General features: G+C 64.3%; 217 protein-coding genes, 1 tRNA gene and 1 other RNA gene (1 of these 219 cut by a window edge). 111 read left to right on the plus strand and 108 right to left on the minus strand.

Going from position 1 to position 225717, the window contains the following annotated elements; translation table 11 throughout:
- The 7 genes from gshA to bfr all read left to right on the plus strand — a co-directional run.
- On the plus strand, nt 1–367 hold the end of the coding sequence (gene gshA, locus RP6297_RS01030) for a glutamate--cysteine ligase (RefSeq protein WP_004637074.1). It extends 929 nt beyond the left edge of the window; 367 of the gene's 1296 nt are visible here — the last part of the coding sequence; its start codon lies beyond the left edge, outside the window; it ends in the stop codon at nt 365–367.
- A gap of 32 nt (nt 368–399) precedes the next feature.
- Nucleotides 400–1371 (plus strand): glutathione synthase, encoded by a 972-nt coding sequence (gene gshB / locus RP6297_RS01035; protein WP_004637075.1) that lies wholly within the window; start codon nt 400–402, stop codon nt 1369–1371.
- A 118-nt stretch (nt 1372–1489) separates the two neighbouring features.
- Nucleotides 1490–1945 (plus strand): PTS sugar transporter subunit IIA, encoded by a 456-nt coding sequence (locus RP6297_RS01040; protein ID WP_004637083.1) that lies wholly within the window; start codon nt 1490–1492, stop codon nt 1943–1945.
- Complete coding sequence (locus tag RP6297_RS01045; protein WP_004637085.1) at nt 1914–2183, plus strand: HPr family phosphocarrier protein; 270 nt, start codon at nt 1914–1916, stop codon at nt 2181–2183. Before RP6297_RS01040 ends, RP6297_RS01045 begins: the two co-directional genes overlap by 32 nt.
- Before the next feature lie 45 nt (nt 2184–2228).
- Nucleotides 2229–3980 carry a phosphoenolpyruvate--protein phosphotransferase gene (gene ptsP / locus RP6297_RS01050; RefSeq protein ID WP_037027853.1) on the plus strand — a complete coding sequence of 584 codons (1752 nt, stop codon included), beginning with the start codon at nt 2229–2231 and terminating at the stop codon, nt 3978–3980.
- Between the two features lie 231 nt (nt 3981–4211).
- The gene (locus RP6297_RS01055) at nt 4212–4487 is read left to right on the plus strand and encodes a (2Fe-2S)-binding protein (protein WP_012761043.1); all 276 of its coding nucleotides are present in this window, start codon (nt 4212–4214) and stop codon (nt 4485–4487) included.
- A gap of 149 nt (nt 4488–4636) precedes the next feature.
- Nucleotides 4637–5116 (plus strand): bacterioferritin, encoded by a 480-nt coding sequence (gene bfr, locus RP6297_RS01060; RefSeq protein WP_004637092.1) that lies wholly within the window; start codon nt 4637–4639, stop codon nt 5114–5116.
- A 65-nt stretch (nt 5117–5181) separates the two neighbouring features.
- On the opposite strand, the gene RP6297_RS01065 is transcribed toward bfr, so the two are convergent.
- The 3 genes from RP6297_RS01065 to gpmA all read right to left on the minus strand — a co-directional run bounded on the left by RP6297_RS01065 (nt 5182) and on the right by gpmA (nt 8483).
- Nucleotides 5182–5931: a HesA/MoeB/ThiF family protein gene (locus tag RP6297_RS01065; protein WP_037027854.1), complete on the minus strand. Its 750-nt coding sequence runs from the start codon at nt 5929–5931 to the stop codon at nt 5182–5184.
- 70 nt (nt 5932–6001) lie between these two features.
- The gene (locus RP6297_RS01070) at nt 6002–7618 is read right to left on the minus strand and encodes a S41 family peptidase (protein WP_037027856.1); all 1617 of its coding nucleotides are present in this window, start codon (nt 7616–7618) and stop codon (nt 6002–6004) included.
- Nucleotides 7619–7736: 118 nt separating this feature from the next.
- On the minus strand, nt 7737–8483 hold the full coding sequence (gene gpmA / locus RP6297_RS01075; protein ID WP_024542061.1) for a 2,3-diphosphoglycerate-dependent phosphoglycerate mutase: 747 nt from the start codon (nt 8481–8483) through the stop codon (nt 7737–7739).
- Nucleotides 8484–8659: 176 nt separating this feature from the next.
- Here gpmA and RP6297_RS01080 point away from each other — a divergent pair, with 176 nt between their 5' ends.
- The 4 genes from RP6297_RS01080 (at nt 8660) to RP6297_RS01095 (ending at nt 11161) form a co-directional block, all read left to right on the plus strand.
- Nucleotides 8660–9082 (plus strand): rhodanese-like domain-containing protein, encoded by a 423-nt coding sequence (locus tag RP6297_RS01080; protein ID WP_012761046.1) that lies wholly within the window; start codon nt 8660–8662, stop codon nt 9080–9082.
- A gap of 18 nt (nt 9083–9100) precedes the next feature.
- Nucleotides 9101–9358 carry a glutaredoxin 3 gene (gene grxC / locus RP6297_RS01085; RefSeq protein WP_004633497.1) on the plus strand — a complete coding sequence of 86 codons (258 nt, stop codon included), beginning with the start codon at nt 9101–9103 and terminating at the stop codon, nt 9356–9358.
- A 160-nt stretch (nt 9359–9518) separates the two neighbouring features.
- Nucleotides 9519–10037, plus strand: coding sequence for a protein-export chaperone SecB (gene secB / locus RP6297_RS01090; protein WP_012761047.1), 519 nt, complete (start codon nt 9519–9521; stop codon nt 10035–10037).
- A gap of 107 nt (nt 10038–10144) precedes the next feature.
- A complete protein-coding gene (locus RP6297_RS01095) occupies nt 10145–11161 on the plus strand; it encodes an NAD(P)H-dependent glycerol-3-phosphate dehydrogenase (RefSeq protein ID WP_037028754.1) in 1017 nt (338 codons plus the stop codon).
- A 29-nt stretch (nt 11162–11190) separates the two neighbouring features.
- On the opposite strand, the gene trmL is transcribed toward RP6297_RS01095, so the two are convergent.
- A complete protein-coding gene (gene trmL, locus RP6297_RS01100) occupies nt 11191–11661 on the minus strand; it encodes a tRNA (uridine(34)/cytosine(34)/5-carboxymethylaminomethyluridine(34)-2'-O)-methyltransferase TrmL (protein ID WP_012761049.1) in 471 nt (156 codons plus the stop codon).
- Between the two features lie 111 nt (nt 11662–11772).
- The gene (locus RP6297_RS01105) at nt 11773–12495 is read right to left on the minus strand and encodes a ComF family protein (protein ID WP_012761050.1); all 723 of its coding nucleotides are present in this window, start codon (nt 12493–12495) and stop codon (nt 11773–11775) included.
- 108 nt (nt 12496–12603) lie between these two features.
- Here RP6297_RS01105 and RP6297_RS01110 point away from each other — a divergent pair, with 108 nt between their 5' ends.
- From RP6297_RS01110 to RP6297_RS01145, 8 genes are all read left to right on the plus strand, one after another.
- A complete protein-coding gene (locus RP6297_RS01110) occupies nt 12604–13545 on the plus strand; it encodes a methyltransferase domain-containing protein (RefSeq protein WP_037027857.1) in 942 nt (313 codons plus the stop codon).
- A gap of 192 nt (nt 13546–13737) precedes the next feature.
- Nucleotides 13738–13920: a hypothetical protein gene (locus tag RP6297_RS01115; RefSeq protein ID WP_037027858.1), complete on the plus strand. Its 183-nt coding sequence runs from the start codon at nt 13738–13740 to the stop codon at nt 13918–13920.
- Between the two features lie 245 nt (nt 13921–14165).
- Nucleotides 14166–15422: a cytochrome c oxidase subunit II gene (gene coxB / locus RP6297_RS01120; protein WP_012761053.1), complete on the plus strand. Its 1257-nt coding sequence runs from the start codon at nt 14166–14168 to the stop codon at nt 15420–15422.
- A gap of 40 nt (nt 15423–15462) precedes the next feature.
- A complete protein-coding gene (ctaD, locus tag RP6297_RS01125) occupies nt 15463–17067 on the plus strand; it encodes a cytochrome c oxidase subunit I (RefSeq protein WP_012761054.1) in 1605 nt (534 codons plus the stop codon).
- Between the two features lie 52 nt (nt 17068–17119).
- Nucleotides 17120–17251, plus strand: a complete 132-nt coding sequence (locus RP6297_RS01130) for a cytochrome oxidase small assembly protein (protein WP_012761055.1) — start codon at nt 17120–17122, stop codon at nt 17249–17251.
- 49 nt (nt 17252–17300) lie between these two features.
- Nucleotides 17301–17909, plus strand: coding sequence for a cytochrome c oxidase assembly protein (locus RP6297_RS01135; protein ID WP_037027859.1), 609 nt, complete (start codon nt 17301–17303; stop codon nt 17907–17909).
- Nucleotides 17910–17913: 4 nt separating this feature from the next.
- Nucleotides 17914–18126: a DUF2970 domain-containing protein gene (locus tag RP6297_RS01140; RefSeq protein WP_037027860.1), complete on the plus strand. Its 213-nt coding sequence runs from the start codon at nt 17914–17916 to the stop codon at nt 18124–18126.
- An 88-nt stretch (nt 18127–18214) separates the two neighbouring features.
- Nucleotides 18215–19075 (plus strand): cytochrome c oxidase subunit 3, encoded by an 861-nt coding sequence (locus RP6297_RS01145; protein WP_012761058.1) that lies wholly within the window; start codon nt 18215–18217, stop codon nt 19073–19075.
- Between the two features lie 125 nt (nt 19076–19200).
- Here RP6297_RS01145 and RP6297_RS01150 read toward each other — a convergent pair whose 3' ends face one another.
- Nucleotides 19201–19410, minus strand: coding sequence for a twin transmembrane helix small protein (locus RP6297_RS01150; protein ID WP_004633471.1), 210 nt, complete (start codon nt 19408–19410; stop codon nt 19201–19203).
- 69 nt (nt 19411–19479) lie between these two features.
- Between RP6297_RS01150 and RP6297_RS01155 the strand changes: the two genes are divergently transcribed.
- The 5 genes from RP6297_RS01155 to RP6297_RS01175 all read left to right on the plus strand — a co-directional run bounded on the left by RP6297_RS01155 (nt 19480) and on the right by RP6297_RS01175 (nt 23691).
- Nucleotides 19480–20250, plus strand: a complete 771-nt coding sequence (locus RP6297_RS01155) for an SURF1 family protein (RefSeq protein ID WP_037027861.1) — start codon at nt 19480–19482, stop codon at nt 20248–20250.
- A gap of 52 nt (nt 20251–20302) precedes the next feature.
- On the plus strand, nt 20303–20959 hold the full coding sequence (locus tag RP6297_RS01160; protein ID WP_037027863.1) for an SCO family protein: 657 nt from the start codon (nt 20303–20305) through the stop codon (nt 20957–20959).
- 3 nt (nt 20960–20962) lie between these two features.
- On the plus strand, nt 20963–22054 hold the full coding sequence (locus RP6297_RS01165) for a COX15/CtaA family protein (protein WP_037027865.1): 1092 nt from the start codon (nt 20963–20965) through the stop codon (nt 22052–22054).
- 20 nt (nt 22055–22074) lie between these two features.
- Nucleotides 22075–23016, plus strand: a complete 942-nt coding sequence (gene cyoE, locus RP6297_RS01170) for a heme o synthase (protein ID WP_012761063.1) — start codon at nt 22075–22077, stop codon at nt 23014–23016.
- A 69-nt stretch (nt 23017–23085) separates the two neighbouring features.
- The gene (locus tag RP6297_RS01175; RefSeq protein ID WP_037028755.1) at nt 23086–23691 is read left to right on the plus strand and encodes an SCO family protein; all 606 of its coding nucleotides are present in this window, start codon (nt 23086–23088) and stop codon (nt 23689–23691) included.
- Between the two features lie 66 nt (nt 23692–23757).
- Here the strand turns inward: RP6297_RS01175 and rpoH are convergent, their stop codons facing one another.
- On the minus strand, nt 23758–24651 hold the full coding sequence (rpoH, locus tag RP6297_RS01180; RefSeq protein WP_369812435.1) for an RNA polymerase sigma factor RpoH: 894 nt from the start codon (nt 24649–24651) through the stop codon (nt 23758–23760).
- Nucleotides 24652–24885: 234 nt separating this feature from the next.
- The gene (locus RP6297_RS01185) at nt 24886–27804 is read right to left on the minus strand and encodes a sensor domain-containing diguanylate cyclase (protein ID WP_037027868.1); all 2919 of its coding nucleotides are present in this window, start codon (nt 27802–27804) and stop codon (nt 24886–24888) included.
- Between the two features lie 241 nt (nt 27805–28045).
- Here RP6297_RS01185 and RP6297_RS01190 point away from each other — a divergent pair, with 241 nt between their 5' ends.
- Both RP6297_RS01190 and RP6297_RS01195 read left to right on the plus strand, forming a co-directional pair.
- Nucleotides 28046–28450, plus strand: a complete 405-nt coding sequence (locus tag RP6297_RS01190) for an OsmC family protein (RefSeq protein ID WP_037027870.1) — start codon at nt 28046–28048, stop codon at nt 28448–28450.
- Nucleotides 28451–28462: 12 nt separating this feature from the next.
- Nucleotides 28463–29332: a pirin family protein gene (locus tag RP6297_RS01195; protein ID WP_037027871.1), complete on the plus strand. Its 870-nt coding sequence runs from the start codon at nt 28463–28465 to the stop codon at nt 29330–29332.
- Between the two features lie 13 nt (nt 29333–29345).
- On the opposite strand, the gene ybiB is transcribed toward RP6297_RS01195, so the two are convergent.
- The gene (gene ybiB / locus RP6297_RS01200) at nt 29346–30356 is read right to left on the minus strand and encodes a DNA-binding protein YbiB (protein WP_037027872.1); all 1011 of its coding nucleotides are present in this window, start codon (nt 30354–30356) and stop codon (nt 29346–29348) included.
- 694 nt (nt 30357–31050) lie between these two features.
- Between ybiB and RP6297_RS01205 the strand changes: the two genes are divergently transcribed.
- Nucleotides 31051–32196 (plus strand): IS481 family transposase, encoded by a 1146-nt coding sequence (locus RP6297_RS01205; RefSeq protein WP_009239574.1) that lies wholly within the window; start codon nt 31051–31053, stop codon nt 32194–32196.
- 141 nt (nt 32197–32337) lie between these two features.
- Here RP6297_RS01205 and RP6297_RS01210 read toward each other — a convergent pair whose 3' ends face one another.
- The 4 genes from RP6297_RS01210 to RP6297_RS01225 form a co-directional block, all read right to left on the minus strand.
- Complete coding sequence (locus tag RP6297_RS01210) at nt 32338–33141, minus strand: ABC transporter ATP-binding protein (protein ID WP_037027699.1); 804 nt, start codon at nt 33139–33141, stop codon at nt 32338–32340.
- Between the two features lie 18 nt (nt 33142–33159).
- On the minus strand, nt 33160–34011 hold the full coding sequence (gene ntrB, locus RP6297_RS01215) for a nitrate ABC transporter permease (RefSeq protein ID WP_037027701.1): 852 nt from the start codon (nt 34009–34011) through the stop codon (nt 33160–33162).
- A gap of 55 nt (nt 34012–34066) precedes the next feature.
- On the minus strand, nt 34067–35347 hold the full coding sequence (locus tag RP6297_RS01220) for a CmpA/NrtA family ABC transporter substrate-binding protein (RefSeq protein ID WP_037027702.1): 1281 nt from the start codon (nt 35345–35347) through the stop codon (nt 34067–34069).
- A gap of 445 nt (nt 35348–35792) precedes the next feature.
- Nucleotides 35793–36431 carry an ANTAR domain-containing response regulator gene (locus tag RP6297_RS01225; RefSeq protein WP_009239194.1) on the minus strand — a complete coding sequence of 213 codons (639 nt, stop codon included), beginning with the start codon at nt 36429–36431 and terminating at the stop codon, nt 35793–35795.
- Between the two features lie 147 nt (nt 36432–36578).
- Between RP6297_RS01225 and RP6297_RS01230 the strand changes: the two genes are divergently transcribed.
- Both RP6297_RS01230 and maiA read left to right on the plus strand, forming a co-directional pair.
- The gene (locus RP6297_RS01230) at nt 36579–37280 is read left to right on the plus strand and encodes a fumarylacetoacetate hydrolase family protein (protein ID WP_037027704.1); all 702 of its coding nucleotides are present in this window, start codon (nt 36579–36581) and stop codon (nt 37278–37280) included.
- A gap of 26 nt (nt 37281–37306) precedes the next feature.
- Nucleotides 37307–37951, plus strand: a complete 645-nt coding sequence (gene maiA, locus RP6297_RS01235; RefSeq protein ID WP_012761075.1) for a maleylacetoacetate isomerase — start codon at nt 37307–37309, stop codon at nt 37949–37951.
- 76 nt (nt 37952–38027) lie between these two features.
- Here maiA and RP6297_RS01240 read toward each other — a convergent pair whose 3' ends face one another.
- The 6 genes from RP6297_RS01240 to ftsY all read right to left on the minus strand — a co-directional run bounded on the left by RP6297_RS01240 (nt 38028) and on the right by ftsY (nt 43694).
- On the minus strand, nt 38028–38537 hold the full coding sequence (locus RP6297_RS01240; RefSeq protein WP_144243999.1) for a hypothetical protein: 510 nt from the start codon (nt 38535–38537) through the stop codon (nt 38028–38030).
- A gap of 19 nt (nt 38538–38556) precedes the next feature.
- Nucleotides 38557–39707 (minus strand): IS3 family transposase gene (locus RP6297_RS01245; RefSeq protein WP_086003189.1). Its coding sequence is split into 2 segments (ribosomal slippage): nt 38557–39461 and nt 39461–39707, totalling 1152 coding nucleotides; the frame shifts between segments, so codons are not numbered across the junction.
- A gap of 1005 nt (nt 39708–40712) precedes the next feature.
- On the minus strand, nt 40713–41279 hold the full coding sequence (locus RP6297_RS01250) for a hypothetical protein (RefSeq protein WP_051917719.1): 567 nt from the start codon (nt 41277–41279) through the stop codon (nt 40713–40715).
- 3 nt (nt 41280–41282) lie between these two features.
- The gene (locus tag RP6297_RS01255) at nt 41283–41876 is read right to left on the minus strand and encodes a PAAR domain-containing protein (RefSeq protein ID WP_144243998.1); all 594 of its coding nucleotides are present in this window, start codon (nt 41874–41876) and stop codon (nt 41283–41285) included.
- An 11-nt stretch (nt 41877–41887) separates the two neighbouring features.
- Nucleotides 41888–42250, minus strand: coding sequence for a PAAR domain-containing protein (locus RP6297_RS01260; protein ID WP_037027693.1), 363 nt, complete (start codon nt 42248–42250; stop codon nt 41888–41890).
- 253 nt (nt 42251–42503) lie between these two features.
- Nucleotides 42504–43694: a signal recognition particle-docking protein FtsY gene (gene ftsY, locus RP6297_RS01265; protein ID WP_037027691.1), complete on the minus strand. Its 1191-nt coding sequence runs from the start codon at nt 43692–43694 to the stop codon at nt 42504–42506.
- Nucleotides 43695–43754: 60 nt separating this feature from the next.
- Here ftsY and RP6297_RS01270 point away from each other — a divergent pair, with 60 nt between their 5' ends.
- The 5 genes from RP6297_RS01270 (at nt 43755) to RP6297_RS01290 (ending at nt 48368) form a co-directional block, all read left to right on the plus strand.
- A complete protein-coding gene (locus RP6297_RS01270) occupies nt 43755–45251 on the plus strand; it encodes a M16 family metallopeptidase (protein WP_037027688.1) in 1497 nt (498 codons plus the stop codon).
- Nucleotides 45251–46603 (plus strand): M16 family metallopeptidase, encoded by a 1353-nt coding sequence (locus tag RP6297_RS01275; RefSeq protein WP_037027686.1) that lies wholly within the window; start codon nt 45251–45253, stop codon nt 46601–46603. Before RP6297_RS01270 ends, RP6297_RS01275 begins: the two co-directional genes overlap by 1 nt.
- 93 nt (nt 46604–46696) lie before the next feature.
- Nucleotides 46697–47353, plus strand: coding sequence for a 16S rRNA (guanine(966)-N(2))-methyltransferase RsmD (gene rsmD, locus RP6297_RS01280; protein ID WP_037027683.1), 657 nt, complete (start codon nt 46697–46699; stop codon nt 47351–47353).
- Nucleotides 47354–47550: 197 nt separating this feature from the next.
- Nucleotides 47551–48054 (plus strand): pantetheine-phosphate adenylyltransferase, encoded by a 504-nt coding sequence (coaD, locus tag RP6297_RS01285; protein WP_004633426.1) that lies wholly within the window; start codon nt 47551–47553, stop codon nt 48052–48054.
- 50 nt (nt 48055–48104) lie between these two features.
- Complete coding sequence (locus tag RP6297_RS01290; RefSeq protein ID WP_004633424.1) at nt 48105–48368, plus strand: YfhL family 4Fe-4S dicluster ferredoxin; 264 nt, start codon at nt 48105–48107, stop codon at nt 48366–48368.
- A gap of 68 nt (nt 48369–48436) precedes the next feature.
- Here RP6297_RS01290 and RP6297_RS01295 read toward each other — a convergent pair whose 3' ends face one another.
- The 8 genes from RP6297_RS01295 to RP6297_RS01330 form a co-directional block, all read right to left on the minus strand.
- Nucleotides 48437–49075, minus strand: a complete 639-nt coding sequence (locus RP6297_RS01295; protein WP_037027682.1) for a DUF4124 domain-containing protein — start codon at nt 49073–49075, stop codon at nt 48437–48439.
- Between the two features lie 24 nt (nt 49076–49099).
- Nucleotides 49100–49702 (minus strand): aminoacyl-tRNA hydrolase, encoded by a 603-nt coding sequence (pth, locus tag RP6297_RS01300; protein ID WP_012761087.1) that lies wholly within the window; start codon nt 49700–49702, stop codon nt 49100–49102.
- A gap of 170 nt (nt 49703–49872) precedes the next feature.
- A complete protein-coding gene (locus tag RP6297_RS01305; protein ID WP_037027681.1) occupies nt 49873–50499 on the minus strand; it encodes a 50S ribosomal protein L25/general stress protein Ctc in 627 nt (208 codons plus the stop codon).
- 152 nt (nt 50500–50651) lie between these two features.
- On the minus strand, nt 50652–51602 hold the full coding sequence (locus RP6297_RS01310) for a ribose-phosphate pyrophosphokinase (RefSeq protein ID WP_004633415.1): 951 nt from the start codon (nt 51600–51602) through the stop codon (nt 50652–50654).
- Nucleotides 51603–51680: 78 nt separating this feature from the next.
- A tRNA-Gln gene (locus RP6297_RS01315) sits at nt 51681–51757 on the minus strand.
- 50 nt (nt 51758–51807) lie between these two features.
- Complete coding sequence (gene ispE / locus RP6297_RS01320; protein WP_037027680.1) at nt 51808–52677, minus strand: 4-(cytidine 5'-diphospho)-2-C-methyl-D-erythritol kinase; 870 nt, start codon at nt 52675–52677, stop codon at nt 51808–51810.
- Nucleotides 52678–52691: 14 nt separating this feature from the next.
- The gene (gene lolB / locus RP6297_RS01325; RefSeq protein ID WP_037027676.1) at nt 52692–53315 is read right to left on the minus strand and encodes a lipoprotein insertase outer membrane protein LolB; all 624 of its coding nucleotides are present in this window, start codon (nt 53313–53315) and stop codon (nt 52692–52694) included.
- Nucleotides 53315–55252, minus strand: coding sequence for a tetratricopeptide repeat protein (locus RP6297_RS01330; protein WP_037027673.1), 1938 nt, complete (start codon nt 55250–55252; stop codon nt 53315–53317). The genes lolB and RP6297_RS01330 overlap by 1 nt, the downstream gene beginning before the upstream one ends.
- A 101-nt stretch (nt 55253–55353) precedes the next feature.
- Here RP6297_RS01330 and mutM point away from each other — a divergent pair, with 101 nt between their 5' ends.
- From mutM to mutY, 3 genes are all read left to right on the plus strand, one after another.
- Nucleotides 55354–56229: a bifunctional DNA-formamidopyrimidine glycosylase/DNA-(apurinic or apyrimidinic site) lyase gene (mutM, locus tag RP6297_RS01335; RefSeq protein WP_037027672.1), complete on the plus strand. Its 876-nt coding sequence runs from the start codon at nt 55354–55356 to the stop codon at nt 56227–56229.
- A 288-nt stretch (nt 56230–56517) separates the two neighbouring features.
- Entirely contained in the window at nt 56518–58461 is a 1944-nt protein-coding gene (locus RP6297_RS01340; protein ID WP_037027671.1) for a dynamin-like GTPase family protein, read from the plus strand.
- A 103-nt stretch (nt 58462–58564) separates the two neighbouring features.
- Nucleotides 58565–59713, plus strand: a complete 1149-nt coding sequence (mutY, locus tag RP6297_RS01345) for an A/G-specific adenine glycosylase (RefSeq protein ID WP_051917717.1) — start codon at nt 58565–58567, stop codon at nt 59711–59713.
- A gap of 30 nt (nt 59714–59743) precedes the next feature.
- On the opposite strand, the gene RP6297_RS01350 is transcribed toward mutY, so the two are convergent.
- From RP6297_RS01350 to RP6297_RS01405, 12 genes are all read right to left on the minus strand, one after another.
- A complete protein-coding gene (locus RP6297_RS01350; protein WP_012761094.1) occupies nt 59744–60397 on the minus strand; it encodes an LON peptidase substrate-binding domain-containing protein in 654 nt (217 codons plus the stop codon).
- 99 nt (nt 60398–60496) lie between these two features.
- On the minus strand, nt 60497–61390 hold the full coding sequence (gene rapZ / locus RP6297_RS01355; RefSeq protein WP_012761095.1) for an RNase adapter RapZ: 894 nt from the start codon (nt 61388–61390) through the stop codon (nt 60497–60499).
- A gap of 94 nt (nt 61391–61484) precedes the next feature.
- Nucleotides 61485–61814 (minus strand): PsiF family protein, encoded by a 330-nt coding sequence (locus tag RP6297_RS01360; RefSeq protein WP_037027670.1) that lies wholly within the window; start codon nt 61812–61814, stop codon nt 61485–61487.
- Between the two features lie 184 nt (nt 61815–61998).
- Nucleotides 61999–62973 carry an HPr(Ser) kinase/phosphatase gene (gene hprK, locus RP6297_RS01365; RefSeq protein WP_004633393.1) on the minus strand — a complete coding sequence of 325 codons (975 nt, stop codon included), beginning with the start codon at nt 62971–62973 and terminating at the stop codon, nt 61999–62001.
- Nucleotides 62974–63046: 73 nt separating this feature from the next.
- Nucleotides 63047–63502: a PTS IIA-like nitrogen regulatory protein PtsN gene (gene ptsN / locus RP6297_RS01370; protein WP_012761097.1), complete on the minus strand. Its 456-nt coding sequence runs from the start codon at nt 63500–63502 to the stop codon at nt 63047–63049.
- 346 nt (nt 63503–63848) lie between these two features.
- Nucleotides 63849–64202 (minus strand): ribosome hibernation-promoting factor, HPF/YfiA family, encoded by a 354-nt coding sequence (gene hpf / locus RP6297_RS01375; RefSeq protein ID WP_004633388.1) that lies wholly within the window; start codon nt 64200–64202, stop codon nt 63849–63851.
- A gap of 50 nt (nt 64203–64252) precedes the next feature.
- Nucleotides 64253–65764, minus strand: coding sequence for an RNA polymerase factor sigma-54 (locus RP6297_RS01380; RefSeq protein ID WP_012761098.1), 1512 nt, complete (start codon nt 65762–65764; stop codon nt 64253–64255).
- Nucleotides 65765–65872: 108 nt separating this feature from the next.
- A complete protein-coding gene (lptB, locus tag RP6297_RS01385) occupies nt 65873–66661 on the minus strand; it encodes an LPS export ABC transporter ATP-binding protein (protein WP_037027669.1) in 789 nt (262 codons plus the stop codon).
- A 30-nt stretch (nt 66662–66691) separates the two neighbouring features.
- Nucleotides 66692–67279, minus strand: a complete 588-nt coding sequence (gene lptA / locus RP6297_RS01390; protein ID WP_037027668.1) for a lipopolysaccharide transport periplasmic protein LptA — start codon at nt 67277–67279, stop codon at nt 66692–66694.
- 59 nt (nt 67280–67338) lie between these two features.
- The gene (gene lptC / locus RP6297_RS01395) at nt 67339–67971 is read right to left on the minus strand and encodes an LPS export ABC transporter periplasmic protein LptC (RefSeq protein ID WP_012761100.1); all 633 of its coding nucleotides are present in this window, start codon (nt 67969–67971) and stop codon (nt 67339–67341) included.
- 4 nt (nt 67972–67975) lie between these two features.
- On the minus strand, nt 67976–68560 hold the full coding sequence (locus RP6297_RS01400) for a KdsC family phosphatase (RefSeq protein ID WP_037027667.1): 585 nt from the start codon (nt 68558–68560) through the stop codon (nt 67976–67978).
- A 16-nt stretch (nt 68561–68576) separates the two neighbouring features.
- Nucleotides 68577–69560 carry a KpsF/GutQ family sugar-phosphate isomerase gene (locus RP6297_RS01405; RefSeq protein ID WP_037027665.1) on the minus strand — a complete coding sequence of 328 codons (984 nt, stop codon included), beginning with the start codon at nt 69558–69560 and terminating at the stop codon, nt 68577–68579.
- A 308-nt stretch (nt 69561–69868) separates the two neighbouring features.
- On the opposite strand from RP6297_RS01405, the gene RP6297_RS01410 reads away from it, so the two are divergent.
- Nucleotides 69869–71848 carry a monovalent cation:proton antiporter family protein gene (locus RP6297_RS01410; RefSeq protein WP_043415614.1) on the plus strand — a complete coding sequence of 660 codons (1980 nt, stop codon included), beginning with the start codon at nt 69869–69871 and terminating at the stop codon, nt 71846–71848.
- 9 nt (nt 71849–71857) lie between these two features.
- On the opposite strand, the gene RP6297_RS01415 is transcribed toward RP6297_RS01410, so the two are convergent.
- Nucleotides 71858–72262, minus strand: a complete 405-nt coding sequence (locus RP6297_RS01415) for a ribbon-helix-helix domain-containing protein (protein ID WP_012761104.1) — start codon at nt 72260–72262, stop codon at nt 71858–71860.
- 40 nt (nt 72263–72302) lie between these two features.
- Nucleotides 72303–72881 (minus strand): DJ-1/PfpI family protein, encoded by a 579-nt coding sequence (locus RP6297_RS01420; protein WP_037027664.1) that lies wholly within the window; start codon nt 72879–72881, stop codon nt 72303–72305.
- A gap of 108 nt (nt 72882–72989) precedes the next feature.
- On the opposite strand from RP6297_RS01420, the gene RP6297_RS01425 reads away from it, so the two are divergent.
- Nucleotides 72990–73598: an adenine phosphoribosyltransferase gene (locus tag RP6297_RS01425; protein WP_004633367.1), complete on the plus strand. Its 609-nt coding sequence runs from the start codon at nt 72990–72992 to the stop codon at nt 73596–73598.
- Nucleotides 73599–73723: 125 nt separating this feature from the next.
- Complete coding sequence (locus RP6297_RS01430) at nt 73724–74344, plus strand: LysE family translocator (protein ID WP_037027662.1); 621 nt, start codon at nt 73724–73726, stop codon at nt 74342–74344.
- Between the two features lie 30 nt (nt 74345–74374).
- On the opposite strand, the gene RP6297_RS01435 is transcribed toward RP6297_RS01430, so the two are convergent.
- Entirely contained in the window at nt 74375–74860 is a 486-nt protein-coding gene (locus tag RP6297_RS01435) for an adenosine-specific kinase (RefSeq protein WP_004633365.1), read from the minus strand.
- A gap of 80 nt (nt 74861–74940) precedes the next feature.
- Nucleotides 74941–77805, minus strand: coding sequence for an excinuclease ABC subunit UvrA (gene uvrA, locus RP6297_RS01440; RefSeq protein WP_037027659.1), 2865 nt, complete (start codon nt 77803–77805; stop codon nt 74941–74943).
- A 242-nt stretch (nt 77806–78047) separates the two neighbouring features.
- On the opposite strand from uvrA, the gene RP6297_RS01445 reads away from it, so the two are divergent.
- The gene (locus RP6297_RS01445; RefSeq protein WP_051917714.1) at nt 78048–79211 is read left to right on the plus strand and encodes an MFS transporter; all 1164 of its coding nucleotides are present in this window, start codon (nt 78048–78050) and stop codon (nt 79209–79211) included.
- Nucleotides 79212–79258: 47 nt separating this feature from the next.
- The gene (locus RP6297_RS01450; RefSeq protein WP_037027654.1) at nt 79259–79816 is read left to right on the plus strand and encodes a single-stranded DNA-binding protein; all 558 of its coding nucleotides are present in this window, start codon (nt 79259–79261) and stop codon (nt 79814–79816) included.
- Nucleotides 79817–80506: 690 nt separating this feature from the next.
- Here the strand turns inward: RP6297_RS01450 and RP6297_RS01460 are convergent.
- The gene (locus RP6297_RS01460; RefSeq protein ID WP_037027653.1) at nt 80507–82003 is read right to left on the minus strand and encodes a sensor histidine kinase; all 1497 of its coding nucleotides are present in this window, start codon (nt 82001–82003) and stop codon (nt 80507–80509) included.
- Nucleotides 82000–82728 (minus strand): response regulator transcription factor, encoded by a 729-nt coding sequence (locus tag RP6297_RS01465; RefSeq protein ID WP_004633344.1) that lies wholly within the window; start codon nt 82726–82728, stop codon nt 82000–82002. Before RP6297_RS01465 ends, RP6297_RS01460 begins: the two co-directional genes overlap by 4 nt.
- Nucleotides 82729–82860: 132 nt before the next feature.
- On the opposite strand from RP6297_RS01465, the gene RP6297_RS01470 reads away from it, so the two are divergent.
- From RP6297_RS01470 to RP6297_RS01485, 4 genes are all read left to right on the plus strand, one after another.
- Nucleotides 82861–83535, plus strand: a complete 675-nt coding sequence (locus tag RP6297_RS01470) for a cytochrome b/b6 domain-containing protein (protein WP_037027650.1) — start codon at nt 82861–82863, stop codon at nt 83533–83535.
- Between the two features lie 8 nt (nt 83536–83543).
- Nucleotides 83544–84335, plus strand: a complete 792-nt coding sequence (locus tag RP6297_RS01475) for a molybdopterin-dependent oxidoreductase (RefSeq protein WP_037027648.1) — start codon at nt 83544–83546, stop codon at nt 84333–84335.
- Nucleotides 84336–84455: 120 nt separating this feature from the next.
- A complete protein-coding gene (locus tag RP6297_RS01480) occupies nt 84456–84740 on the plus strand; it encodes a pentapeptide MXKDX repeat protein (RefSeq protein WP_199517402.1) in 285 nt (94 codons plus the stop codon).
- Nucleotides 84741–84785: 45 nt separating this feature from the next.
- Entirely contained in the window at nt 84786–86186 is a 1401-nt protein-coding gene (locus RP6297_RS01485; protein ID WP_037027644.1) for a cytochrome c biogenesis protein DipZ, read from the plus strand.
- 253 nt (nt 86187–86439) lie between these two features.
- On the opposite strand, the gene RP6297_RS01490 is transcribed toward RP6297_RS01485, so the two are convergent.
- From RP6297_RS01490 to RP6297_RS01535, 10 genes are all read right to left on the minus strand, one after another.
- Nucleotides 86440–86700 carry a hypothetical protein gene (locus RP6297_RS01490; RefSeq protein WP_004633335.1) on the minus strand — a complete coding sequence of 87 codons (261 nt, stop codon included), beginning with the start codon at nt 86698–86700 and terminating at the stop codon, nt 86440–86442.
- 24 nt (nt 86701–86724) lie between these two features.
- On the minus strand, nt 86725–87186 hold the full coding sequence (locus RP6297_RS01495) for a hotdog family protein (protein WP_037027642.1): 462 nt from the start codon (nt 87184–87186) through the stop codon (nt 86725–86727).
- Entirely contained in the window at nt 87183–87986 is an 804-nt protein-coding gene (locus tag RP6297_RS01500; protein WP_012761119.1) for a beta-ketoacyl synthase chain length factor, read from the minus strand. The genes RP6297_RS01495 and RP6297_RS01500 overlap by 4 nt, the downstream gene beginning before the upstream one ends.
- Entirely contained in the window at nt 87983–89200 is a 1218-nt protein-coding gene (locus tag RP6297_RS01505) for a beta-ketoacyl-[acyl-carrier-protein] synthase family protein (protein ID WP_037027640.1), read from the minus strand. Before RP6297_RS01505 ends, RP6297_RS01500 begins: the two co-directional genes overlap by 4 nt.
- A gap of 73 nt (nt 89201–89273) precedes the next feature.
- On the minus strand, nt 89274–90137 hold the full coding sequence (locus tag RP6297_RS01510; RefSeq protein ID WP_037027639.1) for a polysaccharide deacetylase family protein: 864 nt from the start codon (nt 90135–90137) through the stop codon (nt 89274–89276).
- Nucleotides 90134–92554: an MMPL family transporter gene (locus RP6297_RS01515; protein ID WP_037027638.1), complete on the minus strand. Its 2421-nt coding sequence runs from the start codon at nt 92552–92554 to the stop codon at nt 90134–90136. The genes RP6297_RS01510 and RP6297_RS01515 overlap by 4 nt, the downstream gene beginning before the upstream one ends.
- Before the next feature lie 13 nt (nt 92555–92567).
- The gene (locus RP6297_RS01520; protein WP_037027637.1) at nt 92568–93164 is read right to left on the minus strand and encodes a LolA family protein; all 597 of its coding nucleotides are present in this window, start codon (nt 93162–93164) and stop codon (nt 92568–92570) included.
- Complete coding sequence (locus RP6297_RS01525) at nt 93161–94123, minus strand: LpxL/LpxP family acyltransferase (RefSeq protein WP_012761124.1); 963 nt, start codon at nt 94121–94123, stop codon at nt 93161–93163. The genes RP6297_RS01520 and RP6297_RS01525 overlap by 4 nt, the downstream gene beginning before the upstream one ends.
- Nucleotides 94120–95817 (minus strand): AMP-binding protein, encoded by a 1698-nt coding sequence (locus tag RP6297_RS01530; protein WP_037027634.1) that lies wholly within the window; start codon nt 95815–95817, stop codon nt 94120–94122. Before RP6297_RS01530 ends, RP6297_RS01525 begins: the two co-directional genes overlap by 4 nt.
- Before the next feature lie 25 nt (nt 95818–95842).
- Nucleotides 95843–96517 (minus strand): COG4648 family protein, encoded by a 675-nt coding sequence (locus RP6297_RS01535; RefSeq protein WP_012761126.1) that lies wholly within the window; start codon nt 96515–96517, stop codon nt 95843–95845.
- Between the two features lie 412 nt (nt 96518–96929).
- Here RP6297_RS01535 and RP6297_RS01540 point away from each other — a divergent pair, with 412 nt between their 5' ends.
- Together RP6297_RS01540 and RP6297_RS01545 are read left to right on the plus strand one after the other, a co-directional pair.
- Nucleotides 96930–97190 (plus strand): phosphopantetheine-binding protein, encoded by a 261-nt coding sequence (locus RP6297_RS01540; protein WP_004633317.1) that lies wholly within the window; start codon nt 96930–96932, stop codon nt 97188–97190.
- 54 nt (nt 97191–97244) lie between these two features.
- On the plus strand, nt 97245–98015 hold the full coding sequence (locus RP6297_RS01545; RefSeq protein ID WP_037027631.1) for a glycosyltransferase family 2 protein: 771 nt from the start codon (nt 97245–97247) through the stop codon (nt 98013–98015).
- Nucleotides 98016–98031: 16 nt separating this feature from the next.
- On the opposite strand, the gene RP6297_RS01550 is transcribed toward RP6297_RS01545, so the two are convergent.
- On the minus strand, nt 98032–98391 hold the full coding sequence (locus RP6297_RS01550; RefSeq protein WP_223293254.1) for a TetR family transcriptional regulator C-terminal domain-containing protein: 360 nt from the start codon (nt 98389–98391) through the stop codon (nt 98032–98034).
- A 39-nt stretch (nt 98392–98430) separates the two neighbouring features.
- Nucleotides 98431–98610: a TetR/AcrR family transcriptional regulator gene (locus RP6297_RS01555; protein WP_037027628.1), complete on the minus strand. Its 180-nt coding sequence runs from the start codon at nt 98608–98610 to the stop codon at nt 98431–98433.
- A 322-nt stretch (nt 98611–98932) separates the two neighbouring features.
- On the opposite strand from RP6297_RS01555, the gene RP6297_RS01560 reads away from it, so the two are divergent.
- Both RP6297_RS01560 and RP6297_RS01565 read left to right on the plus strand, forming a co-directional pair.
- The gene (locus tag RP6297_RS01560) at nt 98933–99514 is read left to right on the plus strand and encodes a tetratricopeptide repeat protein (RefSeq protein WP_012761129.1); all 582 of its coding nucleotides are present in this window, start codon (nt 98933–98935) and stop codon (nt 99512–99514) included.
- A 152-nt stretch (nt 99515–99666) separates the two neighbouring features.
- Nucleotides 99667–100500, plus strand: coding sequence for a hypothetical protein (locus RP6297_RS01565; protein ID WP_037027626.1), 834 nt, complete (start codon nt 99667–99669; stop codon nt 100498–100500).
- Nucleotides 100501–100584: 84 nt separating this feature from the next.
- On the opposite strand, the gene RP6297_RS01570 is transcribed toward RP6297_RS01565, so the two are convergent.
- The 3 genes from RP6297_RS01570 to RP6297_RS01580 are packed head-to-tail and all read right to left on the minus strand — an operon-like array spanning nt 100585 to nt 102294.
- The gene (locus RP6297_RS01570; protein ID WP_037027625.1) at nt 100585–101394 is read right to left on the minus strand and encodes a c-type cytochrome; all 810 of its coding nucleotides are present in this window, start codon (nt 101392–101394) and stop codon (nt 100585–100587) included.
- Nucleotides 101395–101444: 50 nt separating this feature from the next.
- Nucleotides 101445–101858 carry a DUF6691 family protein gene (locus RP6297_RS01575; protein WP_012761132.1) on the minus strand — a complete coding sequence of 138 codons (414 nt, stop codon included), beginning with the start codon at nt 101856–101858 and terminating at the stop codon, nt 101445–101447.
- Between the two features lies 1 nt (nt 101859).
- Nucleotides 101860–102294 carry a YeeE/YedE family protein gene (locus RP6297_RS01580; RefSeq protein ID WP_012761133.1) on the minus strand — a complete coding sequence of 145 codons (435 nt, stop codon included), beginning with the start codon at nt 102292–102294 and terminating at the stop codon, nt 101860–101862.
- A 332-nt stretch (nt 102295–102626) separates the two neighbouring features.
- On the opposite strand from RP6297_RS01580, the gene RP6297_RS01585 reads away from it, so the two are divergent.
- Both RP6297_RS01585 and RP6297_RS01590 read left to right on the plus strand, forming a co-directional pair.
- The gene (locus RP6297_RS01585; RefSeq protein WP_037027624.1) at nt 102627–103598 is read left to right on the plus strand and encodes an alpha/beta hydrolase; all 972 of its coding nucleotides are present in this window, start codon (nt 102627–102629) and stop codon (nt 103596–103598) included.
- A 57-nt stretch (nt 103599–103655) separates the two neighbouring features.
- The gene (locus RP6297_RS01590; protein ID WP_037027623.1) at nt 103656–104450 is read left to right on the plus strand and encodes a hypothetical protein; all 795 of its coding nucleotides are present in this window, start codon (nt 103656–103658) and stop codon (nt 104448–104450) included.
- A gap of 19 nt (nt 104451–104469) precedes the next feature.
- Here the strand turns inward: RP6297_RS01590 and RP6297_RS01595 are convergent, their stop codons facing one another.
- Nucleotides 104470–104979 (minus strand): gluconokinase, encoded by a 510-nt coding sequence (locus tag RP6297_RS01595; RefSeq protein WP_004633299.1) that lies wholly within the window; start codon nt 104977–104979, stop codon nt 104470–104472.
- Between the two features lie 232 nt (nt 104980–105211).
- Here RP6297_RS01595 and RP6297_RS01600 point away from each other — a divergent pair, with 232 nt between their 5' ends.
- The 5 genes from RP6297_RS01600 (at nt 105212) to RP6297_RS01620 (ending at nt 110744) form a co-directional block, all read left to right on the plus strand.
- Nucleotides 105212–106927 carry an AMP-binding protein gene (locus RP6297_RS01600; RefSeq protein WP_037027622.1) on the plus strand — a complete coding sequence of 572 codons (1716 nt, stop codon included), beginning with the start codon at nt 105212–105214 and terminating at the stop codon, nt 106925–106927.
- A 701-nt stretch (nt 106928–107628) separates the two neighbouring features.
- Nucleotides 107629–108903 (plus strand): hypothetical protein, encoded by a 1275-nt coding sequence (locus tag RP6297_RS01605; RefSeq protein ID WP_012761138.1) that lies wholly within the window; start codon nt 107629–107631, stop codon nt 108901–108903.
- A 124-nt stretch (nt 108904–109027) separates the two neighbouring features.
- A complete protein-coding gene (locus tag RP6297_RS01610) occupies nt 109028–109462 on the plus strand; it encodes a hypothetical protein (RefSeq protein WP_037027621.1) in 435 nt (144 codons plus the stop codon).
- Between the two features lie 16 nt (nt 109463–109478).
- Nucleotides 109479–110162, plus strand: coding sequence for a C39 family peptidase (locus RP6297_RS01615; RefSeq protein WP_037027620.1), 684 nt, complete (start codon nt 109479–109481; stop codon nt 110160–110162).
- Between the two features lie 45 nt (nt 110163–110207).
- Nucleotides 110208–110744 (plus strand): hypothetical protein, encoded by a 537-nt coding sequence (locus tag RP6297_RS01620; RefSeq protein ID WP_004633289.1) that lies wholly within the window; start codon nt 110208–110210, stop codon nt 110742–110744.
- 1 nt (nt 110745) lies between these two features.
- Here the strand turns inward: RP6297_RS01620 and RP6297_RS01625 are convergent, their stop codons facing one another.
- The 3 genes from RP6297_RS01625 to ilvA form a co-directional block, all read right to left on the minus strand.
- Nucleotides 110746–112056 (minus strand): acetate kinase, encoded by a 1311-nt coding sequence (locus RP6297_RS01625; protein WP_012761141.1) that lies wholly within the window; start codon nt 112054–112056, stop codon nt 110746–110748.
- Nucleotides 112057–112279: 223 nt separating this feature from the next.
- On the minus strand, nt 112280–113116 hold the full coding sequence (gene queF, locus RP6297_RS01630) for an NADPH-dependent 7-cyano-7-deazaguanine reductase QueF (RefSeq protein ID WP_037027617.1): 837 nt from the start codon (nt 113114–113116) through the stop codon (nt 112280–112282).
- Nucleotides 113116–114636, minus strand: coding sequence for a threonine ammonia-lyase, biosynthetic (gene ilvA, locus RP6297_RS01635; RefSeq protein WP_037027615.1), 1521 nt, complete (start codon nt 114634–114636; stop codon nt 113116–113118). Before ilvA ends, queF begins: the two co-directional genes overlap by 1 nt.
- Nucleotides 114637–114779: 143 nt before the next feature.
- On the opposite strand from ilvA, the gene RP6297_RS01640 reads away from it, so the two are divergent.
- The 27 genes from RP6297_RS01640 to RP6297_RS01770 all read left to right on the plus strand — a co-directional run bounded on the left by RP6297_RS01640 (nt 114780) and on the right by RP6297_RS01770 (nt 148571).
- Nucleotides 114780–115697 (plus strand): ion channel, encoded by a 918-nt coding sequence (locus RP6297_RS01640; RefSeq protein ID WP_037027614.1) that lies wholly within the window; start codon nt 114780–114782, stop codon nt 115695–115697.
- Between the two features lie 31 nt (nt 115698–115728).
- Nucleotides 115729–116976, plus strand: a complete 1248-nt coding sequence (locus RP6297_RS01645) for a nucleoside recognition domain-containing protein (RefSeq protein WP_037027612.1) — start codon at nt 115729–115731, stop codon at nt 116974–116976.
- A 57-nt stretch (nt 116977–117033) separates the two neighbouring features.
- Nucleotides 117034–117615 (plus strand): YqaA family protein, encoded by a 582-nt coding sequence (locus RP6297_RS01650; protein ID WP_012761146.1) that lies wholly within the window; start codon nt 117034–117036, stop codon nt 117613–117615.
- Nucleotides 117616–117816: 201 nt separating this feature from the next.
- A complete protein-coding gene (locus tag RP6297_RS01655) occupies nt 117817–121854 on the plus strand; it encodes a DUF3683 domain-containing protein (RefSeq protein WP_037027610.1) in 4038 nt (1345 codons plus the stop codon).
- Nucleotides 121851–122303 (plus strand): HIT family protein, encoded by a 453-nt coding sequence (locus tag RP6297_RS01660; RefSeq protein ID WP_037027608.1) that lies wholly within the window; start codon nt 121851–121853, stop codon nt 122301–122303. The genes RP6297_RS01655 and RP6297_RS01660 overlap by 4 nt, the downstream gene beginning before the upstream one ends.
- A gap of 114 nt (nt 122304–122417) precedes the next feature.
- Entirely contained in the window at nt 122418–124262 is a 1845-nt protein-coding gene (locus tag RP6297_RS01665) for an ABC transporter ATP-binding protein/permease (protein WP_037027606.1), read from the plus strand.
- A gap of 31 nt (nt 124263–124293) precedes the next feature.
- Complete coding sequence (locus RP6297_RS01670; RefSeq protein WP_012761150.1) at nt 124294–124710, plus strand: gamma-butyrobetaine hydroxylase-like domain-containing protein; 417 nt, start codon at nt 124294–124296, stop codon at nt 124708–124710.
- 52 nt (nt 124711–124762) lie between these two features.
- On the plus strand, nt 124763–125494 hold the full coding sequence (gene ubiE / locus RP6297_RS01675; RefSeq protein ID WP_012761151.1) for a bifunctional demethylmenaquinone methyltransferase/2-methoxy-6-polyprenyl-1,4-benzoquinol methylase UbiE: 732 nt from the start codon (nt 124763–124765) through the stop codon (nt 125492–125494).
- A 127-nt stretch (nt 125495–125621) separates the two neighbouring features.
- Entirely contained in the window at nt 125622–126668 is a 1047-nt protein-coding gene (locus RP6297_RS01680) for a Tim44 domain-containing protein (RefSeq protein ID WP_027693098.1), read from the plus strand.
- A 145-nt stretch (nt 126669–126813) separates the two neighbouring features.
- Nucleotides 126814–127476, plus strand: a complete 663-nt coding sequence (locus tag RP6297_RS01685; protein WP_012761153.1) for a ubiquinone biosynthesis accessory factor UbiJ — start codon at nt 126814–126816, stop codon at nt 127474–127476.
- Entirely contained in the window at nt 127473–129050 is a 1578-nt protein-coding gene (gene ubiB / locus RP6297_RS01690) for a ubiquinone biosynthesis regulatory protein kinase UbiB (RefSeq protein ID WP_037027604.1), read from the plus strand. Before RP6297_RS01685 ends, ubiB begins: the two co-directional genes overlap by 4 nt.
- Before the next feature lie 23 nt (nt 129051–129073).
- Nucleotides 129074–129703: a methyltransferase domain-containing protein gene (locus RP6297_RS01695; RefSeq protein WP_037027601.1), complete on the plus strand. Its 630-nt coding sequence runs from the start codon at nt 129074–129076 to the stop codon at nt 129701–129703.
- 231 nt (nt 129704–129934) lie between these two features.
- A complete protein-coding gene (locus RP6297_RS01700) occupies nt 129935–131374 on the plus strand; it encodes a sodium:solute symporter family protein (protein ID WP_037027599.1) in 1440 nt (479 codons plus the stop codon).
- A gap of 252 nt (nt 131375–131626) precedes the next feature.
- On the plus strand, nt 131627–131968 hold the full coding sequence (locus RP6297_RS01705; RefSeq protein WP_037027598.1) for an FmdB family zinc ribbon protein: 342 nt from the start codon (nt 131627–131629) through the stop codon (nt 131966–131968).
- Nucleotides 131969–131998: 30 nt separating this feature from the next.
- Nucleotides 131999–132736 carry a DUF502 domain-containing protein gene (locus tag RP6297_RS01710; RefSeq protein WP_037027596.1) on the plus strand — a complete coding sequence of 246 codons (738 nt, stop codon included), beginning with the start codon at nt 131999–132001 and terminating at the stop codon, nt 132734–132736.
- A 97-nt stretch (nt 132737–132833) separates the two neighbouring features.
- A complete protein-coding gene (gene aspS, locus RP6297_RS01715; protein WP_037028737.1) occupies nt 132834–134660 on the plus strand; it encodes an aspartate--tRNA ligase in 1827 nt (608 codons plus the stop codon).
- A gap of 147 nt (nt 134661–134807) precedes the next feature.
- Nucleotides 134808–135668: a hypothetical protein gene (locus RP6297_RS01720; RefSeq protein WP_037027595.1), complete on the plus strand. Its 861-nt coding sequence runs from the start codon at nt 134808–134810 to the stop codon at nt 135666–135668.
- A 102-nt stretch (nt 135669–135770) separates the two neighbouring features.
- Complete coding sequence (gene nudB / locus RP6297_RS01725; RefSeq protein ID WP_037027593.1) at nt 135771–136256, plus strand: dihydroneopterin triphosphate diphosphatase; 486 nt, start codon at nt 135771–135773, stop codon at nt 136254–136256.
- Nucleotide 136257: 1 nt separating this feature from the next.
- Nucleotides 136258–137004, plus strand: coding sequence for an endonuclease/exonuclease/phosphatase family protein (locus RP6297_RS01730; protein ID WP_037027591.1), 747 nt, complete (start codon nt 136258–136260; stop codon nt 137002–137004).
- A complete protein-coding gene (gene clsB / locus RP6297_RS01735) occupies nt 137001–138269 on the plus strand; it encodes a cardiolipin synthase ClsB (protein WP_037027589.1) in 1269 nt (422 codons plus the stop codon). The genes RP6297_RS01730 and clsB overlap by 4 nt, the downstream gene beginning before the upstream one ends.
- 39 nt (nt 138270–138308) lie before the next feature.
- Nucleotides 138309–139973 carry an acyl CoA:acetate/3-ketoacid CoA transferase gene (locus RP6297_RS01740; RefSeq protein WP_037027586.1) on the plus strand — a complete coding sequence of 555 codons (1665 nt, stop codon included), beginning with the start codon at nt 138309–138311 and terminating at the stop codon, nt 139971–139973.
- Between the two features lie 404 nt (nt 139974–140377).
- Entirely contained in the window at nt 140378–140968 is a 591-nt protein-coding gene (locus tag RP6297_RS01745; protein ID WP_021196492.1) for a TetR/AcrR family transcriptional regulator, read from the plus strand.
- A 51-nt stretch (nt 140969–141019) separates the two neighbouring features.
- Nucleotides 141020–142807 carry an acyl-CoA dehydrogenase C-terminal domain-containing protein gene (locus RP6297_RS01750; RefSeq protein WP_037027584.1) on the plus strand — a complete coding sequence of 596 codons (1788 nt, stop codon included), beginning with the start codon at nt 141020–141022 and terminating at the stop codon, nt 142805–142807.
- 75 nt (nt 142808–142882) lie between these two features.
- Nucleotides 142883–145363, plus strand: coding sequence for a 3-hydroxyacyl-CoA dehydrogenase/enoyl-CoA hydratase family protein (locus RP6297_RS01755; RefSeq protein WP_051917712.1), 2481 nt, complete (start codon nt 142883–142885; stop codon nt 145361–145363).
- Between the two features lie 33 nt (nt 145364–145396).
- Nucleotides 145397–146596 (plus strand): acetyl-CoA C-acyltransferase, encoded by a 1200-nt coding sequence (locus RP6297_RS01760; protein WP_037027582.1) that lies wholly within the window; start codon nt 145397–145399, stop codon nt 146594–146596.
- A gap of 218 nt (nt 146597–146814) precedes the next feature.
- Nucleotides 146815–147780, plus strand: coding sequence for a DegV family protein (locus tag RP6297_RS01765; RefSeq protein WP_037027580.1), 966 nt, complete (start codon nt 146815–146817; stop codon nt 147778–147780).
- 26 nt (nt 147781–147806) lie between these two features.
- The gene (locus RP6297_RS01770) at nt 147807–148571 is read left to right on the plus strand and encodes an enoyl-CoA hydratase (RefSeq protein ID WP_037027579.1); all 765 of its coding nucleotides are present in this window, start codon (nt 147807–147809) and stop codon (nt 148569–148571) included.
- 63 nt (nt 148572–148634) lie between these two features.
- On the opposite strand, the gene RP6297_RS01775 is transcribed toward RP6297_RS01770, so the two are convergent.
- Nucleotides 148635–149072 (minus strand): acyl-CoA thioesterase, encoded by a 438-nt coding sequence (locus RP6297_RS01775; protein WP_012761169.1) that lies wholly within the window; start codon nt 149070–149072, stop codon nt 148635–148637.
- Between the two features lie 90 nt (nt 149073–149162).
- Between RP6297_RS01775 and RP6297_RS01780 the strand changes: the two genes are divergently transcribed.
- The 7 genes from RP6297_RS01780 to RP6297_RS01810 all read left to right on the plus strand — a co-directional run bounded on the left by RP6297_RS01780 (nt 149163) and on the right by RP6297_RS01810 (nt 157104).
- Nucleotides 149163–151001, plus strand: a complete 1839-nt coding sequence (locus RP6297_RS01780) for an ABCB family ABC transporter ATP-binding protein/permease (protein WP_037027577.1) — start codon at nt 149163–149165, stop codon at nt 150999–151001.
- Between the two features lie 15 nt (nt 151002–151016).
- The gene (locus tag RP6297_RS01785) at nt 151017–151961 is read left to right on the plus strand and encodes a LysR family transcriptional regulator (protein WP_012761171.1); all 945 of its coding nucleotides are present in this window, start codon (nt 151017–151019) and stop codon (nt 151959–151961) included.
- 151 nt (nt 151962–152112) lie between these two features.
- Complete coding sequence (locus RP6297_RS01790; protein WP_037027574.1) at nt 152113–153414, plus strand: Glu/Leu/Phe/Val family dehydrogenase; 1302 nt, start codon at nt 152113–152115, stop codon at nt 153412–153414.
- A 521-nt stretch (nt 153415–153935) separates the two neighbouring features.
- The gene (locus tag RP6297_RS01795; RefSeq protein WP_012761173.1) at nt 153936–154844 is read left to right on the plus strand and encodes a glutamate/aspartate ABC transporter substrate-binding protein; all 909 of its coding nucleotides are present in this window, start codon (nt 153936–153938) and stop codon (nt 154842–154844) included.
- A 99-nt stretch (nt 154845–154943) separates the two neighbouring features.
- On the plus strand, nt 154944–155672 hold the full coding sequence (locus tag RP6297_RS01800; RefSeq protein ID WP_012761174.1) for an amino acid ABC transporter permease: 729 nt from the start codon (nt 154944–154946) through the stop codon (nt 155670–155672).
- Between the two features lie 17 nt (nt 155673–155689).
- Nucleotides 155690–156373, plus strand: a complete 684-nt coding sequence (gene gltK / locus RP6297_RS01805; RefSeq protein ID WP_004633208.1) for a glutamate/aspartate ABC transporter permease GltK — start codon at nt 155690–155692, stop codon at nt 156371–156373.
- Nucleotides 156370–157104: an amino acid ABC transporter ATP-binding protein gene (locus RP6297_RS01810; RefSeq protein ID WP_004633206.1), complete on the plus strand. Its 735-nt coding sequence runs from the start codon at nt 156370–156372 to the stop codon at nt 157102–157104. The genes gltK and RP6297_RS01810 overlap by 4 nt, the downstream gene beginning before the upstream one ends.
- A 189-nt stretch (nt 157105–157293) precedes the next feature.
- Here RP6297_RS01810 and RP6297_RS01815 read toward each other — a convergent pair whose 3' ends face one another.
- A complete protein-coding gene (locus tag RP6297_RS01815) occupies nt 157294–158124 on the minus strand; it encodes a class II glutamine amidotransferase (RefSeq protein ID WP_004633204.1) in 831 nt (276 codons plus the stop codon).
- Nucleotides 158125–158280: 156 nt separating this feature from the next.
- On the opposite strand from RP6297_RS01815, the gene RP6297_RS01820 reads away from it, so the two are divergent.
- The 4 genes from RP6297_RS01820 (at nt 158281) to rnpB (ending at nt 161807) form a co-directional block, all read left to right on the plus strand.
- Nucleotides 158281–159579 carry a glycerate kinase type-2 family protein gene (locus tag RP6297_RS01820; RefSeq protein ID WP_012761175.1) on the plus strand — a complete coding sequence of 433 codons (1299 nt, stop codon included), beginning with the start codon at nt 158281–158283 and terminating at the stop codon, nt 159577–159579.
- Between the two features lie 33 nt (nt 159580–159612).
- Nucleotides 159613–160647 (plus strand): dihydroorotase, encoded by a 1035-nt coding sequence (gene pyrC / locus RP6297_RS01825; protein ID WP_037027573.1) that lies wholly within the window; start codon nt 159613–159615, stop codon nt 160645–160647.
- 4 nt (nt 160648–160651) lie between these two features.
- On the plus strand, nt 160652–161452 hold the full coding sequence (locus RP6297_RS01830) for a DUF3025 domain-containing protein (protein WP_037028735.1): 801 nt from the start codon (nt 160652–160654) through the stop codon (nt 161450–161452).
- A gap of 13 nt (nt 161453–161465) precedes the next feature.
- Nucleotides 161466–161807: RNase P RNA component class A (gene rnpB, locus RP6297_RS01835), an RNA gene on the plus strand.
- 1 nt (nt 161808) lies between these two features.
- Here rnpB and RP6297_RS01840 read toward each other — a convergent pair.
- On the minus strand, nt 161809–162255 hold the full coding sequence (locus RP6297_RS01840; RefSeq protein WP_004633197.1) for an OsmC family protein: 447 nt from the start codon (nt 162253–162255) through the stop codon (nt 161809–161811).
- A gap of 702 nt (nt 162256–162957) precedes the next feature.
- Here RP6297_RS01840 and rplM point away from each other — a divergent pair.
- The 5 genes from rplM (at nt 162958) to erpA (ending at nt 165729) form a co-directional block, all read left to right on the plus strand.
- Complete coding sequence (gene rplM, locus RP6297_RS01845) at nt 162958–163386, plus strand: 50S ribosomal protein L13 (RefSeq protein ID WP_009239122.1); 429 nt, start codon at nt 162958–162960, stop codon at nt 163384–163386.
- Nucleotides 163387–163398: 12 nt separating this feature from the next.
- Nucleotides 163399–163791, plus strand: coding sequence for a 30S ribosomal protein S9 (gene rpsI, locus RP6297_RS01850; RefSeq protein ID WP_004633190.1), 393 nt, complete (start codon nt 163399–163401; stop codon nt 163789–163791).
- Between the two features lie 230 nt (nt 163792–164021).
- Nucleotides 164022–164777, plus strand: coding sequence for a DUF6776 family protein (locus tag RP6297_RS01855; protein ID WP_012761178.1), 756 nt, complete (start codon nt 164022–164024; stop codon nt 164775–164777).
- Between the two features lie 46 nt (nt 164778–164823).
- Complete coding sequence (locus tag RP6297_RS01860; RefSeq protein WP_012761179.1) at nt 164824–165228, plus strand: bactofilin family protein; 405 nt, start codon at nt 164824–164826, stop codon at nt 165226–165228.
- A 126-nt stretch (nt 165229–165354) separates the two neighbouring features.
- Nucleotides 165355–165729 carry an iron-sulfur cluster insertion protein ErpA gene (erpA, locus tag RP6297_RS01865; RefSeq protein WP_004633183.1) on the plus strand — a complete coding sequence of 125 codons (375 nt, stop codon included), beginning with the start codon at nt 165355–165357 and terminating at the stop codon, nt 165727–165729.
- Between the two features lie 65 nt (nt 165730–165794).
- On the opposite strand, the gene RP6297_RS01870 is transcribed toward erpA, so the two are convergent.
- Nucleotides 165795–166949, minus strand: coding sequence for an anhydro-N-acetylmuramic acid kinase (locus RP6297_RS01870; RefSeq protein ID WP_037027572.1), 1155 nt, complete (start codon nt 166947–166949; stop codon nt 165795–165797).
- A gap of 175 nt (nt 166950–167124) precedes the next feature.
- Here RP6297_RS01870 and tyrS point away from each other — a divergent pair, with 175 nt between their 5' ends.
- Genes tyrS through RP6297_RS01885 form a run of 3 tightly spaced genes read left to right on the plus strand, consistent with a single transcriptional unit; the run spans nt 167125 to nt 169599 of the window.
- Complete coding sequence (tyrS, locus tag RP6297_RS01875; protein ID WP_037028734.1) at nt 167125–168390, plus strand: tyrosine--tRNA ligase; 1266 nt, start codon at nt 167125–167127, stop codon at nt 168388–168390.
- A complete protein-coding gene (gene dtd / locus RP6297_RS01880) occupies nt 168387–168899 on the plus strand; it encodes a D-aminoacyl-tRNA deacylase (RefSeq protein ID WP_004635584.1) in 513 nt (170 codons plus the stop codon). Before tyrS ends, dtd begins: the two co-directional genes overlap by 4 nt.
- Before the next feature lie 19 nt (nt 168900–168918).
- On the plus strand, nt 168919–169599 hold the full coding sequence (locus tag RP6297_RS01885; RefSeq protein ID WP_037027569.1) for a histidine phosphatase family protein: 681 nt from the start codon (nt 168919–168921) through the stop codon (nt 169597–169599).
- Here RP6297_RS01885 and RP6297_RS01890 read toward each other — a convergent pair.
- The 11 genes from RP6297_RS01890 to RP6297_RS01940 form a co-directional block, all read right to left on the minus strand.
- The gene (locus tag RP6297_RS01890; RefSeq protein WP_012761184.1) at nt 169596–170312 is read right to left on the minus strand and encodes a queuosine precursor transporter; all 717 of its coding nucleotides are present in this window, start codon (nt 170310–170312) and stop codon (nt 169596–169598) included. The two genes, RP6297_RS01885 and RP6297_RS01890, sit on opposite strands and share 4 nt — an antisense overlap.
- A gap of 17 nt (nt 170313–170329) precedes the next feature.
- Nucleotides 170330–171403 (minus strand): Holliday junction branch migration DNA helicase RuvB, encoded by a 1074-nt coding sequence (ruvB, locus tag RP6297_RS01895; RefSeq protein WP_004635579.1) that lies wholly within the window; start codon nt 171401–171403, stop codon nt 170330–170332.
- Between the two features lie 64 nt (nt 171404–171467).
- A complete protein-coding gene (ruvA, locus tag RP6297_RS01900) occupies nt 171468–172049 on the minus strand; it encodes a Holliday junction branch migration protein RuvA (protein WP_004635578.1) in 582 nt (193 codons plus the stop codon).
- A gap of 100 nt (nt 172050–172149) precedes the next feature.
- On the minus strand, nt 172150–173289 hold the full coding sequence (locus RP6297_RS01905) for a glycerophosphodiester phosphodiesterase (protein ID WP_037027568.1): 1140 nt from the start codon (nt 173287–173289) through the stop codon (nt 172150–172152).
- Between the two features lie 79 nt (nt 173290–173368).
- Entirely contained in the window at nt 173369–173914 is a 546-nt protein-coding gene (gene ruvC / locus RP6297_RS01910) for a crossover junction endodeoxyribonuclease RuvC (RefSeq protein ID WP_012761187.1), read from the minus strand.
- A gap of 83 nt (nt 173915–173997) precedes the next feature.
- Entirely contained in the window at nt 173998–175584 is a 1587-nt protein-coding gene (gene purH, locus RP6297_RS01915) for a bifunctional phosphoribosylaminoimidazolecarboxamide formyltransferase/IMP cyclohydrolase (RefSeq protein WP_037027566.1), read from the minus strand.
- A gap of 96 nt (nt 175585–175680) precedes the next feature.
- Nucleotides 175681–175914, minus strand: a complete 234-nt coding sequence (locus RP6297_RS01920) for a Fis family transcriptional regulator (protein WP_004635563.1) — start codon at nt 175912–175914, stop codon at nt 175681–175683.
- Nucleotides 175911–176978 (minus strand): tRNA dihydrouridine synthase DusB, encoded by a 1068-nt coding sequence (gene dusB / locus RP6297_RS01925; RefSeq protein WP_037027564.1) that lies wholly within the window; start codon nt 176976–176978, stop codon nt 175911–175913. Before dusB ends, RP6297_RS01920 begins: the two co-directional genes overlap by 4 nt.
- A gap of 195 nt (nt 176979–177173) precedes the next feature.
- Nucleotides 177174–178457 (minus strand): NAD(P)/FAD-dependent oxidoreductase, encoded by a 1284-nt coding sequence (locus tag RP6297_RS01930; RefSeq protein ID WP_037027562.1) that lies wholly within the window; start codon nt 178455–178457, stop codon nt 177174–177176.
- Between the two features lie 3 nt (nt 178458–178460).
- A complete protein-coding gene (locus RP6297_RS01935; protein ID WP_037027560.1) occupies nt 178461–179696 on the minus strand; it encodes a UbiH/UbiF/VisC/COQ6 family ubiquinone biosynthesis hydroxylase in 1236 nt (411 codons plus the stop codon).
- Nucleotides 179693–181081: an aminopeptidase P N-terminal domain-containing protein gene (locus RP6297_RS01940; protein ID WP_037027558.1), complete on the minus strand. Its 1389-nt coding sequence runs from the start codon at nt 181079–181081 to the stop codon at nt 179693–179695. The genes RP6297_RS01935 and RP6297_RS01940 overlap by 4 nt, the downstream gene beginning before the upstream one ends.
- A gap of 225 nt (nt 181082–181306) precedes the next feature.
- On the opposite strand from RP6297_RS01940, the gene RP6297_RS01945 reads away from it, so the two are divergent.
- Complete coding sequence (locus RP6297_RS01945) at nt 181307–183364, plus strand: putative bifunctional diguanylate cyclase/phosphodiesterase (RefSeq protein WP_037027556.1); 2058 nt, start codon at nt 181307–181309, stop codon at nt 183362–183364.
- 4 nt (nt 183365–183368) lie between these two features.
- Here the strand turns inward: RP6297_RS01945 and murU are convergent, their stop codons facing one another.
- Genes murU through RP6297_RS01965 form a run of 4 tightly spaced genes read right to left on the minus strand, consistent with a single transcriptional unit; the run spans nt 183369 to nt 186203 of the window.
- A complete protein-coding gene (gene murU, locus RP6297_RS01950; protein ID WP_037028733.1) occupies nt 183369–184061 on the minus strand; it encodes an N-acetylmuramate alpha-1-phosphate uridylyltransferase MurU in 693 nt (230 codons plus the stop codon).
- Nucleotides 184062–184078: 17 nt separating this feature from the next.
- Complete coding sequence (locus RP6297_RS01955; RefSeq protein WP_037027554.1) at nt 184079–184405, minus strand: AzlD domain-containing protein; 327 nt, start codon at nt 184403–184405, stop codon at nt 184079–184081.
- Nucleotides 184402–185130, minus strand: a complete 729-nt coding sequence (locus RP6297_RS01960; RefSeq protein WP_037027553.1) for an AzlC family ABC transporter permease — start codon at nt 185128–185130, stop codon at nt 184402–184404. The genes RP6297_RS01955 and RP6297_RS01960 overlap by 4 nt, the downstream gene beginning before the upstream one ends.
- The gene (locus RP6297_RS01965; protein ID WP_037027551.1) at nt 185130–186203 is read right to left on the minus strand and encodes an aminoglycoside phosphotransferase family protein; all 1074 of its coding nucleotides are present in this window, start codon (nt 186201–186203) and stop codon (nt 185130–185132) included. Before RP6297_RS01965 ends, RP6297_RS01960 begins: the two co-directional genes overlap by 1 nt.
- 176 nt (nt 186204–186379) lie before the next feature.
- Between RP6297_RS01965 and RP6297_RS01970 the strand changes: the two genes are divergently transcribed.
- From RP6297_RS01970 to rsmA, 4 genes are all read left to right on the plus strand, one after another.
- On the plus strand, nt 186380–188821 hold the full coding sequence (locus RP6297_RS01970; protein ID WP_037028731.1) for an LPS-assembly protein LptD: 2442 nt from the start codon (nt 186380–186382) through the stop codon (nt 188819–188821).
- Entirely contained in the window at nt 188814–190316 is a 1503-nt protein-coding gene (locus tag RP6297_RS01975; protein ID WP_012761199.1) for a peptidylprolyl isomerase, read from the plus strand. Before RP6297_RS01970 ends, RP6297_RS01975 begins: the two co-directional genes overlap by 8 nt.
- Nucleotides 190317–190404: 88 nt before the next feature.
- Nucleotides 190405–191421 (plus strand): 4-hydroxythreonine-4-phosphate dehydrogenase PdxA, encoded by a 1017-nt coding sequence (pdxA, locus tag RP6297_RS01980; protein ID WP_037027550.1) that lies wholly within the window; start codon nt 190405–190407, stop codon nt 191419–191421.
- Between the two features lie 31 nt (nt 191422–191452).
- A complete protein-coding gene (rsmA, locus tag RP6297_RS01985; RefSeq protein ID WP_037027549.1) occupies nt 191453–192298 on the plus strand; it encodes a 16S rRNA (adenine(1518)-N(6)/adenine(1519)-N(6))-dimethyltransferase RsmA in 846 nt (281 codons plus the stop codon).
- Here rsmA and RP6297_RS01990 read toward each other — a convergent pair.
- From RP6297_RS01990 to RP6297_RS02105, 24 genes are all read right to left on the minus strand, one after another.
- Nucleotides 192285–193190, minus strand: coding sequence for a DMT family transporter (locus RP6297_RS01990; RefSeq protein ID WP_037027547.1), 906 nt, complete (start codon nt 193188–193190; stop codon nt 192285–192287). The two genes, rsmA and RP6297_RS01990, sit on opposite strands and share 14 nt — an antisense overlap.
- On the minus strand, nt 193174–193581 hold the full coding sequence (gene gloA / locus RP6297_RS01995; protein WP_037027544.1) for a lactoylglutathione lyase: 408 nt from the start codon (nt 193579–193581) through the stop codon (nt 193174–193176). The genes RP6297_RS01990 and gloA overlap by 17 nt, the downstream gene beginning before the upstream one ends.
- Nucleotides 193582–193700: 119 nt before the next feature.
- The gene (locus RP6297_RS02000) at nt 193701–194579 is read right to left on the minus strand and encodes a M48 family metallopeptidase (RefSeq protein WP_037027542.1); all 879 of its coding nucleotides are present in this window, start codon (nt 194577–194579) and stop codon (nt 193701–193703) included.
- Nucleotides 194576–195328 (minus strand): lysophospholipid acyltransferase family protein, encoded by a 753-nt coding sequence (locus RP6297_RS02005; RefSeq protein ID WP_012761205.1) that lies wholly within the window; start codon nt 195326–195328, stop codon nt 194576–194578. Before RP6297_RS02005 ends, RP6297_RS02000 begins: the two co-directional genes overlap by 4 nt.
- 11 nt (nt 195329–195339) lie before the next feature.
- Nucleotides 195340–195918, minus strand: a complete 579-nt coding sequence (gmhB, locus tag RP6297_RS02010; RefSeq protein WP_012761206.1) for a D-glycero-beta-D-manno-heptose 1,7-bisphosphate 7-phosphatase — start codon at nt 195916–195918, stop codon at nt 195340–195342.
- A gap of 31 nt (nt 195919–195949) precedes the next feature.
- Nucleotides 195950–198043: a glycine--tRNA ligase subunit beta gene (glyS, locus tag RP6297_RS02015; RefSeq protein ID WP_037027539.1), complete on the minus strand. Its 2094-nt coding sequence runs from the start codon at nt 198041–198043 to the stop codon at nt 195950–195952.
- Between the two features lie 86 nt (nt 198044–198129).
- Nucleotides 198130–198789 carry a hypothetical protein gene (locus tag RP6297_RS02020; protein WP_037027536.1) on the minus strand — a complete coding sequence of 220 codons (660 nt, stop codon included), beginning with the start codon at nt 198787–198789 and terminating at the stop codon, nt 198130–198132.
- Nucleotides 198786–199766, minus strand: coding sequence for a glycine--tRNA ligase subunit alpha (glyQ, locus tag RP6297_RS02025; protein ID WP_037027534.1), 981 nt, complete (start codon nt 199764–199766; stop codon nt 198786–198788). The genes RP6297_RS02020 and glyQ overlap by 4 nt, the downstream gene beginning before the upstream one ends.
- A 169-nt stretch (nt 199767–199935) precedes the next feature.
- Nucleotides 199936–201447, minus strand: coding sequence for an apolipoprotein N-acyltransferase (gene lnt / locus RP6297_RS02030; protein WP_037027533.1), 1512 nt, complete (start codon nt 201445–201447; stop codon nt 199936–199938).
- A gap of 64 nt (nt 201448–201511) precedes the next feature.
- Entirely contained in the window at nt 201512–202405 is an 894-nt protein-coding gene (locus RP6297_RS02035) for an HlyC/CorC family transporter (protein WP_024973624.1), read from the minus strand.
- A 162-nt stretch (nt 202406–202567) separates the two neighbouring features.
- A complete protein-coding gene (locus tag RP6297_RS02040; protein ID WP_199517403.1) occupies nt 202568–203731 on the minus strand; it encodes a hypothetical protein in 1164 nt (387 codons plus the stop codon).
- A 372-nt stretch (nt 203732–204103) separates the two neighbouring features.
- On the minus strand, nt 204104–204916 hold the full coding sequence (gene ybeY, locus RP6297_RS02045) for an rRNA maturation RNase YbeY (protein WP_037027529.1): 813 nt from the start codon (nt 204914–204916) through the stop codon (nt 204104–204106).
- Between the two features lie 12 nt (nt 204917–204928).
- Complete coding sequence (locus tag RP6297_RS02050; RefSeq protein WP_037027527.1) at nt 204929–205921, minus strand: PhoH family protein; 993 nt, start codon at nt 205919–205921, stop codon at nt 204929–204931.
- Between the two features lie 21 nt (nt 205922–205942).
- Nucleotides 205943–207313 (minus strand): tRNA (N6-isopentenyl adenosine(37)-C2)-methylthiotransferase MiaB, encoded by a 1371-nt coding sequence (gene miaB / locus RP6297_RS02055; RefSeq protein ID WP_037027526.1) that lies wholly within the window; start codon nt 207311–207313, stop codon nt 205943–205945.
- A 52-nt stretch (nt 207314–207365) separates the two neighbouring features.
- On the minus strand, nt 207366–207779 hold the full coding sequence (locus tag RP6297_RS02060) for a hypothetical protein (RefSeq protein WP_012761215.1): 414 nt from the start codon (nt 207777–207779) through the stop codon (nt 207366–207368).
- A gap of 90 nt (nt 207780–207869) precedes the next feature.
- The gene (locus RP6297_RS02065) at nt 207870–208868 is read right to left on the minus strand and encodes an NAD(P)/FAD-dependent oxidoreductase (protein ID WP_037027524.1); all 999 of its coding nucleotides are present in this window, start codon (nt 208866–208868) and stop codon (nt 207870–207872) included.
- Between the two features lie 139 nt (nt 208869–209007).
- Complete coding sequence (locus RP6297_RS02070; protein ID WP_012761217.1) at nt 209008–209928, minus strand: OmpW/AlkL family protein; 921 nt, start codon at nt 209926–209928, stop codon at nt 209008–209010.
- 211 nt (nt 209929–210139) lie between these two features.
- A complete protein-coding gene (locus tag RP6297_RS02075; protein WP_037027521.1) occupies nt 210140–211057 on the minus strand; it encodes a DUF1571 domain-containing protein in 918 nt (305 codons plus the stop codon).
- Between the two features lie 20 nt (nt 211058–211077).
- Nucleotides 211078–212817: an AMP-binding protein gene (locus RP6297_RS02080; RefSeq protein WP_037027519.1), complete on the minus strand. Its 1740-nt coding sequence runs from the start codon at nt 212815–212817 to the stop codon at nt 211078–211080.
- 100 nt (nt 212818–212917) lie between these two features.
- Nucleotides 212918–214237, minus strand: coding sequence for an acetyl-CoA C-acetyltransferase (locus RP6297_RS02085; protein WP_037027517.1), 1320 nt, complete (start codon nt 214235–214237; stop codon nt 212918–212920).
- Between the two features lie 4 nt (nt 214238–214241).
- The gene (locus tag RP6297_RS02090) at nt 214242–215162 is read right to left on the minus strand and encodes a MaoC/PaaZ C-terminal domain-containing protein (protein WP_037027514.1); all 921 of its coding nucleotides are present in this window, start codon (nt 215160–215162) and stop codon (nt 214242–214244) included.
- A 6-nt stretch (nt 215163–215168) separates the two neighbouring features.
- A complete protein-coding gene (locus tag RP6297_RS02095) occupies nt 215169–216581 on the minus strand; it encodes a 3-oxoacyl-ACP reductase (protein ID WP_037027512.1) in 1413 nt (470 codons plus the stop codon).
- Nucleotides 216582–216613: 32 nt separating this feature from the next.
- On the minus strand, nt 216614–219124 hold the full coding sequence (locus tag RP6297_RS02100; RefSeq protein ID WP_037027510.1) for an acyl-CoA dehydrogenase: 2511 nt from the start codon (nt 219122–219124) through the stop codon (nt 216614–216616).
- Between the two features lie 117 nt (nt 219125–219241).
- Nucleotides 219242–220300 (minus strand): TetR/AcrR family transcriptional regulator, encoded by a 1059-nt coding sequence (locus RP6297_RS02105; protein ID WP_037027507.1) that lies wholly within the window; start codon nt 220298–220300, stop codon nt 219242–219244.
- A gap of 647 nt (nt 220301–220947) precedes the next feature.
- On the opposite strand from RP6297_RS02105, the gene RP6297_RS02110 reads away from it, so the two are divergent.
- Nucleotides 220948–222657: a DEAD/DEAH box helicase gene (locus tag RP6297_RS02110; protein ID WP_037028729.1), complete on the plus strand. Its 1710-nt coding sequence runs from the start codon at nt 220948–220950 to the stop codon at nt 222655–222657.
- A gap of 5 nt (nt 222658–222662) precedes the next feature.
- Nucleotides 222663–223697: a serine/threonine protein kinase gene (locus RP6297_RS02115; RefSeq protein WP_037028728.1), complete on the plus strand. Its 1035-nt coding sequence runs from the start codon at nt 222663–222665 to the stop codon at nt 223695–223697.
- A 33-nt stretch (nt 223698–223730) separates the two neighbouring features.
- Here RP6297_RS02115 and RP6297_RS02120 read toward each other — a convergent pair whose 3' ends face one another.
- Complete coding sequence (locus tag RP6297_RS02120; protein WP_037027504.1) at nt 223731–224627, minus strand: pirin family protein; 897 nt, start codon at nt 224625–224627, stop codon at nt 223731–223733.
- 150 nt (nt 224628–224777) lie between these two features.
- Here RP6297_RS02120 and RP6297_RS02125 point away from each other — a divergent pair, with 150 nt between their 5' ends.
- Nucleotides 224778–225695 (plus strand): LysR family transcriptional regulator, encoded by a 918-nt coding sequence (locus RP6297_RS02125; RefSeq protein ID WP_037027503.1) that lies wholly within the window; start codon nt 224778–224780, stop codon nt 225693–225695.
- Nucleotides 225696–225717: the final 22 nt, after the last annotated feature.

A 225717-nucleotide genomic window follows, 5' to 3' on the forward strand; every position in this document is an offset into this window, starting at 1 on the left:
GGAGCGCAACAAGATGAGCGTGGTCAAGGAGGGCCTGGAGGTCTCCGAAGTGATCGTGCAGGAAGGCGTGCACACCTTCGAGAAGATCAACGAAGCTGTGGCCGAGCCCGTCGTATACATGATCGACCGCTATGTGGTGGGTGGTTTCTACCGGGTTCACACGGGCCGCGGCGTGGACGAGAATCTCAATGCGCCAGGCATGCATTTCGTGCCGCTGCCGTTTGCGTCGAATTCGCTGCCGGACAGCCATGCCAAGCCGGGCGCCGGCGAGCCGAACCGCTTCTATATGTACGGCGTCGTGGCGCGCTTGGCGCTGTTGGCTGCATCGCTCGAGCTTGAGAAGACCGACCCGAACCCGCTGATCTGATCGGCTGTATCCCCGCTGCAGAAGGAACCGCCATGCGCATCCTGTTCATCGTCGATCCGCTGTCGACGTTCAAGACCTACAAGGATTCCACCTTCGCGATGATGCGTGAGGCGGCGGCGCGCGGCTATGCCATCTACACGTGCCTGCAGTCGCAGCTCACGTTGGCGAACAACGTGGTCGAAACCGTTGCCACGCCGATCGCACTGACCGGCGACGAGGACGACTGGTACCGCGCCGGCGATGCGCGCCTGCTGCCGCTCACCGGCTTTGACGCCGTGCTGATGCGCAAGGACCCCCCATTCGACATGGAGTACGTCACCAGCACGTGGCTGCTGGAGATTGCCGAGCGGCAGGGCGCGCGTGTGTTCAACAAGCCGCAGGCGATTCGTGACCATTCGGAGAAGCTCGCCATCGCGCAGTTCCGCGAGTTCACCGTGCCGACCATCGTGTCCCGCGATGCCAAGCGTCTGCGCGAATTCCACGCCGAGCAGGGCGACGTCATCTTCAAGCCGCTCGACGGCATGGGCGGTGCGGGCATCTTCCGCGTGGGACCGGATGGTCTGAACCTCGGGGCTGTGATCGAGTCGCTGACCGACAACGGCGCGCGCACGATCATGGCGCAGCAGTACATTCCGGCGATCCGTGAGGGGGACAAACGCATTCTCCTGATCGGCGGGTCGCCGGTGCCGCATTCGCTGGCGCGGGTGCCGATGGCGGGCGAGGTACGTGGCAATCTGGCGGCGGGCGGTACGGGCAGGGCCCAGCCGCTGTCTGAGCGCGATCAGGTGATCGCACACGCACTTGCGCCCGTGCTGTGGCAGCGTGGTCTGCTGCTCGTCGGCCTGGATGTTATTGGGGATTACCTCACCGAGGTGAACGTCACCAGCCCGACGTGTTTCCAGGAGATCACGCAGCAGACGGGCTTCAATGTGGCCGGAATGTTCATCGACGCGCTCGAGCGCGCCGCAGGCAAGAGCAGCGGATTGGGCCGCAAGCCGGCCTGACATGGCGGCGCGCCCCACCGCCGAGGGTCCTCCACAAGGGGGAGATTCGGTGCGCGGGCCGGCAATCCCGCCAAATGGCCCTGATACAATCGGCGTTACTCCGATTCGCTTTTCAATCATGGCAGGGATTCTGATCATCGCTCATGCGCCGCTGGCCAGCGCACTGCGCGATTGCGCTGCACACGTCTATTGCGGACAGCCTGAAGGGCTGGGCGCAATCGATGTCCTGCCCGATGCCGAGCCGGCTGCCGTGCTGGCCCAGGCGCGCGACAAGCTCGCCGAACTCATTGAAGCCAACGGCGCGCTGGTGCTGACCGACATCTTCGGGGCCACGCCCGCCAATATCGCCTCGCGCCTGGCTGATCCGGGCCGCGTGCGCGTGCTGGCCGGCGTGAACCTGCCGATGCTTGTGCGCGCCATCTGCTATCGCTCCGAAAAACTCGAACAACTTGCCGCCAAGGCCCTGGCCGGCGGCGCGCAAGGCGTACTGCAGGTCGGCTCGACAGCCGTTCAGAACCAGGTTGCCAACCATCCGGACAAATATGCTGCAGAGGGATATCACCATCATCAATAAGCTCGGGCTGCACGCCCGCGCTTCCGCCAAACTTACGCAGCTCGCCAGCAAGTTCGACAGCCAGATCAAGATGTCGCGCAACGGTCGTCAGGTCGACGCCAAGAGCATCATGGGCGTGATGATGCTTGCCGCGGGCATCGGCTCCACCGTCACGCTGGAGATCGACGGCCCTGACGAGCACGACGCCATGGATGGCTTGGTCGCGCTCATCAACGATCGCTTCGGCGAAGGCGAATAAAGCGCCCGACGCACTCCACTTCAACGCCCGCTCCGGCCAGCGTCTATGCCTTTTACCCTGCACGGTATTCCGGTCTCGCGCGGCATCTCTATCGGCCGCGCCCACATGCTGGCGCGCGCGGCGCTCGATGTGTCGCACTACCTGGTCGACGAAGACAAGCTTGACGCCGAGGTCGAGCGCTTGCGCAGTGCCCGCGCCACCGTGCGCTCCGAACTGGCCGCACTCAAGCGCGACCTCCCGAGCGATGTGCCCGAAGAGATGGGCGCCTTCCTCGACGTGCACGCGATGATTCTGGATGACGCGTTGCTCTCGCAGGTGCCCGAGACTTTGATTCGCCAACGGCGGTACAACGCAGAGTGGGCGCTCACCACGCAGCTTGAAGAGCTGATCCGCCAGTTCGGTGAAATCGAAGACGAATACCTGCGCGAGCGCAAGGCTGACATCGAGCAAGTGGTCGAGCGCATTCTGAAGGTGCTGGCTGGCGCGCCCGCGCTGGCACCCGCGCCGGTCGCGGTCGGCTGCGATCCGGATGCCGGCATGATCGTTGTCGCACACGATATTGCGCCGGCCGACATGCTGCAGTTCCGCGGCCAGACCTTCGCCGGCTTCGTCACCGACCTGGGCGGCCGCACCTCGCACACCGCCATCGTGGCGCGTAGCCTCGACATTCCGGCGGCGGTAGGTGTGCATAACGCGAGTACGCTGATTCGTCAGGACGACATCGTCGTCATCGACGGCGACAACGGCATCGTCATCGTCGATCCGAGCACGTCCATCCTGGAGGAATACCGGCATCGCCGCAGCGAAGGCGAGCTGCAGAAGAAGCGCCTGGAGCGCCTGCGTCATACGCCCACCGTCACGCTCGACGGTACCCAGATCGACCTGCAGGCCAACATCGAGATGCCCGAAGATGCGGCAGCCGCTGTCAAAGCCGGCGCCGTGGGCGTGGGCCTGTTCCGCTCCGAATTCCTCTTCATGAACCGTCGCGGCGCGCTGCCCGATGAGGAAGAGCAGTTCCGTGCGTACCGTACCGCCGTCGAGTCGATGATGGGCCTGCCCGTCACGATCCGCACCATCGACATTGGTGCCGACAAGCCGCTGGACATCCGCGACGACGTGTTCGAGACCGCGCCCAATCCGGCGCTGGGTTTGCGCGCGATTCGCTGGTCGCTGTCAGAGCCGGCGATGTTCCTGACGCAGTTGCGCGCGCTGCTGCGGGCGTCGGCATTTGGGCCGATCAAGATTCTCGTGCCGATGTTGGCGCACGCCCGCGAAATCGACCAAACGCTGGAATTGCTGGCACGCGCCAAGGCTTCGCTCGACGCCGACGGCTTGGCCTACGATCCGGGCATCAAAGTAGGCGCCATGATCGAGATTCCGGCCGCCGTGCTGATCCTGCCGGTGTTCCTGCGCCGCATGGATTTTCTCTCGATCGGCACGAACGACCTGATCCAATACACGCTCGCCATCGACCGTGCCGACAACGCCGTCGCGCATCTGTACGACCCGCTGCACCCGGCGGTGCTGCAATTGATCGCGCGCACCATCCGCGAAGCGCATCAGGCGGGTAAGCCCGTTTCCGTGTGCGGCGAGATGGCGGGCGATGCTTCCATGACGCGCCTGCTGCTCGGCATGGGCCTCACCGAGTTTTCCATGCATCCGTCGCAGTTGCTGAGCGTCAAGCAGCAGATCTTGCGCTCAGACCGCCCGCGCTTGATGCGCGAGGCCGACCGCCTGCTGCACGCCTGCGAGCCGGCCGAAATCGAAGAGGCGCTCGGCGCGCTGGCGCGGGCCTGACCTGCGTTCGTTCTCAGCGTCGGGCGCACCCAGTGTCGCACCCGCGCATCGGCTTACCTAGGTTGAAGACCCTCTCTAAGTGATTGAAATTGCACGTCTTTCTTAGCAAAGACAGCTCGCGTGCACTTGCATGACCCTCCCCGCGGAATGGGGTCGAACAAGAATTGTTCTCATTTCGATTCTCTGTTATTCTGGGTTGACAGCGCGTTTCGAGCGCTGCGGAGGAAGCCCGTGTACGTCTGTATCTGCAACCAAGTCACCGACCGTGAAATCCATGGCGCCGCCCGTCTGGGCGTGGCGTCGATGGATGAACTCGCCGAAACGCTCGGCGTGGGTACGTGCTGCGGACAATGCCGGGACTGCGCCAAGCAGGTACTCGCCGAGGCGGTGAGCTGCATCCCTGTCGACCAGACCTTGGGCCGTGCCAGCACGCATGCCATAATCGAACGTCGCGACGAGCCCGTCGCCAATGATCAGGCCATCGTGGCTGGTGCATTGGCTGCCTGATTTCCCCTTTTTTTTCTGTCGCCGCGAATTGCCGCCCAGGCGCTGAGCCTCGGTGGCATTTGTTGCTTTCTGGTCAGGCACAGGGCTCGCCTTGAACGGACGCGTGTGTGCGTCCATCACCGCAGTTGCACTTTGCTGGAGCCCCAAGAATGAAAGGCGATAAGAAGGTCATCCAATATCTGAACGCCCAGCTCAAGAACGAGCTGACCGCCATCAACCAGTATTTCCTCCACGCGCGCATGTACGGCCACTGGGGGCTCAAGCGCATCGGGGACCACGAATACAAGGAGTCGATCGGCGAGATGAAGCATGCCGATCGCCTGATCGAGCGCATCCTGATGCTCGACGGCCTGCCCAACCTGCAGGACCTCGGCAAGATCTTCATCGGCCAAGATACGAAAGAGATCATTGAGTGCGATCTGAAGCTCGAGCGCGCCGCACACGGCACCGTGGTCGAGGGCATCGCCTACTGTGAATCGGTCAAGGATTACGTCAGTCGCGAAATCCTGGTCGACATCCTGGACGACACCGAAGAGCACATCGACTGGTTGGAAACGCAGCTTGAGCTGATCGACAAGGTCGGCATTCAGAACTACCTGCAATCGCAGATGGAGCCTGAGGGCGAATAAGGCTCGTCAGCCGCAAAAAAGAAGGAGGCCTCGGCCTCCTTTTTTGTCGTGCGTGTACCGGCGCGTCAGTGCTTGCCTCCGCAGACCGGACAGGACGGCTGTCGAGCGATGCGCATCGTCGTCCATTCCATCGTTAAACCGTCGAGCATCAGAAGGCGACCGGCAAGCGAATGGCCGATCCCGACAATCAGCTTCAGTGCCTCGGTGGCCTGCACTGTACCGACCATGCCTACCAGTGGCGAAAACACGCCCATCGTTGCGCATGCCACCTCGGGCGCGGGCTCGTCAGGCGGGAACAGACAGGCGTAGCAGGGGCCGCCGGTGCGGCTGTCGAATACGCTGATCTGTCCGTCAAAGCGGATCGCCGCGCCCGACACCAGCGGCAGCCCGGCGCGCACACAGGCAAGGTTGGTGGCCTGGCGGGTGTCGAAGTTATCCGAGCAGTCCAGCACCACGCTCACGCCTTGAAGCAGCGCGCAAATGGCGTCGGCATCGAGCCGGCGCTGTAACGCATTCACGCGCACGTCCGGATTCAGTCGTGCGATGGCCGCCTGGGCCGATGCCACCTTCGGTTGTCCGACCGATTCCGTTGTGTGGATGATCTGGCGCTGCAGATTCGTCAAGTCCACCGTGTCGTCGTCGACGATGGTGAGCGTGCCCACGCCGGCCGCAGCCAGGTAGGGCAGGGCGGCGGCACCAAGCCCGCCCGCACCGATGACGAGTACATGGCTCTCAAGCAGGCGCGTCTGCCCCTCGATGCCGATTTCGTCGAGCAGGATATGGCGCGAGTACCGCAGCAGTTGATCGTCGTTCATGGCGGAGCAATGAAAAAAGGCCGTGCAGTGCACGGCCTCGTAAGTTTGCCAGTGTTTGTCGGCCGGTGTCTTAACGGGCGCCGGTCGGTTCCGGGGCAGGTTGCACGCCGCTCGCAGGAGCATTGGGCTTCGGTGCGGTCGGCTCGGAAGCCGGCGCAGCCTTGCCCTTGGGCAGCTTGGCCCGGGCGCTCGATTCCCTGGTCGCCGGCGACTTCACCGCCTTGTCTGGCACCGCGGCAGCCGCGGCTTCCAGCACCGACTTCGAGCGCTTGACCGGCTGACCCTTCAGGTCGGCAATGGCCTGTTGCAGCATGAAGTCTTCGGCAGAACCGAACTCGATCGGCTTCTTGTTGCGTTCCTTCTCGCGCTGCTCGGGCGTCTTCTTGGCGTTTTCCTCTTCCAGGCGACGCAGCTCTTCAACGCGGCGCTTTTCGCGCTCGGTCATCTCGGCTTCTTCCGATTCCTGCTTGTTATGCAGGTGGCGTTCGGTGTCGATTTCGCGCGTGATCAGCGCATCGTCCGGGTCGCCGTCCGGGTTTTGGTCCACCGGAATATCCGGGCGGATGCCCTTGGCCTGGATCGACTTGCCCGACGGCGTGTAGTAGTACGCAATGGTCAGCTTGATGCCGGTGTCGTTCGACAGCGGACGCACCGTCTGCACCGAGCCCTTGCCGAACGTGGTCTTGCCCATCGTCTTGGCGCGGTGATGATCCTGCAGCGCACCCGCCACGATTTCCGAGGCCGAAGCCGTGTAGGCGTTGGTCAGCACAATGATCGGCACGGTCTTGAATTCGGGGTCCAGGCCGGTAAGCGGATCGGAATCGAGATTGCTCAAGCGGTAGTTGGCGAAGGTCGCCTTGTACGTGCGCTTGGCATCCGGCACCTGGCCGTTGGTCGACACCACCGTCACGTCCGGCGGCAGGAACGCGGCCGACACGCCAACGGCAGCTTGCAGAACGCCACCGCCGTTGTTGCGCAGATCCAGGATCAGGCCCTTGAGGTGGGCGTCCTGCTTGGCCAAGTCATTGAGCTTCTTGGCCAAGTCCGGCACGGTGCGTTCCTGGAAGCTGGTGATGCGGACCCAGGCGATGCCGTTGTCCAGCATCTTGGCCTTGACCGACTGCACCTGGATCTCGGCGCGAGTGATGGTCAGCGGGAACGTGCGCTCTTCCTTCTTGCGATAGATCGTGAGCGTGACCTTCGTGCCCGGCGCGCCGCGCATGCGCTTGACGGCTTGCTCGAGCGGCATGCCACGCACGGGCTTGTCGTCGATGCGGGTGATCAGGTCGCCCGGTTGCACGCCGGCGCGGAAGGCGGGGGTGTCTTCGATCGGGTTGATGACCTTGACCAGGCCTTCTTCCTGCGAGATCTCGATGCCCAGACCGGCGAAGCGGCCCTGGGTGCCTTCCTGGAGTTCCTGGAAATCCTTCTTGTCGAGGTAGGCCGAATGCGGGTCGAGGCTGGCGACCATACCCTTGATGGCTTCGGTCAGCAGCTTGTCGTCGTCCACCGGCTCGACATATTCACGCTTGATCTGGCCAAAGATGTCCGCCATGAGCCTGAGTTTCTCCAGCGGAAGCGGCCCAACCGTCGCGTTTTGCGCAGTGGCGGAGAGCTGGAGCGTCGCAAGCACCCCGGTGACGAGGCCGATGGCGATCAAGCTGATGTTCTTGAGCGAAGTTCGCATGTGTCGAGCGTGGACGTGGGAACAGTAGATAAACATGGCCCGGGACGGCTCGCGCACATCCCGGGCTACAGGCTTCGACAGTATAAAGGCGTTGGAGTGCCGCAGCGCTCGTTACGGTTTATTTCGACTTGCCTTGGCTGGCCACCGCCGCGAGCGACGCGGCAATCGCTTCCTGGTCGCCAAGGTAGTAATGGCGGATCGGCTTGAGGTTGGCGTCCAGCTCATACACAAGCGGCGTGCCGTTGGGAATGTTCAGGCCGACGATGTCCGCATCGGAAATGCCGTCCAGGTACTTCACCAGCGCGCGGATGCTGTTGCCGTGCGCGGCGATCACCACGCGCTTGCCGCTCTTGATGGCTGGTGCAATCGATTCTTCCCACAGCGGCATGACGCGTGCGACCGTGTCCTTCAGGCATTCGGTCAGGGGTACCTGCTCGCGCGTGAGGCCTGCGTAACGCGGGTTGCCGAAAGCGTCGTTGTCGGCGCCGGGCTCCAGTGCGGGCGGCGGCGTGTCGTAGCTGCGGCGCCAGACGAGGACTTGCTCGTCGCCATATTGCGCGGCGGTTTCGGCCTTGTTCAGGCCCGACAGCGCGCCGTAGTGGCGCTCGTTCAGCCGCCATTCGTTGCGGGTCGGGATCCACATCAGGTCCATTTCATCCTGCACATGCCAGAGCGTGCGGATCGCACGCTTGAGCACCGAGGTGTAGGCCAGATCGAAGGTGAAGCCGGCTTCGCGCAGCAGTTTGCCGCCTTGGCGGGCCTGGGCGACGCCCGTGTCGGTCAGGTCGACGTCGACCCAGCCGGTGAAGCGATTCTCCAGATTCCACGTCGATTCGCCGTGGCGGATGAGGACGAGCTTATGCATGACTGCCATGATGAGAAGTGAGAAAACCTGCGCGCGGCTTGCTGGCGACGTGTCGTACGTCATCGTGCGGCCGCCGAAGCGCGCTATTTTATAATGCCGCGGGCTTTGGGCCCCCGAACCGTTCGGCTGATGTTCGCCCATTAGACTCGCCCGACTCATCCCAGGAAACCGATACCGTGAAGTTCTTCGCTGATTACAACAACCTCGCACTGCTTGCTGTCGCCATTGTTTCGGGTCTGCTGCTGCTTTGGGCGCCCATCCAGCGCCGCATCGCGGGCGGCGGTGGTGCCAAGGTGAGTGCCCCAGTGGCCACCCAGCTCATCAACCGCCGCAACGCCGTGGTGGTGGATGTGCGGGAAAGCGGCGAATACGCTGCGGGCCATCTGCCGCAAGCGAAGCATGCGCCGCTCGGTGAGCTGGAAGGCAAGGCTCCGAGCCTTGCAAAGAACAAAGAGACCCCCATCATCCTCGTATGCCAGACCGGCCAGCGCGCCGGGCGGGCCCAAGCAGTCCTGAAGCAGGCCGGTTACAGTGAGGTGTATTCGCTCGAAGGCGGATTGGCCGCCTGGCAACAAGCGGGCCTTCCGGTTGTGAAATAAAGAAACGAGGTTGAAGTTATGGCGCACGTGGTCATGTACAGCACCACCGTCTGTCCCTATTGCGTGGCGGCGGAACGACTCCTGAAGCAACGCGGTGTCGAGCAGATCGAGAAGATCCTGATTGACCGCGAACCCGGCAAGCGCGAAGAGATGATGACGCGCACGAACCGCCGCACGGTTCCGCAGATTTATATCGACGAGCGCCACATCGGCGGCTTCGACGATCTATCTGCGCTCGACCGCGAAGGTGGCTTGGTTCCGTTGCTGGCTGCTTGATTCGGCGGACTGCGCACCACACAGAAATGCCCGGCTTAGACCGGGCGTTGTACTTTCAGGCCGGCTCTCATAGCGGGCACCACCTGGTCATGTACCATACGCGTCTTGCGCGGCGGACGCTTCCGCCAAGCACTGACCACATCCCATTTGAAGGCGAGTCATGAGCGACCAGCAACAACAGCAACCGGGCCAGGATGGCCAGCCGTTCTTCAACATCCAGCGCGTCTATCTGAAGGACCTGTCGCTGGAACAACCGAACTCGCCGCACATTTTCCTCGAGCAGGAACAGCCGACTGTCGAAGTGCAGGTGGACGTCGGCGCTTCGCAGCTGGCGGAGGGTGTGTTTGAAGTGACCGTCATCGGTACGGTGACGACCAAGGTGCAAGAGAAGGTCGCGTTCCTGGTGGAAGCGAAGCAAGCGGGCATCTTCGATATCCGCAACGTGCCGGCTGAGCAGATGGACCCGCTGCTGGGCATCGCCTGCCCGACCATCGTGTACCCGTACCTGCGCTCGAACATTGCCGACACCATCGGCCGCGCCGGCTTCCAGCCGATCCACCTGGCCGAGATCAACTTCCAGGCGCTGTACGAACAACGCCTGGCCGCTGCCATGGAGCAGCAAGGCCAAGCCGGCGGCGCTGGTCTGGTGATGCCGGACGGCTCGAAGGCCACCCACTAAGTACGAGGCGCACTGCGCCAAAGGCCCGCGCCAGCCGCACGCTTGCGCGGGCTTTTTTTTGCCCGACCTGTTGCTCGACCTTTGCCTGACCGATGTTGAACACGCGCATGCGAATTTCCGTTTTGGGTGCCGGTGCCTGGGGCACTGCCCTCGCCAGCCACGCCGCGCAATCGCACGACGTCGTGCTGTGGGGGCGTGACGCGAGCCTCGTCTCGCAAATGGCCGCCACGCACATCAACGCGCCGTATCTGCCGGGCATCGCGTTGCAGGCGTCGTTGCATTTTTCCGCTGAGTTGCAGGGCGCGCTCGACCATGCGGCGGGCGACGACGCGCTGGCCGTCATTGCCTCACCCGTCGCGGGGCTGGCCGATCTCGCGCGCACGATTGCCGCGCACGGCGGTGTGCGCAACCTGATCTGGCTATGCAAGGGTTTCGACCCGGAGACCAGCGCGCTGCCGCACGCCATCGTGGCCGATGTGCTGAAGGCGTCGGGCCGTACCGACCTCGCTGTCGGTGTGCTGTCGGGGCCGAGTTTCGCCAAGGAGGTCGCGCAGGGTTTGCCGTGCGCCATGACGGTCGCTTCGACCAGTGCGGCGCTGTGCAAGCTGACACAGCGCGGTTTTCACCATCACGCGATGCGCGTGTACGCCAGCGACGACCTCGTCGGTGTGGAAGTGGGCGGTGCCGTCAAAAACGTCCTGGCCATTGCGACAGGTGCGGCAGACGGGCTGGGCCTAGGGTTGAACGCACGCGCCGCACTGGTCACGCGCGGGCTGGCAGAGATGACGCGCCTGGGTCTGGCGCTCGGCGGTCGGCCGGAAACCTTCATGGGGCTGACCGGCATGGGCGATCTGCTGCTGACCGCCACCGGTGATCTGTCACGCAACCGCACGGTCGGGATGCAGCTTGCGCAGGGCCGCTCGCTCGACGACATCCTGCACAGCCTCGGTCACGTCGCCGAAGGCGTGCGTTGTGCGCGTGCCGTTGCGGCGCTCGCGCGCGCCAAGGGCGTGGACATGCCGATCACCTTCACCGTCTGCGAAGTCCTGTTCGAAGGGCTTCCTGCTGCGAAAGCGGTGGAACGTCTGCTACAGCGCGACGCCAAATCCGAATCGACGCGTTAATCGCGCTCCAATGAAGGGTGGCGTCCGGCTCAGGCGCCACCCGCGAATCCGTTCTGCCGCCACGCTTCGAACACGACCACCGCCACGGTGTTCGATAGATTCAGGCTGCGGTTGTCCGGCCGCATCGGCAGGCGAATCCGCTGCGTAGCAGGAAACCACTCGCGCCGCTCCTCCGACAATCCGCGCGTTTCCGACCCGAAGACAAACCAGTCGCCTGGCTGGAACGCCATGCTCGCAAACGGCGTCGAGCCGCGGGTGGTGAGTGCAAACATGCGCGCGGGATCGGGCTGGGCATCGCGCAGGAAGGCGTCCCAATCGGCGTGCACGCGCATCGTCGCGTACTCGTGGTAATCGAGGCCGGCGCGGCGCATGCGGGCATCTTCGAGCGGAAAACCCAACGGTTCGATCAGATGCAGTTGCGCGCCCGTATTGGCGCACAGGCGGATCACATTGCCCGTATTGGGCGGAATTTCGGGTTCGACAAGGACGACGTTGAACATGACCGGGCGGCAGGAGGAATTTCGGCGGCGAGCTTATCCACATTGGGAAGGGTTGTCACCCCGCCACAGCTTGGCACAAACGGCGCGACACAATGTCGCACAAGCATGTGATCAGGGCGTGCGCAAGGCGACAACGTTGGTGATGCGGACCGCGCCGGCGCGTTTGAGCTGCGTGGCGATCTCGGCGAGGGTTGTACCCGTGGTCATCACATCGTCGACCACCCCGATGTGACGCCCCGCGATGCGCGCCGGCTCGTCTACAACAAATGCCCCGTGCAGGTTGGCCTGCCGCTCCGCACGATCCAGTGTGGCTTGCGCGACGTTATCGCGCACACGATGCAGAGCCCCGGCGTGGGCCGGAACGTCCAATCGGCGCGCCAGCCGGCGGGCAATCTCCCACGCCTGGTTGTAACCGCGCGAGCGCAGCCGGGCGGGTGAAAGCGGCACCGGCAGCAGCACGTCCGGCAAATCCCCCGAAGCCGTGGCGATGGCGTTGCCTAATTGTGCTGCCAGCCAATCTGCCAATGGCAATTGCGCCCGAAATTTCAATCCAGTGACAAGGTGGTCGAGCGGCCAGGCGTAGTCGGCAATGACGACGGTCGCGTCAAAGTCGGGCGCGCCGGCCAGGCAGGCGCGGCAATGCTGGCCGACGTGGGGAGACTCCAGCGCAATGGCACATTGGACGCAACGCCGCCTGTACAGATGCGGGGCTAAATCGGCCGCGCAGCCGCCGCACACTAGGTCGCCTTGAACCGCGCCGCACAGTGCGCAGGCGCACGGAAGCAAGTGGCGCAGACTGGCGCGAAACCATGCCGATAACGCGTGTTTATGCATGCAAAAAGCCGCTATCCAAGCCGATTTGGGGCTTCTGCGCTATCAGACGGCGCCTCGAACGGTGGGCCGGTATACTTGGCGACCGCAGTGTTCCGCCCCGCCTTGTCGATGTCTGATCCCGTCCTTGCTCGCCCTGCCGCCTTGCGGCGCGCCTTCGATCGCCGCGCCGCGCGTTTCGCCGACGTGGATTTTTTGCTGCGCGAAGTGGGCAGTCGCATGCAGGACCGGCTCTCCTATATCAAGGCCACCCCTGCGCGCGCGCTGGATTTGGGCTGCGGCCTGGGACAAGGCTTGGCGGTACTGCGCGCGCAATATCCGGATGCGCAGATCTGCGGCGTCGACTGGTCGTCCGCCATGGTGGCCCAGGCGCAGAAACTCGACCCGCAGCGCACCGACGCCGGATGGCTCGGCAGACTGCTCAAGAAGCGACCGGTCTTTGATTTCGCCCAGGCGGACTTCCGAGCGCTGCCCTTTGCCGGCGCATCGTTCGACCTGCTGTGGTCGAATCTCGCGCTGCACTGGGACCCGGCGCCGCACGCCATCTTCCCGGAATGGCACCGCATCACCACGGAAGGCGGCCTGCTGATGTTCAGCCTGTTCGGTCCCGATACCTTGCGCGAGCTGCGAAGCGCCCTGGCCGGCATCGACGAGGGTGTCCATACGCTGCGCTTTGTCGACATGCATGATATTGGCGACATGCTGGTGCACAGCCGCTGGTCCACGCCCGTCATGGACATGGAGCAGATCACCATCACCTACGAAACGCCCCAGGCGTTGCTGGCCGATGTGCATTTGCTCGGCGGCATGGCCGGCTTGACGGACGAAGCTGGCCGCAGCCTCGCCGGCGCCGGCCTGCACACGCCCCGCTGGCGCCAGCGGCTATTCGACGCACTCGATGCGCAGCGCAATCCCGACGGCGTGATTCCACTCACCTTCGAAATCGTTTACGGCCATGCCTGGAAGCTTGCGCCGCCCCAGCGACAAGCGCTGGACGACCAGGGAAGGGCGATGATCCCGATCGATCAGATCGGTCGCAAACCCCGCGCCTGAAGCGCTTTTAATGCGGCAACGGCATTGACTGCGCCTTGTCAAGCCGGGACTTGCATAAAGGCGCTTTGCCTTGTTCGGGGTCAATCGCGGCCATATAATGCGCCAGTTTGTCGCAGCAGTCCCCCAAAGGCCTATCCCGTTTTTTGCCACGGGCGAACCGTTCGGGTATGCATCCGAGGCAGGAGTGGTTCAATGCACGACATTGAAACTGCGCTCCACCCAGCATGCGGCGTCCACATCTCGGAAGCGCCGCGCAAGAACTGGCTCACGAAGCGAAACTGCTCGCTTTCAACCCGCCAGCTGGGCTGGTCCATCCCCTTGGTCGTCATTTCCCCGATCGTGATCGCTTGGTTTTCTGCGTGGCAACGCGCGTGACTGGTGCCGCCTGATGCGGGGCTGGAGGTCGCGATTCTCGGATGGGCATTGCTGTACTATGCCCGCCACGCCTCCGATTACGTGCAAGTCAGGCTGGAGATGGCAGGCGCGTGATCTGGCAGGTCAGTCTGGCGGCGCAAGCTTGCGGACGAGCTTTCCCGGTGTTTGGGACACGGGCAACCAACCCAGGTCTCATGAGCCGCGCACCGGGGCAGAGTGGAATCTGTCAATTGGGTAGATAAAAAATGAAAATGTTGAATAAGACATTGGCAAGTTTGCTGGCGGCAGGCTCCCTCCTCGCCCTCAGTCAAACGGCCCTGGCAGTGGAAGACATGCCGGGCGGCCCCGCAGTGCGGCAACTCAATCTCGCGCCACCGGTCACCAAGATCGCCGCCGAGATCCATTGGCTGCACTGGATGATGCTGATCATCTGTATCGTGATCTTCATCGGTGTGTTCGGGGTGATGTTCTACTCCATTTTCAAGCACCGTAAGTCGGTCGGCCACAAACCGGCGACGTTCCACGAAAGCACCACGGTTGAAATCATCTGGACCATTGTGCCGTTCCTGATCGTGATCGGGATGGCGCTGCCGGCCACCAAGGCCGTGGTCGCAATGAAGGACACCACCAATTCCGACCTCACCATCAAAGCCACCGGCTACCAGTGGAAGTGGGGTTACGACTATCTGAAGGGCGAAGGCGAGGGCATCTCGTTCCTCTCCACGCTCACCACGCCGCGCGACCAGATCAACAACCAGGCGCCCAAGTCGAACACGTACCTGATCGAAGTCGACAACGAGCTGGTCGTGCCGGTCAACCGCAAGGTGCGCATCGTCACGACCGCCAACGACGTGATCCACTCGTGGATGATCCCGGCGTTCGGCGTGAAGCAGGATGCGATTCCGGGCTTCGTGCGCGACGCATGGTTCAAGGCCGAGAAGGTGGGCATCTATCGCGGGCAGTGCGCTGAGCTTTGCGGCAAGGAACACGCCTTCATGCCGATCGTCGTGCGTGTGCTCTCGCAGGACGACTACACCAAGTGGGTCGACGGCAAGAAGAAGGAAATGGCCGCCAAGGCCGATGACCCGAACAAGACCTACACGCTGGAAGAGCTGAAGTCGCGCGGCGAGAAGGTCTACACCGCCAACTGCGCGGTGTGCCACCAGCCGAACGGCAAGGGTGGTGGTCCGTTCCCGGCGCTCGATGGTTCGAAGATCGCCAATGGCCCGCTGGCCGACCACGTTGGCATCGTGCTGCACGGCAAGGGCGCCATGCCGCCCTGGGCTTCGGCGCTGAACGATGTCGAAATCGCTGCCGTCGTAACCTACGAGCGCAACAACTGGGGCAACCATACCGGTGACCTGCTGCAGCCGACGCAAGTGAAGGATGCGCGCGGCGGCAAGATGCCCGAAGGTGGGGCTGCCAAGACCGCTGCAACTGAATCCGCCGGTAAGGTGGCGTCCAAACAAGCGAATGCGGCCGAAGACCGCAACGCTGGCTGATTGATCGTCTGCGTGACGAACCGAACCTAGGAGTTCCTCGATGAGCACCGCTGTTACGCACCCGCAAGATCACGCGCACGGTCACGGAGACGACCACGCGCACGACCATCCGCACGGCTGGCGCCGTTGGCTGTTCGCGACCAACCACAAGGACATCGGTACGCTGTACCTGCTGTTCTCTTTCATGATGCTGCTCTCGGGCGGCACGCTGGCCCTGCTGATCCGCCTTGAGCTGTTCCAGCCCGGCCTGCAATTCTTCCATCCGGAGCTGTTCAACCAGTTCACCACGCTGCACGGCCTGATCATGGTGTTCGGCGCCATCATGCCGGCCTTCGTGGGCTTTGCGAACTGGATGATCCCGCTGCAGGTGGGTGCGTCCGACATGGCCTTCGCGCGGATGAACAACTTCAGCTTCTGGTTGCTGCCGCCTGCGGCGCTGCTGCTGGTGGGCTCGTTCTTCGCACCGGGCGGCGCCACGGCGGCCGGCTGGACGCTCTATGCGCCGCTGTCGGTGCAGATGGGCCCCGGCATGGACATGGCGATCTTCGCGATCCACATCATGGGCGCATCGTCGATCATGGGCGCGATCAACATCATCGTGACCATCCTCAACATGCGCGCGCCCGGCATGACGCTGATGAAGATGCCCATGTTCTGCTGGACGTGGCTCATCACGGCATACCTGCTGATCGCCGTGATGCCGGTGCTGGCGGGGGCGATCACCATGGTGCTGACCGACCGCCACTTCGGCACGAGCTTCTTCTCCGCAGCAGGCGGCGGTGATCCGGTGATGTACCAGCACATCTTCTGGTTCTTCGGACACCCCGAGGTGTACATCATGATCTTGCCGGCGTTCGGCATCATCAGCCAGATCGTGCCGGCCTTCGCGCGCAAGCCCCTGTTCGGCTACAGCTCGATGGTGTACGCCACGGCGTCGATCGCCATCCTGTCGTTCATCGTGTGGGCGCACCACATGTTCACGACCGGCATGCCCGTCACTGGTCAGCTGTTCTTCATGTACGCGACGATGCTGATCGCGGTGCCGACCGGCGTGAAGATCTTCAACTGGGTGGCCACGATGTGGCGCGGCTCGATGACGTTCGAGACGCCGATGCTGTTTGCCATTGGCTTCATTTTCGTGTTCACGGTGGGCGGCTTCACGGGCCTGATCCTGGCCGTAGCCCCGATCGACATCCAGCTGCAGGACACGTATTACGTGGTGGCGCACTTCCACTACGTGCTGGTGGCCGGCTCGCTGTTCGCGCTGTTCGCGGGCTTCTACTACTGGGGTCCGAAGTGGTCGGGCTACATGTACAGCGAGACGCGCGGCAAGATCCACTTCTGGGGTTCGATGATCACCTTCAACCTCACGTTCTTCCCGATGCACTTCCTGGGCCTGGCCGGTATGCCGCGCCGCTATGCGGATTACCCGCAGCAGTTCGCCGATTTCAACGCCGTCGCGTCGATCGGTGCACTGGGTTTCGGCTTGATGCAGGTGTATTTCTTCTTCTTCGTGGTGCTGCCGTCGTACCGCGGTGGCGAGAAGGCCGCCGACAAGCCGTGGGATGGCGCGGAAGGCCTGGAGTGGACCGTGCCGTCGCCGGCACCGTTCCACACCTTTGAAGAACCACCGCACGTGAAGTAATGCAGGTGTCGCGGGGCAGGCGAGTGCCAGCTCCGCGATCCTCCGGACAACGATGTCGAATCCAGAAAAAAGCCCAACGCCCGAGCAACGCGCTGCCAACCGTCGCCTGGGATTCATCCTCGGCACGATCGCGCTGGTTTTCTTTCTGGGTGTGATTTTCAAGCGCGTGGTGTTCGGCGGCTAGCCGGGCAAGCGACGCGCTGGTCGCTGAACCGAGATTTCGCGAGACCTCTATGAGCCACACACCGGCGCAGCCGGATCCGACCCAAAACGACAAAGCGCTGGAGCGCGGTCTGAACCGCTCGATGCTCGGCAAGCTGGCCGTCGTGGTCGTGATCATGTTTGGCTTCGGCTACGCGATGGTGCCGCTGTACAAGAAGATCTGCGAGATCACGAACATCAACGTGCTGAACACGCGTGATGAGGACGGCGGCGCGCTGCGCAACTCGCAGGTCGACAAGACGCGCACCATCACGGTGGAATTCGATTCGAACAGCCAGGGGCCGTTCCGCTTCCGCCCGGTCAAGAACAGCATGGATGTGCACCCCGGCGAGATCAGCCAGATCGTCTACGAGGTGGTGAACAAGGAGGGGCGTACGGTCGAGGCCCAGGCCATCCCGAGTTACGCGCCCAAGCAGGCAACCGAGTTCTTCAAGAAGATCGAGTGCTTCTGTTTCAAGCAGCAGACGCTGACGGCCAACGAGTCACGCGAGATGCCGGTGGTGTTTGTGATTGATCCGGATCTTCCCAAGGACGTGAAGACGATCACTCTGTCCTACACTTTCTTTGAAATCCACGCGCCGTCGGTCATTGCGCCGGCGATGCCGAACAAGGGAACGTGAGGACATGGACGACCTGAAGGAAGCGACCAAGCGGCGCGCATCATTCGCACAGACGATGAAGGCGGTGTTCTGGTCCTTCTTCGGGGTGCGCAAAGGCCGCGATCACGACCGTGACATGGCGCAGTTGAATCCGGTGCACGTGATTATCGCGGGCATTTTGGCGGCGATCATGTTCATCGTCGTGCTGCTGTTGATCGTGCGGGCAGTTGTCGGTTGACGGTTCAGAAGGTTGAGGAGACGGCCCTGCAGCACGGGCCGGGCAACATCGAGTGGATTCTTAAAAAAATAGAGCTGGAGAAAAAGAGATGAGTGCGAATCGAGCAAACGCTCCGTACTACTTCGTGCCCGGGCCCTCGCGGCATCCGATTACGGCAAGCCTCGGCCTGCTGATCGTGCTGTTGAGCTCCGCTGCATGGGTGAATGCCCAGCCGTGGGCCCCGTGGACGTTCCTGGTCGGCCTGCTGTGGTTCCTCTTTGTGCTGCGCGCGTGGTTTGCGGACGCCATCTCCGAATCCGAGACCGGCAAGTACGGCGACCGCGTGGATGCCTCGTTCCGCTGGTCGATGAGCTGGTTCATCTTCTCGGAAGTGATGTTCTTCGCGGCGTTCTTCGGCGCGCTGTTCTATGCCCGAACGATCGCCATGCCGTGGCTGGGCGATCTGAACAACAAGCTGCTGTGGCCCGACTTCAACGCGCTGTGGCCGAACGCCGGACCGGCCGGCACGGTAGCGCCCTTCACAACGATGGGGCCGTGGCCGATTCCGACGATCAACACGGCGCTGCTGCTGACTTCTGGCGTGACTCTCACGTGGGCACACCATGCGCTGCGTGAAGGCAAGCGTGCCCAGGTCATCCAGGGCCTGCTGCTGACGATCCTCCTGGGCTTCACGTTCATGGGCTTCCAGGCGTTCGAATACATCCACGCCTATCACGAACTGAACCTGAAGCTGACCTCGGGCATCTACGGTTCAACGTTCTTCTTGCTGACGGGCTTCCACGGCTTCCACGTGACCATGGGCGCCATCATGCTGTCGGTGGTGCTGGGGCGTGTGATCAAGGGCCACTTCACGCCGGAACATCACTTCGCTTTTGAAGGCGCTGCGTGGTACTGGCACTTCGTGGACGTGGTGTGGCTCGGCTTGTACGTGGTGGTGTACTGGCTGTAAGACAGCATCGGGTGGGGGCGGCGAAGCGTCGCTCCCCGACCTGGCCAACGGCCGGCGACGACAATGCCGCAGACGGGACACCGCTGCGGCGTTTTCGTTTTTCTGGCGTGAGGGATTTGCCGTGGCTACTGGCCGAATTGGATGCCGGTGCTGTGGATCCACCCCAGCCGGTTCGCGACGAGGATGAAGATGAACAGCGCGATCGAGAAACCGACGCGGAACATCAAGGATCGCACGGTCCGGTTGCTGTGGCCCTTGTCGCGCATCAGGAAGAACAGCGCGGAGGCAAGGCTCCCGAGGATCAGCAGAAACGCAATGGCAACGACGATGCGCATGGAGGGCTGCCGGTTGGGCAATGACGGGTTGGAAATGGCCGCCGGGCATTATCTCACCGAGGCCGCGCAATGACCGAGCGCGTACCGATGCGACGCTGGTTTGCGCCTGTGCCGATGTTGGCAGGTGTGGCGCTGATTGCGCTGACGTGCTCGCTGGGGCGTTGGCAGCTTTCGCGTGCGCACGAGCGCATCGAGCGCCAGGCCCGCATCATGGCGCTGGAAAATGCGCCCGCCCAGCGCATCACAGCTCAGCCCGTGACAGCAGATTCAGTAATGTACAGGCCGGTGCTGCTGCGTGGAACGTTCGACGTGGCGCACACGGTGCTGCTCGAGAACCGCCCGCACGTCACCAACGACGTATCGCGCCCGGGTTTCGAGGTGCTCATCCCGCTGAGGCTGGAAGGTGCGGGCGGGCGCGCCGTGCTGGTCGATCGAGGCTGGCTGCCGCGTGATCCGGCAGACCGCACGCGCATCGCGCCGTACACCACGCCGGCGGGCGAAGTGCAGGTCGAAGGGATGGCGGTGCCACATGCCAGCCGGGTCTTCAGTCTGGGCAGCAAGGCCGGCGCGGATGAAGTCGGCCAGCGACTTAGGCAGAATATCGACCTCGACGCTTTCTCGCGCGAAATCGGCGTGCCGCTGCAACCGTTCGTGGTGCAGCAGCAATCCGACGTGGAGGACGGCCTGTTGCGCGATTGGCCGCGCGCAGACCTGGGCGCCGAGCGCAATTACGGCTACGCGTTCCAATGGTTTGCGATGGCGGCGGCAGTGCTTGGACTGATGGTCTTTTACAGCGTGCGGCGTTATCGCCGCTTGGCGGGCCGCTCCGAGCCCGCCTGAACACGAACTTGCGTTGCGGCCTAGTGCCGCAGCTGAATGTATTGGGAATCACATGGTGAATCAGGAATCTGCACCCGGCGCGCCCGGCACACTCGGGGCGTCCGAAGACCCGCGCATCGACGCGCGCACGCGCCGCGGCCGCTTGATGATGCTGTTCCTGCTGCTGGTGTGCGCCTCTCCGGTGATCGCGTCGTACCTTGCGTATTACGTCTTCACCCCGGCCGGCGGCAAGGCGGCGTATGGCGCGCTGGTCGATCCGCAGCGCCCTGTGCCGACCGGCCTGATGGTGCAGGACGAGCACGGCGCTGAAGTGCCGCTTGCCAGCCTCAAGGGCAAATGGCTGATGGTGTCCGTGGATGGCAGCGCTTGCGACGACAACTGCGCGCGCAAGCTGTTCACCATGCGCCAGCTGCGCATCGGCCAGGGCCCGGACCGCGACCGCATCGTCCCCGTCTGGCTGGTGACCGACCGGGGGGAGATCGACCCGCGCCTCATCAAGGCTTACAACGACGATTACGGTGCCGTGCGCTTCCTGCGCGCGCCCGATCTGCCTAAGAACTGGCTTGCCGACGGCAAGACGCCGCCCACAGACCACCTCTTCCTGGTCGATCCGCTCGGCAACCTGATGATGCAGTTCCCGAAAGATCCGGATCCGAAGAAGGTGCGCGCAGACATGACGCGGCTCTTGAAGTATTCGCGCATCGGATAAGCCATGCTGCTGCAACTTGCTTCCATTGGCATCCTGATCGCGCTGATCCCACTCTGTTACGTGCTGGTCAAAGGGGATCGCAACAAGTATCGCAAGCTGGTGTGGATCACCGCTTTCCTCACGCTGGACTTGATCATGTTCGGCAGCTTCACGCGTCTGACGGATTCAGGCCTCGGTTGCCCGGATTGGCCGGGCTGCTACGGCACCTCCAACCCGTTCCACGCCCGTGACGACATCCATGCCGCACAGGCCGCCATGCCGAGCGGCCCCGTCACGTGGATGAAAGCATGGATCGAGATGACGCATCGCTACTTCGCGCTTGCGTTGGGCGTGCTGATCATCACGCTGGTGGTGCTGGCGTGGGTCAAGCGCAAGGAACTGAAGCAGTCGCCCTGGTATGCAACGGCGGTGCTGGCGCTGGTGTGTGTGCAAGGCGCCTTTGGCGCGTGGACGGTCACGCTCAAGCTGCAGCCGGCCATCGTGGTGACTCACTTGCTGCTCGGCATGTCGCTGCTGGCCGCGCTGATCTGGCTCGGCTGCAAGAACGACGCGCCGCGTGCGGTCGATGAGCGCGGCGCCTCGTTGCGCATGGCGGCGGCCATCGGGCTCGTGCTGCTCGTTGTGCAGATTGCCCTGGGTGGCTGGGTCAGCACGAACTACGCTGTGCTGGCCTGTACCGATTTTCCGCTGTGCAACGGCCAGTGGGTTCCGCCGATGGACTTTGCACACGGCTTCTCATTCTGGCGCCAGCTCGGCAAGACCGCCGGCGGCGATTTCATCTCGCACGACGCGCTGGTCGCCATCCATTGGACGCACCGCGTGTTTGCCGTCGTCGTGCTGAGCTACCTGGCGTGGCTTGGCGTACGCGCACGTCGCATCAACGGCATCGGCCGTGTCGCGACGGTGCTGCTCGTCGTGCTGGCCGTGCAATTGGCGACCGGGCTTTCGAACATCGTGCTGGGGTGGCCGCTGCTGGCCGCCGTGGCGCACAACGGCGGCGCGGCCGTGCTGCTGTTGCTGATGGTGCGTCTGCATTACCTGATCGGGCTCGCGCAGGCGCGGGCGCCGATGCCTGTGGCGGCTGCCGTCGTCTGAATGCCGTCTGACCGTTTTTTATGAATACCGTGGCAACCCCAACAACTTCCACTCAACTTCCTGGCTGGCGGACGACCGCATCGCAGTATGCGGCGCTGACCAAGCCGCGCGTCACGCAGCTCGCCGTGTTCTGCGCCGTGATCGGCATGTTCCTGGCCACGCCGGGCATGGTCCCGTGGTCGGTGCTGATCGGCGGCGCGGTCGGCATCTGGCTGTTCGCCGGCGCTGCTTTCGCCATCAACTGCCTGGTCGAGCGCAAGATCGATGCAATGATGCGCCGCACGGCCTGGCGCCCGTCGGCAAGCGGTGAACTGGGCACGCGGCAGATCCTGGTGTTCTCGGTGGTGCTGGGCGGCGCGGGCATGTGGACGCTGCACGTATTCGCCAACGACCTCACGATGTGGCTGACGTTCGCCACCTTCATCGGCTACGCGATCATCTACACACTGCTGCTCAAGCCCGCCACGCCACAGAACATTGTCATCGGCGGCCTCTCGGGCGCGATGCCTCCGGCGCTGGGCTGGGCGGCCGTGGCCAACAGCGTGCCGGCCGAGGCGTGGATCCTGGTGCTCATCATCTTTACCTGGACGCCGCCGCACTTCTGGGCACTCGCGCTGTACCGCCGCGCCGACTACGCCAAGTCGGGCCTGCCGATGCTGCCGATCACGCACGGCGAGAAATACACGCTACTGCACATCCTGCTGTACACGCTCATCATGATTGCCGCGACCATCCTGCCGTTCGTCTACGGCATGAGCGGCTACATCTACCTGGTGACCGCGCTGGTGCTGGGCTTCGGCTTCCTCTCGTATGCGTGGCGCATGTACCGCAAGTATTCCGACGCACTGGCGCAGAAGACTTTCCGCTACTCGATCATCTATCTGTCGATTTTGTTTGCCGCGCTGCTGGTGGACCACTACTTCAAGTTCGGGCCGGCGCTCACGCAAAGCGCGGCGCTGTGACGCACAGGGGCGCCAGCAGGCATGTGCCGTTGGCGTTACGCTAGGCGGTCTGTTTCCAACACGATGACCATGCTCTCTTTCCGACACTTCCGCGCCGCGCTGTTCGCCATGCTGGCCGTCGCCGTGCTGGCGCTCGCGGCGTGCAGCGACAAGCCCGCCTTCAAGAACCTCGACATCACCGGATCCAAAAGCTTCGGCACCGATTTCTCGTTGACCGATCACACCGGCAAGCGCCGCACGCTCGAAGATTTCCGCGGCAAGGTCGTCGTCATGTTTTTCGGTTACACGCATTGCCCCGATGTCTGCCCGACCACGCTGGCTGAACTGCGCGCCGTGATGGAGACCCTCGGCAAGGATGCCGACCGCGTCCAGGTGCTGTTCGTCACCGTCGACCCGGAGCGTGACACGCAAGACCTGCTGGCCAAGTACGCGCCCGCATTCGATCCGCGCTTCATCGGCCTGCGTCCGGCCAATGAGGCAGAACTGAAGAAGGTCGCGTCCGACTTCAAGGTGTTCTACAGCAAGGTGCCGGGCAGCTCGCCCGACAACTACACCATGGACCACACCGCCGGCAGCTACATGTTTGATCCAAAGGGCAACCTGCGCTTGTTCATCAAGCACGGCCAGGGGCCTGAGCCGATTGCACACGATATCAAGCAACTGCTGGCCGACTGATCTCCGGCTGCCGCCCAAAGAAAAAGCCCGCCAACCTGGCGGGCTTTTTTATGGCGAGGCGGCAGCTTAGGCAAAAGCCTGCAGCGCACCCTTCATCTTCTTCATCGCGGCCGATTCGATCTGGCGAATGCGCTCAGCCGACACGCCAAACTCGTCGGCCAGCTCGTGCAGCGTCGAGCCACCCGATCCGTCGTCGTTCACGTTCAGCCAGCGGGCTTCGATGATGCGGCGGCTGCGGTCATCCAGCTTGGCGAGGGCGGCTTCAATGCCTTCGCTTTGCATGCGGTCGTTGCTGCGCGCTTCGATCACGCGGGTCGGCTCGTTGTGCGTATCAGCCAGGTAGGCGATGGGGGCGTACGACTCTTCGCCGTCGTCCATCTGGCCTTCCAGCGCGATGTCGCCGCCCGAGAGACGGGTCTCCATCTCGCGCACTTCCGTGCCCTTGACGTTGAGTTCGGCCGCTACCGCGTCGATCTCGTCCGACGTGAAGGTCGCCTGCGCATCCTGCTTGTGGCTGCGCAGGTTGAAGAACAGCTTGCGCTGGGCCTTGGTGGTGGCCACCTTCACCATGCGCCAGTTCTTCAAGATGTACTCGTGCATCTCGGCCTTGATCCAGTGCATCGCGTACGAAACGAGACGCACGCCCTGATCGGGGTCGAAGCGCTTGACAGCCTTCATCAGGCCAATGTTGCCTTCCTGGATGAGGTCGGCATGCGGCAGGCCGTAGCCCAGGTAGCCGCGCGCAATCGACACGACCAGACGCAGGTGCGAGAGCACCAGGCGGCGGGCGGCGTCAAGATTGTCGTTGTCGCGATATTCGCGGGCCAGGCGTTGTTCTTCTTCAGCCGACAGCATTGGCACACGGTTGACGCTCTGGATATAAGCGTCGATGTTGCCCAGGTTGCCGGGGAACGCCAGCGCCCATCCATTGCCGGCGTTGCCGGACGGCTGGGTGGCGATTGCGGAAACGGTATTCACGGGGATGACTGCGTTCACTCAGGACTCCTGTCGAAATCCAGTGGAGGTTTGGAAAGGCATCTTAGCACTCCGACCGGAAGAGTGCTAATAGGACATTTTTGCCTGTTTGATAGTTCCCGTAAATCGTCGGGCTTGCTTGATAGCGTGATGTTTGCGCCGCAGCAATAGGAGCAGCGCACCCATTCATAGACCGTCGCTGACGGCATCGGTTCTCGACTACGCCGCCGTGTTTCGACCGCGAGACTTGGCCCAGTAAAGTGCGCGATCCGCTTCCCGTAAAGCGGTGTCGGGTTCACGTACTTCGGGGCCGGGACAGGCAACACCGACGCTCGTGGTGACGTGCAGGATCGTGTCGCCCCGCAGGGTGATGGGCGGTCGGATTGCACCGACGATTTTCTGAGCGGTGTGCAGCGCATCATCCGGGGCGTCGATGGGGTCCAGCAGGATGATGAATTCGTCACCTGCGAGGCGGGCGACGGTGTCGCTGCGGCGCACGGCGCGTTGAAGCCGGTGCGCGACTTCCACCAGCACTGCATCGCCGGCGGCGTGGCCGTAGGTGTCGTTGATGTGCTTGAAGTGGTCGACGTCCAGGTACAGCACCCCCAACGGCGCAGGCAGCCGCTGACGGCGCTCCAGCGCTGCGCGCAGCCGCTCGTACAGCTCATAACGGTTAGGCAGGCCCGTCAGCGCATCAAAGCGCGCCATGCGGGAAAGCTCCATCTCGCTGCGCTTGGCTTCGGTCACGTCCTGCACGAAGGCGTAGAAACCGCAGCGGCCGTCCTGCGCTTCTCCGGCATCGGGGACGAGTTGGCCCCGGAGGTGTCGTGTGCGGCTGCGCAGACCGCTGGCAGACGGTCTTTCGTACCACGGCGCGGTGATCTCGAATTGGACCGATTCTCCTCGCTGGGCGCGCGCGAGATACGGTGCGATCAGCGCGTACGTGCTCGGCGTGAAGACCCGTTCCGGCGTCTGGCCACAAACTTCCTCCGGGGTGCGCTGCAGCCAACGTGCGTGCGTGACGTTGCAGAAGGTGAAGACGCCATCCGGGTTGATGTGCGAGACCAGCAGCGGCGCGTTGTCGAGCACCAGCTTGAGCGCCCGTTCACTGCGCGCCAGAGCCAGCTCGGCAGTGGTGCGGGACGTCAGATCCTGCAGCACGGAGAAATAGCCCCGCAGTGTGCCGCGATCGTCGTAGTCAGGAAAGTAATGACCGCTCAGGTAGCGGGGCACGCCGGTGCGCATCGACTGGATCTCGAATTGCACCGGGTACCCGGCCAGCACCTCGGTCATGTAAGGCAGCAGCGCGCGATAGTCCTCGGGGGCGTAGATGTCGCGCACGTGGTGATCGAGCATCTCGTCCTCGCGGCGGCCGAAGGCTTCGAGCAGGGTGCGGCTGGCAAAGCGGACGATGCCGTCGGAGTCGACGTAGCTGAGCTGCGCGGGCACGTTGTCGGCCACTAGGCGCAGTTGTTCGCGGCTCGCGCGCAGGGCATCACGGCGGCGTTCCAGGCTTTCGTTTGCGGTGCGCAGCGCGCGTTCGGACGCGGCCAGCCGGTTGGCAAATGGCCGCACCGTCAGACGGATGACCAGCACGCTGGCGATCATCAGGCACAGCATGAAGGCGCCGAGCCGCTCGAACTGCACGCGCATCGGGGCGTACAGCTCGGCGCTCGCGATCTTGCTGATCAGCGCCAGGCCCGTGTGGCCGATGGGCGTGTAGCTGAACGATGTCGGCATGCCGTGGATGTCCTGCCACTGGCCGTAGCCTGCCTCGCCCGATAGCGCCAGGCGCGACGGCAGCGGCCGGCGGTCGACCGTAAGAGCCGGCAACTCGAACACGTACGCATCGAAGCGCTGCGGAAACGACATGGCGCGGCCGCGCACATCAAAGCCCGACATCGCCAGCGTTTCGGTCTTTCCGATGCCGCGCTCGTTGGCGTAGCGCGCGGTCATGTGGGCGAGCGGTTGCTCTGCGACCAGCAAGCCGATCTGCATGCCGTCTGCCATGACAGGCGTTTCTGTGCGCATGGCAAATCCGTGTACCCATTGCAGCGTGACGCGCTCGGGCGCGAGGCCGGCGTGCAGCCGAATCGACAGTTCGGGCTCAAGCGTTTGCGTGCCGAGACTGACGATGCCCTCTCCCGCCAGCGTACGCAGTTGCAGGTACGAGTACCCTTGCTGGCGATACGCCTGCAGCGCGCTCTCGCTGCGCAGGCGCGCCGCATTGTCGGTGGGATGGCGCAGCACTTCCTGGATGTGCGTGGCGGCGGCCACCAGGCGCGGGTTTTCCGCGCGCATGGCCAGCAGTTGATCGAACTCTTCTGCGTAGCTGGAGAGCGCCCGCGCCCGCGCGGTGCCGAATGTCAGGCCGACGCTGTCCACCTGGATGATGAACGCCGTGATGGTCGCTCCCAGGCCTGCAAGTACCACGCAGCCGCCGCTGATCCACACGATGGTGTCTTCCGGCGACAAGCGCAGGCGCAACACGCCCGGCTGCCGGACTACCGCAACGCACAGCACGCCCATGACCACCAGCAGCGTGCAGATGGCCGCTACGTCCGAGGCGCGCCACACCAACCACGCCGGGTACAGATATTCGAGCGCCATGGCGCGGCCAAGCAGGTCGCCCGCGCAGAGCAGCATCGCCAGGCCGACCAAGCCCCAGAACCACCGCGCGCGGTGCGGTTTGCGCAACGTCGGCACAAGGCTCAGGGCCGTCGCCGATGCGGCCATCGCCAGCGCGTGGCTGGGGTGCATGCCGCCGATCCAACCGGTCACCCATTGGCGGTCCAGCCATGTGTGCACGCCCGGAAAGTCCAGCCCGATCGGCCATCCCGTGAGCATCTCGGCCAGCCGCAGCGTGGACAGCACCGCCACCACGCCGCCCAGCCCCCGGGCCACCGGATCTGCCCAGCGCACTTTCGGCCGTACCGTCCCGACGAGCAGCGCAGCCAGCCCCGCGCCAAGCAGGGTCAGGTTGACGCCGGTGGCGAACACGATCAGCAGCCGATCGCTGCCGAGCTTCACTGCCCACGGCCAATGCCGCAGCCAGCCGACCATCACGGTCAGCCCAACAAGGACGAGGAGGAAGCCGATGCCGCCGGCAATGGCGACAAGCGGCCGGCGAGGAACCATGCAGGTGACGAGTAAGCGGGGCGGTTTCTGGGCGGATGTCTTCTAACCGGAAGATCGGCGGAAAACCGCGCCGCTTGAGCGTTTCCACCCCAATGGGTGGGCCGAATTGCCATGTCTGCAATGTCGAGTGATCGAAGCGCCCGTGAAAGCGATGCGCGACGCACGTCGGGTCTTCTCCCGTGCCGTCACGCAAGTTGGCTACACTGCCCGGACATCGCAGAAATCGCTACAGGAGCCGTCAATGAGCATCGTCGTCAGCAAGGACACCGAAGGCCTTTTTCGCCACAAAGTCACCTTTCCCGAAGGCGTCACCTATACCGATGTGCCCAAGCCGACAGGCGAGGGCAGCGCGCCCGACCCCCACGCCTACTTTGACGCGGCCCTGGCAAGCTGCAAGGCACTGACCGTCACGCTGTATGCGCGCCAGCGCAAGTACCCGCTCGATTCGATCGACGTTGTCGTCGAGCACGACGGCACCCAGGAGCGTCAGGGCCGCTACAAGCTGCGCACGGTGCTGACCCTGCACGGCGACCTGAGCGACGAGCAGCGCGCCGACCTCCTGCGCGTGGCCGGTAAATGCCCCATTCACAAGCTGATGACCGAGGTCGAGATCAGCGTCGACACCGAGCTTGCCGAGCGCGCCTGAGGAGCTTTCACCATGACGTCCATTCAGCACATCATTGGCCCGCACGTGCGGGACCTCGGCGGTTTCTCGGTCAAGCGCGTGCTGCCCTCGGCCGCGCGCCAGACGGTGGGCCCGTTCATCTTCTTCGACCACATGGGCCCGGTGGATTTCGCCCCCGGCGAGGGCATCGACGTGCGCCCCCACCCGCACATCGGGCTGGCCACCGTCACGTATCTGTTCGACGGCAGCATGGTCCACCGCGACAGCCTCGGCAGCGTGCAGACCATCACGCCCGGCGACGTGAACTGGATGACGGCCGGCAACGGCATCGTCCATTCCGAGCGCTCGTCGCCGGAAGGGCGTGAAAAGGGCGCGCGCATGCACGGCATCCAGACCTGGGTGGCGCTGCCGAAGGACCAGGAAAAGGTCAACGCCAGCTTCGCGCACCATGCGGCCGAGACGCTGCCCAAGCTGGAGTGCCCCGGCGTGCAGGGCGTGGTCATCGCGGGAGATGCGTTCGGGCTGACGTCGCCGGTGAAGGTGAGTTCGCGCACGCTGTATGTGGCGCTGGAACTGGCGGCCGGTGCATCGCTGGTGATTCCGCCCGAGCATGCAGACCGCGGCCTGTATCTGGTCGAGGGCGCCGTCACCATCGACGGCGAGGCGCTCGACCCGCACCACCTTGCCGTGCTGGAACCCGGCGGCGACGTGACGCTCACCGCCCAGGTGTCGTCCCGCGTGATGCTGCTGGGCGGCGACCCGACCGACGGCCACCGCCACATCTACTGGAACTTCGTCGCCAGCGATAAGGCCGAAATTGAAGACGCCAAGCAGCGCTGGGAGGCCGACGCCTTCGCCCACGTGCCGGGCGAAACGGAGCGCATTCCGCTGCCGTCCAAGTAAGACCGGCGATCGCTCAGGCAGCCTGCGCCGGTCGTGCGCAGCGCACGATCGCGCGGACCTGCTTGGCGATCGGCTCCGGCACCGGCTGCTTGCCTTCGAGCACCGCCTCGATCCACCGCGCCGTTGCCGCCACGTCTGTCCCCACGGGCAGCTCAGGCGGTGCGTCGCTCGAACCTTCCACCGCTTCGATCACCGCTTCGTGCGCGCCGTCGTGCAGCCACTCCACCGCGCTGCCGCGCCGCGCATCGGCCACCGCCTCGCCCTCGGTGCCACGCGCCAGCAGCACATTGGCCGGATGGCGCAGGAAGTAATCGGTGAGCGTGTCGCGGTATTCCGGGTGCGTGTAGCTGACCAGCCGTAGCGCCTCGTGGGGCGCGTGCCCACCAATGGGCTGCAGCATCTTCACCACTGTGTGGGCCGAATTGCGCAGCCCGACGATCTCGCGCTTATCCAGCAGTGCCGTCAGTTCGGGAGAGAGCACGTCGATCGGCACATAGGCCAGGCGATCGCGCTCCAGGCGCTCGCGGGCGTCGTCCATGTGTTCGCAGAGGGGCCAGCCGAGCGCTTCGAACAGCGCAGCCGTGGTGACGCGGCCGTCGAAGCGGCGGATGCCATGCACCAGCACCGGCACACCTTCGCGCGCCAGCAGCTTGGCCAGCAGCGGCACCAGGTTCGGCTGGCGGCGGGCGCCGTTATAGCTGGGGATGACAACTGGCAACGCATGCTCGGGCGTGTCCGGTGCCGGCAGCGGCCGGCAATGCGCATGCGTGGCTTCCAGCATGCCGTCGAGTTCTTCCGGGGTCTCCCCCTTGATGCGGTAGGCCATGAGGATGGCGCCGAGCTGCACGTCGGAGATGCGGCTTTCCAGCATGGCGGTGAAGAGCGCGCGGGCATCGTGCTTGACCAGCGCGCGAGCGCCGTCTGCGCCGCGGCCGATTTCTTTGATGAAGCGGGCAGCGGGGAAGGGGCCATTGGCGAAGGCGTCTTCAGTCGCGGTGGCGGGGAGGATGGGGGGAGCGGGCATCAGGATGTGGTGGGGGTGTTTGCTTGGGTTTGATCATAGCGCTGGGGTTTGCGCTGGCGCTAGCGTTGGGGTTGGGTTGGTTTTTGTTGGTGGTGCATCCGTTGTTTCATCCCCTGCCGGGGCTGAGTCACTTTCTTTGTCTTGCCAAAGAAAGTAACCAAAGAAAGGCGCGCCCGAGATGGCGACTTCCTCCTTGAATTTCTGTAACCGGGCGGAGAAGGAGGCAAACTCGCTGCGCTCAGACAGGCCTCCTTCTTTTTTCCGCCCGCTTACACAAATTCAAGGCGCCATCTAGGGCAGGAACGTCAACGGCCACACCGTTGGCGTGCCGATGTGAGCGCTGAAACTCGCGCTCAGTGCAGAGCGATGGACGACGAACGACGGACACCGAACGACGGGTTCGGCCTGTAACACGAAGTGGCGCGCTGGCAAAAGATGGTGTGCTTTTCCCTTGCCCTAGATGGCGCCTTGAATTTCTGTCGCAGGGAGGAAAAAGAGGGGAGGCCTGTCTGAGCGAAGCGAGTTTGCCTCCCATCCCTCCCTGCGACAGAAATTCAAGGAGTCTTTCGCCATCTCGGGCGCGCCTTTCTTTGCTTACTTTCTTTGGCAAGATGTATGGACCGGGGACATAGGTGACAGGTGTGCGAGGACATGGTTGACACTTTGAGCGGCACATTCGCTCGGAGGTCAGGCCATGCCCTGGAGCACACGAGACACCATGAGCCTTCGTCAGGAATTCGTTCTATTGGCCCGGCAGGAAGGCTGTAACCGGCGCGAGCTGTGTCGGCGGTTCGGCATCAGCCCGCAAACCGGCTACAAGTGGCTGGCTCGTTACGTTGAGTCGGGGGACGCCGGACTGGCTGACCGGACGCGCCGTCCCTCGCACAGCCCGATGCGTACCGAGGCCGAGCTTGAACAGGCCGTCATCGCGTTACGCCAGCAGCATCCTGCGTGGGGCGGGCGCAAGATCAGCCGCCGCTTGGCCGACTTGGGCTGGAGTGATGTACCGGCGCCCAGCACCGTGACCTCCATCCTGCATCGGTATGGGTTGATTGCACCCGAAGCCTCAGACGCCTCCACGCCCTGGCAGCGCTTTGAGCACGCTGAACCGAACCAACTCTGGCAGATGGATTTCAAGGGCGGGTTCGCGTTGGCCGACGGCCAGCGCTGCTCGCCGCTGACCGTGATCGACGATCACTCCCGCTTCAACCTGGTGCTGGCGGCCTGCACGCAGACGCAGAGCGCGGTCGTGCAGCGTCACTTGCGCCAGGCCTTCGAGCGCTATGGGCTGCCGCTGCGCATCAACGCCGATAACGGCGCACCTTGGGGCAGTCCCACCCGGCCGGGGCAACTCACGGGCCTGGGCGTCTGGCTCATCCGCCTCGGTGTGCGCCTGAGCTACAGCCGCCCCGCCCACCCGCAGACCAACGGCAAGGACGAGCGCTTCCACCGCACGCTCAAGGCCGAGGCCCTGGCCGGGCGCTACTTCGCCTCTTGCGACGCGGTCCAGCACGCGCTGGATGCTTGGCGCACCGTCTATAACTGCGAGCGCCCGCACCAGGCCATCGACCTGGCCACGCCCATCACACGCTACCGGCCCAGCCCGCGACCGTATCCGTCTACGTTGGCACCGATCGAGTACAGCCCGCAGGACATCGTCCTCAACGTCGGATGGAATGGGGAGCTACGCTTCAGGAGTTGGCGCTTCAAGCTCTCCAATGCCCTGCACGGCTTGCCGGTGGCATTGCGCCCCGACCCTAAACACAGGGATCAATTCGATCTGTACTTCGTTCACCAACACCTTGGCCGTATCGATCTGAACCTGCCCGATGACTGCTGACATGTGTCAACCATGTCCTCGCACACCTGTCACCTATGTCCCCGGTCCATACAGCAAGACAAAGAAAGTGAGTCGGCCCCGGCAGGGGACGAAACAGAGGCCAACCACCAACGTCAAAACCAACAAGCAAAACACAAAAATTCAGGCCGCCTCCGCCACCGGATGCCTCTGCTTCCGATACAGAAAATCCAACACCGCCGTCCGGCAAGCGCGATAAGTCGGATCCTCCGCCAACGCCATCCGATCCCGCGGCCGCGGCAAATCCACCGTCAACACTTCGCCAATCGTGGCAGCCGGCCCATTCGTCATCATCACGATGCGATCCGCCAGCAGCACCGCTTCATCCACATCGTGGGTCACCATCACCACCGTGCTGCCGGTCGCCGCCACGATCTTCAGCAGCTCGTCCTGCAGATGCGCCCGCGTGAGTGCATCCAGCGCGCCAAAGGGCTCATCCATCAGCAGCACCTTCGGCTCCATGGACAACGCCCGCGCAATGCCCACGCGCTGCTTCATCCCGCCCGAGATTTCATGCGGATGCTTCTGCTCGGCATGTGTGAGCCCCACCAACGCCAGCGCCGCATGCGTACGTTCACGCAGTTGTGACTTCGCCTCGGTTTTGCCGAAGACGCGCTCGACGGCGAGATACACGTTGTCAAAGCACGTGAGCCACGGCAGCAGCGAATGGTTCTGAAACACCACCGCGCGATCCGGCCCCGGCCCGGCAATCTCCCGCTCGGCCAGAATCAACCCACCCGTGGTCGGTCGCGTGAGGCCGGCAATGAGATTGAGCAACGTCGACTTACCGCAGCCCGAGTGTCCGATGAGCGCGATGCACTCACCGTGCGCCACCGTCAGGTCGATATCGCGCAGGGCGACGAACGGACCGCGCTTGGTCTTGAACGTCTGCCCGACGTTTTCAATGCGCAAGAATTTGTCTGTCATGGCGCTCCCCCAATGTCCTCAAACCGCGTCGTACGAGAAGCGCCGCGCAATCGCCAGCAGCGCATGCTCGAGCAGCAAGCCCACCACACCAATCACGAAGATGGCGATGACGATGTGCTCGACCTTCAGGTTGTTCCACTCATCCCACAGCCAGAAGCCGATGCCGACGCCGCCGGTGAGCATCTCCGCCGCCACGATCACCAGCCATGCCGTGCCGATGGACAGCCGCACGCCCGTCAGCATGTACGGCAGCACGGCGGGAAACAGCACGCGCGTGAACACCTTCCATTCGGAGAGATTCAGCACACGGGCCACGTTCAGGTAGTCCTGCGGCACGCGCGTCACGCCCACGGCAGTGTTGATCACCATCGGCCAGATCGAGCAGATGAAGATCGCCCAGATGGCCGCCGGGTTGGCCGATTTGAACAGCAGCAGCCCGATCGGCAGCCACGCCAGCGGCGACACCGGCCGCAGCAGGCTGATGATGGGCGAGGCCATCGCATTGAGAAACGCAAAGCGCCCGATGAGGAAGCCCGCCGGAATGCCGACAACTGCCGCCATGCCGAAGCCCGCTCCCACGCGCGCCAGCGACGCCAAGACGTTCCAGCCCACACCCTGGTCATTCGGGCCATTGCGATAGAACGGATCGGCAAACAAGGCGACCGCTGCTTTCCACGTCACCGCCGGTGTCGGCAATGCGGGGATGGCCGTGGCAATGCCCTGCCACGCCAGCACGAAGATCACCAAGCCCAGAACGGGCGGAAAGCCGCGCACCACGGCAGCGACAAACCAGTCGCGTGCAACGAACCGGCGATGCTCCGGGGCGGCGTCGGACTGCACGCCAGACAACGTTTTGACGAGCGTGTTCATGTCGGGCTCCATCGATGTGAGGGACCGCAATCAAAAATTCGGAAGGCCGGAGGCGTCAGGCTTTCAGCTTGAAGCCGTCTGCATATGCGGCGGGGTTCTTCGCATCCCACACCACGCCGTCGATCAACTTGGCCGTGCGCATGTCGCTCTTGGGCAGCGGCGTGCCGGTAGCGGTTGCCGCCTGCTTGAAGATGTCGATGCGGTTGACCTGCTTGGCGACGGCCAGGTAATCCGGATGCGCCTTCAACAGGCCCCAGCGCTTGTGCTGCGTGAGGAACCACATGCCGTCCGACAAGTACGGGAAGTTGACCGCGCCGTCGTGATAGAAGCGCATCGGGTCGGGGTCGTCCCACGTCTTGCCCAGGCCATTGGTGTAGCGGCCCAGCATGCGGTCGAGAATGATGTCCATGTCGGTGTTGACGTACGACTTGGCGGCGACGGTCTCGGCCGTCTTGCGTCGGTTCGACGCCGACGCATCGATGAACTTGCCGGCTTCCAGCACCGCGGCCGTGAGGGCACGAGCGGTGTTCGGATACTTCTGCACGAACTCCGCCGTGGTGCCGAGCACCTTCTCGGGGTGGTCTTTCCAGATGGCCTGTGTTGTCTCGGCGGTAAAGCCGATGTTGTCCGCAATCGCGCGGGCACCCCACGGCTCGCCCACGCAGTAGCCATCCATGTTGCCGACGCGCATGTTGGCCACCATCTGCGGCGGCGGCACGGTGATCGCCTTCGCTTCCTGCAGCGGGTGGATGCCGTGCGCGGCCAGCCAGTAATACAGCCACATCGCATGCGTGCCGGTCGGGAAGGTCTGCGCGAACACATATTCGCGCTTGTCTTTCGCCATCACGGCCTTCAACGACGCACCATCCTTGACGCCCGCTTCCTTGAGCTTGGACGACAGCGTGATCGCCTGGCCGTTGTTGTTGAGCGTCATCAGCACGGCCATGTCTTTTTTGGGGCCGCCAATGCCGAGTTGCACGCCGTAGATCAGGCCGTACAGCACGTGCGCCGCATCCAGATCGCCCGACACGAGCTTGTCGCGTACGCCGGCCCACGAGGCTTCTTTCGACGGCGTGATCTTGATGCCGTACTTCTTGTCGATGCCGAGCGTGGACGACATGACCACCGAGGCACAGTCCGTGAGCGGGATGAAGCCGACCTTCAACTCCGTCTTCTCGGGCGCATCGGAACCGGCGGCCCAGGCACCGGCACGCACCAGCGGATCGATCAATGCCACGGCACTGCCTCCTGCAATCGTCGCCGCGGCTTTCATGATGCTGCGGCGCTTCGGGTTGATCGGGTTGACGAGAGCGTCGGTCTTGTCTGGCGCGGCCATCCATGGCTCCAAAGAAAAAGCGTCCCGACGCGCGACCGCCGCCCATCCGAAAGAGGGGCGCGCTGCCGTGCATCGGGACGCCGTTGTCCCGTGCCGGTACCCACGTTGGCACCGGCTTCGCAGCGACACTTGCAAGGGGTATGCCAACGTTGAGCGATGCATGCTGGCGTTCCGAGTTCCGATCTCCACGCGCCGAGCTTTTTTCTCGGCGTTCCGAGTTCAGAACTCGGCGCGCGAGGCTTTCAGCTCGGCGGTTGAGGCTCGGAACTCGGCACGCGAGGCTTTTAGCTCGGCGGTTGAGGCTCGGAACTCGGCGCGTGAGGCTTTTAGCTCGGCGGTTGGGGCTCGGAACTCGGCGTGCGAGGTTCGGGACGCCGCGCGCGACTGGTGCGTTTCCAGCGCCGGAGTTGTGCGGCGCACCAAAACTGGGCGGCGGCCCGACCGCTCAGCCAGCCATCACATCGATCACGCGTTGTGCGGCTTCCACCAGCTTGATGTTGCGATCCATCGCCATCTTGCGCAGGCGCTTGAAGGCGTCGTCTTCCGACAGGTTCATCTGCTTCATGAGCATGCCCTTGGCGCGCTCCAGGACCTTGCGCTCGGCGAGTTGCGTCTTGGCGGTGTCCAGCTCGGCACGCAACTCACGCTCGTGTTCGAAGCGGGCATAGGCAACGTCCAGCACGGCCTTCACACGCGTGGGCTTGATGCCGTCGACGATGTAGGCGGTGATGCCGGCGGCAAACGCCGTCTTGATGCGCGTGGCGTCGTCGTTGTCGGTGAACAGCACGATGGGGCGTGGAGCATGCTGCGTGGCCACGCAGACGTGCTCGATGGTGTCGCGCGCGGCCGATTCGGAGGCGACGATCACCATGTCCGGCTGGGTCTCGGCGATGCGCTCGGGCAGCGTCAGGTCGGCATCCGCCAAGCCGACGTCCACGAAGCCGGCCTCGGCCAGCCCGGCGCGGATCAGCTCCAGATTGATCTGTTCGGCGTCGAGCGGATCGCGCACCAGCAGCACGCGCATCGGCGCGGCCGGGTGGTTGGCAGCGGGCGGGGCGGATGGGGTGGGCGGTTTCGCTTGCATGGTGCAAAGTGGGGCAGGGTGCACGTCGCTTATGCAAGAACCGCGCCGGGGCGGTGCGGGTGTATCCTCGCAAACTCGTCGGTCGCCGGGGGGCGGTGGCCGCAGTTTCCTACCTGTTCCAATCCAGCTTAGTCCGAGGAGACCCGCATGACCGAATTCGTCGTCACCCCGCCCGCCGTCAATGGCATTCCCGTGCGTGGCGGGCATGGCCAGTTTCCGGTGCGCCGTGTGTACTGCGTCGGCCGCAACTACGCCGCCCACGCGCGCGAGATGGGTTCCGACCCCGATCGCGAACCGCCGTTCTTCTTCTGCAAGCCGGCCGACGCCGTGCGCTACGTTGCCGACGGCGAGACCGGCCAGTTCGTCTACCCGACTGAAACCAAGGATTGCCACTACGAGATCGAACTTGTGGTTGCCATCGGCACGGGCGGGCGCGACATCGCCGTGGAAACGGCAGCCAACCATGTCTACGGTTACGCCATCGGCCTGGACATGACGCGCCGCGACCTGCAGAACGCTGCCAAGAAGGGCGGCCGCCCGTGGGAGACCGGCAAGGCGTTCGACGGCTCGGCCCCCATCGGCCCGATCGTGCCGGCCAAGGATGTGGCCCACCCGGACAAGGGCGCCGTGACGCTGTCGGTCAACGGCCGCGAACACCAGCGCGGTGATCTGTCGGACCTGATCTGGTCGGTGCCGGAAACCATTGCGTATCTGTCGCGCCTGTTCGAACTGCGCCCGGGCGATCTGATCTACACCGGCACGCCCGAAGGCGTCGGCCCGGTCGTCGTCGGCGACCTGATGGTCGGCAAGATCGACGGCGTGGGCGAGCTGCACGTGAAGGTGATTTGATAGACCCGCTAGAAGAGTCAGAAGCCATGTCGATCAAGCTGTACAACTATTTCCGCAGTTCGGCGTCATTCCGCGTGCGTATTGCCCTGGAGGTCAAGGGCCTGCCGTACGACTACGCGCCGGTCCACCTGCTCAAGGGCGAGCAACTGGCCCCCGACTTCGTCAAGCTGAACCCCGATGCGCTGGTGCCCGTGCTGTGCGATGGCAACGACGTGCTGAACCAGTCTTTGGCCATCGTCGAGTATCTGGAAGAGACGCATCCCGAGCCCACGCTGCTGCCGGGTTCGGCGAGTAATCGCGCGCACATCCGCGCGATTGCGCTGGCGATCGCATGCGAGATCCATCCGCTGAACAATCCGCGCGTGCTGAAGTATCTGAAGCACACGTTCAACGTGGAAGAAGAGGCGCGCAACGAGTGGTATCGCCACTGGGTAAAGCTGGGGTTTGCAGCGTTGGAGACGCGGCTGTCACAGTCGCCACTCACGGGCGCCTACTGCGTTGGCGACACGCCGACGCTGGCCGACGTGTGCCTCGTGCCGCAGGTGTTCAACGGCAAGCGGTTTGATGTGGCGGTGGAGGATTACCCGACGCTTGCGCGCATCTTTGAGCACTGCATGGCGCAGGAGGCGTTTCAGAGGGCTGCGCCTGCGGTGCAGCCGGATGCGGCGTGATTGGGATGTGGGGCGTCGCGGTGGCGGCGCCTTTTTTTCCATCGGACATCCAACCCTAGGAACAAAAGTCAGTTCGCTAGTTGTTGATGGAGATGATCTTGATCGTCGGCTTACTTCGGCCTCGTTCCGTGATGCCGCTGATCCAAACCTCGCCGTTCCCGATCATGATGCCCCGGTAGCTCACGAACACATCCTCAAATCGTTGCGCTTCGATCGCGGCCTTCACGCGTTGGTTGAAGATCGACGGGTACGCCTTTCTAAATGCTGCCGGCGTCGCGATGCTGCTTGCTCGGTCTAGAGCATGGATGCGCAAGGGGTATTGGACGAGCCGGCTGAGGGCAGTCTTGTCATCGCGCTTGGTCGCGTCCTTCAAGCAGTCAAAGAATAGTTTTGCCTCGTCAAAGTCCAAGCCAGCTTGTTCATTCAACGCTCTACGAAACACATTTTCTGCCGAACGCGATGGAACGGAAAGTGAGGTTTCAGCTTGATAGCTCGGCTTGCCGGTAAGCACGTGCGGGCAGTTGGCGTACGTTGTGCCGGGCGGCATTGCAAAAGACAGGGCTGTGATTGCTTGCAAATAGAGCAAGTGAATCGCCCCGACTTTCCTAGACACCCACGAGCCGTGGGGAATGGCGTTGTTCGAACTCTACCGGCGATAGTCCGTTGGCGCTCGAATGGCGCCGTGTTGGGTTGTAGAACATCTCGATGTAGTTGAAGACGTCGGACTTGGCCTCCTGCCGTGTGGCATAGATCTGTCGGCGCACCCGCTCGCGTTTGAGCAACTGGAAGAAGCTCTCCGCCACGGCGTTGTCGTGGCAGTTGCCGCGCCGGCTCATGCTGCACAGCAGGTTGTGCTCGCGCAGGAAGCTTTGCCAGGTGTGGCCGGTGAACTGACACCCCTGATCCGAGTGAATCAGCACCTGCTGGTGCGGGCGGCGCCGCCACAGCGCCATCAGCAAGGCATCCAGCGCCAACTGGGTATCGATGCGCTGCCCCATGGACCACCCGACGACCATGCGTGACCACAGGTCGATGACCACGCTCAGGTACAGCCAGCCTTCGTGTGTACGGATATAGGTGATATCGGTCACCCAGGACTGGTTCGGAGCGTCGACTGTGAACTGCCGCTGCAGATGATTGGGGGCGACCACCGCCGGCTTGCCGGCACGCCCGGCAGGGCGTCGGCGGTAGCCTGATTGAGAACGCAATCCCTCGGCCTTGAGCAGCCGCGCCACGCGGTGTTTGCCGCAGCGCTCACCCAAGTCGCGCATGTCCAGGGTGAGCTTGCGATAGCCATAGACCCCGCCGCTCTCCAACCACGCCTGCTTGAGTAGTCCAAGCAGGCGCTGGTCGTCCTTCGCACGCGGGCTCAAGGGCTGCGCCTGCCACGCGTAATAACCGCTGGGATGCACCGCCATCGCTTTGCACAGACGGCGCACGCTGTATTGACCCGCGTGCGCCTTGATGAAGGCGTACCTCACCCGGACTGCTTGGCAAAGTACGCTGCGGCCTTTTTTAGGATGTCGCGCTCCTCGGTCACCCGTTTGAGCTCGGCCTTGAGCCTACGTACCTCCTCGGATTGCGATACCTGCCCTTGCGGCTCTGCCACGGGCTGGCGTCGCTGTTTGATCCACTGGTACAGGCTGTGCTGGCTCACGCCTAACCGCTGCGCGACCTCGGCCACGCTGTGGCCTCTGTCCAAGACCTGATTGACCGCCTCAACCTTGAATTCTTCGGTGTATCTCTGCGCACTCATCGCAACTCCTGTCTAACCTCTAGTTTGAGGCTCACAGGTGTCTACTGGGGCCGGGGCGATTCAAAGGGATGGGGGCGCAGAGCCATAGCCAATGTTTGGAGGGGCGTCGTCGTTTCCTTCTGCGGCGCCGCCCGTCTGTCGAAAAGTTGAAAGTCACCAATCAGCGGGTACGTTGGTGGGGTCTTTGGACCATTCGGCGTACCCGACCGGCGACGTGCTCGTATGGATTCGGCGTAGCACGATGCGTTGAGATTGAATGGCGCTCTCCGCGTCATAACCGCTTCGATGTACGAGGCGACCTTTTACAGCGCTGGCGCCGATCGTGCCGGCAAACTCGAATAGATCTCGTGATGGGCGCCCTTGCGGACCTGAGCTTCGGCTGAACTCAGTGCCAGTCGACAACTTTGCCCGAAATCTGATGGCGCTTGTCGAAGGGATGATCTGAGCGTTATCGATGATGCCGCACGGCGTTTCGATCCCGGTCGACACGCACAGCTTTCCGAAGATCCGTTTCCCCTCACGGTAAAGATCAAGGCTATACCCCTCAGTATGTGGGTCGTCTGTACTCCCTACAGTGCGCTGGTTAGAGAAGGAACCAAGATGCTGAGTAATCGTCGGCGCTGCTGCTGAAGATGCGCCCATGAAAATGATCACGGCAAGTAGAAGCGAGCGCACTTCACAATCAGTCCGGTGACGACGACGTGGAGTGCTGCGCAGCGCCAGATCTGATACGGGCTGGCTGGATATCAAAATTCTGCCTGTCGATGACCCAGCCACGCCCATTCTTGCACTGAATCTCGGTGTGGAGATAGACCTTCATGACCACGCTGCGCAGTGGGGTGCATGTGTCGCCGGGCACCAAGGTGAACAAGACCCGGTCTTCGGTGTCCTCTTCTGAAGCATAGGCGGAGGTACTTTGCTTCGCTGTCCACACTGCAGCTGCATGTTCTCTTGAGCATGCGGTGGCTACCAGGGCATTCAGTAGAAGCATTGGGACAGAAATCCTCATGGACTCTCCTTGGCGTAAAACCGTTTTTCCTTGACTCGCTTCGAGCGAGACAAACCAACAGCAATGTCTTCGGGGCTCACCATGCCAAAGGCTGACCAACGGGGGTCATAGGCAACGATCCCCACCAAGTTCAGCACGTCAGCCACATTCGACGAGCAGCTGTTGTCAAGGAGGCTATAACCGTGCTTGACCGGATCTCGACTGGTCACCGCGACTCTGCGTTTCAGTTCGACTTCGATCTTGCTTTTTTCGTCTGGCGATACGCGAAGAACGTAGCCTATGGAGTTGCGAAAGCTCTGTTGGGTGGTCACATATTGTGCATAGGTCTTTTTGGAGTCATAGCCATCATGCGCACGAGAATATGTAACTCCATTAACGATGATCGCAACATGGCCGAACTGTGATCCGCGACTGATCAGTCTGGAGTCACTTACGATCACCTCAACGCTATCGGTTTGAGCAAGGACTTTCTTTGCTTCTGTGTCGTTGGCGGGAGTGGTGGTGATATTTCCGACGAGGCGATATTTCACTCCGTCCGGAGAAACATGAATCTGGTCGGACATGGGTTAGCCTGCAAGATAGATTTGCACACGTTCAGCAGTCGCTACGGAAGAGAGCAGATGGGTACGACCGCGATCGTCCGTTTCGCCGTACTCAAAAAGGCCGTTTTCTCGCCTGATTGCGTACGCGCTGCGTGGCAAGGGACGGGCGTTTGCATCGCACAAAACAAATCGATCGTCGAATTGGTGTGTGGCGGAGGCGATGACGCTTGCAGTTGGACAAGCCGCTTGCGATGTGTTCAGTAGGAATTGCTCATCGAAGATCGGGGTTTGTGCGCTTGATTGGGACTGAGCATCGGATGCATTCATCCGATTCACCGCAACCCGAAACTTATCCGTCGAAGCAATGGCGCGAGGGGGATTGGCGCATTTGCAGAAGATCCACGCACCTTGAATGGCGAGCTGGCGACCGCTCGGAAGCCCGAACGCTGGGTAGGCGTCATTGACTAGGTAGCCCATGGATTTGCAGGCTGGGCAAGTTGCCAGATCCCCTTCCGCAGCCACCTCTTTGCCGTGGAACCGCATCCTGCCGGTGGCAATGATGGCGCCACCCGTCGTTGTTAAGTCACCATGTCTGAGGCCGGGGCGCATGTCTTCCATGATCGGCCCTCTCAGATCACGCTGTTGGTCGCCGGCTCCGGACGGTACGCCGGGTCAAGCAGGCCGATGATGGGCGCGTCCGCCGGTTCATCGAAAGTTAGGGCCGTGATTGGCGATGAAACAATGGTGTCGCCGTTGCTTAGTGGGCTGCCAATGATGGCAGCAGGCCGGTCATCGCCCACTAGTGCAATGCCTGCACCCGCAGTAATGACGGCCGTGCTGCCGTCTGGGTAGACAGCTTCATCGCCTACAAGCAAGAGCGTGGGTCCGCTATCTCGGATGCTGCAGGAGCCCTGAATGATCTCGCCGCCGTTGGCTGTCTTCGCGCCGTTGAACGCCGCGACGTAGACCTTGCCGGATTGTGTGTTTTGCATCTGCCATCTCCACATGAGAGCACTTCGCTGAAGTGCTCCATTGGAGCGGCGCCATGCGCTGAATCTCAATCAGACAATTCCAATTCGTTGAATGTTTGAACTCAGCGCAGAGGGCATGCTGATCAGAGGGCGACTAGTTGAGCTTTAACACATGCGATGTGCTGGTAAATGCTGAGCACCGATAAGTTCGACCGCAAATGGAAACGCCCTGAACAATTCAGGGCGTTTCTGTGCAACAAGGTTTCGCAGGACGTTATCCCAACAACGCATCCGCAAATTCCCGCGCCGAAAACGGCTGCAGATCCTCCACCTGCTCGCCCACGCCGATGAAGTAGACCGGCACCGGCCGCTGCCGCGCAATCGCGGCCAGGATGCCGCCCTTAGCGGTGCCGTCCAGCTTGGTGACGATCAGGCCGGTGAGGCCAAGCGCTTCATCAAAGGCTTTAACTTGTGCGAGGGCGTTCTGCCCCGTGTTGCCGTCGATCACCAGCAGCGTTTCGTGCGGCGCCGTCGCCATCGCCTTGGCGGTCACGCGGCGCACTTTCTTGAGTTCTTCCATCAGGTGCAGCTGCGTCGGCAGGCGGCCAGCGGTGTCGGCCATGACGATGTCGATGCCGCGTGCGCGCGCTGCGTTCACTGCATCGAAGATCACGGCGGCCGGGTCGCCCGATTCCTGCGCCACGACCGTGACGTTGTTGCGCTGACCCCAGATCACGAGTTGCTCGCGTGCGGCGGCGCGGAACGTGTCGCCCGCGGCCAGCAGCACCGATTGGCCGTAGGTCTGGAAGTGCTTGCACAGCTTGCCGATGCTGGTCGTCTTGCCGGCGCCGTTGACGCCCGCGATCATGATCACCATTGGCTGTTCGCGGCCGAGCACCATGGTTTTTTCTAGGGGGTGCAGCAGCTCCACGAGCAGGTCGCGCAGGGCAGTTTTCACGCCCTCCGAGGTTTCGATGCGCTGGGCCTTGATGCGGCGGCGCAGTTCGGCCAGCAGGTATTCGGTGGCGTCGACACCGGCATCGGCCATCAGCAGGGCGGTCTCCAGCTCTTCGAACAGCGCTTCGTCCACCTTCACGCCGACGAACAGCGTGGTCAGGCCCTTGCTCGTCTTCGACAGGCCGGAGCGCAGGCGTGACATCCAGCCCTTGCGGGCCTGTTCGATGACGGCGGGCGTGGGCACGGTTTCGACGTCGTCGGCTTGCACGTCGAGCGCAGGCTGCTCGGCAGGTGCGTCAGGCACGGCAACGTGGGCCGGCGCAGCGACGGGTACGGCTACGGGAGCCGGCGCAGCGACAGGCTGGGGTGCTGCAGCTGGTGCGGGTACGGGAGCGGGGCCGGGGATGGCAGCCGGGGCAGGCGCCTGCGCGGCTTCGGGCGCCACTGCGGGCGTGGGTTCGGCGGCCGGTTGGGGCTCTGCCTTGCGCTTCTTCCAGAAACTAAACATCGTAAAAGGCAGTCTATTTCGCCGTTAGAATCAAGCGTCGAATTTTATCAGACAGCCCTTATGCGCTCTTCCATGCGAATCGTTTCAAACCGGGCTCGGTCGCGAGTCTGGCAATTGGCCGCGACGGCCCTGGCGGCGGGCCTGTTGGCCTGCCATGTTGGCGCGCAGGAGCTGGCCGCCGCAGCGGGGCATCCGACCGCCGCCGTCACCGGTGGCAAGGTGGGCGCCAGCCAGTCCGACACGCACGAATACAAGCTGCCCAATGGGCTGCAGTTGATCGTGAAGGAAGACCACCGCGCCCCTACCGTGGCGCACATGGTCTGGTATCACGCCGGGAGCATCGACGAGCACAACGGCACCACCGGTGTCGCCCATATGCTCGAACACATGATGTTCAAGGGCACCAAGACAGTCGGCCCCGGCGAGTTTTCCCGCCGCGTGGCAGCCCTGGGCGGCCGCGAAAACGCCATGACCACGCGTGACTTCACGATGTACTTCCAGCAGATCGAGAAATCGCACCTGGCCGATGTGATGGGGCTCGAAGCCGATCGCATGGCCAATCTCCAGCTCACCGACAAGGAGTTCAAGCCGGAGATGAACGTGGTGAAGGAAGAGCGCCGCATGCGCATCGACGACTCCGCCCGTTCCACCGTGTATGAGCAGATGCTCGCCACGCTGTTCAACGCCGCGCCGTACCGCAACCCGACCATCGGCTGGCCGGGAGACCTCGACACGATGACGGTGCAGGACGCCCAGAACTGGTACCACGCCTGGTACACGCCCAACAACGTCACCGTGATCGTCGCGGGCGATGTGAAACCCGACGAAGTCTTCCGCCTCGCGCAGCGCACCTACGGCAAGCTCAAGCCGCATGCACTGCCGCGCCGCTATGCGCAGGAGGAGCCCAAGCAGATCGGCGTGAAGCGCATCTGGGTGAAGGCGCCGGCCGAGAATCCGTACGTTGTGCTGGCCTACAAGGTGCCGCGCCTGAGTGATGTGGAAAAAGACGTCGACCCGTATGCGTTGGAAGTCCTGTCGGCCGTGCTCGATGGCTATGACAACGCGCGCCTGTCGAGCCAGCTCGTCAAAGGCGAAAAGCGGATCGCCGACGACGTCAATGCCGGCTACGACGGCCTGAACCGCGGCCCGTCGATCTTCCTGATGGACGGCTCGCCCGCCGACGGTCACACCACCGCCGAGATCGAACAGGCGCTGCGCGCGCAGATCGAACGCATCGCCAAGGAAGGCGTGACCGACGCTGAACTGAAGCGCGTGAAGGCGCAGGTTGTGGCCGCGCAGATCTACAAGCGCGACTCGGTGTTCGGCCAGGGCATGGAGATCGGCATGAACGAGATAAGCGGCCTGTCGTGGCGTTCCATCGATCGCCAGCTCGAGAAGATCAAGGCCGTGACGTCGGCGCAGATCCAGCACGTGGCGCAGACGTATTTCAACGAAGACAACCTCGTCGTCGCCACGCTGCTGCCGCAACCGATCGATCCCAACAAACCGGCGCGCAAGCCTGTTCCAGGTATGCGCGATGAAGGAGGGCTGCGTTGATGCGCGCCATGTCTCTGACCCTGAAGACGGCGCTGGTCGCCATTGTTGCATCGGCAGCGCAGAGTGCCCTGGCCGCGCTGCCCATCGAACAGTGGACGGCGCCGACCGGCGCGCGCGTGTTTTTCGTGCCGAGCCCGTCGATTCCGATGCTCGACATCAACCTCGACGTGGATGCGGGTTCGCGCTATGAGCCCGCCAACAAGGTGGGCCTCGCCTCGCTCACAGCGGGCATGCTCGACAAGGGCGTTGCCGCGCAGGGCAATGCGCCCGCCCGCGATGAAGCGGCGATTGCCGATGCGTTTGCCGATGTGGGCGCGAGCTTTGGCGGCGGCGCCGGTGGTGACCGCACGAGCCTGCGTCTGCGCACGCTGTCCGACCCCGTTGAGCGCGGCCCGGCCATCGCGCTGATGACGCAGATCGTCTCGGCGCCGACCTTCCCCGACGCGGTGCTGGCGCGGGACAAGCAGCGCCTCGTGGCCGCGATCCGCGAATCGCTGACCAAACCGTCGGTGCTGGCCGAGCGCGCGTTCGGCAAGGCCATCTACGGCACGCATCCGTACGGGCAGACCGCTTCGCCGGAAACGGTGGAGAGCATCACGCGCGACGACATCGTGCGCTACTACCAGGCCAACTACACGGCCAAGCGCGCCGTGGTGACGCTGATCGGCGCGATCAGCCGCCAGGAAGCCGAGGCCATCGCCGAGCAAATTACGCGCGGCCTGCCCGCTGACGGCGCCACGCCGCCGGGGCTGCCCGACGTGAAGATGCCGCTGGCAAAGGCGGAGACGATCCGCATTCCGCACCCGGCGCAGCAGGCGACCATCATCATCGGTCAACCGGGTATCGCGCGCGGCGACAAGGATTACTTCCCATTGCTGGTCGGCAACTACGTGCTCGGTGGCGGCGGTTTCAGTGCGCGGCTGACGAACGAAGTGCGCGAGAAGCGCGGCCTGACGTACAGCATCGGCAGCTACTTCGCGCCCGCCGCGCAGCCCGGTCCGTTCGAACTGGCACTGCAGACGCGCAAGGACCAGACCGAAGAGGCGCTGGGCGTGGTGCGTGACACCGTTGCCAAGTTCGTCGCCGATGGCCCGACCGACTTGGAGCTAAAGGCGGCCAAGGACAACCTCGTCAACGGCTTCCCGCTGCGCCTGGACAGCAACCGCAAGCTGCTGGACAACGTGGCCAACATCGGCTGGTACAACCTGCCGCTCGATTACCTGGATACCTGGACGCAGCGCATCGCGGCTGTCACGCGTGACCAGGTGCGTACGGCATTCCAGCGCGCGCTGCAGCCGCAGACCATGGCGACGATCGTGGTGGGCGGTCCGGAGAAGGCCGCCGCGAATTGACGCACGGGGTCTTTATCCGAAAAACCGGCGGCATTTCCCGCCGGTTTTTGTTTGCGCTCGTTTTATGGGGCAACAGCCCCTAAAATCGCGCCCATGGCACCTCGTACCCCCAGCTCCAAAGGCCCCAAGGCCAAGACCGCCACGTCGCATGCGCGCGCACCTCAGCAGGTGCGCATCATCGGCGGGCAATACAAGCGCACGCCGCTCCCGGTGGTCGACGCCGACGGCCTTCGCCCGACCAGCGACCGCGTCCGCGAAACGGTCTTCAACTGGCTCGGTCAGGACCTGACCGGCTGGCGCTGCGCCGACATCTTTGCCGGCACCGGCGCACTGGGCTTTGAGGCGGCTTCGCGCGGCGCCGCGCACGTGACGCTCGTGGAAAGCCACGCCCAGGCTGTGCGCGCGTTGCACGCCATCCGCGACAAGCTGGGCGCACGCATGGTCGACATCGTCTCGGGCGACGCCTTTGCCTGGCTCGCTCGTCAGCCCGATGCGGCGCTCGATGCGGTGTTCATCGATCCGCCGTTTGCACAGGACTGGACGTTACGCGCGTTGGAAGCCGCGGCCCGGGTGGTCAAGCCCGGCGGGGTGATCTACGTTGAAGCGGCGCAGCAGTTGGCGGATGTGAGTGCTGATTCACATGGTGACGAGCCGGCTGCCGGCGTCGCGCTGCCTGCTGGTCTGGTGCTCCACAAACACCTGCGCGCCGGTGCGGTGCATGCACATTTGCTGCTGCGCAAAAACGGTTAAACTACGCCGCTCGCGGCCGATGCATGAGCATCGGGCGGCACCTGCAATGCGGGTGCGCTCGATCGATATCGGCGGCACAGGCGGCAGGCTCGGGACCTGCCGCGCTCGATAACGCAACGGTGTCCGAATGCAGTACCGGCGCGGCCATGTCCCACGCCGACGCTTGCGGATGCTCTTTTCCCCTTGGTGGAGGAACCATGGTGATCGCGGTTTATCCCGGCACTTTCGATCCGTTCACGCGCGGCCACGAAGACCTCGTGCGGCGTGCGTCCAACATCTTCGACGAGCTGATCGTCGGGGTGGCGCAGAGCCCCAACAAGCGGCCGTTCTTCGCGCTGGAAGAGCGCATCGAGATCGCCCGTGAAGTGCTCGGCCATTACCCCAACGTGCGGGTCGAGGGGTTTTCCGGTCTCTTGAAGGATTTCGTGCGCAAGAACGGCGCGCGCGTCATCGTGCGGGGCCTGCGTGCCGTATCGGACTTCGAGTACGAATTCCAGATGGCCGGCATGAACCGCTACCTGCTGCCGGATGTGGAAACCATGTTCCTCACGCCGTCGGATCAGTACCAGTTCATCTCGGGCACGTTCGTGCGCGAAATTGCGGTGCTCGGCGGTGACGTCAGCAAGTTCGTGTTCCCGTCGGTAGAGAAATGGCTCAAGGAAAAGACCGGCAAGACGGAAGGGTCGGGCAAATCGGAATAAAATGACGCTTTGGCGAGCGCTGGCTCGCCGGTCATTTCAAGGAAGGCATCATGGCGCTCATAATTACCGATGAGTGCATCAATTGCGACGTATGCGAGCCAGAGTGCCCCAACGGCGCGATTTCGATGGGCCCGGAAATCTACGTGATCGACCCGGGCAAATGTACCGAATGCGTCGGCCACTTCGACGAGCCTCAGTGCCAGCAGGTCTGTCCGGTGGACTGCATCCCCAAGGACCCGGCCCATGAGGAAACGCACGAGCAGTTGATGCAGAAGTACACCCAGCTCACCTCAGCACCACCACGCGCGGCGTGAGCACACAAAAAAGAGACGGCTTTGGCCGTCTCTTTTCATTGGTGCCTACCGTCTTGTTGGCGGTGCGCCTACTGGATCGGCAGCAGATCTTCCGGCCCTTCGTAGGCATAGCCGGGCTCGCAGACGATGCGGTAGTACGGGTAATGCGGATGCGAGGGGCGCGGCACGATCGGTGTGGGCGCCACAGGTGCTTGCACGAACGGCTTCGGGCCGTTGCCGGGTTGGCGAAGTGCGCCAACAGCCGGCGCGGGAGGCTGGCGGATCACCGGCATCGGCGTCGGATAAGGTTGCGGATAGGGCAGTGGCCCAATGTAGACACGATGGCAGTAGCGAACGCCTTCCTGCGCAACCACCACTTTCTGCCGTTGGTCGCGGCGCGCCTGTTCGGCCGCCTGTGCCGCGATCTGGGCTTGGCGAGCGTCTTCGGCCGCCTGTGCTTTGCGACGGGCGGTTTCCATCTGCTGGACTTCGGCTGCCTCGGCGGTGGCGCGCTCGCGGGCGGCCCTCTGGTCGGCGGCCGTGGGCGTGTTGTCGATCATCGGCACGGGCTTCGCGCGCGTGCCGCAGGGATGGTCCGAATAGGTCGTCTGGCCGTTCTCGCTGCAGCGGTACACCTGCGCGTGCGCTCCCAGACTGAAGGCTGCCAAGCCGAGCGCCAGACCCGCCAGCACGGCGGCGCGTGAGGTGAGTGTGGCGAACGGAGTCATGGCGGTGTCCTCTGGGTTAGCGGATCAGCGTGCCGTGTGCAGGCGCATCATGGCTTTTTCGGCGTTGCCGGCAATCAATTCGGGCAGCGCATCCAGGCTTTGATCGATCGCGCGGTCGATAAGATCCTGTTCTTCCTTGCGAGGCGCCTTGAGCACGAAGTTGGCGACGTCATGCTGGCCAGAAGCTGCCGTGCCCGGCGGCAAGAGATTGCGCGGATGGCCGATGCCCAGCCGCAGTCGCCAGAACTGCTGCGTGGTCAGATGGGCCGCAATGTCCTTCAGGCCGTTGTGTCCACCGGACCCGCCTCCGAGCTTGAGTTTGACAGCGCCGGGCGGCAAATCCAATTCATCGTGCACGACCAGTATTTCATCGGGCATGACCTTGTAGAAGCGGGCCAGTGCCACGGTGGCCAGGCCGGAGCGGTTCATGAAGGTTTGCGGCTGCAGCAGCCACACCTCGTTGCCCCACAGGTTAGCGCGCGCGGCATAGCCGTGAAAGCGCGTCTCGTTGCGCAGTGTCACGTTGCCCATGCGCGCGAGTTGGTCGACCAGCCAGAAGCCGGCGTTGTGTCGCGTCGCCGCATATTCGGCGCCCGGATTGCCGAGGCCGACGATGAGTTTGATCATGCGATTCGTATCAGGTTGAGGTGCAGGCAGCGCCCCTTGATCGTACAAGCATAGCCGCTTTCTACAGCCTGGAGACGGGGCGGCTCGCACCGCTCAGGCGGAAAAAAAAGCCCGGCGAGACTGGCTCGGCGGGCTTTTTTTGCTCGCACCGAAGTGCGAGGTGCGGCAACTTAGGCTGCCGGCTTGTCTTCGCCTGCAGCAGCAGCGCCTTCTTCGGCGGCAGCGGACTTCTCGCCAGCCGGCACGCTGATGTTGGCAACAGCCGGGTTCTCATCGCCACCGTGGGTGAGGATCGTCACGCCCTTCGGCAGCTTCAGGTCAGCGATGTGCAGGGTCTGGCCGATTTCCAGCGAACCCAGATCCACTTCGATGAACTCCGGCAGGTCGGCCGGCAGGCACGACACTTCCACGTCGTTCAGGATGTGGTTCACGATGCCGTGGCCCAGCTTCACGCCCGGTGCGGTTTCCTGGTTCAGGAAGTGCAGCGGCACCTTGACGTGGATCTTTTCCTTGGCCGACACACGTTGGAAATCGACGTGCAGAACCAGTTGCTTGAACGGGTGCAGTTGGAAGTCGCGCAGCAGCGCCTTTTCCACCTTGCCAGCCACTTCGATGTCGAGGATCGACGAGTGGAAGGCTTCCTTCTTCAGCGCGTGGTACAGCGCGTTGTGATCGAGTTCGATCAGCTTCGGCTCGGCGCCCGCGCCGTAAATGATGGCCGGGGTCTTGCCGGAATTGCGCAGGCGGCGGCTCGCACCAGTGCCCTGAACGCTACGCTCGAAAGCGACAACTTTCATGATTGCTCCAAACGAAAAAGACGACTCGCGACCAAGCCGTCTGGTGAACGGGGCGCCATATTGCGCCCCGCGGACACCGCAGAAGTGCCGTCTAACCGACGTTTTCTGCAGTAAAGCCTTGAATTATAACAGTAAGCTGCTCGGGTGCCGAATTATTCAGCAAACAGCGACATGATCGAATCACCGCGCACGATGCGCGTGAAGGTCTCGGCCAGCAGCGGGGCGGTCGAGAGCTGGCGGATCTTGCCGCACTTGATGGCGTCTTCGCGCAGCGGGATGGTGTCGGTCACGACCACTTCGTCGAGCGCCGAGTCTGCAATGCGGGCGGCCGCGCCACCCGACAGCACCGGATGCGTGCAATACGAGAACACTTGCTTGGCACCTCGCTCCTTCAGCACCTGCGCGGCTTTGCACAGCGTGCCGCCGGTGTCGATCATGTCATCCATGATCACGCAATTGCGGCCGTCGACTTCACCGATGATGTTCATCACCTCGGCCACGTTGGCCTTCGGGCGACGCTTGTCGATGATCGCCAAGTCCACGCCGAGCTGCTTGGCGAGCGCACGTGCGCGCACCACGCCGCCGACATCGGGCGATACCACCAGCAGGTCTTCGTAGTTCTTCTTGCGCAGGTCTTCGAGCAGGATCGGCGACGCGTAGATGTTATCGACCGGAATATCGAAGAAGCCTTGGATCTGGTCAGCGTGGAGGTCCATCGTCAGCACGCGCTCGACGCCGGCGACTTCCAGCATGTTGGCAACGACCTTGGCCGTGATCGCCACGCGCGCCGAGCGCGGACGACGGTCCTGGCGGGCATAGCCGAAGTAGGGGATGGCGGCCGTGATGCGGCGGGCAGACGCACGCTTGAGCGCATCGACCATCACCATCAATTCCATCAGGTTGTCGTTGGTGGGGGCGCAGGTGGATTGCAGGATGAACACGTGCTTGCCGCGCACGTTTTCCTGGATCTCGACCTGGACTTCACCATCGGAGAATCGGCCGACGAGGGCCTTACCTAGCGGAATGCCCAGGTGCTTGACGACAGCTTCTGCGAGTTTGGGGTTGGCATTGCCGGTAAAAACCATCAAGCCTTCGCTGCTCATCGGGGCACCTGTTTTGACTTCAGACGCGCCGGCTGGTTGAAGCCAACCGGGCTATTGCTGGGAACATAAGGAAGAAAATGGCAGGGGCGGAAGGATTCGAACCTACGCATGCCGGAATCAAAATCCGGTGCCTTAACCAGCTTGGCGACGCCCCTACACAACCGATCGGTTACTGCTTCCATTGCAGAAGCAATAACTGCAAACCTTACACAGCAAATCTTGCGAGCGGGTGTTGCGACAGACCTGCCGCACACCGACCTTCCCATTCGGAAGGCACCTGATCCGCCACCGCTTGCGCCTGCTCAACGTTGTCGAACGGAGCAAATACGCAGGCGCCGGATCCGGTCATTCTTGCCAGAGGGCTGAACTGACGCAGCCAGACAAGTGCTCGGGCGATTTCGCCGTATTTCCTTTCCGCTACCGCTTGCAGGTCGTTGCGACCGTAAGCGAAAACAATTTGTTGGTCAGGAAAGTCCGTAATTATGGTGAGTGGCGTATCGCGTGTCAACCCTTCATCGGAAAAAATTGCAGGGGTCGGCACATGCACGCGTGGGTGAATCACCACGAAGGCAGCCGGCGGCAGCGTGACCGGCGTGAGTTCTTCGCCGATCCCCTCGGCGAAGGCGTTCTGGCCGAACACGAAGAAGGGCACGTCGGCGCCCAGCTTCAGGCCGATCGCCATCAGTTCCGTGCGTGGCAGATCAAGGCCCCATAGACGATTGAGCGCAAGCAGCGTGGTGGCAGCATCAGACGAGCCGCCGCCAAGGCCACCGCCCATCGGCAGGCGTTTCTCGATCGCGATGTCGACGCCGTAGGTGCAGCCGGTTTCCGCTTGCAGCAGGCGCGCGGCGCGGATCACAAGGTCGTCATCGGCGTGCACGCCGGGGATGTCGGTGGTGCGCACGAGGCGGCCGTCGGGGCGGCGCGCGAAATGCAGCGTGTCGCTCCAGTCGACCAACTGGAAGACGGTTTGCAGCAGGTGGTAGCCATCTGGCCGGCGGCCGACTACATGCAGGAAGAGATTGAGCTTGGCGGGCGCGGGGCAATCACGCAGCTCGACGGGGGCGGAAGACATGACGAAGCGAGGCGTTACTGGTCGAGCACGAGCCGCACCGATAGCGGACCATTGGCGCCCTGTGGCCGATCAAGATCGAGCCGGCGGATGCTGACTTTGGCACCATCGGTGGTGTTGCCGTCGTCAGTCCAGGCGACGTAGTGGACAGTCCAGCCGTTCTGCTCGATGGTTTCGGGGCGCGATTGCGCGTCGCGTGCCACGCGTGCCGGTGTGCCGGGCGCGGGGCGGGCGCGCAGCCAGTCGCGCAAGCCGGAGACCGGCAGCGAAAAGCCGAGCGCATCCTGCATCAGCGTGTCGACCTCGGGGGCGCGGCGAGGCGGCTGGTTCGGCAGTTCGAGCGTGGCGCCTTGGTTGCTTTGGCTGACGATGGCCAGCGTCTGGCCCAGCGGCGACATCAACTCAAGCTGCACGTCGGGTCCGCGCTCGCGCCACAGGAAGCTGCCGACGGCGCTTTGCTCGGCGTTGTTCTGCGTGTAACGGGCCGAGAAGCGACCTTGATAACGCGTGATGTTGGTATCGGCGTCTTGTGTACCAGCGAAGAGATCGTTGGCTGGCCGCAAGCTTGCGCAGCCGCTGAACAGCGCGCAGCCAGCGCCGAGCATCAGCGCGCCAAGCGCGTGCGTGAACCGCATCGCCATCAATTTGCACTCACGGGAACATTGGGTACCGGCTGGCCGAAGCGGCGCAGCGTGTCGCGCAGCGTGGTGTCGTTCACGTCAAGCTTGGACGCTTCAGTCCAGACTTGGCGTGCGTCGTCCTGCTTGCCCGATTGCCACAGCACTTCGCCCAGGTGCGCACCGATTTCGGCTTGCGGGGCGGCAGCCCACGCCTTGCGCAGGATGTCGGTGGCGCCGGGCAGATCGCCGCGACGGTACTTGACCCAGCCGAGGCTGTCGGCGATGTAGGGATCGTCCGGCGCCAGCGACACGGCTTTTTCCAGCAGCTCCTGCGCCTCCTGCAGGCGCACGCTGCGATCGGCCAGCGAGTAGCCGAGCGCGTTGTAGCCGATGGCCTGGCCGGGACGCAGGTCGATCACCTTGCGCAGCAGCGTTTCCATATTGTCGTAGTGGCCGTCGTGCTCTTCCAGCATCGCCAGTTGATACGTGTATTCGACGTTGTCCGGGTCGCTCTTGAGAAGCTCATTGACGCGGGCGCGGGCGCGGCCGTAGGCCTTGGCGTCCATCAGCATGCCGATTTCGGCCTGGCGGATGCCGTCCATCAGGGCCTGGCGGCGCGGGCCATCGGGCACGTCTTCGGAATCGGCGACGAGTTCATCGAAGGTCTGTTGCGCCTCGTCGATACGGCGCAGCTTGCCGAGCAACTGGCCGCGCTTGATGCCGGCCGCCAGTGCGGTCTGGCCGTCGGCGTCGCCGTTGGCGGAACCGGTGATCTTGTCGACCCAGCCGAGCGCGCCGGCGTAGTCTCGCTTCTCCTCGGCCAACTGGGCGAGGCCCTGGTAGCCGGGTTCTGGGCTCAGGGTGGGCGACTTGGCGGTGGCGGCGACGTATTCCTTCAGGTAACGCTCGGCGTCGTCGTACTGGCGCTGCTGCAAATTCAGCAGGCCCAGGGCAAGCGTGATGCGCGCATCGTTGGGCGCGATCTTCTTGAGCGTTTCGAATTCAGCGCGGGCCTTGTCCTGCTGATTGCGCACGAGGTACATGCGGGCGAGCGCCAGGTGGCCGTCGATGGACGCTGGCGCGGCTTTCAGGAAGCTGCGCAGGCCAGTGATGGCGGCATCGGGGTCGCTGTCGGCACGCAGTTCGGCGGCGAGGATGGCGGCGTCTTCATACCCGGGACGCAGCTTGAGCGCGGTGTCCAGTTCCGTCAGTGCGCCGGCGGTGTCCTTGGCGGCGACCTTCGCGCGGGCCAAGGCCAGGTGCGTTTCGGGGCGTTGCATGTCATGCGAGGCGATGCGCTGCAGCGCACCGACGGCACCCGCCGGATCGCTGCTCTTGGACATCTGCTGCTGCCATTGCAGCAAGGCATCGGCACGCTGGCCCGGTGAGACCTTGTTCAATTGCGCCTGCAGCATCGGTTCGACTTCCGACCACTGGCCAGTGGCCACGAGCAAGAGCTGCTGTACCTGGCGAGCCGGCATCGACGTCGGCGACAGTTCCACCCACAGGCGCGCCGCGGTCATCGCTTGCGCGGGCGAGCGCGTCAGAAACGCGATTTCGGTCGCACGCTGGGCAAAGCGGGGGTCGCGCGTATCTTGCGCGAGCGCAAGATAGGTGCGGTACGCCGGTTCGACCAACCCCCGCTGCAGCGACACTTCCGATGCCAGCACGCGGTACATGATGTCTTCATTGAGCGCGACACGCGGCAGATCCGTCCGCTCCGAACTCAGTAGGCCGGTGCGCGGGCGTGAGCGTTCAATCTGCACGGCCGCGCGATCACCCGCGCCGTCTTCCTTTGCAGCTTGGGCGATCAGCGGGGCGACGGTCGTCGACTGCGACGACCATGCCGGCAGGCTCGTCAGCCCTCCCGCCACCAGCGCGGCCAGCAGGGCAGTTCTGCTGCGCGGGAATCGCCGCGGGCGTTGCGTCGCGGGCGAATGGGAGAGGGCGTGAGGCATGGTCTCGAAGCTCCGGATAGGGGGTCGGGGCATTGTAGCCTGACCGCTACAATCGCCCGCATCGTAAAAAAGGTTGGAGCAGCACATGGGATGGAGGTTCGATGCCTGAGTTGCCGGAAGTCGAGGTCACTCGCCTGGGTTTGCTACCGCATATTACGGAGCGACGTATCGTTCGCGTGGTGATGCGCCATCACGGCTTGCGCTGGCCCGTCGATCCGGCGCTGCCGGAGTTGCTGGCCGGTCTGACTGTCACGCGCTTGCTGCGCCGGGGCAAATACCTGCTCATCGAATGCATGCCCGGGGTCGAACAGTCCGGCGGCCGCGCCGAAACCGCAGGCGGCTGGTTGCTCATCCATCTTGGTATGACAGGCACCTTGCGCGTGCTGGAAACGCCCGTGCCGCCCGGCCTGCACGATCACGTCGATATCGAACTCGCCGACGCAACTGGCGTACCCATCACACTGCGCTATCGGGATCCGCGCCGGTTTGGTGCCGTGCTTTGGCATGCGGGCGACGAAGCCGGCTTGGCCGAACATCCGTTGCTCCGCAATCTCGGCATCGAGCCCTTCGACGCGCGATTCGACGGCGACTGGATGTTTGCCCGCACGCGCGGGCGCCGGGTGGCCATCAAGTCGGCACTGCTGGCGGGCGACATCGTGGTCGGCGTGGGCAACATCTATTGTTCGGAAAGCCTGTTTCGCGCCGGCATTCGGCCGACCACGGCAGCGGGACGCATCAGCCGCCCGCGCTATGCGGCGCTGGCCGAGGCCATTCGCGCCACGCTGGCCGATGCCATCGCCCGGGGCGGCAGCACGCTGCGGGACTTTGTCGGCTCCGACGGGCAAAGCGGTTACTTTCAGCTTGATGCCTTCGTGTACGACCGCGCCGGTCTGCCGTGTCGTGTGTGCGGCACGCCGGTCCGCCAGATCGTGCAGGGCCAGCGCTCCACGTTCTACTGCCCGACCTGCCAGCGCTGATCGGAGGGCTCAAGCCACCGGGAGTTGCCTGGAAACGCCTTGCCGGAGCGATCTGCACGCCATTTCGCAAGGTTTTTGAAGTGGGGTGCGGGGTCTTCGATGGCATCCCGCAACACTTGTCCGCCCGGGCCGCAGAACCGTGCTGAAAGTTCGCCCGGAAGCCGGCGGTTCGCTGTATCGTTCCACCTAAATTTGTGCATTTCTGTGCCGTAATTGGGCGGTAACAGCGATGTCGAGGGGCGCGCGCATTTTCCCGCTGTCCGGTCGCGCACAAAATAAGACAGAACGATGAACAACACACTGAGCACACAGTTCGAGCAGTACAGCGCCTGGCGCGCTTCGGTACTGCAGTCGGTGGGGGAATTCCAAGACTGGCTGCAAGCCCAGGAGCTGTACGACGCGCAGGCTGACATGCGCGCACAGCGCATCCGAGGCGTGCTGCGCAGCGACAAGCTCAAGGTTGCCTTCATAGCCGAGTTCTCTCGCGGCAAGAGTGAGCTGATCAACGCGATCTTCTTCGCGGATTTCGGCCGCCGCATCCTGCCGTCGTCGGCGGGCCGGACCACGATGTGTCCGACCGAGCTGATGTACGACGAAAGCTATCCGCCGTCGATCCGTCTGTTGCCGATCGAGACGCGTCTGCACGACGCATCGACGGCCGATTTTCGCGATGCGGGGAGCCACTGGCTGTCGGTCCCGCTCGACCCGTCGTCGCCCGAGGGCATGCTCGAAGCGTTCCGCCACGTGGTGGAAACCGTGCGCGTGCCGAAGGAAGAAGCCGAACAACTGGGGCTCTATAACGACGCCGATCCCGACGCCGCGTTCTCGGTGGATGCCGCCGGCACGGTCGAAGTGTCGAAGTGGCGCCACGCGATCATCAATTTCCCGCACCCGATGCTCAAGCAGGGGCTGGTGATCCTGGACACGCCGGGCCTGAACGCCATCGGTACCGAGCCGGAGCTGACGCTGCGACTGATTCCGGATGCGCATGTCGTGGTGTTCGTGCTGGCCGCGGACGCCGGCGTGACCAAGAGCGACCTGGAACTGTGGCGCTCGCATGTCGGTGGTGGCCAACGCAAGGGCTGCATCGCGGTGCTCAACAAGGTCGATGGCCTGTGGGATCCGCTCAAGTCCGCAGAGGAAGTCGAGAACGAAGTCAGTCGCCAGATCATGACGACGGCACAGGTGCTCGATATCGATGTCGAGCGCGTGTATCCGGTGTCGGCGCAGAAGGGCCTGGTGGCCAAGGTCAGCCATGACCATGAGCTGCTGGCGAAGAGCCGACTGCTCGAGCTGGAGTCGGTGCTGTCGGATCAGCTGATTCCGCAGCGTCGCGAGATCGTCACCGAGCAAGTGCAACTGGCGGTGAAGGACATGGCGACAGGCGCGCAGCAGCTGCTGCAGATGCGTCGCCGCGACATCGTCGAGCAGTTGTTCGAGCTGCGCGGCCTGCGCGGCAAGAACCACACGATGGTCAAGCACATGCTGATGCGCGTGCAGGGCGAGAAGGAAGAGTTCGAGCAAAGCATCGCCAAGTTCCAGGCGTTGCGCACGGTGTTCGGCCGCCACAGCGCGGAGATCATCAAGAGCGTGCAGCTCAAGCAGATCCGCTCGACGATGCGCGAGGCGCGCGAGAAGATGAAAGAGCGCGTGTTCTCGCGCGGCCTGCGCGACGACATGGACAAGCTGTTCGGCCACCTGACCGGCCTGGTGCGCGATGCAGCGAATCGCATCGACCAACTGCACCAGATGGTTGACGGCATGTACAAGAAGTTCAACGCCGAGCACGGCTTCACGCTGTCGCCGCCGCTGCGCTTTTTGGGCACGCGCTACGACGCCGATCTGAAAGAGACGCTGATGCTCGCGCACAACCACTTTGGCGCGTTCAGCTTCCTGACGCGTCCGAAGCCGCAACTCGTGCACGGTGCATTCTCGACGGTGGCCAGCCGCGTGCTGGATACCTTCCAGGACATGAACCGCGACATCGAGATCTGGCTGAAGTCGGTCATGACGCCGCTCGAAGCGCAGGTGCGCGATCACCAGAAGCAACTGCGCAAGCGTGTCGATTCGATCGAGCGCATTCACGAGGCCACCGATACGCTCGAAGCGCGCATCACCGAACTTGAAGCGTTGCTCAATACGCTCGATGAGCGCAGCGGGACGATCGCTCAGTACACCGATCGCATTCTCGCGGCCGGGACCATCCTGGAACGTCAGTCGTTCGCGGCCTGACGCGCATCGTTCGTTTCGGAGAAGGCGCCTGAGGGCGCTTTTTTCGTTCTGGTAGGATCGCCGCCAGCGCGCACGTTCCGTCCGCCGCTTTTCCATCACACGCATGACCGCCAGCCCTCGCCGCACGCGCCGCGTTGCTCAGCTCGTTCCCGTATTGCCGCCGCTTCCTGACGATTTCGCCACGCGCGTGATCGCCTGGCAGCAGCGTCATGGCCGTCACCATCTGCCGTGGCAGAAGACCGGCGACGCGTATCGCACATGGCTCTCCGAGATCATGCTGCAGCAGACGCAAGTGAGCGCGGTGCTGGGCTACTACGCCCGCTTCATCGAGCGCTTCCCGACCGTGCAGGCGCTGGCCGCTGCGCCGGCAGACGACGTGATGGCTGCGTGGGCCGGCCTCGGCTACTACACGCGCGCACGCAACCTGCATCGCTGCGCGCAGCTCGTGGTGGCAGAACACGGCGGCATCTTTCCGCGCGATCCCGACGTGCTAGCGACGCTGCCGGGCATTGGCCGCTCGACCGCGGCGGCCATCGCAGCGTTCTCGTACGGCGTGCGCGCGGCCATTCTCGATGGCAACGTCAAGCGCGTCTTCGCACGCGTGTTCGGCATTGACGGCTTTCCCGGCGACAAGCGCGTCGAAGACACCATGTGGCGCATCGCCGAAGCCGTGCTGCCGCCGGCAGAGGGCATTCAACCGTACACGCAGGGTTTGATGGATCTCGGTGCCACGGTGTGCACGCGCGGCAAGCCCGCATGCCTGAGCGGCGAACGGCCTTGTCCGCTCGAATCGCTATGCGAAGCGCGCAGTACCGGTCGCGTGATGGAGCTGCCCGTGCCGCGCCCGCGCAAGGCGATACCCGAGCGCGCCGCCACCCTTGTCATCGCGCTGCACGCCGACGCGGTGTTGCTGCAGCGTCGCCCGCAACGCGGTATCTGGGGCGGCTTGTGGTCGTTGCCGCTGGTGGGCGAGATGGACGACGCGCTCGACGCGCATCCGCTGGATGTGGGCACCGTGCGTCGTGCCGCGCAGGCCTATGGCGACGTCTCGACCGTCGAGGCGGCCGGCGCGCTCACGCACACTTTCACGCACTTCCGTTTGCACATGCATTTGCTGCGCGCGACGATCGCCGCCCCCGCCGCGCTCGACGACGACTGGCGCTGGGTACCGCTTGCACAACTCAATTCAGTGGGATTGCCTGCGCCGGTGAAATTGGCGCTCGAGACGCTGGTACAGCCAAGCTTGATCTGAGCAACGCGGGCAGGCTTGGCCGAGTTGGCATCACAGAATGTGATGCTGCTTCATGTAGCGATGGACAATCTCGATGCGCATGCCGGCGTCCATCAGCTCCATCAATTTCTGCTTGGCCTTGAGCGGCACCGGCAGCAGCTCGCATAGCCGATTCGCGACCCAGCTCGGGCTGTTCCACTCGTAGGGTTCGACCATCGGGATGTTGCCGTCTTCGCGCGAGCCGAGCGTCGTGATGATGCGGCGCAGGGCGCCTACGCAATCGTCGAAGAGTTCGCCTTTGCAGTCTTCCACGTCGGCGCCGATGGGCTCCACCGTGCCGCGCATGAGCCCGTTGGGCGTCGTCTCGAACGACAGCACCTTGAAGCGCTGCGTGCCACGCACCTTGATCATCAGCAGGCCGAGCTGCTCCATATCGCATTCGGTGATGTGGGCAATGCAGCCCACGTCAACCGGGACAGTCGGGTTGTCGGTGGTGCCGACCTCGTTGCCGCGTTCGATCAGGCAGACGCCGAACGGCGTCTTGTCGCGCAGGCACGTGCGCACCATGTCCATGTAGCGGGCTTCGAAAATGCGCAGCGGGAGAAGACCGCCCGGAAACAGCACCGTGTGCAACGGAAACAGCGGCAACTCGGTGGGCAGTGGCGGCAGCGGCGAGAACGGAGAGAGAGCGATGTCTTCTTGCATGGACGGGCTTTCAGCAGGCGGCGGCAAGACCTTCGCGTGGCGCCGCGCAAGAAGCCGCATCCAAACGGGACGGATTCGCGCGGTAGATTTCCGGCGCGCTCAGCCGTCTACGGCCAATTCGCGGTGGCGGACCAACACATTACCATGCGCGCGGAAGTACGTGGCAAGCCGTTCCGCGATGTACACCGAGCGATGTTGACCTCCCGTGCAGCCGATTGCGACGGTCAGGTAGCTGCGGTTGTCGGCGATGAAACTCGGCAGCCACTTTTCCACGTAGGCGCGGATGTCTTCTGCCATCGCAAGGACCATCGGCTGACTTTGCAGGAAATCGATGACGGGCTGATCGCGGCCCGTGAGTGGGCGCAATTGCGTGTCGTAGTACGGGTTGGGCAGTGAACGCACGTCGAAGACGAGATCGGCGTCGGTCGGCACGCCATGCTTGAAGCCGAACGATTCGAACATCAACGTGATGTCGTGCGGCTCGTCGCTGATGAATTCTTTGATGTACGCGCGCAAGGCGTTGGTGCGCAGCGTGCTGGTGTCGATGCGATGTGCCGGATCGGCGAGCGGGCTGAGCAACTCCCGCTCCATCTCGATCGCTTCGATCAGCGAGGTGTCGAGACCCTTGGCGGCGGCCTGAACATTGGCGGCGGCATCCGGGCGGCCGTTACGGATCGACAGCGGATGCCTGCGGCGCGTCTCGGAATAGCGCTGCACCAGCGCGTTCGTGCTCGCCGTCAAAAACAGCATGCGAACGTCGTGTTCCTTGCGCAGCACGGTGACCGTCTCGGGCACCTTGCGCAGTGACTCACGGCTGCGGATGTCAGTGGCCACGCCAAGATGCGTATAACCCTGGTCCGCCAGATAGCGCGCCAGTTCGGGGATGAACTGCGCGGGCAGGTTGTCGACGCAGTAGTAACCTGCGTCTTCGAGTACGTTCAGGGCGACCGATTTCCCTGAACCCGACATACCGGTGATGAGAATGATCCGCATGCCGCGAGGATAGCATCCCTGTATTGCAAAGCAGCGACCAACAAAAAAGGCGACCGATCCGGCCGCCTTTGTTTAAGCGAGGCTAAGGGAACGCTCAGCCTTTCGAGAGGCACTCTTTCTGGGCGTTCTTGTACTCGTCGCCCTTCTTGCCCTTGTTGGCCTTGGAGCAGGCCGCCATCTTTTCCTGCTGCGTCATCGGCTTGGCGGCAGCTGCCGGCTTGTCCGACAGGCAGCCTTTCATGAAAGCCTTACGCTCGTCGCCTTTCTTGCCGGCGGCGTCCATGTTGCATTGCTTCATCTTGTCCTGCTGCGAATTCTTGGCTGCTGGGGCGGTCGGCGCGGCTGCGGGTGCGCTGCCTTGGGCGAAAGCCTGGCCGGCCAGGAACGGGAGCGCCAGGGCGCAAGCGGCAATCAGTTGTTTCATCGTCGTATTCTCCTTGGTACCGTCAGAAGAGCCGGCGGAAAAAGCCGCCGCGCTCGCGATGAACGCCGCCGCGTGTGTGCTCGGCGCATTCCCTCCCACAACGGGGAGGCCGCACGTCGGGTTGACGTTTCGCAGCGAAAACTAGGGTAAACCGGTCTGAATACGAAACTTTGTGGCGGCTTTGTTAAAGCAGGCGGCCCTGGGGCGAGTGGGATGCGGCTTCGGCTTGCATGGCGGCGCGTTGGCGGTCCATGAAGTCGCGCAACGTATCGATGCCGCGCAGGCGCAGGATCGTGTTGCGCACGGCGGCCTCGACCAGCACGGCCAAGTTGCGGCCGGCCGCCACCTGGATCTTCACCATGTGGATTGGCAACCCGAGTACGTCGAGGTACTGCGAGTCGAGCGGCAGGCGCTCGAATTCGCCATCGTTGCGGCGCACGAGTTGGACGATCAGCTTGATCTTCATCTTCCGGCGCACAGCCGTCTCACCGAAGATCGTCTTGATGTCGAGCAACCCCAGTCCGCGCACTTCCAGCAGATTCTGCAGCAGCGGCGGGCAGCGACCTTCGATGAAGTCTGGCCCCAGGCGGACAAAATCGACAGCATCGTCGGCCACCAAGCCATGACCGCGCGAGATCAGTTCCAGGCCCAATTCGCTTTTACCGAGGCCCGAATCGCCCATGATCAGCACGCCCATGCCCAGGATGTCGAGAAACACCCCGTGCATCGTCACGCGCGGTGCCGAGATGCGCGAGAGGTACAAGCGCAGATGATCGATGACGGCAGCCGAGGAAATCGGCGACGTGAACAGCGGCGTGGACGAGCGCGTGCAGCGTAGCTCCAGGTCAGGGGGCGGATCCACTCCATCGGCCACCACCAGAAAGGGCGGCTCCAGCAGGATCAACTCGCCCATCTGGCGCTTGCGGTTTTCTTCCGAAAGACGCTGGTAGTAGGTGATCTCGGGCTTGCCGAGCACCTGGATGCGGTTCGGGTGGATGAGGTTCAAATGTCCGACCAGGTCGGCAGCAGAGGTCGCTTCCTTCGCGAAATCCACGTCGAACGCGCGGTCGGCGCCCTCCAGGCCTGCGACCCACGACAGCTTAAGATCGGCTGCGTTGTCGTCAAAGATCGATTGGGCGATGACGCCGGTCAGTTCCATAGCAAGGCACGGTGGTGCCGACGGTGCATGGCGCGTTCGCAATCGGTTGCGCTTGCCCCCGATTGCGCTGCGATCAGGGCCGCCAGTCGGTCAGTAGCTGGTGAATCGCCTCGGGCGACGGCAGGGTGGCGAGGCCTTCGCGCATGTCGCGGTCGGACAGCAGCTGGGCGATTTCAGACAGGATTTCCAGATGCTGCTGGGTCGCCTGTTCCGGCACCAGTAGGAAAATCAGTAGTGAGACAGGTTTGCCGTCAGGCGACTCGAAGGGCACCGGTTCGGACAGGCGCATGAAAGCTGCCAGCGGTTGTTTGAGCCCTTTGATGCGGCCGTGCGGGATCGCCACGCCGGCGCCCAGGCCCGTGGAGCCTAGCGACTCGCGCGCAAACAGGTTGTCGGTGACAACTGCGCGCGTCACGCCGTGGTTGTTCTCGAACAGCAGGCCGGCCTGTTCAAATACCCGCTTCTTGCTGGTTACGCTGACGTCGAGGGCAATGTTCCCGGGCGGCAGCAGTTTGGCCAAGCGATTCATGTGCAATGCGTGAAATGAGCGGCGTCCTTCTGCACCAAGATGGCGCACGGACAATCGGGTCATTATAGACCACGCGCCGCGCGGCTTTGTGCGGCGCACTAGAGGTGCACCGCGCAGGGCAGAGAAGCGAATCCCCCAGGGCTGCAATCGGCCGGTGCCGGAAATGTGCTCCTGGCATCGACCCTGTTTTTGCCAGCATCGCGCCAAAAGCCGCGCCACGCCAGCGTTCATACTTTCGTCAGATTTTAGCCCGACTTAAATCGGTTGCAATCGGATTCGTCACGAATGCACCCCCACATAAAAAAACCGCGCCACCTCGGGGCGCGGTTTCTGTGGTGCGGTCTTGCTATTGCTGCATCTGCACGGCTTGGAAGGCCTGATGCTTCATGCTGTCGCGATCGTGCCCTTGCACGCGGTCCTTGTATTTGATCACTTGCCGGTCGAGCTTATCGACGAGTAGGTCGATGGCCGCATAAAGATCTTCATGGTGTGATTCGACGAAGACATCCTTACCCTTGAGGTGCAGGTTGATTTCCGCGTACTGACGCCGATCCTTCTCCTTGTGGTTATCGACCGATAGCAACACGCTGACGCCAATCACCTGATCGAAGTGCCTGATCACACGCTCCAGTTTCGTTTCCACGTACTCACGCAAAGCAGGCGTGATGTCCAGGTGGTGTCCACTGAGTTTGAAGTTCATAGCGGTTCTCCTTCTCAAGATGAGCCGCACCGGAACTGCCCGCGATGCGGCTATAAAGACTTGCGCAAATTCACTGCAGGGATCTTGAGGGCTTCGCGGTATTTGGCCACCGTCCGACGGGCCACCACGAATCCTTGTTCACCTAACAGTTCGGCAATTCTGCTATCGGACAGAGGATTCTTCGGGTCTTCGGCTCCTACAAGTTGCTTGATGAGCGCGCGTATCGCGGTGGATGACGCGGCCCCGCCGGTTTCCGTCGATACATGGCTGCCGAAGAAGTACTTCAACTCGAACGTCCCCATCGGGGTCGCCATGTATTTGTTGGTTGTCACACGGGAGATCGTGGACTCGTGTAGACCCAGTGTATCGGCTATTTCCCGCAAAACCAAGGGGCGCATGGCGATTTCGCCGTGCGTGAAGAAGCTCTTTTGACGCTCGACAATCGCTTGCGAGACACGCAGGATCGTATCGAAGCGCTGTTGAATGTTTTTGATCAGCCAACGTGCTTCCTGCAGCTTCTGCTGCAGATTGGCGGCGCCCGACTCGCCACGGCTGCTGCGCAGAATCTGCGCGTACATGTCGTTGATGCGCAAGCGCGGCATGACGTCGGGGTTCAGTTGCGCCATCCAGCCTGCGCTCGTTTTTCGCACGATCACGTCGGGCACCACGAAATCTGCTTCAGCACGGCCGAAAGCATGACCCGGGAATGGTGTCAGTGAGCGAATCAGCTCATGCGCTGCCTTCAACGCGGGCTCATCGACGGACAGGGCCTTCTTCAGGCGCGTGTAGTCGCGCGCGGCCAGCAGTTCGAGATGCTGATTGACGATGACGAGCGCCAGCGCCTTCGCGGGCGAGTCGAGCCGATGCAGTTGCAATGAGAGGCATTCGGCTGCAGAGCGCGCGCCAATGCCCGGTGGATCAAAGCTCTGCAGCATGCGCAGCGCGGCTTGCAGTTCATCCAGTTCGACTTCGAGTTCGGTCGGTAGGTCTGCGAGGATTTCGTCGAGCGTGCCCGACAGATAGCCTTCGTCGTCGAGCGACTCGATCAGGAAGATGACGAGGCCCTTGTCGCGCATCGAGAGCTTGAGCGGCGCGAGCTGTTCCATGAGGAATTCGCGCAGGCTTTGTTCGGCTTCGCGCAACTGCAGCGGAGCACGATCGTCTTCATCGGATTGCGGTTTGCGGGCGAAGTCGTCAAGGCTCCAGTCGGAGCGGTCGGAGCCGTAATCGCTGTCGAAATCGGCACCGTTGTCGTGGCCGTTTTCGTAGCTGCTGTCCGAGCTGTTGCTGCTGTCGCCGCCGTTGGGTGCGGGCGGAGGTGATTCAGTGGGAAGGGGCGTGGCGCTGTTGCTTTGCAGCGCGTTGACGGAGCCGTCTGCGCCAATGCGGGCGGAGGTGTCGAGCCACTCGTTTTCCCGCTCCAGCAGCGGGTTTTCGGTCAGGGCCTGTTCAACTTCCTGCTGCAGTTCGATGGTCGACAACTGCAGCAGTCGGATCGATTGCTGCAACTGCGGCGTGAGCGCGAGATGCTGAGAGAGACGGAGCTGGAGCGACTGTTTCATGCGGGCTATTCTATGCCCAACACTTCGTCGATGGAACGGATTTTGCTTTAAGGTGCGGCCTTACCACGCCCCTTCGCACGTCCTTAAGGCGTAAGCGTGCAGAGCGGCTTACATCCGGAAGTTATCGCCCAGATAGACCTTGCGTACATCCTCGTTTTCGATGATCTGCTCCGGCATGCCTGCAGCCAGCACGGTGCCTTCGCTGATGATGTAGGCGTGATCGCAGATGCCCAGCGTTTCGCGCACGTTGTGATCGGTGATCAGCACGCCGATATTGCGGTCTTTCAGGAAGCTGACGATGCGTTGAATCTCGCCCACCGCGATCGGATCGACGCCGGCAAACGGTTCATCGAGCAGGATGAAGCGCGGCGATGAGGCCAGCGCGCGGGCAATCTCCACGCGGCGGCGTTCACCACCCGATAGGGACAGCGCAGGGTTGTCGCGCAGGTGAGCGATCTGCAAGTCATCGAGCAAGCCGTTGAGGCGGCGATTGACTTCGTCTTGCGAAAGCTTCTTGCCGTTCTGCTCCTGCAGCTCGAGCACCGCGCGGATGTTTTCCTGCACGTTGAGCTTGCGGAACACGGACGCTTCCTGCGGCAGATACGACAGGCCCATGCGTGCACGCTGGTGGATCGGCAGGCGGCTGATGTGCTCGCCGTCGAGCACGATGTCGCCGGCGTCCAGCGCCACCAGCCCGACGATCATGTAGAACGAGGTCGTTTTACCGGCGCCATTGGGGCCCAGCAAACCGACCACTTCACCGCTCTTCACGTCAAGCGACACGTCCTTCACCACCGTGCGCGTGCCGTAGCGCTTCTTCAGATGGCGGACGACCAGCGTGCTGGAAGTCGTGGCCTGCGGCGCTGCAGTTTTGGGGGCGAGGGTGGTGGCAGACATAGGCGAAGCAGAAATGGCGAGCGGTGCGGATCAGGGCTTGGCGGCCGGGTTTGATGCCGGTGCAGCGGGGGTGCTGGTGCGCGGTGCTAGAACCGCGCGCACACGGCCCGACGGGTTGGCGGCGGTCGCATTTTCCCCGCCACCCGAGGCCGTGTAAAACTCCTTCTGGCCGTCATACGTAATCACGGCGCCGCGGATCTCGTCGAGCTGTGTGGCGCCTTGCAGGCGCTCCATGCGCGCGCGCGTGATCAGCTTGGAGATCTCTTGCTTGCCGTCATATTCGATGCGCTCGCCCCAACCCTGGATGTACTCGTCGACGTTGTCCCGCTTCTGGCGAATGAAGGCGAGGTTCCCGGGCTTGGACGTGGCGACCGCGTAGTTGTAGCCCTCTGGGTCCGTCCGCAGATCGGCCTGGTCGGAGCGCAGCACCATGGTGCCCTTGGTCAGCACCACGTTGCCGGTCAAGTGATAGACCTGCTTCAGATCGTCGTAGCTGGCGTTGTCGGCTTCGAGCACGAGCGGCTTGTCGCGATCGGCGCGCTCGGCGTGCGCGGGCAGGGCCGGAAACAGCAGCGCAGCAACGATGGCGAGGCCGGCGGCACGGAGGGAATCAGTCATGGGAATCACGTGAGGGGTGGGCGCGGTCGTTGGGCGTCGTCAGGTGTCGGGGGCAGAGTTTACTGCTTCGGCGCCCCCAGCCCTTCGATTCGGCCGCGCACATTGCCCAGCAATTGTACTTGGCGCGTCACGTTGTTGAAGGTGAGGCCGTTGGCGTTCATGATCGACGGCCCACGGTGCAGTTCGACCGGCTTGTCGGTGCGCACGATGTCCTCGTTGAGCAGCACCTGGAAGTAGGTCGAGTCCGCCGTCATCAGCGGGTCCTGGCGGGCGTCGGGCCCTTGCGCGCGGATGACCTTGGCGTTGTTGTACAGATCGATGATCGTGCCGTCGCCGTTCATTTTGCCGAGATCCGCGCGGGCGGTGACCTGCGGCCGGTCGGGCGCATAGACGCGCAGCGCCGGGTACGTGACGTCGTAGGTCAGGTCGTCCTCATAGTGATTCATGTGGACGCCGGTAAACCGATATTTGGTCGTGCCGATCTCGTCCAGCGCGGTCGCCGAGATGCCGTCCATGGTGTAGTCGGGAATGTGGCGCTTGGGCTGCGTAGCGGCTTCGTCGGTTTGCGGTGTGTTGACCTGCACAAGCAGGAACGTGACGCCGCAGACGATCGCCATCAGCAGGATCGGCAGCCCGCGCAGCATGATCTGCAGCACGGAGGAGACGAGGCGTTGGGAGCGTTCGCTGGCCATGGAGTCAGGAAGGTTGCGCGGCGCGCAGCAGTTGTGCGAGCAGGGCGTCGTAGGCGCCTTGGGCCTTGAGGATCAGGTCGGCCACTTCGCGCACCGCGCCGCGTCCGCCCCTGGCTTGCGCGACATAGTGAGCGCGGCTGCGCAGTTCGGCATGGGCCTGAGCAGGGCAGGCGGTAAAGCCCACCATCGCCATCACCGGCAGGTCGGGCCAGTCGTCGCCCATGTAGCCGGTATCGGCCGCTTGAAGTTGCGTGGCGGCCAGCAGGTGGGCAAATGCCTCGCGCTTGTCGGCTACGCCTTGGTACAGATGTTCGATGCCGAGTTCCCCGGCGCGCCAGGCCACGATTTCGGATTGCCGTCCGGTAATGATGGCTGGCGTGACCCCCGCCTGTGCCAGCAGCTTGATGCCGTGGCCGTCGAGCGTGTCGAACGCCTTGCTGATTTCGCCCTCGGGGCCGACCAGCAAGCGTCCGTCGGTCAATACGCCGTCCACATCGAACACCATCAGGCGCACGCGCGCGGCGCGTTCCATTGCCTGCGGAAAGCGTGCTTCGATGTTGCTGTGGACAGGATCGGCCGGGGTGGTCATCAGTGGCGAGAGCGGGTCAGATGACTTTGGCCCGCGTCAGGTCGTGGATGTGCAGCGCGCCCACCAGCAGGCCGGCGGCATCGACCACCAGCAACTGGTTGATGCGGTGCGTTTCCATGACTTCGACGGCTTCCACGGCGAGTTGGTCGGGGCCGACCGAGCGGGGGTTGTGGTGCATGACCTCGTGGATGGGCACGGTGCGCCAATCGCGCGGGGTCTCGAGCAGGCGGCGCAAGTCGCCGTCGGTGAACACGCCCACGGCGCGGCCTTCGGCATCGACCACGGCGGTCATTGCCATACCCTTGCGGGTGATCTCCATCAGCGCCTGCGAGAGCGGCGTGTCCTCGTTCACCCGGGGGATGGCGTCGCCGGCGCGCATGACGTCACGCACATGCGTCAGCAGCTTGCGTCCGAGCGAGCCGCCCGGATGCGAGCGGGCGAAATCTTCTGCACCGAAGCCGCGTGCGTCCAGCACGGCCACGGCGAGCGCATCGCCCAGCGCGATCTGGGCGGTGGTGCTGGCGGTGGGAGCCAGGTTCAGCGGGCAGGCCTCGACATCGACGTGCGAGTTGAGCACGACGTCGGCATGCTTGCCGAGCGAGGACTCCGGGTTGCCAGTCACGGCGATCAGCTTTGCGCCGAGCCGTTTGACGAGCGGCAGGATGACGTTCAACTCCGAGACTTCGCCGGAATTGGAAAAGCCGATGAAAACGTCGTCGCGGGTGACCATGCCGAGGTCGCCATGGCTGGCTTCGGCGGGGTGGACGAAAAACGCTGGCGTGCCGGTCGAGGCCAGCGTGGCGGCAATCTTGCGCGCCACATGGCCCGATTTGCCCATGCCGGACACGACGACGCGGCCGGTGCAGCCGAGCACCATTTCGACCGCACGCGCAAAGTCGGCGGACACCTGGGTTTTGAGGCCGAGTACGGCTTGCGCTTCGATGTCGAAGGTTTGCTGCGCAAGCGCAAGTGCTCGATCCGGATTGAAATTCGCTATCATGGCGGCGAAGTATAACAACGATTGACACAGTTCTCGGCCGCGGGTGGCGCGTCGGGGCTTGGCTTGCGGGGAGTGGCGGAGCGTGCGGGCGCTCCGTTTGCTGCGCCGCGAAAATCGGCTTTCAAATCACTTTTCTGCCCGTCGCCACGCCGTCATTTTTGCTGTGCGGCGTCTCGCGTATCGCGTTCTTCGTCTATACCCTGGCATCGGTCTTGCAGCGCCTGCGTGCTCGTTTGTGCACGCACCGTCCTGATGCGCGGGTGCTGCACCTCCTGTCCAACCCCTTTTCGATCGGTTTTTCGCGTCGCATGCATTCGCCGCTGGAACTCACCCTTGTGCTGTTGGCCGCCGCCGTCATCGGCGTGGTGCTGTTCCGCATGCTGCAATTGCCGCCGATGCTGGCCTACCTCGTGGTGGGCGTGCTGATCGGGCCGAAGGCGACGGGGCTCGAGTCCGATTCTGCCCAGACGCGCTATCTGGCCGAATTCGGGGTGGTGTTCCTCATGTTTTCGATCGGGCTGGAGTTCAACCTCTCCAAGCTTCGTTCGATGCGGCGGCTAGTGCTGGGGCTCGGGGCGTCACAGGTGGTGCTGACCATGCTGCTGACGATTCCCGTGTCGCTGCTGCTCTCGCACTGGTATCCGCTGTCGTGGCAGGCGGGGCTCGCGTTGGGCGGCGCGCTGGCGATGTCGTCCACGGCCATCGTCTCGAAAATGCTGGCCGAGCGCCTGCAGCTGGAGACCGAGCACGGCCGCAACATCATCAGCGTGCTGTTGTTCCAGGATCTGGCGGTGGTGCTGCTGCTGATCGTGATTCCGTCGCTGGGCAAGAACCCGACGGACCTGGTGCTGGCGCTCTCCGTTGCCGCCTTGAAGATCACCGTGGCGCTGGTGCTGATCCTGTTCCTCGGGCAGAAGCTGCTGTCGCGCTGGTTCCATCTGGTGGCCGCACGGCGCTCGCAGGAACTGTTCATGCTGAACCTGCTGCTGGTCACGCTGGGCATGGCCGCGCTGACGGAGCGGCTGGGCCTGTCGATGGCGCTGGGCGCGTTCCTGGCCGGCATGCTGGTATCGGAAACACCGTACAAGCTGCAGGTGGAAGAAGACATCAAGCCGTTCCGCGACGTGCTGCTGGGCCTCTTCTTCGTGACGGTGGGCATGCTGCTGGACCCCCGAGTGGTGGTCGATCACTGGGCCCTGGTGCTGGCACTGGTGGCCGGGCCCGTGCTGTTCAAGTTTGTGCTGATCGCGCTGCTGGCGCGCGCCTTCGGCTCGGGCGGCGGCGCGGCGATCCGCACGGCGCTGGGGCTGGCCCAAGCCGGTGAATTCGGCTTCGTGCTGCTCAACCAGATTGACGGCATGCGGCTGATCGACCCGCTGCTCGGCCAGGCGATCCTGGCGGCGATGCTGCTGTCGATGCTACTGGCGCCGTTCCTGATCCAGTACAGCGACGTGATCGCCATGCGGCTGTCGCGCACCGACTGGCTGATGCAATCGCTGGCCATGACCAAAATTGCCGCACAGAGCATCGCCACCGAGCGCCACGTCATCATCTGCGGCTACGGGCGCAGCGGCCAGAACTTGGCGCACATGGTGGAGCAGGAGGGCATCGGCTACGTCGCGCTCGATCTGGACCCCGACCGCGTGCGCGAAGCCGCGGCAGCGGGCGAACATGTGGTCTACGGCGATGCGGCGCGGCGCGAGTCACTCGTGGCCGCCGGCATCCACCGTGCTGCGGCGGTCGCCATTACGTACGCCGACACGGCGTCCGCCCTGAAGGTGCTGCACCACGTTCAGGCGCTGGAGCCGACCCTCCCCGTGATCGTGCGCACGATCGATGATGCGGACCTTGACCGCCTGCAGCAGGCCGGCGCCACCGAGGTCGTCCCGGAGATCATCGAAGGCAGCCTGATGCTGGCCTCGCACGCGCTGGTGCTGCTGGGCGTGCCGCTGCGCCGTGTGGTGCGGCGCGCGCAGCAGATGCGCGATGCGCGTTACAGCCTGCTGCGCGGCTACTTTCACGGTCAGGATGACGAAGAAGACATGCTCGAGCGCGACGCCGTGCGTCTGCATTCGGTGCCGCTGGCGAAGGGGTCGCCAGCCATCGGCCGGAAGCTCGGGACGATGGGGCTGGAGACGTTCAAGACCTCGGTCACGGCGATCCGGCGCCAGGGCATTCGCGCGCTCGATCCTGATCCGGACACCGTGCTGGAACTGGGCGATATCGTCGTGCTGCGCGGCACGCCTGAGGGGCTGCAGATGGCAGAGGAGCGGCTCTCGCCGCGTTGATGCCGCCGCTTACTTCACGAGCGATTCGAGCAGTGGCCCGCGCGAGCGGCGCGGCGGCGGCGCATCCGCCATGTTGGGCGGCAGGCCATCTAGCACCGTCGCGGCATCGAGCGAACTGATCGACACCCGCGTATCGGCCGGAATGCGCCCGTCCTGCTGCAGCTTCAGATACCGCAGGCAGCAGACGCGCAGGAACGACGCGAAATTCGCCACCTCGCCGCGTCGCTCCAACAGCTCGTCATAGAGTTTGCTGATGAGCTGGTTGACCGTCAGACCATCGCGCTGGCCGATCTCTTCCAGCACCTCCCAGAACAGGCATTCCAGCCGCACGCTGGTCGCCACGCCGTGCAGGCGTAGCGAACGCGCGAGGCTGTCGTACGAATGGGGATTGGCGCGGATGAAGATTTCGCACATGGCCGGGGCTCCTGGAGTGCCCGGCGTGCGGGCAGCCGGATCAGTGTAGAACCCGCGTGCCCAGGACTTCAAGAAACTGCGCCAACCAAGCCGGATGTGCCGGCCAGGCGGGTGCCGTGACGAGCTTGCCATCGGTGTGCGCCTGGTCGACGGGAATGTCCTTGAAAGTGCCGCCCGCTGCCGTGACTTCGGGGCCACATGCCGGATAGGCGGAACACGTCTTGCCTTCCAGCACGCCCGCCGCCGACAGCAACTGGGCACCGTGGCAAATCGCTGCGACGGGTTTGTCCGCGTGGAAGAAGTGACGTACGACCTCAAGCACGCGGGCGTTCAGTCGCAAATATTCGGGCGCCCGGCCGCCGGGCACGACCAGCGCGTCGTACGCTGCCGGGTCAACATCGGCAAAGGTGGCGTTGACGGTAAAGCGATGACCGGGTTTTTCGGAATACGTCTGTGCACCTTCGAAATCGTGAACGGCGGTCGCCACGGAATCGCCGGCGCGCTTGTCCGGGCAGACAGCGTGCACCGTGTGGCCGACCATCTGCAGCGCCTGGAAGGGAACCATGACCTCGTAGTCCTCTACGTAGTCGCCAACCAGCATCAGAATTTTCTTTGCCATCGCCGTGTCTCCTGTATGGTTGCGGTTTCCCCATTGTGGTTCGGCGCCATTCGGCCCGGGTGGTAGCCCATTACCGCAGACCACGTTTCCTGCTTTCCTGTTTTTGCCATGAGCCAAGTCCCTCATCACCAGGCGGCGCTGCTGACGCCGTCGTCCGTTCCCGCGTCCACCGAACTGGGCGATGTGTCGCGCTACCTGCGTGACCGGATCCGCACGGTGCCGGATTGGCCGCAGGCCGGGGTGATGTTTCGCGATATCACGCCGCTGCTGCAGGACCCGAAGAGCCTGCGCGTGCTGGTGGACGTGTTTGTCCATCGCTACATGGGGCAGGGGCTGAACCTGGTGGCGGGCATCGACGCGCGCGGATTCATCCTGGGCTCGATCGTGGCGTATGAGTTGAACCTGGGCTTCGTGCCGATCCGCAAGAAAGGCAAGCTGCCGTTCAACACGGTGGCCGAGGAGTACATGCTCGAATACGGCAGCGCGACAGTGGAAATCCATGCCGATGCCTGCAAGCCCGGCGACCGCGTCCTGTTGATCGACGACCTGATCGCCACTGGCGGCACCATGCTGGCCGGCAAGCGCCTGCTCGAACGCTTGGGCGCAACCGTGGTCGAGGGCGCGGCGATTGTCGACCTGCCTGAACTGGGCGGCTCGCAACTGCTGATCGAGGGCGGTCTGCCGCTCTTCACGGTCTGCCGCTTCGATGGGCACTGAGTGGCTACCAGCTGCATTCGCGTGATGAGCTGGTCCCATACGCCCATGTGACAAAAATATGACGGCTGACTGCTGCGCGCAGTAGCATGACCCTTTCCATTTCCGCGGGACCCTGGGAGACGTCGATGCCTCACGTATGGCTGTTCCTGCTGACCTCGATTGCGATCACGGTGATGCCGGGGCCGGACAACCTTCAGGTCATCGCACGCGGTGCCAGCCAAGGCCGCAAGGCGGGGCTCTCTGCCGCGGCGGGGTTTGCATCAGGGTGCCTCTTTCATACGACGCTGGCGGCGCTCGGGCTGGCCGCCGTGCTGCAGTCGTCCCCGGTGGCGTTCCAGGCGATTCGTTGGCTAGGCGCGGCGTACCTGATCTGGCTGGGCATCCAGGCACTGCGCAGCAAGGGCAGCGTCGGCCTGAATCCTGCTGGACCGCAGGCGGCGCCCGACCTTTGGCGCGTGTATCGCCAGAGCGTCTTCGCCAATCTGCTCAACCCGAAGGTGACGCTGTTCTTCGTGGTGTTCCTGCCGCAGTTCGTCGATGCGCAGGCGGGTCACGCAGCGCTGCAGATGTTGCTGCTGGGCGGCGTGTTCATGGCACAGACCATCGTCGTGTTCAGCCTCTACGGCTGGTGCGCGGCTGCGCTGGGCGGTTGGATGCGCCGCACGCCACGCGCGTCGCTGTGGCTCGACCGGGTGAGCGGCTGCATTTTCATTGGGCTGGGCCTGCGCGTGGCCCTGACCAAATAAGCAAACGCCCGGATTCCCCGGGCGTTTGACTTAGAGCTTGTAGCCGATCTGCCGCAGCAGGTCCTTGCGCCACGCGATGTCGGCATCGGTTTCGACACCCAGCGGCGAGGCGCCGTCCACCACGCCGAGCACGCCGCGCCCCAACTCCGTCTGCGCGACGATCACCTGCGTCGGATTGGCTGTGGCGCAGTAGATGCGGCACACCTCCGGTACCGCGCGTACGGCAGCCAGCACATTGACGGGAAAGAACCCGTCACCCAGGAAGATCAAAAAGGTATGGCCCGCGCCAATGGCGAGCGCGTTGTCACGCGCGAGCTGAAGAGCGGTTTCGTCATTGCCTGACCAGCGTACGAGCCGCTTGCCCGATGCCTCGCAGAACGCAATGCCGAAGCGGATACCCGGCACCGCGCCCACGAGCGCCTCGTGGAGGTCTTCCACGGTCTTGATGAAATGCGACTGGCCGAAGATGAAGTTGGTCGCCTCCGGCTTGACGATGGGCACCACGGTGAGGTCCATGGCGACGCTCCTGTGCGATGGGAACGCTCTTCATCGTAGGGCGCAGCGGCTTGATTGCAAGCGGCTGCGCCGGTGCCGCCTTATTTGCGCTTGAGCAGCGGTGCGAGGTACTTCCCGGTAAAACTCGCCTTGTTCTTCGCCACATCCTCCGGCGTGCCCTTGGCGATGATCTGCCCGCCGCCCGCACCGCCTTCGGGGCCCAGGTCGAGCAGCCAGTCCGCCGTTTTGATCACGTCGAGGTTGTGCTCGATGATCACGATCGTATTGCCGTGATCGCGCAGCTTGTAGATGACCTTCAGCAGCAGTTCGATGTCGTGGAAGTGCAGGCCGGTCGTCGGTTCGTCCAGGATGTACAGCGTGCGGCCTGTGTCGCGCTTCGATAGCTCCAGCGACAGCTTCACGCGCTGCGCTTCACCGCCCGACAGCGTCGTCGCCGATTGCCCCAGGCGGATGTAGCCCAGGCCCACATCCAGCAGCGTCTGCAGCTTGCGGCGCACCACCGGCACCGGCGCGAAGAACTCGTGCGCCTGCTCCACCGTCATCTCCAGCACTTCGGTGATGTTCTTGCCCTTGTAAAGCACTTCGAGCGTTTCGCGGTTGTAGCGCTTACCGTGGCACACGTCGCAGGGCACGTATACGTCGGGCAGGAAGTGCATCTCGACTTTCAGCACGCCGTCGCCCTGGCACGCTTCGCAGCGGCCGCCCTTGACGTTGAACGAGAAGCGGCCCGGGTCATACCCGCGCTCCTTGGCGGACGGCACGCCGGCAAACAACTCGCGAATCGGCGTGAACAAGCCCGTGTAGGTTGCCGGGTTCGAGCGCGGCGTGCGGCCAATCGGCGATTGGTCGACGTTGATGACCTTGTCGAAATGCTCCAGGCCGTCGATGCGATCGTGCGCTGCCGGCTCCGGCGTCGAGCCATACAGATGGCGCGCCACTGCGTGGTACAGCGTGTCGTTGATCAGCGTCGACTTGCCCGAACCCGACACGCCCGTGATGCACGTCAGCAACCCGATCGGAATATCGGCCGACACGTTCTTCAGGTTGTTGCCGCTGGCGTTGATGATGCGCAGCCAGCGCTCTTCATCGGGGGCCGTGCGCTGCTTGGGCACTTCGATCCGGCGCTTGCCCGACAGGTAATCGCCCGTCAGCGACGCCGGCGATTGCTCGACCTGCTGGGGCGTGCCCTCGGCGATGATCTGACCACCGTGCACGCCGGCACCGGGGCCGATGTCGACCACGTAGTCCGACGCGCGAATCATGTCTTCATCGTGCTCCACCACCAGCACGGAGTTGCCGAGATCGCGCAGGTGCTTGAGTGTGCCGATCAGCCGATCGTTGTCGCGCTGGTGCAGGCCGATGGACGGCTCGTCCAGCACGTACATCACGCCGGTCAGCCCCGAGCCGATCTGCGACGCCAGGCGGATGCGCTGCGCCTCCCCGCCCGACAGCGTATCGGCGCTGCGCTCCAGCGAGAGGTAATCGAGCCCGACGTTGTTCAGGAAGTTCAGCCGCGCGGTGATTTCCTTGACGATCTTGTCGGCAATCTCGCGCTTGGCGCCGTGCATGTTCAGCGTCAGGAAATACGTGAGCGCATCGCGCAGCGGCCAGCCGTTGATCTCGTAGATGCCGCGTGCCTGGTCGGCTTCGCCGATCTTAACGAAGCGGGCCTCGCGGCGCAGGCGGGTGCCGTGGCACTCGGGGCAGGGCTGGTTGTTCTGGTACTTGGCCAGCTCCTCACGCACGGCGATGGAGTCGGTCTCTTTGTAGCGCCGCTCCAGGTTGGGGATGATCCCCTCGAACGCGTGCTCGCGCACGGTGGTTTTGCCGCGCTCGTTGATGTACGTAAACGGTATCTGCTGCTTGCCCGAGCCGTGCAGCACGATCTCTTGGATTTCAGCCGGCAGGTCTTCAAACGCGACATCGATGTCGACGTCGTAGAACGCCGCCAGGCTTTGCAGCATCTGGAAATAGAACTGGTTGCGGCGGTCCCACCCCTTGATCGCGCCAGACGCCAGCGACAGATTCGGAAAAGCCACCACGCGCTTCGGATCGAAGAACGTGATCTGGCCCAGGCCGTCGCAGTGCGGGCAGGCGCCCATCGGATTGTTGAACGAGAACAGCCGCGGCTCCAGCTCCTGCAGTGAATACGAGCAGATCGGACAGGCGAACTTGGAGCTGAAGCCGTGTTCCTTGCCGGTGTCCATTTCCAGCGCGATCGCGCGGCCGTCTGCCAGGCGCAGCGCGGTTTCGAACGACTCGGCCAGACGCTGCTTGAGTTCCGGGTTCACCTTCACGCGGTCGACCACGACCTCGATCGAATGTTTGTCGTTCTTCTTGAGCTTGGGCAGGGTGTCGACTTCGTAGACCTTGGCCTCGGCCTCGTGCGCCGTGCCGCCGCCCGAGCGGATGCGAAAACGCACAAAACCCTGGGCCTGCATCGCTTCGAACAGGTCGACGTGCTCGCCTTTGCGGTTGGCCACCACGGGTGCCAGGATCATCAGCTTGGTATCGGCCGGCAGCGCCAGTACGGCATCGACCATCTGCGACACGCTTTGCGCTTCCAGTGGCTGGCCGTGATCGGGGCAGTAAGGCGTACCGGCGCGCGCGTACAGCAGACGCAGGTAATCGTGGATCTCGGTCACGGTGCCGACCGTGGAACGCGGGTTGTGGCTGGTGGCCTTCTGCTCGATGGAAATGGCCGGCGACAGACCTTCGATCAGGTCAACGTCGGGTTTTTCCATCAACTGCAGAAATTGCCGGGCATATGCCGACAGCGATTCCACGTAGCGCCGTTGCCCCTCCGCATACAGCGTGTCGAACGCGAGCGACGACTTGCCCGACCCCGAAAGCCCGGTAATCACGATCAGCTGGTTGCGCGGCAGATCGAGGTTGATGTTCTTCAGGTTGTGGGTACGGGCCCCACGAATCTTGATTTCGTCCATGTGCGGCTGAGTGCAGCTGAATGCGGCGTCGGAGGGCGGACCGCCTGCGGCAATCGGCGGGAGGGTGGAAAAGGGTAAGCCTGCTAATATACCGAACTTCGGTTTTGCCGGTATCTGCTGCCAGATGGGGCAATCCGTAAAACCGTTTAAGTGTCTTTGTCGCCGCTTTTTCTCGGTTGTTTTGCGGCGGTTTCCGCACCATGTCCTCCGCTTCCGCATCCATGACTTCCGCTTCCGGCCGCATGAACGGCCTTGAGCTGCGCGCGGCCGCCTCGCTGGCCGGCATCTTCGCGCTGCGCATGTTGGGTTTGTTCATGATCATGCCGGTCTTCGCGGTGTTCGCGAAAACGCTGCCCGACGGCAACAACACCCAGCTCGTCGCTTTCGCCATCGGCGTGTACGGCCTCACGCAGGCGGTGCTCTACATCCCGTACGGCTGGTTGTCGGATCGCTTCGGGCGAAAGCCCGTCATCGTGACGGGGTTGGTCATCTTTGCGGTGGGCAGCCTGGTGGCGGCGTTTTCGCACAGCGTCGCGGGCATCGCCGTGGGGCGGGCCATCCAGGGCGCGGGGGCGATCTCGTCGGCGGTGATCGCCTTCGTGGCCGACCTCACGCGCGAGGAGCATCGCACCAAGGCCATGGCCATGATCGGGGGCAGCATCGGCCTGTCGTTTGCCGTGGCCATCGTGAGTGCGCCGGTCATCTTCCGCTGGGTCGGCATGCCTGGCATGTTCACGGCGATTGGCGTGCTGGCCATCGTCGCCATCGGCGTGGTGCTGTGGGTCGTGCCCAACCCGCCGCGTCCGCCCGAACATGTGAAAGCACCGTTCCGCGAAGTTCTGCGCCATCCCGAGTTGCTGCGACTGAACTTTGGCGTGTTCGCCTTGCATGCCACGCAGACGGCGCTGTTCGTCGTGCTGCCGCACATGCTGGAAGCCGCCGGCCTGCCCGTCGATTCGCACTGGAAAATCTACCTGCCGGTGATGGGCGTGTCGTTCGTGCTGATGGTGCCGGCCATCATTGCCGCCGAGAAGCGCGGCAAGATGAAGGCCGTGCTGCTGTCTGCCGTGGCGTTGGTGATCGTGGCGCAACTGGCGCTGGGCGAAGTGAGTCCGACGCTGACCGCGCTGGCGATTGCGCTACTGGTCTACTTCCTCGGTTTCAACGTTCTGGAGGCGTCGCAGCCGTCGCTGGTCTCGAAGTACGCGCCGGGCGTGCGCAAGGGCGCGGCCATGGGCGTGTACAACACGACGCAGGCGCTGGGTCTGTTTGCGGGCGGCGCAGGCGGCGGCTGGATTCTGATGCACGCCGGGCAGCACGCGGTATTCCTAACCTGCGCCGCGCTGGCTTTTGCCTGGCTTATAATTGCGAGCCCCATGCAGATGCCGGCTCTGCGCCGACACTAATCCGGGCAACACGGCGGCATCACTTCAATTACCTTCGGAAACTCATCATGGCGTCCGTCAACAAAGTCATCATCGTCGGCAATCTCGGCGCCGATCCTGAAACGCGCTACATGCCCAGCGGCGACGCTGTCACCAACATTCGCGTGGCAACCACCGACCGCTACAAGGACAAGGCCAGCGGCGAAATGAAGGAAGCCACCGAGTGGCACCGCGTCGCCTTCTTCGGCCGCCTGGCAGAAATTGCGGGCGAATACCTGAAGAAGGGCTCGTCGGTCTACATCGAAGGCCGGCTCAAGACCCGTCAATGGGAAAAGGACGGCCAGAAGCAATACAGCACCGAGATCGTCGCAGACCAGATGCAGATGCTCGGCGGCCGCGGCGGTGAGGGCGGCGGCAGCAGCGGTGGCGGTGGTGGTGGCTACTCGCGTGGCGGTGAAGGCGGCGGCGGTGGTTACGGCGGTAGCCGTAGCCAAGGTCAAAGCCAAGGCCAAGGCGGCGGTTACTCGCGCGGCGGCGAAGGTGGCGGTGGCCAAGGCGGTGGCGCGCGTCGCCAGGCGGCACCGTCGAACGGTTTTGAGGATATGGACGACGATATTCCGTTTTAACCGGAATATTCACTAGAAACGTAAAGTAGGGCCCCGAAATTCCCGTCTAATCAATAGGTTAGGTGGGAATTTACGGGGCCCTCTTTTTTTTCTGCGCGGTCGCTAGCCGGAACTTCGCGGACAATAAAGAATGCATTCGAACGCATGACAGAGTGCAGGAATGAGTTTCTCAATTCGCGAGGTCTCACCAGGAAGCGGCGAGCGTTTGCCGATTCTCGTCGACGGCGGGCCGCTGGGGTTGCCCGTGCAGGGGGTCGTCGAGTTCACGCTCACAATGTTGCGGACAAGTGGCCGTAGGCAAAACAGCATAAGAAAGCGTCTAGACGCCCTAGGGCTCACTCTGCAGTTTCTTTCTTCCCGCTGGATCGATATTGTGGCGCGAACAGCGTCACAGACTTTCTTATCTATCGAAGAGCTTGTGGCCCTGGCCGACGCGTGTCGCGCGCTACAGCACCACCTTCCGGATAAGCTAGCCGAGCTGACTTGTTGCGCTTGGGGCGTTTATGCCGCAGCGACAGGCCTTCGGCCCGGTACAGGCAATAGCCGTAATGGACGCGCGTTCCCGCAATCTCTTTGATGCACGCAAGCAGTGCCGACGAGTCGCGAGCAACCGACCGATACGCGTATAGCGAGCATGACATGTGGAACAACGCGCAAGCCTTGGTCAGGCTCACGCAATAGCGGTCAACATCACCCACTCGCGGCACCCGCCAACTGGAAGCGAAACACCGCACCCTTTCCGGGCTGCGGCACCAGCCGGATTTCGCTGCCATGCAGCTGCAGGATTCGCTGCACGATCATCAGCCCGAGCCCACCGCTGCGTGAGCCATCGCTGCGGGCACCGCTCATGAACACTGGACGCACGAAGAGTCCCTTCTGAAGTTCACCCGGGATACCCGGCCCGGTGTCGCTAACCTGGACCGCGACCCCAGTACTCGTTGGACGCAACTGCACCTCGATCGCGCCGCCTACTGGCGTATGGTGGATGGCGTTGTCGAGCAGGTTTGTTAGCACGCGCTCGATCATGCCCAAGTCGGCCGACACGATGGGCAGACCGGGCGCAATGTCTGGCTTGAGTTGTTGCTGACGCGCCCCAGCTGCCAACTCGAACTTCTGAAACACGTCTTGTACCAGGTCGGCCAACGCGAAATTTTCCTTTTCTGGCTTAACCACGCCGTACTCAAGCCGCGCTAGCTCAAATAGCTCCTGTGCGAGCCGGCCAACCTTGCGGCTCTGACCGAGCGCAATGTCGAGGTAGCGGCGGCGCTCTTCGTCGTCGAGGATACCGGTCTTCAGTCGGAGCGTTTCCAGGTAGCCGTGTAGTGAAGTCAGGGGCGTGCGCAGGTCATGCGAGATATTGGCGACGAGTTCGCGGCGCTGCTGGTCCTGCAGCGTCAGCTCTCGCCACTGCTCAGCAATGCGCCGCGTCATCTGCACGAAGGCCTGGCTCAGTGTCGCTATTTCTCCGCCACCGCGCGCAATGCGCTCGAGTGTGGCCGTTTGGCTTTCGAGCGATCCGATTCCTTCGGATTCGAAGCGTCGGACTACAGCCGTCAGCTCGCGCAGAGGCCGCGTGATGAGCCAGAACGCCACCGTGCCCGCTACAAGCCCGAGAAGAGCCACCAGCCCCATGGACCACAGCGTTGTCCGCAAAACGTTGTCAGCCGCCACGTGCGCGGCAACGGCGTCGTGGTCCTCGCCCTGCAGCACCACGTAGACGTAACCTGCGTCTCGGCCATCAACGCGCATCGGCGCGGCGCTAAAAACTTTGGGCGTTTGCAAGTTGCGTGGATCGTCACCGAGGACCGGCATCGTCGCACCAGCGAGCAGTCTGCGCACCGGCGCGAGGTCGACGCGGTCGCGCTTGAGGTGGCCGGGGGGCGCCGCTTGCGCCGCAATGTGACCGTCAGGCGAGAGCAGGTAGACCTCTACGCTAGGATTCACCGCCATCAGTTTGTCGAACAGATCCTTCACCGCGACAGGGTTTAGTCCTTCCGGTCGCATCAGTTCGGCATTCTCCGCGATGTGTGCGGCCAAACCGCTCGACAAGCGTTGGATCACCTCCTGCTCGTGACGTCCGTTCGAGCGCAATTGCAGCCAAGCCGAAGTGCCGCAGCACACCAGCAACAGCACAGCGAATACCAGCGAGAGCCGTCGAGATAGCACTGCCTCCCCTCGTCCACTCATGCTGCGTCCTCCTTGCCGTCTGCCCCGATAGAGAGCTTGTAGCCGCGCCCCCAGACGGTGAGTATGCGCCGCGGCTGCGCCGGGTCGACCTCGACCTTGGCTCGCAGCCGGTTGATGTGAGTGTTAACCGTATGCTCGTAGCCGTCGTGCTGGTAGCCCCAGACTTGATTGAGCAGGTCGAGCCTCGAAAACACTTTGCCCGGATGACGTGCGAAGAAATGAAGCAGGTCGAACTCGCGCGGCGTGAGTTCGATCGGCTTGCCGTCGACGCGCACCTCGCGCGCTAGTGGTTCGATCTCAAGATTGCCTAGTGTGAGGCTACCCGACTCCATGCGCGCGTTACGCGCCAGCGCGTCGGTACGTCGAATCAGTGCCTTCACGCGCGCGACCAGCTCCAACACCGAGAAGGGCTTGGCAAGGTAGTCGTCTGCGCCGAGCTCCAGCCCCAAGATGCGGTGCACCTCCGTCGACCGGGCACTGATGATGATGATTGGCGTGTAGCGGGCCTGGACCCGCGCGCGGCGGCAAATCTCCAGGCCGTCGATGCCAGGCAGCATCAGGTCGAGCACCAGCGCATCCCAGTTGCCCCGTTCCATTTCCCGCTGGCCCGCATGGCCGTCAGCCGCGTGCACCACCGCATAACCCTCGTCTCGCAGGTGCATGCGCAGCAATTCCGCGATGTGTGCGTCATCTTCAACGAGCAGGACGCGTTTGGCAGAGTCCATGGGGCGTGGGGAAAGGGATGTCTAAAGCGATCTTTAGGACTGATTGTCCCGCGATCTGACCGGCGCAGTTATCACAATTAATTGAACTTTGCGTGATGAATCGGTCAGGGGAAGCGCCCAAGAATACGTTTCATGAAACGCGACGCCCACCTCTCTATGCCCACCAGCATCGACGCCAGTCCGGTGCATCCGTTGTGGATGCGCTGTACGCACTGGTTCAATGCCTTGGCAGTGATGGTGTTGGTGCTGAGTGGTTGGCGCATCTACAACGCTGCACCGTTCTTTCCATTCACTATCCCAGCCTCCGCTACTTTGGGCGGATGGCTGGGAGGCGCGCTTCAGTGGCACTTCGCAGCGATGTGGTTGCTGGTGATCAACGGCTTGGTCTACCTAGTCATGAATGTCGCCAGCGGCCGACTGGCCCGCAAGTTTTTCCCAGTCACGCCGGCGGGTGTGCGGTGTGACATGGTCGCAGCGCTCAAGGGAAGGCTCTCGCATGCCGACCCGCGCCACTACAACAACGTGCAGCGGCTCGCCTATCTGTTGGTGATATTGGACATCGTGCTGTTGGTGCTTTCGGGCTTGGTACTGTGGAAGTCGGTGCAGTTCGCGACCCTGCGAGAGCTACTTGGTGGCTACGAGGTAGCTCGCCGCATCCACTTCTGCGCGATGGCCGGCGCTGTGGCGTTCGTGGTGGTGCACCTTGTGATGGTAGCTCTGGTGCCACGCACCCTGCTGACGATGTTAGGCGGCCGCGTCGCTGGCACCCCCTCCCCGATCCAGGACCGGTCGTCGCACGACGCCTGATTCGTCCCATGAAGATACTCAAAGCTCCCAGATTCGACGGCATTGATGGTGACGCTGTGCTCATCGAGGCACGCCGGCAGATTGCCCGTCACGTCAACCTGCCCGCGCGTCGTGCTTTCCTGCAGCGCTCGCTCACGCTGGGCGGCCTGTCGCTGCTGACCGGCTGCAGCATCTCTGACAACGAGCAGGTCGAGGCGGCTCTCTCGCGTATCTCACGCTTCAACGACAAGGTTCAGGGCCTGATCTTTGACCCGAACCAACTGGCCCCCACGTACCCTGACTCGATGATCACGCGCCCCTTTCCGTTCAATGCCTACTACGGCGAGGATGAGGTGCGCCAGGTTGATGAGCAGGCATGGCGGCTTGAGGTTACCGGTCTTGTCTCCGACCGACGTCAATGGAATCTAGCCGACCTGCGTGCGATGCAACAGTACGACCAAGTGACACGCCATATCTGCGTGGAGGGCTGGAGTGCGATCGGTAAGTGGGGAGGCGTGCGCTTTGGTGACTTTCTACGCCGAGTTGGCGCCGACTTGAGCGCCAAATACGTCGGTTTCAAGTGCGCTGACGACTACTACACCAGCATCGACATGGCGACCGCGCTACATCCTCAGACACTCATGGCCATAACCTATGACGGCGCGCCGTTACCTCCGAAGTATGGCTTCCCGATGAAGCTGCGAATGCCCACCAAGCTGGGCTACAAGAATCCGAAGCATATCCAGGCCATTTTTGTGACCAATACCTATCCCGGTGGCTACTGGGAAGACCAGGGCTACAACTGGTTCGGCGGGAGTTGAGCCCCACGTCCGCTCCCCGGACTGTGGCTTGGCTGCCAATGAAAGCGAGAGGCCGTGTTCACAAGGACCGCGCCATATCTATAGGCAACGCAAGCATCATCACTTACTTAGGAGAATCACATGAACAAGTTCGCTACCACTCTGCTCGCTGTCAGCCTGACCTTCGGCGGTGCCTCGGCCGTTTTCGCTGCGGACGCCATGGGCAAGGATGCGATGTCGAAGGACGCGATGTCGAAGGACGCGATGTCGAAAGATGCGATGTCGAAAGATGCGATGTCGAAAGATGCGATGTCGAAAGATGCGATGTCGAAGGATGCGATGTCGAAGGATGCGATGAAGAAAGACTCGATGAAGAAAGACTCGATGAAGAAAGACGCGATGAAGAAGGACGCGATGTCGCAGTAAGACTCCTTTGACGCCCCTCCAACTCGAGATAAGGAAAGTCGCACCATGACTCTCTTCATCATTTCGTTCCTTGGAGGGGCGCTGACCGTGCTTGCTCCATGCATCCTGCCGGTCATCCCCTTTGTGTTCGCAAGGGTAGACCAGCCATTCGTCAAAAATGGGCTTCCTATGCTGGTGGGGATGGCCTCCACTTTTGCAGCGGTCGGAACACTTGGCGCTGCGGCAGGCAGTTGGGCAGTAGAAGCCAACGAGTACGGCCGAATCGCTGCAACCGCGTTGCTAGGGCTCATGGGAGCTGCGATGGTCTTTCCTCGCCTAGCTGAACGTCTCACACGCCCCCTGGTCTCTGTTGGCTTGGATCTGTCCAATGCCGGCAATGCACATACTGCAATGGCCGGGAACTGTGTGTTCCCCTCCTTTATTCGGGGGGTCGCGACGGGGCTTCTATGGGCGCCATGTGCCGGTCCGATACTTGGATTAATTCTTACTGGCGCTGTTCTTCAAGGGCCAAACGTCAAAACTTCTCTGTTGCTGTTAGCGTACGGCGCTGGCGCCGTGAGTTCTCTTGCACTGGTTCTCCTGACCGGCCACAGGATTTTTGCCGCCATGAAACGCTCCCTCGGCATTGGCGAGTGGTTTCGAAAAGGTCTAGGGATCACAGTGCTTTCTGGCGCGGTCGTAGTCATGACCGGCGTAGACACAGGGTGGCTTGCTCAAGTTTCATCGGGCAGCGTCGAAGCGTCGGTTGAAAGAATGCTGCTCCAACATTTCGCTCCAAGGCAGACCGGGAAAATGCCTATCGTTGACGGGCAACAGCAGGCAAAAAGGAATGCACCCGGAGGTCGTCTCATCCTTGTACAGGCGCAGCAGAATCGACAACCCCTGAATTTGCCAGTTGAGGGGCTTTTTCCACCGTTGACTGGCGCCGTTGACTGGTTGAACTCACCTCCGCTCACGGTTGAGGCGTTGCGCGGCAAGGTGGTGCTGGTGAATTTCTGGACCTTCGGTTGTATCAATTGCCGCAACGTCCTGCCCTATGTGCGCGAATGGGACCGGAAATACAAGGACCAGGGACTTGTTGTCGTGAGTGTTCATGCTCCCGAGTTTGCGTACGAAAAGAACATCGAGAACGTAAAGCGTGCCGCAAGCGAACTTGGCGCGACCTTCCCCATAGCGATCGATAACCGATTTGAGATATGGAAAGCCTTCAACAATAACTACTGGCCGGCCAATTATTTTATTGATTCCCAGGGGCGCATTCGCTTCCATCATTTCGGTGAAGGCGAGTACGAAAAGTCAGAGCGTGTGATTCAGCAACTCCTCAAGGAGGCGCGAGTCGGAAATCGGCCGGTACCTATGACCGAGACCACGCTTGAAACGCTGAACGCTGCTTTGGCCCTCCAACGCGCGGGAGATTTCGTTGCGGCTGGAGGTGGCGCTGGATGACGAGCAGTAGTGGTCAGTCCGGCTCGGTTTAGCAACATGCCTGGCGCGTACAGATAACGAAATTTGATCCCCTTGTGTTTGACAGAGTCTGCGGAGTTGTTCGTAGTTTGTTATTAAATCAATGGGTTATTGGAGATTCCACAGTGGGTGGTTCCTAACCTTTTTGAATCCGTCTCACCACATAACAAAAACCCGGCAGTCCGCCAAGGACGCCGGGTTTTTGTTGCCTGCAGCGCGCAGACCTGCCGCCGCTCTAGTCACTCTCGCAAGGTTTCTTGAAGACATGCTTCACCCCGCATTTGGTCGCATGCGCCGCGTTTTTCACGCCATGCCCGACTGCTCGTGCGGCGTTGGCCGTCGCATGCCCGGCTTCCTTCGCGGCATGACCGGTTTTTCGGGCGGCTTCCTTCGTGTCCTGCTTGATGTTCTCCTTGGTCTCGGACAAGTCGGCATGGGCCAGGGGGCTGAGCAGCGCCACCAGCAACGCGGGGATCAACAGCAGACGACCATTCACGGCGGGAATCCTCACAAAACAGGTTCATGCAACGGTCGCGTCGAGCACCACGGCGGCGCGACCGGTCAACAGGATGCGTGCGCCACTGCGCACGGTAAAGCGGTACAGCACGTTGATGCCGTCGCCGCCGATGCGTTCGGCTTCGACGTCGAGCGGCGTCTCGATTGTGTCGAGGCGCGGTACGTGTGCCTCAATGCTGCGCACACTGGCGAGAAAGCCGGCGCGCGGACGTGCTTGCGCAGCATCGCACAGGGCGCCATGCACGGCCATCGCCTGAGCGGCGTATTCGATGCCGCAGACAGCCGCCAATTGACCGTGGGAGCGCAACGGGTTGGCAGTGTCACGATGACTCGTGGCGTTGCAACGGATGTGCGCGTCGTCCCAGGCGACGACGGTGTCGAGCAGGCACATCGTGCCGCTGTGTGGGATACGCGCTGCAATCCAGTCGCGATCGAGCGGCGGGGTTGGCTGCGCGCTGGACGTCATGTCGTGCCGAGAGTGATGTCGACCTGCACGCGGGTTTCTGCCAAATACTCCAGCACCACCCGGCCTTGGCGCCCTTCGGCCAACGCTTCCAGCAGCGGCAGCGCGCGGGCTGCGGCGTTGCCGTGCCACAGCGTTTCGAGCCCGGGTTCTGCCAACGCCGTTAGCGGCGCGTCGGTCAGCGCAACGTCAATGCGCGCGAGCGTGCGCGGGCCGGCTTCGGGCGCGAGCACCAGCGCCACTGCAAACAGATCGGGCACGGCGCGCACCGCGTTCAGCGGTTCCGGGTAGTCGCCGTCATAGGCGATCAGCAGCGTTGGCGTGGCGTCAATTGCGACCTGGCAGAGGCTGTCCAGCAGGCCGGCGGCAAAGCTGCCGTCGTACGCGCACAGCACGTTGGACGGTGCCATCGCGTGCGTGGCGATGCTCCAGTAGCCGGCTGGCGCGTTGTGCACGGAGTTGTGAAAACGCGTAGGTGAGAGCTTGCGGTCGTCCCCCGCCAGGGTTTCACAGATGGCGTTGCAGTTATGGCCGTCGCCGCCGGACGAACTGAAGACCGTGGCCAGCGTAGCGGCATCGCGTCCGCTGGCAGCGACAGCCTCGTGGCCGACTGCCAGGGCGAGCTTGACCACCGGCCCCGTGCGGCGGCGTTCGGCCGACGGCAGGCCGGCTGGCGGCGGCAACTCGGTCGGTGCGTGTGCGTAGCGCGCACGGCCGGCAAGCACGTCTGTCGTATGCGACCAATCCGGCAGACCGGGCCCGAGGATGCCGACGCTCTCGATGAAGGCGCTGAGTCGGGTCATGACGACAGGCCCAGGTGATCTGCGCGGCCGAAGACCAGGCTGCAATTCGTGCCGCCAAATCCGAAGGCGTTGCTGAGTGCCGTGCGAACGCGGGCGTGGCCGCTCTCCGTCAGATAGTTGGCGATGAGCGCCGGGTCCGGTTGCGTGGTGTTGATGCCGGCAGGCAGAAATTGATGGCGCAGCGCCAGTGCTGTGATCACGGCTTCCAAAGCTCCGGCCGCGCCCAGCGTGTGGCCGGTCGCGCCCTTGGTCGAACTGCACGCCGTGCTGTGGAACAGCGCCTGGATGGCGCGGGACTCCGCTGCGTCATTGCTGGGTGTGCCGGTGCCGTGCAGGTTGATGTAGTCGATGTCCGCCGTGCTCAGGCCGCTGGTAGCGAGCGCTTGCGCCATGGCAGCGCGTGCCCCCAGCCCTTCGGGGTGCGGCGACGACATGTGATGCGCATCGCTCGATTCGCCAATGCCGAGCAGCAGGATGGCATCGTCGTCCAGCGCGTCGTTTGCCTCGGGGGCACGCTCCAGCAGCGCAAAGGCGGCGGCCTCGCCGATGGAGATGCCGTCACGCGCCACGTCGTACGGACGGCACGGTTGCCGCGACAGCAGTTCCAGCGAGTTGAACCCGTACAGCGCCGTCAGGCACAGCGAATCGACACCACCAACCACCGCCGCATCGATCAGCCCCGCAGCCAGCATGCGCCGCGCCGAGGCAAACACCTTGGCCCCCGACGAACACGCCGACGAGATCGCCATGGCCGGCCCGCTCAACCCGAAGTACGCGCGCACAAATGCGGCTGGAGAATAGATATTGTGCGTCTGCGCGTAGTGAAAGCTGGCCGGCAGCGCGCCCGTTTGCGGATCGCGCTGCTGGTAGGCGCGTTCCGTTTCGAGAATGCCCGACGTGCTGGTGCCGATGAACACGCCGACGCGCGCGGCGCCATGGCGGACTTTGGCGGCTTCAACGCTTTCGGCAAAGCCGTCCTGTGTCAGCCCGATCTGGGCGAGCCGATTGTTGCGGCAGTCGAAATCGGCCAGGTCTGCGCGTACGGGCGCGGCATCGGCGCCAGGCACTTCGCCGATCCACGTGTCGAGATCGGCGCGCGGGAAGGTGCACGGCGCGAGGCCGCCCCGTTGCCCGCGCAACGCGTCGAGCGTGGCGTCAAGGCCACGTCCGAGGCAGCTCGTGGCGGTGAAATGCGTGAGCAGGACGGGCTTCACTGGGGGCGATGTCGCGGCGATGGTGGGGTGGGATGGTTCGGCAGACTGGCGTGCCGATCGTTAACAAATTTTATCAAATGGCCATTTGCGGGCGCGCGGGCTGCGCCGGCTGGGCCGGGAGGGCAGCGCGCAACGTCGTGCACTGCAATTGCGCGCGCGCGGCGGTTTCGAGCACCTTCGGCAATACGGTCAGCAAAACAGGCGCGCCGTGTGCATCGCGCGCCGCATGGCCGTCGTGGAGCAGCAGGATGTCTTGGGGCGCCAGACCGTGCAGCAGGCGTTGGGTGACGGCTTCGGGATTGCGCGAGCGGGTATCGAAGCCGCGGCGCGTCCAGCTCGCCAGTTGCAGGCCAAGCTGGCACAGCACGGGCTCCAGAAACGGGTTGCGCAGTCCGGCCGGCGCGCGGAAGAACAGCGGCCGCGTGCCGGTGATTTGCGTGAGCGTGTCCTGTGCGGCAGCAATCTCGCGCCGCAACGCGCCTGGCCCCTGCAGCGAGAACGTATGCCGGTGGCGCTGACTGTGGTTTTCCACCGCGTGCCCGCGCGCGACGATGGCCTCGACGCAGCGCGGGTGCCGCTGCGCCAATTCGCCGATGCAGAAGAAGGTGGCTTTGGCACCGTACCGGTCGAGCACGTCCAGTACGCGCGGCGTGACATCGGGGTCAGGGCCGTCGTCGATGGTCAACGCGATGTGCCGCTCCGCCGTGACGGGCAGACGTGTCCAGTTCGGGCCGAGCCAGCTGCTGCGCGGCCACAGACCGCCGGCCATCAGCACGAGATGCGAAGCGATGACGCTGCCGCCCGCCCACGGCCACGTCGATGGATCAGCCGCAACGGCAACGGCCGCACCGGCGTGCAGCGCCAGCGCGCCGTTGATCAGCGGGCTCGGCTTCCAGCGGCGGGCCGTGCCAAGCGGTGAGGTGGTCGGTGAGTTCATGCGGCGGCGTGCTGATCGTGATGGGCGCGTGGCGCCAGGATGGCGGAAAACACGAGCGCAAGCATGGCGCCCGGGCCGACGGTCAATCCGAACGTCTCAAGCATCGGCACGCGGGAGAAGGCCAGCAGCCCGAAGCCGGCCACCGTTGCCAGGTTGGCCACCAGCAGTGACACCAGCGTCTGTGGAGCAATGGCCTGGGTGCGCTGATTGAAGAACAGCGCGTAGTTTGATCCCACCGCCACGATCAGCAGCATGCCGACCAGATGCAGGATGGTCAGCGGCACGCGCGCCAGTGCAAAGCCGGCCGTCACCACCAGCACCGCCGCCACCAGGGGCGCCAACGCCCGCAAGGTCCGCTGCGGCGAACGCAGCGCCACGATCAGCAGCAACGCGATCGCCGCAAAACCGGCAAGCGAGAGGCGAAGGTCTTCGCGCACGTAGTTCACGTACATCCGATCGGCTTCGGCCTTCATGTCGACGAAGAGCGCGCCGGGCACGTCCGCTTGTTCGACGGCGGAGCGAATTGGGGTGGCGTCCAGGCTGGGACGACTTATGGCGTCATTTGCGGCACCCGGCGCGGCCGCTGGTGCACGCAATGGCAGCATGGCGCTCCATTGTCCTGCGCGCTTGGTCAGCAGCGCGTCCACCGCCAATGCCATCGACGTGCCCTTCAGGTCTTCGCGCCGCAAAAGGGGCTGCCCGCGTGCCGCATCGACATCGGCGACAAACGGGGCGAAGAGATCGGGTTTTACGCGGATCGGCTGGTCTTCCACCGCGCTGCGCATGCGTGTGGCCAGTGCATCGGCCGCCGGCAAGCTCGCGAGGCGCGCGCGCTGTGTGGCATCGCTCGGCAGGTAGCGCGCGGGATTCTCGAAGCCGGCGAGCACGCCGTTGTCCACGAGCGGTTGCAGTTGCGTGGCGATCTTCTCGGCGCCTTCAAGCGCGGCCTGTTCCGTTGCTGCCGGGATCACCACCAGATAGCGCACATCGGGTGCCCCCACGTCTGCGCGCAGGCTGGCGTCAAGCGCCTGGCTCTTCGCAGGGACGGGGCTCAGCGCGGCCAGTTCGCGGCTCCACAAGCCATCGCGATGCAGCGCAAGTGTCGTGCATGCACCGATGAGCACCGCCGCCAACAGCCAGCGCAGGCGCGGCGCGGCAGACGTCGCCCGCGTCAGCCACGCGCCCACGCGCGAAAGATCACGCGTCGCCACTTCTGCACCACGCAGATGCGGTAGCACGTAGCGCGTGACGAGCGCGGCCGTTACTAACCCCACAATCGAATACAGCCCCAGTTGCACCAGGCCGGGAAAGCCCGAGAACAGCATCGACGCAAAGCCGCATACCGAGGTCAGCACACCCAGGCGGATGGTCGGCCAGTACGTGGCAATCCATGCGCGCAGGCTGTCGTTGGCGGTGGCGCCGCGCAGGCGGGCGGATTGCACAAACAGGTAGATCGAATAGTCGACTGCCTCGCCGATGAGCGTGGTGCCGAACCCGAGCGTGAGCCCGTGCACCGCGCCGAACGTCAGGCTGACGGCTGCCACGCCCGCCGCCACGCCAGACAGCACCGGCAGCAACCCCAGCACCACCGTGCGCGGTGAGCGGTACACCGTCAGCAGCAGTGCCACCACGAGTACGAGGCTGACGGCGGAAAGCCGCTCGACGTCGTGCTTGATGGTGTTGCGCGATTCGACGGAGAACACGCCCGGGCCGGTCATCAGGAGGCGCGTTGACGCTGCGTGTGGCACCGCGCGCGCAACCGCATCGAACGCACGGCGCACGGCATCAATGGCATGCGCCTGTGCGTCAGTGTCGGAGCCGGCGGCCGTTGTCTGCACGACCAGCACGGCACGCTGGCCATCGCGCGACGCCCACACGCCGTGCTTTGACGACGGCAGCGCGGTGTTGTCGAGCTGGCTGACGAGTGCCGCCACCTCGCCGGTCGGGTCACGCGGCAGCATGTTCTTGGCGACGAGCCCTGCCGATGAACTCAACAGATCGAGGCTTTCGCCCAGCGCCGCATGTAGCCCTTCGGCGGAAAAGCGCTGCGGCGTGACCGCGGGGCTCAGCACGTAGCGGTGGTCGAAGATGAACTGCCGGTCGCGCGCTTCGCTCACGGGCTCACCGTTGTTGACGGCGTTGAATTGCGTGTCGGTACGCAGCCTCGCAGCGAGCTGCTTTGACAGCGTTGCACGGGTGGCCGCGTCATCACCCTCGATGCTGACGAGGATGAGCCGCGACACGAGCCCCTCGCGCAACTGGTCGACCAGCACGCGTTGCTCGGCACTCGGCGATCGCGGCAGAAACGCCGACAAGTCCGCCGTAAAGCTGGTACGTCCGATCACGACCGCGCACAGCAGCAGGCCGGTCAACCAGACCAGCACCGCAGGGCGACGCAGGGCGTGCAAGCGTTTCATGTGCGCGCCATCCTTAGTTGCCGGGCACGCGCTGCAGGCGCATCAGCGAATGATCGCCGTCGGCCTGGCGGATGGCGACACTGCGCAGCACATCGCGCGTACCTTCCAGCGTGACGGTGCTGACGACCTTTTGCATGCGCGCGTCGATCGGCGAAAGGGTGAGCGTCCAGTCATCGCCGTGGCCCGCGATGGCGACCTTGTAGATCGCTTCGAGCGCGTAGCGGTTACCGGCCAGCGTCGCGCGGATGCTCTCGATAAAGGCGCCCAGCTCGGGGTACTGCGACAGCGGCATCGTGAACGTGCGCTGATTGCGCTCCACGGTCAGCTTGTCACCGTCGATGACGAGATGCTCGGGCTTCGGCGCCAGGGTGTGCTTTTCCAGATGATCGGGCGCGACGAACACCAACTCGCCGGACGATTCGATGGGCTGGGCCGCGATCGACAACGTCTTTGTTTCCGTGAACGTGGCGCGCCCCGATTTGTTGCGCGCGAGCGTCGACATCAGTCGGTCGAGTGTCCAGGCGGTATCCGCAGCGTGAGCGGTCGCGCCCAGCATGCTGGCCGCGAGCAAGGCCAGGAAGGCGCGGAAGAATGGGCGCGTTGCAGTCATGGCGTTTGCGTGGTCTGGTGGTCGGCGGGGGTGTGATCCGGCGCTCCGGCCGCGTCGGCATCCTGCCAGAAGTCGAAGTAATTGAACCAGTTGTACGGTGCGGTGCGGCAGTAATGTTCAACGCGTTCCACATAGCGGCCGAGCGCGGCTTGCACGGCGGCGGCGCGATCTTCGCGGCGCACATCGGCGAAATCCGCCAACAGATCGAAATGCACGGCGTAGCGGTTGCCGCCCAGGTGCAGCCCCGTCATGAACAGCACGGGGCGTTTGAGCATGGCGGCCATGTGCAGCGGCCCCAACGGAAACGCCGCCGGGCTGCCGAGAAAATCCATGTGCCGGACTGACGGCCCCGCATCGCGCAACAGCGTGCGATCGGCCAGCATGCCGACGAGCCGGTTGTCATCCAGCGCTTCGCGCACCCGCAGCATGGCGTCTACCTGGCCCAGCGGAATCACCTCAGGCGCCGCGGCCGGGTTGATGGCGGCAACGGCCGCGTTGATGTTTCGCGCGTTCTCTTCGTACATGGCGACAGCCACGCGTAGATCCGGCACCGTCCGGCCGAGCGCGCGTACCACCTCGAAACTGCCCAGGTGCGCGCCCAGCAGGAACGCGCCGCGCCCCTGCGCCAGCACGTTGTGCACGTGCTGTTGGCCCTGCAACTGGATGTCGAACAGACCGAAGCGCCCGCTGATCAGGTAGATGCGGTCATGAATGGTCGTGGCGAACGTGAGCATGTGGCGGAACACCTCACGCAACGTTGCAGGGCGGCCGAACGCGCGGCGCAGATACTCACGCGAAGCACGCCGCGCCGCTGGCGAGGCCGCCACGAAATACAACGCAATCAGGCGCAGCAGGACCCGGCCAAACGGCCGCCCGAGCCGCAGCGAGAGCCACGTCATCAGGCGCAGCAGCGCGAGGTTGCTGCGCTCCGGCCGCTCGGCCCAGTCGGAGCGCTTCATGCGGCAACGCCCTCCGGTGCCGGGGCAGACAGCACGCCGCTGGCCACTTCACGTTCGCCCGCGCGGATTGTGAAGCGCACGGCGTTGCTTGCCGTCGTCTCGAACGCGAGATCGAGCACTTCCCCGGGTGCCGCAGGACTGAGAAACTTGGCCGAGTTGATCTTGCACGCATCAAGCGAGCGGCCCTGCGCCGCACCGATCGTGTGAAGCGCATGGTCGAGCAGCACCACGCCCGGCACGATCGGATGGCCAGGAAAGTGCCCCGGCAGCGCGGGGTGATCAGCGGGAATCGTGAAGCGCATGCCGTGCTTGTGTGCGTTGCGGTGCGAATGCTGCGCGATCAGCGCGGCCAGCACGTCGCGCGCCAGTTTGCCGGTTTCGTTGCGCGGCAGCGCGTCCACCAGCAGCAGCGGACGCGGCATAAACGCTGCGTCGATGCGGTCGTGCAGGGCACGCAGCACATCCGCCGCGCTGAGGCCCGGCGCCACAACCAGCGCCACCAGGCGCGTGACTGCCGCGCTGCCGTGCTTGTGCGGGGCGGCGGGCGCATCGTTCGGCATGTAGAACACGCCGTCCACCACACCGGCAATCGCGTTGAGTTGATGGTTCAGATACGCCAGCGACGACCGCTTGCCTGCAATGTTGATCAGATCGGCCTTGCGCCCGTGCAGGAGAAAGTGCGTGTCGTCGATCAGTTCGATCGCGTCACCCATCGGTACCGGGGTTTCGACGTGTTCGCCATAGACCCACACCGTCGGGCCTTCGTCTGCCGGCGTGCCGGCGCGCGATTCCATGCGGACATCGGGGTACAGGTGCCACGCCGTTTCCTGCGCGGTGCGGCGCGTCGCCACCTGGCCGGTTTCGGTGCTGCCGTAAATCTCCAGGAGCGGCGCGGATAAGCGCGTCTCGGCCTCGCGCGCCAGCGCCTCCGAGAGCGGCGCAGTGGCCGACAGCACGAGCGATGCGCTCGGCAAGGCGGCCTCCGATGCCAGCAGCGCTCGCAGATGCACCGGCGAGGTCACCAGCACGCGCGGCTGCGGCACCGCCTCCAGCGCCTCGCGAATGTCCGCCGGATAGAACGGCTGCCGGCTGCTGAACGCCAGGCCACCTTGCAGCGCCAGCAGCACCGTCACCTCAAAGCCGTACATGTGCTGCGCCGGCACGGTGCCGACCAGCGTGAACGCGCGCCCGTCGCCCAGGCCGAGATGGTCGACGGCCGTGCGCATGCAGCGCACCAGCGCGCCCCACGTCTTGCGGTGCGGCACCGGCGTGCCCGTCGATCCGGACGTAAACAGCACCGCCATGATTTGCGAGGCGTCGATCTGCGGCACGTCGATGGGCGCGGTGTCGGCATCCAACGCATCGGGATAACAAAAGCCCGGCAGGTCGACGGGGCAGGCCGCCGCGTCGTGCAGGCAGAACACATCCGGCGCGAATGCCGAAAGCTGACGCACCATCTGCGGCGTCTGCATGGGCGGCAGCAGGCTGATCTTGCCGGCCACCAGCGTCGCGCACAGGCCGACGGCAAAGCGGTAACGGTCTGCGCAGGCATTGAATACGTGGGCGCCTGGCGGCAGCATCGGGGCCAGCGCCATCACATCGGCCAGGAACGCGCGTGCGGAGACGGGCGTACCGTCACGCCAGGCAAGCGTGTGGTCGAGCGTTGAATGGGAGACCAGCGGGTAAGTCGGCATGAAGCGAATCTTGAAGCGTGCGGGTTCAGCGGGGGCGCTCTGTGGCGATGGGCGTTGCGTGCCTGGATTGCTCCGATTGTCGATAGGCGCGCACCGCATCGAACAGGCTGGAGTGTGGCTCGCCGCGCAGCACGATGCGGCGGCATAGGTATTCCGCCACGAACATCACGCCCACCAGCGGCAGCGACAGGTAGTTCGCAAACGTCGACCACGTGACGGTGGGTGCCGTGGCAAACAGCAGCGTGGATACGGCGGCGGTCACCAGGAAAAACAGCGTCCACGCCAGCGTGACTTGCCGCGAGTAACGCGCAATGCGCGGCGTCAGCGTGCCGTGCACCATGTGAGCAAAGTGCGTGCACAGCGGCTCGCGCCCCGCCACCAGCGTGCGGCCGAACACGTAGGCCATCATCAGGTTGAAGCTTGCATGCTCGAGGTACAGGCCCCAGTCAAAATGCGCTGCCAGCGGCGCGCGCGCCCTCCACAGCACTGAGCAGACGAGCAACCACAGCGGCAACAGCCATGCACGATGCGTGGTACGTGTGGCCGCCACCAGCGCGATTGCCAACGGCGGTAACAGCGCCATTGCCAGGCCCACGCCATGCGCGCCCGGCGTGGCCGCTGCGTAATGCGCACCGACCTGATACGCCACGATCGCACCCACGCCCGCCGCGCCTCGCGCAAAGCTGGTCAGTCGGTGCATGGCAGGGCAAGGTGCGGGGAGCGGCGCTGCATGGTTGTCGTAGGGGAGTGCACGGCAGTTTCATCGTAGGGCGGGGCACATTCTAGGGCCCCGAGCCTGTCTCGCCCGATCCGGCGGCGGCGTGTTTGTAACTGGATGTACGCGCTCGGCCGGCCGTGCGACGGCGCCCCTTGCCGCTTTGTGGCGCCACACAAGCCGTTGAATCGTTTGCGTCACTTCGTGAAAGCGCCGCGATATGCGGTGTTTGTCACGGTTTCGCGCTATACGGGGTGTACCCCTTCGTCTAGAATCCGCCTAGCTTAAACGACCCCCTTCACAGGCTGGGCTGGACAAGGCAGGGGCTTCGCGCAAGGAGAACGTCGTTGGCTCTGGCCGCAATCCCCGCTACATGCCGCCTGTGGTTGCAAGACCGATGAACGACCTGGAAAAAGAGCTCGCCGCGCTCATGATCGGCGAACTGAATCTCGAAGACATTCAACTCGATGCCCTGACCGCCGACACACCGCTGTATGGCGAAGGATTCGGACTCGATTCCATCGATATCCTCGAAGTTGCGTTGCTGATCTCCAAGAAATACGGCTTCGAGCTGCGCTCGGGCGATCCCGATAACCAGAAGATCTTCGCCTCGCTGGGCTCGCTCGCGGCCTACGTGGCAGAACACCGCACGCGATAGGCTCGCGCCAGCGCCCGACGCATTCCGCTTTCAACGTTTGGCCGGACCGACGCCATGCCGATGACCGGCGCTTCCACTTCGCACCTCGTTCTGATTCCAAGCTACAACCCTGGCCCCAAGGTTGACGACACCGTGCGCAGTGCGCGCGCACAGTGGAACCCGGTCTGGGTGGTGGTGGACGGCAGTACCGACGGCAGCACCGAACGCTTGCAGGCCATGGCCGCGCAAGACCCGGGGCTGCGGGTGATCGTGCTGCCGCGCAATCGCGGCAAGGGCGTGGCCGTACTGGCTGGTCTGGAGGCCGCTGCGGCAGCAGGCTTTACCTACGTGCTGACCATGGACGCCGATGGGCAGCATCCTGCCAACCTGATCCCCGAATTCATGGCTGCCTCGCAGGCGGCGCCCGACGCGATGATCCTCGGCCAGCCGGTGTTCGACGCAACGGCGCCGCAGATGCGTGTGCAGGGCCGGCGCCTGTCCAATGGCTGCGCGGACATCGAGACCCTGTGGGCTGGAATTGGCGATACGCTGTTCGGCTTTCGCGTTTATCCAATTGCACCGCTGGCCGAGATCATGCGCCGGCAGAGCTGGATGCGCGGTTTCGATTTCGACCCGGAAGCGGCAGTGCGCCTGTGCTGGGCCGGCGTACGTCCGATCCGGCTGGCGGCGCCGGTGCGTTACTTCCGCCCGAACGAGGGCGGCGTGTCGCATTTCCGGTATCTGCGTGACAACATCCTGCTGATCGCGATGCATCTGCGCTTGGCGGCTGAGGGCTTGCTGCGCTTGCCCTCGATGATCGCGCGACGCCTGCAGCGCGGTTGGTAGTCCGCGGCAGGCGGATTCAGACCGCTTCCGTGGCGGCCCTGGCCTGGTGCAGCAGGGTTTCTGCGGCGTGCCAGGCTTGTGACGCGGCAGACGGATCGCCAATCGCGCGGGCGTCGGCCGTGACGCCCGCGAGCAGCATCACGTACACCCCGGCAAGCCGGCGCGCCGTGTTGGCGGGCACCACATCATTGAGCAGCGTTTCCATCATTGCGAGCAGATCGTCGCGGTAGAGCACCGCCACGTCGGTGACCTCGGGGCAGGTGTCGCCAAACTCCGCCAGCGCGTGCTCGAACAGGCAGCCCGCGAACTCTGGAGTGCGGAACCACGTGCCGTACCGGTCGAAGATGCCCTTGAGGCGGGTGGTGGCGTCAGGCATGGGGCCGAGCTTCCCGGCAATGCTGCCCACGACGAAGCTCTAGCGTTGCTCCAGCACTTCCTTGATCAGATCTTCCTTGCCGGCAAAGTGCCGGTACAACGTCATACGCGCGACGTCGGACTCATCGATGATCCAATCGACGCCCTCGGGGTGAAAGCCGTGCCTGGAAAACAGTTCGCCGGCCTTGTCCACCACCTGTTGGCGCTTGCTTTCGCGCATTGCCACCTCTCTTGTTTGCTGTGCCGCATGTTAGCGCCGGGTTTTTTTGGGCCGTGGATTCGGCCGGAGGGCCGGCGGCTGCAAGGCGTTGTTGCCGCGTCAGCTTTATGCTTTGGTAACACAGCTGCACAAGGTTCCGGCTAAAGTAGGCCGATCCGTATCATCAGCCCGCAAATCCTACCGGAGCGGGGAAGAGAAAGCGTTGTGCAGCCGAGCTGGCGGCGCCGGTTTTGCGAACGGGATCGCAAAAAAGACCGGCACTTGCCAGGTTGTCAACGGAGTTTCTCTCGATCAACAGCAACAATAAAAAGGGGTGAGGCGAATGCGGAATCGTTTGCTGATGTTGGGCGTCGTCTCGCTGCTTGCTGCATGTGCCCAGCCGCAGCCGCCCAGCGATGTGGTGCGGGTGTGCGACGACCGCGGCTGTGCCGATCGGCCGAAGGCGCAGGTGGCTTTTGACCAGGCGAATATCCCCGACGAAGATCCGCGCATCGTCGCCCTCAAGGACGTTGCCAAGCGAGAACCCAAGGCGGCGTATGACCTGGGTCTGCGCTACTTCCGCGGCGACGGCGTCCGTCAGGACAGCTACCAGGCACTGAACTGGATGCGCGAGGCGGCCGAGCACGGCAACCTGCAGGCGCAGAAGGCGCTCGGCGCGTTCTACCTGTTCGGGCTGGAAGAGATGGGCTCCGATCCGCGCGAAGCTGAGAAGTGGCTCTCTATTGCCGTGAGCCGTGGCGACAAGGAATCGAAGAAGCTGCTCGAGCAGGCCCGCGCCGCCAAGAAATCCGACGAAGACGACTACAAGTGGCGCGCGCAATGGCGCAGCACCTACTACGGCTATTGGTATTCGGGTTATCCATACCTTGGCGTCTGGCGCCAGACGGGCTGGTACTGGTACTGAGCACGCACGGCAGTCAGCCGTTTCAAAGCGTTTCAAGGCAGTTCGGGGAGGGGGGAAGCCTGTTGCACACCTCGCACGCCTGATCAAGGGGGGCTTATTGAGTCGCAGGACGCATAAGCCAAACATCGACTCAATGTGAGCCACATAACAATATGAAAACCAATCTTCTCCGCCGCACTGCCAAGGCCGCAGGCGTGGCACTCATCACCGCTTCCCTGGCCGCGTGCGCAGGCGGCGGCATGGTGACCCCGGGTGGCCAGAACGCGGGCGTGAGCGGCGCTGCGGCCGGTGGCTCCAGCGTGGGCGCAGACCCGACGCTGGAGCGCTGCGCCTCCCCGCTGGGCACCATCGCCATGGACGATGGCCGCAACGCCGACTGGTACGGCCAGTTCGGCAGCGCCACCAAGGTGACCACCATCGACCCGCTGCTGCGCATGGCTGTGCAGCAATCGAACTGCTTCGTGATCACGTCGATCGGCAACCAGAAGACCGACGCGCGCCTGTCGCGCATCACCGATCTGCAGCGCAACTCCGGCGAATACCGTGCCGGCTCCAAGCAGCAGAAGGGCCAGCGCGTGGCGGCTGATTACTACATGGAGCCGCAGATCATCATCAACGACTCGCCGGTCGGCGGTGTGGCGGGTGCCGTGGGCGGTCTGCTGGGTAACAGCGCCATCGCCGCGTTGGCCGGCAGCGTGAAGTCGAAGGCTTCTGTCGTGACGCTGACCCTGTTCGACGTGCGCTCGGCCGTGCAGATTGCGGCAGCCGAAGGCAGCTCCACCGCCACGAACTACGGCGCGGTGTTGGCAGGCTTTGGCGGTGGCGTGGGCGGCGGTCTGGCGGGCTTCTCGGCGACGCCGGAAGGCAAGGCCACGGTGGTCGCGTTTATCGACGCGTGGAACAAGATGGTCGTCGCGCTGCGCAGCTACAAGGCGCAAGACGTCAAGGGTGGCCTGGGCCGCGGCGGTCAGTTGAAGGTCAACTGATCGCGTTCTGCGCCCGCAAGGCGCGGAACCAAAAAAGCCTGCGGCGGTGGCGTCGCAGGCTTTTTGTTTTGAGTCGCGCGGCCCTCAGCGGGCATCTTTCGGCTTGTCGCCCTTGGGCCAGTCGTTGGCGCGCGCGGCATAGTCCGGGCGCGGCTGCTGGGTAAAGAAGGCTGCCACATCGACTGCCTCCTGTGCGGTGAGCGTGCCGCCCTGGCCCAGTGGCATGTTGTGCTTCACGAAGGCAGCCGCGGTGTACATGCGCGCCATGCCCGCACCAACGTTGAACGAATCCTTGCCCCATAGCGGCGGCATCAAGTAACCGCCTTGCGGGTTGGGCAGCCCCTGGCCTTCGGCGCCATGGCAGGCTGCGCAGCGCTGGGCGTAGACGGCCTTGCCGTTGTCGCGGTTCGGGGCGAGCGCGGTGTCGATCTTTTCAAAGCCGCGCCCCGTCACGTTGGTGCCCACAGGCACGCCGCTGGAGAGCCATTTCATGTAGGCGAGAATGGCATTCATGTCTTCGCCGTCGAAGGCGATGGGCTTGCCGTTCATCGAGCGCTGGAAGCAATCATTCACGCGCTGCTGCAGCGAGATGACGGCGCCGCTGCGCGAGCGGTACTCCGGAAACGCGGCAGTCAGCCCGACCCATGGCGATGCGTAGGGCGTCGTGCCGCCATTCAGGTGGCAGCTCGTGCAGTTCAGGCCGTTGCCCACGTTATGCGGCAACTGGCGCTTGGTGTCGGTGAGGATCAGCTTGCCGCGCTTGATGGCCTCGCCCACGGGCCCCGCCGGGATCGTGGCTTCGTCCGGCACCGGCAGCGTGGCCGGTGCGGTTTGTGCGAATGCGGATGTGCCGATGGCCAGCGCCATTGCGGCGCAGAGCTTGCGCAGCGTCATGTTGTCCTCTGTAGGTGGGTTATCGGTTTGTATGCGGCACTGCCGCCAGCCTAGCGCTTGCGTTGCAGCCAACTGAAGACAGCCATGCCCGCCAGCATGGCGGCGACAAAACCGACAGCCTTTGGCACGCCCGCGCCCAGCGCCACCAATGCCGGCCCCGGGCAGAAACCTGCCAGCCCCCAACCGATGCCGAACACGGCGCTGCCGAGCACGAGCCGCGCGGTCACGCCTGTTGCCGAAGGCAATTGGATCGGCGTGCCAAGCCACGAGCGGCCGCGCCGACCCGCCACAAAGAAGGCGATCACGCCAACGGCAATCGCTCCGGCCATCACGAATGCCAATGAAGGATCCCATTGGCCGAACAGATCGAGAAAGCCGAGCACCTTGGCCGGATTGGCCATGCCCGACACGATGAGCCCCGTCCCAAACAGCAGGCCCGCGACGAGTGCGATCACGATGGCCATGTCAGCCTCCGAACACGTGCCGCACCACGAACACGGTGACGATGCCGGCAGTCATGAAGGAGAGGGTGGCCACCAGCGAGCGCACCGAGCCGCGCGACAACCCGCACACGCCGTGGCCGCTTGTGCAGCCGCCTGCGTAGCGTGTTCCGATGCCGACCAGGAACCCAGCCGCCAGCACCTCACCCCAACCGGCGGCGATCTCCGGAACCACGGGGTGGCCAAGCAGTGCGGCAACCACTGGCGCCCCCATCAGGCCGATCAGGAACGCGATGCGCCAGTCCATATCGCCGCGCGGGCGCAGCAGCAGCCCGCCGACGATGCCGCTGATGCCGGCAATGCGGCCGGTGCCCAGCACCAGCACGGCCGCCGCCAGCCCGATGATCAGGCCGCCGACGAGCGCCGCGCCTGGAGTGAAATGTGTGAAGTCGATCGACATGTGAAGCAGGGGGAACAATCTAGGTTCGAATAATATATAAATTTATAGATTGTTTGTCATGTGCCGAGGCAAGGAAGCGCCAGGCGCGGTGCCCGGCGCGATGGAGGCGAGGCCTCAAAACCGGACGACATAGCACGTGCTCAACGCGTGGAGAGGCAAGACAATGCGGCTGTGCCCGGCACCCTGGCTGCGATGCCTTGAGTAGGCTTGATGCTGCGGTTTCGCAGACGGCGTTGCCCGATGGGGACACTCGCCGTTCAAACAGGGTGCGAACCGATTGTCTGGGTAGCGCTTCCTCGCTAGGCTGGGACTTTGCAGCGGAGGGTTGCGCGATGAGCTGGCAGAACTGGGTCGTCTCTAGGATGGTGCGCAACCAGATCAAGAAGCCGACCGAGCGGGAGCCCTTCGACCCCATCGCCACGCGCCTGCATGCCGAGAAGCGCAAGATGCCTTCGCCGGTGGAATTGCCGCCGGATTGGCGTATCGTCCCGGCCTCTGGAGCCAACGGCGATGGCCTCACCGGCGAATGGATCGAACCCGCTGATCGAGACCTGCATGACGACGCGCCCGTCGTCCTGTATCTGCATGGCGGCGGCTATTTTTTCTGCAGCCCCCGCACACATCGCCCGATCACCATTGGGCTTGCCACACATGCGCGTGCCCGCGTGTGCGTCCCGGACTACCGGCTGGCACCCGAGCACCCGTTTCCCGCGCCGGTCGAAGATGCGCTGTTGACGTACCGCACGCTGCTGGCACAGGGCGTGGCGCCATCGCGCATCGTGGTGGCGGGCGATTCCGCGGGCGGCGGGCTGGCATTGGCGCTGCTGGTGGCCTTACGCGATGCGGCCGATCCGCTGCCGGCGGGCGCCGTGCTGTATTCGCCGTGGACGGATCTTGCCGCCACCGGCCAAAGCCTGATCGAAAACGATGAATCCGACGTGATGTTTCGCGGCGCGTGGATGGCGCATGGTGCGGCGTTGTACCTGGGCGATTCGGGCGCACCGGCCGACCATCCGCTCGCCTCGCCGCTGTATGCAGATTTCACGGGCCTGCCGACGCTGCACTGCTATGTCAGCACCAGCGAAGTGCTGCGCGACGACACCCTCCGAATGGCCGAGCGCGCGCGGGCGGCCGGGGTATCCGTTTCGGTAGAAATGGGGCGGCGGCTTCCGCACGTGTGGCCGATCTTCTATCCTTTCCTTCCAGAGGCGCGCGTAGCGCTCAAACGATCGGGCGAGCAGATCAGGCGACTGGTTGCCGCCCAGCACAAGAACCGAGAACCGGTGGAACTGACACCGGCCTGACCCAGCCGGCGGCGCCCCTGCGTAGCCCGGTCGGGATGCGCAAACGGGGAGCCCAACATGCGTCGGGTGGTGGTATTGGGTGTGGTGCTGGCCGTGGCGGCCGGCGCCTGGCAGTGGAGCCGGCTGCATCGGCTGAGGCTGGCCGATGTGCGTTTTGCTCCGATCGAAAATGTTCTTGCCGCGACCGGGGTCGCGGGCGCCCCTGCGCGCAATGCCAACAAATCCCACTGGCTCAAGGCCTGCGACCAGGCGCTGGGCCCGATGCGCGTGGAGGTGCGCGCCACTGAAACGCCGCTGTCCTTTTCCAACGACCGCTCGGTCGAGCAACTGACAGCCGAGGCGCCGCCGTACGACCGCTCAGCGCGCGTGCTCGGCAAAACCTATGCGACGCTCGTGGCGCGATTCGACGTCAACAGCCGCTACATGGCCATCGCGACGCAGCCGGCCACGACCTGCCTGCGGCCGTCCATTTCGGTGGAACTGGTGCTGAGCAACTTTCGGGTGACGGTGGCGCGTGAATTTGCGCCGGGCACTTGCGCCTACAACGCCATCCGCGAGCATGAGTTGCGGCATGTGGCCGTGAACCGAGCGGTGCTGCCGCACGCCGCCGAGGTGATCCGCAAGGAGATCGAGAGCGAATACGGCGGCCGGCTCTATTTTGGAGATCCGGACCGCATTGCCGCAGATTTGCAAGCAGCGCTCACGCGCCATTGGCTGCCGCGTGCGCAATCGCTGATCGAACTGGGCTTGCAGGCGCACGAGCAGATCGATACGGCGCGTGAGCGGGAGCGTATGAGCCGCGTGTGCAACGGCGAGGTGCAGGCCGTGTTGCAGCAACTCACGCGCAGCTAGCGCGTGGACGCGTGCGAGTTCAGGCGGCCGGACGGTGCGCGGCGCGTGCCTGCAGTTGGGCGACAGCCTCGTCGACGATAGCTTCGGGCGGCAGCGCGATGTCGACGATGACGGCGTCGGTCGGCTCTTCCAGCGCGTCGAACTGGCTGCGTAGGAGGCTCGGATTGAAGAAGTGGTCTTTCCGGGCGGCCAGTCGGCCTTGCAGCAGATCGAAGTCGCCCTTCAGGTAGACGAATTCGGCGTTGCCGGCGGCGCCGCGCAGCACGTCGCGGTAGCGCTGCTTGAGAGCGGAGCAGGCAACCACCAGCGACTGCCCACTGCTCGTCTTCTCGTCCATGTAGGCGCGGATGGATTCGAGCCAGGGTTTGCGGTCATCGTCGTTCAGGGGGATGCCTGCGTGCATCTTGGCGCGGTTGGCCTCGGAGTGAAACTCGTCGCCATCACGGAAAGCGCAGCCCAGCCGCTCGGCAATCTTCTGGCCCACCGTGGATTTGCCGCAACCCGAAACACCCATTACCACTACGATCATCGTCATTCCCTACGTGCAAGAAAGCGCAAAACATCAGGCCGGCATGTTAGCGCGTTGATGAGGTTGCCCGCCGATTTTTGCTGCTGCAGTGCAGCAATTGTTCCGCATCATTGTTCGTCTGAGAACGGATTGCCAAATGCGTCAAGCTGCGTCAAATTGCGATCAATGCAGTGGCTACAAATCATTCAGAACAAGGTCCCAAAAAGGCCAACGTTGATTGGAGGAGACATCCATGGCTGGTGAGGTTTTCGACGCGCGACCGCGCAACGGTGCGTCATATGTGGTGGGCGATACAGCGGTGCCGCTGGCGCACGTGACAGTCTCGGCGTTACTGGCGGAAACGGTGCGCCGCTGCCCTGACGACGAGGCGGTTGTGTTCCGCGAGCAGAACGTGCGCTGGACGTGGCGTACCTTTGCTGAACAGGTCGATGCGCTGGCCGCCGGCCTGCACGCACTGGGGTTGGAACGCGGCGACCGCATCGGCATCTGGTCACCCAACCGCGTCGAATGGGTGCTCACGCAGTTCGCGACGGCGCGCCTGGGGCTCATCCTCGTCAACATCAACCCGGCATATCGGCTGTCGGAGCTGGAATACGCCCTCAACAAGGTCGGCTGCAAGGCCATTGTGGCGGCCGAGGCGTTCAAGACCTCGCGCTACCTGGAAATGCTGCAGACGCTGGCGCCGGAACTGGCGTCTGCGCAGCCCGGCGCCCTGAACGCGGCCAAGCTGCCGGCCTTGCGCTGGGTCATCCGGATGGGCGAGGCCAATACGCCGGGCATGCTCAACTTTGCCGACGTTGTTGCGCGTGGAAAAAGCGTACCCGTTGATGCGCTGGATGCCATCACGGCCACGCTGTCGCCCGACGATGCGATCAACATCCAATTCACCAGCGGCACGACGGGCGCACCCAAGGGCGCCACGCTCACGCACGTCAACGTCGTCAACAACGCGCGCTTCGTTGCCATGGCGATGAACCTGCAAGAGGGCGATCGACTGTGTATTCCGGTGCCGCTGTATCACTGCTTCGGCATGGTCATGTCGGTGCTGACCTGCACGGCGACCGGCGCATGCATGGTGTTTCCGGGCGAAGCGTTCGACCCGCTGGCCACGCTGCGCACGGTGGCGGAAGAACGCTGCACGCAACTGCACGGCGTGCCGACGATGTTCATTGCGCAGCTCGATCATCCTGACTTCAAGCGCTTTGACGTATCGACGCTGCGCGGCGGCATCATGGCCGGCTCGCCGTGCCCGATCGAGGTGATGAAGCGCGTGGTGTCGGAATTGAATCTGCGCGAAGTCACCATCGCGTATGGCATGACCGAGACGAGCCCTGTGTCGTTCCAGAGTGCGGTAACGGACCCGCTCGACAAGCGCGTCACAACCGTTGGCCGCATCCAGCCGCATCTGCAGGTCAAGCTCGTGGATGGCGCGGGAGAGGTGGTGCCGGTGGGGGAGAAGGGCGAACTGTGCACGAAGGGCTATTCGGTCATGCTTGGCTACTGGGACGACGAGGCCAAGACCGCCGAATCGATCCAGGACGGCTGGATGCGTACAGGCGATCTGGCAACGTTCGATGCCGAGGGCTACTGCAACATCGTCGGCCGCGTGAAGGACATGCTGATCCGCGGCGGCGAGAACGTTTACCCGCGCGAAATCGAAGAGTTTCTCTTCCGGCATCCGAAGGTGCAGGCCGTCAACGTATTTGGCGTGCCCGACCCGAAGTACGGTGAAGAGGTTTGCGCGTGGATCGTGCTCAAGCCCGGCCAGCAGGCCACGGAAGAGGAGATCCGCACGTTCTGCCAGGGCCAGATCGCGCACTACAAGATTCCGCGCTACATCCGCTTCGTCACCGAGATGCCGATGACGGTGACGGGCAAGGTGCAGAAGTTCGTCATGCGCGACCGCATGATCGAAGAACTCAAGCTGACGGTGGCCGCCACGGCCTGAACTGAGCTTGCGGTATCGCGGTTGAAATGCGAACGGGTTGCGCGCGGTTTGTTGTTGCCATGACGATGCTTGCCGCGCGCGGTTTTGTTCGCCTGCCTGGGCAACGCCCGAGGTGGAAACCGAGACGCGTCTCCCGCGTGCGTCTTGCTGATAGGAGGCACTCGCAGTCAACCGTCCACTCAGGACCGTGCGCTTGCGGTGCGCACATCAACGGGACGCGCCACCTGACCCGACGTGCGCCACGGGATGCTCTCCTGCCGGTGACCCGCCGCTCACGCAATGTGAGCGCCGATGCGCCGATGTATCGCGCCTGAAACAGCTGGCCAATCGTTCGTCTTAAACACCCTGGCCGCGTGCATGCGTGTGTGCCGACAGCGTCTTCGCGCGAAGGTCATGCAGGCCGTGGCCATCATGGGCGACATGGGGGTGTATCAGCGCTGCAACCGAAAGGGCGGAAACGGGCCTCCACAAATGCACGTCTCGACACGATTGCGCGGCAGTGCGTGCACCTCTGCACGCGGGTGTCAGTGAATCTCTTGCGATTTCAACCACTTAGAACAGCCGTGTAAAGCGTGCCCGGAAGTTGGCACCGATTATGCAAACGAGCCGCCCCGGGGTGGGTCATGTTTTTCCCACAGGCAGAGCGCACCAGCCCTACTGGCTGCGTTTCAGCCGTCCCTCTCACCTTTATGGAGTGCGTTATGAAGAAGACCTTACTGGCCACCGCGATCGCCATGGGATTGGGGGTCTCTGGCGTTGCATTGGCTGATATCGGCAATACGGCGTCCGGCGCGGGTGACAAGACCCAAACCACCACATCAACCATCAACAGAACCAGTACTGACACAGACACCACGACAACGACCACAGCAACGGACAATTCCAACCAACACAACAACTCAAGCCAAGGCAGCAACCGCGACAACAGCGGTACAGCCAGCGCCACAGGCTACGGCACTGCAGCCAGCAATAACGGCGGTGTGTCGACCGCGACCTTCACCAACTCCTTCAACACGAGCAAGGCGATTGCCATCTCCAAACTGGAGGGCACGGTCACCAACCTCAGCATTTCGGGGATCGGGAACGTCGCCACCAATAACGGAGGCTCGGCCAACGGCGGCGCCGGCGGGCGTGGCGGTTACGGCTATGGCGGCGCAGGTGCGGGCGGCAACGGTGGCGCTGGCGGCGCAGGCGGCGGCGGCGGCGCGGGTGGCAGCTCGGGCAGCGTGACGCACGGCAGTGCAACCAACGGTGGCGCGACGGCCGGCAATGGCGGTAATGGCGGTGGCGCTGCAGGCAACGCAGGCAGTGGCGGTAGCGGCGGCAGTTCCGGCACGCTGTCGGCGAGCCTGGGCGCCGGCCTGGGTGGCTTGGCAGGCAGCGCCAGTGCGGCGGGCGGCGGCGCTGGAGGCAGCGGCGGTGGTGCCGGTGGCTCCGATGGCGGTGACGCCAATCACCATCACGGCTCAGGCTCAGCAACGGGTGGCGCAGCAGCCGCGGCCGGCGGAAACGGCGCGGCGGGCGGCACCGGCACCAGTGGCAGCTCTACCGCGTCTGGTGGTGCAGGCACTGGCACGAGCACGGCCACCGGCACCAGCACAGGTGGTGCAGGCGCGGCAGGTGGGGCCGCTACCAACGTAGCCGGTACTGGCGGTGCAGGCGGTACTTCCACGAACGGCAGCGCGACCAACGGCGCAGCATCGTCCACGGCAGGCAATGGTGCCGTTGGCGCCGTGGGTGCGGCTGGTGGTGCAGGCGGTGTCGGCAATGGTGGCGTCGGCAATGGTGCGGTGGGTGGCACCGGCGGTGCAGGCGGCACGGTCATGGTGGACGCAGGCACGTTCAACATGTCCAACGCCATGACCAGCGTCGGTCAATCCGCAGCTGGTGTGATGGTGGCGAGCCAGAACAGCGGCTTCGCTTCCCTCATCCAGCAAAGCATCAACGTGCAGGCCAACCTGAACGTGGGCAAGTAGCCCGGTATCGGGCATGAGCGGGGAAGTGCCGCTGCGCGAGCGATGATGCTCAGCGCATGACGGTGGATGGGGCCGGACTGCATCCGTGGTCCGGCCCGCAGTTGGAGCGTATAGGAGACGTTTGATGCGATCCGACAGAAGAACCACAGCAGGGTGGGCAGCATGGTGGTTGGCGTGCGGCCTGGTGGCGTGGCCGGCGGCAGCAGCAATGGCAGCGAACGATGCGCCAATTGCAGACGGTGCGCAGGTAGCCAGCACGGAAGCGGTGCGTCCCCCGGTCGCCGCGGCCATGTCGGTGCCTGGGCTCGGTCATGCGGTGGGCGCAGATCGGCTCGACAGCTATCGCGGCGGCACGCAGGATCTCTACCAGACCGTCAATGAAGCGCGCCTGTCGGGCACGGTGAGCGACAACGCCGCCATTAACGTGGCGACGGGGTCGAACATTGTGCGCGACGGCTCGTTCGCCAATGCAAGCGGGATCCCCACGGTCATCCAGAACAGCGGAGCGAACGTGTTGATCCAGAACGCCACCATCGTCAACGTGCAGTTCCGGCCTTGAGTTTGCAAGGGGCGGAATGATGCGCAAGACGTTGGGTGCAGTGCTGGTGGCGCTGGCGTGCGGGCCTGCGTTGGCGGGCACGATCGACATGCTCGGCACGGGCGGCGGCACGTATGCCATGCCGGTGACGAGCATGAAGGCCGCGCGCTATCTGCGTACCGTGCATCAGCGTTTCGACTTCAGTTGTGGGTCCGCTGCGGTGGCGACACTGCTCACATATCAGTACGGCTATCCGGTGAGCGAGCAGACCGTGTTCCAGGCCATGTACGAGCATGGCAACCAGGAGAAGATCCGGCGAGAAGGCTTTTCGCTGCTCGACATCAAACGCTATCTGGCATCTCTGGGCTTTGAGGCCGATGGTTTCGAGCAGCCGCTGGATGCATTGAAGGACGCCCACCTGCCGGCCATCGTGTTGTTGACCGAGAACGGCTATCACCACTTTGTGGTGGTCAAGGGCGTACAGGAAGGGCGTGTGCTGGTGGGCGATCCGGCCATGGGCACGCGTGCGATTCCGCGTGCGAGTTTCGAGAGCATGTGGGACAACCATTTGCTGTTCGTTGTCCATAACCGCGAGGCGGGGGCGACGTTCAACGCCTCATCGGATTGGCGCGTGGCACCGCGTGCACCGCTGGAGGAAGGCATGGACCGCAGCGGCCTGGGAAACATCGTCGTTCCCAAGCATGGTCCGTCCGACTTCTGAGCATCGTTGGCGCGTGACATTCCGGTAGTCGGGCAGGAGGGCATCATGAAGCGGTTTGGCAAGGTGGCGTGGGCCGCTGGATGGTTCGCGCTGGCTGCGGCCGGGCATGCGTGTGCGGCCGGCATGGGCGGCATGGACAACAATCCGGTCCATGCCTGGCAGGCCGTGTCCGAAGACAAGCTCGACGACATGCGCGGCGGGTTTGATGTGCCCTCGCTCGCGGGGTTGCGCATTTCGTTCGGCATCGACCGTGCGGTCTTCATCAACGGCGACCTGGTGGCGAGTGCATCGGTCAATATTCCCGATGTGGCACGCATGACGACCACGCAGGCGCAGCAACTGGCCTCGGTGGTCAATACGGTCAACATCGTGCAGAACGGTCCAAACAATGTCGCTCCGCCCGATGTGGCGACGGGGGGGGCAGCGGCAGCCACGGTCATCCAGAACAGCCTGAACAACCAGACGCTGCAGGCGGTGACGACCATCAATGCGGCGGTCAACAGCTTGCCGCAGTTCCGTCAGATGAATCTCTCCAACGTGCTGCAAGGCGCGCTGGCCAACGTCGTCACCATGCTGCACTGAGCTAGAACTGGATCGGCAGGCGCAGCGTGACGGTCAGGTCCGGCGTGTCACGCGTCAGGCCCGCACCCACCGACAGGTTCAGCGCCATCTTGGGCGAGAGCCGGTACGAATAGCCGACCAGCAAGGTGCCGAGAATCGTGCGCACAGAACCCGGCACGCGCTGGCCGTTTTGCGTGGTCGGCGCGATGATGCTCTGGTCATAGCCGATAGAGAACGACGCCTTCTCGTTCAGCGCCAGCCCCATGCCGAAGTTCAGGCCGATGATGTCGCCGGCCTTCACGTTGCCCAGGAACTGCTTCGAGCCGTCCACCAGGTTCAGGCTGACGTCCTTGCGCTCGAAGTTGTGCAGGTAGCTGATGCTGCCGAAGAAAACCGCCGGGTCCGTCGGGAACAGCCACGTCAGCCCTGGCTGTACGGCGAAGAAGCCCGAGCCCGTCGGCTGTTGCAGAGGCAGGCCGGTGCCCGTGGTATTGCTCACACAGCGTGTCACGCAATCGGTGGTGACTTCAAACGGATCCTTGCCGGTGCGCGTCTTGAAGCGCAGCCAGCCGATGTAGAACGGCTTGTCGACCCCGCCTGCATTGATCTGGTAGCGCGCGGTCAGCTCCACGTCACCGATGCCGTGTCCGTGCGAGCTGAAGGCGTTGTCCGTCGCCGTGCCGGTGAACAGCTCGCGGCTGACGGTGTCGCTCTTGCTGTAGACATAGGGTACCCGCGCCTCCAGCTCCCAGCGCCGCGCGAGGCCGTAGCGCATCGCCACCGTGCCGGTCAGCGTGGTGGTCTTCACCTGCCGTACGTCGATCAGCCCGATCAGCAGCGCGGGAATGATGGTGTAGCCCACCAGCGCCACGCGGTCCGACGACGAATACGCCATCTGAAATGACGGCTCGACAACAACCTTGCCCGGCGGTGTGAGTGCGCTGGGCTCGTCGAAAATCTGCGCGATGCGTGGCGGCCGGTCAGGAGGCTCCGGCGGTTTGCCGACAGGCGTGGTTCCGGGCTGGTCGTTCTGCGCGAGTTCCACGGCGTCGCCGGCCGCGCCGGGAGCACCGGCACCGCGCACGGTGTCGAGTCGGCCCTCACTCATGCCGAGCGCGCGCCGCATGTGCCGCAGATGGGTTTCCTGTTGCTGGATCGAGCGCTTGAGCTCCTGCAGGCGCGCCTGCGTATCGGCAAGCTCGCGCTGCAGCGCCTCCAGGCTGGGTGGCTTGTCGTCCACCGGCTCGTTGGTCTGTGCAAGTGCCGACCTGCCACATAGCAGCAGGCATGCGCACGCAACCGCGCGAAGCGGCCCCCATGGTGCGTTCTTCATGGCAATGTCCCCGTCGAGAGCGCCCTGTCCACGAAAGGGGATGGGCCCTGCACGATTTCCCCCGGGCGGCGTACTGCGGATACCACTATAGGCGAGCAGGCGGGAAACGATAGGGCGCTGGCGTCCACAAAATGGACGAGGCCGAAATGCCCGTTTGGGGGATCGCTCAGGCAAGAAAAAAGGCGCCCGAAGGCGCCTTGCGTGTTTTGCCCGGCGTCAGCGCTTACTGACGTGCATTGCGCAAGTTGTCCGGCCACGGTGTGTTGTAGTTTGTGCGGAACGGATTGATGTCCAGCCCGCCGCGACGTGTGTAGCGCGCATACACGGCCAGCTTGACCGGGTGGCACTGGCGGAGGATGTCGGTAAAGATCCGCTCCACACACTGCTCGTGAAATTCATTGTGTTCGCGGAATGAGATCAGATACTTCAGCAGTGCTTCCTGGTTGATCGGCGCGCCCACGTAGCGGATCTGCACGCTGCCCCAGTCCGGCTGACCCGTCACCAGGCAATTGGACTTCAGCAGGTGCGACACCAGCGTTTCTTCGACCGGGCTTTCTCCCTCATCGGCATGCAGCAGCTCGGGCGTGGGCTGGTAGACATCCGTTTCGATGTCCAGGCGGTCGAGCAGCAGGCCATCGAGTTCGCCCATCTTCTGCCGTGCGAACTCTTCCTGCGTGACGATGCGCACCTGCACCGGCGCACCGCATGCCTCAGACAGATCGTGGTGAATCAGCTGCTGCAGCGCTTCGTGCGACGCCACCTTCGTCTGGTTGAACGAATTCAGATACAGCTTGAACGACTTCGATTCAACGATGTTGGGCGAATCCGCCGGCACGATCACGGTGCCCAGCGCCACCTGCGGCTTGCCGCGCAGGTTCAGCCACGACAGCTCGTACAGGTTCCAGAGGTCCACGCCGAAGAAGGGCAGCGGCGTGCCGGCCGCGAGGCCGATTTCGTCGCGCTTGCCCTGGCGAGGAATCGGAAACAGCAGGCTCGGGTCGTATTCCGTCTTGTAGGCGGACGTCTTGCCCAGCGGCGAATGTTCGGGTTGGTTGCTCATCACAAAAACAGGCTGTAGACGGGGTTCTCGCTTTCGTCCCAATAGGTATAGCCCAGCGTGGCGAGGAACGCCTTGAACTCGCGTTTCTCGTTCTTCGGTACCTGGATGCCGACGAGGATGTTGCTCGAATCCGCGCCCTGATTACGGTAGTGGAACAGGCTGATGTTCCAGTTCGGGCTCATGCTCGAGAGGAACTTCATCAGCGCGCCTGGCCGCTCAGGAAACTCGAAGCGGTAGAGATGCTCGTTCTCTGCCAGCGGCGAACGCCCACCCACCATGTAGCGGATGTGCTGCTTGGCGAGTTCATCGTTGGACAGGTCCAGGGTCGGGAACCCGTGCTTGCGGAAGTTCTCCGCAATCTTGTCGCCCTCTGGGCGCGACGCAATCTGCACGCCCACAAAGATATGCGCCGCGTCCTTGCTGGCAATGCGGTAGTTGAACTCCGTCACGTTGCGCGACCAGCCGACCAGTTCGCAGAAGCGCTTGAAGCTGCCGCGCTCTTCGGGAATCGTCACGGCAAACACGGCTTCGCGCGCCTCGCCCACTTCAGCGCGCTCGGCCACGAAGCGCAGGCGGTCGAAGTTCATGTTCGCACCGCTGGCCACGGCCACGAGCGATTCGTTCTTCAGCTGATGCGTCTCGGCATACTGTTTGAGGCCAGCCAGCGCCAGCGCGCCCGATGGCTCCAGCAGGCTGCGCGTGTCCTGGAACACGTCCTTGAGCGCCGCGCAGATGGCATCTGTATCCACGGTGATGATCTCGTCGACGAGTTCCCGCGTGAGGCGGAACGTTTCCTTGCCGACCAGCTTGACCGCCGTGCCGTCCGCAAACAGGCCCACCTCCTTCAGTTCGACGCGCTTGCCGGCGGCCACCGAGCGCGCCATCGCGTCGGAATCCACGCTCTGCACGCCGATGACCTTGATGTCCGGCCGCACGGCCTTCACATAGGCCGCGACGCCGGAGATCAGCCCGCCGCCACCGATCGAGCAAAAGATCGCTTGAATCGGCTGTGGATGCTGGCGCAGGATTTCCATGGCGATCGTGCCCTGGCCGGCAATCACGTCCGGGTCGTCGAACGGGTGCACGAAGGCGTAGCCGTGTTTTTCCTGCAGCTGGGCGGCGTGGTTGTACGCGTCGGAATAGCTTTCACCGTGCAGCACGACCTCGACCCAATCGCCGCCGCGCGAGCGCACGCCGTCAATCTTCAGTTGCGGCGTCGTCACCGGCATGCAGATCACGGCCTTGCATTCCATGCGCGCCGCGCTGAACGCCACGCCCTGCGCGTGGTTGCCCGCCGATGCCGTAATCACCCCGCGCTTGCGTTCGGCCGGCGTGAGCGAGGCCATCTTGTTGTAAGCGCCGCGCAGCTTGAACGAGAACACCGGCTGGTCATCCTCGCGCTTGAGGTACACGCGGTTGCCGGTGCGCGCCGACAGGTTGGGCGCGAACTTCAGCTCGGTTTCGACCGCGACGTCATAGACCTTCGCAGTCAGGATTTTCTTGAGGTAATCGATGGCCATGGTGCGGACCGGGGTTGGACGTGAGCAGAGCCCGTAAGCCTATCACGCGGCGTCTTGCCCGCCTTGCCGGACTGGCGTGCCGGTCGGTACACTGCCCCGGCCGTGTCCGGGCGGGCGCGGCGCATCATCGGCGAGAGGCCTCCATGAACACCCCGTCGTCTTCCTCCCAGCTTTCCCGGCCCGCGCGCCGGGGCCGCAAAGTCTGGTCCGGCACGCAGCACGTCATCGCCTACGGCATGCCGCCGCTGGGCTGGCGCGACGTTTACCACCATGCGCTGGAGGTCAACTGGCCGACCTTCTTCGCGCTGCTGGCGACCATGTTCCTGGCGCTGAATGCAGTATTCGCGGGGCTGTATTCGCTCGGCGACGGCGCGATCGCGAATCAGTCGCCGCCCGGCTTCGTCGGGGCCTTCTTCTTCAGCGTCGAGACGCTGGCCACGGTGGGCTACGGCGACATGCACCCGCAAACGCTCTACGCCCACGTCATCGCCACGCTGGAGATCTTCATCGGCATGTCGGGCATCGCCATGGCGACGGGGCTGGTGTTTGCGCGGTTCTCACGCCCGCGCGCCAAGATCATGTTTGCCCGCAACGTTGTCGTACGGCCGCTCAACGGCAAGTCCACGCTGATGCTGCGTGCCGCCAATGCGCGCCAGAACGTCATCGCCGAGGCCACCGCCCGGCTGCGCCTGATGCAGGACGAGGTCTCGCCCGAGGGCTACTCGATCTACAAGTTCCACGACCTGAAGCTGGAGCGCAGCGAGCACCCGATCTTCCTGCTGGGCTGGGTGATGATGCATGTCATCGATGAAGCCAGCCCGCTGCATGGCGCCACCGCAGAGTCGCTTGCGGCCGGTGACGCCTTGCTGCTGCTCACCATCGAGGGCGCTGACGAGACTGCCGCGCAGACTGTGCAGGCGCGCTATTCCTGGCGGCACGACGAGATCCGCTGGAACTATCGCTATGCCGACCTGATTCACGACGAGGGCGGCGTCACATCGGTCGACTACGACAACTTCCACCTGATCCATCCGCTCGAGACGTCCCCGCAGGCACAATGACCGGCTTGTCCGATCCCAACGCGCAACCCCTGTGGCCCTGAACCTCGTCTGGCTCGCCTTCTTTCTCGTCGCCTTCATCACCGCCTGCGTGCAGGTGGTGCAGGGCGACATGGAGGTCTTCTCCCGCATGCTGACCGGCATGTTCGATGCCGCGCGCACCGGTTTCGAAATTGCAATCGGCCTCACCGGCATGATTGCGTTGTGGCTGGGCATCATGCGCGTGGGCGAGCGTGCCGGCGTGGTGGATCTGTTCGCGCGTCTTGTGAACCCGCTGATGCGGCACCTGTTTCCTTCCGTGCCCGCCGGCCACCCGGCCAACGGCGCGATGATGATGAACGTCTCGGCCAACGTGCTCGGGCTGGATAACGCCGCCACTCCACTGGGCCTGCAGGCCATGCGCGAGCTGCAGCAGATCAATCCGCAGCCGCAGCGCGCCAGCGATGCGCAGTTGATGTTCGTGGTGCTCAACACAGCGGGGGTGACGCTGGTGCCCACCTCCGTCATCGCCATCCGCCAGGCCATGGCCGTCAAGCAGGGCCTGGTCGGTTTCAATGCGGCTGACATTTTCCTGCCGACCTTGCTGTCCACGTTCATCGGCTTCTGCGCGGGCATTGCGGCGGTGGCGTGGTATCAGCGGATCAACCTGTTCAAGCCTGCGTTGCTGGCGTATTTCGGCGGCTTTGTCGTGACGATGGGGTTGCTGTTTGCGTGGCTGCGCCAGTTTCCGCCGCAGCAGATGGCGGCCTGGATAGGCCTGATTGGCGCGGGCGCCATCCTCACGATCGTCGTGGCGTTCCTGGTCTGCGGTGCCATTCGCCGCATCAACGTGTACGAGACCTTCGTCGATGGCGCCAAGGACGGCTTCCAGGTTGCCATCGGCATCGTCCCGTACCTCGTCGCGGTGCTGGTGGGCATCGCCGTGTTTCGGGCGGCGGGGTGCATGGATGTCCTGATGCAGGGGCTTTCTGCGCTGTTCACACACCTGGGCATCGATACGCGTTTTGTGCCGGCGCTGCCCGTAGGGCTGATGAAGACCCTGTCCGGCGCCGGTGCGCGCGGTCTGATGGTCGACGTGATGACGACTTATGGCGTCGATTCCTTCCAGGGCAAGCTGGCCGCCATCATCCAGGGTTCGACCGAAACCACGTTCTACGTGCTGGCCGTGTATTTCGGCAGCGTCGGCATCAAGGACACGCGCTACGCACTGGCCTGCGGGCTGTGGGCCGACTTGGTCGGTCTGATCGGCGCCGTGCTTGTCGCCTATCTGTTCTTTGCCTGACCGGCTAGGGCTGCCCCCAAGCGACGCCGCGGCCGCCCGCCCTCTACAATCGATCGCATGGAACAGTGGATCGACACGCTTTTTGCCACGCTCGCCCTGCCCAAGGTCGGGCTGCCCGCCGTCTTCGTCGTCAGTTTCATTTCGGCGACGCTTTTGCCGCTGGGCTCAGAGCCCGCCGTGTTTGCTTACATCAAGCTCAATCCGGAGATGTTCTGGCCGGCCATCAGTGTCGCCACGCTCGGCAACACGCTGGGCGGCGTGGTCGACTGGTGGATGGGCTACGCGGCTAAGCTGGCGCTGGTGCGCTACCACCTGGCGCGCCGCCGCCGTCAGCACAGCGCCGAGCACACCCAGCATGTGCCGCACCCCAAGCGCCACCGTGAACCCCCGCTCGACAAGAAGTACTTCCGCTGGATGCGCCGCATCGGGCCGGTGTCGCTGCTGGTGTCGTGGCTGCCGGGCATCGGCGACCCGCTCTGTACGCTGGCCGGCTGGCTGCGCTTGAAGTTCTGGCCCAGCGTCATGTACATGGCGATCGGCAAATTCCTGCGCTATCTGGCGATGACAGCAGCGCTCATGACCTTGCCCGACGGCTTCTGGCACGGCATCCTGGGCTGGATCAAGAGCGTGATGATGTGACGTTTGCGTGGCGTTCGGCGCACTCGATCAGGCCTGCGCTTTTCGCAAGCCATTGAAAACGCGACGGTTTTGCCGCCCATATCACCGGCAGGGATACCGTTGCTGCAACGCATCAACTGCGCGCGTTGCAGTACAATCGCCCTTTAAAGACCGCGCGGCTCAAGCCCTCTTTGCCGCGCCCTCCCTCCCGAGCGGCACGCCATGAATGCCCCACTTCTGATCGACGCCAAACTCACGGCGCAGGACGCTGCGCCCCGGCTGCGCGAGATTCCCTACAACTACACCTCGTTCTCGGATCGGGAAATCGTCATCCGTCTGCTGGGCGAGTCTGCGTGGCAGATCCTGGACGAACTGCGTGCGGAGCGCCGCACCGGCCGATCGGCACGCATGCTGTACGAAGTGCTGGGCGACATCTGGGTGGTGCGCCGCAACCCGTATCTGCAGGACGACCTGCTCGACAACCCGAAGCGCCGGCAGATGCTGATCGACGCACTCAATCACCGCCTGGCGGAGATCGAGAAGCGCCGCGTGGCCGACCACGATTCGCATCACGACCCCGTGGGCGACGAGCGCGCCAGCAAGGTGCAGCAACTCGTCGTGCATGCCCGCCGTGCCGTCAAGGCGTTCCAGGAAGAATTCGCCCAGGTGTACGACCTGCGCCGCCGCGCCCAGAAGGTGCTCGGCCGCGTCACCGCGAAGGACAACATCAAGTTCGACGGCCTGTCGCGCGTGTCGCACGTGACAGACGCCACCGACTGGCGTGTCGAATATCCGTTCGTCGTGCTCACGCCCGATACGGAAGAAGAGATTGCCGGCATCGTGAAGGGCTGCTTCGAGCTGGGCCTGACCATCATCCCGCGCGGAGGCGGCACCGGCTACACCGGCGGCGCCGTGCCGCTCACGCCGTTCTCGGCGGTCATCAATACGGAAAAGCTGGAACGCCTGGATGCGGTCGAGATGACCGACCTGCCGGGCGTTGACCACCCTGTGGCGACCATCTATTCGGGCGCCGGCGTGGTGACGCGACGCGTGGCCGATGCGGCGGAAAAGGCCGGCCTTGTCTTCGCCGTGGACCCGACCTCGATCGACGCGTCGTGCATCGGCGGCAACGTCGCCATGAACGCGGGCGGCAAAAAGGCGGTCCTGTGGGGCACCGCGCTGGACAACCTCGCCTGGTGGCGCATGGTTGACCCGGACGGCAACTGGCTCGAAGTCACGCGCCTCAATCACAACCTGGGCAAGATCCACGATGCGCCGGTCGTCACCTTCGAGCTGAAGTGGTTCGACGGCAACGCGCCGGTCGGCGCCAAGCTGCTGCGCACCGAGACCCTGACCATCGAAGGCCGCAAGTTCCGCAAGGAAGGCCTCGGCAAGGACGTCACCGACAAGTTCCTGGCCGGCCTGCCCGGCGTGCAGAAGGAAGGCTGCGACGGCATCATCACCAGCGCGCGCTGGATTCTGCACCGCATGCCCAAGTCGATCCGCACCGTGTGCCTGGAGTTCTTCGGCCAGGCACGCGACGCGATCCCCAGCATCGTCGAGATCAAGGATTACCTCGACGCCGAAACCAAGAAGCCCGGCGGCGCGATCCTCGCGGGCCTGGAACACCTGGACGAGCGCTACCTCCGGGCGGTCGGCTACGCCACCAAGAGCAAGCGCAACGCGTTCCCGAAGATGGTGCTGATTGGTGACATCGTCGGGGACGACGATGACGCCGTGGCGCGCGCCACCTCGGAAGTGATTCGTCTTGCCAATGGCAAGAGCGGCGAAGGTTTCGTGGCCGTAAGCCCCGAGGCCCGCAAGAAGTTCTGGCTCGACCGCTCGCGCACGGCAGCGATTGCCAAGCACACCAACGCCTTCAAGATCAATGAAGACGTGGTGATTCCGCTCAATCGCATGGGCGAGTACACCGACGGCATCGAGCGCATCAACATCGAGCTATCGATCAAGAGCAAGCTCAAGCTGACCGACGCGCTGCTCGATTTCTTTGCCGGCAGCAACCTGCCGCTGGGCCGCACCGACGACGCCAACGAAATCCCCAGCGCTGAACTGCTGGAAGACCGCGTGCAACAGGCGCAGCAACTGCTGCGTGCCACGCGTGCACGTTGGCAGTACCTGCTGGACCATCTCGACACGCCCGTCACCACGGCGCGCGCGAGCCTCATCGGCGTTGGCCTGGGCTACCTCGCGCAGACCATCGACGACCGTCTGGTGAATCAGCCCGACGCCAACCTGTTCCACCTGCTGCAGGATCGTACGATCCGCGTGTCGTGGAAGGCAGAGATTCGCGCCGAGCTGCGCAAGATCTTCAACGGCGGCGAGTTCAAGCCGATCCTCGACGAGGCCCAGGCGATCCACAAGAAAGTGCTGCGCGGCCGTGTGTTTGTGGCGCTGCACATGCACGCCGGCGACGGCAACGTGCACACCAACATCCCCGTCAACTCGGATGATTACGACATGCTGCAGGACGCCCACAAGGCGGTGGCCCGCATCATGACGCTGGCGCGTTCGCTGGACGGCGTGATTTCAGGCGAGCACGGCATCGGCATCACCAAGCTGGAATTCCTCACCGACGAAGAGATCGCCGACTTTGCTGCCTACAAGCGCCGCGTCGACCCGAACGGCCGCTTCAACAAGGGCAAGCTGCTGCGCGACATCAATGACCCGCAAGGCCTGGCCGCCGACCTTCGCAACGCCTACACGCCGTCGTTCGGCCTGATGGGGCACGAGTCGATCATCATGCAGCAGAGCGACATCGGCGCCATCTCGGAGTCGATCAAGGACTGCCTGCGCTGCGGCAAGTGCAAGCCGGTGTGTGCCACGCACGTGCCGCGCGCCAACCTGCTGTACAGCCCGCGCAACAAGATCCTCGCCACGTCGCTGCTCATCGAGGCCTTCCTGTACGAAGAACAGACGCGCCGCGGCGTGTCGGTCAAGCACTGGGAAGAGTTTGCCGACGTGGGCGATCACTGCACGGTCTGCCACAAGTGCGTGACGCCGTGCCCGGTCAAGATCGACTTCGGCGATGTGTCGATGAACATGCGCAACCTGCTGCGCAAGATGGGGCAGAAGAAGTTCAACCCCGGCACCGCAGCGGCGATGTTCTACCTGAACGCGACCAACCCCGAGACCATCAACCTCACGCGCAAGGTGATGTTCGACTGGGGCTACAAGGCGCAGCGTCTGGGCAATGACATCCTGAAGAAATTCGCCAAGAAGCAGACCGCACGTCCGCCCGCTACGGTGGGCAAGCCGCCGGTGCGCGAGCAGGTGATCCACTTCATCAACAAGAAGATGCCGGGCAACCTGCCCAAGAAGACCGCGCGCGCGTTGCTGGACATCGAAGACAACGAGATCGTCCCGATCATCCGCAACCCGAAGGCGACCACGCCCGATAGCGAGGCGGTCTTCTACTTCCCGGGTTGCGGTTCGGAGCGGCTGTTCTCGCAGGTGGGTCTCGCTACGCAGGCAATGCTGTGGCACGCCGGCGTGCAAACGGTGCTGCCGCCGGGCTACCTGTGCTGCGGCTACCCGCAGCGCGGCACGGGCCAGTTCGACAAGGCCGAGAAGATCGTCACCGACAACCGCGTGCTGTTCCATCGCGTGGCCAACACGCTCAACTACCTCGACATCAAGACGGTGGTGGTGAGCTGCGGCACCTGCTACGACCAGCTCGCAGGGTATGAATTCGACAAGATCTTCCCGGGCTGCCGCATCATCGACATTCACGAATACCTGCTGGAGAAGGGCGTGAAGATCGACGGTGTGCAGGGTACGCGGTACATGTACCACGACCCTTGCCACACCCCGATCAAGACGATGGACCCGACCAAGCTGGTCAACCAGCTGATGGGCGGCAACATCGGCGCGGATGGCCAGACCAGCGCGATCGAGAAGAACGACCGCTGCTGCGGCGAGTCCGGGACGCTGGCGATTTCACGCCCGGACATTTCGACGCAGGTCCGCTTCCGCAAGGAAGAGGAGATGCAGAAGGGTGCCGACAAGCTGCGCAGCCTTGGCCAGACCAGCGGCCAGGGCGGCGAGGCGTTCAACGGCGACGTGAAGATTCTCACGAGCTGCCCGGCATGTCTGCAGGGCCTGTCGCGCTACACCGAAGACGTCTCGGTACAGGCCGACTACATCGTGGTCGAGATGGCGCGTCACGTGCTCGGCGAAACCTGGCTGCAGGACTACGTGGCGCAGGCCAACGCCGGCGGCATCGAGCGGGTTCTGGTGTGACGGCTGCGACGACCGGCGAGCGCGCGCCCGGCTGCGCCCTGTGCGAGGCGGACGGCGGCGAGCCCGTCTGGCGTAATGCCAAGGCGCGGGTGGTGCTGGTCGAGCACGCGCGCTTCCCCGGCTTCTGCCGCGTCATCTGGAACGATCACGTGGCCGAGCAGACCGACTTGTCCGACGCAGATCGCCACTGGCTGATGGAACTCGTCGCCCGCGTTGAGCGTGTGCTGCGCGCCGAACTGGCCCCGGACAAGGTCAACCTCGCCAGCTTCGGCAATTTCGTGCCGCATCTGCACTGGCACGTCATCCCGCGCTATCGGTGGGACACGCATTTTCCAGAGGCCGTCTGGGGCCCCGAGCAGCGCGCCCCTGATACCGCGCGCATGGACGAGATCACGGCCAGGTTGCCGGCACTGTCGTACGCGCTGCACGCGGAGCTGGCCAACGCTTGAGGGCTGTTGACGGTAGGCTGCCTAGCGCCTGGTAACGCATCGCCCCGTCGTGCGCGGAACCCCCGTGGCGCGCACGACGTCTGATTCTCTTTCTGTTGCGCCAACGCCCTCGCCATGACGACACCGCGCACCGCCGCTACGCCGGATTCCCACAAGGATTCCATCTCCGAGTTGACCGTTCACCATGGACGGCTGAACCTCTCGGAGACCTGGCAACTGATTCGCCCGTACTGGTTTTCGGAAGACCGCCACAAGGCCTGGGGGCTGCTTGCATCGGTGGTCGCCCTGAACCTGTTTCTGGTCTACATGAACGTGCTGTTCACGGACTGGAACCGGCTTTTCTACAATGCGCTCGAGCAGAAGAACTACGGCGAATTCTGGACGCAGCTGGGCCGCTTTTCATGGATTGCCGCGTTGCTGATCTTTGGCTCGATCATGCGTTTGTATTACTCGATGATGCTGCAGATGCGGTGGCGGACGTGGATCACCGGTAGCTTCCTCGACGACTGGCTCAGCAAGCAGGCGTTCTACCGCCTCGAACAGACGCACAGCGCCGACAACCCCGACCAACGGATCGCCGACGACCTGCGCAACTTCACCGATGCGACGCTAACCTTGGCGCTGGGTTTCCTGAATTCAGCTGTCACGCTGGTGTCGTTCTTCGGCATCCTCTGGGCGGTGTCGGGGCCGCTGGCGTTCAGCCTGGGCGGCCACGACTTCGTGATTCCCGGCTACATGGTGTGGTTTGCGCTGCTGTACTCGATCGTGGGCTCGGTCATCATCCACTTTGTGGGGCGGCCGCTGATCGGGCTGTCGTTCCAGCAGGAGCGTTACGAGGCGTACTTCCGTTTCCTGCTCGTGCGCGTGCGCGAGAACAGCGAGAGCATCGCCCTGTACCGCGGCGAGCCGACCGAAAAAGCCATCCTGCGCGGCCGTTTCGAACGCATCCGCACCAACTGGAACCAGTTGATGGACTACACACGGCGCCTGACCTTTGCCAGTTCCGGCTATGCGCAGTTCGCCATCATCTTCCCGTTTCTGGTGTCGGCGCCGCGCTACTTTGGCGGCACGCTCACGCTGGGCGGAATGATGCAGGTCGCCACGGCGTTCGGGCAGGTACAGGATGCGATGTCGTGGTTTGTCACGAACTACCGCACGCTCGTCACCTGGAAAGCTTCCACCAACCGTCTGATCGAATTCCAGCGCGCCATCCGCGCCGCCGAGCGCGAAGAAGAGCACCGCGCCGGCGTGCGGGATGTCGAGGTCGAAACCGCCGCCGTACCCGCCATCGAAGCCCGCGGCCTCGCGTTGAATCTGCCGAACCGCAAGCCCGAAGACTTGCTGGTCAAACCCTTCGACATGACGCTCGCACGGGGTGAGCGCGTGCTCGTAAACGGCCCGTCGGGCTGCGGCAAAAGCACGCTGGTGCGTGCCGTGGCCGGCATCTGGCCGTACGGCAGCGGTCGCATCGAGGTGCCGGACGATGCTCGCGTGCTGTTCCTGCCACAGCGCAGCTACCTGCCGTCGGGCACGCTGGCCGATGCGCTCTCGTATCCGGATTTGGCCACCCAGTACACCGCTGAGCGTCTGACCCAGGTGCTGAACGCATGCCGGTTGCCGGCACTGGTTGATCTACTGGACGAGGTCAGCAACTGGAGCCTGCGCCTGTCGCCGGGCGAGCAGCAGCGCCTCGCTTTTGCTCGTGCGTTGCTGCAGCGCCCCGATTACCTCTTCCTCGACGAGGCCACCAGCGCACTCGACGAAGACACCGAGGCGTTCATGTACAGCCTGATGCTCGAATCGATGCCTGATGTGACCATCGTCAGCGTGGCGCACCGCAGTACCGTCGCACGATTCCACCACCGCCGCCTGCGCTACATCCCCGAGGGCGATCCGTTGACTGCGGTAAGCTATCGGGTGGTGGAAGAGCCTGCGCACATGGCGCTGGCAGCTTCCTGAAACACCGTTTTTGACTCGACGAGACGTTTTCATGGCCGGACTTTCCGCCGACACCCCACACCCGACCGGTATTACCGTCCACACGCAATCGCGCGTGCTGGAAATTGCCTTCGCCGATGGCAAGCAGTTCAGCCTGCCATTCGAATACTTGCGCGTGCTGTCGCCGTCGGCGGAAGTGCAGGGGCATGGGCCCGGACAGGAGGTTCTGCAGACCGGCAAGCGCGAGGTGGGCATCGTCGGCGTGGAGCCGGTCGGCAATTACGCGATCCGGCCACTGTTCTCCGACGGTCACGATTCCGGCATCTACGATTGGGCTTATCTATACCGCCTCGGCGTCGAACACGACGCGCTCTGGCAAGCGTATCTCGATCGGCTGACCGCCGCCGGTGTCGACCGTGACGCCCCGATGGCAGCGAACGCCGGCCACGCCTGTGGCCACAGCCACTGATTCCCAATTCACTTTGCGGCGCCGTTGCGCTGCGTCCGTATCCCTTTCTGTCATGAGCCAAACCCACTTCGGATTTCAGCAGGTCGATGAGCAGGAAAAGGCCGGCAAGGTTGCCGGCGTGTTCCATTCCGTCGCGAGCAAATACGACGTGATGAACGACCTGATGTCCGGCGGCCTGCACCGCGTGTGGAAAATGTTCACCATTGCCCAGGCAGCAGTGCGCCCGGGCTACAAGGTGCTCGACATCGCCGGCGGGACTGGTGATCTGGCCAAGGCCTTCGCGCGCCAGGCAGGTCCGACCGGCGAGGTCTGGCTGACCGACATCAACGAGTCGATGCTGCGCGTCGGCCGTGACCGGCTGCTCGATGCTGGCGTGCTCACCCCCACCGCCCTGTGCGACGCCGAGCACATTCCCTTTCCGAATGCTTACTTCGATGTGGTGACAGTGGCATTCGGCTTGCGCAACATGACGCACAAGGATCGCGCGCTTGCTGAAATGCGCCGCGTGGTGAAGCCAGGCGGCAAAGTCATGGTGCTGGAGTTTTCCAAGGTGTGGCAGCCGCTGGAGAAGGCCTATGACCTGTACTCTTTCAAGGTACTGCCGTGGTTGGGCAGCAAAGTGGCGGGCGACCCCGAGAGCTACCGCTATCTGGCCGAGTCCATCCGCATGCACCCGGATCAGGAAACGCTCAAGCAGATGATGGAACAGGCCGGATTGGACTCGGTCGAATACTTCAATCTGACGGCGGGTGTCGTGGCTCTGCACGTCGGCCGTCGCCTTTAAGTGTTGCCGTCGTTCCACCGGATGGGCGATGTAGCGCGTTGCGGCGATATGCCACGATCCTTCACATTGAATTTCGGCGTTGACGTCTTCATCTAATGGCGTCACTGCCACTGGAGAGAAGACAGCGATGAGTTTGCATTGGGGTGGAAAATTGATGGCGGGCGCGCTGGTCGCGACGCTCGCACTGGGCACGGCAATCGATGCCAACGCCAAGCGCATGGGCGGCAGCCGCAGCATCGGCAAGCAGTCGTCCACCGTGACGCAACGCCAACAGACGCCGCCGGCCACAACGCCGTCGCCGACACAGCAGGCCGCACCGGCCGCGCAACCTTCACCGGCCGCACCGGCTCCGGGCGCTCCGGCCGCAAAGCCCGGACGTAACTGGGGCGGCATGCTGGGCGGCCTGGCTGCCGGTCTGGGTATCGGTTATCTGCTGTCGAAGTTCGGTCTGGGCGCGGGCCTCGCCTCGTTGCTGTCGAACCTGATCCTGATCGCACTCGTCGCCTTCGTGGTGATGTGGATCATTCGCAAGGTCCGCGGCAGCCGTCCGCAAGGTCCTGCCTATGCCACGGGTGGCCCGTCGCTGGGCGGCGACCGTGAACCGTACGTGCCGCAACCTGCCGCACCGGCCCCGCAGGCTTCTGCTCCGGCGGCCGCATCGCTCAACACCGGCAACACGTCGGGCCTCGGCGCCGGCGCGGCAACCGCCGCACAGTCGTGGAACCTGGGTGGTTCGGCTGCGAGCGCGCAGGCCGTCAACGCTCAGCCTGCTGCAGCCGCACCGCAGCAGCCGTGGGGCGTGCCGGCAGATTTCGACACGCAAGCCTTCCTGCGCAACGCCAAGGTGTACTTCATCCGCCTCCAGGCCGCTTGGGACGCGGGCAATCTCAACGACATCCGGGAGTTCACCACGCCGGAAATGTTTGCCGAGATCAAGATGGACCTGGCCGACCGCGGCACTTCGCCCAACAAGACCGACGTGGTCTCGGTTGAAGCCGAAATGCTGGGCATTGAAACGCAGGCCGCCGAGTACCTCGCGAGCGTGCGCTTCTCGGGCATGATCCGCGAAGAAGCCAATGCACCCGCGCAGCCGTTTGCCGAGGTGTGGAACCTGACAAAGCCGACGCAGGGTGCGGGGGGGTGGGTGTTGGCGGGCATTCAGCAGTTGCAGTGATGCCGTAACAACTTGAAGCGGCGCAAACGGCCGTTTCAACATTCCCCGTAAAATAGGGTCCGACCGTCTGGTTCGGGCCCTTTTTGTTGCCCGCCGCTAGCCCGCTTTTTGCTGCTTTCTTGCTGTTTTTGCGCACCGTCACCGCATGTCCTCGACAGCCACTTCGTCTCCGTCTTCGTTTCCGCTCGTGCTGATGCAGCCGCTGCTGCTCGCGCTCAACCATCTGCTGCGCCAGGAGCCCTGGGCGCAGGAGACGTTGCGGCCCTTCGCAGGCCGCGTGGCGCGCTTTGACCTGGCGCCCATGTCGATGACGTTGCAGGTGGACGCCGCCGGCCTGGTGACCGCTCCTCCGCCTGATGTCGAACCGGCTGTGACCGTTGTCGTGCCGCTCGCGGCCGCTGCCGGCGATTACGCCACGGGCGGGCAGGCCGCCGTGCTCAAGCACGTGCGCATCGAGGGCGAGGCCGAGTTCGCCAACGTGTTGTCCACCCTGCTGCGCAATCTGCGCTGGGATGCGGCGGAAGATCTCTCGCGCCTGTTTGGCGATGTCATCGCGCAGCGCATGGTGAGCGGTGCGCAGGCCGCCCGCACTGAGGCCACGCGTGTCAGTCGTTCGCTGGCGGAATCGGTGGCGTCTTACCTCACGGATGAGCAACCGACGCTTGTCCGCCATGCGCGCCTTGCGCAGTTCGCCGACGATGTGGCCGCACTGCGTGACGCCGAAGCGCGTCTGGTCAAACGGCTGGAGCGGCTCGAAAAACTTCCACGACCGGCCACCCGGATCGCACGTCAGGGTGAATCGGCATGACGCGCTTCTTCCGGTTGGGCAAGATCGTTTTCGTCATTCTCTATTACGGGCTGGATCAACTCGCGTTGTCGGGCTTCAAGAGCCGCCGCATTCGCGCGCTGGTCTGGCTGCTCACGCTGGGCCGCAAGCCGAAGCTGCCCCGCGGCGAGCGCCTGCGCCTGGCGCTGGAGCAGCTTGGGCCCATCTTCGTGAAGTTCGGGCAGGTGCTGTCGACGCGGCGCGATCTGCTGCCGCCGGATGTGGCCGACGAACTGGCCAAGCTGCAGGATCGTGTGCCGCCGTTCGACCCGAAGGTGGCCGCCGCCATCGTGGAGAAATCGCTCGGCAAGCCGCTCTCGGCGCTGTTCCATCGTTTCGATCATCACCCTGTGGCGAGCGCGTCGATTGCACAGGTGCATTTCGCCACGTTGCGCGGCGGCCCCTATGATGGTCGCGAGGTGGCGGTCAAGGTCTTGCGCCCGGGCATGCTGCCTGTGATCGACAGCGACCTCGCGCTCATGCGGGATCTCGCGACCTGGATCGAAAAGCTGTGGGCCGACGCCAAGCGCCTGAAGCCGCGCGAGGTGGTCGCCGAGTTCGACAAGTACCTGCACGACGAGCTGGACCTGATGCGCGAGGCGGCCAACGCCAGCCAGCTGCGCCGCAATTTTGCCAAGTCCGATCTGTTGCTGGTGCCCGAGGTGTTCTGGGATTGGTGCACGTCTGAAGTGTTCGTGATGGAGTGCATGCACGGCATGCGGATCTCGCACACCGAAGAGCTGCGTGCCGCCGGTGTCGACATGCACAAGCTCGCCCGCGACGGCGTGGAGATCTTCTTCACGCAGGTCTTCCGGGACGGCTTTTTCCACGCCGACATGCACCCCGGCAACATTCTCGTGAGCGTGGCGCCTGAGACGCTGGGCCGCTACATCGCGCTGGACTTCGGCATCGTCGGGGCGCTGTCGGAGTTCGACAAGAACTACCTCGCGCAGAACTTCCTGGCGTTCTTTCAGCGCGACTACCACCGCGTAGCGGTGCTGCATATCGAGTCCGGCTGGGCGCCGGAAGAAACACGCGTGGAAGAGCTGGAAGGCGCCATCCGCGCATGCTGCGAGCCGTATTTCGATCGGCCGCTGGGCGAGATCTCGCTGGGTCTGGTGTTGATGCGGCTGTTCCAGACTTCGCGCCGCTTCAATGTGGAAGTCCAGCCGCAGCTTGTGCTGCTCCAGAAGACGCTGCTGAACGTCGAAGGGCTGGGCCGCCAGCTCGATCCGGATCTGGACCTGTGGAAGACGGCCAAGCCGTTCCTCGAACGCTGGATGCACGAGCAGATCGGCTGGCGCGGTTTTGTCGAGCGACTGAAGGTCGAGGCGCCGCAATGGGCCAACAAGCTGCCGGACTTCCCGCGCCTGGTGCACCAGATTCTGGATCGCCACTCCCGCGAGGACGGCAATGCGCAGACCGCGGCGCTCACCGCGCTGCTTGCCGAGCAAAAGCGCACGAACCGGCTGCTGTCCGCCGCGCTGCTGTTCGTCGGTGGTTTCGCGGTCGGCATTGTCGCGACGCATGTGCTGGCCTGGATGGCCCGCTACTGATTTGCTGTCAACTTTCGAGCGCCATGGCCGAACCGCCCGTCTTTCAATCCCGCGACGCCGCCGATCCCGCCTTCTGGGACGAGCGGTTCAGCCGCGAGCACACCCCATGGGACGCGGCCGGTGTGCCTGCCGCATTCCAGCAATTTTGTGAATCGCAGCCTGCGCCGCTTTCCACCTTGATCCCCGGTTGCGGCAGTGCCTACGAGGCCGGCTGGCTGGCCGAGCGCGGCTGGCCCGTCACGGCGATCGACTTTGCACCGAGCGCCGTGGCATCGGCCAGAGCCGTGCTGGGCCCGCACGCCGACGTGGTGGAAATGGCGGATTTCTTCGGCTTCTCGCCGGCTCGCTCGGTGCAATGGATCTACGAACGCGCATTTCTGTGTGCGATGCCGCGTCGGCTGTGGCCCGACTACGCCGCGCAGGTGGCGAAATTGCTACCGCCGGGCGGGTTGCTTGCGGGCTTCTTTGCCGTGGTGGAAGGCCGCGAGGCGGTGCCTAAGGGGCCACCCTTTGAAACCACGCAGCCCGAGCTGGATGCGCTGCTGTCGCCCGCGTTCGAGCGCATCAGCGATATACCCATTGCCGAGGCAGACTCGATTCCGGTGTTCGCGGGGCGCGAGCGTTGGCAAGTCTGGCGGCGCCGCGCTGATTGATCTGTCTACCCGGCCAGTGTTGGTGCGAAGCAACATGGGCCATGGTCAGGGAAAAGCCTGCCCGCGCCCGTTGCGGGCCGTCGCACAAAAATCTGGCAATCGGGGCGGCATTCGTGGTCGCACCGATGCCCCGGCGCGCGGTCCCATCGCTATAATCCGGCCACTTTGCCCGGCGCCCAGCGGCCCCAAGCCGGGACGCCCTGGGGTCTTCCCGCTTCTTTCCGCGCTGCCATGCTGATCTGGTTTGTCATTGTTTACTGGGTGATTTCGGTCGGGATCGGCCTCTGGGCGGCGCTGCGCGTGCGCAATACCGCCGATTTCGCCGTGGCTGGCCGCAGCCTGCCGTTCTACGTCGTGACCGCCACGGTGTTCGCCACCTGGTTTGGCTCCGAGGCGGTGCTCGGGATTCCCGCAGAATTTCTCAAGGACGGCCTGCACGGTGTGGTGGCCGATCCGTTCGGTTCGTCGTTGTGCCTGGTGTTGGTGGGTCTGTTCTTCGCCAAGCCGCTGTACCGGATGAACCTGCTCACCATTGGTGACTTCTATCGCAACCGCTTCGGCCGCGTCGCAGAAACGCTGACCACCCTGTGCATCGTCGTGTCGTACCTGGGCTGGGTGGCAGCGCAGATCAAGGCGCTGGGGCTGGTGTTCTACACCGTGTCTGACGGCGCGGTTTCGCAAGACCTCGGGATGATGATCGGCGCGGGCAGCGTCCTCGTCTACACGCTGTTCGGCGGCATGTGGTCGGTGGCGGTGACGGACTTCATCCAGATGATCATCATCGTGATCGGCATGCTGTACATCGGCTGGGAAGTGTCGGGTCAGGCCGGTGGCGTCGGGACGGTGGTGGCGCACGCGGCGGCTTCGGGCAAGTTTTCGTTCTGGCCGGCGTTCAATCCGATCGAAATCATCGGCTTCGTGACGGCGTGGATCACCATGATGCTCGGCTCGATCCCGCAGCAGGACGTGTTCCAGCGGGTGACGTCGTCGCGCACGGAGCGCATCGCCGGCACAGCTTCGGTGTTGGGCGGCGTGCTGTACTTCATGTTCGCGTTCGTGCCGATGTTCCTGGCCTATTCCGCCACGCTCATCGATCCGCAGATGGTGGCAAAGTACATCGATACCGATTCGCAGATGATTCTGCCGAACCTGGTGCTGCAGCATGCGCCGATCTTTGCGCAGGTGATGTTCTTCGGCGCGCTGCTCTCAGCCATCAAGAGCTGCGCCAGCGCGACGCTGCTCGCGCCGTCCGTGACGTTTGCCGAAAACGTGCTGCGCCCGCTGTTGCCGAACATGGACGACAAGCGCTTCCTGCGCGTCATGCAGGCCGTGGTGCTGACGTTCACGGTGCTGGTGACGCTGTTTGCGCTGAACTCGCACCTGTCGATCTTCCACATGGTCGAAAGTGCTTACAAGGTAACGCTGGTGGCTGCCTTCGTGCCGCTGGCCTTTGGCCTGTTTTGGAAGCGCGCGACGAAGCAGGGTGGGCTGCTGGCGATTATCGTGGGCCTCGCGGCATGGATCTGGTGCGAAGTGTTCCTGCCCAATGCGATGCTTCCGCCACAATTGGTTGGCCTTTTGGCCAGCTTTGGCGCCATGGTCCTGGGCTCGCTCGGCCCGCAGTGGATCGAGAACCGCGCGCCGACCACGAAGGCGGCTACGCAAGCCTGAGCGTCTTGTTGAGGGCGTGCGCGGTGTGCCACTTTGTCGCACATCGCCATCGCCCGCGCCGAATCTGCGGTCTGGAATTCCCTCAAAAGGGTTTATAATTCAAGGCTTTGCGCGCCAGCACTTGTATGGCGCGCAGTTGCCCCAATCTTGCGTAAGCCCGTGCGTGTGCGTAGTTCCCGCATCGCGTTCGCGGTATGCGCGGGCAATCCCAATCGCTTTCTTGTCATTTGTTTGCTCCTGGGTGAGGACACCATGCCGATCTATGCTTATCGATGCGACGCCTGCGGCCACGCCAAAGATGTGCTGCAGAAGATGAGCGACGCTCCGCTGACGGATTGCCCCGCATGCGGCGCGCCGGCGTTCAAGAAGCAGCTCACCGCTGCCGGCTTCCAGCTCAAGGGTTCGGGCTGGTACGTGACGGACTTCCGCGGCGGTTCCGGTGGTGCATCGGCAGCCGCGGCGGGAACTGGTACGGCGGCCAAGACGGATGCCGCAGCGCCGACCGCACCGGCTGCGTCGTCGGACAGCGTGTCGTCTAGTGCCAGCGCGCCGGCTGCGTCCGGTGGCTGCGGCACCTCCTGCGCTTGCCACTGATTGCATCGCTTACCTTTTGGTCCATCGCCCATGAAACAGAAAACCAGCGCACTCAAGACATGGTTCCTGACCGGTCTTCTGGTGCTTGTCCCGCTCGCGATCACGCTGTGGGTGCTGTCGCTCATCATCGGTACGATGGACCAGAGCCTGGCGCTGCTGCCGTCGGCATGGCAGCCGGATCAGCTGTTCGGGCGGCGCATTCCTGGCGTGGGCGCGATTCTCACGCTGGCGTTCATCCTGATCGTGGGCGTGCTGGCGCACAACTTCATCGGCCAGAAGCTGGTGCTCTGGTGGGAAGCGCTTGTCGGCCGCATTCCCGTGGTCGGCCCGATCTATTCCAGCGTGAAGCAGGTGTCGGATACGCTGCTGTCGTCTAACGGCAATGCGTTTCGCAAGGCGCTGTTGGTGCAGTACCCACGTGAAGGCTCGTGGACGATCGCCTTCCTGACCGGCCGCCCCGGAGGTGATGTCGAGAACCACCTGCAGGGCGAGTACGTCAGTGTGTACGTGCCGACCACGCCGAACCCGACGTCGGGTTTCTTTCTGATGATGCCCAAGGCCGACACCATCGAGCTGGACATGACGGTGGACGCTGCGCTCAAGTACATCGTGTCGATGGGTGTGGTGGCGCCTGAAGCGCTGCCGCGCCGCATGGACCCGCCCGATGCCTCGCCACAGACGGAGGACCGGTCGCCGGCTCAAGGGCCGCGCGACCCTTCGAATCCGACCGCGCTGCCTGCAGAGGGCGGCGCCATCGCGGCACCCTGAGCCGGCGACGGAACGAAGTCGAACCGACGCCGGCCCCCCCCAATCAACTTTCACGCGCGACGCTGTAGTGGCGGCGCGCTTCGCGGAAAACCACAACATGCAAATGCGTACTCAATACTGCGGTCAGGTCACCGAACAACTGCTCGGCCAGAGCGTTACGCTGTCGGGCTGGGCCCATCGTCGTCGTGACCACGGTGGCGTGATCTTCATCGACCTGCGCGACCGTGAAGGTCTGGTACAGGTCGTGTGTGACCCAGACCGCCCGGAGATGTTCAAGGTGGCCGAAGGTGTGCGTAACGAGTTCTGCCTGCAGGTGAAGGGCGTCGTGCGCGCCCGCCCGGAAGGCACGACCAACGCCAACCTCACCAGCGGCAAGGTTGAAGTGCTGTGCCACGAGCTGACGGTGCTCAACGCTTCGGTCACGCCGCCGTTCCAGCTGGACGATGACAACCTGTCGGAAACCACGCGCCTGACGCATCGCGTGCTGGACCTGCGCCGCCCGCAGATGCAGTACAACCTGCGCCTGCGCTACAAGGTCGCGATGGAGGTGCGCAAGTACCTGGACGACAAGGGCTTCATCGACATCGAAACGCCGATGCTGACCAAGAGCACACCGGAAGGCGCGCGCGATTATCTGGTGCCGTCGCGCGTGAACGCCGGCCAGTTCTTCGCGCTGCCGCAGTCGCCGCAGCTCTTCAAGCAGATGCTGATGGTGTCGGGCTTCGACCGTTACTACCAGATCACCAAGTGCTTCCGCGACGAAGACCTGCGCGCCGACCGCCAGCCCGAATTCACCCAGATCGACTGCGAAACGTCGTTCCTGAGCGAGCAGGAAATCCGCGACCTGTTTGAAGAAATGATCCGCACGGTGTTCAAGAACACCATGTCGGTCGAGCTGGACGCTAAGTTCCCGGTGATGGAGTTCCGCGAGGCGATGGCCCGCTTCGGTTCGGACAAGCCGGACCTGCGCGTCAAGCTGGAGTTCACCGAGCTGACCGATGCCATGAAGGACGTCGACTTCAAGGTGTTCTCGGGCCCGGCCAACGCAGAGGGCGGCCGTGTCGTGGCACTGCGCGTGCCGGGCGGGGCGTCCCTGTCGCGTGGGGATATCGACGCCTACACCAAGTTCGTCGAAATTTATGGTGCCAAGGGCCTGGCCTGGATCAAGGTCAACGAAGCGGCCAAGGGCCGCGACGGCCTGCAATCGCCGATCGTGAAGAACCTGCACGACGCGGCCATCGCCGAGATCTTGAAGCGCAGCGGCGCACAGGATGGCGACATCCTGTTCTTCGGTGCCGACCGCGCGAAGGTCGTCAACGATGCGATGGGCGCGCTGCGTCTGAAGGTCGGCCACTCGGACTTCGCCAAGAGCACCGGCCTGTTCGAAGACGCCTGGAAGCCGCTGTGGGTGATCGACTTCCCGATGTTCGAGTACGACGAGGAAGACGCACGCTGGGTGGCAATGCACCACCCGTTCACGAGCCCGAAGGACGAGCACCTGGAATACCTGGAAACCGATCCGGGCAAGTGCATCGCCAAGGCTTACGACATGGTGCTCAACGGCTGGGAAATCGGCGGCGGCTCGGTGCGGATCTACCGCGAAGAAGTGCAGAGCAAGGTGTTCCGCGCGTTGAAAATCAACGATGAGGAAGCGCGTGCCAAGTTCGGCTTCCTGCTCGACGCACTGCAGTACGGCGCGCCCCCGCACGGCGGTATCGCGTTCGGTCTGGACCGCGTCGTCACGATGATGGCCGGTGCTGATTCGATCCGCGACGTGATCGCGTTCCCGAAGACGCAGCGTGCGCAGGATCTGCTGACGCAGGCACCGAGCCCGGTCGACGAAAAGCAGTTGCGCGAACTGCATATCCGTCTGCGCGCTGCCGAGGCAAAGGTCGCTGCACCCACGGCTGCAACGACCGCCTAAACGCCCGTTATCGCGCTTTACGACAAACCGCGCCGCCTGATAAGGGCGGCGCGGTTTGTTTTTGGGCGCTTGCATTGGGAACATTGCGTGCTAAACCGAATCTTTCGTTTCTGTCACGTTGGGTGACAACGAAGGAGGAGTGCTTAGATGGACTACATCGACTTTGCGCGCACATGGGTGGTCGCACACGCCGAGTTCCTGTTGACGTGGTTGATTGCCGCGCTGGTGGTGATACTGCTGGCGTGGATCGAGATTCGCCGTGCCACGCGGCGTGCCGCCATCGCCATGACCGAGGCCGTGGCCACCACGGTTGCGGCCTGCGTGCCAGAAATTGCCGCAGCGGCGCAGAGTGCACATCCTGGCGTGCCTGCATCGGCAACGTCACCCGGCTTGGCTGAGGCGATGCGCGCACTGGGCGCCCTTGCTGCCGAACGGATGCACTGGCTTCACGCCGTCGCGAACCTGCGTCTGCCCGAAGCGGCACTGCCGCCAGCCGCACCGGGCATGCCGGTGCATCAGCTCGTCTACGACACGCCGCGCCCGCTGGCCGAAGCCCACTTGGCGGCAGAACGCCGGTTCGCCGATCACGCGCGCGTTCTGCAGGCGGAACGCCGCGCGCTCCAAGCGCTGGAAACTGCCGAGCGCGAGGGCACCAGCGAATTGCATCGCATCGAGCGAGAAACCTCAGCCATCGTTGAACGTTTCGACCAGGCCAACGCGCAATCGGAGCAGACCGATGTGCAGCGCTTCCTCATCCAGAAATTCAACACGCTTGGCAATCGCGAACGCGAGTTGACCACGCAGCTCGCCGCGCTTCGCCAACAACTCGGCGAGCGTACGGAGGCGTTGTGGGCGCAATCGCAGCGCGCGGCCGATGACTATGCTGCGATGCTTGATCCGCTGCTGGCGGTAGCCCGTTGCAAGCTTGGTCACGAAACGGCGACGGACGAGACGGCACTGTGGCTCGCCCGCGCCCGCGCCGGACAAGGGCCGCTGCGCGCGGTTTGATTGCTGTCACGGCAGCACAGCGAGCGTCACGGTGGCACGCTTCTGGCTGCGGTAAGCTATGGCCTTGCAGCGCGATCGCGCCGTCCATCGAAGCACGCCCCCATGCCGCACAAGATTCCCGTTTCCGTTCTGGTCGTCATTCACACGCCCGACTTGCATGTGTTGGTGATGGAGCGGGCAGATCATCCGGGCTTCTGGCAATCCGTGACAGGCAGCTGCGATGCCCTCGACGAACCGCTGGCCGACACCGCCCGCCGGGAGGTGCTGGAAGAAACCAGCATCGACGCAGCCCAGCATCATCTGATCGACTGGGGCCACCAGATCGAATACGAAATCTACCCGCGCTGGCGGCATCGCTACGCGCCGGGCGTCACGCGCAACACCGAGCATTGGTTCGGCCTGCTGGTGAGCGGCAAGGTGCCGGTGCGGATGTCGCCGCGCGAGCATGTGCAGGCCGAATGGCTGCCCTATCAAGATGCCGCCGCGCGGTGCTTCTCGCGCAGCAACGCCGAAGCCATTCTGCAGTTGCCCGAACGCCTCGCTGCCTATCACGCGCGTCAGGCGGCACTGACAAAGGACCAAGCCTGACATGCTGCGTTTGCGCGTTGCCACTTACAACATCCACAAGGGCGTGACGGGCATTGCGCGGCGTGTGCGCGTGCATGACGTGCGGCAGGGTCTGCACACCATGGACGCCGACATCGTTTTCCTGCAGGAGGTGCAGGACCGCAACGACCGTCTCGTCGCCGCAGAACTGTTCGACCCGAATTACACGCAGCTGCGCTACCTTGCGACGGACGTCTATCCGCACACCGTCTATGGCCGCAATGCCGTCTACGAGCACGGGCACCACGGCAACGCCATTCTGTCGCGGTTTCCGATCCTGCTGTCGGAAAACTTGGATATCTCCGACCACCGTTTCGAGCAGCGCGGACTGCTGCACGCCGTGACCGATCTCGGCTTCGGCGAGGTGCATCTGCTGTGCGCGCACTTCGGCTTGTTCGCGCGCAGCCGGCAGAGGCAGGCGGAGGCGCTCGTCGATCGCGTGCGTTCGGTCGTGCCACCCGATGCGCCGCTCGTGGTGGCGGGCGATTTCAACGATTGGAACAACCGGCTCGATCGCACGATTTGCCAGGCGCTGGGGGCGACCGAAGTGGCCGACAAGGCCGCCGATGCGCGCCCGGTCCGCACTTTCCCCAGCCAGATGCCGTGGCTGCGGCTGGACCGCATCTACGTGCGCGGTTTCGACATCGAGCGTGCGCATGCGCTGACCGGCCGCGAATGGGCGCAGCGCTCCGATCACGTTCCCCTGCTAGCTGAACTGGCGCATCCATGAGGGTCGTGCGCGATGCGGGTCCGCTGCGCTCGGAGTGGCGGCGGGGTAAGCCCCTGCCCGGCAACGAGGTCGACCTGCTGTGCGGTGGCGCCGAGTTCTTCCCCGCACTGATCGAAGCCATCGATGCCGCTCAACGCCGCGTCGCGCTCGAAACCTACATCTACACCGACGACGCCACCGCCCACAGCGTGACCGAAGCGCTCGCCCGCGCGGCGCGCCGCGGCGTGGATGTCCACCTGACCATCGACGGCTTCGGCACCGGCCTGCTGCCCCCGAGCATCGCGGCGATGCTCGAAACGGCGGGTGTGAACTTGCGCATCTATCGTCCGGTGCGCGGTTTCCGCCTGCAGCGCCGCCACTTGCGACGGCTGCATCGCAAGATCGCCGTCGTCGATGATGACGTTGCGTTTGTAGGCGGCATCAACATCATCGACGACCTGAACCACGCGCCGTTTAACGACACCGCGCTGGGGCCGCGTTACGACTTTGCCGTGCGGGTGCGCGGCCCGCTGGTCGCGCAGATTGCGCTGACCGTTGACCGGCTCTGGTGGCAGATGGGCGTGCGCGCCGGCATGCGGGAGGTGGGCGTCACGGGCGTCGCCGCCGAGTTTCCGGTGATCACCGATACGCCGCGGCCTCGGCATCGCGGAGCATCCGGGCGAGAAAGTGAGCGCGCACCGGGTACCGTGCTGGCTTCGCTGGTGCTGCGTGACAATGTCCGTAACCGACGCGCGATCGAACGCGAATATCTGCGCGCGCTGGGTGCGGCGCGGCACGAGGTAATCATCGCCAACGCGTACTTTTTGCCGGGTGTGCGTTTCATGCGGGCGCTGGCTGCATGTCGACGGCGCGGTGTGCGCGTGCGCCTGTTGCTGCAGGGGCAGGTCGAATACCGGCTGCAGCACTACGCGACGCGGTCGCTGTATCACATGCTGCTGCGCGACAACGTCGAGATCCACGAATACACCGCGAGCTTCCTGCACGCAAAGGTGGCCGTGGTGGATGACCGCTGGGCGACGGTGGGCTCCAGCAACATCGACCCATTCAGCCTGCTGCTTGCACGCGAAGCGAACGTAGTGGTGTGGGATGCGACCGTCGCCAACGAACTGCGCGCGGCACTCGAAGATGCCATCGCCCGTCACGCACGCCGCATCTTGGCGGATGAGCATGCCGCGCGCCGCTGGTGGTGGCGCTTCGCAGATTGGTGCGCCTATCGGCTGGTGCGCATTGGCGTGGTCATCAGCGGGCGCGCGGCGCACTATTAGCAGTCACATACCTACAAAACACAACAAGACGGAGGAGACATGCAAGTCATCACAACGGATGCGGCCGCGCGCATGGTGGAGCCGGGGTGGACGGTGGCCTGCGCGGGGTTTGTCGGCGCGGGCCATGCAGAGGCGGTCACGCACGCGCTCGAGCGCCGGTTCCTGACCACCGGCGAACCGCGGGACCTTACGCTCGTCTACTCCGCCGGGCAGGGCGATCGCGCCACGCGCGGCGTCAACCACTTCGGCAATCCCGGAATGACACGCTGCGTGGTGGGCGGGCATTGGCGCTCCGCCACACGATTGGCGGACCTGGCGCTCGCCGAGCAATGCGATGCTTTCAACCTGCCTCAAGGCGTGCTCACGCATCTCTACCGCGCCATCGCGGGCGGCAAGCCCGGTGTGCTGACGAAGATGGGCCTGCACACCTTTGTCGACCCGCGCACGGAGCTTGACGCGCGCTATCACGGTGGAGCTATCAACAACCGCGCCAAGGCAGCGCAAGCTGCGGGTAAGGCGTCGTGGGTCGAGTACGAGCGCTTTCGGGGCGAAGACTATCTCTTCTACCCGAGCTTCCCGTTGCACTGCGTCTTCCTGCGGGGTACGGCTGCCGACCCACGCGGCAACATCAGCACCCACGAAGAAGCCTTTCACCACGAACTGCTGGCCATGGCGCAAGCTGCGCGCAACTCCGGCGGGATCGTCATCGCGCAGGTGCGTCGGCTCGTCGATCGGCATGACAACCTGCAGGCGATCCACGTGCCGGGCATCCTCGTCGACTACGTGGTCGTTGCTGACGATGAAACCGAACACCAGATGACCTTCGGCGAAGCGTTCAATCCGGCCTATATCCGCCCTTGGCAAGGCGAGGCAATCCAGCTCAAGGAAGACGCCATCGAAGCGAGCGAGGCGCTGGAGGCGAGCCAGCACGGCGCGCTGGATGCCCGTACGCTCGTGCAACGCCGCGCTGTGCTGGAACTGATCGCGCAGCAACCGCGGGTCGTCAACCTCGGCGTGGGCATGCCCGCGGCCGTCGGCGCCCTGGCTGAACAGGAGGGGGCGCGCGGTTTCACACTGACTGTGGAGGCCGGCCCCATCGGCGGTACGCCGGCAGATGGCCTCAGTTTCGGCGCGTCGGCCTATCCCGAAGCGGTCGTGGATCAGCCCGCGCAATTCGACTTCTACGAAGGGGGCGGCATCGATCTCGCCATCCTCGGTCTGGCGGAATTGGACGGCGCCGGCAACGTCAACGTCAGCCTGTTCGGCGAGGGCGGCGACACCATCGTTGCGGGCGTGGGGGGATTCATCAACATCACGCAGAGCGCGCGCTCCGTCGTGTTCATGGGCACACTCACCGCCGGCGGCCTCCAGGTCGAAGCCGAAGACGGCAAGCTGCGCATCGTGCGCGAAGGGCGGCTCAAGAAGATCGTGCCAGCGGTATCGCACCTCACCTTCAACGGGGAATATGCGGCCCGGTCGGGCATTCCTGTGCGCTACGTGACCGAGCGCGCCGTCTTCGAGATGCGTGACGATGGCCACGGCGCCCGGCGTCTCACTCTCACAGAAATCGCGCCCGGCATCGACCTACAGCGGGACGTATTGGATCAATGCGCCGCGGACGTTGCCGTGGCAGCGGACCTGCGTGAAATGGATGCGCGCATCTTCCGCCGTGGCGCCATGCATACCGGCATCACGCCGGTTTGATTTTCCGGCTGTTTATTTACTGATGGGTAGCACTAGAAAATCCGTCAGAAATGCTGCGCCAAGCCCCTCTTGTGGGTGCGGCGCACACCGCGCAAATCCTTTGCCTGAAAGGGTTTGCAGGATTCGCGCTGCGCTGCGAAAGGTGACGATTCAATGTCGCCATTTAGATGCCGCTTTCTAATAAAACACTTGCCGCTCAAAGGCCCCCTGTAAATAATTGAACGACCGTTCGATTTTGGGCTAGAGTGTTTGCGCAGGCTGGTTTACAGTCCTGCCCGGCACGCAAAAGGCGCCCTGCAGCAAGCCAATTTTCTCGCGTGTCACGCCCCAGAAAAGAACGGAGAGAAATCATCATGCGTCACCCGACCGCTCGTCTCGAATCGAATCACGCAGCAGCTACGCCGATGCGCAAGGGCGAGCTGACACGTGCAGCGATTCTCGATGCCGCGCTGGAACTGGCCTCGCGCGACGGACTGGAAGGACTGACGATCGGTGTGCTCGCGGAGCGCATGCAGATGAGCAAGAGCGGGGTGTTTGCACACTTCGGCTCGCGTGAGGATCTGCAGGTGGAAGTGGTTCGCGAGTATCACAAACGGTTCGAGCAGGAAGTCTTCTACCCGAGCTTGACGGAACCGCGCGGTCTGCCGCGCCTGTGGAGCATGGTGCGACGCTGGATGGAGCGCCGCATTCAGGAAGTGACCACGGGCTGCATCTACATCAGCGGCGCGGTGGAGTACGACGATCGTGCCGAAAGCCCGGTGCGTGACGAACTCGTCAAGAGCGTGACGATCTGGCGTGCGGCATTGGCCCGTGCGATCGCTCAGGCAAAGGAAGAGGGCCACCTGCGTGCAGAAGCGGACCCGCAATTGATGCTCTTCGAGATGTACAGCCTGGAGTTAGGGCTGCATCACGATGCGCGTTTCCTGCGGTTGCCGAACAGCGCCGAACTGGCCATGGTGGCGCTCAACAAACTCATTCAGTCTTACCGAACCTGACGCGGCATCGCACACCTAGCGGTCGCGCAGTACACACCAAGGAGTTGCAAGATGGGTCAATACACCGCACCGCTGCGTGACATGCAGTTTGTTCTCCATGAGCTTCTCGGCGTCGAGAACCACCTGAAGGAGATGCCGCAGCACGCGGAGATCGATGCCGACACCATCAACCAGGTGATCGAAGAAGCCGGCAAGTTCTGCTCTGAAGTCATCTTCCCGCTCAATCAATCTGGCGATCGCGAGGGCTGCACGTACCACGGCGACGGCGTGGTGACTGCACCCAAGGGTTTCAAGAAAGCCTATCAACAGTACGTCGAGGCCGGCTGGCCCTCGCTGGGCTGCGATCCCGAGTACGGCGGCCAGGGTCTGCCCATCCTGATCAACAACGCGCTGTACGAGATGCTGAACTCGGCCAACCAGGCCTGGACGATGTATCCGGGCCTGTCGCATGGCGCCTACGAAGCCTTGCACGCACACGGCACCGACGAGCTCAAGCAGCGGTATCTGCCGAAGCTGGTGTCGGGCGTGTGGACTGGCACGATGTGTCTGACCGAGCCGCATTGCGGCACCGACCTGGGCATTCTGCGCACCAAGGCTGAACCGCTGGCCGATGGCTCGTATGCCATCACCGGCACGAAGATCTTCATCTCGGCGGGCGAGCACGACCTGGCCGAGAACATCATTCACCTGGTGCTGGCACGTCTGCCGGACGCGCCGGGCGGCACGAAGGGCATCTCGCTGTTCGTGGTGCCGAAGTTCATCCCCGATGCCAACGGCAACCCGGGCGAGCGCAACGGCGTGAAATGCGGTTCCATCGAACACAAGATGGGCATCCACGGCAACGCCACCTGCGTGATCAACCTGGATGGCGCAAAAGGTTGGATGGTCGGCGAGCCGAACAAGGGCCTGAACGCCATGTTCGTGATGATGAACGCAGCGCGTCTGGGCGTCGGCATGCAGAGCCTGGGCTTGACCGAAGTCGCTTATCAAAACTCCGCTGCCTACGCCAAGGAACGCCTGCAGATGCGTAGCCTGTCGGGCCCGAAGGCACCGGACAAGCCGGCCGACCCGATCATCGTGCACCCGGATGTGCGCCGCATGCTGCTGACGCAGCGTGCCTTCGCCGAAGGCGGCCGGGCATTCAGCTACTGGATCGCCCTGCAGATCGACCGCGAGCTGTCGCACAAAGACGAGTCCGTGCGCAAGGAGGCGGCTGACCTGGTCGCACTGCTGACGCCGATCGCCAAGGCTTTCCTGAGCGACAACGCATTCATCGCCACCAACGAAGGCATGCAGGTGTTCGGTGGCCACGGCTACATCGCCGAGTGGGGTATGGAGCAGTACGTGCGCGACGCCCGCATCAACATGATCTACGAAGGGACGAATACCGTGCAGTCGCTGGACCTGCTGGGCCGCAAGATTCTGGGCGACATGGGCGCCAAGATGAAGAAGTTCGGCAAGCTGGTCCAGGATTTCGTGGAAGCCGAAGGCACCAACGAAGCCATGCAGGAATTCATCAACCCGCTGGCCGACATTGGCGACAAGGTCCAGAAGCTGACCATGGAAATCGGCATGAAGGCCATGGCCAACCCGGATGAAGTCGGCGCCGCCGCTGTGCCGTATCTGCGTGTGGTCGGCCACCTGGTGTTTTCGTACTTCTGGGCCCGCATGGCCAAGATCGCCCTGGAAAAGCAAGACAGCGGCGACAGCTTCTACAAGGTCAAGCTGGCAACGGCGCGCTTCTACTTCGCCAAGCTGCTGCCGGAGACGGCCTCGCAGATCCGCATGGCACGTGCCGGCGGCGCGACGCTGATGGCTCTCGAAGCCGACCTGTTCTAACAGGCGCACTCACCCGGGGCGACGCACAAAGATCGTCGCCCCGCTCGTCTCTTCCTCACCTCCCGCGAGGACACCATGACCCGCACTGAACTTCCCACCAGCGCGCAGCCGCAGGCCGGCCAGCGTTCCAACTTCCTCGTCCGGCGCGTTGCCGTGCTGGGCGCCGGCGTGATGGGCGCGCAGATTGCCGCGCACCTGGTCAACGCCAAGGTTCCCGTGACGCTGTTCGACCTGCCGGCCAAGGAAGGCCCGAAGAGCGGCATCGCGCTCAAGGCCATCGAAAACCTGAAGAAGCTGTCGCCGGCACCGCTCGGCATCAAAGACGACGCGAACCTCATCCAGGCTGCCAACTACGAAGACGACATCGAGCGCCTGCGCGACTGCGACCTCGTCATCGAAGCGATTGCCGAGCGCATGGACTGGAAGCACGACCTGTACAAGAAGGTCGCGCCGCACATTGCGCCGCAGGCCATCTTCGCGTCGAATACGTCGGGTCTGTCGATTACCGAACTGTCGGACGGCTTTGACGCCGAGTTGAAGTCGCGCTTCTGCGGCGTGCACTTCTTCAATCCGCCGCGCTACATGCACCTGGTCGAGCTGATCCCGACCGCACACACGCGCGGCGACATCCTCGACAAGCTGGAAACGTTCCTGACCTCCGCGCTCGGCAAGGGCGTGGTGCGTGCGAAGGACACGCCCAACTTCATCGCCAACCGCGTCGGCATCTTCTCGATCCTGGCGGTGTTTGCAGAATCGGCCAAGTACGGTATTCCGTTTGACGTGGTGGATGACCTGACGGGTTCGAAGCTGGGCCGCGCGAAGTCGGCGACGTTCCGTACGGCCGACGTGGTGGGCCTGGACACGATGGCGCACGTCATCAAGACCATGCAGGACAACCTGAAGGACGATCCGTTCGCTCCGGTCTACGCCACGCCGCCCGTGCTGGCCAAGCTGGTGGAAGCAGGCGCCCTGGGCCAGAAGACCGGCGCCGGTTTCTACAAGAAGGAAGGCAAGGAAATCAAGGTCCTGGATCCGCAAAGCGGCCAGTACGGCCCGAGCGGCAAGAAGGCGGATGACATCGTCGTGCGCATCCTGAAGAAGGAGCCGGCTGAGCGCCTGAAGCTGCTGCGTGAATCGACCAACCCGCAGGCGCAATTCCTGTGGGCGGTGTTCCGCGACGTATTCCATTACATTGCGGTGTACCTGGAGCAGATTGCGGATTCGGCGGCGGAAGTCGATCTGGCGATCCGCTGGGGCTTCGGCTGGAACAGCGGCCCGTTCGAAGACTGGCAGGAAGCCGGCTGGAAGCAGGTGGCCGAGTGGGTGAAGGAAGACATCGAAGCCGGCAAGGCGCTGTCGAACGCGGCGCTGCCGCAGTGGGTGTTCTCGGGCCCGGTGGCGGACAACGGCGGTGTGCATTCGACGCAGGGTTCGTGGTCGGCGCATCAGGGCACGTTCCTCTCGCGTAGCACGCTGCCGGTGTACGGCCGCCAGGTGTTCCGTGCACCGATCAAGGGTGCGACGACGGTCAACCCGCTCACCTATGGCAAGACCATCGAAGAGACCGATGCCGTGCGCATCTGGGTGGACGACGCGGCCGGTCAGGACGACGTGCTGATCGTCTCGTTCAAGAGCAAGATGAATACGATCGGGCCGAGCGTCATCGACGGTCTGACGCGCGCGGTTGATCTGGCGGAAGCTGGCTACAAGGGTCTGGTGGTGTGGCAGCCGACGTCGCTCAAGCTGGGCGCGCCGGGTGGTCCGTTCTCGGCCGGTGCAAACCTGGAAGAAGCCATGCCGGCCTTCATGATGGGCGGCGCCAAGGGCATCGAGCCGTTCGTCAAGAAGTTCCAGGACGGCATGATGCGCGTGAAGTACGCCGGCGTGCCGGTTGTGTCGGCCGCATCGGGCATCGCACTGGGCGGCGGCTGCGAGCTGCTGCTGCACTCGGCCAAGCGTGTGGCTGCCCTGGAAACGTACATCGGCCTGGTGGAAGTGGGCGTGGGCCTCGTGCCGGCAGGTGGTGGCCTGAAGGAGGCGGCTCTGGCGGCAGCCAAGGCTGCGCAGGCAGCCGGCAGCACGAACATCCTGCAGTTCCTGACCAACCGCTTCCAGGCGGCGGCCATGGCCAAGGTGTCGTCTTCCGCGCTGGACGCCCAGAAGATCGGCTACCTGCAACCGACCGACACCATCGTCTTCAACGTGCATGAGCTGCTGCACGTTGCACGCAACGAAGTGCGTGCGCTGTCCGATTCGGGCTACCGCGCTCCGCTGAGTCCGGTGGGCATTCCGGTGGCGGGCCGTTCGGGCATCGCCACGATCAAGGCGTCGCTGGTGAACATGCGTGACGGCGGTTTCATCTCGCAGCACGACTTCACGATCGCCTCGCGCATTGCCGAAGCCGTGTGCGGCGGTGATGTCGAAGCCGGCGCGCTGGTGGACGAAGAATGGCTGCTGGCGCTGGAGCGCAAGGCCTTCGTGGATTTGCTCGGCAGCGCCAAGACCCAGGAACGCATCATGGGCATGCTGCAGACCGGCAAGCCGGTGCGCAACTAATTGCCGCGACGACAGAGAGACAGGAGTTTCATCATGACCAAGCAACTGCAAGACGCCTACATCGTCGCCGCGACGCGTTCCCCGATCGGCAAGGCGCCGAAGGGCACGCTCAAGAACCTGCGCCCGGACGATCTGCTGGCGACCATCCTCAAGAGCGCTGTCGCACAGGTGCCGAACCTGGACCCGGCGTTGATCGAAGACGCCATTGTTGGCTGCGCGATCCCGGAAGCGCAGCAGGGCCTGAACGTGGCGCGTATCGGTGCGCTGCTGGCCGGCTTGCCGAACACGGTGGGCGGTGTCACCGTCAACCGTTTCTGCGCCTCGGGCCTGACCGCCGTGGCGATGGCTGCCGACCGCATCCGCGTGGGTGAATCCGACGTGATGATCGCCGCCGGTGTTGAATCGATGAGCATGGTGCCGATGATGGGCAACTCGCCGTCGATGTCGCCAGACATCTTCACGCGCGACGAGAACGTCGGCATCGCCTACGGCATGGGCCTGACCGCCGAGAAGGTCGCCCAGCAATGGAAGATCTCGCGCGAGGCGCAGGACGCCTTCTCGCTGGCTTCGCACCAGAAGGCGCTGGCCGCGCAGCAAGCCGGCGAGTTCAAGGACGAGATCACCCCGATCGAGATCATCGAGAAGTTCCCGAACCTGGGCACGGGTGCGATCGACATCAAGACCCGCACGATGTCGCTGGATGAAGGCCCGCGTGCCGATACGTCGGTCGAAGGCCTGGGCAAGCTGCGCGCCGTGTTCGCCAACAAGGGCAGCGTGACGGCCGGCAACAGCTCCCAGACGTCGGACGGTTCGGGCGCGTTGATCCTGGTGTCGGAGAAGATCCTCAAGCAGTTCAACCTGGTGCCGCTGGCGCGCTTCGTATCGTTTGCGGTGCGCGGCGTGCCGCCGGAGATCATGGGGATCGGCCCGAAGGAAGCGATTCCTGCCGCGCTGAAGGCGGGCGGCCTGACGCAGGATCAGATCGACTGGATCGAACTGAACGAAGCGTTTGCCGCGCAGTCGCTCGCCGTGATCCAGGACCTGGGCCTGGACCCCAGCAAGATCAACCCGCTGGGCGGCGCGATCGCGCTGGGCCACCCGCTGGGCGCCACCGGTGCCATTCGTGCGGCCACGGTGGTGCACGGCCTGCGCCGTCGCAACCAGAAGTACGGCATGGTGACGATGTGCGTCGGCACCGGCATGGGCGCTGCGGGCATTTTCGAACGCATGTGACCCCACGTCAGGGGGAAGGATTAAGTTCTTCCCCCTGCTTGTAAATCGCCCGTCTCAACACGCATGATTGCGCAGGCGCGCGCAGTACTACATCAACAAGCGCGCCGAAGAACGCGGCCGGCACCTAGCCGGCATCGCGACAGAAGCGGAACCATGATTCCGCAACAGAGGAGACACACCACCGGGCCACCGGCGGTGCACCAAGAGGAGGGCGTGCGATGGGCAACACTATCGGCGACACAATCGTATTGACCGACGCGGCATGCGATATGCCTCGCTCGATGATCGATCAACTGGAGTTGGGCATAGTGCCGTTCCGCATTCGTGCGGGCGAATTGTTTGTGGAAGACCGCCGCGACGAGGTGGCGCTTCCGCAGCTCTATCGCAAATACCTCGTCGACAAGCAGGATCACTACGCCGAATCGATTCCGCTGCTCGAGCGCGAAATCGAAGACTTCCTGCTCAAGCACGTGGTCACGCAGCACGATCGGGCCTTGCTGCTGACCATTGCCAGTTCGCGCAGTCATTTCTACAGCCATGCAACTGGTGCGGTGGTAGGCACCACGGCCAAAAGCTTCAAGCCACGCAAGGATGCAGGCCGGTCAGGGCTGTTCGAGTTGACGGTGGTCGATACCGGCGCCATTGGCCCGGGCCAGGCGCTGATGGTGCATGAAGCAGCACGCATGTTGCGGGAAGGCGCAGAGGTGCGTGACGTCGTGCACGTGATCGAAAACCGCCTGCGCGACGCCTCGCACGTCTATCTCGTGCCTGACGAGTTGCTGTACATGTACACGCGCGCCAAGCAGAAGGGCGAGAAGAGCATCACCTGGGGGCGCTACATGATGGGCACGGCCTTCAACGTGCGGCCGCTCATTCATATGCACCGTGGCGAGACGGAAGCCATCGCCAAGGTGCGCGGCTCCGAGGAAGGCATTCGGCGCCTGCTTGCGCATACCGAAACCATGATCGCCGAGGAGCGGCTGGCCACGCCCGTGGTGGCGATCACGTATTCCGGTTCGCTCGACACCGTACGCCGCATGGAACCGGTGCAAGCGTTGATGCGAACCGCGCAGGAGCACGGCGTGGAAGTGCTGCTTGCGCCGATGAGCCTGACCGTGGCGTTGAACGTTGGGGCCAACGCGTTCTCCGTCGGTTATCTATCTGATTCGCCTGTGCCGATTTAGGAGCGCAGGTTTTACCTGGAGTTTTCATGTCGATTCGTACCGAGACTGCAGAGGGCGTGCTGACGCTGACCTTTGACCGCCTGGACCGCAAGAACGCCATCACGGCCGCGATGTATCAAACGCTGGCCGATGCACTGGTGGCCGCCGAAACCGATCCCGTCATCCGCGTGATCGTGCTGGCCGGTCATGAGAGCGTGTTCACGGCGGGCAACGATCTCGAAGACTTCATGAAGAATCCGCCCAAGGACGAGAGCGCCCCTGTGCACCAGTTCCTGCGGGCGATCAGCACAGCGAGCAAGCCATTGATCGCCTCCGTGAGCGGCGCGGCTGTCGGCGTGGGTACGACCATGCTGCTGCATTGCGACCTCGTCTATGCGTCCGAGACGGCCAAGCTGTCGATGCCGTTCGCGCAGCTGGGGCTCTGCCCTGAAGCCGCATCGAGCTTGCTGCTGCCGCAGCTGGCCGGCTACCACCGCGCGGCTGACAAGCTGCTCTTCGGCGAGCCGTTCGATGCGAACGAAGCGCGCGAGCTGGGCCTGGTCAACCGCGTGTTGCCGGCCGGTGAGCTGGATGCGTTCGTGCGCACGCAAGCGCGCAAGCTGACGTTGTTGCCGCCCGCATCCCTGCGCGCCACCAAGCGCCTGATGAAGGAGGGCGCTACGCCGCAGATCGCCGAGCGCATGTCGGTGGAAGGCAAGCAGTTCGGCGAGATGCTGCGTGCCCCGGAGGCGCGCGAGGCGTTCACGGCGTTCTTCGAAAAGCGCCGCCCGGACTTCTCCAAGTTCAACTGAGCGAATCGTTTCCTGCAAAAGAAAACCCGGCGCGACGCCGGGTTTTTTGTTGGGCGTGACCGTTCAGAGCGGCGGCAGCACGCGCGGCTTGCGGGTCTCGTCGGTCGCCACGTAGGTGAGGGTGGCTTCCGTCACCTTGACGGTGGCGTGCCGGCCGTTGGCGTGCATGCGTTGCGCATAGACTTCCACGTCCACGGTGATTGACGTGCGGCCTGTCTTCACCACGTTGGCGTAGAAGCTCACCAGATCGCCCACGTACACCGGCTGCTTGAAGACGAACGAGTTGACCGCGATCGTCGCCACCCGGCCGTTGGCGCGCACCACGGCGGGAATCGACCCTGCGATATCCACCTGCGACATGATCCAGCCGCCAAACACATCGCCGTGAACGTTGGCGTCGGAGGGCATGGGCATCACGCGCACGGCGGGTTGCTTGTCGGCGGGCAACGTGACGGTTTCAGGTGGGGCTTGGGTATCGGACATGATGATGCAGGGCAGCATTGAAGCAGAGGGAGGGCCCACCAGCGAGGCCAGGGCGCGCGCAGGTGATCGGTGGGAGAATACACAATCCGCTATTTTATTGCACCGCACATGCGCCGCTTTCCCGCCTCTTCCGAACCGCCTCCGCCGGGGGCTGCCCGCGGCGACTGGCGCACCATCAAGAGCCTGCTGCCGTATCTGCTGGCCTACAAATGGCGCGTGGCGCTGGCGCTCTCGTTTCTGATCGCGGCCAAGGTGGCAAACCTTGGCGTGCCGATGGTCATGAAACGGCTGATCGATTCCATGAACGTGTCGCCGTCCGATCCGCGTGCGCTGCTGGTGGTGCCGGTGGGCATCATCATCGGCTACGGGCTGCTGCGGCTGTCGACGTCGCTGTTCTCGGAGTTACGCGAAATCCTGTTTGCGAAGGTGACCGAGAGTTCTGTGCGCACGCTCGCGCTGCAGGTGTTCCGGCATCTGCATGCACTGTCCCTGCGCTTTCACCTTGAGCGCCAGACCGGCGGCATGAGTCGCGACATTGAGCGCGGCACGCGCGGCATCCAGTCGCTCATCTCGTATTCGCTGTACAGCATCCTGCCGACACTGGTGGAAGTCGGCCTTGTCATCACGTATTTCTTCGTGAAGTACGACGTGTGGTTCGCGCTCATCACGTTCTGCGCGTTGGTTAGCTACATCGTATTTACGGTGACGGTGACGAACTGGCGCACGCATTTCCGCCGCAAGATGAATGAGCTGGATTCGCGCGCCAACCAGAAGGCAATCGATTCGCTGCTCAATTTCGAGACGGTCAAGTACTTCGGCAACGAAGACTACGAAGCACGTCGCTACGACGAGAACCTGAAGCACTACCGCGCCGCCGCCATCCGGTCACAGAACTCGTTGTCGGTGCTGAACTTCGGCCAGCAGTTCATCGTCGCCACGGCGCTCATCCTGATTCTGTATCGCGCCACGCAGGGTGTGGCGGCGGGGCACATGACGCTGGGCGACCTTGTGCTCGTCAACACGCTGATGCTGCAGATCTACATTCCGCTCAACTTCCTGGGCGTGATCTACCGTGAGCTGAAGCAGGCCGTGACCGACATGGACCGCATGTTCAATCTGCTGCAGACCAACCGCGAAGTGGCCGACAAGCCAGACGCCCCGCCGCTGACGGTGCACGCGGGCGAAGTGCGCTTCGCGCATGTCGACTTCAGCTACGAGGCCAATCGCCAGATCCTGTTCGATGTGGATTTCACGATTCCGGCAGGCACGACCACGGCGGTGGTGGGGCAGAGTGGTTCCGGCAAGTCGACGCTGGCGCGCCTGCTGTTCCGTTTCTATGACGTGAAGTCCGGTGCCATCCAGATCGACGGTCAGGACTTGCGTGATGTTACGCAATCCAGCGTGCGCGCCGCCATCGGCATCGTTCCGCAAGACACGGTGCTCTTCAACGACACCATCTACTACAACATCGCCTACGGCCGCCCTGATGCCAGTCGCGAAGAGGTGATCGAAGCCGCCCGCGCGGCGCAGATCCATCACTTTGTCGAATCGCTGCCCGACGGCTACGAGACGCAAGTCGGCGAGCGCGGCCTGAAGCTCTCGGGCGGCGAGAAGCAGCGTGTGGCGATTGCGCGCACCCTGCTCAAGCGTCCACCGATTCTCGTCTTCGATGAAGCGACGTCTGCGCTGGACTCGCGCACAGAGCACGCCATCCAGGAAGAACTGATGCGCCTGGCGCAGAACCACACCACGTTGGTCATCGCGCACCGCTTGTCGACCATCGTCCGTGCGCACCAGATCCTGGTGATGGAGCACGGTCGCATCATCGAGCGCGGCACGCATGAATCGTTGTTGCGTGCGGAAGGCCGTTACGCGCAGATGTGGCGCATGCAGGCGCGCGAGCCGGAGCGCGTTGCCGAAGAAGCAGAAGACGCCCGAGCAGGTTGAGGGAGAGGCAATCCGATGGAACTCAAATGGCTGGAAGACTTCATCAGCCTGGCCGAGACGCGCAGCTTTTCGCGCTCGGCCGAATTGCGGCACGTGACGCAGCCGGCGTTTTCGCGGCGCATCCAATCCCTTGAGGCGTGGCTCGGCAATGAGCTGATCGACCGATCAAGCTACCCCACGCGCCTGACTCCCGCGGGCGAGGTCTTCTACGAACAGGCGTTGGCGATGCTCGCCCAGGTGAGCGAGACGCGCGCACTGATGCGCGGCCAGCGTCCGGCCAGCGCGTCGACGATCGACTTTGCCGTGCCGCATACGCTGTCGCTCACGTTCTTCCCCGGGTGGCTTGCACAAGTGGAAGAAAAGATCGGCAAGCTGCAATGCCGGCTGCGCGCGCTCAACGTGCACGATGCCGTGATGACGCTGGTGGAGGGCGGTTGCGATCTCGTGATGGTCTATCACCATGCACGGCAGATGATCCAGCTCGACCCCACGCGCTACGACATGCTGGTGCTTGGCACCGAGCGCCTGTCTCCGTTTTCCAGGCCGGATGCAAGCGGGCGGCCGATTTATCGGCTCGTTCCGACCGCACGCAAGCCCATCGCCTACCTGAGCTACACGCCCAACGCTTTTCTCGGGCGCATGGTGGATGTGCTGCTGGAAAACTCGCCGGTGGCGCCGCTGCTCGACAAGTGCTACGAAACCGACATGGCTGAGGCGCTCAAGGTGATGGCGCTAGCCGGCCATGGCGTGGCCTTCCTGCCCGAGAGTGCGGTGCGCGACGACGTGGCAGCCGGGCGCCTCGTGCGCGCCGAAGGCAAGGGCGGCGGTACGTTGTCGATCGAGATGGAAATCCGGCTTTACCGCGAGCACCCGCAAAGCGGCGCACACGACCGTCGGCACCCCCAGTCCAAGCGCAAACGCGAGCTGATCGACACGTTATGGAGCGCACTGGCGGACTAAACGGACACCCGGATTGGAGTAGAGGGTTATGCGCCAGATGCATAACCCGATGTAAAAACGGCATTGGATTTCGTTCTGGCCGGTCCCTAAGCTGGCGGGCATTTTGTGGGACTTGAAGGACCTTACCGAGGTCCAAAAAAGGAAGACAGCCATGTCCAATGTCGCATCTCCGTCGACACTCCAGCACGCCATCCCGTCCTATCTGCCGGCCGACAATCTTGGCCCGTGGGGCATCTATCTGCAGCAGGTCGATCGGGTCACCCCCTATCTCGGCTCGCTCGCACGTTGGGTTGAAACGCTCAAGCGCCCCAAGCGCGCGCTGATCGTCGATGTGCCGATCCAGATGGACGACGGCCGCATCGCCCACTTCGAGGGCTATCGCGTGCAGCACAATACGTCGCGCGGCCCGGGCAAGGGCGGCGTGCGTTTCCACCAGGACGTGACGCTGTCGGAAGTGATGGCGTTGTCTGCCTGGATGTCGGTGAAGAATGCGGCCGTGAATGTGCCGTACGGTGGTGCCAAGGGCGGTATCCGCGTCGACCCGCGCAAGCTGTCTTCCGGTGAACTTGAACGCTTGACGCGCCGCTACACGAGCGAGATCGGCATCATCATCGGTCCGAACAAGGACATTCCGGCCCCGGACGTGAACACCAACGCGCAGATCATGGCGTGGATGATGGACACGTACTCAATGAACGAAGGCTCCACCGCCACTGGCGTGGTGACCGGCAAGCCGATCGCACTGGGCGGCAGCCTGGGCCGTCGCGAGGCGACCGGCCGCGGCGTGTTCGTGGTCGGCAGCGAAGCCGCACGCAATCTCGGCATCGACGTCAAGGGTGCGCGCATTGTGGTGCAGGGCTTCGGGAACGTCGGCAGCGTGGCCGCCAAGCTGTTCCACGACGCCGGCGCCAAGGTCATTGCCGTGCAAGACCACAAGGGCATCGTCTTCAACGGCAACGGCCTGGATGTCGACGCGCTCATCAAGCACGTTGACCACAATGGCAGCGTGGCCGGCTTTGCTGCCGAGACCGTCTCGCAAGACGACTTCTGGGCCCTGGACTGCGAATTCCTGATCCCGGCCGCGCTGGAAGGCCAGATCACCGCCAAGAACGCGCCCCATATCAAGGCAAAGATTGTCGTGGAAGGTGCAAACGGCCCGACGACGCCCGAGGCGGACGACATCCTGCGCGACCGAGGCATCCTGGTCTGCCCGGACGTGATCGCCAACGCCGGCGGCGTGACGGTCAGCTACTTCGAGTGGGTGCAGGATTTCTCGAGCTTCTTCTGGACCGAAGACGAGATCAACCAGCGCCTGGTACGGATCATGCAAGATGCCTTCCGTGGCGTCTGGCAAGTGGCGCAGGACAACAAGGTTACTCTGCGTACGGCGGCGTTCATCATCGCCTGTACGCGGATTCTGCAGGCTCGCCAAGAGCGCGGTCTGTACCCCTGATCGGCAACGCGCTGGTCAATACCGGCGCGGTGCTCCAACAGGGCACCGCACTGGTCTATCGCGTTGCTGCCGATCAGGCGGCCATGCGCGACGGTTGAAGAAAGCCGGTGCTCATGGGGCGAACCATAACGTTCCGGAGCGCCGCACCATGAGAAGGGCGATGGCGTCATCGTCGTCCTTCCCATCCTCAAGTCGGGTTCGTTAAGCGACAGAGAGCGCACATCGGGCGGGCTTTATTTCCCCTGGTTTTCCTTAGCAATGGGCGGTCATTCCGCTCAAGCAACCGTGCCCGCGTGCCGATGTTGCAAAGCGCCGCCATGTCTGGCCCTGCGCGTCTTTTCCGGTTTTCCGGAAAGCACAACGTAAGGTATCCGGTTGCTCGGAAAACACAGCTGCGGCAGGGTCCGCGCCAGAGGAAAAACTCCGTTGGATTCAACGATTTAGTGGCAACACCAATACTGTCGCCAAACGTTTTTTGGTACAGTCCCGTCTTTCTCTTTCATGGTCAAAAGGAGACTTTCATGAACCTCGCCAAGCTGGCAACCGTGGTTGCAGCCGTTGGTGTCGCCGTTGGTACGTTCGGCAGCGCTGCCCACGCAGAAGAGCTGACTGGTACGCTCAAGAAGATCAAAGACACCGGCACCATCACGCTGGGCGTGCGCGATTCGTCAATTCCGTTCAGCTACAACGTCGGCGGTGTCCGCACGATCGGCTATTCGTACGACGTCGCCACCAAGATTGCCGAGGACGTGAAGAAGCAACTCGGCCTGAAGGATCTGAAGGTCAACGAGATTCCGGTTACGTCGCAGAACCGCATCACGCTGCTGCAGAACGGCACCATCGATCTGGAGTGCGGCTCGACCACGAACAACCTCGAACGTCAGAAGCAGGCATCGTTTACGAACACCATCTTCATCATCGGCACGCGCATCATGGTGAAGAAGGATTCGGGCGTCAAAGATTGGGCAGACCTGAAGGGCAAGAACGTCGTGACCACCGCCGGTACGACTTCGGAACGCCTGCTGCGCAAGATGAACGATGAGAAGCAGATGGGCATGAACATCATCAGCACGAAGGACCACGGCCAGTCGTTCCTGACGCTGGAATCGGGTCGCGCCGTCGCGTTCATGATGGACGACGCCCTGCTGTATGGCGAGCGCGCCAAGGCCAAGAACCCGGCTGACTGGGTGGTCGTGGCCAAGCCGCAATCGCGCGAAGCCTACGGCTGTATGGTCCGCAAGGACGACAAGCCGTTCAAGGCCCTGGCCGACAAGACGATCGCCGGCATGATGAAGGACGGCACGATCAACGCCGAATACAAGAAGTGGTTCGAGCAGCCGGTTCCGCCCAAGGGCGTGAACATGGAGTTCCCGCTGTCGGACGACATGAAGGCGCTGATCAAGAACCCGAACGACAAGGCTCTTGACTGATCGGCTCCCTCAACGGGCCTGATACAAGCGTCACCGAAACGGAAGGCAAAGGCCGGTTAACAGGTCTTCTCCCTTCCGTTTCTTTTTGAGGGAACCATCATGAATTACCACTGGAACTGGGGCGTCTTCTTTACGGAAGCCGCCCAGAATCAGACCTATCTGGACTGGCTGCTGGCGGGGTTGAAGACCACCGTCGTGCTCGGCCTGTCTTCCTGGATCATCGCGCTCGTCATCGGCTCCGTGCTGGGCGTGCTGCGTACGGTGCCGAACAAGTGGCTGTCGGGCCTTGCCGCAGCCTACGTGGAAGTGTTCCGCAACATTCCGCTGATCGTGCAGCTCTTCATCTGGTACTTCGTCATGCCAGAACTCGTGCCGGGCGGCGACTACATCAAGCAGATGAACCCCGCCACGGCGATGTTCCTGTGCGCGATGCTGTGCCTCGGTACCTTTACCGCGGCACGTGTGTGCGAACAGGTGCGCTCGGGTATCAATTCGCTGCCGCGCGGTCAACGCAACGCAGGCCTGGCGATGGGCTTCACGCTTGCGCAGACGTATCGCTACGTGATGTTGCCGATGTCGTTCCGCATCATCGTGCCGCCGCTTACGTCGGAGTTTCTGAATATCTTCAAGAACTCCGCCGTGGCCTCGACGATCGGCTTGCTTGAGCTTGCCGCACAAGGCCGCCAGTTGGTCGACTACACCGCACAGCCGTACGAATCGTTCATCGCCGTGACGCTGATGTACATGCTGATCAACCTGACCGTGATGGGCCTCATGCGCTGGGTGGAAGCACGTTCCCGGCTGCCTGGCTTCATCGGTGGCAAGTAATCGGGCGAGGACTCTTCATGGCTTATCAATTCGATTTCTCGTCCATCAACGTCGACAACATGCGCGTGCTCGGCGAGGGCATGCTCCTTTCGCTCGAGATCACAGGCACGGCCATCCTGGTCGGCATCGTGTGGGGCACGCTGCTGGCGATGATGCGCCTGTCGGGCATCAAGCCGCTGCAGGTGTTCGGGCAGGCGTACGTGAACCTCTTCCGGTCCATCCCGCTGGTGATGGTGCTGCTGTGGTTCTTCCTGATCGTGCCGCAGGTACTGCAGAAAATCTTCAACCTGTCGCCGGCCACCGACATGCGCATGACGTCCGCGCTGGTCGCCTTCGCGCTGTTTGAAGCGGCGTACTACTCGGAGATCATCCGCGCCGGTATCCAGAGCGTCTCGCGCGGGCAGATGTTCGCCGCCTACGCGATGGGTATGACGTACGGCCAGGCCATGCGCCTGGTGATCCTGCCGCAGGCATTCCGCAACATGATTCCGTTGCTGCTCACCCAGGCCATCGTCCTGTTCCAGGATACGTCGCTGGTGTATGTGAGCGCGCTGTCGGACTTCTTTACGCAGGCATACAACATCGGTGAGCGCGACGGCCGTATCGTCGAGCTGCTGCTGTTTGCCGGCTTGTGCTATTTCGTGATCTGCTTCGGCGCCTCCGTGCTGGTGAAGCGACTTCAGAAGAAGGTGACCCAATGATCGAGATCAAGAACGTTTCCAAGTGGTACGGCAGCTTCCAGGTGCTGACCGACTGCACCACCAGCGTGAAGAAGAGCGAGGTGGTGGTGGTGTGCGGCCCGTCGGGTTCGGGCAAGTCCACGCTGATCAAGACCGTCAACGCGCTGGAGCCGTTCCAGAAAGGCGAAATCTTCGTCGACGGCACTTCGGTCGGCGCCAAGGGCACCAACCTGCCGAAGCTGCGTTCGCGCGTGGGCATGGTGTTCCAGAACTTCGAGCTGTTTCCGCACCTCTCGATTACCGAGAACCTGACGATTGCACAGCAGAAAGTGCTGGGCCGCTCGAAAGAAGAAGCCATGGCCAAGGGCCTGAAGTATCTGGATCGCGTGGGTCTGAAGGCGCACGCTGCCAAGTACCCGGGCCAACTGTCGGGCGGTCAGCAGCAGCGGGTGGCAATCGCCCGCGCGCTGTCGATGGACCCGATCTGCATGCTGTTCGACGAGCCGACCTCCGCGCTGGACCCCGAAATGGTCAACGAAGTGCTCGACGTGATGGTGGAACTGGCAAAGGAAGGCATGACCATGATGTGCGTGACTCACGAAATGGGTTTCGCGCGCAAGGTGGCCAACCGCGTGATCTTCATGGACCAGGGCCGCATCGTTGAAGACTGCGAGAAGGAAGAGTTCTTCGGCAACATCGACGCGCGTTCCGATCGCGCCAAGCAGTTCCTGTCGAAGATCCTGTCGCACTGAAAATCGCTTCACGATCCTACTGCGCGACCCGATCTTGGCCCTGCGATGCTCGCCGTACCCATGTACGGCTGCGCTTCTCGGACCAACCTCAGGCCGCTCGCTACGGATTGTGAACCGATTTAAGCGCCGGGTTGGAGGCAACAAAAAGCCGCTCTATCAGGAGCGGCTTTTTGTTGGGCGATGATCATGTCAGGTGCAAGCCGTATTGGCCGCGTTGGCGATCTGCACGGCTTCCGGAATCGGCACCTTGGTCGCCATCGTGGCTTGGCCCGATTCGAACATCAGCAGCTCGCCCGGGGCGAATTGCGTCCAGACTTCGTTGTCGGTGAGCGGCGCAGTGGCGATGACAGCCACCCGATCGGCGGGCGTGGTGTATTTGGCGAAGTCGATCGTCATGTCGGCGTCGATCAAATGCGCCGTCGAGAACGGCCACTGCCGCACGATGTAATACAGCCGCGTTGAGCAATGCGCGAACTGCGCCTGCCCGTTGCAGAGCAAGAAATTGAACACACCGTAGCGGGTGATTTCCTTGGTGATGTCGGACAGCGCGTAGAACAGCTCGTTAAGCGGCGGCTGCGACCCGGGAAAGCGCTTGCGCAGCGCCTGCATGATGAAACAGAAGGCGAGTTCGCTGTCGGTATCGCCCACGGGCTGGTAGACGCCCGAGAGAAACGGCGAGAAGTTCTTCAGGTCGCCGTTGTGCGCAAAGATCCAATGCCGGCCCCACAGCTCCCGCATGAAGGGGTGGCAGTTTTCCAGCCGCACCGTGCCCTGCGTCGCCTTGCGGATGTGCGAGATGACGTTCTTGGACTTGATCGGGTAGCGCTTGACCAGTTCCGCCACCGGCGAGGTGCCGGCCGACTGATTGTCGATGAACAGGCGGCAGGCCTTGTCCTCGAAAAAGGCGACGCCGAAGCCGTCGGCATGGTGGTCGGTGACGCCACCGCGCGCGGCGAACCCGGTGAACGAGAACGTCACATCGGTCGGTTCGGCGCAGTTCATGCCCAGCAGCTGGCACATGGTGGGGGAAAAGTCGGATGCAATAAAATGTTCATTATCCTGCCGGCCGCCGGGGGTGCCAAGCGCCTTCGTCTTCACGGCACCGCCCCTGGGGCCGGGCGTTGCGCACATGCCGCACGCCATGCGTCCAGACTACCTAAACCGGAAGCCATTCCCATGAAGCTCGACCGCACCGCCGCCCGCGCCCTCCTGCTGGAGAGCTACGCCGCCGCCGTGGGCGCGGCCGATCCGCTGAAAATCGTCGCTGACTTCCTCCCCCCGCCGCATGCCGTGGGCAAGACGCTCGTGGTCGGCGCCGGCAAGGCGGCTGCCTCGATGGCGCTGGCCGTCGAGCAGGCCTATGCCGGCCGCGCACAGATCGAAGGCCTGGTCGTCACGCGTTATGCGCATGGCCTGCCGACCGAGCACATCCGCGTTATCGAAGCCGGGCACCCGGTGCCGGACGAGGCGGGCGAACAGGCGGCGCAGGAAATCCTGGATCGGGTTTGCGCGCTCACCGAGCGCGACCGCCTGATCGTGCTGGTTTCGGGTGGCGGCTCCAGCCTGCTGTCCCTGCCTGCCGAAGGCATCCCGATGGCCGATCTGAAGGCCGTGACGCGGGAGTTGCTGCGCTGCGGCGCGCCGATCACCGACATGAACATCGTCCGCAAGCACCTGTCGCGCATCCAAGGCGGGCGGCTTGCGGCCGCATCCCGCGCGCCGGTCACGACACTGATCGTCTCGGACGTGGCAGGCGATGACCCGAGCGCCATTGCCAGCGGCCCGACCGTGCCGGATGCGAGCACTTACGCCGATGCGCTGGCCATCATCAAGCGTTGGGGCGCGCAGATACCCGATACCGTGCGCGCGCACCTCGAACGTGGCGCACGCGGCGAAATTGCCGAAACGCCCAAACCCGGCGACGCCTGCTTTGCACGCGTGACCAATCACGTCATCGCCACCGCGCAACAAAGCCTCCAAGCCGGTGCCCAGGTGTTTGCGACGCGCGGCATCCACACGGCCATCCTCGGCGACACGGTGACCGGCGAGGCGCGCGAGGTCGCCCAGGTGTATGGCGCGCTGGCGCGGCAGGTGCGCCAGCACGGCACCCCGTTTGTAGCGCCGGTAGCCCTCATCTCCGGTGGCGAATGCACGGTGACGATTCCGCCAGGCTTGACCGGTGGTCGTGGCGGGCGCTGCGCGGAGTTCCTCCTCTCGCTCGGCGTCACGCTCGAAGACATGGACAACGTCTACGCACTCGCCGCCGATACAGACGGCATCGACGGATCGGAGGACAATGCGGGTGCGCTGCTCGACCCCGAATCCATCGCCCGCGCTGCCGCCAACGGTGTCGGCGCACGCGCCGCGCTCGACGCACACGACGCCTACGGTTTCTTTGCAGCCGCCCATGACCTGATCGTCACGGGCCCGACACGCACCAACGTCAACGATTACCGCGTCATCCTCATTCTCTGATTCACGTTTTTGCCGACCGCTTTCGCACGCACCATGACCGACACTCTTACGATCGTCCGCCCCGATGACTGGCACCTGCACCTGCGCGACGGCGATGCGCTCGCCGATGTGGTGGGCGACACCGCGCGCCAGTTCGGCCGGGCGATCATCATGCCCAACCTCAAGCCGCCGGTGACCACGACTGCGCAGGCGCGGGCCTACCGCGAACGCATCCTTGCCGCGCTGCCCGCCGGCACGCAGTTCGAGCCGCTGATGACGCTGTACCTCACAGACAACACCTCGCCCGAGGTGATCCGGGAGGCCCGCGCCAGCGGTTTCATCCATGGCGTGAAGCTGTATCCGGCCGGCGCCACCACCAACAGCGATGCCGGCGTGACCGACCTGCGCCGCTGCGCCAAGACGCTCGAAGCGATGCAGGAAGTCGGCATGCCGCTGCTCGTGCACGGCGAGGTGACGGACCCGACCGTCGACATTTTCGACCGCGAGGCCGTGTTCATCGACACCGTGATGCTGCCGCTGCGCCGCGATTTTCCCACGCTGAAGGTCGTGTTCGAGCACATCACCACCAAGCACGCCGCCGAATACGTGCGCGATGCGGAAGGCCCGGTTGGCGCCACCATCACCGCGCATCATCTGCTGTACAACCGCAATGCGCTGTTCGTCGGCGGCATCCGCCCGCATTACTACTGCCTGCCGGTGCTCAAGCGTGAAACGCACCGCCTGGCGCTGGTGGCAGCGGCCACCTCGGGTCACCCCCGCTTCTTCCTCGGCACCGACAGCGCGCCGCACGCCAAGGGCGTCAAGGAACACGCCTGCGGCTGCGCCGGCTGCTACACCGCGCTGCACGCCATGGAGCTGTACGCCGAGGCCTTTGAAGACGCCAACGCACTCGACAAGCTCGAAGGGTTTGCGAGCCTCCACGGGCCGGACTTTTACGGCTTGCCGCGCAACGCCGGCACGCTCACGCTCACGCGCTCGCAATGGCAGCTTCCCGCCGAAGTCCCGTTCGGTGAGCAGACGCTGGTGCCACTGCGCGGCGGCGAGATGCTGCGCTGGAAGTCTGTCTGAGTTGCTGGCCGCTGATCTCGGTGCGATCGACTGGGGCCATCCGGCGTTCGCACCGCTCGCTGCAATCGGCGCGCCGATTGCAGACGCAATCTCACGGGGCGCCGATCTTCGCGACGCGCTGAACGCGCAGCCGGCGGCACAAGCGATCCGCACGTGCAGCGGCCATGCTCTGCGCTTCGTCCCGCAAGATGCACTGCCGGCCGGCATCGCTTACGAAGCACACATCGCCGCCACCGGCCAGGTGCCGACGCGGGACAATCTCCACGACTTTTTCAACGCCCTGATCTGGCTGCATTGGCCGCGTGCGAAGGCAGCACTCAACGCGCGCCAGGCGCGGGCGATTACGCAGGACGGGATTGGCGCGGCACGCGGCACCGTCCGCGATGCCGCCACGCTGTTCGACGAAAACGCCCTGATCTTCGTGCACACCGAAGACGCGCCGGAGCGCCGCCTGACCGGGTTCGACTGGCGTGGCTTATTCGTCGAGGGCAGGGCAGCGTGGGGCGCCACGTGCGCGGTTCTGCCCTTCGGCCATGCAGTCTTGGAAAAGCTGGTCGCGCCTTACAAGTCGATCACTGCGCATGCGTGGCCGGTACACGTGGCCGCGTTGCCGGCGGACCGCCTGTCGCTCGACGCTGCGCTGGCCGCGACGCTCCTGCACGCCGATCTCGCGCCGGGCAATTTCCGCCCGTTGCCCGTCATGGGGATCCCCGGGTGGTGCGATGCCAACGAAGACGCCGGCTTCTATCTGGACACGACAGTCTTTCGCCCGGGCCGGCGGCGATTCTTACCTGAACAGTGCTAGACTCGCGCCTCGCGAAGCGGACCAGACAACCGCTGCTTTCGCCGCCTCGTGCGAGCGGAAGGGGAGGAAAGTCCGGACTCCATAGAGCAGGGTGATGGCTAACGACCATCCACGGTGACGTGCGGAATAGGGCCACAGAGACGAGTCTTCGCCCCGGCTTCGGTCAGGGCGAAGGGTGAAACGCGGTAACCTCCACCCGGAGCAATCCCAAGTAAGCAGGCGATGAAGCGGCTCGCTGAGTCTGCGGGTAGGGAGCTTGAGCCGGCTGGCAACAGCCGGTCTAGAGGAATGGTTGTCACGCCGCTGGTTTCGGCCACGCGGCGCACAGAATCCGGCTTATCGGTCCGCTTCGCTTCTTATTCCGATGCCGTTGGCTGCGTGGCCAGGTCCACCAGTTCCAACGAGTGCGTAATCTCGGCCGTCTTGGCCAGCATGATCGACGCCGAGCAATACTTCTCGTGCGAAAGCTGCACCGCGCGCTCCACCGTTTCCCGTTTCAGATTGCGCCCCGTTACCGTGAAGGTGAAGTGGATGCGCGTGAAGACCTTGGGGTCGGTCTCGGCGCGGTCGGCGTGCAGCTTGACGCTGCAGCCCTGCACGTCCTGGCGACCCCGCTTCAGGATCAGCACCACGTCATAGGCTGTGCAGCCGCCGGTGCCCAGTAAGACCATTTCCATGGGGCGCGGTGCCAAATTGCGGCCACCCCCGTCCGGCGCACCATCCATCGTGACGAGGTGGCCGCTGCCGGTTTCCGCCAAAAAGGCCATGCCGTCCGGGCCGGTCCAGCTCACTGTGCAGTCCATGTCCAATCCTTGTGCAGAGGGTCGGCCAGCGCCGACGAAAAGCCACATTGTAGCCATCGGCCCTCGCACGCGTTGGCATGCCTAGGGTGAACGCGGCTTGACAGTGACGCCCGTGCGAAAAGGTGCAACCCGTCACTTGTGCGCCCAAATGGCGCCTGGATTTGAAGAATAGCTCTAGCGTAGGCTGACTGGGTTGGCGGGGATTGCTATCAAACTATTGATTTATAAAGGAAATATTTCATCATCGCTCACCTGATTCGTATTCCGTATTACGAAATGCAATTTCGTAGTGCAAATTTCCTTGCGCGTGCCCCAGAAGTAGATATAATTTGCACCATTGGATCGACTGATGGGGTGCAACCCACCAAGTTAACGATCAGCAGGTGTCTCCTCCACCCTCCTCCTTTGGTGGATTCAAACCCAAGCTTGATAGCTTGGGTTTTTTTTCGTCCACCCGACTCGAGCGCCCCTTTTTTTCTTGTGTCAAGAGGTCTGCGCGGGGTACAATCGAAATCTTTTCCGGATTGCCCGCGGAAAAGAAATCCAGAGAGCCCGCACCAACAAGCGGGAAGGCGGGCCGGCGATGACCTTGCATAAGGTTGCGCAGGCGTCCGCAAGACGATCCGTTCGTGAGCAGTCTGAACGCAAGTTCTCAGCGCGATACGGGTCCACTCGGGCACTGACTCAATATTTGGAAAAATCATGAAGACCTTTTCCGCAAAGCCCCATGAGGTGAAGCGCGATTGGTACGTGATTGACGCGACGGACAAGGTCCTCGGGCGTGTCGCCAGCGAAGTGGCACACCGACTGCGCGGCAAGCACAAGCCCGAATTCACTCCGCACGTCGATACCGGCGATTTCATCATCGTCATCAACGCAGCCAAGCTGCGCGTGACGGGCGCCAAGACGACCGACAAGAAGTACTATCGCCACTCGGGTTACCCGGGCGGTATCTACGAAACGACGTTTGGCAAGATGCAGCAGCGTTTCCCGGGCCGTGCCCTGGAAAAGGCTGTGAAGGGCATGCTGCCGAAGGGTCCGCTGGGCTACGCGATGATCAAGAAGCTGAAGGTTTACGCCGAAGGCTCGCATCCGCACGAAGCTCAGCAGCCGAAAGCGCTGGAAATCTAAGGGGCCTAATCCATGATCGGAAACTGGAACTATGGCACCGGCCGCCGCAAGAGCGCTGTGGCACGTGTCTTCATCAAGTCCGGCAAGGGCGACATCATCGTCAACGGCAAGGCCATCAACGAGTACTTCGCTCGTGAAACCTCGCTGATGATCGTGCGTCAGCCGCTGGAACTGACCAACCACGCAGCTACGTTCGACATCAAGGTGAACGTGGTCGGTGGCGGTGAAACCGGCCAAGCCGGTGCCGTGCGTCACGGCATCACCCGCGCCCTGATCGATTACGATGCAACGCTCAAGCCCGCCCTGTCGAAGGCCGGTCTGGTGACGCGCGATGCACGTGAAGTCGAGCGTAAGAAGGTTGGTCTGCGCAAGGCCCGCCGCGCCAAGCAGTTCTCGAAGCGTTAATCCGCTTCCACCTGCTTCAGCAAAGAACCACACCCTCGGGTGTGGTTTTTTGTTTTGAGCGTTCGAACTAAACGATGTGATGTTTTGGGCGCGTTGCTTACCCTTTGCAACAGCTCCGACATGTCCGCAGGACTACAATTCACACTTCGTTAGCGTTCGGCCCGTATGATGCAATCCGCTGTTTCTCCTAATCCGATTCTGATCCGCAAGACGGGTCAGGAGGTGCGCGCATGAAGGCGCGTCGCTTGTTGCGTCGCGCTTCCGTGCTCGCGCCGAACGTCACTGTCCGTTCGCGCCTGCCTTGGCCAGTAACAGTTTTGCTGGTCGCGGTCGTACTGGGGCTGGCGGCAGCCGCGGCGCTGTGGGCGTTCGAAGAAGGGCGCCGCCTGACCGGGCCGCACGATGCCGATTTGCGCGCAATGAATCGCGAGCTGGCTGCCAAGTTGGCCGCCGTGCAGGCCGAGCGCGACAAGCTTTCCGCATCGGCCGGCACGGTGGATGCCCGCCTGGGGATCGCCGAAGGTGCTCAGGCGCAGATGGCCGAGCAACTCAAGGCACTGGAGACTGAAAACGCTCAGTTGAAGGAGGATCTGGCGTTCTTTGACAGTCTGTTGCCCGCCCCCACCAATTCCGCTGGTATCTACGTGCGCAGCTTCCGCATCGCGCCGGATGAGGCGCAGCCGACGCGCATGCGGTTCCGGGTTCTGCTGATGCAGGGCGGCGGCAAGGCCTTCGCGCCGGTGTCCGAATTCGAGGGGCAGCTGGCGCTCACGCTTAACGTAGTGCAGGGTGGCAAACCTGCTACGATCGATTTCCCGGGCGCCGCAGCGAGCGGATCACCTGCGACCAGCGCCCGCGTCAAGCTCACGCACTACCAGCGCCTCGAGGGCTGGGTGGACGTGCCCCCCGGCGCCACGGTGCAATCGGTGATGGTGAAAGTGCTGCAGAACGGCAAGATCAAAGCGAGCCAGAGTTTTTCCATCTGACGACGGGCGTTGTCCTGTCGAGGATCCGTACACAGAGGAGTCGACGATGCTGTTTGGCAAAAAGAAAGGGCTAGCGATCGAAACGCTACTGGGTGCCCGTACCAAGCTGGAGGGGGATCTGCGTTTCTCGGGCGGTCTGCGGATTGATGGCGAGATCAAGGGCAACATCTACGGCGATCCTGACAAGCCCAGCATGTTGGTGATTACCGACAGTGCGCGTGTCGAGGGGGAGGTGCACGTCGGCCATCTGATCCTGAACGGGACGGTGGTTGGCCCGGTGCACGTGGCGGAGCTGCTGGAACTGCAGCCGAAGGCGCGCATTGAGGGCAACGTGCAGTATGCGGCGCTGGAAATGCACCAGGGCGCAGTCGTCATGGGCACGCTGACGCACGCGGCGCCTGGCGATGTGAAGCTGCTGCCCAACCTCAAGCTGGCCTCCAACCAGGATTGATCACATCCCGCGCCGGCCGTTGCTGGCGCACCGCACAATGCCCACTTGAAACGCGGGGCTTCGGCACGATTTGCAGCTTGCGCTTAAAATACAGGCAAGTTTCAGACGTTCCCACAGGAGATTTTCATGAACGCAGTCGCGCAGGCAGCCACGCCCGATGTGAACGAGGTTCCGGCTCCGCTGGTCTTTACAGACAGCGCTGCGGACAAGGTCAAGCAACTGATTGAAGAAGAAGGTAACCCAGAGTTGAAGCTGCGCGTGTTCGTGCAAGGCGGCGGGTGCTCGGGTTTCCAGTATGGCTTCACCTTTGACGAAGAGACCAACGAAGACGATACGACCATGACGAAGAATGGCGTCTCGCTCTTGATCGACTCGATGAGCTACCAATACCTGGTGGGCGCCGAGATCGACTACAAGGAAGACATCAACGGCGCGCAGTTCGTCATCAAGAACCCGAATGCTTCGACCACGTGTGGTTGCGGTTCGTCGTTCTCGGTCTGACGCCATATCGCTGTAAAAGAAAAAGCGCACTTCGGTGCGCTTTTTTGTTGGCTGCAGATTGGGGCTCAAGCCGGGTAGATCGCGCCGAGGATGCGACCGCCCGATGCGCCGGTCGCGGTGTGCAGATTGCCGTGGGCGCGGAGCACGCACTGGCGCGCGAGCCACGCGAATGCGAGCGCCTCCACGTGATGTGCGGGCACACCGAACACCTCCGTCGGAGCGACTTGCACCCCCGGTAATTGCTGCGCGATGCGTGCCATCAGCGCGCCGTTGCGGGCGCCACCACCACAGACCAGTAGTGACGCCGCCTGTGGCGCATGGGTACGTACGGCATCGGTGATGGTGTCGGCCGTGAGCGCGAGCAGCGTGGCTTGAACATCCTCGGGGCGCGCGGTGTTCAGCGCATCGCCGAGGATTTGTTGCAGCCATGCCGGGTTGAACAGGTCGCGGCCGGTGCTCTTGGGCGGCAGCGCCGCGAAGAACGGTTCAGCCTTCAAGCGCACAAGGAGCATCTCGTCGACGTGTCCGCTGCGGGCCCAGGCGCCGTCGGCGTCGTAGCGGGTATCGCGGTGCATGTGAACCCAATAGTCCATCAGCGCGTTGCCCGGGCCGCAGTCGAAGCCAAGTACGGCGTCGCGCGCGTTGGAGGCCTGCGGCGGCAAGATCGTGAGGTTGGCGATGCCGCCAATGTTGCAGACCACTCGCCACGCATCGGGCAGGCCGAACAGCGCGCGATGCAGTGCCGGAACGAGGGGGGCGCCTTGGCCGCCGGCGGCGATGTCGCGACTGCGAAAATCGGCAATGACATCGATGCCGGTGCGCTCGGCCAACACCGCCGGGTGCTGCGTTTGGCGCGTGTAGCCGATGCCATCGTGGGTGCCGGGCTGATGACGGATGGTCTGCCCGTGCGCGCCGATGGCCCGCACGTCCTGCGCGGCCAGGCCGGTTGCGGCAAGCAGTCGGGCAACGCAGTCGGCGTAGGCCATGGCCAGCGCATTGGCGGCCAGCGCCTCACGATGGATCTCGTCGTGGCCGGCGTGTTGCAGGTCCAGGAAGCGCTGGCGCAACTCGGGCGAGAAGGGCACGTACGCGTCGGCGAGGACGGTCGGGGTTTCGCCGGAAAAGTCCGCCAGTACGCCATCGACGCCATCCAGGCTGGTGCCCGACATGAGGCCGATGTAGCGATCGGTAGAGAGTGCGGTGTGGTTCGGATGGCTCATGCGCGACAGCTTACCAGCGCAATGGCAGGCCAAATGGACACATCACGGTAAAATCCCCGGATCGCGCGGCCGGCACGCTTCGATTGATGTCGGCCATCGTGCACGCACCTTTTCCCTGATTGTTGATCCGTTCGCGCCGTTTTCCCTGTGCGGCGCGGTGACCTTTCCTTTTGCCATGACTGCATTTGCCACTTCCGCCGCTTCCGACAACGCCACGCCGGGCAAACCCAAGTATCCGGTCACCCCGGAGGTGGCGCACGCGATGGAAGTGTCGCTGCGCGGCTGCGACGAATTGCTGATCGCTGCCGAGTGGGAGCAGAAGCTGGCCAAGAGCGCCGCGACAGGTGTGCCGCTGCGCATCAAGCTGGGCCTGGATCCCACGGCGCCTGACATCCACATCGGCCACACGGTGGTGCTCAACAAGATGCGCCAGTTGCAGGATCTGGGCCACCAAGTGATTTTCCTGATCGGCGACTTCACGTCGACCATTGGTGACCCGTCCGGCCGCAACGCCACGCGCCCGCCGCTCACGCGCGAGCAGATCGAGACCAACGCGCAGACGTACTACCGCCAGGCCAGCATGGTTCTGGACCCGAGCAAGACCGAGATCCGCTACAACAGCGAGTGGTGCGACCCGCTGGGCGCGCGCGGCATCATCCAGCTCGCCGCCAAGTACACCGTCGCCCGCATGATGGAGCGCGATGACTTCACCAAGCGCTACAAGGCCGGCGTGCCGATCTCGGTGCACGAATTCCTTTACCCGCTGATGCAGGGCTACGACTCGGTCGCGCTCAAGTCCGATCTGGAACTGGGCGGCACCGACCAGAAGTTCAACCTGCTGGTCGGCCGCGAACTGCAGAAGGAATACGGCCAGGAGCCGCAGTGCATCCTGACGATGCCGCTGCTGGTGGGCCTGGACGGCGTCGAGAAGATGTCCAAGTCCAAGGGCAACTACGTCGGTATCAGTGAGGCGCCCAACGAGATGTTCGGCAAGCTGATGAGCATCTCCGACGACCTGATGTGGACGTACTACACGCTGCTGTCGTTCCGCCCCCTGGCCGAGATCGACCTGATGAAGCAAGAGATCGCGCTGGGCCGCAACCCGCGCGATTGCAAGGTGATGCTGGCGCAGGAGATCGTTGCGCGCTTCCACAGCCAGGCGGACGCCGAACGCGCCCTGGAAGACTTCAACCACCGCGCACGCGGCGGTGTGCCGGACGACATTCCGCAGATCGAGCTGTCGGGCGCACCACTGGGTATTGCACAACTGCTGAAGCAGGCTGGGCTCTGCCCGTCCACGTCGGACGCCAACCGCAACATCGAGCAGGGCGGCGTGAAGATCGACGGTACCGTCGTCAGCGACAAGGGCCTGAAGGTGGAAGCCGGCACCTTCGTGATGCAGGTCGGCAAGCGTCGCTTCGCGCGCGTGGTGCTGAAGTGATTGGCCTGATCCAGCGTGTGTCCGAGGCGGCGGTCCGTGTGGACGGCCGCGTCGTCGGCGAGATCGGACCGGGGCTGCTCGCGCTTGTCTGTGCGGAGCGCGGTGACACCGCTGCAGAGGCCGATCGTCTGCTCGAGAAGCTGCTGAACTACCGCGTCTTCTCCGACGCGCAGGGCAAGATGAACCTGCCCGTGCGCAACATCGACGGCAACGGGCAGGCGGGCGGCTTGCTGGTCGTATCGCAGTTCACGCTGGCGGCCGATACCAAGTCTGGCACACGGCCGAGCTTCACGCCCGCTGCTGCGCCGGAAGATGGGCGCCGCCTGTACGAACACTTCGTGGCGCGCGCGCGTGCCCAGCATCCCATCGTGGCAACCGGCGAGTTTGGCGCCGACATGAAGGTGTCGCTCGTCAACGATGGCCCGGTCACGTTCTGGCTGCAGATTGCGCCGCAAGCCGCTGCATCTGTTGCCAAGACTGCCGCGCCGGAAGCGGCCAAATCTGTCTGATTCGTCCAGGAACCCTGAGATGCCACGCGCCGCCGCCATCCCCCTGCCGATGCTGCAGATCACCCACATCGTGCTCATCCGCCACGGCGAGACCGACTGGAACCGTGAACGGCGCCTGCAAGGCCAACTCGACGTGCCGCTGAACACGCAGGGGCTGGAGCAGGCTGCGCAGTTGGGCAAGGCACTCGCGCGCGAGCGGTTCGATGCGGTCTATGCGAGCGATCTGTCGCGCGCCAAGCAGACGGCGCGGGCGCTGGCAGATGAAGTGGGCGTGCCCGTGCGCGACGACGCCGGTTTGCGCGAGCGCTGCTACGGCCAGTTCGAAGGCCTGACCTACGCCGAAGTTGCCGCACGGCATCCCGCCGACTTTGATGCCTGGCAGAACCGCGTGCCCGAATTCGCCCCGCCCGGCGGCGAGACCCTCACTGAATTCCACGAACGTGCGGTCGAGACTGCGCTCCGGCTGATCCGTCGCCACCCCGGCGAGCGCATCGCGCTGGTCAGCCACGGCGGCGTGCTCGATTGCCTGTACCGCCACGCCAACGCCATGACGCTCACCGAGCCGCGCCAGCACGAGCTGCGCAACGCGAGCATCAACCGGCTTTCATCCGATGGTCATCAACTGACCGTGCTGCAATGGGGGGATGTCGCGCACCTGGATTTGCTGGTGCTCGACGAAGTGGACCGCCGCGTTCCTTAAACCTTCAGCCGGAACGGCGTGAAATTGGTGTCGCGGTCGTAGTAATCCTCGTTTTCCGCACGCTTGAGGAAGGCGACGACGCGGTAGGTGAGCGGCGTTGCGACGATTTCCCAGCCGGTCTTGAGGATGTATTGCGCGATGGCCACGCGCAGCACCTGTTCATGCGGCCAGATGCCGTAGAAGGCGATCACGTAGAACAGCGACGAATCGACCGCCTCGCCCACCACGGTGGATCCGACGATGCGCGTCCACAGCCATTTTCCTTCCGTCGCGATCTTCATCTTCGCCAGCGTGTAGCTGTTGGCGAAGCTGCCGCACCAGAACGCAATGAGCGACCCGGCGACGATGCGCGGCGTGTTGCCGAACACGTCGTTCAGGCTCTTCTGATAACCGGCCATGAAGGGCGCCACCGGCAGCGCCAGCACGACCAGCGACATGAACGACGCAAAGATCAGTGCGGCAAAGCCCGCCCACACCACGCGCCGATCACGCCCGTAACCGTACACCTCGGTGAGGATGTCGCCGAAGATGTAGGAAATTGGAAAGAACAGCACGCCAGCGCCGAAGGTGACCGATCCGAGCACCGGTAACGTGACCTGCGCCGCCTTGGACGCGCCGATCAGGTTCGAGCACAGCAGCACTGTGACGAAGGCCGCCATGATGAAGTCGTAGTATCGGAACGTGCGATTCGGGTGGTGCGGGGCGGCAGACATGTCGGGGTGCGCGGAGGTTATTGGTTGTCGTCCCAGAGGTCCCGCACCGGGCCGCTCTTCGGAGCGCCCAGCCCGAAGTGCTGGTATGCCGAAGCCGTGGCCACGCGGCCGCGTGGCGTGCGCTGCAGGTAGCCTTGCTGGATCAGGTAGGGCTCGAGCACGTCTTCAATGGTGTCGCGCTCTTCGCCGATGGCGGCTGCCAGGTTGTCGATGCCGACCGGCCCGCCATTGAACTTGTGCAGGATCGCTTCGAGCAGTTTGCGGTCCATCAGGTCGAAGCCGACCGCATCCACGTCGAGCATGGCGAGGGCGGCATCGGCGACTTCGCGGGTGATGATGCCGTCGGCCTTGACTTCGGCGAAGTCGCGCACGCGGCGCAGCAGGCGGTTGGCGATACGGGGCGTGCCGCGCGAGCGCTTCGCAATTTCAAGCGCGCCTTCGTCCACGATGTGGGCGTTCAGCAGCCCCGACGAGCGCGTGACGATCTTCGCCAGTTCGGCCGGTGTATAGAACTCCAGACGCGCGACGATCCCGAAGCGATCACGCAGCGGGTTGGTCAGCATGCCGGCGCGCGTCGTGGCGCCCACGAGCGTAAAGGGCTGCAGATCGAGCTTGACCGAGCGCGCCGCCGGGCCCTCGCCGATCATGATGTCGATCTGGTAGTCCTCCAGCGCCGGGTACAGGATTTCTTCCACCACGGGCGAGAGCCGATGAATCTCGTCGATGAAGAGGACGTCGTTGGCTTCGAGGTTCGTGAGCAGCGCGGCCAGATCGCCCGGGCGCTCCAGCACGGGGCCGGAAGTCTGGCGCAGGTTGACGCCCATTTCGCGCGCGATGATGTGCGCCAGCGTCGTCTTGCCGAGGCCCGGCGGCCCGAACAGCAGCACGTGGTCCAGCGCTTCGCTGCGGTTCTTGGCCGCGGTCATGAAGATGTCGAGCTGGCCGCGCACCTTTTCCTGGCCGACGTATTCGTCGAGCAGCTTGGGGCGCAGCGCCCGCTCGAACGCCTCCTCATTGGGGGAGGCGGGGGAGGCTGAGATGATGCGCTCAGCAGAGACAGCCTTGGCGGCGAGCTTGTCGGTTTCGATCATGACGGGCAGACGGCGCCGGGAAGGCGCGAGCAGGCCATTCTACCGTCTTGCCGCGCCGCGGGCTTCAGCCTTTGGATAGCGCCTTGAGCGCCAGCTTGATCCCCTCGGATACGCCCGTGCCGGCCGGCACCTGCTTGATGGCGAGCGCCGCTTCCTTGTCGGAATACCCTAGTGCCAGCAGGGCGTTGAGCACGTCGACCGCGTCGTCCGAGACGGCGGGGCCGCCGGGCACCGTACCCAGGTCGGCGCCGAGCTTGCCCTTGAGTTCGAGCAGCAGGCGCTCGGCCGTCTTCTTACCGATGCCCGGGATGCGCGTCAGCCGCCCGGCTTCCTGCAGCGTGACGGCCTGCGCGAGTTCGGCCACCGACATACCCGACAGCACCGCCAGCGCGATGCGGGCGCCGATGCCCGAAATCTTGATGAGCTGGCGGAAGGTTTCACGTTCGGCGGCGGTGCCGAAACCGTAGAGCAGGTGCGCATCCTCGCGCACGATCTGCTGCGTGAGCAGGACGACCTTCTCGCCGGTGGCGGGGAGGTTGTAGAAGGTGCTCATCGGCACGTCGATTTCGTAGCCGACGCCGTGGCAATCGACCAGCAGGTGCGGCGGGTTCTTTTCGATCAGCGTCCCGGCGATGCGTCCGATCATGGGTGGGGTTCCTCCTCCAAAACGGGACGCAGTGTAGCCCAAACCTACTGCGCGGCCCGATCCAGGCTCGGCCGCTCGCTACGGTTCCGATGCGCGAAGACTAGCGCTTGAAGGTCGACACGGCTTGCCGCCCCACCGCCGGATCGTCGGTAAAGAAGCCATCGACCCCCGCGCGCAGGAACGCCTGGATCTCCGCGATCGAGCCGTTGACGTTGCGCGTGTTGTCCGCACCGCTGCGCAGCGACGGCGGCAGGAAGGTGTTCTCGGGGCGGAACGTATATGGATGGACCACCAGCCCGGCGTTGTGCGCGTTGCGGATCAGGTCGGTCGGATCGGTCAGCTTGCCGTTCGCATCCAGGCCCATGATGCTGCTCTTGTCCGGGCCGACGCCGTTGGCGTATCCGGCGATGTCGCGCATGCCTTGGCTCGTCATCATGTCGCCGAAGGTACGGCTGTCTTTGGCGACCACAAAATCGTAGGGCTGTCGGCCGGATGTGCCCATCAGCTGCACGAGTTTCCAGTTCGGTTGGCTGCCGCCGATCTTGTTGCGAATGGCCTTGAGATTGGCCACCTCGAACGACTGGATGTAGACCGTCGTGCGGCTGGCCGTGAACGCGTCACGGCGCAGGCCGTCGATCAGCCGGTCTTCCAGCGGCAGGCCGATCGACTGGAAGTACGTCGGGTGCTTCGTCTCCGGATAGATGCCGATGTTGCGGCCGAGCTTGGCGGATTGGTCCCGCGCCAGCGCGATGATCTCGTCGAGTGTGGGGATGTCGAACTGGTCGTTGTAGGCGACGTTGTCGGGGCGGATGCTCGGGATGCGTTCGCGTGCGCGCAGCGTTTTCAATTCGCCAAGCGTGAAGTCTTCGGTGAACCAGCCCGTGACGCTCTGGCCGTCGATCGTCTTGGTGGTCCTGCGGCCGGAAAACGCGGCCACGTCGGCCACGTTGGTCGTGCCGGAGATTTCGTTCTCGTGGCGCGCAACCAGCACGCCGTCTTTGGTGGAGACGAGATCCGGCTCGATGATGTCGGCGCCGTCGTCGATGGCTTTCTGGTACGAGGCCAGCGTGTGTTCCGGCCGCAATGCGGAGGCACCGCGATGGCCGATCACCTGGAGGGTGGCGATGGGCGTGGTGTTGCCACCGCCACCGCTGCCGTGGTGGTACTCCAGCCGGCAGGCGGAGAGGGCGACGGACGTACTCAAGATCAGCAGGGTCGGCAGGATGAGGCGGCGAGGCATCGGAGGCTCCTGAAGACGGGTACCCGCATGGTAGTCGCCGTGCCTGGATGCTGCTACCCCGCCGGCTTTGAGAATCCTGTCAGCCGACGAGGCGGCCGCGCCGCACGCGCAGCCCCTTTTGCGCAAGCTGCGGCGCCAGACCAGCCATGGCGGCCAGCGTCTCGCCGCCGTGCGCATGGCAGATCGCCACGCCCAGCGCGTCGGACGCATCGGCGCCCGGTCTGCCTGCGAGGTTGAGCAAGCGCACGACCATTTCCTGCACCTGGTCCTTGTTGGCGCGGCCATAGCCGACCACGGCCTGCTTCAGTTGCAGCGCGGTGTACTCGAACACCGGCAGGTTGCCGCTCATCAGGCCGCAGATCACCGCGCCGCGGGCCTGGCCCAGCAGCAGCGTCGATTGCGGGTTGACGTTGACGAACACCTTTTCGATGGAAGCGCAGTCCGGCCGGTAGGTGCTCACCAGTTCGGAGACACCGTCATACAGCGTCTTCAGACGGCTGGGCAGGTCGGCATTGCCATTGCTCTTGATCGTGCCCGAGGCCACGTAGACGAGCTTGTGCCCGTGCCGTTCGAGCACGCCGAAACCCGTGGTGCGAAGGCCGGGATCGATGCCGAGAATGCGCATGAAATGGAGCGGAGCAGAAAAGAAAAACGGGGCAGGCGCCAGTCTACGCCTTGCCCCGCTGATCGGTCGAACGACCGGGCCGTTTAGTGGCGGAAGTGGCGGGTGCCGGTGAAGATCATCGCCACGTTGCGCTCGTCGGCGGCGGCGATCACTTCATTGTCGCGTACCGAGCCGCCTGGCTGGATCACGCAGGAGGCGCCAGCATCGACCACCACGTCCAGGCCATCGCGGAACGGGAAGAACGCATCCGATGCCACAGCCGAACCGGCCAGCGTCAGGCCGGCGTTCTGCGCCTTGATGCTGGCGATGCGGGCCGAGTCCACACGGCTCATCTGGCCGGCGCCCACGCCCAGCGTCATGCCGCCGCCGCAGAAGACGATGGCGTTGGACTTGACGAACTTGGCGACGCGCCAGGCGAACATCAGATCGTCCATTTCCTTCGGCGTGGGGTGGCGCTTGGTCACCACGCGCAGCTCGCTCGGCTGCACGTTCTTGGCGTCCGGGCTCTGCACCAGCAGGCCGCCGCCAACGCGCTTGAAGTCGTATGCGTTCACGCCCGCATTTGCCCCATTCGCCAGCGGAATCTCCAGCACACGGACGTTCTGCTTGGCGGCGAACACCGAACGTGCGCCTTCCGAGAAGCCCGGGGCGATCAGCACTTCTACGAACTGTTTAGCCACCACCTGTGCGGCCGCATCATCCAGCGGCACGTTGAAGGCGATGATGCCGCCGAAGGCCGAGGTGGAGTCGGTCTTGAACGCCTTCTCATACGCCTCTTGCGCGGTGACGCCGATGGCCACGCCGCACGGGTTGGCATGCTTGATGATGACGCAGGCGGCGCCCTTGGCGGGGTCGAACGACTTCACGCATTCCCACGCCGCATCGGCGTCGGCGATGTTGTTGTACGACAGCTCCTTGCCCTGCAGTTGCGTGTAGTTGGCGAGCGCGCCGTCGACGGCCTTCAGGTCGCGATAGAACGCGGCGGATTGGTGCGGGTTCTCGCCGTAGCGCATTTCCTGCACCTTGTCGAAGGCCAGGTTCAGCGTTTGCGGATAGGCGCTGCGCGTGCTGTGCGACTTGTCGGCGCCGAGGCTCGTCAGGTAGTTGGTGATCGCGCCGTCGTACTGCGCGGTGTGCGCGAACACCTTCTTGGCCAGCATGAAGTTGGTCTCGTAGCCGACCGTGTTGTTGTTGGCTTGCATTTCGGCCAGCACGGTGGCGTAGTCGGCCGGATCGACGATCACCGTCACGTCGCGATGGTTCTTGGCCGCCGAGCGCAGCATGGTCGGGCCGCCGATGTCGATGTTCTCGATGGCGTCGGCCAGCGTGCATTCGTCCTTGGCCACCGTCTGCTGGAACGGGTACAGGTTCACCACCAGTAGGTCGATGATCGGGATGCTGTGTTCGGACAGTGCGGCCATGTGCTCAGGCAGGTCGCGGCGGGCCAGGATGCCGCCGTGCACCTTCGGGTGCAGCGTCTTGACGCGGCCGTCGAGCATTTCCGGGAAGCCGGTGTAGTCCGCCACTTCCGTCACGGGCAGGCCGGATTCGGCGAGCAGCTTGGCGGTGCCGCCGGTGGAGAGGAGCTTGACGCCGCGCTCGTGCAGGGCACGGGCAAAGTCGACGATGCCGGTCTTGTCGGAAACGGAAAGCAGGGCTTGCTGGATCATGGTGGAAACGCCGGTGGGCGGGTGTGGCGCTGGGTTTGCCGAACTGGCAGAAGGCGCCGTCAGAAGGGAAATCGGTTCAAAGGCCGGCCCGCAACCTCAGATGAGGCCGTGCTGCTGCAACTTCTTGCGCAGCGTATTGCGGTTGATGCCGAGGTAGTCGGCCGCCTGCGACTGGTTGTTGGAAGCCCATTCCATCACGGTTTCCAGCAGCGGCCGCTCGATGGCCTGCAGCACCATGTCGTAGACGTTGGACGGGTTTTCGCCGTCCAGGTCACGGTAATACGCATCCAGGCTGTCGCGGATGCAACGTTCGATCGGGTTGCGGCTCATGCGGCAAGCAGTTCCTTGTTGTTGTCGTTGTTGCCCGTCGTGGGGTGGTCGCCACCGGTTGCCTGGTCTTCGTAGACCAGCCGGTCGGACAGCGCACGCTGCTCGTCGAAGAACGCGTTGACGGCGGCCAGCTGGGCCACTGTGTCCTCGATGGTGTTCATGCGGTGGCGGAACAGGTTGGCCCCCGCCAACCCGCGCGTGTACCAGGCGATGTGCTTGCGTGCGGTGCGCACGCCGGTGTATTCGCCATAGAACGCGTAGTGCTCTTCCAGATGCGCGTTCATGATGCCGCGAATCTCTTCCACTTCCGGCGTGGGCAGCAGCGTGCCGGTCTGCAGGAAATGCTCGATCTCGCGGAACAGCCACGGGCGCCCCTGCGCCGCGCGGCCGATCATGATGGCGTCGGCGCCGGTCACGGCCAGCACGTGCTTGGCCTTGGCCGGTGTGGTGATATCGCCATTGGCCACTACCGGAATGCGCACCGACGCCTTGACCGCGGCGATGGTGTCGTATTCCGCTTCACCGTGGTACAGATCGGCACGCGTGCGGCCGTGCACGGTCAACATGCTGATGCCCGCATCCTGCGCAACGCGCGCTACGGTGAGGGCATTTCGGTGTTCGCGGTCCCAACCGGTGCGGATCTTCAGCGTCACCGGCACGCGATCGCCCACCGCACCGACCACGGCCTCGACAATGCGCTGGACCAGCGGCTCGTTCTGCAGCAGGGCAGAACCGGCGGCCACATTGCACACCTTCTTGGCGGGGCAGCCCATGTTGATGTCGATGATCTGCGCGCCGCGATCGACGTTGTAGCGCGCGGCCTCGGCCATCATCATCGGCTCGGCGCCGGCAATCTGCACGGCGATCGGCTCGACCTCGCCCGTGTGGTTGGCGCGCCGCATCGTCTTCTCGCTTTTCCACAACTGCGCGTTGGACGCGACCATCTCGGACACCGCATAGCCCGCGCCCAGCCGTTTGCACAGCTGACGGAACGGGCGGTCCGTCACGCCCGCCATGGGGGCGACGAACAGGTTGTTGCGAAGGGTATGCGGTCCGATCTGCAAGGCTGTCGAGAAAGACGCGGCTGAAAGAAACGAAAAATCACCCCTTCCGCCCAGAGTCGAATGACGATCGGGCGGAGCAACGGGAGTGAAAAATGCGAGGACGGGATTTTACCGCCAAACCGCCGGATTGCCTAAATGTTGTGCACAAACTATGCGGCAGTGCAGTCGGCGGCCGGGTTCTTGCCGTGGCTGGCGCTAGCGGAACCGTTGCAGGCCGTAGGGGCGGCCGTCGATGAAAGGCGTGCGCTCGCTGACCAGATCGGCGATGAGTCGGGCGGTGCCTGGCGCGCCTGTCATGCCCAGGTGGCCGTGCCCGAACGCGAAGAACACGTTGCGGTAGCGCTCCGAGCGGTCGATCACGGGCAGGCTGTCGGGTAGAGAGGGCCGATGGCCCATCCATTGGCTGTCGTCCGTAAAGCCGAGGCCGGGGAAGAGCTGCTGGCCCTGTCGCATGAGGATGCGGGCGCGGCGGTAGTCGGGCGCAGCGTCCAACCCGCCGATCTCCACGGTGCCAGCAATGCGCAGGCCGCCTTCCATGGGCGTCGCGATGAACTTGCGCTCGCAATCCATGATTGGCCGTGAAGGCTGCACGCTGGGCGCGCGCAGCGTGGCGTGATAGCCGCGTTCCGTGTCGAGCGGAATGCGGATGCTGGTGAGCTTTGCGCCCAGCCGCATCGACCACGCACCCGCGCACAGCACCAGCTTCGACAGGGGCAGCGTGCCGCAATCGGTGTGCAGCCGCGTCGGACCGCCGTAGTCGCTTCGGCCGAACTCCACGTCCAGCACCTTGCGGCGCAGGAACGTGCCGCCCGCCGCCATGAAGTTGGCTGCCAGCGTCTTGACCAGCCGTTCCGGATTCACCGTGAAGCCGTTGTCGGGCAGCAGCAGACCGGATTGGATGTCGGCGGCCAGTGCAGGTTCCAGTTCGCGCGCTTCACCAGCGCTCAGGGCTTGCGAGCGCACGCCGGTGGCATCGCGAATGGACTGCGCCAGCACATCGCCCGACGAACGCGCCAGCGTGCGCCACACATACAGGTGGCCCGTCTGGCGGATGAGGCCGTCATATTGCGCGGCGTCGAGCAGGTTGCGATAGCCGGGAAAGGTCGCGCTGAAGAGACTCGCCAGCGGCTGCGCCGTCGCACGGGCCTGCGCTTCATTGCCGGCGAGCACCCATTGCAGCAGCCACGGCAGCGCGCGCGGCAGATAGGGCCAACGCACCGTCAGCGGTCCCATCGGATCGGCCAGCCATTTCGGTACCTGCTTGAGCATGCCCGGCAGCGCCATCGGCACGACCGACGCCACGCTCAGGCAGCCTGCGTTGCCGAACGAGCAACCCTCGCCAATGCCGGCCTGATCGAGCAGCGTGACTTGATGGCCATCACGTTGCAATTGCAGGGCGCACGCCGTGCCGACAATGCCGGCGCCAATCACGGTGATCTGGTGGCGATCGCCGGCAGCGCAGCCCTCGGGTGTTGCCACGCGTTAGCCCCGCTGCCCGAACATCATTTGCCGCGCCAGGCCGTGCTTGAGCGGCGGCAGGCATTCCAGCAGCGTGAGGGCGGCGCCGCGCAGGTGGCCAAACGGCCGGCCGGGCACGGCAAACGCACGCGGTAGCAAATCGGTCAGACCGATGGTGACGGCGCGGTCGAACGCGCGTTCGCGGGCGAAGCGGGCGAGGGTGGCTGCCGTGGCCCCCTCCCGAAGCGCGCGCGCCATCTCGAACGCATCGCGCAGGCCGAGGTTGAAACCCTGGCCCGCCACCGGGTGAATCGTCTGCGCGGCATTGCCGATGGCGGCGACACGGCGGTCGACCGGAATGCGCTGAGCGTGCAGCCCAAGCGCGAATGTGTGGCGCGGACTGGCGTGGGTGAAGCGGCCCATGCGCTCACCGAAGGCAGCGCCCAACTCAGCGAGGAAGGCGTCGTCGGGCAAGGCTGCGCGTCGGCGCGCTTCGTCGGGCGCGCAGCACCAGACGAGCGCGTAGCCGGGACCGTGCGCATCATCCTGCGGCAACAACGCGAGCGGGCCTTCGGGCGTGAAGCGCTCCCACGCCCAGCCTTCCAGCGGGGCGCTGCAGCGCACGTGCGCGACGATGGCGGTCTGGCCGTAATCGCGCCGCCGCGCCTGTGCAATGCCGCGTTGCTGCTTGCGTGCGTCGTCAAACAAGCCGCCTTCGGCCTGGATGACGACTTCGGTTTCGATGGCCAGCGGATGGCGCCCCTCGCGCAGCGCCCGCACGCGTGCCGGGGCCACCGTGCCGTCGGCGCGCGGCAGTTGCTCGACGCGCTCCACGGGCGTGTGGTCGTAGCGGGTGAGGCGCATCGGGTAGCGTGCCACCAGCGTGGCGAGTGCGGCGTTGAGCGCGGCGCTCAGGTCGCCGTATTGCACGACGTGTCCGAGCGCGGGGACGTCGTAGTCTTCGCGGCGGATATGCGCCTGCCCGAAGTGGCCGCGCTGCGAGACGTGGATGTGCGTGATGGGCGTGGCGCGCGTGGGCCAGCCGCCAATCTCCTGCAGCAGCACGCGCGAGCCGTGCGACAGGGCCAGCGCGCGCGGGTCTCGCGCGGCGGCTTCAGCATCGCGCGCATCGAACAGGGCGATGCGCCAGTCGGTGTCGCGCAGCAACCAGTTCGCCAGCGCCAGCCCGACGGGGCCTGCGCCGACGATGGCGACGTCGAACTCCGGCGCGGCGCTGTTCGCTGTGATGCTCCCGGTCATGCGCGGCTCCGCATCACCAGTTCGATTTCGTCTGGGGCCACCGGCACGTCGCGCGTGATGATTTCGCACCCTTCGGGCGTGACGATGGCGTCGTCTTCAATGCGGATGCCGATGTGCCAATACTGTTCCGGCACGCCGGGCGCGGGGCGCACGTAGATCCCGGGTTCGACGGTCAGCACCATGCCGGCTTCCAGCGGGCGCCACGGGCGTTCGCCTTCAGCCGGGGCAACGGTGCCGGGCGTGCGGTATTCCCCCACGTCGTGCACGTCCATGCCGAGCCAGTGGCCGGTGCGGTGCATGTAGAACTGACGGTATTGGCCGCCGGCGATCACGTCATCGAGCGTGCCGACCTTGTTTGCGTCGAGCAGGCCGGTGTCGAGCATGCCTTGCGCCAGCACGCGGGTGGCGGCATCGTGCGGCACGTTGTAAGGCACGCCGGGGCGCGTCTGCGCAAGGGCGGCTTCCTGCGCGGCCACCACCAGCGCATACAGTTCGCGTTGCGGGCCGGTGAAGCGGCCATTGACCGGGAACGTGCGGGTGATGTCTGACGCGTAGCCATCCAGTTCACAGCCGGCATCGATCAGGCAGAGATCGCCGTCGCGCAGTTCTGCATTGCCGGCGCGGTAGTGCAGTACGCACGCGTTCGGGCCCGTCGCCACGATGGAGTTGTAGGCAACGCTCTGCGCGCCGTGGCGGCGGAATTCGTATAGCAGTTCCGCTTCGAGATGGTATTCACGCAGCCCGGCACGCGACGCCTGCATGGCGCGCACGTGCGCCCCGGCAGAGATGCGTCCGGCACGGCGCATGATGTCGAGTTCGCTTGCGTCCTTGAACAGCCGCATCTCATCGAGGATGGCGCGCACGTCCAGGGCTTGGTGCGGCGACGACACCCCCGCGCGGCCTTGCATGCGCACTGCATCGAGCCAGCGGCGCATGCGGCGGTCGAACGCGCTGCTCTCGGCGAGCGGATAGGCCACGGCACCGGCATTGGCGAGCAACTTGGGCAGCGTCGCATCAATGTCTTCCACCGAGTGCCCCTCATCCAGGCCGAAGGCGTCCTTAGCGGCTTCCGGGCCGAAGCGGAAGCCGTCCCAGATTTCGCGCTCCTCATGCTTTGGGCGGCAGAACAGCACGCTGCGCGCCGGCGCGTTGCCCGCGGGCACCACGATGGCGAGCACCGCTTCGGGCTCGGTAAAGCCGGTCAGGTAATAGAAGTAGCTGTCGTGCCGGTAGGGGTAGTCGCTGTCGCGGTTGCGCATCGCTTCGGGCGCGGTCGGCACGATGGCGACTCCGCCACGACTACCCGATGCAGTGCGCAGCCACTGCACGACGCGTTCGCGGCGCTGGCGATAGGTCTGGAGGAAAGCGAGTTCGGTGGCGGACATGGCGTGTTTTCCAGCGACAGAAAGGATGCATCGATTGTAACGCCGCGCTTGGCGGGCGCTGGGAGGAGGGCATCGCTACACCCAAAAGGAGACTTGTGCGGTGCGGACGGCGTCTCCTAAAGTCTCGGGCGGCGGCCGCCGTTAATACTGAGCTGTTTGCATCCCGGTTGCGACCTCCGCCTGCAGTGGATTGGCCGCATTGGATCGGCCTGCCCAGGAGAACCGATGCTCGCCAGTAGTTACAACCCTCTTCTCGTCCTGCTTTCCCTCTTCGTGGCCATCCTGGCGTCGTATACGGCGCTGGATATGGCAGGACGCGTCGTGACCGCGCAAGGCCGCGCGGCGTTGTGGTGGCTCATCGGCGGCGCCTCGGCCATGGGGTTGGGCATTTGGTCGATGCACTTTGTCGGCATGCTGGCGCTGAACCTGCCGATCCCGGTTGGCTATGACGTCGGTATCACATTGACCTCGCTTGCCATTGGCATTGGGGCGTCAATATTTGCGTTATGGCTGGCCAGCCGGCGTGAACTGCCGTGGCCCCGCTTGGCGGGCGGCGCCGTCCTCATGGGCGCAGGCGTGGCGGGTATGCATTACACCGGCATGGCCGCGCTGCGCATGAACCCCGGCATTCAATACGACCCCGCCAGGTTTGCGCTGTCGATCGTGATTGCCGTGCTGGCCTCGGGCGTGGCGCTGTGGATGGCGTTTCGCCTGCGGCAGCAGTCGCGACGCGTTCGTGCGCTGCGTGCCGGTTCGGCGGTGGTGATGGGCGTGGCGATCGTCGGCATGCACTACGTGGGTATGGCCGCGGCGGCGTTTCCATACGGCAGCGTGTGTGGCGCTGCGCACACCGGCGCGAGTGCCGACTGGCTGGCGCTGGTCATCATCATCGTGACGCTGGCGGTGCTGGCCATCGCGCTCATCATCTCGGTGCTGGATTTGCGCATGGAAGCGCGCACCGCCTTGCTGGCGAACTCGCTGGCCGCAGCCAACAAGGAATTGGCCTACCTCGCGCTGCACGACAACCTGACCAAGCTGTCCAACCGCGTGCTGCTGGAAGACCGTCTGACCCAGGCGATCCGCACGGCTGATCGCGAGAAGCGCCGCTTCGCTGTCATGTTCATGGATCTGGACGGTTTCAAGGCCGTCAACGATGTCTATGGCCACCACGTGGGCGATCTGCTGCTGATCGACGTCGCGCAGCGCATCGGCGCGCGGGTGCGGCAGCAGGACACCGTGGCGCGAGTCGGTGGGGATGAATTCGTCGTGCTGGCCTATGTGGATGATCCGGAAGACGCCGGCACCCTGGCCGACGCGCTGCTGGGCGTGGTGCGCGAGCCCTTCATGGCCGGCGGTCACGAGTTGCGCGTCTCCACCAGCATCGGCATCGCGATCTACCCTGGCGACGGCGGCAACCAGCATGACCTGCTGACCAACGCCGATGCGGCGATGTACCACGCAAAGGGCCTGGGCCGGAACGCCTACAGCTTTTTCGAGCCATCGATGAACGCCGACGTGCATCAGCAGTTGCAGCTTGTGCAAGACCTGCGCCGCGCGGTCGAGCGGCACGAACTCGTGCTGCATTACCAGCCGAAATTCAACGCGCCCAACGGGCCGATCATGGGCGTGGAGGCGTTGGTGCGCTGGCAGCATCCGCAGCGCGGTCTGGTGCCCGCCGATGAATTCATCCCGCTGGCCGAAAAGACCGGTCTGATCGTGCCGCTGGGCGCCTGGGTGCTGGACGAGGCCTGCCGCCAGATGGCGCAATGGCAACGCGAGGGGCACGCCGGCTGGACCGTCGCCGTGAATCTCTCCGCGCTGCAGTTTGGCCATGCCGCACTCATCGACACCGTGCGCGAGACGCTCGCGCGCCATGCGCTGGACCCGCGCAGCCTGATGCTGGAAATTACAGAATCGACCGCCATGCGCGATGTCGACGCGAGCCTGCAGATCCTGCAGCAGCTCGACGCGATGGGCGTGCGGATTTCGATCGACGATTTCGGCACCGGCTATTCCAGCCTGCTGTATCTCAAGCGTTTGCCTGCCAGCGAACTGAAGATCGACCGCGGCTTCGTGCGCGACCTGGCGCACGACACGGAAGACGCGGCCATCGTCTCGGCCATCGTGGCGCTGGACCAGACGCTGAACCTGCGCATCGTCGCAGAGGGTGTGGAGACCGCCGAGCAGCAGGCGTTCCTGACGCGGCTCGGCTGCCACTCGCTGCAGGGCTACCTGCTCGGCCGCCCGATGACGGCGGAATCGTTGAGCGCGGCGATGGCGTAAGCGCTTAGCGCGACGCGACTTCAGCGTCTAGCGCGGCCAGTTGGGTGGGCGTGCCGACGTTTTCCCAGCGGCCGTCGAAGCGCTCGCCGGTCGCACGGCCTTCAGCGATGGCCTTGTGGTACAGCGGCGTCATCGCCAGTCGCGTGCCGGGCGCGATGCCGGCAAACAGGCGCGTGTCGTACAAGCCAATGTTGCCGAACGTGAGGCGCTCGGCGCCTTCGGCGTGGAGCATGCCTTCGTTATCCAGCGCGAAATCGCCGCGCAGGTGGTAGGGCGGATTGGGCACCATCACCAGATGCATGCCCGGCGCCGCTTGCGCGGCCATTGCGGGCGCCCGGTCGCGCAGCAAGGCGTAGTCGTAATCGCAGAACACATCGCCGCTGACGGCAATGAATACGCTGTGCCCATCGCCTGCATGCAGCAGCGGCATGGCCTGCGCAACCCCGCCTGCCGTTTCGAGCGCCTGCCCTTCCGGCGAATATGCGAGGCGCACGCCCCACGCGCTGCCATCGCCCAGGGCGGTTTCGATCTGCGCGCCGAGCCACGCGTGGTTGATGACAATGTCGCGCACGCCGGCCGCGGCCAGGCGCTCGATCTGCCAGACGATCAGCGGTTTGCCGCCCACGGTGAGCAGTGGCTTGGGCGTGTGGTCGGTCAGCGGCCGCATGCGATCGCCGCGGCCCGCCGCAAAAATCATGGCGCGCGTCGTCGAATTCAAGCCATCACCTTCATGAGAATCAGCAGCACGGCCATGCCGCCGACGATGGTCCACATCGCGCTTTTCGTCACCCGTGCAATGACGATGGCGACGATGCCGGCAAGCAGGCGTGGATTGTCGACCGACACCGCGAGCGCGCCATCGCGCATCAGGAGGTCGGGCGCGATGAGCGCGGTCAGCATCGCAGCCGGCACATAGGGCAGGGCGCTGCGGAACCACATCGGCAGGTTCATGCGCCCTTCCAGCGCGATGAACGATAGGCGGATCAGATAGGTGGCGGCGCCGGCAATCAACAGCACGCCGAAGAGGATCAGGGCTTTCATGCGGCAGCCCCCTTGTCGGACGGTCGGGCCAGTAAGCGCTCAACCAGTGCGCCGAGGGCAATGCCCACGCACGCCGCGCTCATGAGCCCGAGCTTGTGCGGCCAGCCCGTCCACGCCACGGCCAGCGCGGCGCCGGTCAGGGCAGCGGCCAGTTGCGCACGCGTGCGCAGTGCCGGCACCACGATGGCGATAAACGTAAGGGGCAGGAAGAAATCGAGCGGCCACGAGGTCGGCACCTGCGCGCCCAGCAGCACGCCGACGATCGTCGATGCCTGCCAGCTCGACCACAGCGCCACGCCAGCGCCGAGGAAATACCAATGGCGATATGCGGCTTCCGCGCTGCCGGGCTGCGCGGTGACAACGCGGCGGTTCATGGCGGCGAAGGCTTCGTCGGTCAGCAGATAGGCGATCAGCCATTTCCAGCGGCGCGGCAGGTGCGCCAGCGCTGGCGCAATGCTGGCCGAATACAGCGCGTGCCGCAGATTCACCATCGAGACCGTCGCCGCAATCACCAGCGCGGGCGCGCCACCGGCCCACAACTGCACGAGGATCATCTGCGACGCGCCACCGAAAACGATGGCGCTCATCGCCACGGCAAGCCACGCGGGCATGCCGGCCGACGTGGCCAGCACGCCGTAGATCATGCCGAACGGCACCACGCCCAGCAGCATCGGCGCGAGTGCCAGCATGCCGGCGCGAAACTCAACGGTGCGGGGGGAGGCCATCAGAACGTGTAGCCGATCTGCTGCGTGCGATCTTCGAGTTGATCGAGCAGGCGGGCCAGCGGCGCCAGCGCGTTGTAGCGGCTGCATACACGGCGCAGGTAGGCGATGAAGCGCGGAGTGTCTTCCACGTAGCCGGTCTTGCCGTCGCGGTAGCACAGGCGCGCGAAAATGCCCGCCACCTTCAGATGGCGTTGCGCGCCCATCCATTCGAGCGCACGGTAGAACTCGCCGAAGTCTTCATCCACCGGCAGCTTGGCGGCGCGGGCCGCTTCCCAGTACCGCACGGCCCAATCCAGCTCCTGCTCTTCGTCCCACGACAGGAAGGCGTCGCGCAGCAGCGAGGCGGCGTCGTAGGTGATCGGTCCGTAGACGGCGTCTTGGAAGTCCAGCACGCCCGGCTGCGATGGGTCGGCCGCGTTGATCATCAGATTACGGGGCATGTAGTCACGATGCACGTACACGCGCGGCTGGGCCAAGGCACTGTCGACCAGCAGCTTGAACACCTTGTCGAGCGATTCGCGCTGGGTGGCGTCGAGCGGGCGTTGCAGGTGGCGGTCGACGTACCAGTCCGGAAACAGCGACAGTTCGCGGCGCAGCAGCGCCTCGTCATACGGCGGCAGCTCGCCTTCGCGGGAGGCCAACTGCCAGCGCACCAGAGTATGGATGGCAGGGCGGAACAGCGTGTTGGCGTAGGCGAGGTCGAAATCGCGCTCGCGCAGCGATTGCAGATACGTTTGTGGGCCCAGGTCGGTCAGCAGCAGGAAGCCCTGCGCGAGATCCTGCTCCAGCACCTGCGGCGCACGCACGCCGGCGCCGTTGAGCAGACCAGCCACATGGACGAACGGGCGGCAGTCTTCCTGCGGCGGCGGGGCGTCCATGACGACCAGCGTGCCGGGCTTGCCACTGCCGGCGCTGTCCAGGCGGAAATACCGGCGGAAGCTGGCATCGGCCGAAGCAGGTTGCACCGTGTCGATGCGCAGGCCGTGGGCGGCGGGCAATGTGCCGAGCCAGTCGCGCAGTTGGCTGAGGCGTGCGTCGGTTGCGCCTGCTGCGGCGCCAGGGGTCGAAGCCATGCTGAGAGAATGCTGGAATGAGGCTAGAAGGAAGCCCCGTATAATACCCGACCGAGTTTCGCCGCGAGCGAGCGCCGGCCTTGTCCTGGCCGCGTCCGACGGCGGGATTGACCGCAGTACCGACTGATTTTGTGCCTGTGCGTGCCGTTGCGCGCGCGGCCCTGTTCCCGATCTGCATGACCGAACCGAACCGAGCCAGGAAGAACCGGCAGCGCGCTGCTGTTGCCGCGCCCGATCAGCGGCCCGCCGACTTGGCCACCATCAGGCGTGGCACGCTGGCATTGCGCCCGTTGGTATTTGCGGTGGCCGGTGTCTGGACGGCGACGTCCGCGGCGCAGAGCGCGGGCACCACGCAAGCGACGGCGCCCGCTGTCACTCCGGCCTCGTCGGTGACCGCGCTGGCGACGTCCGGGCCGACCACGCCCGGCGGCAGTCCGCTGGTGCCAAAGATGGCTGAGCCCGTCCAGCGACCGGACAACACTGTCCCCACGTTTACCGCGGCCGACAAGATGGACGGTCGCACCAACGAAGACATCCACCTGCGCGGTCATGGCGAACTGCGCCGCAACGGCTCGGTGCTGAAGGGCGACACGCTCGATTACAACCAGGACACCGATGTCGCAACCGCAACCGGCAACGTGCGCCTGTTCAAGGGCGGCACGCTGGTCACCGGCCCGGACGCCAAGCTGAAGATTACCGCCAACGAAGGGACCATCAGCACGCCGAGCTACGAGTTCCACGCGAACGGCGGCCACGGCACCGCAGACCGCATCGACTTCATCGACAAGGACAACAGCCGCATCACGCGCGGCACGTACACCACGTGCTCGCCCGATAACGTCGACTGGTATTTCAGCGCGAGCCGCATCGACATCGACAGCGACCGCCAGGTCGGCACGGGCCGCAACGGCGTGCTGCACTTCTTCGGTGTGCCGGTGTTTGCGGCGCCGGTCATGGATTTTCCGCTCAATGACGATCGGCGCAGCGGTTTCCTGGCACCGGTGTTCGGCTACAACAGCCGCAGCGGGGCCGACGTCACGCTGCCGTACTACTTCAACATCGCGCCGAATCGCGATCTGACGTTGTATCCGCGTCTGCTGAGCCAGCGCGGCTTGCAGCTCGGCGCGGAATACCGGTATCTCGATACATCGTACAGCGGCGTTCTGCGTGGCGAATTCCTGCCCGATGATCGTGAGGCAGGCCGCAACCGCTGGTCGATTTCGGCAGTACACACACAGCGCCTGGCGCCGGGCCTGACCGGCTACATCAACTACAACAAGGTTTCCGATAACACCTACCCGGATGACCTCGGCCGCAGCATTGTCACGGCGACGCAGCGGCAGTACATCCAGGAGGGCGGTGTTAGTTACTCGTTCGGCGACTGGGTTGCGCTGGCGCGCGTGCAGAAGTTCCAGACGCTGTCGACCGCCACAACGCCACTCGCAGCACCGTATGAGCGGCTGCCGCAGTTGAGCCTGACCTATAACAAGTACGACGTTGGCGGCTTTGACATCAATTTCCTGACCGACTACACGCGGTTTTCGATCCCGACGGCCAATACCGTGCAGGGCGAGCGCCTGTTCATGCAGCCGACGATCAGCTACCCGATCGTCCGCCCCGGCTGGTACGTCACCCCGAAGTTCATCCTGAACACCACCGCATACCGCCTGGACCGCCCGGCCGGCGACACGCAGGACACGCAGATCAATCGCACGCTGCCGACGTTCTCGCTCGATTCGGGTATGACGTTCGAGCGCGATGCGCCGCTGGTCTCCAAATTGTTCGGCGTGAGCTACATCCAGACGCTGGAGCCGCGCGTGTTCTACGTGTACACGCCGTATCGCGACCAGTCGCAGATTCCGTTGTTCGATACCGGCCAGTCGGACTACAACCTCGGGCAGATCTTCACCGAGAACCCGTACACCGGTTACGACCGCATTGCCGACAACAACAAGGTGACGGCAGGTGTGACCACGCGTTTCATCGAGGCCGAATCAGGCATCGAGCGCCTGCGCGCCACGATTGCGCAGCGCGTCGATCTCGACGGCCAGCGCGTGACGCTCGCGGGTGCAGCACCGACATCAGTGCGCCGCTATTCGGACCTTCTGGGTGCGACCACGATCCAGATGTTCCGCGGCATCTTTTTCGATACGAACCTTCAGTACAATCAGGACCTTGACCGCATCATGCGTTCGACGGTCGCGTTCAGCTGGAAGCCGGAAGCCAACAAGGTGATCAACCTCGGCTACCGCTATTACCGGCAAGACGCCAATACCGGTCAGTTGCCGCTGGAACAGGCCGATATCTCCACGCAGTGGCCGATTACGCGGCGCCTCTACGGCCTGGGTCGCATCGGTTACGACCTGGATGCGCGCAAGCCATCGGATATGCTGCTCGGCCTCGAATATGTGGCGGACTGCTGGGTCGGCCGACTGGCGGTACAGCGCTACAGCAATGCGGTTTCGGGCTATACGACGCATATCTTTGCCCAGATCGAATTCAAGGGTTTGTCGAAGGTGGGGAATAATCCGATCGACGTGATTCGTCTGAACGTGCCCGGCTACCAGCCGGTGACCGCACAGCCGATCACGCCGTCCGTGCTGGATCAATATGAATAACGACATCATGGCTTTCCAATCGACCGCTTTCGCCACGCGTGTGGCTTCTCTGGGCCGCTTGCGTGTTGCCACCGGCGTGCTGCTTGCGCTGTTGGCGGGGACCACGCTGTCGCCAGCCGTCCACGCGCAGCAGGCGCAATCGGCAAAAAAGAGCGCACCGGTGCGGGGCATCTTCGCCAACCCCGGTTCGTCGCCGAGCCAGCCGCTGCTGCAGGGCACGCTGCCCGAGCCAACGGCTCCAGGCGCGCCGCGCAGCCAGTTGGTCGACGAGGTGGTGGCTGTGGTCAACACCGACGTCATCACCCGCCGCGAACTGCTCAACCGCGCGGATCTGGTCGAGCGCACGTTCCGCGCACAGAATCGCCCGCTGCCACCGCGCGCCGATCTGCTCGGCGAAGTGCTGGAGCAGCTCATCCTGGAGCGCGTGCAGGCGCAGACCGCCAAGGAAAGCGGCATCCGCGTGTCCGACGCCGATGTGGATCGTGCCGTGGAAAGCGTGGCCCAGCGCAACAACCTGTCGGTGCCGCAGCTCAAGAGCAAGCTGAAGGACGCCGGCATGACGTACGACAAGTACCGCGACGACCTGCGTCAGGAAATCCTTCTGGCGCGCCTGCGTGAGCGCGAGGTCGACTCGAAGGTGCAGGTCTACGACGGCGAGATCGACAACTATCTGGCGCAGCAGGGTGGCGGCACGGCCCCGGCCGGCGAACAGCAATACAACGTCGCGCAGATTCTCGTGCCCGTTGCCGAAGGCGCCACGGATGCCGAGAAGGCCGCAGCGCGCAAGAAGGCCGAAGGTCTGCTCAAGCAAGCGCAGGGCGGCGCGGATTTCGCCAAGCTGGCGCGTGACAATTCTGGCGCGCAAGATGCCGCGCAAGGCGGCGAGCTTGGGCTGCGTCCGATCGGGCGCCTGCCGGCTGTGTTTGCCAACGCCGTGGTCGACATGAAGGCGGGCCAGGTGGCGAGTCAAGTGGTCGAAAGCCCGGCCGGTTATCACGTGATCAAGCTGCTGGACAAGCGCGCGCCGGGCACCGCGATTGCCGCCAAGGTCCAGCAGACGCAAGTGCGCCACATCCTGATCAAGACCGGTCCGACGATGTCGGCGGACGACGCGCGCCGCCAGTTGGTGGGCCTACGTGACCGGATCGTCCACGGCTACGATTTTGGCGATGCGGCACGCCGGTATTCGCAGGACGGGTCGGCCGGTGCGGGTGGCGAGCTGGGCTGGGTGTCGCCGGGCCAGCTGGTGCCGGAATTCGAGCAGGCGATGAACCAGCTCAAGCCGGGCGATGTGTCGCAGCCGGTGCAAAGCCAGTTCGGTGTGCACCTGATCCAGGTGGAAGGCCGCCGCGAGGCAGAGGTGTCGGGAGACCGCCAACGCGACTACGCACGGTCGGTGATTCGCGAACAGAAAGTCCAGGCCGCCTATGAGGATTGGCTGCGTGAACTGCGCGATTCGGCACACGTGGAATACCGCGTGAACCGTCAGCAGTAAGCTACGGACATCCGCATCGCTCACGGCCGCCTGCGGGCGGCCGTGGCGTTTCTAGATCGCTCCAGAAACCATCGCAGGAAAGCGCTGCATGCTGAACATTGCCATCACCACTGGCGAACCCGCTGGTATCGGCCCCGACATCACCGTGGCCGCGCTGCTGCACCTGGCACGACAGGCGTCGCCGCGTTACGCCGATGTGCAGTGGCATGTGATGGGCGATTCGGCATTGCTGCAGGCGCGCGCGGACGCGATCGGGCAGGGCGATTTCTGGCGCATTGTCTCTACGGCGCTGACTGTCGTGGAGCGCCCGCTGGGTGCACCCGTGCGCGCCGGCGTGCTTGATGACGCCAACGGCCGCTATGTGCTGGACCTGCTCGACGCGGCCATCGACGGCTGCCTGATCGGCACGGCAGACGGCATGCGTTACGACGCGATGGTCACAGCGCCGGTGCAGAAGAGCACGATCAACGACGCCGGGGTGCCGTTTACCGGCCACACCGAGTATCTGGCCGAGCGCAGCCACACGCCGCGCGTGGTCATGATGCTGGCCGGTCCGCAGCCGGCGCACGACAACGCCATGCTGCGCGTGGCGCTGGCGACGACGCACTTGCCGTTGCGCGAGGTGCCGGACGCCATCACGCCAGCGGTGCTCGATGAGACGCTCGACATCGTGCAGCGTGATCTGCGCACACGCTTCGGTTTGACTGCTCCGCGCATCCTCGTGACGGGGTTGAATCCGCATGCGGGTGAATCCGGCCACCTCGGCCGCGAAGAGATCGAGGTGATCGAGCCGGCCATCGCGCGTGCGCGTGCGCGCGGAATCGACGCGCGCGGTCCATATCCGGCCGATACGCTGTTCCAGCCGCGCCTGTTGACCGATGCGGATTGCGTGCTGGCGATGTACCACGACCAAGGCTTGGCGCCGCTCAAGTACGGCACCTTCGGCCACGGCGTGAACATCACGCTGGGTTTGCCATTCGTGCGCACTTCGGTGGATCACGGTACGGCGCTGGATCTGGCGGGCACGGGCCGCGCCGAGTTCGGCAGCATGATCGAGGCGATCGATACCGCCATCGCGATGGCGCGGTATACGACGCGCTCCTGAGTTTCTTCACCTTTTCGATTTCGAGTTCGCAATGGCACGATCCACGACCGGCGTTCACCAGGGGCACCAGGCCCGCAAGCGCTTTGGCCAGAACTTCCTGGTCGATGACGGTGTGATCCACGCCATCGTCGCCGCCATTGATCCGAAGCCCGACGACGTGCTCGTCGAGATCGGCCCGGGCCTCGGCGCACTCACCGTCCCGCTGATGGAGCGCGTGCGCACCCTGCAGGTGGTCGAGCTGGACCGTGATCTTGTCGCACGCTTGCAGAAGCGTTTCGGCGACCGGCTGGTCGTGCATGCGGGCGATGCGCTGGCGTTCGATTTCGGCGCGCTGCAGGAGGCGGACCGGCCGCTGCGCATCGTCGGCAACCTGCCGTACAACATCTCGAGCCCGCTGCTGTTCCATCTGGCCACGTTCGCCGATCGTGTACGAGACCAGCATTTCATGCTCCAGAAAGAAGTGGTGGACCGCATGGTGGCCGCGCCGGGTAGCAAGGCGTTCAGCCGGCTGTCGGTGATGCTGCAGGTGCGCTATTACATGGAGCTGGTGCTGGATGTGCCGCCGGGCTCGTTCAATCCGCCGCCCAAGGTGGATTCGGCGGTGGTGCGGATGATTCCGTGGCCGGCCGACAAATCGCCGTATGCGCCGGTCGACCTGCGCGCGCTTGGCACGGTGGTAACGATGGCGTTTTCGCAGCGGCGCAAGGTGCTGCGCAACACCCTCGGCGCGCTGCGCGATGTGATCGACTTCGAAGCGCTTGGCTTTGACCTGGGCCGCCGCGCGGAAGAAGTGCCGGTGGAAGACTTCGTGGCCGTGGCGAACGCGCTGCCGGCCAACCGCATTGCCGGCAGCGTTTCCGACCTTAGCGAAGATTGACGAGCAGGATGCCCGACAGCACGAGCGTTGCCGCCAGCGCGAACCGTAGGCCCACCGGCTCGTGCAACAGCAGCACGCCAAACGCCACGCCAAACAGCGGCGTCAGGAACGAGAACACGGACAACCGCGACGCCAGGTAACGGCGCAGCAGCCAGAACCACGTCAGGTAACTGGCAAACGCAATCAGCACGGACTGGTAGGCGAGGCTGGCCAGCGCGGTCGGTGTGAGGTTCGCGGTAAAGGCCTGGCCGGTGCCGGCGGCCATCAACAGCAACAGCACAGCCGAGACGGCAAGTTGGTACAGCAGCGTCTTCGCCGCCGGTGCGTCGGAAAGCTTGCTTGCGCGCACGACGATGGTCGTCGCGCCCCACAGCGCGCCTGCCACCACGCCCAGCGCGTCGCCCAACGAGGTCGACGGCCCGGCCGCCGGGTGCAGGACGCCGTCGGCGAACGCCAGCACGATCCCCGCAAATGCAATGCCGATGCCCGCCCACTGGCGCGGGCGCAGATGTTCGCCCGGCACGAAAAAGTGCAGGCCGAGCGCCGTGAAGATCGGCGCGGTGTAGAGGAACACCGCCATGCGCGAGGCAGTCGTGTAGCCCAGGCCGATGAAGATGCACAGGAACTCGACACCGAACAGCACGCCGGCCATGAGGCCACCAGTCAGCGTGCCGTCGCGCAACGACAGGCACGTGCCGCGCCAGAGCGCAAACGCGAACACCAGGACCGACGCGATGGCCGAGCGCACACCGGCCTGCATGACGGGGCCCACGTCGTGCGCGGCCACCTTGATGGCGACCTGCTGAAAGCCCCAGCACATGCACAGCACCACCATCAGCCCGATGGCGGTACCGTCCAGCGGCCGGCGGATCGCGTCAGTGGCGGTTGCCATCGGGCATCGAGCGTGCCTGGATCAGCTCGATCTTGTAGCCGTCCGGATCTTCCACAAACGCGATGATGGTGCTGCCGCCCTTGACCGGGCCGGCCTCACGCGTGATCTTGCCGCCGGCGTTGCGGATCTGGTCGCAGGCCTGCGCGGCATTGTCGACCTCGATGGCCAGGTGCCCAAATGCCGTGCCGAGTTCGTACTCGCTCACGCCGTAGTTGTAGGTCAGTTCGATGACCGTGTTGCCGGCTTCCGGGCCGTAGCCGACGAATGCCAGCGAGTACTTGTACTCGGGGTTGTCGCTGGTGCGCAGCAACTGCATGCCGAGCACCTTGGTGTAGAAGTCGATCGAGCGCTGCAAGTCGCCAACGCGCAGCATGGTGTGGAGCATTCGCATGGGGTTTCCTTCCTGGAGGACTGTGGGGAAGGCAATATTGTAGGAGGGTGTGGCCGAGCGTGCAGGACAGGCGTTCTCTGCAACCGACGCATCCGCCGCAGGAGCGTCGGCAGGGCGAATCAGAACGCCGGCAAGTATTCCGGCGGATGCGAGCGCAGTTGCTCCCGCGCCTCACGAAACTCAGGGAAGATCGATTCCACCGTGTCCCAGAAGCGCGGGCTGTGGTTCATCTCCTTGAGATGCGCGAGCTCATGCGCAACCACGTAGTCGATCAAGCTGAGGGGGAAATGCACGAGGCGCCAGTTCAGGCGGATCTTGCCGTCGGCGGTGCAGCTTCCCCAACGCGTCGCGGCGGAAGACAGCGCATACGCGCTATGCCGCACGCCAAGGCGCTCGGCGTACACCTCCAGGCGCTCGCCGAAGAGGCGTCGCGCCTGCGTCTGCAGCCAGCCTTGCACGCGGTCTTTGATCTGCTGCTCGGTAGTGGTGTGCGGCAGGCCCAGGTGCAGCATGCTGGTGTCGGCATCGAACATCAATGCGCCGATGGGCGATTCCAGCTTGAGCGTGATCGTCTTGCCGAGGAACGGCAATCCGGCGCCGTCCTGCCACTCCATCGTCGGCAGCATGCGGCGTGCGGCGCTCGTGCGCCATTCGGCCAGCTTGGCGAAGATCCACTTCTGCTTTTCGGCGATGGCGTGTTCGATCTCGGCGAGCGTGACCCAGCGCGGTGCCGTGATCGACAGGCCGCGGTCATCGATGACAAAGCCGATGGTCCGCCGCGACGAACGCTTGAGGTTATAGATGAGCGCGCGCTCGCCCAGCGTCAGGCGGCGCTGGTGGGGGGCGAGCGGTGCGGTGGAAAAGTGGAGTGCGGGCGGAGCGAGGAGGGGCGCGTCAGGCGGCTGCAATGCCGACGGGGCTTCGGGAGCGAGCAGCGGCAGCTCAAGCTGGACGCTGTCGGCAGGGGTGGGCGAAGTCGGTGGGCGCAGCAGTTTCATGCGTGCTCGCGGTAGCTGTCGGCGTCGATTCTACGCATTTCTGTTTCGATCCACGCTTCGACTTCGCGATTGAGTTCGTCGCTGGTTTTGCCGGCGCTCGAGATGGCCGGTCCGACCGACAGCGTAATCAGGCCCGGATGCTTCAGGAACGAATTGCGCGGCCACACACGGCCGGAGTTGTGCGCGATGGGGATGACCCATGCGCCGGTATCCACGGCAAAGCGCGCACCGCCGCTCTTGTAACGCGGTTTGGGGTCGCCCGAACGCGTGCGCGTGCCTTCCGGAAACATGATCACCCACGCGCCATCTGCAAGGCGCTCCTTGCCCTGGCGCGCGACCGAGGCGAACGCATTGGCGCCGTCCTTGCGGTTGATGTGCACCATTTTGAGCATGCCGAGCGCCCACCCGAAGAACGGCACAAACAGCAGCTCGCGCTTGAAGACGTAGCACAACGGGCGCGGCATGGTCGCGACGAAGGCCATGGTTTCCCACGCCGACTGGTGCTTGGAAAGCAGCACAACCTGTTTGTTGGTGGCGACGGCTTCCTCGATGTTCTCCCAGCCCTGGTATTGCCAGCGGATGCCGAGCAGCCAGCGTGCCATCCAGATTGCAGACTTTGTCCAGCCGGACACCATCCAGAAGCGGCGGTGCGGGTTCATGAACGGAAAGACGATGAAGCAGGCCACCGCGTAAATCGGTGTCCAAACGATCAGGAAAACCAGGTACAGCAGCGAACGGATAAAAGTCATTGGGGGCGAATTCAAGGGGCGCGCGTGGGCGTGCCCTGGGGCACGGGAGACAGCAGCGCACGCACAAACGCCCGCAGGTCCTCGTGAATCTGGGTGCCTGGGGGCAGGTTTCCGGCATCGCGGGTCTTGGCGCCCTTGCCGGTCAATACGAGGTGGGGCACGGCACCGACTTCTACACCGGCTTGCAAGTCGCGCAGCGAATCTCCCACGACCGGCACGCCGGTCAGGTCCATGTCGAAGCGGCGTGCGATCTCGCGCAGCATGCCGGCCTTGGGCTTGCGGCACTCGCAGGCATCGGCGGCGGTGTGCGGGCAGAAGAAGACGGCATCGACGCGCCCGCCGGAGGTGGCAAGCGCCTTGTACATCTTCTCGTGCATGGCGTTGAGCGCGGCGGCCTCGAACAGGCCGCGCCCGATACCCGACTGGTTGGTTGCCACCACCACCTGGTAGCCGGCCTGGTTCAGCTCGGCAATGGCTTCCAGGCTGCCGTCGAGCGCGATCCACTCGTCAGGCGACTTGATGAACTGGTCGCTGTCTCGGTTGATGACGCCATCGCGGTCGAGAATCACCAGTTTGGGAACGTGGGGCATGGTGGGCTCCGAACGGTGCTTGGGGTGCCGATCAGGCGGCCAGCTTGGAGATGTCCGCCACGCGGTTCATCAGTCCGTGCAGTTCAGCCAGCAGCGCCAGGCGGTTGTCGCGCAGCGCGGTGTCGTCGGCCATCACCATCACGCCGTCGAAGAAGGTGTCGACCGCTTCGCGCAGACCGGCCAGCGTCTTCAGCGCGGTGGTGAAATCGCCGCGTGCGAAGGCATCGTGCACCTGCGGCTCCGACGACGCCACGGCCTGGTGCAGCGCGCGCTCGGCATCTTCCTTGAGCAGCGGCGGCTGCACGGCACCAATGGCCACGTCCGTCTTCTTCAGGATGTTGGTGATGCGCTTGTTGGCGGCCGCCAGCGCTGCGGCCTGCGGCAGGGCAGCAAAGGCCCGTACGGCTTCGAGGCGCGCGACGATGTCGTCCAGGCGCTGCGGGCGCTGGCTCACCACGGCTTCGACCTCGTTGGTGCTGTAGCCCTTGTCCTTCAGGTAGCCGCGCAGGCGGTCGTAGAGGAAGTCAGAGATGGCGGCGAGGTCCGGTTTGACGGCGGCGATGCCGTCGAAGCCGGCGGCGGCAATCTGCAGCGCATCGTCGATCGTGAGCGCGAGCGGCTTCTCGATCAGCATGCGCAGGATGCCCAGCGCGTGGCGGCGCAGCGCGAACGGATCTTTCTCGCCCGTGGGTTGCAGGCCGATGCCCCAGATGCCGACCAGCGTTTCGAGCTTGTCGGCCAGCGCCACCATGGTACCGGTGGCGGTGCTGGGCAGCGCATCGCCGGCAAAGCGCGGTTGGTAGTGTTCGGAGCAGGCCAGCGCCACATCGTCGGGTTCGCCGTCATGGCGTGCATAGTACGTGCCCATCGCGCCTTGCAGCTCGGGGAATTCGCCCACCATGTCGGTCAGCAGATCGGCCTTGGCCAGCAGCGCGCCGCGCGAAGCGTGCGCCACATCCGCGCCAAGCTTCTCAGCCAGTTGGCCGGCGATGGCCTGCAGGCGCGACACGCGTTCAAGTTGCGTGCCGATCTTGTTGTGATAGACCACGCGCGAGAGCAGCGGCACGCGATCGGCCAGCGGCTTCTTCTTGTCCTGCTCGAAGAAGAAGCGCGCGTCGGCCAGGCGCGGGCGGACCACGCGCTCATTGCCTTGAATGATGGCCTCGGGTGTATCCGTGGCGATGTTCGAGACGATCAGGAAGCGGTTGCGCAGATGGCCCTGCGCGTCGGTCAGCGCAAAGTACTTCTGGTTGGTCTGCATGGTCAGGATCAGACACTCCTGCGGTACGGCGAGGAATGCTTCCTCGAAATGGCAGGGGTAGACCACGGGCCACTCCACCAGCGCGTTCACCTCGTCGAGCAGCGCTTCGGGCATGACCACCGTATCGGCGCCAGCCGTTTTGAGCAGCTCGGCGCGGATGGCTTCCTTGCGCTTGCCGTAGCCGGCGATGACCTTGCCTTGTGACTCCAGCGTGCTCGCATACGACGCGGCGTCCTGGATGACGATTTCGCCAGCCGACAGGAAACGGTGGCCCAGCGTCACGTTGCCCGATTGCAGGCCGAACGCGCTGACGGGGATGACCTCGCTGTCGAGCAGCGCAATCAGCTTGTGGGCGGGGCGCACGAACTGGACGTTCTCGCCGTTCGGGCGCTGATACGTCATCACCTTCGGGATCGGAAGGTTGGCGATGGTTTGCGACAGTGCAGTCTGCAGGCCGTCAGCCAGCACGGCGCCGCGTGCGGTGTAGCGATAAAACAGCGCTTCGGCCTTGCCGTCGGGCGCGCGTTCCAGCGATTCGGGGGCGATGGCCTCCACGCCCACGGTCTTGGCCAGTGCGGCCAGCTTCTTGACCAGCGGCGCTGCGGGCTTGCCCTCGGCATCGAAGGCGATGGTCACGGGCAGCACCTTCTCGCGCAACTCGCGATCGGGCGCAGTGCGGCGCACGCCGGTGATCGATGCGGCCAGGCGGCGCGGCGTGGCAAATCCTTCTACGGCGGCGCCCTCTTCGAGCAGGCCTTGCGCCGACAGACCGTCAAACAGGCCGCGTGCAAACGCCTCGCCGAGGCGGGCCAGCGCCTTGGGCGGCAGTTCTTCGGTCAGCAGTTCGATCAGGAGGGTGGACATAGCGTTTGAATCGGTGACGTCGTTGTTCTGCGCCGCAGGGTGTTCAGATCAGGTGCGGCGGTACGTTGTGTGGTTCGGTTCGGTGATCAGCAGGGCGAGCCGGGCACGGGTTCCACGCCCGAAAGCAGCCACACGCCGTTCTGCTGCTGAAACCGCAATTGCGTGCCGGCGCACTGGCCCGGCGGCGGGGGCGGTGCAATCGGCGCCGGCGTCGTGCCCGGCGCGGCGGCATCGCGGCGCAGGAACCGCGCGGACAACAAGCCCCGTCGCGCGTCGTACCGCACCTCTTGCAGCGTGCCCGACACGTTGAATTCCAGACGGCTCGGCAACTGCCCCGCCGATCGGAACACGCGCGCACGGCGCTGTGCCTTGGCGCCCGTGCCTTGCCACTCCACCCACGTGAGCGGGAAGCGCAGGGCCGTCGCATACGTGCGCAGCGGCACGCGATGCCAGCCGAGGTCTCGCGCGCCGGACAGGTCGCAGGCCATCGTGCGCACCAGGCTCGTCCATTGATCGAGCGACGGCGGCGGCGGCGTCCAGGCCGCGCTCAGCGCTTGCTGGAGCGGCTTGGAATCGGCCACGCAAAGCTGCGTCAGGGTGCTGGGGACGACAAAAACCTTCTCTGTCGATGCTGCCTTGGACGTGCGATGCCGTGCCGCTTGCGCAACGCTCGCCGGTAGCGCCAGCGCGGCGATGGACGCTGCCGTCAGCAGCGCCAGGCCACGCCGTGCTCGGTTGGCCGTCATGCGGCCTCCGTCGTCTTGGCGGCGGCTGTGCCGCACATCGGGAAGCCGAGGCGCTCGCGCGAGTCGTAGTAAGCCTGCGCGACCAGACGCGACAGGTTGCGGATGCGGCCGATGTAGGCCGCGCGCTCCGTCACGGAAATGGCGCCGCGTGCGTCCAGCAAGTTGAAGGTGTGGCCAGCCTTGAGCACTTGCTCGTAGGCGGGCAGCGCCAGTTGCACGACCGTTGCGTTGCCCTCGGCAGCGGCATCACCTTCTGCGCGCACGCCCATCAGGCGCTTCGCTTCGGCTTCGTGCTCGGCAAAGCGGCGGAACAGAACGGTCGTGTCAGCCTGCTCGAAGTTGTAGGTCGATTGCTCGACTTCGTTCTGGTGATAGACGTCGCCGTAGGTCAGGCGGCGCTTCACGGGGCCGTTCGGGCCCGGCTCTTCCCACTCGGTCCAGACCAGGTCATAGATGTTTTCGACCTGTTGCAGGTACATCGCCAGGCGCTCGATGCCGTAGGTGATCTCACCGGTCACGGGCTTGCAGTCCAGGCCGCCAACTTGCTGGAAGTACGTGAACTGCGTGACTTCCATGCCGTTGAGCCACACCTCCCAGCCGAGGCCCCAGGCGCCGAGCGTGGGGTTTTCCCAGTCGTCTTCGACGAAGCGCACATCGTTCTGCTTGAGGTCCAGGCCCAGCGCTTCCAGCGAACCGAGGTACAGGTCGAGGATGTTTTCCGGCGCCGGCTTGAGCACCACCTGGTATTGGTAGTAGTGCTGCAGGCGATTCGGGTTCTCTCCGTAGCGGCCGTCCTTGGGGCGGCGCGACGGTTGCACGTAGGCGGCTCGCCACGGCTCGGGGCCGATCGCGCGCAGGAAGGTGTGCACATGCGACGTGCCGGCGCCGACTTCAAGATCGATCGGTTGCAGCAGGGCGCAGCCCTGGGCGTCCCAGTACGACTGCAGCTTGAGGATGAGTTGCTGGAAGGTGAGCATGGTGGTACCCGTTGGTCCGCCGGAACGATGCGTTGCGCGGCGCGACGGTGGAATGCAGCGGCGGGCACGAGAAGCGCCTGGCTCCCTGCCCGCCGTAAAACATTGAATTTTAGCGTTTTTTGTCAGCAACTCCGGAAAGTGGCTCGAAAGCCCTTCGGACGCTGAGCGATCAATCTGCCGATGCCCGACGGCGGCGTACGCATGCCACCAGCAGAACCAGCGCGCCCAGGCCCAGCGCGGGTGCGTTGCCGGCCCGCACGAATGGCGTCAGACCTTGCGTGCCTTGCACGTCAGCCTGCAATGTGCCGAGCGTGAAGACAGGCAGGCGCGCCTGTACGCTGCCGTCCGGCCGCACCACTGCGGTCGCGCCCGTGTTGGTGGCGCGCAGCATCGGACGGCCCGTTTCCAGGGCGCGCATGCGCGAGATCTGCAGGTGCTGATCCAGTGCGATCGTGTCGCCAAACCACGCCAGGTTCGTCAGGTTGGCGAGCATCGTGGCGGGCTGATCCGCATGTCGCAGCGAGGCGGCAATTTCCTCGCCAAACAAATCTTCGTAACAGATGTTGGGTGCGACGCGCTGGTCGGCCACCGCCATGGGCGGCTGCACGGGCAGGCCACGCCGGAAGTCGCCCAGCGGCATGTTCATCATGTTGACGAACCAGTGGAAACCGAAGGGGATGAACTCGCCGAACGGCACGAGGTGGTGCTTGTTGTAGCGGTACACGCCCTGGAATTGGGGGCCGATGCCGAACACGCTGTTGGTGTAATCGACGCGGGAGTCCTCGCTGGCGGCGCCGAACAGCACGCTGGAGCCGGTGGCATCCACATAGGTGCGGAGGGCCAGCGCGATCTCCTGCGGCATCTCCTGAATCATGATCGGGAAGGCCGTCTCGGGTGTGACCACGAGTTGCGCGGGCTTCTCGGTGACCATCTTGGTGTACAGCTCCAGCGAGCGCTCGATGCCGGTTTGCTGGAACTTCACGTCCTGCGGCACGTTGCCTTGCAAGAGGCGCACGGAGATCGGCTTGCCCACCGGCTGCGTCCACGCAATGCCGTGCAGCGGCCAGCCGACCACCAGCACGAGCGCACCCGCGATGCCCGCCAGCCAATGCAGGCGGCGCTCGGCCGCGACGCACAGCAGGCCAGCCAGCACGGCGGCGATCAGCACGATGCCGTAGACGCCCACCAGCGGCGCGTAGCCGGCCAGCGGGCCATCGGTGTGCGCGTAGCCCCCGTTGATCCAGGGGAAGCCCGTCCAGACTGTGCCGCGCAGCCATTCCGTGACGGCCCATGCCGCGCCAAATATGAGCGCGGATGCGGTACCGGACCACCGCCCGCGTCTCGTCAGCCACTGCCATGCCCACACCGCCAGCGCCGGATGCAGTGCCAGGTATCCGGCAAACAGCAGCACCGCCAGCGCGGCCATCCATGCCGGCATGTCGCCGTAGACATGCATGCTGATATAGAGCCACCAGACGCCCGACAGGAACCAGCCGAGCCCGAACGCATATCCGACCCACGCCGCTTCACGCAGGCGCGTGCCGCGCTGCACGAGCGCGGCCAGCCCCGTCAGCGAGAGGATCTGCAGCCACCACCAGTGGTTCGGTGCAAACGACAGCGTATGCATGACGCCAAGCAACGCCGCAAGCGGCATCGCGAAACGCAGCCGCGCGAGCGGCACAGCTTGGGCGTCCTGCCGACGGGTTGGTGCGGCAGGGGAAGAGAACTGAGCGGGCACGGAGGGATCAGGCGGGGTGAGAACCAGAGGTGTCGGCTGTGGCATTGCCGCCGGCCGGCGTGGTGAGGCGGCGCACGAGCAGCACCTGCACCTGGCGCGCATCGGCGCGCAGCACGTCGAATTGCAGCGTGCCCATGACGATCTTTTCGCCCCGGTGCGGCACGCGGCCCAGGTGGTTGGACAGCAGCCCGCCCACGGTATCGACGTCTTCGTCGGAGAAATGCGTGCCGAAGGCTTCGTTGAACTGGCTGATTTCGGTCAGGCCGCGCACGCGCATGTGGCCATCGGCGGTCGGCAGGATGTTGTCTTCTTCCTGATCGAAGTCGTATTCGTCTTCGATGTCGCCAACGATCTGCTCCAGCACGTCTTCGATGGTGATGAGGCCTGCCACGCCGCCGTATTCATCGACGACGATGGCGATGTGGTTGCGGTTGACGCGGAAGTCTCGCAACAGCACGTTCAGTCGCTTGGATTCGGGGATGAATACGGCCGGGCGCAGCATGTCGCGCACGTCGAAGTCTTCATCGGTGTAGAAGCGCAGCAGATCCTTGGCGAGCAGGATGCCGATGATGTTGTCGCGACTGCCTTCGTAGACAGGGAAGCGCGAATGCGCGGCTTCCTGCACGAACGGGATGAATTCTGACGGCGCGTCGGCGATGTTGAGCGCATCCATCTGCGCGCGCGGGATCATGATGTCGCGCGCACACAGGTCTGAGACCTGGAAGACGCCTTCGATCATCGACAGGGAGTCGGCGTCGATGAGGCTGCGCGCATGGGCGTCTTGGAGGATTTCGAGCAGCTCGGCCCGCGATTCGGGCTCGGGCGAGATAAGGTCGGTCAGGCGTTCCAGCAGCGAGCGGGGTTTGTCGGCTGGCTTCGGACTGGGATACGGATCATTCATGGCGCGGTCGCGCGTCGTTAAACATCGGGCCAGCATACACCAAAAGCCCTGCCGTCCCGATGACGTGGGGTGGCCGCCCGGCCCCGAGAAGTGCGTCTTATTCCACTTCTGGAGGCCCGGTTCAGGCGCATTCAGGCGGGCGATCTGCCGACGCGGAAGCGGTCAGTCGTGCCCACCGTTGGTGCCGCGTTGGTGGTCATTGCCATGCGCGTTGCCGCCCTCGTCGTCTTGGTGATGGTCGTTCCGGCCTGGAACTCCATCGCCCTGACCGTGATGCTGCCTCTGTCCGCCAGAGTCGTCGCCCTCGCCGCCGCGGTCATGGTCTGCTCCGTGGTTGCCTTTACCCTGGCCCTCGCCTTCGTGATGACCGTTGCTGCTGTGGTGGCCGCGGTTGCCGTCGCCGCCGTGGTCGTGATCCCCACCGTGATGACCGTCGCCGCCATGGTCGTGGTCGCCACCGTGATGACCGTCGCCGCCATGGTCGTGATCGCCACCGTGATGACCGTCGCCGCCGTGGTCGTGGTCGCCACCGTGATGACCGTCGTGATCGTGATCATGATCATGGTGGTGGCCGTGATGGTGACCGCCGTCGTGGCAGCTCCCGCACGGCGATGGGACGGGCGATGGGCTCGGCGTCGGTGTGGGGGTTGGAGCTGGTGTCGGCGTTGGACTCGGACTCGGCGATGGAGCTGGCGACGGACTTGGCCCGGGGCTCGGTGAGGGTGCCGGCGTGGGGCCAGGGCTGGGCGCAGCACCGGGCGCAGGGGCTGGCGTCGGGCTGGGCTTGGACGGTGGCGCGTTGTTGCCGCTCGGGGGCGGTGCGTCGCTATTGCTGGTCGGCGGGGTTACCGCCGGTGCCGGGTCTGCAGGACGGGAATTGCTGTGATACCGCCCCAGCGTGCTCGCGCCGCCGTAGGCCGTCCAGCGTCCGGCGATTTCCTTGTCGACGCCGGCGAGCCAGTGGTCGCCCGTGGCCCCGACGCCCACCAGCGCCTTGCTACTTGCAAAGTCGTAGCCGCCGCCAATGAGTGCCTGCACGCTGGTGCTGCCCACCACCGCCTGCACGCGTGGCCGGATGGTGCCTTGCGCGACCATCAGGTTCACCTCGGCGCCAACCACGTTGTTGCTGTCGGAGATGTTGACCGTGCGGCAACCGACGACCGCGCCCGGATGCCAGGCGCCGTCGAACACGATGACGATGCCCGCGTAGCACGATTGCTTGTGATCAGCGTGCGCGATGCGCGGCGTGACCGCGAGCGCCGTGCCGACACCCACGCCAACCAGCAGCGTGGTCCACGGAATGCTGTCCATGAAGCGATGACGCATGATGACCTCCCCGCGGTGGCCTTGCCCGTCTGTGCGCGGGCTGGCCAATGGCGCTCGTTTGCGCCGATTCTGTGAAGCGCGCTCGAGCGGCGGCTTATGCGTGGAGGATAGAAATCACTACGGCAAAACCCATGCGCCATACGGAGAACGACGGGGGTGCCGGATGGCGGACGGTCTATGCGATGTGTATGCGCGGTTCGTACAGCGCGAGCCTGCGCCGAATGGCGGAGGAAAACCCGCAAACCGTTGTCAGGACTGGGTTTTCGTCAATGCCGGTTGATTCATCGTTGAAACAGCATGCTGCACGAATGGAACATGCAAAAGCAAAACGCCGGCGCGAGGCCGGCGTTTGAACATTGAGCGCTTGGCGCTTTAACGATCTGCGTACGGATCGGAAAAACCCAGGTCGCGGAGGATCTCCGTTTCAATGCCTTCCATCTCTTTCGCATCGGCCGCGTCTTCGTGGTCGTAGCCCTGGGCGTGCAGTGCGCCGTGCACGATCAGATGCGCGTAGTGCGCGAGCAGCGGCTTCTTCTGTTCCTTCGCTTCCTTTTCGACCACCGTGCAGCACAGCACGATATCGGCCGAGACCGGGTCTTCCGCGCTCTCTGCGTAAGAGAAGGTCAGCACGTTGGTGGCGTAGTCCTTGCCGCGGTAGGTGCGGTTGAGCGTGCGGCCTTCTTCTTCGCCGACAAAGCGCACGTTGAGCTGCGCATCGGCAAACAGTGCCGGGGCGATCCACGCTTCGATGTCGCGTTCTTTCGGCAACGTCTTGCGAGCGGCAGCCTTGAGTTCATCGCCGTACTGCACCGTCAGGTCGAGCGTGAGCATGTCGGCGCCTGCGGTGTCGTCATCGAAGGCTTCTTCTGTGGAGTCTGCCAATTCAGCGGGTTGGGTTTCGATGCGCAATGTGATGCTGTCGTGGTGTTCCGGGCGCAGCGAAAGCATGGCGTGCATGTTGGCGTCGGCGTGCTCGGCAACGAGGGTGATCGCCCCATCGACGGTATTCGGCAGGCCCAGGATCAGGCTGCGGCCATCGGCGAACGCAATGCGCAGCGCGCTCGCATCCACCGTCCTGGGTTTGCCCTGGGCGTCGAACACGTCGACGCGCGGGCCGAGCGACTCCGCGGCCGCGGGCTGGGTCTTCTTGGTTTTTGCTTTGGTATCGGTTTTTGCTTTAGCCACGTTCAGGCGTCCTTATGCATCTTTATGCTGGGCATGGAATTCGTCATAGGCCTCGACGATGCGGGCCACCAGCGGGTGCCGCACTACGTCGACGCTGGTAAAGCGCGTCATCGCCACGCCGCGCACGTCACGCAGCACGTGCTGCGCTTCGACAAGGCCGCTCTTCTGGCCGCGCGGCAGATCGATCTGCGTTGTGTCGCCGGTGATCACCGCCTTGGAGCCGAAGCCGATCCGCGTGAGGAACATCTTCATCTGTTCCGGCGTGGTGTTCTGGGCTTCGTCCAGGATGATGAAGGCGTGATTGAGCGTGCGCCCGCGCATGTAGGCCAGCGGCGCGATCTCGATCATCTGGCGCTCGAACATCTTCTGCGTCTTGTCGAAGCCGAGCAGGTCGTACAGCGCGTCGTACAGCGGGCGCAGGTACGGGTCCACCTTTTGCGCGAGGTCGCCGGGCAGGAAGCCCAGGCGTTCGCCGGCTTCCACCGCCGGGCGCGTCAGTACGATGCGCTTGATGGCGTCGCGCTCCAGCGCATCCACCGCGCAGGCGACGGCCAGATACGTCTTGCCCGTACCCGCCGGGCCGATGCCGAACGACAGGTCGTGCGACAGGATGTGGCGCAGGTACGCGCGCTGCATCGGCGTGCGGCCATGCAGATCGGTGCGTCGCGTATGCAGCACCGGCGATAGATCATTGCCGTCCGGCTCGTCGGTGCCCGATTCCGGCAGGTAAGCCCCATGTGCGGCGACCTGGCGGGTTTCCACCAGGCCAAGCTGGATATCGTCCACCGACAGCGGATCGCGCGCGGCGTTGTAGAACGTCTCCAGGGCGTTGGTCGCGCCTTGCGCGTTGGCGCCGCGCACGGTGAACTTGCTGCCACGCCGGTTGATGGTCACGTCCAGCGCCTGCTCGATCTGGCGCAGGTTCTCGTCCAGCGGCCCGCACAGGTTCTGCAGGCGCGTGTTGTCGTTCTTGGGCGCGGTGAATTCTGCGATGGAGGGTTTCATCAAGTCGGGTTGTGTTGATGATCAGTGAGTCGCACTGGCCGTGCGCTGTTCCGCCACTTCGCCACGCAGCGAATGCGGGAACGCGTGCACGATACGCACGTCCAGCATCTGGCCGATCAGCTGGTCGCGGCGCGCCTGCGGCAGATCGGGCAGGGCGAAGTTGACGACACGGTTGTTCTCGGTGCGGCCGTGCAGTTCAGTCGGATCCTTGCGCGACGGGCCTTCCACCAGAATGCGCTGCACGCTGCCGACCATGCCTTGGCTGATGCGCGCCACGTTCTCTTCGATGGTCGCCTGCAAATGTTTCAGGCGTTCGAGCTTGACGGCCTGCGGCGTATCGTCGGGCAGGTTGGCAGCCGGCGTGCCGGGGCGGGGGCTGTAGATAAAGCTGAACGATGTGTCGTAGCCGATCTCGTGGATCAGGTCCATCGTCTTGGCGAAGTCCGCATCCGTCTCGCCCGGGAAGCCGACGATGAAGTCGGTGGCGATCGAGATGTTCGGTCGGATTGCGCGCAGCTTGCGGATGCTGCTCTTGTATTCGAGCACCGTGTAGCCGCGCTTCATCGCCATCAGGATGCGGTCGGAGCCATGCTGCACGGGCAGGTGCAGGTGGTCGACCAGCTTCGGGTTGGTGGCATAGGCCTCGATCAGGCGGGAGCTGAATTCCTTCGGGTGACTGGTCGTGTACCGGATGCGCTCGATGCCCGGTATCTCAGCCACGTATTCGAGCAGCAGCGCGAAATCCGCCCGCTCGCTCGTGTCGCCCATCTTGCCGATATAGGCGTTGACGTTCTGGCCCAGCAACGTGACTTCGCGCACGCCCTGTTCGGCCAGGCCGGCCACTTCGGCGAGCACGTCGTCGAACGGACGCGAGACTTCCTCGCCACGCGTGTACGGCACCACGCAGTAGCTGCAGTATTTCGAGCAGCCTTCCATGATCGACACGTAGGCGCTGGCGCCATCCACGCGCGCGGGCGGCAGGTGGTCGAACTTCTCGATCTCGGGGAACGACACGTCGACCTGCGAGCGGCCCGTGCGGCGGCGTGCTGCGATCAGGTCGGGCAGGCGGTGCAGCGTCTGCGGGCCGAAAACGACATCCACGTAAGGGGCACGCGCCACGATGGCCGCACCTTCCTGGCTGGCCACGCAGCCACCTACGCCGACCACGAGATCCGGTTTGAGCGCCTTGAGCGCCTTGACGCGACCGAGTTCGGAGAACACTTTCTCCTGCGCCTTCTCGCGTACGGAGCATGTGTTGAAGAGGATCACGTCCGCATCTTCGGGCGTGTCGGTGGGGACGAGACCTTCAGCCGCGTTGAGCACGTCGGACATCTTGTCCGAGTCGTACTCGTTCATCTGGCAGCCGTAGGTTTTGATGAAGACTTTTTTCATGTGCCGTTCACAGTGGTTGACCTGGGGGCACGTGCTTCGTGGGGCGTTCTGACTACTGGGACTGCGCTTGCGCCTGACTTTGTGCCGCCACCGCAGCCTTGTAATCGTCATCGCTGACAACCCAGGCTGTCAGCAACTGCTGATACAAGTCGAGCTGATAGCGCACCTTGAACGTCTGGCCGACCACCGAGCCCGGCGGCAGCAGGCGCCCGTCCAGCGACAGGATCCGCACGCCCGGGGCAAAACGGATATCAGCGCTGCTGCTGCCGAAGCCCAACAGCAGGATGCGGACGATGCCGGTGCTGCCGGTACTCAGCGTGCCGGTATTGGCCGAATTGACGGTCAACTGGGCTGCCGGGGCCGTCGCCGGAATGTTGCGCAGCACTTGCGCATGAGACAGCAGCGGCGCCGAGGCCGCAGCAACGGCAGCAAAGGCTAGGGCGAGGACTTGGCGTCGGGTGCGCATGGCGTCGTCAGGAGAAAGCCACCGCCGGGTGAGCGACCCGGCACACGAAACACGAGACAACCCGGTATTGTAGCGTTCCGGACAGAAGTCTTATAGCGCTTCGGCAATCTTGGCGGCCAGCGCAACGCCGCTCAGGAACGCGGCTTCCACGCGCGGGCCTTCGCACCAATCACCGCAGGCGCCCAGGCGGGCGGCGGCGTCCCAGTGGCAGGGCATGCCGGCAGACTGCTCGACCAGCGCGTGCGGCCACAGGTGCACGGCCATCAGATCGGGCTCCGGCGTCCCCGGGAATGCCTCCGCAAAGCGGGCGTGCATGGCATGGAGGGCCTGCTCGGGGCTGTCGTTGGCATGGGCGGCCGACCAGCCCGGCGATGCATGCACCACCCAGGATTCATCGACCATGACGCGGCCTGGCTTGCTGTTGTCGCGGGCGGCCCAAGCGAGCACGTCGTCGTCGATACGGATGCCGTCATACGGCAAGCCGAGGGGTTGCGCAAAGCCCATCATCAGCGCCCAGCACGGGGCGTAGTGCACCGTCGCGATGGCTTCCTGCAGCGAGGCTGGCGTGGCGCCGTGAAACAGTGCGGGCAGTTCGGGCGCGGGCAGGGCCAGGGCGAGGAAGTCGGCGTGGGCGGCGTCCGTGCCGTTGCGCTCGATCGTCCAGCGCCGGCCATCGTGCGTTACACGCGTGACGGCGCGACCGAAGCGCACATCGAGCGGTGCTGCCAGGCTGCGCACCAGCGCGCCCATGCCGGGCAGGCCGACATAGCGGGCTTCATCGCGCGAGTCGGCTTCCAGCCCATCGACAGTGCGATGGCCCCAGCGTGCGGGCCAAGGCAGCACCGAGCCCTGACGGCCAGCGGCATCCACCGCGCGCCTGAAGACCTCGCTGCGCACGTTGAACGACTGCGCACCGTGGTCGAACGCATACGCCGGGGCGGACTCGGGCAGCACCGTGGTGGCCAGCCGGCCCCCGACACCGCCGGCGCGCTCATAGACCGTGGTGGCAATGCCTTCTGCGGCAAGCGCGTTGGCACAGGCAACACCGGCAATGCCGGCTCCGACGATGGCGATGGAAGGCTGGGTCATGGATGTGGCGTGGGTGCGGGGGCAGGAGTCCGGAATCGGCGCGGTGATCGGCGAGTAACAGTCCGCCATGATATCGGGTCGCGCCCCAATGAAAAACGCCACCCGAAGGTGGCGTTTTGCGATGGAGCAATTCTGCAGCTTAGAACTTGTAACCCACTGCCAGCCCAAAAACGATGGGGTCGACCTTGATGTCGGTCTTGTTGACGGCCAGCACCTGGCCTTGCTGGCTGCGGATCGTGATGGTGGAGGTCGTCTTCAGCGGCAGGTAGGACACCGTGCCGATGGCGGTCCAGTTCTTGGCGAACTCATACGACACACCCACGTTGGCGACCGGCGTCCACGAGCTCGACGTTTCCGCCGTCACCTTCGCCGGGCCCGTCGGCACCTGTCCCATGCCGAGCTGCAGCACCTGTCCCAGGTTTTGCAGCGCGTTCACGAAGTTCGAATTCAGGCGCAGATTGGTGAAGAAGTTGTAGCTGACACCTGCGCCGACGAACGGACGCAGCTTGCTTTCCTTGGTGCCGAAGTAGTACTGCGCGACGATCGCCGGGCTCCATTCACGCACGGTGGCGACCGGGTTGTTCTGCGGCAGGCCCAGGTTGATCAGCGTCAGCGGCCCGACCACCGGCACCGGGGCGATCACATTACCGCTGCCATACAGGTTGAATTTGGGTGGAACGCCACCCACGAACGTGCCGGCAATGTTGTCGTTAAAGAAGTGCGTGAACGTGAGCGACAGCGTATTCGCGTTACTGACTTTCACGTCAGTTCCCGGCGACTGGTAGGTGCCCAGGCCGAGCGCGCTGGTGGTGGTGGTCAGCGGCGTGGCGGAATCCATCGGGCGGATGTAGAACCAGCCCAGCGCCATGACGTTGCGACCCCAGACGTAGTTGTCCATGAAGCCGCTGAAGCCGCCGCCGCTGCTGGTGCCGCTGCCATTGCTGGCACTTGCGGCTACGTTGGCCTCTGCGGTGGATTGGGCGTGAGCCAGGGGGGCAGCAAGGGTGCTGGCGGCAGCGCAGGCAAAGGCTGCGGCAAAGCGGCGGGCAGTGCGGTTCATGTGGTTGTCTCTCTGGATTGGATTGTTATCACGCCTTGGTGTGGCGATTTGTGTTTCCGCAGCATAACGCAGCGCTTTTGTTCGGTTACGCTGCGATGACCGAAGTTTTCCTCTAGCGTGTACGCACGCAACAAGGGGTTTCCCCTAGTCTCGTTTCATACTGTCCGCCGGACGGCGGAGCCTTGGCCCACAACGGTCTTGGGGCCGCAGTCTAAAACTTGTATTCAGGATTTTTGGGGTTGAAAGTCTGGTCGTTCCAGGTCTTGCGCGTCACGCTCTCAATGACGATTTTCTCGAGCTGATTGCCCGATTCGTCCCACGCCTCTTCAATGCGCACCCACGGGTTTTTGAGGTCGAAATACAGGCGCACGCGCTTGGCGTAGAGCGTGGGCGGCCCGCTTGGTGAATCCCAGGTCAGCCGCAGCATGCGCTCGCCGTCTTCGGTCACCACCTTGGCTTCGTTGAACTTGCCGCTGCCGCCGGCAGCCACGTGGGCGCGTCCGTCGCGCTCGACCGAATCGACGATGAACTGCAGCCCAAGCTCACGCGCCGTGTGGTTCGACTGCGATCTGGCCAGCGAGCCATCCAGTGCGCTCCAGATCGCCACGAAGCCGACAAGCCCGCCAAGGTGGCCGTACATCTCGTCCTTGCGCACGGTTTCGTCGTAGATGATTTCCTGGCCGGCGTGAGAACCGCCCTTGAGCCAGCGCGCGTGGACCTGGCGTGGGGCGTTGCGGTAGCGGATCAGCATGAGCGCCGGTTGGCTTTGCCACTGGTCTCTCACGCGTTCCTGGCGGCGCATGCGGTATTCATATTCGGGCAGCTTGGCCGCCTCGCCCTTGAGCCAGCGCACCAGCGTTTCGGGCTTCATGGCCTGCGCCATGGCCAGGACGTCTTCGTCCGACCAACTGGCGAACGCGTTGGCGTTGACCTGGCTGCCGAGCCAAGCCGTTTGCCTGGCGATGTCCATGGCGGCAAAGCTGCCGATGGCCGCCGATTGCGATGCGGCGGTCTGTGTGGCGGTCGGCGCGGCTGCCGCTGGCACAGAAGCATCCGGCGCGGCAGGCTGGGCCCAGGCGTGTACGGCACCGGCCAGCAGCGTGGCCAGGGCGAGGGTACGCAATTGCATACGAGTCTCCGCTGTCGGTGTTATTGCTGAGCTTGCGCGCGGGCGCGCTTGATGTCCGGATCGGCATCGCGCAGTTCGCGACGCAGGATCTTGCCCACCGTCGACTTGGGCAGCTCTTCGTGGCGGAACTCGACGATGCGCGGCATCTTGTAGCCGGTCAGGTGGGCGCGGCAGTGTTCGAGCAGCGCGGGCTCGGTCAGCGCGCCGGTGCGCGGCACCACGATGATCTTCACGCGCTCGCCGGCCACCGGGTCGGGCACGCCGATGGCCGCCACCTCCAGCACGTCGGGGTGCAGTGCCACCACGTCTTCGATCTCGTTCGGATACACATTGAAGCCCGACACGAGGATCATGTCCTTCTTGCGGTCGATCAGGCGGATGTAGCCGTTGGCATCCATCACACCGATATCGCCGGTGGAGAACCACCCTTCGGCGTCGATGGACTTGGCGGTCTCATCGGGGCGCTGCCAGTACCCTCGCATGACCTGCGGCCCACGCACCTGCAGTTCGCCGGGCTCGCCGAGCGGCGCGATCGTGCCGTCGTCGCGCTTGAAGCGCACTTCGGTGGAGGGCGCGGGCAGCCCGATCGTGCCGCTGAATTCGGTCACATGCGGCGGGTTCATCGAGACGACGGGCGAGCATTCCGTCAGCCCGTAGCCTTCAACGATGGTGTGGCCCGTGACTTCCTTCCAGCGCTGGGCAATGGCGCGCTGCACCGCCATGCCGCCACCGATGGTGATCTTCATGGCCGAGAAGTCGCGCTTGGCGAAGTCCGGGTCTTCCAGCAGTGCGTTGAAGAGCGTGTTCACCCCCGCAATGCCAGAGAACCGTTCGTTGCGCAGGATGAAGATCACGCGCTTGGTGTCACGCGGATTGGCGATCAGGATATTGCGCCCGCCCAGTGTCATGAACATCAGCAGGTTCACCGTGAGCGAGAAGATGTGATACAGCGGCAGCAGCGTGACGTTGGTTTCCACGCCGCCGTTGAGCATGCTCTTGGACCACTCTTCGGCCTGCAGCAGGTTGGCGATGATGTTGCGGTGCGTGAGCATTGCGCCCTTGGCCACGCCCGTGGTGCCGCCCGTGTATTGCAGGAAGGCCAGGTCTTCCGGCGCCAGCTGCAGTGACTGCAGTGTCCGTGAGCCCCCTGCGGCCAGCGCATCGCGCAGCCAGACCGGCGAGGGCAGCTTGTACGGCGGCACCTGCTTCTGCACGTGGCGCATCACGAAGTTCAGCGCGCGGCCCTTGAGGTTGAGCGCCCCGCCCATCAGGTCGCCGATGCCCGTGATGACGATGTTGCGCACCTGGCTGCCGGGCAGCGCCTGCTCGAGCGTGCGCGCGAAGTTCTCCAGCACGACGATCGTTTGTGCGCCGGAATCGCGCAACTGGTGGGCCAGCTCCGGCACCGTGTACAACGGGTTGACGTTGACGACGATGGCGCCGGCCAGCAGCGTGCCGAACAGGCACACGGGGTACTGCAGGCTGTTGGGCAGCATGATCGCCACCCGATCGCCTTTCTTTACGCCGCGCGACTGCAGCCACGCCGCAAACTGCTTGGCCTGGCGCTCGCATTCGTCATAGGTCATCTCGGTGCCGACACTCACGTAGGCGACGCGGGTACGGTATTTCTCCACCGATTCCCGAAACACCTCGACCAGCGAGTGATAACGATCGGGATTGATCTCCGCGGGCACGCCCTCGGGGTACGACTTCAGCCAGATGCGATCGGTCAGATCGCTGCGGTCGGCAACGGTGTTCATGGTGTCTCCGTCCATGAAAAACGCGGCGTGGTTTTATTGTGTGCCGCGCGGGTTTTGAATCTTGGTAGACGCGGGCCGTTCCCGTTGTGGCCCGAGCGGATTACTGCGACATCGTTTCGGGGCGCTCCAGAATGGCGACGACACCTTGCCCGCCCGCGGCACAGATCGACACCAGCCCGCGGCCGCTGCCGCGCTGCGCCAGCATCTTCGCCAGCGTCGCGACAATGCGCCCGCCCGTGGCGGCAAATGGATGCCCTGTGCCCAGCGAGCTGCCGTTCACGTTGAGTTTGCTGCGGTCGATGCTGCCCATCGGCGCACTGCGGCCCAGCTTTTCGCGACAGTATTCGGGCGATTCCCACGCCGCCAGCGTACACAGGACTTGCGCTGCAAAGGCTTCGTGAATTTCGTAGTAGTCGAAGTCCTGCAGCGTCAGGCCCGCGCGCTCCAGCATGCGGGAAACGGCATAGGCCGGGGCCATCAAGAGCCCTTCGTTCTGCTCCGGCGTGCCGCTGAAGAAGTCGACAGCCGCCGTGTCCGCGCAGGTCATGTAGGCGAGCACTGGCAGGTGGTGCGCGCGCGCCCAGTCTTCGCTGGCGAGCAGCACGCACGAAGCGCCATCGGTGAGCGGCGTGGAGTTGCCGGCCGTCATGGTGCCGGCGGCGCTGCGGTCGAATACCGGCTGCAGCTTCGCCAGTTGCTCGATGGTCAAGTTGCTGCGCAGATTGTTGTCACGATCGAGCCCGAGGTGGGCGGTCATCAGGTCGGTGAAGAACCCGCGCTCGTAGGCCGCCGTGAGGTTGTGGTGGCTGCGTAGGGCCAGCGCGTCCTGGTCTTCGCGACGGATGCCCCAGCGCTTGGCCATCAGCTCGCAGTGTTCGCCCATCGACAGGCCAGTGCGCGGCTCGCTGTTGCGCGGCAGGAGCGGGCGCACGAACATCGATGGCCGCAGGCCGGCCAGCGCTTTGACGCGCGCGCCCGTGGACTTGGCGCGGTTGGCCTCCAGCAGGATCTTGCGCATCTTTTCGTTCAGGCCGACGGGCGCATCGGAGGTAGTGTCCGTGCCGCCGGCAATGCCCACGTCGATCTGCCCCAGTGCAATCTTGTTGGCAACGAGGATGGCGGCTTCCAGCCCGGTGCCACAGGCCTGCTGGATGTCGTACGCGGGCGTCTGCTTGGCGAGCGTGGTAGACAGCACCGTTTCGCGCGTCAGGTTGAAATCGCGCGCGTGCTTGATGACCGCGCCGGCCACGACTTCGTCCAGACGCTGGCCATGCAGGTTGAAGCGGTCGATCAGGCCTTGCAGCGCGGCGGTCAGCATCTGCTGGTTCGAAGCCGTGGCGTAGGCCGTGTTCGAGCGGGCAAACGGGATGCGGTTACCGCCGAGGATGGCCACGCGGCGCAGCTGCGCGTTGACGAGCATGAATTCAGTCTCCCGTGTTGTCTTGTTGTGCTTGCGGCAGCGTCAGCATGCCGCGCAGATAGGGTTTGTCGCCCGTGGCGTTGCGCACTTCAAAGGCGCGGCCCGGGGTGGCTTCGCTGGCTTGCCACAGCGTCGCCGTCCCCGGCAGTGATAGCGGCGCCTTGAATTCGGCCAGCACTTCGCCTTGCGTGAGCGGCGCCGCGGGCAACAGCTCTGCCAGCGCTCGGGCCTTCGTCCACATACCGTGAGCGATGGGATGCGCAAAGCCGAACAGCCTTGCACCGATAGTGGACACGTGGATGGGGTTCCAGTCGCCCGACACGCCGGCGTAGCGTCGGCCGGTGTCGGCGGGCACATCCCAGCGGCCGTCTGGTGACAAGGTCTGGGCACCGGGCAGCGCAATCAGCGGCGCACCTTGCGGAGAAGGCACGCCCACGCGCAAATAGGTCGACAGCGATTCCCACACCACGGCCCCGCCTTTGACGATGGCCGTTTCGATGGCGAACGCCTGTCCGCGTGCATGGTGGAACAACCGGCGGGGGCGCACTTCCACGCGCACGCGCTCACCCACCTGCAAACCCTGGTGTTGGCGGATCGTGTTGCACAGGTGCACCAGGCCGATGACCGGATAGGGAAACGCCGATTCCGTCATCAGCATGAGCTGCAGCGGAAAGCCTAGCAAGTGCGGATACGTCATCGGCACGCCATGCGCCGCGGAGAAGCCGCACACCGCTGCGTACAGAGCGATGTGCCCGGCGTCGAGCGGCACTTCCTGCCGCACCAGGGTGTGGCGCGGCAGCGGTCCGCCACGCTTGCCTTTACGTTGCGACAGCAGCGCGCGCCACGCCAGCGCCCCCGGCGATGGTGGCGCCGTCACCAGCGTCTGCGTGGCGATCATGGGGAAGAGCGGGGCCAGCGTGCGCACGATCGCTCAGGCGCCGAGCAGGCTTTGCCCGCACACGCGCACGATGTTGCCCGTTACGCCGTTCGACGCAGGGTTGGCGAACCACGCAATCGTCTCGGCCACGTCGACGGGCTGGCCGCCCTGGCTCATCGAATTCATCCGGCGGCCGGCTTCACGAATGGCAAACGGCACGGCTGCGGTCATCTGCGTTTCGATAAAGCCCGGCGCAACCGCGTTGATGGTGATGCCGCGTTCCGCCAGCAACGGCGCGCCAGCCTGCACGAGGCCAATCACGCCGGCTTTGGACGTCGCGTAGTTGGTTTGCCCCATGTTGCCTGCGATGCCGCTGATGGACGACACGCAGACGATGGCTCCGCCCGTGTGCAGCGCATTGGCAGCAAGCAGTGCGTCGTTGATGCGCAACTGAGCGGCGAGGTTGATATCGAGCACGCTGCGCCACGCGGGTTCGGTCATGCGGGCGATGGTCTTGTCGCGCGTGATGCCGGCGTTGTGCACGAGGATGTCGATGCCGCCCAATGCGGCAAGTTGCTGCGCGAGCAAGGCGGGTGTTTCAGGCGCGGCAATGTCGTATGCCATGGCTTCACCGCCGATTTCCTGGGCGACGGCGCCCAGCGCCTCTTGTGCGGCGGGCACGTCCAGGCAGAGCACGCGCGCACCATCACGCGCCAACACGTGCGCAATGGCCGCGCCGATGCCGCGCGAGGCACCGGTCACCAGAGCGGTGCGGCCGGCCAGCGGCTTCTGCCAATCCACCGAGACCGCTGCGGCGCGATGCACGCGCACCACCTGGCCCGACACATACGCCGAGCGCGCCGACAGCAGAAACCGCAGCGTCGACGCGGCCACGTTTTCCGCACCCTCCGCTACGTAGACGAGCTGCGCCGTGCAGCCGCGCCGGACTTCCTTGCCGAGAGATCGCGTGAGTCCTTCCAGCGCCCGCTGCGCGATCGCCGCGTCGGGTGTCTTGCTGCCTTCGGGCGGACGGCCGATCACGACCACGCGCCCACAACGGCCGATGGCCCGCACGCCATCGTGAAACACGTGATACAGCGCATCGAGGCCGTCGACCGACGCAATGCCCGTGGCATCGAAAACGATGCCGCCAATGCGATCAAACGCCTCGCCGTCCTTGCCCGTCGGGGCGACAAAGCGGCCCGTGATCTGGCCGTGCCGGTTGGCGGCACCAAGCCACTCCGGATCGCTTTCATGAAAGCGCGTGGGTACGCCGGTCTCGGCAAACAGCGCCGCGAGCGTCTCACGCATGGAGCCACCCGGCGCCGCACCCACCAGGAACGGCCCGACGAATTCCGGCTCCCCCGGCACATAACGGCGCAACGGCACCGGCTGTGGCAAGCCGAGGTTGGCGGACAGCCACTTGCCGAAACCGGAACCGACGAAATCGAGGTACTTATCTTGCATCGTTGTTGTTGTCGTTGGTCAGGCCCGGACCATCAGGCTGCGCGGCGCTCGGCGGCGTGCAGGGCATCAAGCGCATCCTTGCGACGCTGCAGGTCGGCCATCAGGTTGAAGTCGGGCGGGAAGTCATCCACAGCAACGGCGTGCTCACCGTAGCGCGCGTAGTCGCACAGTTGCTTGCGTTCGCTTTCATAGATGAGGTTCTGTGCGACGGCTTGCGCCGTCCAGGCTTCGAAGTCGGGCAGGCTCTGCGGCACGGGCGGCAGCTTGCCTGCCCGGATGGCCGGTTTCAAGCGTTGCTCGATTGCGTCCACGGCCGGTTGCAGACGGAAGGCCGCCTCGCCATAGGCGATCGGGTCGACTTCGGGCGTCGGGCAGTACGAGTCGGCAAGCAGCCGATCGCGGACAGCGCCCGGCGTTTGCATCAGCTCGGCGACCTGCGCGGCCAGCGCATCCGACGGCTTGCGATACGGCGTACCGAACGGGAAGATCAGCGCGCGCAGTAGCGCCGCGATGCCTGCGTTCGGGAAGTTGGCCAGCACACCGTCGAGCGCATCGTGTGCCTTCACCAGCGCGTCCTGCACCGACCAGTGCACGAGCGACGTGTCTTCGGCGGGGCGGCCTTCATCTTCAAAGCGCTTGAGCGTGGACGAGATCAGGTACATCTGCGAAAGGATGTCGCCAAGCCGCCCCGTGATGCTCTCGCGGCGCTTGAGCGTACCGCCCAGCGTAAACATCGACACATCGGACAGCAGCGCCAGCGCAGTCGAGAAGCGGTTCACGGCCCGGTAGTAGCGCTGCATTTCCGGTGCGGCATTGCCCGGCGCGCTTGTGACGCGGCCACCGGAGAGCGCATGCAGGAAGGCGCGCACCACGTTGCCCGCGATGAATGCGCCGTGGCCGAACAGCGCCGTATCGAACGCACGCAGCGTCTCGGGTGAATCGGCGCCTTGTGCGGCGGTCATCTCGCGCAGCACATACGGATGGCAACGGATCACGCCCTGCCCGAAGATGATCAGGCAGCGCGTCATGATGTTCGCGCCTTCCACCGTGATGGCAATCGGCACCTGCTGGTATGCACGCGCCAGGAAGTTGTTCGGGCCCATGCAGATGCCCTTGCCGCCCACGATGTCCATCGCATCGGTGACCACATCGCGCGCACGTTCGGTGACGTGGTATTTGGCAATGGCGGAGATGACTGAAGGCTTTTCGCCCAGGTCGACGGCCAACGCGGACAGACGCCGCGCCGAGTCCATCATGTACAGATTGCCGCCCATGCGGCCAAGCGCTTCCTGAATGCCCTCGAACTTGCCGATGGGCGTACGGAACTGGCGACGCACGGCGGCGTACGCGCCGGTGCTGCGCACGGCCAGCTTGGCCATGCCCACGTTCGACGAAGGCAGCGAGATGGCGCGGCCGGCTGCCAGGCATTCCATCAGCATGCGCCAGCCACGGCCGACCTGTGCCCGGCCGCCGATCACCCAGTCGATGGGGATGAACACATCCTTGCCCCAATTGGGGCCGTTCTGGAACACCGCATTGAGTGGCCAATGGCGGCGGCCGATGTTCACGCCCGGATGCTTGGTCGGGATGAGCGCGCACGTGATGCCGGGTTCCTTGTCGGCACCGAGCAAGCCATCCGGATCGACTGCACGGAAGGCCAGTCCCAGCACCGTCGCGATGGGGCCGAGCGTGATGTAGCGCTTGCTCCATGTCACGCGAAAGCCAAGGGTCTCGCGGCCTTCGTGCATGCCGCGGCAGACCACGCCCACATCGGGAATGGCGGCGGCATCGGAGCCGGCATACGCGTTGGTCAGCGCAAAGCAGGGGATTTCTTCCCCGCGTGCGAGGCGCGGCAGGTAATGGTCCTTTTGCGCTTCGGTGCCGTAGTGCAGAAGCAGCTCGGCGGGGCCCAGAGAGTTGGGCACCATGACCGACACGGCTGCAGCGGAGCAGCGCGTCGACAGCTTCATGATGACCTGCGAGTGCGCATACGCCGAGAAGCCCTTGCCGCCGTATTCCTTCGGGATGATCATGCCGAGGAAGCCCGCGCGCTTGGCATAAGCCCACGCCTCGGGCGACAGGTCTTGCCAGATCTGCGTACTTTCCCAATCGTTGGCAAGGTCGCAAAGCTTTTCAGTTTCGACGTCGAGGAAGGATTGCTCTTCCGCCGACAGACTGGGCGGCGGGGAAGACAGCAAACGCGACCAGTTCGGCCGGCCGGAGAACAATTCGGCATCCCACCAGACCGTGCCGGCTTCAATGGCGTCGCGCTCCGTCTGCGACATCTCCGGCATGATCTTGCGGAACATCGCCAGCACCGGGCGCGTGATGAGTGCCCGGCGCAACGGCTTGACCGCAAGCACCAGCGCGGGCAGCACAAAGACGATGGCGAGCACCGTTGTCATCACCGGGCCGACGAGGCCCAGCCAAGCACCGGCGACCAGCCACACCGCCGTTGCGATCAACCAGGCGAATGCCGAGGCTTCCATGCTGGCGAGAGCGAGCGCGCCGATGCAAAGCAGGACGATCCAGATCGTCGTCATGAGGGTCTCCATTCGATGCGTTGATGTGCCGGCTGTCTCGAACATGCGGCGGCACCTGCCGAACACCGGAGCGACTCCCGTGCCTGCACACGGGAGTGCCGCGCGGCGCCCGCGTTGTCAGGCGTTGGGGCTGCGCCAGGGCCGCATCGGGTTGGCCGGGAAGATGGCGCGTGCGGCGTTGCTCCGGCGAATCGCCAATGCCCGTGTGCGCGCCGAGGGCGCGGGGCCGTCGCTATCGGTACCGTGGTGATCGTCGTGCTCGTCGGCGCTGAGGTCGTCGTGGTCGTCCGCGGCATCGTCTGCGCTGGCGCGAGAACCCGGCGTGCGGCCGAACAAATCGCCGGCGAAGGGCGAGGCCGTGGCAGGCGTCGCGCTGCGTTCGGTGATGCGGCCATTGCCGTGCCCGGCGTGGCGGCCCGAGCCGCCGTGGCCGCTGTCGTTGCCGTTGGAGGCGTCGTCTGCTTGCGCGACCGGCGTGGGCACCTGTGCTTCGGCCAGTTCGACGACCTGGTCGAGCGCGCCGGCCTCGCCCGGCAGCGGGGCGTTGAGCGTGGCCACCACCAGCGCCGTCAGGCGTGCCAGGAGTGAGGCATCGTTCATCGGCTTGCCCTGCGTGAACAGCGGCAGCAGATTGTTGAGGTCGTCCCCCGCCAGCACGCCGGCGAGTGCCTTGAGCGCAAAGTGCAGGCGCCAGCCCAGTTCTGCCCGCGGCAGGTGTGGCAGCGCGCGCGAGAAGGCTTCGAAAAAGCGATCGAACACCGGCGCATAGTGACCGAGCAGATAGTTCTGCACGAACGGCGAAGTATCGGAATACACCCGCCCCATCAGCCGCAGGAACGCAGGCCCGCCGGTGTCAGGGTTGCGCGCCATCTGCAGAGCCGGCACGAACAGCGCGCCGAGCACGTGGTCGCAGGTCAGCTGCTCTTTCGTCCAGCGTTCTTCGCACGCATCCAGCAGCGCCAGCCGGCGCGTGTTGAGCGGGTCGAGACGGCGCCCCAGCACCGACTGCATCAACGCTTCCTTGCTGCCGAAGTGATAATTGACTGCCGCCAGATTGACCTTGGCGCGTGCCGTGATCTGCCGCAACGACATCGCCTCGTAGCCGAACTCGATGAACAGCAGTTCGGTGGCTTCCAGAATGCGGCCCTTGGTGTCTCCTGCTCCAGGACGTCCCATGTCTCCTACCTCGTTTTTTTAAGCCTGATATCGGCCTCGATTGCTGCGGTGCAGCGCTCGAACGTACGATTCAAACATGTGTATGGGGTTGCCCGGGCATGTTAGGAACAGACGTTTGAAAACGCCAAGCGCCCAATTCGAGCAAGCACTCTAGACCGGAAGAGCTTGCCCAACCAATGTATGAAACACGTGGCCCGGAAAGTGAGTGAGCGCAAACATGAGAAAGCTCAACCAGGCTCGCACCCGATGAGCGGGTCAGCCGGCCGGCCGATGGAGCGAGGTCAGACCGCCGAAAAATGCGGCAGGGTTTTGTGCAGGAGGGGGAGATGGAGCCGCCGTCCTGGACGACCAGCGTCGAGACCTCCACCCACGAATGCCGATCTTCGCGATAGGCGGAAGCGGCGTCCGTCTACAGCCGGAGGCGCATTCCCCGTGCAATTCCGACGGTATGCGTTGAGGGAGCGGCCGGGAATGTGGTGAATACGCCGTGGAGGCCTTGCGGCGGCGGTGGGGTAAACACCATCACCTGTTAAACTAGCGCCCTTCTTGCAGTCCCCGGGGTCCAGTCGCCCCGTCACCTACCCAGGCTTTGTCCACGATTGGCGCACGAACGAATGCGCGGGACACGCCGGTCCAATCGCTTTTCCATGTCGTTTTCCGAACTCGGCTTGTCAGACAAGCTGGTACGTGCCGTGGCCGAACTCGGCTACGCAGAACCCACTCCGATTCAACGCCAGGCCATCCCCGCCATCCTCAAGGGCGGTGACCTGCTCGCCGGTGCACAGACCGGCACCGGCAAGACCGCCGGTTTCACGCTGCCGCTGCTGCACCGCCTGTCGGCATCGCAGCCCAACAAGGTGCAAACGCCGCAGGGCATGCGCTTTCCGATCCGCGCGCTGGTGCTGACGCCCACGCGTGAGCTTGCCGCGCAGGTGGAAGAAAGCGTGCGCGCCTATGGCAAATACCTGCCGCTGAAGTCGATGGTGATGTTCGGCGGCGTCGGCATCAACCCGCAGATCGATGCACTCAAGCGCGGGGTCGATATCGTTGTGGCCACGCCGGGCCGCCTGCTGGACCATGTCGGCCAGCGCACCATCGATCTGTCCCACATTGAACTGCTGGTGCTGGACGAAGCCGATCGCATGCTGGACATGGGCTTCATCCACGACATCCGCAAGATCCTCAACATCCTCCCGCCGAAGCGACAGAACCTGCTGTTCTCGGCAACGTTCTCCGACGACATTCGCGAACTGGCCGATCGCCTGCTGGACAAGCCGGCGCTGATCGAAGTCGCGCGCCGCAACACGACCGCCGAAACAGTCGAACAACGCATCTACCCGGTCGACCGAGAGCGCAAGCGCGAACTGCTGGCCAAGCTCGTGCGCGACAACGACTGGCACCAGGTGCTGGTCTTCACGCGCACCAAGCACGGCGCGAACCGCCTGGCCGAGCAGCTCACGCGCGACGGCATTCCCGCGCTGGCCATCCACGGCAACAAGAGCCAATCGGCGCGCACGCGTGCGCTGACGGAGTTCAAGGCCGGGACGCTGCGGGTGCTGGTTGCAACCGACATCGCCGCCCGTGGTATCGACATCGACCAACTGCCGCACGTGGTCAACTTCGACCTGCCGAACGTGCCGGAAGACTACGTGCACCGTATCGGCCGCACGGGCCGCGCCGGCGCGCAAGGCGAGGCGATTTCGCTGGTCTGCGTGGACGAGCATGGCTTGCTGCGCGACATCGAGCGCCTCATCAAGCGCGAACTGCCGCGTACCGTGCTGGAAGGTTTCGAGCCGGACCCGTCCATCGCGGCGGAGCCGATTCCGAACGGGCGCAACTCCGCGGGCCGTGGTGGCAACGCGCGCGGTGGCCGCCCGGGCGGTGGGCGCAGCCAGCAGCCGCGCCAGGCCAGCGGCAACGCTGCGCCGCGCGAGCCGCGGGCTCCGCGTGAGCCTCGTGCGCCGCGTCGCGAGTCGAGCGGTAACGGTCAGGGCCAGGGTCAGAACCAAGGTCAAGGCCAAGGCCAAGGCCAAGGCCAAGGCCGCAATGGTGCCGGCAGCCGCCAGCGTCAGGCGCAAGGTCAACGCGACGGCCAGGCGGCGCCGAAGTCGCGCAATGGCCACGGTGCCGGCAACGGCAACGGCAACGGCAACGGCCAATCGCAGGCGCGCGGCCAGCGCCAGGGCAACGGTCAAGGCCAGGGCCAAGGCAATGGACAAGGCGGGCAGGGCGGTCAACAACGCCGTGCATCGAACACGCAAGCTGCGCAGCCCGCCCATAAGGCACAGCCGGCCAAGCAGCCGTTCAACGGTTTGTTCGCCAAGGCGGCTGCGTTGCTCGGCGGCCGTAAAGCCTGACGTTGATGCACGACGACGGCCCCCCCGCATCAGTTGACGCGCCCTACGACGGCCTGACGCCTGACAGCATCCTGGATGCGCTGGCGGAGGTCGGGCTGATGCCGGACGGCCGCATGTTCGCGCTCAACAGCTACGAAAACCGCGTGTACCAGGCCGGCGTGGAAGATGGCGCGCCGGTGGTGGTCAAGTTCTACCGCCCGGGCCGCTGGACCGATGCGCAGATCGTCGAGGAACACGCCTTCACGGCAGAACTCGCAGCGGCGGAGATCCCCGTGGTCGCGCCGCTGGAAATCGACGGCCGCACGCTGCACGCGTTCGAGCGTTGGCACTTCGCGGTCTTCCCGCGTTGCGCAGGCCGCGTGCCGGCCATCGACCAGGACCACACGCTTGAGTGGATGGGCCGCTTCCTTGGCCGCATCCACGTCGTGGGTGCGCGGCGGCCGTTCGTGGCCAGGCCCGCACTCGACATCGACACCTTCGGCGTGCAATCGCGCGACTGGCTGCTCGAACACGATTTCATCCCGCCCGATTTGTTGCCGGCTTGGCGCAGCGTGGCTGACGCCGCACTCGACGGCGTGCGCCGCTGCTACGACCGCGCGGGCGACGTTTCATTGCTGCGCCTGCACGGCGATTGCCACGCCTCGAACGTGCTCTGGATCGAAGAGGCCGACGCCAAGCAGGGCGATCCACTGCGCAGCGCCGGTCCGCATTTCGTCGACTTTGACGACAGCCGCACCGGCCCGGCCGTGCAGGATCTGTGGATGCTGCTCTCGGGCGATCGCGCGTCGATGCAATCGCAGCTCGCCAGCCTGCTGGCCGGGTACGAGGACTTCTGCGAATTCGACACGCGCGAACTGTATCTGGTCGAAGCGCTGCGCACGCTGCGCTTGCTGCACTACAGCGCCTGGTTGGCGCGTCGCTGGAACGATCCGGCGTTTCCTGCAGCGTTTCCGTGGTTCAACACGCAACGCTACTGGCAGGACCGGGTGTTGGAGTTGCGCGAGCAGATCGCGCTGTTGGACGAACCGCCGCTCTGGTGAAACCGAGCGGCGGTTTTTCTTTGAGGCTTGGGCTTAGGCGAACTTGCCGGCCTGGAAGTCCCGCACGGCCTGGAAGATCTCTTCTTGCGTGTTCATCACGAACGGGCCGTATTGCGCGATCGACTCGTTCAGCGGTTTGCCGGCCACCAGCAACACACGCGCCTCAGCGTCGCCTGCACGGATCACTACCCCGTCACTGCCTTCCGTGTTGGCGAGGATGGCCATCTGCTTGTCTTCCACGCGCTGCAGCCCCGCGTCGCCAGACGCTTCGGCGTCACCGACCAGCGCGCTGCCACGGAACACGTAGACGAACGCGTTGTGTCCGGCCGGCAGCGCCTGCGCAAACGACGTCCCCGCCGGCAGCGTGATGTCCAGATACAGCGGCTGCGTTGCTTCACGCGTCATCGCACCTTGCACGCCGTGCGATTCTCCCGCGATCACACGCACGGCCACGCTGTCTTCCGTTGTGAACTCGGGAATCTCGTTCGACGGAATGTCGCGGTACCACGGTGTTGTCATCTTGTCGCGGGCAGGCAGGTTCAACCACAGCTGGAAGCCTTCCATCACGCCGTCCTCCTGTTCCGGCATTTCCGAGTGCACGACGCCGCTGCCGGCCGTCATCCACTGTACGCCGCCGTGTTGCAGGAGGCCTTCGTGGCCCGCACTGTCGCGGTGGCGCATGCGGCCCGCGATCATGTATGTCACCGTTTCAAAGCCGCGGTGCGGGTGATCGGGAAAGCCGGCCAGATAGTCGTTCGGGTCGTCACTGCGAAACGCGTCCAGCATCAGGAACGGATCGAGCCGGCGTTGCAGGTTGTTCGTCAGCACGCGGGTGAGCTTCACGCCCGCGCCGTCCGAGGTGGGGCGGCCCGTGATAACGCGCTCGACGAGGCGGGCACGTTGCACTTGCGGTTGCACGAGGGTTTCCATGTGGTTCTCCTGAAATTGGGCATTTGTCACACGCCAAATGTAGGGTGGTTGCCTCGTTTGCACTAGTCGGTTATGGTGGGAAAAAATGTTGCTCTCGGTGAGACAATCGCACTACCAAGCCGGCGCGCATCACGATAAGAGGAGGAAACTATGGATCTGAACCAATTGGCGCTGTTCGTGCGCGTGGTCGAAGCGGGGAGCTTCACGGCAGCGGCAACGCGGCTGGATCTGCCCAAATCGTCCGTCAGCCGGGGCATTGCGGCGCTTGAACAGGATTTGAACGTGCGACTGTTACAGCGCACGACGCGCACGCTGCATTTGACCGACGCGGGCCAGAGCCTGTATCAGGTGGCGTCGCATGCATTGGAAGACATCGAACGCGCCACCACCTGCGCCGGCGAGCTGCAGGACTTGCCGCGCGGCAAGGTGCGGATCACGTCTTCCGAAGACGTCGGCCGCCTGCTGGTGGCGCCGGTGGCGGCGCGCTTCATGCAGCAGTATCCGGAAATCGATCTGGACGTGGTGCTGACGCCGCGCAACGTCGATCTCGTGCAGGAAGGTTTCGACCTCGCTGTCCGCGTTGGACGCCTAGCCGATAGTTCGCTGGTCGCGCGGTCGCTGGGCGTGTTGCGCATCGGCCTGTTCGCCTCGCCCGATTACCTGCAGCGCCGCGGTGCGCCGGACACCGTACAAGGGCTGGCCGACCATTGCTGCCTCGATTTTCGCGGCACCGGCCGCGGCGAAACGCAATGGCGCCTCGTCGGCCCCAATGGCCTGAAAACCGTGGCCGTGCGCGCGCGCCTGAATGCCGACAGCCTGATCTACCTGGAAACGTTGATAGCGTCGGGCGCCGGGATCGGCCCCCTCCCGCTGTACGCGAGTGCCGTCGCGCGCGCCAACGCGCCGCTGCCACGCTTGGTGCGCGTGCTGCCCGACTATGCGACCAGCGGTGAGCCGATCAACCTCGTCACACCCTCTGCTCGGTTCGTTCCCAGGCGCGTTCGCTTGCTGATCGACATGCTGACCGAGTCGATTCGGCAGGAGTTGGAAAACGCAGATCCCACCTGAAGTGTCGCGGAATAGAAGCTGC

Source organism: Ralstonia pickettii, assembly GCF_016466415.2.
GTDB classification, from domain to species: domain Bacteria; phylum Pseudomonadota; class Gammaproteobacteria; order Burkholderiales; family Burkholderiaceae; genus Ralstonia; species Ralstonia pickettii.

Excerpts from the sequence above, each read along its gene's own strand:
- miaB (WP_037027526.1), bottom strand. The coding sequence starts at position 207,313 with ATGAAAAAAGTCTTCATCAAAACCTACGGCTGCCAGATGAACGAGTAC.
- gltK (WP_004633208.1), top strand. The coding sequence starts at position 155,690 with ATGGCTTATCAATTCGATTTCTCGTCCATCAACGTCGACAACATGCGC.
- RP6297_RS01665 (WP_037027606.1), top strand. The coding sequence starts at position 122,418 with ATGACGACACCGCGCACCGCCGCTACGCCGGATTCCCACAAGGATTCC.
- lptC (WP_012761100.1), bottom strand. The coding sequence starts at position 67,971 with ATGGCCAGCGAACGCTCCCAACGCCTCGTCTCCTCCGTGCTGCAGATC.
- RP6297_RS01070 (WP_037027856.1), bottom strand. The coding sequence starts at position 7,618 with ATGCGAACTTCGCTCAAGAACATCAGCTTGATCGCCATCGGCCTCGTC.
- ptsN (WP_012761097.1), bottom strand. The coding sequence starts at position 63,502 with ATGAATCGCTTGGCCAAACTGCTGCCGCCCGGGAACATTGCCCTCGAC.
- RP6297_RS02070 (WP_012761217.1), bottom strand. The coding sequence starts at position 209,928 with ATGAACCGCACTGCCCGCCGCTTTGCCGCAGCCTTTGCCTGCGCTGCC.
- RP6297_RS01810 (WP_004633206.1), top strand. The coding sequence starts at position 156,370 with ATGATCGAGATCAAGAACGTTTCCAAGTGGTACGGCAGCTTCCAGGTG.
- ilvA (WP_037027615.1), bottom strand. The coding sequence starts at position 114,636 with ATGGCCATCGATTACCTCAAGAAAATCCTGACTGCGAAGGTCTATGAC.
- RP6297_RS01155 (WP_037027861.1), top strand. The coding sequence starts at position 19,480 with ATGACCGAGCGCGTACCGATGCGACGCTGGTTTGCGCCTGTGCCGATG.
- RP6297_RS01640 (WP_037027614.1), top strand. The coding sequence starts at position 114,780 with ATGAACACCCCGTCGTCTTCCTCCCAGCTTTCCCGGCCCGCGCGCCGG.
- RP6297_RS01720 (WP_037027595.1), top strand. The coding sequence starts at position 134,808 with ATGGACTACATCGACTTTGCGCGCACATGGGTGGTCGCACACGCCGAG.
- RP6297_RS01730 (WP_037027591.1), top strand. The coding sequence starts at position 136,258 with ATGCTGCGTTTGCGCGTTGCCACTTACAACATCCACAAGGGCGTGACG.
- lptA (WP_037027668.1), bottom strand. The coding sequence starts at position 67,279 with ATGACTGATTCCCTCCGTGCCGCCGGCCTCGCCATCGTTGCTGCGCTG.
- RP6297_RS01175 (WP_037028755.1), top strand. The coding sequence starts at position 23,086 with ATGCTCTCTTTCCGACACTTCCGCGCCGCGCTGTTCGCCATGCTGGCC.
- grxC (WP_004633497.1), top strand. The coding sequence starts at position 9,101 with ATGGCGCACGTGGTCATGTACAGCACCACCGTCTGTCCCTATTGCGTG.
- RP6297_RS01435 (WP_004633365.1), bottom strand. The coding sequence starts at position 74,860 with ATGGACCTCACCGTGGTGCCCATCGTCAAGCCGGAGGCGACCAACTTC.
- hpf (WP_004633388.1), bottom strand. The coding sequence starts at position 64,202 with ATGAACTTCAAACTCAGTGGACACCACCTGGACATCACGCCTGCTTTG.
- gmhB (WP_012761206.1), bottom strand. The coding sequence starts at position 195,918 with ATGCCCCACGTTCCCAAACTGGTGATTCTCGACCGCGATGGCGTCATC.
- erpA (WP_004633183.1), top strand. The coding sequence starts at position 165,355 with ATGAACGCAGTCGCGCAGGCAGCCACGCCCGATGTGAACGAGGTTCCG.
- RP6297_RS01255 (WP_144243998.1), bottom strand. The coding sequence starts at position 41,876 with ATGGAAGACATGCGCCCCGGCCTCAGACATGGTGACTTAACAACGACG.
- RP6297_RS01565 (WP_037027626.1), top strand. The coding sequence starts at position 99,667 with ATGAAAACCAATCTTCTCCGCCGCACTGCCAAGGCCGCAGGCGTGGCA.
- RP6297_RS01615 (WP_037027620.1), top strand. The coding sequence starts at position 109,479 with ATGATGCGCAAGACGTTGGGTGCAGTGCTGGTGGCGCTGGCGTGCGGG.
- RP6297_RS02005 (WP_012761205.1), bottom strand. The coding sequence starts at position 195,328 with ATGACTTTTATCCGTTCGCTGCTGTACCTGGTTTTCCTGATCGTTTGG.
- RP6297_RS01380 (WP_012761098.1), bottom strand. The coding sequence starts at position 65,764 with ATGAAACAGTCGCTCCAGCTCCGTCTCTCTCAGCATCTCGCGCTCACG.
- RP6297_RS01800 (WP_012761174.1), top strand. The coding sequence starts at position 154,944 with ATGAATTACCACTGGAACTGGGGCGTCTTCTTTACGGAAGCCGCCCAG.
- RP6297_RS02120 (WP_037027504.1), bottom strand. The coding sequence starts at position 224,627 with ATGGAAACCCTCGTGCAACCGCAAGTGCAACGTGCCCGCCTCGTCGAG.
- coaD (WP_004633426.1), top strand. The coding sequence starts at position 47,551 with ATGGTGATCGCGGTTTATCCCGGCACTTTCGATCCGTTCACGCGCGGC.
- RP6297_RS01130 (WP_012761055.1), top strand. The coding sequence starts at position 17,120 with ATGTCGAATCCAGAAAAAAGCCCAACGCCCGAGCAACGCGCTGCCAAC.
- RP6297_RS01755 (WP_051917712.1), top strand. The coding sequence starts at position 142,883 with ATGACCCGCACTGAACTTCCCACCAGCGCGCAGCCGCAGGCCGGCCAG.
- RP6297_RS01625 (WP_012761141.1), bottom strand. The coding sequence starts at position 112,056 with ATGAAGAACGCACCATGGGGGCCGCTTCGCGCGGTTGCGTGCGCATGC.
- RP6297_RS01500 (WP_012761119.1), bottom strand. The coding sequence starts at position 87,986 with ATGACCCGACTCAGCGCCTTCATCGAGAGCGTCGGCATCCTCGGGCCC.
- RP6297_RS02000 (WP_037027542.1), bottom strand. The coding sequence starts at position 194,579 with ATGAAACTGCTGCGCCCACCGACTTCGCCCACCCCTGCCGACAGCGTC.
- RP6297_RS02065 (WP_037027524.1), bottom strand. The coding sequence starts at position 208,868 with ATGACCCAGCCTTCCATCGCCATCGTCGGAGCCGGCATTGCCGGTGTT.
- RP6297_RS01360 (WP_037027670.1), bottom strand. The coding sequence starts at position 61,814 with ATGAAACAACTGATTGCCGCTTGCGCCCTGGCGCTCCCGTTCCTGGCC.
- RP6297_RS01560 (WP_012761129.1), top strand. The coding sequence starts at position 98,933 with ATGCGGAATCGTTTGCTGATGTTGGGCGTCGTCTCGCTGCTTGCTGCA.
- glyQ (WP_037027534.1), bottom strand. The coding sequence starts at position 199,766 with ATGCTCACCTTCCAGCAACTCATCCTCAAGCTGCAGTCGTACTGGGAC.
- RP6297_RS01145 (WP_012761058.1), top strand. The coding sequence starts at position 18,215 with ATGAGTGCGAATCGAGCAAACGCTCCGTACTACTTCGTGCCCGGGCCC.
- RP6297_RS01920 (WP_004635563.1), bottom strand. The coding sequence starts at position 175,914 with ATGAGCCGCAACCCGATCGAACGTTGCATCCGCGACAGCCTGGATGCG.
- RP6297_RS01205 (WP_009239574.1), top strand. The coding sequence starts at position 31,051 with ATGCCCTGGAGCACACGAGACACCATGAGCCTTCGTCAGGAATTCGTT.
- trmL (WP_012761049.1), bottom strand. The coding sequence starts at position 11,661 with ATGTTCAACGTCGTCCTTGTCGAACCCGAAATTCCGCCCAATACGGGC.
- RP6297_RS01585 (WP_037027624.1), top strand. The coding sequence starts at position 102,627 with ATGAGCTGGCAGAACTGGGTCGTCTCTAGGATGGTGCGCAACCAGATC.
- RP6297_RS01510 (WP_037027639.1), bottom strand. The coding sequence starts at position 90,137 with ATGAACTCACCGACCACCTCACCGCTTGGCACGGCCCGCCGCTGGAAG.
- ubiB (WP_037027604.1), top strand. The coding sequence starts at position 127,473 with ATGACGCGCTTCTTCCGGTTGGGCAAGATCGTTTTCGTCATTCTCTAT.
- RP6297_RS01760 (WP_037027582.1), top strand. The coding sequence starts at position 145,397 with ATGACCAAGCAACTGCAAGACGCCTACATCGTCGCCGCGACGCGTTCC.
- RP6297_RS01450 (WP_037027654.1), top strand. The coding sequence starts at position 79,259 with ATGGCGTCCGTCAACAAAGTCATCATCGTCGGCAATCTCGGCGCCGAT.
- purH (WP_037027566.1), bottom strand. The coding sequence starts at position 175,584 with ATGATCCAGCAAGCCCTGCTTTCCGTTTCCGACAAGACCGGCATCGTC.
- RP6297_RS01855 (WP_012761178.1), top strand. The coding sequence starts at position 164,022 with ATGAAGGCGCGTCGCTTGTTGCGTCGCGCTTCCGTGCTCGCGCCGAAC.
- RP6297_RS01535 (WP_012761126.1), bottom strand. The coding sequence starts at position 96,517 with ATGCACCGACTGACCAGCTTTGCGCGAGGCGCGGCGGGCGTGGGTGCG.
- RP6297_RS01780 (WP_037027577.1), top strand. The coding sequence starts at position 149,163 with ATGCGCCGCTTTCCCGCCTCTTCCGAACCGCCTCCGCCGGGGGCTGCC.
- RP6297_RS01945 (WP_037027556.1), top strand. The coding sequence starts at position 181,307 with ATGCTCGCCAGTAGTTACAACCCTCTTCTCGTCCTGCTTTCCCTCTTC.
- cyoE (WP_012761063.1), top strand. The coding sequence starts at position 22,075 with ATGAATACCGTGGCAACCCCAACAACTTCCACTCAACTTCCTGGCTGG.
- RP6297_RS01595 (WP_004633299.1), bottom strand. The coding sequence starts at position 104,979 with ATGATCGTAGTGGTAATGGGTGTTTCGGGTTGCGGCAAATCCACGGTG.
- RP6297_RS01430 (WP_037027662.1), top strand. The coding sequence starts at position 73,724 with ATGCCTCACGTATGGCTGTTCCTGCTGACCTCGATTGCGATCACGGTG.
- RP6297_RS01905 (WP_037027568.1), bottom strand. The coding sequence starts at position 173,289 with ATGCCTCGCCGCCTCATCCTGCCGACCCTGCTGATCTTGAGTACGTCC.
- rsmA (WP_037027549.1), top strand. The coding sequence starts at position 191,453 with ATGGCACGATCCACGACCGGCGTTCACCAGGGGCACCAGGCCCGCAAG.
- ctaD (WP_012761054.1), top strand. The coding sequence starts at position 15,463 with ATGAGCACCGCTGTTACGCACCCGCAAGATCACGCGCACGGTCACGGA.
- RP6297_RS01410 (WP_043415614.1), top strand. The coding sequence starts at position 69,869 with ATGCATTCGCCGCTGGAACTCACCCTTGTGCTGTTGGCCGCCGCCGTC.
- nudB (WP_037027593.1), top strand. The coding sequence starts at position 135,771 with ATGCCGCACAAGATTCCCGTTTCCGTTCTGGTCGTCATTCACACGCCC.
- RP6297_RS01750 (WP_037027584.1), top strand. The coding sequence starts at position 141,020 with ATGGGTCAATACACCGCACCGCTGCGTGACATGCAGTTTGTTCTCCAT.
- RP6297_RS01530 (WP_037027634.1), bottom strand. The coding sequence starts at position 95,817 with ATGCCGACTTACCCGCTGGTCTCCCATTCAACGCTCGACCACACGCTT.
- RP6297_RS01135 (WP_037027859.1), top strand. The coding sequence starts at position 17,301 with ATGAGCCACACACCGGCGCAGCCGGATCCGACCCAAAACGACAAAGCG.
- uvrA (WP_037027659.1), bottom strand. The coding sequence starts at position 77,805 with ATGGACGAAATCAAGATTCGTGGGGCCCGTACCCACAACCTGAAGAAC.
- RP6297_RS02060 (WP_012761215.1), bottom strand. The coding sequence starts at position 207,779 with ATGCGCACCCGACGCCAAGTCCTCGCCCTAGCCTTTGCTGCCGTTGCT.
- RP6297_RS01040 (WP_004637083.1), top strand. The coding sequence starts at position 1,490 with ATGGCAGGGATTCTGATCATCGCTCATGCGCCGCTGGCCAGCGCACTG.
- gpmA (WP_024542061.1), bottom strand. The coding sequence starts at position 8,483 with ATGCATAAGCTCGTCCTCATCCGCCACGGCGAATCGACGTGGAATCTG.
- ruvB (WP_004635579.1), bottom strand. The coding sequence starts at position 171,403 with ATGATCGAAACCGACAAGCTCGCCGCCAAGGCTGTCTCTGCTGAGCGC.
- RP6297_RS02050 (WP_037027527.1), bottom strand. The coding sequence starts at position 205,921 with ATGAAACCCTCCATCGCAGAATTCACCGCGCCCAAGAACGACAACACG.
- RP6297_RS01400 (WP_037027667.1), bottom strand. The coding sequence starts at position 68,560 with ATGACCACCCCGGCCGATCCTGTCCACAGCAACATCGAAGCACGCTTT.
- RP6297_RS02040 (WP_199517403.1), bottom strand. The coding sequence starts at position 203,731 with ATGCGTCATCGCTTCATGGACAGCATTCCGTGGACCACGCTGCTGGTT.
- RP6297_RS01790 (WP_037027574.1), top strand. The coding sequence starts at position 152,113 with ATGTCCAATGTCGCATCTCCGTCGACACTCCAGCACGCCATCCCGTCC.
- RP6297_RS02110 (WP_037028729.1), top strand. The coding sequence starts at position 220,948 with ATGTCGTTTTCCGAACTCGGCTTGTCAGACAAGCTGGTACGTGCCGTG.
- RP6297_RS01485 (WP_037027644.1), top strand. The coding sequence starts at position 84,786 with ATGACTCTCTTCATCATTTCGTTCCTTGGAGGGGCGCTGACCGTGCTT.
- RP6297_RS01550 (WP_223293254.1), bottom strand. The coding sequence starts at position 98,391 with ATGCCTGACGCCACCACCCGCCTCAAGGGCATCTTCGACCGGTACGGC.
- RP6297_RS01260 (WP_037027693.1), bottom strand. The coding sequence starts at position 42,250 with ATGCAAAACACACAATCCGGCAAGGTCTACGTCGCGGCGTTCAACGGC.
- RP6297_RS01160 (WP_037027863.1), top strand. The coding sequence starts at position 20,303 with ATGGTGAATCAGGAATCTGCACCCGGCGCGCCCGGCACACTCGGGGCG.
- mutY (WP_051917717.1), top strand. The coding sequence starts at position 58,565 with ATGACCGCCAGCCCTCGCCGCACGCGCCGCGTTGCTCAGCTCGTTCCC.
- RP6297_RS01405 (WP_037027665.1), bottom strand. The coding sequence starts at position 69,560 with ATGATAGCGAATTTCAATCCGGATCGAGCACTTGCGCTTGCGCAGCAA.
- RP6297_RS01600 (WP_037027622.1), top strand. The coding sequence starts at position 105,212 with ATGGCTGGTGAGGTTTTCGACGCGCGACCGCGCAACGGTGCGTCATAT.
- RP6297_RS01870 (WP_037027572.1), bottom strand. The coding sequence starts at position 166,949 with ATGAGCCATCCGAACCACACCGCACTCTCTACCGATCGCTACATCGGC.
- RP6297_RS01545 (WP_037027631.1), top strand. The coding sequence starts at position 97,245 with ATGCCGATGACCGGCGCTTCCACTTCGCACCTCGTTCTGATTCCAAGC.
- lolB (WP_037027676.1), bottom strand. The coding sequence starts at position 53,315 with ATGGCGATGCGGTTCACGCACGCGCTTGGCGCGCTGATGCTCGGCGCT.
- rplM (WP_009239122.1), top strand. The coding sequence starts at position 162,958 with ATGAAGACCTTTTCCGCAAAGCCCCATGAGGTGAAGCGCGATTGGTAC.
- clsB (WP_037027589.1), top strand. The coding sequence starts at position 137,001 with ATGAGGGTCGTGCGCGATGCGGGTCCGCTGCGCTCGGAGTGGCGGCGG.
- RP6297_RS01670 (WP_012761150.1), top strand. The coding sequence starts at position 124,294 with ATGGCCGGACTTTCCGCCGACACCCCACACCCGACCGGTATTACCGTC.
- RP6297_RS01745 (WP_021196492.1), top strand. The coding sequence starts at position 140,378 with ATGCGCAAGGGCGAGCTGACACGTGCAGCGATTCTCGATGCCGCGCTG.
- RP6297_RS01110 (WP_037027857.1), top strand. The coding sequence starts at position 12,604 with ATGTCTGATCCCGTCCTTGCTCGCCCTGCCGCCTTGCGGCGCGCCTTC.
- RP6297_RS01620 (WP_004633289.1), top strand. The coding sequence starts at position 110,208 with ATGAAGCGGTTTGGCAAGGTGGCGTGGGCCGCTGGATGGTTCGCGCTG.
- RP6297_RS01470 (WP_037027650.1), top strand. The coding sequence starts at position 82,861 with ATGAAACGCGACGCCCACCTCTCTATGCCCACCAGCATCGACGCCAGT.
- RP6297_RS02125 (WP_037027503.1), top strand. The coding sequence starts at position 224,778 with ATGGATCTGAACCAATTGGCGCTGTTCGTGCGCGTGGTCGAAGCGGGG.
- rsmD (WP_037027683.1), top strand. The coding sequence starts at position 46,697 with ATGGCACCTCGTACCCCCAGCTCCAAAGGCCCCAAGGCCAAGACCGCC.
- RP6297_RS01415 (WP_012761104.1), bottom strand. The coding sequence starts at position 72,262 with ATGTGCGAAATCTTCATCCGCGCCAATCCCCATTCGTACGACAGCCTC.
- RP6297_RS01705 (WP_037027598.1), top strand. The coding sequence starts at position 131,627 with ATGCCGATCTATGCTTATCGATGCGACGCCTGCGGCCACGCCAAAGAT.
- RP6297_RS02100 (WP_037027510.1), bottom strand. The coding sequence starts at position 219,124 with ATGACGACGATCTGGATCGTCCTGCTTTGCATCGGCGCGCTCGCTCTC.
- RP6297_RS01225 (WP_009239194.1), bottom strand. The coding sequence starts at position 36,431 with ATGCAAGCGAAACCGCCCACCCCATCCGCCCCGCCCGCTGCCAACCAC.
- RP6297_RS01555 (WP_037027628.1), bottom strand. The coding sequence starts at position 98,610 with ATGCGCGAAAGCAAGCGCCAACAGGTGGTGGACAAGGCCGGCGAACTG.
- RP6297_RS01860 (WP_012761179.1), top strand. The coding sequence starts at position 164,824 with ATGCTGTTTGGCAAAAAGAAAGGGCTAGCGATCGAAACGCTACTGGGT.
- glyS (WP_037027539.1), bottom strand. The coding sequence starts at position 198,043 with ATGTCCACCCTCCTGATCGAACTGCTGACCGAAGAACTGCCGCCCAAG.
- gloA (WP_037027544.1), bottom strand. The coding sequence starts at position 193,581 with ATGCGAATGCTCCACACCATGCTGCGCGTTGGCGACTTGCAGCGCTCG.
- ruvA (WP_004635578.1), bottom strand. The coding sequence starts at position 172,049 with ATGATCGGACGCATCGCCGGGACGCTGATCGAAAAGAACCCGCCGCAC.
- RP6297_RS01115 (WP_037027858.1), top strand. The coding sequence starts at position 13,738 with ATGCACGACATTGAAACTGCGCTCCACCCAGCATGCGGCGTCCACATC.
- RP6297_RS01840 (WP_004633197.1), bottom strand. The coding sequence starts at position 162,255 with ATGGACTGCACAGTGAGCTGGACCGGCCCGGACGGCATGGCCTTTTTG.
- queF (WP_037027617.1), bottom strand. The coding sequence starts at position 113,116 with ATGAGCAACCAACCCGAACATTCGCCGCTGGGCAAGACGTCCGCCTAC.
- RP6297_RS01425 (WP_004633367.1), top strand. The coding sequence starts at position 72,990 with ATGAGCCAAGTCCCTCATCACCAGGCGGCGCTGCTGACGCCGTCGTCC.
- RP6297_RS02075 (WP_037027521.1), bottom strand. The coding sequence starts at position 211,057 with ATGCAATTGCGTACCCTCGCCCTGGCCACGCTGCTGGCCGGTGCCGTA.
- tyrS (WP_037028734.1), top strand. The coding sequence starts at position 167,125 with ATGACTGCATTTGCCACTTCCGCCGCTTCCGACAACGCCACGCCGGGC.
- RP6297_RS01140 (WP_037027860.1), top strand. The coding sequence starts at position 17,914 with ATGGACGACCTGAAGGAAGCGACCAAGCGGCGCGCATCATTCGCACAG.
- RP6297_RS01250 (WP_051917719.1), bottom strand. The coding sequence starts at position 41,279 with ATGTCCGACCAGATTCATGTTTCTCCGGACGGAGTGAAATATCGCCTC.
- ptsP (WP_037027853.1), top strand. The coding sequence starts at position 2,229 with ATGCCTTTTACCCTGCACGGTATTCCGGTCTCGCGCGGCATCTCTATC.
- RP6297_RS01190 (WP_037027870.1), top strand. The coding sequence starts at position 28,046 with ATGAGCATCGTCGTCAGCAAGGACACCGAAGGCCTTTTTCGCCACAAA.
- RP6297_RS02095 (WP_037027512.1), bottom strand. The coding sequence starts at position 216,581 with ATGCAAGATAAGTACCTCGATTTCGTCGGTTCCGGTTTCGGCAAGTGG.
- RP6297_RS01610 (WP_037027621.1), top strand. The coding sequence starts at position 109,028 with ATGCGATCCGACAGAAGAACCACAGCAGGGTGGGCAGCATGGTGGTTG.
- RP6297_RS01570 (WP_037027625.1), bottom strand. The coding sequence starts at position 101,394 with ATGACGCTGCGCAAGCTCTGCGCCGCAATGGCGCTGGCCATCGGCACA.
- RP6297_RS01465 (WP_004633344.1), bottom strand. The coding sequence starts at position 82,728 with ATGGACTCTGCCAAACGCGTCCTGCTCGTTGAAGATGACGCACACATC.
- ntrB (WP_037027701.1), bottom strand. The coding sequence starts at position 34,011 with ATGAACACGCTCGTCAAAACGTTGTCTGGCGTGCAGTCCGACGCCGCC.
- bfr (WP_004637092.1), top strand. The coding sequence starts at position 4,637 with ATGAAAGGCGATAAGAAGGTCATCCAATATCTGAACGCCCAGCTCAAG.
- RP6297_RS01685 (WP_012761153.1), top strand. The coding sequence starts at position 126,814 with ATGTCCTCGACAGCCACTTCGTCTCCGTCTTCGTTTCCGCTCGTGCTG.
- ftsY (WP_037027691.1), bottom strand. The coding sequence starts at position 43,694 with ATGTTTAGTTTCTGGAAGAAGCGCAAGGCAGAGCCCCAACCGGCCGCC.
- RP6297_RS01695 (WP_037027601.1), top strand. The coding sequence starts at position 129,074 with ATGGCCGAACCGCCCGTCTTTCAATCCCGCGACGCCGCCGATCCCGCC.
- RP6297_RS01680 (WP_027693098.1), top strand. The coding sequence starts at position 125,622 with ATGAGTTTGCATTGGGGTGGAAAATTGATGGCGGGCGCGCTGGTCGCG.
- pyrC (WP_037027573.1), top strand. The coding sequence starts at position 159,613 with ATGACCGACACTCTTACGATCGTCCGCCCCGATGACTGGCACCTGCAC.
- RP6297_RS01700 (WP_037027599.1), top strand. The coding sequence starts at position 129,935 with ATGCTGATCTGGTTTGTCATTGTTTACTGGGTGATTTCGGTCGGGATC.
- RP6297_RS01775 (WP_012761169.1), bottom strand. The coding sequence starts at position 149,072 with ATGCTGCCCTGCATCATCATGTCCGATACCCAAGCCCCACCTGAAACC.
- RP6297_RS01935 (WP_037027560.1), bottom strand. The coding sequence starts at position 179,696 with ATGACCGGGAGCATCACAGCGAACAGCGCCGCGCCGGAGTTCGACGTC.
- RP6297_RS01185 (WP_037027868.1), bottom strand. The coding sequence starts at position 27,804 with ATGGTTCCTCGCCGGCCGCTTGTCGCCATTGCCGGCGGCATCGGCTTC.
- RP6297_RS01655 (WP_037027610.1), top strand. The coding sequence starts at position 117,817 with ATGAATGCCCCACTTCTGATCGACGCCAAACTCACGGCGCAGGACGCT.
- RP6297_RS01295 (WP_037027682.1), bottom strand. The coding sequence starts at position 49,075 with ATGACTCCGTTCGCCACACTCACCTCACGCGCCGCCGTGCTGGCGGGT.
- RP6297_RS02080 (WP_037027519.1), bottom strand. The coding sequence starts at position 212,817 with ATGAACACCGTTGCCGACCGCAGCGATCTGACCGATCGCATCTGGCTG.
- RP6297_RS01575 (WP_012761132.1), bottom strand. The coding sequence starts at position 101,858 with ATGGCCATCGTGATCGCACTCGTCGCGGGCCTGCTGTTTGGGACGGGG.
- lptB (WP_037027669.1), bottom strand. The coding sequence starts at position 66,661 with ATGTCTGCCACCACCCTCGCCCCCAAAACTGCAGCGCCGCAGGCCACG.
- RP6297_RS01890 (WP_012761184.1), bottom strand. The coding sequence starts at position 170,312 with ATGTCTGCCGCCCCGCACCACCCGAATCGCACGTTCCGATACTACGAC.
- RP6297_RS01165 (WP_037027865.1), top strand. The coding sequence starts at position 20,963 with ATGCTGCTGCAACTTGCTTCCATTGGCATCCTGATCGCGCTGATCCCA.
- RP6297_RS01515 (WP_037027638.1), bottom strand. The coding sequence starts at position 92,554 with ATGAAACGCTTGCACGCCCTGCGTCGCCCTGCGGTGCTGGTCTGGTTG.
- RP6297_RS01795 (WP_012761173.1), top strand. The coding sequence starts at position 153,936 with ATGAACCTCGCCAAGCTGGCAACCGTGGTTGCAGCCGTTGGTGTCGCC.
- aspS (WP_037028737.1), top strand. The coding sequence starts at position 132,834 with ATGCAAATGCGTACTCAATACTGCGGTCAGGTCACCGAACAACTGCTC.
- RP6297_RS01095 (WP_037028754.1), top strand. The coding sequence starts at position 10,145 with ATGCGAATTTCCGTTTTGGGTGCCGGTGCCTGGGGCACTGCCCTCGCC.
- RP6297_RS01065 (WP_037027854.1), bottom strand. The coding sequence starts at position 5,931 with ATGAACGACGATCAACTGCTGCGGTACTCGCGCCATATCCTGCTCGAC.
- RP6297_RS01475 (WP_037027648.1), top strand. The coding sequence starts at position 83,544 with ATGAAGATACTCAAAGCTCCCAGATTCGACGGCATTGATGGTGACGCT.
- RP6297_RS02035 (WP_024973624.1), bottom strand. The coding sequence starts at position 202,405 with ATGAATGATCCGTATCCCAGTCCGAAGCCAGCCGACAAACCCCGCTCG.
- RP6297_RS01650 (WP_012761146.1), top strand. The coding sequence starts at position 117,034 with ATGGAACAGTGGATCGACACGCTTTTTGCCACGCTCGCCCTGCCCAAG.
- mutM (WP_037027672.1), top strand. The coding sequence starts at position 55,354 with ATGCCTGAGTTGCCGGAAGTCGAGGTCACTCGCCTGGGTTTGCTACCG.
- RP6297_RS01885 (WP_037027569.1), top strand. The coding sequence starts at position 168,919 with ATGCCACGCGCCGCCGCCATCCCCCTGCCGATGCTGCAGATCACCCAC.
- RP6297_RS01540 (WP_004633317.1), top strand. The coding sequence starts at position 96,930 with ATGAACGACCTGGAAAAAGAGCTCGCCGCGCTCATGATCGGCGAACTG.
- RP6297_RS01820 (WP_012761175.1), top strand. The coding sequence starts at position 158,281 with ATGAAGCTCGACCGCACCGCCGCCCGCGCCCTCCTGCTGGAGAGCTAC.
- RP6297_RS01605 (WP_012761138.1), top strand. The coding sequence starts at position 107,629 with ATGAAGAAGACCTTACTGGCCACCGCGATCGCCATGGGATTGGGGGTC.
- hprK (WP_004633393.1), bottom strand. The coding sequence starts at position 62,973 with ATGGAACTGACCGGCGTCATCGCCCAATCGATCTTTGACGACAACGCA.
- ubiE (WP_012761151.1), top strand. The coding sequence starts at position 124,763 with ATGAGCCAAACCCACTTCGGATTTCAGCAGGTCGATGAGCAGGAAAAG.
- RP6297_RS01740 (WP_037027586.1), top strand. The coding sequence starts at position 138,309 with ATGCAAGTCATCACAACGGATGCGGCCGCGCGCATGGTGGAGCCGGGG.
- RP6297_RS01770 (WP_037027579.1), top strand. The coding sequence starts at position 147,807 with ATGTCGATTCGTACCGAGACTGCAGAGGGCGTGCTGACGCTGACCTTT.
- RP6297_RS02085 (WP_037027517.1), bottom strand. The coding sequence starts at position 214,237 with ATGCTCGTCAACGCGCAGCTGCGCCGCGTGGCCATCCTCGGCGGTAAC.
- RP6297_RS01460 (WP_037027653.1), bottom strand. The coding sequence starts at position 82,003 with ATGAGTGGACGAGGGGAGGCAGTGCTATCTCGACGGCTCTCGCTGGTA.
- RP6297_RS01310 (WP_004633415.1), bottom strand. The coding sequence starts at position 51,602 with ATGAGCAGCGAAGGCTTGATGGTTTTTACCGGCAATGCCAACCCCAAA.
- rapZ (WP_012761095.1), bottom strand. The coding sequence starts at position 61,390 with ATGCGGATCATTCTCATCACCGGTATGTCGGGTTCAGGGAAATCGGTC.
- RP6297_RS01270 (WP_037027688.1), top strand. The coding sequence starts at position 43,755 with ATGCGCTCTTCCATGCGAATCGTTTCAAACCGGGCTCGGTCGCGAGTC.
- RP6297_RS01420 (WP_037027664.1), bottom strand. The coding sequence starts at position 72,881 with ATGGCAAAGAAAATTCTGATGCTGGTTGGCGACTACGTAGAGGACTAC.
- RP6297_RS02115 (WP_037028728.1), top strand. The coding sequence starts at position 222,663 with ATGCACGACGACGGCCCCCCCGCATCAGTTGACGCGCCCTACGACGGC.
- RP6297_RS01350 (WP_012761094.1), bottom strand. The coding sequence starts at position 60,397 with ATGCAAGAAGACATCGCTCTCTCTCCGTTCTCGCCGCTGCCGCCACTG.
- ispE (WP_037027680.1), bottom strand. The coding sequence starts at position 52,677 with ATGTCTTCCGCCCCCGTCGAGCTGCGTGATTGCCCCGCGCCCGCCAAG.
- RP6297_RS01220 (WP_037027702.1), bottom strand. The coding sequence starts at position 35,347 with ATGGCCGCGCCAGACAAGACCGACGCTCTCGTCAACCCGATCAACCCG.
- RP6297_RS01290 (WP_004633424.1), top strand. The coding sequence starts at position 48,105 with ATGGCGCTCATAATTACCGATGAGTGCATCAATTGCGACGTATGCGAG.
- RP6297_RS01710 (WP_037027596.1), top strand. The coding sequence starts at position 131,999 with ATGAAACAGAAAACCAGCGCACTCAAGACATGGTTCCTGACCGGTCTT.
- pth (WP_012761087.1), bottom strand. The coding sequence starts at position 49,702 with ATGATCAAACTCATCGTCGGCCTCGGCAATCCGGGCGCCGAATATGCG.
- RP6297_RS01960 (WP_037027553.1), bottom strand. The coding sequence starts at position 185,130 with ATGGCCTCCCCCCGCACCGTTGAGTTTCGCGCCGGCATGCTGGCACTC.
- RP6297_RS01815 (WP_004633204.1), bottom strand. The coding sequence starts at position 158,124 with ATGTGCCAGCTGCTGGGCATGAACTGCGCCGAACCGACCGATGTGACG.
- RP6297_RS01330 (WP_037027673.1), bottom strand. The coding sequence starts at position 55,252 with ATGCCTCACGCCCTCTCCCATTCGCCCGCGACGCAACGCCCGCGGCGA.
- RP6297_RS02020 (WP_037027536.1), bottom strand. The coding sequence starts at position 198,789 with ATGACGGCCAACCGAGCACGGCGTGGCCTGGCGCTGCTGACGGCAGCG.
- RP6297_RS01785 (WP_012761171.1), top strand. The coding sequence starts at position 151,017 with ATGGAACTCAAATGGCTGGAAGACTTCATCAGCCTGGCCGAGACGCGC.
- RP6297_RS01195 (WP_037027871.1), top strand. The coding sequence starts at position 28,463 with ATGACGTCCATTCAGCACATCATTGGCCCGCACGTGCGGGACCTCGGC.
- RP6297_RS01230 (WP_037027704.1), top strand. The coding sequence starts at position 36,579 with ATGACCGAATTCGTCGTCACCCCGCCCGCCGTCAATGGCATTCCCGTG.
- coxB (WP_012761053.1), top strand. The coding sequence starts at position 14,166 with ATGAAAATGTTGAATAAGACATTGGCAAGTTTGCTGGCGGCAGGCTCC.
- RP6297_RS01520 (WP_037027637.1), bottom strand. The coding sequence starts at position 93,164 with ATGACTGCAACGCGCCCATTCTTCCGCGCCTTCCTGGCCTTGCTCGCG.
- RP6297_RS01525 (WP_012761124.1), bottom strand. The coding sequence starts at position 94,123 with ATGAAGCGCTCCGACTGGGCCGAGCGGCCGGAGCGCAGCAACCTCGCG.
- pdxA (WP_037027550.1), top strand. The coding sequence starts at position 190,405 with ATGCTGAACATTGCCATCACCACTGGCGAACCCGCTGGTATCGGCCCC.
- RP6297_RS01765 (WP_037027580.1), top strand. The coding sequence starts at position 146,815 with ATGGGCAACACTATCGGCGACACAATCGTATTGACCGACGCGGCATGC.
- ruvC (WP_012761187.1), bottom strand. The coding sequence starts at position 173,914 with ATGCGCATTCTCGGCATCGATCCCGGCCTTCGCACCACGGGTTTCGGC.
- RP6297_RS01965 (WP_037027551.1), bottom strand. The coding sequence starts at position 186,203 with ATGGCTTCGACCCCTGGCGCCGCAGCAGGCGCAACCGACGCACGCCTC.
- RP6297_RS01275 (WP_037027686.1), top strand. The coding sequence starts at position 45,251 with ATGCGCGCCATGTCTCTGACCCTGAAGACGGCGCTGGTCGCCATTGTT.
- murU (WP_037028733.1), bottom strand. The coding sequence starts at position 184,061 with ATGATTTTTGCGGCGGGCCGCGGCGATCGCATGCGGCCGCTGACCGAC.
- RP6297_RS01150 (WP_004633471.1), bottom strand. The coding sequence starts at position 19,410 with ATGCGCATCGTCGTTGCCATTGCGTTTCTGCTGATCCTCGGGAGCCTT.
- secB (WP_012761047.1), top strand. The coding sequence starts at position 9,519 with ATGAGCGACCAGCAACAACAGCAACCGGGCCAGGATGGCCAGCCGTTC.
- RP6297_RS01305 (WP_037027681.1), bottom strand. The coding sequence starts at position 50,499 with ATGAAAGTTGTCGCTTTCGAGCGTAGCGTTCAGGGCACTGGTGCGAGC.
- RP6297_RS01955 (WP_037027554.1), bottom strand. The coding sequence starts at position 184,405 with ATGAAAGCCCTGATCCTCTTCGGCGTGCTGTTGATTGCCGGCGCCGCC.
- rpsI (WP_004633190.1), top strand. The coding sequence starts at position 163,399 with ATGATCGGAAACTGGAACTATGGCACCGGCCGCCGCAAGAGCGCTGTG.
- RP6297_RS01210 (WP_037027699.1), bottom strand. The coding sequence starts at position 33,141 with ATGACAGACAAATTCTTGCGCATTGAAAACGTCGGGCAGACGTTCAAG.
- RP6297_RS01590 (WP_037027623.1), top strand. The coding sequence starts at position 103,656 with ATGCGTCGGGTGGTGGTATTGGGTGTGGTGCTGGCCGTGGCGGCCGGC.
- gshB (WP_004637075.1), top strand. The coding sequence starts at position 400 with ATGCGCATCCTGTTCATCGTCGATCCGCTGTCGACGTTCAAGACCTAC.
- RP6297_RS02105 (WP_037027507.1), bottom strand. The coding sequence starts at position 220,300 with ATGGGACGTCCTGGAGCAGGAGACACCAAGGGCCGCATTCTGGAAGCC.
- RP6297_RS01975 (WP_012761199.1), top strand. The coding sequence starts at position 188,814 with ATGAATAACGACATCATGGCTTTCCAATCGACCGCTTTCGCCACGCGT.
- RP6297_RS01495 (WP_037027642.1), bottom strand. The coding sequence starts at position 87,186 with ATGACGTCCAGCGCGCAGCCAACCCCGCCGCTCGATCGCGACTGGATT.
- RP6297_RS01970 (WP_037028731.1), top strand. The coding sequence starts at position 186,380 with ATGACCGAACCGAACCGAGCCAGGAAGAACCGGCAGCGCGCTGCTGTT.
- RP6297_RS01045 (WP_004637085.1), top strand. The coding sequence starts at position 1,914 with ATGCTGCAGAGGGATATCACCATCATCAATAAGCTCGGGCTGCACGCC.
- RP6297_RS01445 (WP_051917714.1), top strand. The coding sequence starts at position 78,048 with ATGAACGGCCTTGAGCTGCGCGCGGCCGCCTCGCTGGCCGGCATCTTC.
- RP6297_RS01105 (WP_012761050.1), bottom strand. The coding sequence starts at position 12,495 with ATGCATAAACACGCGTTATCGGCATGGTTTCGCGCCAGTCTGCGCCAC.
- RP6297_RS01990 (WP_037027547.1), bottom strand. The coding sequence starts at position 193,190 with ATGGCAACCGCCACTGACGCGATCCGCCGGCCGCTGGACGGTACCGCC.
- ybiB (WP_037027872.1), bottom strand. The coding sequence starts at position 30,356 with ATGCCCGCTCCCCCCATCCTCCCCGCCACCGCGACTGAAGACGCCTTC.
- RP6297_RS01480 (WP_199517402.1), top strand. The coding sequence starts at position 84,456 with ATGAACAAGTTCGCTACCACTCTGCTCGCTGTCAGCCTGACCTTCGGC.
- maiA (WP_012761075.1), top strand. The coding sequence starts at position 37,307 with ATGTCGATCAAGCTGTACAACTATTTCCGCAGTTCGGCGTCATTCCGC.
- RP6297_RS01340 (WP_037027671.1), top strand. The coding sequence starts at position 56,518 with ATGAACAACACACTGAGCACACAGTTCGAGCAGTACAGCGCCTGGCGC.
- RP6297_RS01940 (WP_037027558.1), bottom strand. The coding sequence starts at position 181,081 with ATGTCCGCCACCGAACTCGCTTTCCTCCAGACCTATCGCCAGCGCCGC.
- RP6297_RS01580 (WP_012761133.1), bottom strand. The coding sequence starts at position 102,294 with ATGTCGATCGACTTCACACATTTCACTCCAGGCGCGGCGCTCGTCGGC.